Annotated in this window: 158 protein-coding genes, 1 tRNA gene and 2 pseudogenes; 67 read left to right on the top strand and 94 right to left on the bottom strand. The window is 63.6% G+C overall.

Translation table 11 applies throughout. The features are described from left to right. The first annotated feature begins 27 nt into the window (after window positions 1-27). The 4 genes from ACLEJP_RS13870 to ACLEJP_RS13855 all read left to right on the top strand — a co-directional run bounded on the left by ACLEJP_RS13870 (window position 28) and on the right by ACLEJP_RS13855 (window position 3,704). A complete protein-coding gene (locus ACLEJP_RS13870) occupies window positions 28-1,404 on the top strand; it encodes an L-serine ammonia-lyase (RefSeq protein ID WP_440807165.1) in 1,377 nt (458 codons plus the stop codon). 27 nt (window positions 1,405-1,431) lie between these two features. Continuing rightward, on the top strand, window positions 1,432-2,553 hold the full coding sequence (gcvT, locus tag ACLEJP_RS13865) for a glycine cleavage system aminomethyltransferase GcvT (protein WP_440807164.1): 1,122 nt from the start codon (window positions 1,432-1,434) through the stop codon (window positions 2,551-2,553). A 358-nt stretch (window positions 2,554-2,911) separates the two neighbouring features. Further along, window positions 2,912-3,124, top strand: coding sequence for a cold-shock protein (locus tag ACLEJP_RS13860; RefSeq protein WP_003257941.1), 213 nt, complete (start codon window positions 2,912-2,914; stop codon window positions 3,122-3,124). 91 nt (window positions 3,125-3,215) lie between these two features. Next, complete coding sequence (locus tag ACLEJP_RS13855) at window positions 3,216-3,704, top strand: RDD family protein (RefSeq protein WP_440807161.1); 489 nt, start codon at window positions 3,216-3,218, stop codon at window positions 3,702-3,704. Between the two features lie 178 nt (window positions 3,705-3,882). On the opposite strand, the gene lptG is transcribed toward ACLEJP_RS13855, so the two are convergent. Both lptG and lptF read right to left on the bottom strand, forming a co-directional pair. After that, window positions 3,883-4,944 carry an LPS export ABC transporter permease LptG gene (gene lptG / locus ACLEJP_RS13850; RefSeq protein WP_170028429.1) on the bottom strand — a complete coding sequence of 354 codons (1,062 nt, stop codon included), beginning with the start codon at window positions 4,942-4,944 and terminating at the stop codon, window positions 3,883-3,885. Continuing rightward, window positions 4,937-6,052 carry an LPS export ABC transporter permease LptF gene (gene lptF / locus ACLEJP_RS13845; RefSeq protein WP_440807158.1) on the bottom strand — a complete coding sequence of 372 codons (1,116 nt, stop codon included), beginning with the start codon at window positions 6,050-6,052 and terminating at the stop codon, window positions 4,937-4,939. Before lptF ends, lptG begins: the two co-directional genes overlap by 8 nt. A gap of 301 nt (window positions 6,053-6,353) precedes the next feature. Here lptF and ACLEJP_RS13840 point away from each other — a divergent pair, with 301 nt between their 5' ends. The 5 genes from ACLEJP_RS13840 (at window position 6,354) to rlmF (ending at window position 12,863) form a co-directional block, all read left to right on the top strand. Beyond that, a complete protein-coding gene (locus ACLEJP_RS13840) occupies window positions 6,354-7,847 on the top strand; it encodes a leucyl aminopeptidase (RefSeq protein WP_440807156.1) in 1,494 nt (497 codons plus the stop codon). Window positions 7,848-7,896: 49 nt separating this feature from the next. Then, the gene (locus ACLEJP_RS13835; RefSeq protein WP_225780560.1) at window positions 7,897-8,325 is read left to right on the top strand and encodes a DNA polymerase III subunit chi; all 429 of its coding nucleotides are present in this window, start codon (window positions 7,897-7,899) and stop codon (window positions 8,323-8,325) included. A gap of 5 nt (window positions 8,326-8,330) precedes the next feature. Continuing rightward, window positions 8,331-8,696, top strand: coding sequence for a DNA polymerase III subunit chi (locus tag ACLEJP_RS13830; RefSeq protein ID WP_440807154.1), 366 nt, complete (start codon window positions 8,331-8,333; stop codon window positions 8,694-8,696). A 192-nt stretch (window positions 8,697-8,888) separates the two neighbouring features. Next, a complete protein-coding gene (locus ACLEJP_RS13825; protein ID WP_440807152.1) occupies window positions 8,889-11,735 on the top strand; it encodes a valine--tRNA ligase in 2,847 nt (948 codons plus the stop codon). Between the two features lie 174 nt (window positions 11,736-11,909). Then, window positions 11,910-12,863 (top strand): 23S rRNA (adenine(1618)-N(6))-methyltransferase RlmF, encoded by a 954-nt coding sequence (gene rlmF / locus ACLEJP_RS13820; protein WP_440807149.1) that lies wholly within the window; start codon window positions 11,910-11,912, stop codon window positions 12,861-12,863. 50 nt (window positions 12,864-12,913) lie between these two features. Here the strand turns inward: rlmF and ACLEJP_RS13815 are convergent, their stop codons facing one another. Beyond that, entirely contained in the window at window positions 12,914-13,195 is a 282-nt protein-coding gene (locus tag ACLEJP_RS13815; protein ID WP_112250800.1) for an HU family DNA-binding protein, read from the bottom strand. Between the two features lie 371 nt (window positions 13,196-13,566). On the opposite strand from ACLEJP_RS13815, the gene yejK reads away from it, so the two are divergent. Then, window positions 13,567-14,574: a nucleoid-associated protein YejK gene (gene yejK / locus ACLEJP_RS13810; protein WP_440807147.1), complete on the top strand. Its 1,008-nt coding sequence runs from the start codon at window positions 13,567-13,569 to the stop codon at window positions 14,572-14,574. A gap of 41 nt (window positions 14,575-14,615) precedes the next feature. On the opposite strand, the gene ACLEJP_RS13805 is transcribed toward yejK, so the two are convergent. Further along, the gene (locus ACLEJP_RS13805; RefSeq protein WP_440807144.1) at window positions 14,616-14,909 is read right to left on the bottom strand and encodes a GIY-YIG nuclease family protein; all 294 of its coding nucleotides are present in this window, start codon (window positions 14,907-14,909) and stop codon (window positions 14,616-14,618) included. A gap of 133 nt (window positions 14,910-15,042) precedes the next feature. Here ACLEJP_RS13805 and ACLEJP_RS13800 point away from each other — a divergent pair, with 133 nt between their 5' ends. Continuing rightward, window positions 15,043-15,837: a hypothetical protein gene (locus ACLEJP_RS13800; protein ID WP_440807141.1), complete on the top strand. Its 795-nt coding sequence runs from the start codon at window positions 15,043-15,045 to the stop codon at window positions 15,835-15,837. Here the strand turns inward: ACLEJP_RS13800 and ACLEJP_RS13795 are convergent. The 3 genes from ACLEJP_RS13795 to ACLEJP_RS13785 all read right to left on the bottom strand — a co-directional run bounded on the left by ACLEJP_RS13795 (window position 15,816) and on the right by ACLEJP_RS13785 (window position 18,341). Continuing rightward, window positions 15,816-16,301, bottom strand: coding sequence for a nuclear transport factor 2 family protein (locus ACLEJP_RS13795; protein ID WP_440807139.1), 486 nt, complete (start codon window positions 16,299-16,301; stop codon window positions 15,816-15,818). The genes ACLEJP_RS13800 and ACLEJP_RS13795 overlap by 22 nt on opposite strands. 96 nt (window positions 16,302-16,397) lie before the next feature. Beyond that, complete coding sequence (locus tag ACLEJP_RS13790) at window positions 16,398-17,678, bottom strand: CynX/NimT family MFS transporter (protein ID WP_440807137.1); 1,281 nt, start codon at window positions 17,676-17,678, stop codon at window positions 16,398-16,400. A gap of 12 nt (window positions 17,679-17,690) precedes the next feature. Then, entirely contained in the window at window positions 17,691-18,341 is a 651-nt protein-coding gene (locus ACLEJP_RS13785; RefSeq protein ID WP_440807135.1) for a FadR/GntR family transcriptional regulator, read from the bottom strand. Between the two features lie 139 nt (window positions 18,342-18,480). On the opposite strand from ACLEJP_RS13785, the gene ACLEJP_RS13780 reads away from it, so the two are divergent. Then, window positions 18,481-19,677, top strand: coding sequence for an alkaline phosphatase family protein (locus tag ACLEJP_RS13780; RefSeq protein WP_440807134.1), 1,197 nt, complete (start codon window positions 18,481-18,483; stop codon window positions 19,675-19,677). A gap of 49 nt (window positions 19,678-19,726) precedes the next feature. On the opposite strand, the gene hisC is transcribed toward ACLEJP_RS13780, so the two are convergent. The 10 genes from hisC to ACLEJP_RS13730 all read right to left on the bottom strand — a co-directional run bounded on the left by hisC (window position 19,727) and on the right by ACLEJP_RS13730 (window position 27,739). After that, a complete protein-coding gene (gene hisC, locus ACLEJP_RS13775; RefSeq protein WP_440807132.1) occupies window positions 19,727-20,776 on the bottom strand; it encodes a histidinol-phosphate transaminase in 1,050 nt (349 codons plus the stop codon). A gap of 2 nt (window positions 20,777-20,778) precedes the next feature. Next, window positions 20,779-22,104: a histidinol dehydrogenase gene (hisD, locus tag ACLEJP_RS13770; protein ID WP_440807130.1), complete on the bottom strand. Its 1,326-nt coding sequence runs from the start codon at window positions 22,102-22,104 to the stop codon at window positions 20,779-20,781. Window positions 22,105-22,230: 126 nt separating this feature from the next. Beyond that, a complete protein-coding gene (hisG, locus tag ACLEJP_RS13765; RefSeq protein ID WP_023382134.1) occupies window positions 22,231-22,866 on the bottom strand; it encodes an ATP phosphoribosyltransferase in 636 nt (211 codons plus the stop codon). A 179-nt stretch (window positions 22,867-23,045) separates the two neighbouring features. Beyond that, the gene (murA, locus tag ACLEJP_RS13760; RefSeq protein WP_225780550.1) at window positions 23,046-24,311 is read right to left on the bottom strand and encodes a UDP-N-acetylglucosamine 1-carboxyvinyltransferase; all 1,266 of its coding nucleotides are present in this window, start codon (window positions 24,309-24,311) and stop codon (window positions 23,046-23,048) included. Window positions 24,312-24,334: 23 nt separating this feature from the next. Beyond that, complete coding sequence (locus ACLEJP_RS13755) at window positions 24,335-24,574, bottom strand: BolA family protein (protein WP_003255121.1); 240 nt, start codon at window positions 24,572-24,574, stop codon at window positions 24,335-24,337. A 117-nt stretch (window positions 24,575-24,691) separates the two neighbouring features. Beyond that, window positions 24,692-24,994 carry an STAS domain-containing protein gene (locus tag ACLEJP_RS13750; protein ID WP_225780549.1) on the bottom strand — a complete coding sequence of 101 codons (303 nt, stop codon included), beginning with the start codon at window positions 24,992-24,994 and terminating at the stop codon, window positions 24,692-24,694. Next, window positions 24,991-25,638 carry an MlaC/ttg2D family ABC transporter substrate-binding protein gene (locus tag ACLEJP_RS13745; RefSeq protein ID WP_296231103.1) on the bottom strand — a complete coding sequence of 216 codons (648 nt, stop codon included), beginning with the start codon at window positions 25,636-25,638 and terminating at the stop codon, window positions 24,991-24,993. The genes ACLEJP_RS13750 and ACLEJP_RS13745 overlap by 4 nt, the downstream gene beginning before the upstream one ends. 9 nt (window positions 25,639-25,647) lie before the next feature. Next, window positions 25,648-26,133: an outer membrane lipid asymmetry maintenance protein MlaD gene (mlaD, locus tag ACLEJP_RS13740; protein ID WP_170028411.1), complete on the bottom strand. Its 486-nt coding sequence runs from the start codon at window positions 26,131-26,133 to the stop codon at window positions 25,648-25,650. Further along, entirely contained in the window at window positions 26,133-26,930 is a 798-nt protein-coding gene (mlaE, locus tag ACLEJP_RS13735; RefSeq protein ID WP_225780547.1) for a lipid asymmetry maintenance ABC transporter permease subunit MlaE, read from the bottom strand. Before mlaE ends, mlaD begins: the two co-directional genes overlap by 1 nt. Next, window positions 26,930-27,739, bottom strand: a complete 810-nt coding sequence (locus ACLEJP_RS13730) for an ATP-binding cassette domain-containing protein (protein WP_225780546.1) — start codon at window positions 27,737-27,739, stop codon at window positions 26,930-26,932. The genes mlaE and ACLEJP_RS13730 overlap by 1 nt, the downstream gene beginning before the upstream one ends. A 249-nt stretch (window positions 27,740-27,988) precedes the next feature. On the opposite strand from ACLEJP_RS13730, the gene ACLEJP_RS13725 reads away from it, so the two are divergent. From ACLEJP_RS13725 to ACLEJP_RS13680, 10 genes are all read left to right on the top strand, one after another. Then, entirely contained in the window at window positions 27,989-28,963 is a 975-nt protein-coding gene (locus tag ACLEJP_RS13725; protein WP_289133961.1) for a KpsF/GutQ family sugar-phosphate isomerase, read from the top strand. A 12-nt stretch (window positions 28,964-28,975) separates the two neighbouring features. Then, window positions 28,976-29,500 (top strand): KdsC family phosphatase, encoded by a 525-nt coding sequence (locus ACLEJP_RS13720; protein WP_085623989.1) that lies wholly within the window; start codon window positions 28,976-28,978, stop codon window positions 29,498-29,500. A gap of 8 nt (window positions 29,501-29,508) precedes the next feature. Beyond that, complete coding sequence (lptC, locus tag ACLEJP_RS13715) at window positions 29,509-30,081, top strand: LPS export ABC transporter periplasmic protein LptC (protein ID WP_225780544.1); 573 nt, start codon at window positions 29,509-29,511, stop codon at window positions 30,079-30,081. Further along, window positions 30,068-30,592, top strand: coding sequence for a lipopolysaccharide transport periplasmic protein LptA (gene lptA, locus ACLEJP_RS13710; protein WP_170028407.1), 525 nt, complete (start codon window positions 30,068-30,070; stop codon window positions 30,590-30,592). Before lptC ends, lptA begins: the two co-directional genes overlap by 14 nt. Next, a complete protein-coding gene (gene lptB, locus ACLEJP_RS13705; protein WP_012270657.1) occupies window positions 30,593-31,318 on the top strand; it encodes an LPS export ABC transporter ATP-binding protein in 726 nt (241 codons plus the stop codon). A 176-nt stretch (window positions 31,319-31,494) separates the two neighbouring features. After that, on the top strand, window positions 31,495-32,988 hold the full coding sequence (locus ACLEJP_RS13700; protein ID WP_440807123.1) for an RNA polymerase factor sigma-54: 1,494 nt from the start codon (window positions 31,495-31,497) through the stop codon (window positions 32,986-32,988). 79 nt (window positions 32,989-33,067) lie between these two features. Beyond that, entirely contained in the window at window positions 33,068-33,376 is a 309-nt protein-coding gene (hpf, locus tag ACLEJP_RS13695) for a ribosome hibernation-promoting factor, HPF/YfiA family (RefSeq protein WP_003255135.1), read from the top strand. A gap of 12 nt (window positions 33,377-33,388) precedes the next feature. After that, window positions 33,389-33,853, top strand: a complete 465-nt coding sequence (gene ptsN, locus ACLEJP_RS13690) for a PTS IIA-like nitrogen regulatory protein PtsN (protein WP_289133956.1) — start codon at window positions 33,389-33,391, stop codon at window positions 33,851-33,853. A 2-nt stretch (window positions 33,854-33,855) separates the two neighbouring features. Further along, window positions 33,856-34,710, top strand: a complete 855-nt coding sequence (gene rapZ, locus ACLEJP_RS13685; RefSeq protein WP_225780539.1) for an RNase adapter RapZ — start codon at window positions 33,856-33,858, stop codon at window positions 34,708-34,710. Window positions 34,711-34,729: 19 nt separating this feature from the next. Continuing rightward, on the top strand, window positions 34,730-35,002 hold the full coding sequence (locus tag ACLEJP_RS13680; RefSeq protein WP_440807121.1) for an HPr family phosphocarrier protein: 273 nt from the start codon (window positions 34,730-34,732) through the stop codon (window positions 35,000-35,002). Window positions 35,003-35,055: 53 nt separating this feature from the next. Here the strand turns inward: ACLEJP_RS13680 and ACLEJP_RS13675 are convergent, their stop codons facing one another. The 3 genes from ACLEJP_RS13675 to pmbA all read right to left on the bottom strand — a co-directional run bounded on the left by ACLEJP_RS13675 (window position 35,056) and on the right by pmbA (window position 38,290). Beyond that, complete coding sequence (locus tag ACLEJP_RS13675; RefSeq protein ID WP_440807120.1) at window positions 35,056-36,432, bottom strand: class II fumarate hydratase; 1,377 nt, start codon at window positions 36,430-36,432, stop codon at window positions 35,056-35,058. Between the two features lie 2 nt (window positions 36,433-36,434). Beyond that, window positions 36,435-36,827, bottom strand: coding sequence for a FagA protein (locus ACLEJP_RS13670; protein ID WP_440807118.1), 393 nt, complete (start codon window positions 36,825-36,827; stop codon window positions 36,435-36,437). A 116-nt stretch (window positions 36,828-36,943) separates the two neighbouring features. After that, on the bottom strand, window positions 36,944-38,290 hold the full coding sequence (gene pmbA / locus ACLEJP_RS13665; RefSeq protein WP_440807116.1) for a metalloprotease PmbA: 1,347 nt from the start codon (window positions 38,288-38,290) through the stop codon (window positions 36,944-36,946). A 108-nt stretch (window positions 38,291-38,398) separates the two neighbouring features. Between pmbA and yjgA the strand changes: the two genes are divergently transcribed. Continuing rightward, a complete protein-coding gene (gene yjgA / locus ACLEJP_RS13660) occupies window positions 38,399-38,920 on the top strand; it encodes a ribosome biogenesis factor YjgA (RefSeq protein WP_003255152.1) in 522 nt (173 codons plus the stop codon). A 129-nt stretch (window positions 38,921-39,049) separates the two neighbouring features. On the opposite strand, the gene tldD is transcribed toward yjgA, so the two are convergent. The 8 genes from tldD to mreB form a co-directional block, all read right to left on the bottom strand. Beyond that, window positions 39,050-40,489: a metalloprotease TldD gene (tldD, locus tag ACLEJP_RS13655; protein WP_225780534.1), complete on the bottom strand. Its 1,440-nt coding sequence runs from the start codon at window positions 40,487-40,489 to the stop codon at window positions 39,050-39,052. 2 nt (window positions 40,490-40,491) lie between these two features. Then, window positions 40,492-41,343, bottom strand: coding sequence for a carbon-nitrogen hydrolase family protein (locus ACLEJP_RS13650; protein ID WP_225780533.1), 852 nt, complete (start codon window positions 41,341-41,343; stop codon window positions 40,492-40,494). Continuing rightward, complete coding sequence (locus ACLEJP_RS13645) at window positions 41,340-45,167, bottom strand: YhdP family protein (RefSeq protein WP_440807113.1); 3,828 nt, start codon at window positions 45,165-45,167, stop codon at window positions 41,340-41,342. Before ACLEJP_RS13645 ends, ACLEJP_RS13650 begins: the two co-directional genes overlap by 4 nt. An 88-nt stretch (window positions 45,168-45,255) precedes the next feature. Then, entirely contained in the window at window positions 45,256-46,713 is a 1,458-nt protein-coding gene (gene rng, locus ACLEJP_RS13640) for a ribonuclease G (protein ID WP_289133946.1), read from the bottom strand. A gap of 54 nt (window positions 46,714-46,767) precedes the next feature. Then, on the bottom strand, window positions 46,768-47,379 hold the full coding sequence (locus ACLEJP_RS13635; RefSeq protein ID WP_440807111.1) for a Maf family protein: 612 nt from the start codon (window positions 47,377-47,379) through the stop codon (window positions 46,768-46,770). Between the two features lie 30 nt (window positions 47,380-47,409). Next, window positions 47,410-47,898, bottom strand: a complete 489-nt coding sequence (mreD, locus tag ACLEJP_RS13630; protein WP_440807109.1) for a rod shape-determining protein MreD — start codon at window positions 47,896-47,898, stop codon at window positions 47,410-47,412. Then, complete coding sequence (gene mreC, locus ACLEJP_RS13625; RefSeq protein WP_440807172.1) at window positions 47,898-48,944, bottom strand: rod shape-determining protein MreC; 1,047 nt, start codon at window positions 48,942-48,944, stop codon at window positions 47,898-47,900. The genes mreD and mreC overlap by 1 nt, the downstream gene beginning before the upstream one ends. Before the next feature lie 166 nt (window positions 48,945-49,110). Continuing rightward, on the bottom strand, window positions 49,111-50,148 hold the full coding sequence (gene mreB / locus ACLEJP_RS13620) for a rod shape-determining protein MreB (protein WP_003255163.1): 1,038 nt from the start codon (window positions 50,146-50,148) through the stop codon (window positions 49,111-49,113). Between the two features lie 205 nt (window positions 50,149-50,353). On the opposite strand from mreB, the gene gatC reads away from it, so the two are divergent. The 6 genes from gatC to ACLEJP_RS13590 all read left to right on the top strand — a co-directional run bounded on the left by gatC (window position 50,354) and on the right by ACLEJP_RS13590 (window position 55,580). Further along, window positions 50,354-50,641, top strand: a complete 288-nt coding sequence (gene gatC, locus ACLEJP_RS13615) for an Asp-tRNA(Asn)/Glu-tRNA(Gln) amidotransferase subunit GatC (protein WP_003255165.1) — start codon at window positions 50,354-50,356, stop codon at window positions 50,639-50,641. A 15-nt stretch (window positions 50,642-50,656) separates the two neighbouring features. Next, the gene (gene gatA, locus ACLEJP_RS13610; protein ID WP_440807107.1) at window positions 50,657-52,108 is read left to right on the top strand and encodes an Asp-tRNA(Asn)/Glu-tRNA(Gln) amidotransferase subunit GatA; all 1,452 of its coding nucleotides are present in this window, start codon (window positions 50,657-50,659) and stop codon (window positions 52,106-52,108) included. Window positions 52,109-52,119: 11 nt separating this feature from the next. Next, window positions 52,120-53,565 (top strand): Asp-tRNA(Asn)/Glu-tRNA(Gln) amidotransferase subunit GatB, encoded by a 1,446-nt coding sequence (gene gatB / locus ACLEJP_RS13605; RefSeq protein WP_263975016.1) that lies wholly within the window; start codon window positions 52,120-52,122, stop codon window positions 53,563-53,565. A 154-nt stretch (window positions 53,566-53,719) separates the two neighbouring features. After that, window positions 53,720-54,094, top strand: a complete 375-nt coding sequence (locus ACLEJP_RS13600) for a septal ring lytic transglycosylase RlpA family protein (protein WP_170028392.1) — start codon at window positions 53,720-53,722, stop codon at window positions 54,092-54,094. A 60-nt stretch (window positions 54,095-54,154) separates the two neighbouring features. Continuing rightward, window positions 54,155-55,195, top strand: a complete 1,041-nt coding sequence (locus tag ACLEJP_RS13595) for a calcium/sodium antiporter (protein WP_440807170.1) — start codon at window positions 54,155-54,157, stop codon at window positions 55,193-55,195. Between the two features lie 10 nt (window positions 55,196-55,205). Continuing rightward, the gene (locus tag ACLEJP_RS13590) at window positions 55,206-55,580 is read left to right on the top strand and encodes a carboxymuconolactone decarboxylase family protein (protein WP_440807104.1); all 375 of its coding nucleotides are present in this window, start codon (window positions 55,206-55,208) and stop codon (window positions 55,578-55,580) included. A gap of 124 nt (window positions 55,581-55,704) precedes the next feature. Here ACLEJP_RS13590 and ACLEJP_RS13585 read toward each other — a convergent pair whose 3' ends face one another. The 4 genes from ACLEJP_RS13585 to ACLEJP_RS13570 form a co-directional block, all read right to left on the bottom strand. Then, entirely contained in the window at window positions 55,705-57,063 is a 1,359-nt protein-coding gene (locus ACLEJP_RS13585; RefSeq protein WP_440807102.1) for an amino acid permease, read from the bottom strand. Between the two features lie 55 nt (window positions 57,064-57,118). Beyond that, a complete protein-coding gene (locus ACLEJP_RS13580; protein ID WP_440807100.1) occupies window positions 57,119-58,060 on the bottom strand; it encodes an AEC family transporter in 942 nt (313 codons plus the stop codon). 217 nt (window positions 58,061-58,277) lie between these two features. Continuing rightward, the gene (locus tag ACLEJP_RS13575; RefSeq protein WP_225780524.1) at window positions 58,278-58,838 is read right to left on the bottom strand and encodes a response regulator transcription factor; all 561 of its coding nucleotides are present in this window, start codon (window positions 58,836-58,838) and stop codon (window positions 58,278-58,280) included. Next, window positions 58,838-60,094: an ATP-binding protein gene (locus ACLEJP_RS13570; RefSeq protein WP_170028387.1), complete on the bottom strand. Its 1,257-nt coding sequence runs from the start codon at window positions 60,092-60,094 to the stop codon at window positions 58,838-58,840. Before ACLEJP_RS13570 ends, ACLEJP_RS13575 begins: the two co-directional genes overlap by 1 nt. 202 nt (window positions 60,095-60,296) lie before the next feature. Here ACLEJP_RS13570 and ACLEJP_RS13565 point away from each other — a divergent pair, with 202 nt between their 5' ends. The 13 genes from ACLEJP_RS13565 (at window position 60,297) to ACLEJP_RS13505 (ending at window position 76,142) form a co-directional block, all read left to right on the top strand. Continuing rightward, on the top strand, window positions 60,297-61,013 hold the full coding sequence (locus tag ACLEJP_RS13565; RefSeq protein WP_225780523.1) for an SIMPL domain-containing protein: 717 nt from the start codon (window positions 60,297-60,299) through the stop codon (window positions 61,011-61,013). A gap of 318 nt (window positions 61,014-61,331) precedes the next feature. After that, window positions 61,332-62,957: an ABC transporter substrate-binding protein gene (locus tag ACLEJP_RS13560; protein ID WP_440807096.1), complete on the top strand. Its 1,626-nt coding sequence runs from the start codon at window positions 61,332-61,334 to the stop codon at window positions 62,955-62,957. Window positions 62,958-63,103: 146 nt separating this feature from the next. Continuing rightward, window positions 63,104-64,696: an ABC transporter substrate-binding protein gene (locus ACLEJP_RS13555; RefSeq protein ID WP_440807094.1), complete on the top strand. Its 1,593-nt coding sequence runs from the start codon at window positions 63,104-63,106 to the stop codon at window positions 64,694-64,696. 231 nt (window positions 64,697-64,927) lie between these two features. Beyond that, window positions 64,928-66,307, top strand: coding sequence for an OprD family porin (locus ACLEJP_RS13550; protein WP_440807092.1), 1,380 nt, complete (start codon window positions 64,928-64,930; stop codon window positions 66,305-66,307). A gap of 77 nt (window positions 66,308-66,384) precedes the next feature. Next, entirely contained in the window at window positions 66,385-67,995 is a 1,611-nt protein-coding gene (locus ACLEJP_RS13545; RefSeq protein WP_440807090.1) for an ABC transporter substrate-binding protein, read from the top strand. Between the two features lie 91 nt (window positions 67,996-68,086). Next, complete coding sequence (locus tag ACLEJP_RS13540) at window positions 68,087-69,097, top strand: ABC transporter permease subunit (protein ID WP_170028381.1); 1,011 nt, start codon at window positions 68,087-68,089, stop codon at window positions 69,095-69,097. A gap of 10 nt (window positions 69,098-69,107) precedes the next feature. Next, complete coding sequence (locus ACLEJP_RS13535) at window positions 69,108-70,034, top strand: ABC transporter permease subunit (protein WP_440807088.1); 927 nt, start codon at window positions 69,108-69,110, stop codon at window positions 70,032-70,034. A gap of 10 nt (window positions 70,035-70,044) precedes the next feature. Next, on the top strand, window positions 70,045-71,013 hold the full coding sequence (locus tag ACLEJP_RS13530) for an ABC transporter ATP-binding protein (protein ID WP_225780516.1): 969 nt from the start codon (window positions 70,045-70,047) through the stop codon (window positions 71,011-71,013). Next, the gene (locus ACLEJP_RS13525; RefSeq protein ID WP_440807086.1) at window positions 71,013-71,981 is read left to right on the top strand and encodes a peptide ABC transporter ATP-binding protein; all 969 of its coding nucleotides are present in this window, start codon (window positions 71,013-71,015) and stop codon (window positions 71,979-71,981) included. Before ACLEJP_RS13530 ends, ACLEJP_RS13525 begins: the two co-directional genes overlap by 1 nt. Before the next feature lie 374 nt (window positions 71,982-72,355). Then, window positions 72,356-73,165, top strand: coding sequence for a helix-turn-helix domain-containing protein (locus ACLEJP_RS13520; protein WP_440807084.1), 810 nt, complete (start codon window positions 72,356-72,358; stop codon window positions 73,163-73,165). Between the two features lie 64 nt (window positions 73,166-73,229). Then, window positions 73,230-74,636, top strand: a complete 1,407-nt coding sequence (locus ACLEJP_RS13515; protein WP_440807081.1) for an NAD(P)/FAD-dependent oxidoreductase — start codon at window positions 73,230-73,232, stop codon at window positions 74,634-74,636. Window positions 74,637-74,668: 32 nt separating this feature from the next. Further along, a complete protein-coding gene (locus tag ACLEJP_RS13510; protein ID WP_440807080.1) occupies window positions 74,669-75,010 on the top strand; it encodes a cupin domain-containing protein in 342 nt (113 codons plus the stop codon). Between the two features lie 52 nt (window positions 75,011-75,062). Continuing rightward, window positions 75,063-76,142 (top strand): polyamine ABC transporter substrate-binding protein, encoded by a 1,080-nt coding sequence (locus ACLEJP_RS13505; RefSeq protein WP_440807078.1) that lies wholly within the window; start codon window positions 75,063-75,065, stop codon window positions 76,140-76,142. 129 nt (window positions 76,143-76,271) lie between these two features. Here ACLEJP_RS13505 and ACLEJP_RS13500 read toward each other — a convergent pair whose 3' ends face one another. After that, window positions 76,272-77,855, bottom strand: coding sequence for a peptide chain release factor 3 (locus tag ACLEJP_RS13500; protein ID WP_440807076.1), 1,584 nt, complete (start codon window positions 77,853-77,855; stop codon window positions 76,272-76,274). A gap of 558 nt (window positions 77,856-78,413) precedes the next feature. Between ACLEJP_RS13500 and ACLEJP_RS13495 the strand changes: the two genes are divergently transcribed. The 4 genes from ACLEJP_RS13495 to ACLEJP_RS13480 are packed head-to-tail and all read left to right on the top strand — an operon-like array spanning window position 78,414 to window position 81,859. Beyond that, window positions 78,414-79,127 (top strand): ABC transporter permease, encoded by a 714-nt coding sequence (locus ACLEJP_RS13495; RefSeq protein ID WP_440807075.1) that lies wholly within the window; start codon window positions 78,414-78,416, stop codon window positions 79,125-79,127. Window positions 79,128-79,140: 13 nt separating this feature from the next. After that, entirely contained in the window at window positions 79,141-80,055 is a 915-nt protein-coding gene (locus ACLEJP_RS13490) for a glycine betaine ABC transporter substrate-binding protein (protein WP_440807072.1), read from the top strand. After that, the gene (locus tag ACLEJP_RS13485; protein ID WP_225780507.1) at window positions 80,052-80,705 is read left to right on the top strand and encodes an ABC transporter permease; all 654 of its coding nucleotides are present in this window, start codon (window positions 80,052-80,054) and stop codon (window positions 80,703-80,705) included. Before ACLEJP_RS13490 ends, ACLEJP_RS13485 begins: the two co-directional genes overlap by 4 nt. Beyond that, on the top strand, window positions 80,702-81,859 hold the full coding sequence (locus ACLEJP_RS13480) for an osmoprotectant ABC transporter ATP-binding protein OsmV (RefSeq protein ID WP_440807071.1): 1,158 nt from the start codon (window positions 80,702-80,704) through the stop codon (window positions 81,857-81,859). Before ACLEJP_RS13485 ends, ACLEJP_RS13480 begins: the two co-directional genes overlap by 4 nt. An 85-nt stretch (window positions 81,860-81,944) precedes the next feature. Here the strand turns inward: ACLEJP_RS13480 and ACLEJP_RS13475 are convergent, their stop codons facing one another. The 3 genes from ACLEJP_RS13475 to ACLEJP_RS13465 all read right to left on the bottom strand — a co-directional run bounded on the left by ACLEJP_RS13475 (window position 81,945) and on the right by ACLEJP_RS13465 (window position 85,950). After that, window positions 81,945-84,374 carry a TonB-dependent siderophore receptor gene (locus tag ACLEJP_RS13475; RefSeq protein ID WP_440807069.1) on the bottom strand — a complete coding sequence of 810 codons (2,430 nt, stop codon included), beginning with the start codon at window positions 84,372-84,374 and terminating at the stop codon, window positions 81,945-81,947. A gap of 107 nt (window positions 84,375-84,481) precedes the next feature. Next, the gene (locus tag ACLEJP_RS13470) at window positions 84,482-85,444 is read right to left on the bottom strand and encodes a FecR family protein (protein ID WP_440807066.1); all 963 of its coding nucleotides are present in this window, start codon (window positions 85,442-85,444) and stop codon (window positions 84,482-84,484) included. Between the two features lie 20 nt (window positions 85,445-85,464). Further along, window positions 85,465-85,950, bottom strand: a complete 486-nt coding sequence (locus ACLEJP_RS13465; RefSeq protein WP_440807063.1) for a sigma-70 family RNA polymerase sigma factor — start codon at window positions 85,948-85,950, stop codon at window positions 85,465-85,467. A 506-nt stretch (window positions 85,951-86,456) separates the two neighbouring features. Here ACLEJP_RS13465 and ACLEJP_RS13460 point away from each other — a divergent pair. Continuing rightward, a complete protein-coding gene (locus ACLEJP_RS13460; RefSeq protein WP_225780502.1) occupies window positions 86,457-87,620 on the top strand; it encodes a type III PLP-dependent enzyme in 1,164 nt (387 codons plus the stop codon). 75 nt (window positions 87,621-87,695) lie between these two features. On the opposite strand, the gene ACLEJP_RS13455 is transcribed toward ACLEJP_RS13460, so the two are convergent. Together ACLEJP_RS13455 and ACLEJP_RS13450 are read right to left on the bottom strand one after the other, a co-directional pair. Beyond that, on the bottom strand, window positions 87,696-88,445 hold the full coding sequence (locus ACLEJP_RS13455) for a tetratricopeptide repeat protein (RefSeq protein WP_440807060.1): 750 nt from the start codon (window positions 88,443-88,445) through the stop codon (window positions 87,696-87,698). Between the two features lie 3 nt (window positions 88,446-88,448). Beyond that, window positions 88,449-89,129, bottom strand: a complete 681-nt coding sequence (locus tag ACLEJP_RS13450; RefSeq protein ID WP_440807059.1) for a Fe2+-dependent dioxygenase — start codon at window positions 89,127-89,129, stop codon at window positions 88,449-88,451. Window positions 89,130-89,352: 223 nt separating this feature from the next. On the opposite strand from ACLEJP_RS13450, the gene ACLEJP_RS13445 reads away from it, so the two are divergent. Then, window positions 89,353-91,665, top strand: a complete 2,313-nt coding sequence (locus ACLEJP_RS13445) for a TonB-dependent receptor (protein ID WP_440807056.1) — start codon at window positions 89,353-89,355, stop codon at window positions 91,663-91,665. Between the two features lie 160 nt (window positions 91,666-91,825). Continuing rightward, window positions 91,826-94,381 carry a PepSY domain-containing protein gene (locus tag ACLEJP_RS13440; RefSeq protein ID WP_440807055.1) on the top strand — a complete coding sequence of 852 codons (2,556 nt, stop codon included), beginning with the start codon at window positions 91,826-91,828 and terminating at the stop codon, window positions 94,379-94,381. A 129-nt stretch (window positions 94,382-94,510) separates the two neighbouring features. Here ACLEJP_RS13440 and ACLEJP_RS13435 read toward each other — a convergent pair whose 3' ends face one another. From ACLEJP_RS13435 to trmJ, 21 genes are all read right to left on the bottom strand, one after another. Beyond that, complete coding sequence (locus ACLEJP_RS13435; RefSeq protein WP_406820956.1) at window positions 94,511-95,302, bottom strand: amidohydrolase; 792 nt, start codon at window positions 95,300-95,302, stop codon at window positions 94,511-94,513. Beyond that, a complete protein-coding gene (locus ACLEJP_RS13430) occupies window positions 95,290-96,438 on the bottom strand; it encodes a pyridoxal phosphate-dependent aminotransferase (RefSeq protein ID WP_440807051.1) in 1,149 nt (382 codons plus the stop codon). Before ACLEJP_RS13430 ends, ACLEJP_RS13435 begins: the two co-directional genes overlap by 13 nt. Window positions 96,439-96,648: 210 nt before the next feature. After that, the gene (gene der, locus ACLEJP_RS13425) at window positions 96,649-98,115 is read right to left on the bottom strand and encodes a ribosome biogenesis GTPase Der (RefSeq protein ID WP_296231713.1); all 1,467 of its coding nucleotides are present in this window, start codon (window positions 98,113-98,115) and stop codon (window positions 96,649-96,651) included. Window positions 98,116-98,232: 117 nt separating this feature from the next. Further along, on the bottom strand, window positions 98,233-99,375 hold the full coding sequence (gene bamB, locus ACLEJP_RS13420) for an outer membrane protein assembly factor BamB (protein WP_440807048.1): 1,143 nt from the start codon (window positions 99,373-99,375) through the stop codon (window positions 98,233-98,235). Beyond that, window positions 99,376-100,014 carry a tetratricopeptide repeat protein gene (locus ACLEJP_RS13415; protein ID WP_225780494.1) on the bottom strand — a complete coding sequence of 213 codons (639 nt, stop codon included), beginning with the start codon at window positions 100,012-100,014 and terminating at the stop codon, window positions 99,376-99,378. It lies immediately after the preceding gene. Window positions 100,015-100,053: 39 nt separating this feature from the next. Then, window positions 100,054-101,343, bottom strand: a complete 1,290-nt coding sequence (gene hisS / locus ACLEJP_RS13410) for a histidine--tRNA ligase (RefSeq protein ID WP_440807047.1) — start codon at window positions 101,341-101,343, stop codon at window positions 100,054-100,056. A gap of 24 nt (window positions 101,344-101,367) precedes the next feature. Continuing rightward, the gene (ispG, locus tag ACLEJP_RS13405; RefSeq protein ID WP_440807045.1) at window positions 101,368-102,477 is read right to left on the bottom strand and encodes a flavodoxin-dependent (E)-4-hydroxy-3-methylbut-2-enyl-diphosphate synthase; all 1,110 of its coding nucleotides are present in this window, start codon (window positions 102,475-102,477) and stop codon (window positions 101,368-101,370) included. 3 nt (window positions 102,478-102,480) lie between these two features. Next, window positions 102,481-103,536 (bottom strand): RodZ domain-containing protein, encoded by a 1,056-nt coding sequence (locus ACLEJP_RS13400; protein ID WP_440807042.1) that lies wholly within the window; start codon window positions 103,534-103,536, stop codon window positions 102,481-102,483. Further along, window positions 103,533-104,294 (bottom strand): type IV pilus biogenesis/stability protein PilW, encoded by a 762-nt coding sequence (gene pilW / locus ACLEJP_RS13395; RefSeq protein WP_440807040.1) that lies wholly within the window; start codon window positions 104,292-104,294, stop codon window positions 103,533-103,535. The genes ACLEJP_RS13400 and pilW overlap by 4 nt, the downstream gene beginning before the upstream one ends. 14 nt (window positions 104,295-104,308) lie before the next feature. Next, window positions 104,309-105,454, bottom strand: a complete 1,146-nt coding sequence (gene rlmN, locus ACLEJP_RS13390) for a 23S rRNA (adenine(2503)-C(2))-methyltransferase RlmN (RefSeq protein ID WP_289133907.1) — start codon at window positions 105,452-105,454, stop codon at window positions 104,309-104,311. 24 nt (window positions 105,455-105,478) lie between these two features. Then, window positions 105,479-105,910, bottom strand: a complete 432-nt coding sequence (gene ndk, locus ACLEJP_RS13385) for a nucleoside-diphosphate kinase (RefSeq protein WP_023382208.1) — start codon at window positions 105,908-105,910, stop codon at window positions 105,479-105,481. 89 nt (window positions 105,911-105,999) lie between these two features. Then, window positions 106,000-106,200: a Fe-S cluster assembly protein IscX gene (iscX, locus tag ACLEJP_RS13380; protein ID WP_023382209.1), complete on the bottom strand. Its 201-nt coding sequence runs from the start codon at window positions 106,198-106,200 to the stop codon at window positions 106,000-106,002. A gap of 10 nt (window positions 106,201-106,210) precedes the next feature. Continuing rightward, window positions 106,211-106,552 carry an ISC system 2Fe-2S type ferredoxin gene (gene fdx / locus ACLEJP_RS13375; protein WP_025337773.1) on the bottom strand — a complete coding sequence of 114 codons (342 nt, stop codon included), beginning with the start codon at window positions 106,550-106,552 and terminating at the stop codon, window positions 106,211-106,213. A gap of 3 nt (window positions 106,553-106,555) precedes the next feature. Further along, a complete protein-coding gene (hscA, locus tag ACLEJP_RS13370; RefSeq protein ID WP_440807038.1) occupies window positions 106,556-108,418 on the bottom strand; it encodes a Fe-S protein assembly chaperone HscA in 1,863 nt (620 codons plus the stop codon). Between the two features lie 42 nt (window positions 108,419-108,460). Then, the gene (gene hscB / locus ACLEJP_RS13365) at window positions 108,461-108,982 is read right to left on the bottom strand and encodes a co-chaperone HscB (protein WP_170028348.1); all 522 of its coding nucleotides are present in this window, start codon (window positions 108,980-108,982) and stop codon (window positions 108,461-108,463) included. A gap of 8 nt (window positions 108,983-108,990) precedes the next feature. Then, window positions 108,991-109,314: an iron-sulfur cluster assembly protein IscA gene (gene iscA / locus ACLEJP_RS13360; protein WP_170028347.1), complete on the bottom strand. Its 324-nt coding sequence runs from the start codon at window positions 109,312-109,314 to the stop codon at window positions 108,991-108,993. Window positions 109,315-109,342: 28 nt separating this feature from the next. After that, the gene (iscU, locus tag ACLEJP_RS13355) at window positions 109,343-109,729 is read right to left on the bottom strand and encodes a Fe-S cluster assembly scaffold IscU (protein WP_003248539.1); all 387 of its coding nucleotides are present in this window, start codon (window positions 109,727-109,729) and stop codon (window positions 109,343-109,345) included. Between the two features lie 46 nt (window positions 109,730-109,775). Continuing rightward, the gene (locus tag ACLEJP_RS13350; protein ID WP_440807035.1) at window positions 109,776-110,990 is read right to left on the bottom strand and encodes an IscS subfamily cysteine desulfurase; all 1,215 of its coding nucleotides are present in this window, start codon (window positions 110,988-110,990) and stop codon (window positions 109,776-109,778) included. 46 nt (window positions 110,991-111,036) lie between these two features. After that, window positions 111,037-111,528: a Fe-S cluster assembly transcriptional regulator IscR gene (iscR, locus tag ACLEJP_RS13345; protein ID WP_051099959.1), complete on the bottom strand. Its 492-nt coding sequence runs from the start codon at window positions 111,526-111,528 to the stop codon at window positions 111,037-111,039. A gap of 179 nt (window positions 111,529-111,707) precedes the next feature. Then, window positions 111,708-112,493 carry a serine O-acetyltransferase gene (gene cysE / locus ACLEJP_RS13340; protein WP_225780489.1) on the bottom strand — a complete coding sequence of 262 codons (786 nt, stop codon included), beginning with the start codon at window positions 112,491-112,493 and terminating at the stop codon, window positions 111,708-111,710. A 3-nt stretch (window positions 112,494-112,496) separates the two neighbouring features. Further along, window positions 112,497-113,252: a tRNA (cytosine(32)/uridine(32)-2'-O)-methyltransferase TrmJ gene (trmJ, locus tag ACLEJP_RS13335; RefSeq protein ID WP_186673516.1), complete on the bottom strand. Its 756-nt coding sequence runs from the start codon at window positions 113,250-113,252 to the stop codon at window positions 112,497-112,499. Window positions 113,253-113,403: 151 nt separating this feature from the next. On the opposite strand from trmJ, the gene suhB reads away from it, so the two are divergent. Continuing rightward, window positions 113,404-114,222 carry a type III secretion system regulator SuhB gene (suhB, locus tag ACLEJP_RS13330; protein WP_440807033.1) on the top strand — a complete coding sequence of 273 codons (819 nt, stop codon included), beginning with the start codon at window positions 113,404-113,406 and terminating at the stop codon, window positions 114,220-114,222. 216 nt (window positions 114,223-114,438) lie between these two features. Here suhB and ACLEJP_RS13325 read toward each other — a convergent pair whose 3' ends face one another. The 6 genes from ACLEJP_RS13325 to queA all read right to left on the bottom strand — a co-directional run bounded on the left by ACLEJP_RS13325 (window position 114,439) and on the right by queA (window position 120,503). Beyond that, window positions 114,439-114,981 (bottom strand): glycine zipper 2TM domain-containing protein, encoded by a 543-nt coding sequence (locus ACLEJP_RS13325; protein WP_440807032.1) that lies wholly within the window; start codon window positions 114,979-114,981, stop codon window positions 114,439-114,441. Window positions 114,982-115,099: 118 nt separating this feature from the next. After that, window positions 115,100-116,008, bottom strand: a complete 909-nt coding sequence (gene secF / locus ACLEJP_RS13320) for a protein translocase subunit SecF (protein ID WP_225780486.1) — start codon at window positions 116,006-116,008, stop codon at window positions 115,100-115,102. A gap of 10 nt (window positions 116,009-116,018) precedes the next feature. After that, entirely contained in the window at window positions 116,019-117,881 is a 1,863-nt protein-coding gene (gene secD, locus ACLEJP_RS13315; protein WP_440807030.1) for a protein translocase subunit SecD, read from the bottom strand. A gap of 64 nt (window positions 117,882-117,945) precedes the next feature. After that, on the bottom strand, window positions 117,946-118,281 hold the full coding sequence (gene yajC / locus ACLEJP_RS13310) for a preprotein translocase subunit YajC (protein ID WP_085623861.1): 336 nt from the start codon (window positions 118,279-118,281) through the stop codon (window positions 117,946-117,948). Window positions 118,282-118,323: 42 nt separating this feature from the next. Beyond that, window positions 118,324-119,439, bottom strand: a complete 1,116-nt coding sequence (gene tgt, locus ACLEJP_RS13305) for a tRNA guanosine(34) transglycosylase Tgt (protein WP_161959640.1) — start codon at window positions 119,437-119,439, stop codon at window positions 118,324-118,326. A 14-nt stretch (window positions 119,440-119,453) separates the two neighbouring features. Then, window positions 119,454-120,503, bottom strand: coding sequence for a tRNA preQ1(34) S-adenosylmethionine ribosyltransferase-isomerase QueA (queA, locus tag ACLEJP_RS13300; RefSeq protein WP_440807028.1), 1,050 nt, complete (start codon window positions 120,501-120,503; stop codon window positions 119,454-119,456). A 107-nt stretch (window positions 120,504-120,610) separates the two neighbouring features. On the opposite strand from queA, the gene ACLEJP_RS13295 reads away from it, so the two are divergent. Then, a tRNA-Leu gene (locus tag ACLEJP_RS13295) sits at window positions 120,611-120,695 on the top strand. Window positions 120,696-120,788: 93 nt separating this feature from the next. Here the strand turns inward: ACLEJP_RS13295 and ACLEJP_RS13290 are convergent. Next, window positions 120,789-121,694, bottom strand: a complete 906-nt coding sequence (locus ACLEJP_RS13290) for a LysR family transcriptional regulator (protein WP_440807026.1) — start codon at window positions 121,692-121,694, stop codon at window positions 120,789-120,791. 107 nt (window positions 121,695-121,801) lie between these two features. Here ACLEJP_RS13290 and ACLEJP_RS13285 point away from each other — a divergent pair, with 107 nt between their 5' ends. The 3 genes from ACLEJP_RS13285 to ACLEJP_RS13275 are packed head-to-tail and all read left to right on the top strand — an operon-like array spanning window position 121,802 to window position 124,348. After that, the gene (locus tag ACLEJP_RS13285) at window positions 121,802-123,043 is read left to right on the top strand and encodes a D-amino acid dehydrogenase (protein ID WP_440807024.1); all 1,242 of its coding nucleotides are present in this window, start codon (window positions 121,802-121,804) and stop codon (window positions 123,041-123,043) included. 26 nt (window positions 123,044-123,069) lie between these two features. After that, the gene (locus tag ACLEJP_RS13280) at window positions 123,070-123,420 is read left to right on the top strand and encodes a RidA family protein (protein WP_440807023.1); all 351 of its coding nucleotides are present in this window, start codon (window positions 123,070-123,072) and stop codon (window positions 123,418-123,420) included. Between the two features lie 25 nt (window positions 123,421-123,445). Next, window positions 123,446-124,348, top strand: coding sequence for a transporter substrate-binding domain-containing protein (locus ACLEJP_RS13275; protein ID WP_440807021.1), 903 nt, complete (start codon window positions 123,446-123,448; stop codon window positions 124,346-124,348). Between the two features lie 98 nt (window positions 124,349-124,446). Here ACLEJP_RS13275 and alr read toward each other — a convergent pair whose 3' ends face one another. From alr to ACLEJP_RS13245, 6 genes are all read right to left on the bottom strand, one after another. Beyond that, a complete protein-coding gene (gene alr, locus ACLEJP_RS13270; protein ID WP_440807168.1) occupies window positions 124,447-125,688 on the bottom strand; it encodes an alanine racemase in 1,242 nt (413 codons plus the stop codon). Window positions 125,689-125,920: 232 nt separating this feature from the next. Beyond that, window positions 125,921-127,348 carry an amidase gene (locus ACLEJP_RS13265; RefSeq protein WP_440807020.1) on the bottom strand — a complete coding sequence of 476 codons (1,428 nt, stop codon included), beginning with the start codon at window positions 127,346-127,348 and terminating at the stop codon, window positions 125,921-125,923. Window positions 127,349-127,352: 4 nt separating this feature from the next. After that, complete coding sequence (locus tag ACLEJP_RS13260) at window positions 127,353-128,036, bottom strand: amino acid ABC transporter permease (RefSeq protein ID WP_440807019.1); 684 nt, start codon at window positions 128,034-128,036, stop codon at window positions 127,353-127,355. Next, window positions 128,033-128,689 carry an amino acid ABC transporter permease gene (locus ACLEJP_RS13255; protein WP_440807017.1) on the bottom strand — a complete coding sequence of 219 codons (657 nt, stop codon included), beginning with the start codon at window positions 128,687-128,689 and terminating at the stop codon, window positions 128,033-128,035. Before ACLEJP_RS13255 ends, ACLEJP_RS13260 begins: the two co-directional genes overlap by 4 nt. Continuing rightward, window positions 128,689-129,477 carry an amino acid ABC transporter ATP-binding protein gene (locus tag ACLEJP_RS13250; RefSeq protein WP_170028331.1) on the bottom strand — a complete coding sequence of 263 codons (789 nt, stop codon included), beginning with the start codon at window positions 129,475-129,477 and terminating at the stop codon, window positions 128,689-128,691. Before ACLEJP_RS13250 ends, ACLEJP_RS13255 begins: the two co-directional genes overlap by 1 nt. Before the next feature lie 71 nt (window positions 129,478-129,548). Continuing rightward, window positions 129,549-130,421, bottom strand: a complete 873-nt coding sequence (locus tag ACLEJP_RS13245) for a substrate-binding periplasmic protein (RefSeq protein WP_440807014.1) — start codon at window positions 130,419-130,421, stop codon at window positions 129,549-129,551. A gap of 98 nt (window positions 130,422-130,519) precedes the next feature. Here ACLEJP_RS13245 and ACLEJP_RS13240 point away from each other — a divergent pair, with 98 nt between their 5' ends. Both ACLEJP_RS13240 and ACLEJP_RS13235 read left to right on the top strand, forming a co-directional pair. Then, window positions 130,520-131,623 (top strand): GlxA family transcriptional regulator, encoded by a 1,104-nt coding sequence (locus ACLEJP_RS13240; protein WP_440807011.1) that lies wholly within the window; start codon window positions 130,520-130,522, stop codon window positions 131,621-131,623. 142 nt (window positions 131,624-131,765) lie between these two features. After that, a complete protein-coding gene (locus ACLEJP_RS13235; RefSeq protein WP_440807008.1) occupies window positions 131,766-132,254 on the top strand; it encodes an N-acetyltransferase family protein in 489 nt (162 codons plus the stop codon). Between the two features lies 1 nt (window position 132,255). Here the strand turns inward: ACLEJP_RS13235 and ACLEJP_RS13230 are convergent. Then, a pseudogene (locus tag ACLEJP_RS13230) lies at window positions 132,256-132,452 on the bottom strand (addiction module antidote protein); the annotation flags it as partial. A 99-nt stretch (window positions 132,453-132,551) separates the two neighbouring features. On the opposite strand from ACLEJP_RS13230, the gene ACLEJP_RS13225 reads away from it, so the two are divergent. Beyond that, entirely contained in the window at window positions 132,552-133,445 is an 894-nt protein-coding gene (locus ACLEJP_RS13225; protein ID WP_440807006.1) for a bestrophin family protein, read from the top strand. A 178-nt stretch (window positions 133,446-133,623) separates the two neighbouring features. On the opposite strand, the gene phnE is transcribed toward ACLEJP_RS13225, so the two are convergent. Genes phnE through ACLEJP_RS13205 form a run of 4 tightly spaced genes read right to left on the bottom strand, consistent with a single transcriptional unit; the run spans window position 133,624 to window position 136,872 of the window. After that, window positions 133,624-134,391, bottom strand: coding sequence for a phosphonate ABC transporter, permease protein PhnE (phnE, locus tag ACLEJP_RS13220; RefSeq protein ID WP_440807004.1), 768 nt, complete (start codon window positions 134,389-134,391; stop codon window positions 133,624-133,626). Beyond that, a complete protein-coding gene (locus ACLEJP_RS13215; RefSeq protein WP_440807001.1) occupies window positions 134,388-135,215 on the bottom strand; it encodes a PhnE/PtxC family ABC transporter permease in 828 nt (275 codons plus the stop codon). The genes phnE and ACLEJP_RS13215 overlap by 4 nt, the downstream gene beginning before the upstream one ends. Next, the gene (locus tag ACLEJP_RS13210) at window positions 135,209-136,003 is read right to left on the bottom strand and encodes a phosphonate ABC transporter ATP-binding protein (protein ID WP_440806998.1); all 795 of its coding nucleotides are present in this window, start codon (window positions 136,001-136,003) and stop codon (window positions 135,209-135,211) included. The genes ACLEJP_RS13215 and ACLEJP_RS13210 overlap by 7 nt, the downstream gene beginning before the upstream one ends. 14 nt (window positions 136,004-136,017) lie before the next feature. Then, window positions 136,018-136,872: a putative selenate ABC transporter substrate-binding protein gene (locus tag ACLEJP_RS13205; RefSeq protein WP_289133886.1), complete on the bottom strand. Its 855-nt coding sequence runs from the start codon at window positions 136,870-136,872 to the stop codon at window positions 136,018-136,020. 127 nt (window positions 136,873-136,999) lie between these two features. On the opposite strand from ACLEJP_RS13205, the gene selD reads away from it, so the two are divergent. Both selD and mnmH read left to right on the top strand, forming a co-directional pair. After that, on the top strand, window positions 137,000-138,034 hold the full coding sequence (selD, locus tag ACLEJP_RS13200) for a selenide, water dikinase SelD (RefSeq protein WP_440806996.1): 1,035 nt from the start codon (window positions 137,000-137,002) through the stop codon (window positions 138,032-138,034). Next, complete coding sequence (mnmH, locus tag ACLEJP_RS13195) at window positions 138,034-139,146, top strand: tRNA 2-selenouridine(34) synthase MnmH (protein ID WP_440806993.1); 1,113 nt, start codon at window positions 138,034-138,036, stop codon at window positions 139,144-139,146. The genes selD and mnmH overlap by 1 nt, the downstream gene beginning before the upstream one ends. 823 nt (window positions 139,147-139,969) lie before the next feature. Here mnmH and ACLEJP_RS13190 read toward each other — a convergent pair. The 13 genes and pseudogenes from ACLEJP_RS13190 to hmpA all read right to left on the bottom strand — a co-directional run bounded on the left by ACLEJP_RS13190 (window position 139,970) and on the right by hmpA (window position 152,425). Then, window positions 139,970-140,356 (bottom strand): lysozyme inhibitor LprI family protein, encoded by a 387-nt coding sequence (locus ACLEJP_RS13190; protein ID WP_440806991.1) that lies wholly within the window; start codon window positions 140,354-140,356, stop codon window positions 139,970-139,972. A gap of 20 nt (window positions 140,357-140,376) precedes the next feature. Next, entirely contained in the window at window positions 140,377-140,916 is a 540-nt protein-coding gene (locus ACLEJP_RS13185) for a hypothetical protein (protein WP_440806988.1), read from the bottom strand. Between the two features lie 84 nt (window positions 140,917-141,000). Next, the gene (locus tag ACLEJP_RS13180) at window positions 141,001-141,564 is read right to left on the bottom strand and encodes a GNAT family N-acetyltransferase (RefSeq protein ID WP_170028318.1); all 564 of its coding nucleotides are present in this window, start codon (window positions 141,562-141,564) and stop codon (window positions 141,001-141,003) included. An 88-nt stretch (window positions 141,565-141,652) separates the two neighbouring features. Continuing rightward, on the bottom strand, window positions 141,653-142,036 hold the full coding sequence (locus ACLEJP_RS13175) for a YkgJ family cysteine cluster protein (RefSeq protein ID WP_170028317.1): 384 nt from the start codon (window positions 142,034-142,036) through the stop codon (window positions 141,653-141,655). 159 nt (window positions 142,037-142,195) lie between these two features. Then, window positions 142,196-143,322: pseudogene (locus ACLEJP_RS13170) on the bottom strand (hypothetical protein). A 116-nt stretch (window positions 143,323-143,438) separates the two neighbouring features. Further along, window positions 143,439-144,647: an alanine transaminase gene (alaC, locus tag ACLEJP_RS13165; RefSeq protein ID WP_225780460.1), complete on the bottom strand. Its 1,209-nt coding sequence runs from the start codon at window positions 144,645-144,647 to the stop codon at window positions 143,439-143,441. Between the two features lie 333 nt (window positions 144,648-144,980). Continuing rightward, window positions 144,981-145,868 (bottom strand): heme o synthase, encoded by an 888-nt coding sequence (gene cyoE, locus ACLEJP_RS13160; protein ID WP_170028315.1) that lies wholly within the window; start codon window positions 145,866-145,868, stop codon window positions 144,981-144,983. An 11-nt stretch (window positions 145,869-145,879) separates the two neighbouring features. Next, window positions 145,880-146,212, bottom strand: coding sequence for a cytochrome o ubiquinol oxidase subunit IV (cyoD, locus tag ACLEJP_RS13155; RefSeq protein WP_003259128.1), 333 nt, complete (start codon window positions 146,210-146,212; stop codon window positions 145,880-145,882). After that, window positions 146,212-146,835 carry a cytochrome o ubiquinol oxidase subunit III gene (cyoC, locus tag ACLEJP_RS13150; RefSeq protein ID WP_063911281.1) on the bottom strand — a complete coding sequence of 208 codons (624 nt, stop codon included), beginning with the start codon at window positions 146,833-146,835 and terminating at the stop codon, window positions 146,212-146,214. Before cyoC ends, cyoD begins: the two co-directional genes overlap by 1 nt. Window positions 146,836-146,838: 3 nt before the next feature. Next, window positions 146,839-148,857: a cytochrome o ubiquinol oxidase subunit I gene (gene cyoB / locus ACLEJP_RS13145; RefSeq protein ID WP_063911280.1), complete on the bottom strand. Its 2,019-nt coding sequence runs from the start codon at window positions 148,855-148,857 to the stop codon at window positions 146,839-146,841. 3 nt (window positions 148,858-148,860) lie between these two features. Beyond that, window positions 148,861-149,805 carry a ubiquinol oxidase subunit II gene (gene cyoA / locus ACLEJP_RS13140; protein WP_015268993.1) on the bottom strand — a complete coding sequence of 315 codons (945 nt, stop codon included), beginning with the start codon at window positions 149,803-149,805 and terminating at the stop codon, window positions 148,861-148,863. A gap of 558 nt (window positions 149,806-150,363) precedes the next feature. After that, on the bottom strand, window positions 150,364-150,870 hold the full coding sequence (locus ACLEJP_RS13135; protein WP_225780459.1) for a disulfide bond formation protein B: 507 nt from the start codon (window positions 150,868-150,870) through the stop codon (window positions 150,364-150,366). Between the two features lie 376 nt (window positions 150,871-151,246). Continuing rightward, window positions 151,247-152,425 (bottom strand): NO-inducible flavohemoprotein, encoded by a 1,179-nt coding sequence (gene hmpA / locus ACLEJP_RS13130; RefSeq protein ID WP_440806984.1) that lies wholly within the window; start codon window positions 152,423-152,425, stop codon window positions 151,247-151,249. Between the two features lie 154 nt (window positions 152,426-152,579). On the opposite strand from hmpA, the gene norR reads away from it, so the two are divergent. The 7 genes from norR to ACLEJP_RS13095 all read left to right on the top strand — a co-directional run bounded on the left by norR (window position 152,580) and on the right by ACLEJP_RS13095 (window position 159,965). Further along, window positions 152,580-154,133, top strand: a complete 1,554-nt coding sequence (norR, locus tag ACLEJP_RS13125) for a nitric oxide reductase transcriptional regulator NorR (RefSeq protein ID WP_440806981.1) — start codon at window positions 152,580-152,582, stop codon at window positions 154,131-154,133. Between the two features lie 69 nt (window positions 154,134-154,202). Continuing rightward, window positions 154,203-155,102: a chemotaxis protein gene (locus ACLEJP_RS13120; protein ID WP_225780456.1), complete on the top strand. Its 900-nt coding sequence runs from the start codon at window positions 154,203-154,205 to the stop codon at window positions 155,100-155,102. Between the two features lie 87 nt (window positions 155,103-155,189). Beyond that, a complete protein-coding gene (locus ACLEJP_RS13115; RefSeq protein WP_440806978.1) occupies window positions 155,190-155,501 on the top strand; it encodes a hypothetical protein in 312 nt (103 codons plus the stop codon). Next, complete coding sequence (locus tag ACLEJP_RS13110) at window positions 155,498-156,232, top strand: YkgJ family cysteine cluster protein (RefSeq protein ID WP_440806975.1); 735 nt, start codon at window positions 155,498-155,500, stop codon at window positions 156,230-156,232. Before ACLEJP_RS13115 ends, ACLEJP_RS13110 begins: the two co-directional genes overlap by 4 nt. 174 nt (window positions 156,233-156,406) lie before the next feature. Beyond that, window positions 156,407-156,631, top strand: a complete 225-nt coding sequence (locus tag ACLEJP_RS13105) for a hypothetical protein (RefSeq protein ID WP_289133871.1) — start codon at window positions 156,407-156,409, stop codon at window positions 156,629-156,631. Window positions 156,632-156,835: 204 nt separating this feature from the next. Beyond that, window positions 156,836-158,170 carry an OprD family porin gene (locus ACLEJP_RS13100; protein ID WP_440806972.1) on the top strand — a complete coding sequence of 445 codons (1,335 nt, stop codon included), beginning with the start codon at window positions 156,836-156,838 and terminating at the stop codon, window positions 158,168-158,170. Between the two features lie 304 nt (window positions 158,171-158,474). After that, window positions 158,475-159,965 carry a diguanylate cyclase domain-containing protein gene (locus ACLEJP_RS13095; protein WP_440806969.1) on the top strand — a complete coding sequence of 497 codons (1,491 nt, stop codon included), beginning with the start codon at window positions 158,475-158,477 and terminating at the stop codon, window positions 159,963-159,965. Here the strand turns inward: ACLEJP_RS13095 and ACLEJP_RS13090 are convergent. Further along, window positions 159,962-160,438: a ferritin-like domain-containing protein gene (locus ACLEJP_RS13090; RefSeq protein ID WP_440806967.1), complete on the bottom strand. Its 477-nt coding sequence runs from the start codon at window positions 160,436-160,438 to the stop codon at window positions 159,962-159,964. The two genes, ACLEJP_RS13095 and ACLEJP_RS13090, sit on opposite strands and share 4 nt — an antisense overlap. A gap of 202 nt (window positions 160,439-160,640) precedes the next feature. Between ACLEJP_RS13090 and ACLEJP_RS13085 the strand changes: the two genes are divergently transcribed. Next, on the top strand, window positions 160,641-160,862 hold the full coding sequence (locus ACLEJP_RS13085) for a DUF3820 family protein (protein ID WP_289134240.1): 222 nt from the start codon (window positions 160,641-160,643) through the stop codon (window positions 160,860-160,862). A 59-nt stretch (window positions 160,863-160,921) separates the two neighbouring features. Here the strand turns inward: ACLEJP_RS13085 and ACLEJP_RS13080 are convergent, their stop codons facing one another. From ACLEJP_RS13080 to ptsP, 3 genes are read right to left on the bottom strand one after another with little or no spacing between them, the layout of a single operon-like run. Next, the gene (locus ACLEJP_RS13080) at window positions 160,922-162,661 is read right to left on the bottom strand and encodes a PTS fructose-like transporter subunit IIB (protein ID WP_440806965.1); all 1,740 of its coding nucleotides are present in this window, start codon (window positions 162,659-162,661) and stop codon (window positions 160,922-160,924) included. Beyond that, the gene (pfkB, locus tag ACLEJP_RS13075) at window positions 162,658-163,605 is read right to left on the bottom strand and encodes a 1-phosphofructokinase (RefSeq protein ID WP_440806963.1); all 948 of its coding nucleotides are present in this window, start codon (window positions 163,603-163,605) and stop codon (window positions 162,658-162,660) included. Before pfkB ends, ACLEJP_RS13080 begins: the two co-directional genes overlap by 4 nt. Continuing rightward, window positions 163,606-166,458 carry a phosphoenolpyruvate--protein phosphotransferase gene (gene ptsP / locus ACLEJP_RS13070; RefSeq protein WP_440806960.1) on the bottom strand — a complete coding sequence of 951 codons (2,853 nt, stop codon included), beginning with the start codon at window positions 166,456-166,458 and terminating at the stop codon, window positions 163,606-163,608. It abuts the gene before it with no gap. Window positions 166,459-166,510: the final 52 nt, after the last annotated feature.

The following is a 166,510-nucleotide window of genomic DNA, read 5'->3' as shown; positions in this document are numbered from 1 at the left end:
CCCAATATTCCTGGCTGGAGGTCTCCCATGTCACTCAGCGTCTTCGACCTGTTCAAGATCGGCATCGGCCCCTCCAGCTCCCATACGGTCGGCCCGATGCGCGCCGCTGCGCGGTTCGCCGAGGGGCTGCGGCGTGATGGCCTGCTTGCCCGTACCGCCAGCGTCAAGGCCGAGCTGTATGGCTCGCTCGGCGCCACCGGCAAGGGCCACGGCAGCGACAAGGCCGTGCTGCTGGGCCTTGAAGGCGAACACCCCGACAGCGTCGATACCGACACCATTCCCGCCCGCCTGCAGGCGATCCGCGACAGCGGCCGCATCAGCCTGCTCGGCGAGCACAGCATCGCGTTCATCGAAAAGCAGCACCTGGCGATGATCCGCAAGCCACTGGACTACCACCCCAACGGCATGATCTTCCGCGCCTTCGACGAGGCCGGCCTGCAGATCCGCAGCCGTGAGTACTACTCGGTGGGCGGTGGCTTCGTGGTCGACGAGGATGCCGCCGGCCACGACCGTATCGTCGAGGACAGCACGCCACTGCCCTACCCGTTCAAGACCGCCAAAGAGCTGCTCGGCCATTGCACTGCGCAACATCTGTCGATAAGCCAGGTGATGCTGGCCAACGAGGCAGCCTGGCGTCCGGAGGCGGAAACCCGTGCCGGCCTGCTGCGCATCTGGCAGGTGATGCAGGGTTGCGTTGACGCCGGCTGCCGGCATGAAGGCATCCTGCCGGGCGGGCTGAAGGTCAAGCGCCGGGCACCGGCGCTGTACCGCCAACTGAGCGGCCATCCGGAAGCCAGCCTGCGCGATGCCCTGTCGGTACTCGACTGGGTCAACCTCTACGCCCTGGCGGTGAACGAGGAAAACGCCAACGGCGGGCGCGTGGTCACCGCGCCGACCAATGGCGCGGCAGGCATCGTGCCGGCGGTATTGCACTACTACATGCGCTTCGTGCCTGGCGCCAATGAAGACGGGGTGGTGCGCTTCCTGCTCACCGCCGCGGCCATCGGCATCCTGTACAAGGAGAACGCCTCCATCTCCGGCGCCGAGGTGGGCTGCCAGGGCGAGGTCGGCGTGGCCTGCTCGATGGCCGCCGGGGCGCTGTGCGAGGTGATGGGCGGCAGCGTGCAACAAGTGGAAAACGCCGCCGAAATCGGCATGGAACACAACTTGGGCCTGACCTGCGACCCGATCGGCGGGCTGGTCCAGGTACCTTGTATCGAGCGCAACGCCATGGGCTCGGTGAAAGCGATCAATGCGGTGCGCATGGCCCTGCGCGGCGACGGGCAGCACTACGTGTCGCTCGACAAGGTGATCCGCACCATGCGCCAGACCGGCGCCGACATGAAAAGCAAATACAAAGAGACCGCCCGCGGCGGCCTGGCCGTCAACATCATCGAGTGTTGACCCGACAACTACAGCAAGGAGTCACCGATGTCCGAAACACTGCTCAAGACCCCGCTGCACGCCCTGCACCTGGAACTGGGTGCGCGCATGGTGCCGTTCGCCGGCTACGACATGCCGGTGCAGTACCCGCTGGGCGTGCTCAAGGAACACCTGCACACCCGCGAGCAGGCCGGCCTGTTCGATGTCTCGCACATGGGCCAGATCACCCTGCGCGGCAGCGACGCCGCCAAGGCCCTGGAAAGCCTGGTGCCGGTGGACATCATCGACCTGCCGGTGGGCATGCAGCGCTATGCCATGTTCACCAATGAGCAGGGCGGCATCCTCGACGACCTGATGGTCGCCAACCTGGGCGACGACACGCTGTTCCTGGTCGTCAACGCGGCCTGCAAGGACCAGGACCTGGCCCACCTGCAAGCGCATATCGGCAGCCGCTGCGAGGTGCAAGCGCTGTTCGAGCAACGCGCCTTGCTGGCCCTGCAAGGCCCGGCCGCAGTCGAGGTGCTGGCGCGCCTGGCCCCGGAAGTGGCGAGCATGACCTTCATGCAATTCCGCCCGGTGAAACTGCTGGGTGAAGACTGCTATGTCAGCCGCTCGGGTTACACCGGCGAAGACGGCTACGAGATTTCGGTACCGGCACACGCCGCCGAAGCCTTGGCCCGCCGCCTGCTGGCCGAGCCGCAAGTGCAGCCGATCGGCCTGGGCGCGCGCGACTCGTTGCGCCTGGAAGCCGGCCTGTGCCTGTACGGCCACGACATGAACAGCGAAACCACCCCGGTCGAAGCCAGCCTGCTGTGGGCCATTTCCAAGGTACGCCGTGCCGATGGCGCGCGAGCCGGTGGTTTCCCCGGCGACGAGGCCATCTTCAGCCAGCAGCGCGATGGCGTGGCACGCAAACGCGTGGGCCTGTTGCCCCAGGAACGTACCCCAGTACGCGAAGGTGCGGATATTGTCGATGCAGACGATAAACCGGTAGGCAAAGTGTGCAGTGGCGGTTTTGGCCCGACCCTCGGCGCACCCGTCGCGATGGGTTATATAGAAAGTGCGCAGGCGGCAATCGACACACCGCTGTTTGCTGTGGTGCGCGGCAAGAAGGTGCCCCTTAAAGTCAGCAAAATGCCTTTCGTGACGCAACGTTACTACCGGGGCTGAAACCGCTTTGTGAAGCGTGCGAGCAGGTTCGACTTATTCGTTTTCGAACCTGTTCAATAACTTTTGAACATGGCGCTAGGCCAGGCGCCACGCCGTTTCCGACAAACCGGTCGGTTATCGGCAAACGGCCGATTTTCCATACGACCAAGGGCTTGTTTTTCGCTCGGGAGTTGGCGTAGAGTCACTGCACTGTGTTTGCATGGGTCGCAACAGTTCGTGACCTGGGCCAGTAGCCGCAATCTGCTACAACCCGTTTGACGTCTCTTACTTTCCTGCAACCCAGCCCAGTAATCTTTTGCTTCCTATTTATTGCAAAAGAAACTGTCATCAAAATTCAAGCTTCATAGGAAATAAGACAATGGCTGAGCGTCAGAACGGTACCGTCAAGTGGTTCAATGACGAAAAAGGTTACGGCTTCATCACCCCAGAAAGCGGTCCGGATCTGTTCGTGCACTTCCGCGCTATCGAAGGCAACGGTTTCAAGAGCCTGAAAGAAGGCCAGAAAGTAACCTTCGAAGCAGTTCAGGGCCAGAAAGGCATGCAAGCTGACAAGGTTCAGGTTGCCGGCTAAGCCTAACCCGACTTCGAAAAAAGCCCCTGCCAAGTGCAGGGGTTTTTTTTTGCCCGTAGAATAGCCGCTTCGTTTTCTGGAGCCGCCCTGCATGTCCAAGCCTCTGCTCGTACCCCAAGGGGATTTTCCGCCAGTCGGCCTGGGCCGGCGCCTGGCGGCGATGTTCTACGACTTTCTGTTGTGCACGGCGCTGCTGATCGTGACCGCGGGTGCCTACAAGATGATCCAGATGGCGATCATCGGCGAAGCACGCATGCGCGAGCTGACCGAGGCCGGCGCGCTGGATGGCGACCCGCTGCTGTCAACGGTGCTGCTGTTCGCCCTGTTCGGCTTTTTCGCCAAGTTCTGGACCCATGGCGGGCAGACCCTGGGCATGCAGGTGTGGGGGGTGCGGGTGCAGAATGCCGACGGCACGGCCATCAGCCTGTGGCAGGCGCTGTTGCGCTTCGTGGTGTCGATCGCTTCTTGGCTGTGCCTGGGGCTGGGTTTTTTCTGGGCGCTGATCGACAAGCGCAAGCGCGGCTGGCATGACATCTATTCGGAGAGCCAGCTGGTGCGGGTGCCGAAGCAGAAGAAATGAGCTGAGACCTGTATTGCCTGCTTCCGGCCTATTCGCGGGCGTGCCCGCTCCCACAGGAACCTCACAAGCCCCGGGGACTGTGATGAACCTGTGGGAGCGGGCACGCCCGCGAAGAAGCCAACACAAATGCCAGCAAAAAGCCGACCCTGAGGTCGGCTTTTTTGTACAGTTCAGGCCATTACCCCGCCCGGCGCAACAACCACATCCCTGCCAACGCACAGATGCCGGCCGGAATCACCACCGCCAATAGCGGCGGGAAGCCGAACACCTGGCTCGATGGCCCCAGCAGGTCCTGGGCGATGCGGAACACGAAGCCCACCAGCACACCGGTGAACACCCTCTGGCCAAGGGTCACCGAACGCAGCGGGCCGAAGATGAAGGAGATCGCCATCAGCACCAGCGCCGCGGTCACCATCGGTTGCAGTACCTTGGTCCAGAACGCCAGCCAGTAACGGGCGTTGTTCAGGCCCTGGTCGGACAAGTAGTGGATGTAATCCCACAGGCCGGTAATCGACAGCGACTCAGGGGCCAGGATCACGGTATTGAGCAACTGCGGGGTGAGCGAAACGTCCCAGCGCTCCTGTGGCGTATTCACCACTTCGGTGTGGTCGCCACGGAAGAACGTGGTGCGCACGTCGGCGAGCAGCCAGTGATCGTCCTGGTACTGGGCACGGCGGGCGAAACTCGAGGTGACGATCTTGCGTTCGCTGTCGAAGCGGTAGCGGGTCACGCCCAGCAGCAGACCGTTGGGTTGCACCGCGTTGATGTGCACGAACTCGTCACCCTGGCGGTGCCACATGCCGCGCTTGGAGCTTTGCGCCTCGCCGCCACCCTGGGCCAGCGAACGGTCGGCCTGGGCCTTGTTCTCGGTTACCGGAGCCACGTATTCACCGATCAGCAGGCCGACCAGCATCAGCACCAGCATCGGCTTCATCACCGCCCAGACGATGCGGCCGATGGATACCCCGGCCGCACGCATGATGGTCAGTTCGCTGCTGCTGGCCAGGCTGCCGAGGCCGATCAGGCAACCGATCAGGGCCGCCATCGGCAACATTTCGTACAGACGCCGTGGCGCGGTCAGCAGGACGAAATTGCCCGCCTCCATCACCGTGTAGGTATCGCTCAGGTCGCTCATCTCATCGATGAAGGCGAACAGCGAGGCCAGTCCAAGAATGATCCCGAGCACGGCGAGGATCGCCAGCAGCACGCTCTGGCCAATGTAACGGTCGAGCTTAGCCATGGGCCACCTCCGCACGGCGGGCGGCGCGCTTCAGGCGCAGCGGCTCCCAGTACATCAGGCCCAGGCCGATCAGCAGGAACAGGCCGTGGACCCACCACATGCCCAGGGCGATCGGCAACTTGCCCTTCTCGAGGGCGCCGCGTGCGGAAATCAGCATTGTCAGGTAGGCCATGTACAGAAGAATTGCCGGCAGCAGCTTGAGGAAGCGGCCCTGGCGCGGGTTGACCCGCGACAGCGGTACCGCCAGCAGGGTGACGACGAACACCAGGATGGGCAGCGACAGCCGCCATTGCAGCTCGGCACGCTCACGCAGGCCCTTCTTGCCGATCAGTTCGGAGGTAGGAATGGCTTCGCGCTCGGTCACTTCCTCGCTGACTTCCGGCTTGGGCAGCAGCACGCCGTAGGTATCGTACTTGATGGCGCGGTAGTCGGCCTGGCCCGGGTTGCCGTCGTAACGGTAGCCGTTTTCCAGCACCAGGTAACGGTTGCCGTCGGCCTGGATTTCCTGGTGGCCGCGTTCGGCGACCAGCACCGACGGCGCGCGGTCCTTGGTCTTGTCCTGGTTGAAGCGCTTCTCGGAGATGAACACCCCGGCCAGGTTGATACGGTCGTCAGACAGCTGTTCGGTGTAGGTCACCCGCGAGCCGTCGCGCAGCGTCTGGAAGCGGCCCGGCACCAGGGTATCGAATTCGGTCAGGGCGTCCTGCTGGCTGATGATCTGCTGCACCTGGGCGACGCCCAGTGGCGCCAGGCTCAGGCTCAGCCAGGCCACCAGCAGGGCGACCAGGGCGGCCGGTGCCATGGTCAGGCCGAGCAGGCGCTGCTGGCTCATGCCAGTGGCCGAGAGCACGGTCATCTCGCTTTCCAGGTACAGGCGCCCGTACGCCAGGAGAATGCCGAGGAACAGGCCCAGTGGCAGAATCAGCTGCAGGAACCCCGGCAGACGGAAGCCCATGATCAGGAACAGCACGCTCGGGTCGAGCACGCCCTGGGCGGCCTGGGCCAGGTACTTGATGAAGCGCCCGCTCATGATGATCACCAGCAGCACGGCGCTGACGGCGCTCAAGGTCACCAGGACCTCGCGGGACAGATAACGAAAGACGATCAAACCAGACACTCCTGGGTTGTCAGGGCGGACTGCCAAGCAATGGCGCCAGACAATGACTTAGTACATCCAAGACCAATGCCGGTTCGCCAAAGGCGAACCTCCATGTAAAGTGCGCGCATTATCCTGTGATTGAACGCCCCTGTCACTTCGCCGCGCATGAAGGCGTACAACGGGGTTGTCAGCACACTCGCCGCAGGCTCAAACTGGACGCTTTTCCGCTGGCGCGCGATGACGCAGCCCGGCCCGTCCAGAGCGCTGGAACACACAGCGCCAAGCGTATCGATCATTCGGGGGTCCTGACATGGAACTGGTTGTAAAAAGCGTAGCTGCTGCATCCGTAAAAACCGCCACCCTGGTCATTCCGGTAGGTGAAAACCGCAAGCTCGGCGCCGTGGCCAAGGCCGTCGACCAGGCCAGCGAAGGCGCCATCAGTGCCGTGCTCAAGCGTGGCGACCTGGCCGGCAAGCCGGGCCAGACCCTGCTGCTGCAAAGCCTCCCCGGCCTCAAGGCCGAACGTGTGCTGCTGGTCGGCAGCGGCAAGGACGAAGCCCTGGGCGACCGCGCCTGGCGCAAGCTGGTCAGCAGCGTCGCCGCTGTGCTCAAGGGCCTGAACGGCAGCGATGCGGTGCTGGCCCTGGATGACATTGCGGTCAGCAACCGCGATGCCCACTACGGCAAGTACCGCCTGCTGGCTGAAACCCTGCTCGACGGCGAGTACGCGTTCGACCGTTTCAAGAGCCAGAAGGCCGAGCCGCGCGCCCTGAAAAAGGTCACCCTGGTGGCCGACAAGGCCGGCCAGGCCGACGTCGAACGCGCAGTCAGGCATGCCAGCGCCATCGCCACCGGCATGGCCTTCACCCGCGACCTCGGCAACCTGCCGCCCAACCTGTGCCACCCAAGCTTCCTCGCCGAACAGGCCAAGGACCTGGGCAAGGCGCACAAGGCGCTGAAGGTCGAGGTACTGGACGAGAAGAAGATCAAGGACCTGGGCATGGGCGCGTTCTACGCCGTCGGCCAGGGCAGCGAGCAGCCACCACGCCTGATCGTGCTCAACTACCAGGGCGGCAAGAAGGCCGACAAGCCGTTCGTGCTGGTGGGCAAGGGCATCACCTTCGACACCGGCGGCATCAGCCTCAAGCCCGGTGCCGGCATGGACGAGATGAAGTACGACATGTGCGGCGCCGCCAGCGTGCTCGGCACCCTGCGTGCGGTGCTCGAACTGCAGCTGCCGATCAACCTGGTGTGCCTGCTGGCCTGCGCCGAGAACATGCCGAGCGGCGGCGCCACCCGTCCGGGTGACATCGTCACCACCATGAGCGGCCAGACCGTGGAAATCCTCAACACCGACGCCGAAGGCCGCCTGGTGCTGTGCGACACCCTGACCTACGCCGAACGCTTCAAGCCGCAGGCAGTGATCGACATCGCCACCCTCACCGGCGCCTGCATCGTCGCCCTGGGCAGCCATACCTCCGGCCTGATGGGCAACAATGACGACCTGGTCGGCCAGTTGCTCGACGCCGGCAAGCGTGCCGACGACCGCGCCTGGCAGTTGCCGCTGTTCGATGAATACCAGGAGCAGTTGGACAGCCCGTTCGCCGACATGGGCAACATCGGCGGGCCGAAAGCCGGCACCATCACCGCCGGTTGCTTCCTGTCGCGCTTCGCCAAGGCCTACGACTGGGCGCACCTGGACATCGCCGGCACGGCCTGGGTCAGCGGTGGCAAGGACAAGGGCGCGACCGGTCGCCCGGTACCGCTGCTCACCCAGTACCTGCTGGACCGCGCTGGCGCCTGACGCCGGGCAGCCGGTGGCGCCTTGCGCGCCATCGGCCGACGATACCACCATGAGCAAAGTCGACTTCTACATCCTGCCCACCGATTCGCTGCCGGCGCGGCTGGATTTCGCCTGCAAGCTGTGTGAAAAGGCCTGGCGCCTTGGCCACCGGGTCTACCTGCATTGCCAGGATGCCGACCAGCGTGACCAGCTGGACCAACGTCTGTGGCGCTTCAAGGGCGAGGCCTTCGTGCCCCACGACCTGGCAGAGCTGCACGCGGACGCGCGCGTGGCCCTGGGCCTGGCCGACGATGCCGGCGACCATCGCGACCTGCTGATCAACCTGGGCACCGGTGTGCCGGGTTTCGTCGGCCAGTTCGAGCGGGTGGCCGAGATCGTCGTCGAGGAGCCTGGCATCCGCCAATCGGCACGTGAGCGATTCCGTTTCTACCGTGAACAGGGCTATGCTCTGCAAGACCACCGCTTACAGCGACTTTGACGACGATGGACAAACCCTCCCCGCTACCCGATTCCGCCCATCTGCTCGATGACCTCGAGTCGATCCGCCAACTGCTTGGCGACGCCGACCTGCAACCGCCACTGCTGACCGAGACGGTCGAGCAGATCCCCCTGCTGCTGGAAGCAGAGCCCGACAACACCGCGCCGCTAGCCGAAGCGGTCGAATCCGGCGCCGCGGATGACCCGCAGACCCGCCGCCAGGACACCCTGCTGCACCTGGAAAGCGAGCTGCGTGCGGCCGCGCAGATGATCATGCAGGACGTGATCAACGACTTTACCCCGCATATCGAGAACGAGATCAAACGCCGGCTGGATGCGCGGATCGAGCGGTTGATCAAGCGTTCCGAGTAAACCGGGTATCAGCGGCGCCCGCTCCCACAGGTACGGTGCAAGCTTCCAGACATGCACCGTACCCGTGGGAGCGGGCGTGCCCGCGAAGCAGGCGCCACGGTTCCGTCAGTTGTCAGCAGCTTGTCGCCTGCGGCCCCCAGCTTGGTTATACTTCCCGGCTTTCCCGAATAAATGCACAGGGTCCCGCCGCGCATGGATAAGACCTACCAGCCGCACGCCATCGAAACTTCCTGGTACAACACCTGGGAGTCCGAGAACTATTTCGCCCCACAAGGTGCAGGCGAGTCCTACACCATCATGATCCCGCCGCCGAACGTGACCGGCAGCCTGCACATGGGCCACGGCTTCAACAACGCGATCATGGATGCCCTGATCCGCTTCCGCCGCATGCAAGGCCGCAACACCCTGTGGCAGCCCGGCACCGACCACGCCGGTATCGCCACCCAGATGCTGGTCGAGCGCCAGCTCGAGGCCAAGGGCCAGAACCGGCATGACCTGGGCCGCGAAAAGTTCCTGGAAAAGGTCTGGGAATGGAAGGACCAGTCCGGCGGCAACATCAGCCGGCAGATCCGCCGCCTGGGCTCGTCGGTGGACTGGAGCCGCGAGCGTTTCACCATGGACGACGGCCTGTCCGAAGCGGTCAAGGAAGCCTTCGTGCGCCTGCACGAGGACGGCCTGATCTACCGCGGCAAGCGCCTGGTCAACTGGGACACCAAGCTGCACACGGCCATCTCCGACCTCGAAGTGGAAAACCACGACGAGAAAGGCCACCTGTGGAACCTGCGCTACCCGCTGGCCGACGGCGCCAAGACCGCCGAAGGCAAGGATTACCTGGTCGTCGCCACCACCCGTCCGGAAACCCTGCTGGGTGACGCCGCCGTGGCGGTCAACCCGAACGACGAGCGCTACCAGGCGCTGATCGGCAAGTTCGTCGAACTGCCGCTGGTCGGCCGTCGCATCCCGATCATCGCCGACGATTATTGCGACCCCGAGTTCGGTACCGGCTGCGTGAAGATCACCCCGGCCCACGATTTCAACGACTACGAAGTCGGCAAGCGCCACAACCTGCCGCTGCTGAACATCTTCGACAAGAACGCCTTCGTGCTGGCCAGCGCCCAGGCCTTCAACCTCGACGGCAGCGTCAACGAGCAGGTCGACACCCGCCTGCCGGCCCAGTACGCCAACCTCGACCGCTTCGTCGCGCGTAAACAGATCGTCGCCGACCTGGACGCCCAGGGCCTGCTGGTGAGCATCGATGACCACGCCCTGAAGGTGCCGAAAGGCGACCGTTCGGGCACCGTGATCGAGCCATGGCTGACCGACCAGTGGTACGTTTCCACCAAGCCGCTGGCAGAACCTGCCATCGCCGCCGTGGAGGATGGCCGCATCCAGTTCGTGCCCAAGCAGTACGAGAACATGTACTTCTCCTGGATGCGCGACATCCAGGACTGGTGCATCAGCCGTCAGCTGTGGTGGGGTCACCGCATCCCGGCGTGGTACGACGAGGCCGGCCAGGTCTATGTCGGCCGCAACGAGGAAGAAGTGCGCGCCAAGCACAACCTGGGCGCCGACGTTGCCCTGCGCCAGGACGACGACGTGCTCGACACCTGGTTCAGTTCGGGCCTGTGGACCTTCTCCACCCTGGGCTGGCCGGAGCAGACCGAGTTCCTCAAGAAGTTCCACTCCACCGATGTGCTGGTGACCGGCTTCGACATCATCTTCTTCTGGGTTGCGCGCATGATCATGCTGACCATGCACCTGATCAAGAACGAGGACGGCACCCCGCAGGTACCGTTCAAGACCGTGTACGTGCACGGCCTGGTGCGTGATGGCCAGGGTCAGAAGATGTCCAAGTCCAAGGGCAACGTGCTGGACCCGCTGGATATCGTCGACGGCATCACCCTCGACGCGCTGCTGGAAAAACGCACCAGCGGCATGATGCAGCCGAAGCTGGCCGAGAAGATCGCCAAGCAGACCAAGGCCGAGTTCCCGGAAGGTATTGCCAGCTACGGCACCGATGCCCTGCGCTTCACCTTCTGCTCGCTGGCTTCCACTGGCCGCGACATCAAGTTCGACATGGGCCGCGTCGAAGGCTACCGCAACTTCTGCAACAAGATCTGGAACGCCGCCCGCTACGTGCTGGACAAGGGCGAGGACTGCGGCCAGAACGGCGAAGCCGTCGAGCTGTCGCTGGCCGACCGCTGGATCATCTCGCAGCTGCAGCGCACCGAAGCCGAAGTGACCCGCCAGCTGGAGCAGTTCCGCTTCGACCTGGCCAGCCAGGCACTGTACGAGTTCATCTGGAACCAGTACTGCGACTGGTACCTGGAGCTGTCCAAGCCGGTACTGTGGGACGAGAACGCACCGGTCGAGCGCGCCCGTGGCACCCGCCGCACCCTGGTGCGCGTGCTGGAAGTGGCATTGCGCCTGGCGCATCCGTTCATGCCGTTCATCACCGAAGAAATCTGGCAGCGCATCGCGCCGCTGGCGGGCATCAGCGGCAAGACCATCATGCTGCAGCCATGGCCGGTGGCCAATGAAAGCCGTATCGACCCGGCCGCCGAAGGCGACATCGAATGGCTCAAGGAGCTGATGGTCGGCCTGCGCAACATCCGCGCCGAGATGAACATCGGCCCGGGCAAGCCGCTGCCGCTGTTCCTGAAGAACGCCAACGCCGATGACCAGCGTCGCCTGCAGGAAAACGAAGCCCTGCTGAAGAAGCTGGCCAAGGTCGAGTCGTTCACCGTGCTGAGCGAGGCCGACGAAGCACCGCTGTCGGCCACCGCCCTGGTCGGTGACCTGCAGGTGCTGGTACCGATGGCCGGCCTGATCGACAAGGATGCCGAGCTGGCGCGCCTGAACAAGGAAATCCAGCGCTTGCAGGGTGAAGTGGCGCGCGTGGGCGGCAAGCTGTCCAACGCGGCCTTCGTCGACAAGGCCCCGCCCGCGGTGATCGAGAAGGAACGCGCCAAGCTGGCCGAGTCCGAACAGGCCCTGGCCAACTTCACCGAGCAGCACGCGCGGATTGCTGCGCTTTAATCACTAGAGAAACAGCTGGGGCCGCTGTGCGGCCCTTTCGCGACACAAGGCCGCTCCCACAGGAACGGCGCCGGTTTGAAGGGCGCCGCCATCCTGTGGGAGCGGCCTTGTGTCGCGAAAGGGCTGCACAGCAGCCCCAGGCTCTATCAGCCACGTATAGGGCTGGACACTGCCATGACCCCGAACAAACCCACCCTGCACCCGCGCAACCGCCACCAGGGCCGCTATGACTTCCCCAGCCTGATCAAGGCCCACCCTGACCTGGCGCGCTTTACCATCACCAACCCCCACGGCAAGCCCAGCATCGACTTCGCCAACCCCGAAGCTGTGCGGGTATTCAACCGCGCCTTGCTCAAGGCCCAGTACGGCATCCAGCACTGGGACATACCGGCCGATTACCTGTGCCCGCCCATTCCTGGTCGTGCCGACTACATCCACGTGGCCGCCGACCTGCTGGCCGACGATAACGCCGGCGAGATTCCCAAAGGCGCGCAGGTCCGCGCCCTGGACATCGGCGTCGGCGCCAACTGCATCTACCCGCTGCTCGGCCACAGCGACTACCGCTGGCGCTTCCTGGGTTCGGACATCGACCCGGTGGCCCTGGCCTCGGCCAAGGCCATCGTCCAGGCCAACCGCCTGGACAAGGCCATCACCCTGCGCCAGCAGGCCAACCCTGCACACATCCTCAGCGGCCTGCTGCAGGACGACGAACGCTTCGACCTGACCCTGTGCAACCCGCCCTTCCATGCCTCACGCGACGAAGCCACCCGCGGCAGCCAGCGCAAGTGGAAGAACCTCGGCAAGCAGGACCCCAAGCGCAAGCTGCCGGTGCTGAACTTCGGTGGCCAGAACAATGAACTGTGGTGCGAAGGCGGCGAGATCCGTTTCGTCACCCAGCTGGTTGGCGAAAGCGTGCAATACGCAGAACGGGTGCTGTGGTTCACCAGCCTGGTGTCCAAGGCCGGCAACCTGCCAGGGATCGAAGCCGCGCTGAAAAAGGCCGGCGCCAGGGCCGTGCGTATCGCCGAAATGGGCCAGGGGCAGAAACTCAGCCGCATGGTCGCCTGGAGCTTCTTCGACGACACAGCGCGCCAGGCCTGGCACGCCCGGCGTAAACAACAGGCATGAAAAAACCGCGCCCGGGCAAGCCGGGCGCGGTTTCGTCAAAGCGTCAACAATTACTTGTTGATGGCGTCGGTCAGCACTTTGGCGGGAACGAACTTGACGACTTTCTTGGCAGCGATTTCGATGGCAGCGCCAGTCGAAGGGTTGCGGCCGGTACGGGCAGGACGCTCGGTGACTTTCAGCTTGCCGATGCCTGGCAGAGTGATTTCAGCGCCGTTTTCCAGCTGGTCGGCAACGATCTGGCCCAGTTGCTCCAGAGCGTTCTTGGCGGTGGCTTTTGGCGCGGCGATCGATTCGGCGATGTCGGCAATCAGTTGGTCTTTGGTCAATGCCATGGTGGTGTTCCTTCCCTATCAAATTCGATGGTTATGCAGCGGGCTAACGACGTTATCGGGCCAGCCCCTGAAAGTGGAGGGCCGCGCCAATCGCGTATGTAGATACGCAAATCGGCGTTTGGTTCGACACGCCGGCAGCACGTTGCCAGCAATGCGCCACGTGCTGGGCGCAAGACCGCGCAAAGCTACCACAGGAACGGATAAATATCCGCTGCGCACTTCGATTAAATGCAGGTTTTTCGGGGGTTTTAGCCTCGAACGCACAAATTTGAACAAAAAACGAACAACCGGCATTTCTGCCAACATCCGGCCACTGCATCACCTGGCGTCTGGGGTAAACTTGGCACCTTTTGCAGCCCGCCGAGAATTCCATGCCAATCCGCCATTGCATCGTTCACCTGATCGACAAAAAGCCTGATGGCAGCCCCGCCGTACTGCATGCCCGCGATTCCGAGCTGGCCGCCTCCGATGCCATCGAAAACCTGCTGGCCGACCTCAATGACAGCTACAACGCCAAGCAAGGCAAGGCCTGGGGATTCTTTCACGGTGAGTCCGGCGCCTACCCGCTGAGCGGCTGGCTGAAGCAGTACCTGGACCAGGAAAAGGATTTCACCGCCTTCAGCCGCTTAGCCGTGGAGCACCTGCAGAAGCTGATGGAAGAGTCCAACCTGTCCACCGGCGGCCACATCCTGTTTGCCCATTACCAGCAAGGCATGACCGAGTACCTGGCGATCGCCCTGCTGCACCATAGCGAAGGCGTGGCGGTGAACGCCGAACTTGACGTGACGCCTTCGCGGCACCTCGACCTCGGGCAGTTGCACCTGGCGGCGCGGATCAACCTGTCGGAATGGAAGAACAACCAGAACTCCAAGCAGTACATTTCGTTCATCAAGGGCAAGAACGGCAAGAAAGTCTCCGACTACTTCCGCGATTTCATCGGCTGCCAGGAAGGTGTCGACGGCCCGGGCGAAACCCGCACTCTGCTCAAGGCCTTCAGCGACTTCGTCGAGAGTGAAGACCTGCCGGAAGAATCCGCCCGCGAAAAGACCCAGACCCTGGTGGACTATGCCACCACCCAGACCAAGCTGGGCGAGCCAGTGACCCTGGAAGAGCTGTCCAGCCTGATCGACGAGGACCGGCCGAAGGCGTTCTACGACCACATCCGCAACAAGGATTACGGCCTGTCACCGGAAATTCCCGCAGACAAACGCACCCTCAACCAGTTCCGTCGCTTCACCGGGCGTGCCGAGGGGCTGTCGATCAGCTTTGAAGCGCATTTGCTGGGGGACAGGGTGGAATACGACGAAGCGGCCGGGACCTTGATCATCAAGGGGCTGCCGACCACCCTGGTGGACCAGTTGAAGCGGCGCAAGGACTGATGGCCCAAGGGGCTGCCGCGCAGCCCCATCGCAAAGCGGCCCTAGTGCGCCGAAGCGCTGTCATAGGCGGCCACCAACGCCTCCTTAGCCGACTTGCGCAGTCGCTTCACCAGCCGCTCCTGGCGCAACGCCTCACCCTTGTCCGGCCATTGTTCCATATACACCAGCGCCTGGGCCGGGCTGGTCTTGAAATAACGTGCACCCTGCCCCTTCTGGTGCGCCAGAAAGCGCCGCTGCGGATCATCGCTGATGCCGCAATACAACGAACCATTGGCAGCCCGTATCAGGTAGACATACCAGGGTTTCACTGCCTGCTCCGGCACTTGTTCACTCACGACGCCTGCTCTTTTCATCATTAGTTTGGTGGGCCCACTCATCGAGGGCTTCATCATGCTTGATTCGCTTCCCCACATCGGCTTGGGTGCTGTACTGCTTGTGGCTGCATTCGCCACACAGGCATCGACTGGCGTGGAAACCGCAAGACAGATGCAAGAGAACTACGACTCCACCCCTGCCCAGTGCGAGGGCAAAGCCGTACCTGCCCACGCCTGTTCGGGCGTGCTGCTTCGCTCGACCAGGCCGTCACCGCATTACCACACCTGGCATCATAGCCAGAACAGCAAGGACAAGGGCGGCGTATCGTTCTCCTACCTGCGCAGCGATATCCCCACGACCCAGCTGGCTGCCGATGGCCGCAGCGGCTTCACCCTGTACCCGATGCTGCAACGCCCGCAAGGCTCCCTACGCTACGAGATGCTGTGCGCCTGGCCCACCGACGGCGACACCTGGGAACGCGATAATCGGGGTTGCGGCGATAACCGGCAAACGGCCGAAACCGAGGCAGCCTGCCATGAACAGGGGGTGTTCACTGCCGAGCAATGGATCGCGCGCTTCAGGCAGAGCGAGGATTATAAACGCCAATGCGCCTTCGACATCCGCCGCGCACGGGTGCCGGAGCGGGCTGAGGCCTTCCATCAAAGCCTGCGCGCCAAGCAATTGTTCGCCAGCGAGCTGCCGTTTCCCTGGAACGAAGTGGTGATTGGCGCCTGGGACGAGGCGAGCGCCAGTCGCCTGCCGATCCAGTCGTTTTTCCACATCGAGGGCGAGTATGGTGCGTTGCAGCAGGCTCAGGCCGACCAGAAGGACTGGCACCAGACCTATGGCAGTTTCATCCCGGTGATTCGTATTCGGCTACCGGGCACTGCCAACGAGGGGGCCACCTTCAGCTACCACGACAGTGATCAGGCCGTTGCGCTGCCCTGAGCATGCTGATATGCCCGCAAGCCCTTGAACGCTTGCTGGCGTACCTTGTCCTGTACCAGCGGCGACCAGCCAAGCAGCAGGCCTGGAACACCCAGTGCCTGCCGCGACCAGCGCCACAGGTCGAAGGTGTCATCATGCTGGCAGATCAGCCCATCGCGGATCACGAAACGCGCCTGGATATGGTTGACCACGGTGCGGCCGGTCTGGCTGAACAGGTAGGTGGCGACCCAGTGTGCGCCACCACTGCGCTCATCGGCGCGCACGCCGTCGAACGTCAGGGTGAAATCCTTGGCCCGGGTGGTGAGCATCCGCCACATGTCACCCGCGTCCTTGCCGCGCAAGGTTCCGAATACCGGGTCGCTGAAGACGATATCGTCGCTGTAGCAGGCCACCATGGCCTCGGCGTCAAGGCGCTGGAAGGCCTGGTAGAAGCGGGTGATGAGTTGGCGGTTGGCGTCGCTCATGAGGGCTGGTCCGTCCTGGGTCGAAAGCAGCACGATAATCTGCCCCACAGGCTTATACCAGTACCCGCGAAGAGGTTGGTACTGGCAGGTTCACCTTCAAACCTTCTCGCTGGTCACTTGCACATGCAAAGCCCGCCCAGCCCCCAGCCCGAAGATGATGGCGCCAACCCCCAGCACGGCAAAGATCCAGCCCACGGCGGCCCAGCCTCCGCTCAGGTCATGCACCAACCCCACCGCAAACGGCCCCATCGATGCCAAGGTGTAGCCCACGCCCTGGGCCATGCTCGACAGGTTGGCTGCCACATGGGCGTCTTTCGAACGCAGCACGATCAAGGTCAGCGCCAGGGCGAAGGTACCGCCCTGCCCCAGGCCCAGCAGTACCGCCCAGCCCCACAACCCGGCAATCGGCGCATACAGGCAACCGAACAAGCCGGCCAGGGTGGTCAGCATGACCAGCACGATCGCCAGCCGCTGGTCCTTGCCACGCGTGGCCAGCCACGGCGCACTGAGCGAACTGACCAACTGCACGATCACCGATCCCGACAGCACCAACCCCGCCGCGGTCGGGCTCAGGCCGCGACCGATCAGGATTGACGGCAACCAACCGAACACGATGTAGGCCAGCGACGATTGCAGGCCCATGTACAAGGTCACCTGCCAGGCCAAGGGATCACGCCACAGGCCACGCACGCGATACGCCACCTTGTGCAAGCCATGCCCCTGGCGGGCCTGGGGCAGCCAGACCAGCATGGCCAGCAACGCCGGTAGCGCCCAGAAGCCCAGCCCCAGCGCCCAACTGCCGTCGAAGTGCTGCGCCAGAGGGACGGTGGCCCCTGCTGCCATGGCCGCGCCCAGGCATAGCGCCATGGTGTACACGCCGGTCAGCGTGCCGGCGTGCTGCGGGAAGTCGCGCTTGACGATACCCGGTAACAGCACGCCGATGATGCCGATGCTGGCCCCGGCCATCAGGCTGCCGAGGAACACGCCGATAGCACCGAAGCTACTGCGTACCACGATGCCCAGCGCCAGGCTGGCGAGGATGCCGAGGATCACCCGCTCACTGCCGAAGCGACGCGCCAGCACAGGCGCCAACGGGGCGAACAGGCCCAGGCACAGCACTGGCAAGGTGGTCAGCAAACCAGCCAGCGAGGCGTTCAGCCCCAGGCCCGCGGACACCTGGCCAAGCACCGGCGCCATACTCGACAACGCCGGGCGCAGGTTCAGCGCCACCAGCACCAGGCCGAGCAACAGCAGCCACGGCCGCCGCAGCAGCACGGGCTGCTGCTGGACCTGCTCGTCGTCAGCCTCGGCATCGATCAGCAGCTCATCGAGATCTCGCTCAGGTGGCGGGGTATTACGGGTGATGGATTCAGCCATGGCGTTCTCGGGTCAGGATTCGATGAGGGTACGGCTCAGGCGCTTGGCCCGCTCCGCGTCGCGTTGCTCGATGGCCTCGAGAATCTGCCCGTGCAGGTCGAACGTGGCCTGGCAGCGCGGAACGGTGGTCATGTTGTGCTGCAGCGCGGCAGCCACCACCCCGGAAAAGTAGCGGTACAACTCGCTGAGTGCCGGGTTGTGGGCGGCATCGACCAGCCGTTGGTGGAACACCAGGTCGCAGGCCACGTAGGCTGCGACATCGCCATGAAAATGCCCGGCACTGAGCGCCAGGGCATCACGCAACGCCTGCAGGTCGGCATCGGTACGCCGCAGCGCAGCCAGGCCGATGGCCTCTGCTTCGAGGATGTGGCGGGTTTCACGGGCATGTTCAGGTGAGCAGCGTGACATTGCCAGCACCGCCTGCAATGGGTCCTGGGCCGTGCGCAGGTAGCTGCCGTCACCCTGGCGGATTTCCACCAGGCCGCTGAAAGCCAGCACGCGCATGGCCTCGCGCACGGTATTACGGCTGATGCCCAGCTCCACGGCCAGCACCGGTTCGGTGGGCAGGCGTTGGCCGATTTGCCAGTCGCCCTGGAGGATACGTTCGCGCATGCGCTCGACGGCAAGCTCGACCAGTGAGCGCCTGGTCAATCCGCTGTTCATTTCACTCAACCAATCATCCGATGAATTCGAAGAGCTTAATGGAAAGCCTTGCGCACGGCAATTCAACTGGCATTTCTACCAGTTGCCGGCGCGCGGGGATGTTGCAACGCTTCACCACGACCTCATCAAGGCATGACTTATGTCGATCAGTAGAACCCTACGCTGGACTGCCCTGCTGCTGGCTGCGCTGCTGGTCAACGGCTGCGACGTCAAACCGCTGCAAACGCAGCCCAAGACGCTGATCATCGGCATGGACGGCGTCCAGCTTCAGCACTACGAACAGCTGGGAGACGATACCAACCTGCACAAGCGCCTGTTCTATGGCAAAGCCTATGCCGGCGGCATAACCGGACGGGCCAGCGAGCAGGCCACGGTCAGCGGCCCGGGGTGGATCACCCTGTTGTCAGGTGTGTGGGCCAACAAGCACAAGGTGGTTTCCAATTCCGAAACCTTGCGCATCGCTCCCGAGTTCCCCAGCCTGTTCAAGCGGCTACGCGATGCACGGCCAAACGCCTACATTGCCAGCATCGTCAACTGGTCGCCGATCAACACTGCCTATCTGCTGGTGGACGCGCAGGGCAACAACCTGCGCGAAAGCGGCCTGAATGATGAGCAGGTCACCGCGCGAACCCTGGAAATAATGGGCAATACCCCGGCCGACTTCACCTTCATTCAGCTCGACGAACCCGACCAGGCCGGCCATGCCAGTGGTTTCGGGCCAGCCTACCAGGCAGCCCTGCGCGAGGCTGACGAGCGCCTGGGGCGCCTGCTGGACAAGGTGGAACAGCGAATGACCCAGCACCCGCAGGAGGATTGGCTGGTGATAGTCTGCACTGACCACGGCCGGGATTACTGGGGCACTGGCCATGGCGGTGTGACCGAGCAGGAGAAGACGGTGTTCATTGCCAGCAACAAGCCGTTGAATGAAGAGCTGAACCAACCCAGCATTCCAGAAGACAACCCGGGGCCCAACAACTTGTATGGCTACGCAGCGCAGGCATCAGTAGCCCCGACCGTGCTCAGGCACATGGGGCTCGACCTGCTGCCGGAATGGCTGCTCGACGGCACGCCGCTGCTGGGCGCCACCGGCGTACGCAAGGCACGGGCCATCGAAGCCGAAGGCAAATTGTTGTGGAACAGCGACTCGCCAGGGACCGTGATCATTCACAAAAATGGCCAGGTCGTCGCCAATGCGCAGGCTTACCTGCAGCAGTGGACCGACCCCGAAGGCATGCGCCAGGCCAACGACTACGTGCTTGAACTCGATGGCACGCCGGTCGCAGTGCGCACCCGCCCAGCCAGCACGCAATTGAATGTCGAGGAAGTCAGGTACTGAGCGGGCCGGCACTGCAGGAGCGGATGTCCCCGCTCCTGCAGTGCCCGGCTCAGTTCAAGGCATCGAGCAGCGCCTGGTTCATCTCCGGCGTGCCAATGGTGATACGCAGGAACTGGGCAATGCGCTCCTGCTTGAAGTGACGCACGATCACACCCTGTTCACGTAGGCGCGCCGACAGCTGTGCAGCATCCTGCTGGGGGTGGCGGGCGAAGATGAAGTTGGCCGCCGATGGCAATACCTCGAAGCCCTTGCCGACCAGCTGCTCGACCAACGCTTCACGGCTGTCGATTACCTTGCGGCAGGTTGCCTGGAAGTAGGCCTTGTCCTCGAAGGCAGCCGCAGCACCCACGATCGCCATGCGGTCAAGCGGGTAGGAGTTGAAGCTGTTCTTGATCCGCTCCAGCGCCTCGATCAGGTCCGGGTGACCGACTGCCAGGCCAACCCGCAGGCCGGCGAGCGAGCGTGACTTCGACAGGGTCTGGGTCACCAGCAGGTTGTCGTAGCGGTCCACCAGGCTGATCGCGGTCTCGCCGCCGAAGTCGATGTAGGCTTCGTCCACCACCACCACCGAGTCGCGGTTGGCTTGCAGCAACTGCTCGATCGCCTGCAACGGCAGCAGGCAGCCGGTCGGCGCGTTAGGGTTGGGGAAAATAATCCCGGCGTTGGGTTTGTTGTAGTCAGCAACGCGAATCTGGAACTGCTCATCCAGCGCCACCTGCTCGAACGGGATGCCATACAGGCCACAGTACACCGGGTAGAAGCTGTAGCTGACATCGGGAAACAGCAACGGACCGCGAGCGTGCTGGAACAGGCCGTGGAAGATGTGCGCCAGCACCTCGTCCGAGCCGTTGCCGACGAACACTTGCGCCGGGGTCACGCCGTAGTACTCGGCCACCGCCTGCTTCAGGCGGTCACTGTTCGGGTCCGGGTACAGGCGCAGGTTGTCGTTCAGCTCGCCACGCATGGCTTCCAGCGCCTTGGGCGACGGGCCATAGGGGTTCTCGTTGGTGTTCAGCTTGACCAGACGCGCCAGCTTGGGCTGCTCGCCCGGCACGTAAGGCACCAGGTCCTTGACGAAGGGGCTCCAGAATCGACTCATGCTCAGTTCCCCTTCTCTTGGGTCAGGATACGGTATTCAGCGCTGCGGGCGTGGGCGGTCAGCGACTCGCCACGGGCCAGGACCGAAGCGGTATGGCCCAGTTCGGACGCGCCCTGCTCGGAGCAGAAGATGATCGACGAACGCTTCTGGAAGTCATATACCCCCAATGGCGACGAGAACCGCGCGGTACCGGAAGTGGGCAGCACGTGGTTGGGGCCGGCGCAGTAGTCGCCGAGCGCTTCGCTGGTGTGGCGGCCCATGAAGATCGCGCCCGCGTGGCGAATGTGCGGCAGCCAGGCCTGCGGGTCGGCTACCGACAGTTCCAGGTGCTCCGGTGCGATGCGGTTGGCCACTTCGATCGCCTGCTGCATGTCGCGCACCTGGATCAGCGCACCACGGCCATTGATCGATTTCTCGATGATCGCGGCACGCTCCATGGTCGGCAGCAACTTGTCGATGCTGGCGGCAACACGGTCGAGGAACGCGGCATCCGGGCTGACCAGGATCGCCTGGGCGTCTTCGTCGTGCTCGGCCTGGGAGAACAGGTCCATGGCGATCCAGTCGGGGTCGGTCTGGCCGTCGCACACCACGAGGATTTCCGACGGGCCGGCGATCATGTCGATGCCCACCTGGCCGAACACGTGGCGTTTGGCGGTGGCGACATAGATGTTGCCCGGGCCGACGATCTTGTCCACCTGCGGCACGCTTTCAGTACCGTAGGCCAGCGCGGCGACGGCCTGGGCGCCACCAACGGTGAACACCCGGTCGACACCGGCGATGCAGGCGGCTGCCAGCACCAGTTCGTTGACCTCGCCACGCGGGGTCGGCACCACCATGACCACTTCGGCCACCCCGGCAACCTTGGCCGGGATGGCATTCATCAGCACCGACGACGGGTACGACGCCTTGCCGCCCGGCACGTACAAGCCGGCGCGGTCCAGCGGGGTGACCTTCTGACCGAGCACGGTGCCGTCGGCTTCGGTGTACTGCCAGGAGTCCTGCTTCTGCCGCTCGTGGTACAGGCGCACACGGGTGGCGGCCTTTTCCAGGGCTTCGCGCTGGGCCGGGGTAATGCGGGTCAGGGCCAGTTCCAGGCGGTCGCGCCTGAGGATCAGGTCGTCGATCGACTTGGCATCCACACCATCGAAACGCTGGGTGAACTCCACCAGCGCCGCATCGCCGCGCTCGCGCACAGCCTTGATGATGTCGAGCACGCGTTGGTTGACCGCGTCATCGGACACACTTTCCCAGCTCAGCAGATGATCCAGATGTCGGGCGAAATCCGGATCAGCAGCGTTAAGACGGGCGATTGCAGTGGACACGGTCATGGCGAGGGCCTCGATTATTGGCGAATGCTCAGGCGCCCTAGGCTACCAGTCCATCCGCGCGGGCACCCGAGAAAAATGGCTATGACGCGGATAGACGGGCGCGACAGCGAAGGTCGCGCGCAGGAGTCAACCGCGGTGTCGCGACTCGACTGCTTGGCGCAGCGTGTCGATCAGGCTCTGGATACGGGCGTGCTGCATTTTCATGGAGGCCTTGTTCACTACCAGGCGCGAGCTGATCGTGGCGATCAGTTCCTGCGGTTCCAGGCCGTTGGCACGCAGGGTGTTGCCGGTGTCGACCACGTCGATGATCTTGTCGGCGAGGTTGATCAGCGGCGCCAGCTCCATCGAGCCATACAGCTTGATGATGTCGACCTGGCGACCCTGTTCGGCGTAGTAGCGCTTGGCTACGTTGACGAACTTGGTAGCCACGCGCAGACGGCCCTTGGGCTCGGGTGCGCCGACCACGCCAGCGGTCATCAGCTTGCAACGGGCAATCTGCAGGTCCAGGGGCTCGTACAGGCCCTGGCCGCCGTACTCCATCAGCACGTCCTTGCCGGCCACACCCAGGTCGGCGGCACCGTGCTCGACATAGGTCGGCACGTCGGTGGCACGCACGATCAGCAGGCGCACATCGTCCTGCGTGGTAGGGATGATCAGTTTGCGGCTCTTGTCCGGGTTCTCGGTCGGCACGATACCGGCTTCCGCCAGCAGCGGCAGGGTATCGTCGAGAATACGGCCTTTGGAAAGCGCGATGGTCAACATTGGAACGTCGGTCCTCAAGCGGCTACTGCCGGCCGGGCCACAAGCCCGACCGCATTCAATTCATCAGGCCCACCCTGTGGGAGCGGGCTAGCCCGCGAACACCGGCAGAGCCGGTGCCATGCACCGCGGAGGCTTCTTCGCGGGCATGCCCGCTCCCACAGGATGTGCCAGGCAGATAACTAGCCCGGTACGCGACGGATCTTCGCGCCCAGCATCTGCAGTTTTTCCTCGATGCACTCGTAACCACGGTCGATGTGGTAGATGCGGTCGATCAGCGTATCGCCTTCGGCAACCAGTGCCGACAGCACCAGGCTGGCGGAAGCGCGCAGGTCGGTGGCCATGACCGGGGCGCCCTTGAGCGCTTTCACGCCGGTGACGATCGCGGTGTTGCCTTCGACCTGGATCTGCGCGCCCATGCGGTGCATTTCGTAGACGTGCATGAAACGGTTTTCGAAGATCGTCTCGATCACGGCGCCGGTGCCTTCGGCAATGGCGTTGAGCGAGATGAACTGCGCCTGCATGTCGGTCGGGAATGCCGGGTACGGGGCGGTACGCAGGTTGACGGCTTTCGGCCGCTTGCCGTGCATGTCCAGCTCGATCCAGTCTTCGCCGGTGTTGATGTCGGCGCCGGCTTCCTTGAGCTTTTCCAGGACCGCTTCGAGGATGGTCGGGTCGGTGTCCTTGACCTTGACACGGCCACCGGTCACGGCAGCGGCAACCAGGTAGGTGCCGGTCTCGATACGGTCCGGCATCACCCGATAGCTGGCCGAAGCCAGGCGCTCGACGCCATCGATGACGATGGTGTCGGTACCGGCGCCCTGGATCTTGCCGCCCATGGCGTTGATGAAGTTGGCCAGGTCGACCACCTCCGGCTCGCGCGCGGCGTTCTGCAGCACGCTGCGGCCCTTGGCCAGAGCCGCGGCCATCATGATGTTCTCGGTACCGGTCACGCTGACGGTGTCGAAGAAGAAGTGCGCACCGCGCAGGCCACCTTCAGGCGCCTTGGCCTTGATGTAGCCGCCTTCCACTTCGATCTTCGCGCCCATGGCTTCGAGGCCACGGATGTGCAGGTCGACCGGCCGCGAGCCGATGGCGCAACCGCCCGGCAGGGCCACTTCGGCCTCGCCGAAGCGGGCGACCATCGGGCCCAGTACCAGGATCGAGGCGCGCATGGTCTTGACCAGTTCGTACGGTGCGACCAGGGTCTTGATGGTGCGCGGGTCGATCTCGACCGCCAGCTTTTCGTCGATCACAGGCTCGATGCCCATGCGCCCGAACAGCTCGATCATGGTAGTGATGTCGTGCAGGTGTGGCAGGTTGCCTACGGTGACCGGGCCGTCAGCCAGCAGGGTCGCCGCCAGGATCGGCAGGGCTGCGTTCTTCGCGCCCGAAATGCGGATCTCGCCATCAAGGCGAGCGCCGCCAGTAATAATCAGTTTGTCCATTGGAATCTCGCCGCCACGTTGGCTCAGGTGCGCTCAGCCCAGGCTGCGCTGCTGAAAAATTTCATGGTTACCGCATGGATGCTGCCATTGGCGATCCACGGATTCAGGTGAGCATAGATCGCCTGCTGGCGTTTGACCGGGCTCAGGCCAGCCAACTCGTCGCTGATCACGTTCAACTGGAAGTTGCAGCCTTCGCCTTCAACTTCGACCCGGGAACCCGGCAATTTCTCTTCAAGGAAGCTTTTAACTTCTACGGCCTGCATGCTCAACCTCAATCGGCGCCCGATGCGCACGGGTCGGCCATCATACAAAAAAGCCCCTCGCCTGCGAAGCCCAACGAGGGCTTCGCTGACCGAGGGGCCATCATTCCTGTCGCAGCATCAGGTTGCCAGCACTTCGTCGAGGTCATAGACCTCGGCAATTTCACGCATGTCGTCAGGCATGTTGCGCACCTGGCAGCCCTTGCCAGCGGCCTGGGCATCACGCACGAAGGCCAGCAGCAAGGACAGGCCGACACTGGTGGAACGCTGCACCGCCGAGCAATCGAGCACCAGCTGTGCCTCGCGGCAGGCGCCGATCAGCGCCTTGCCCTGCTTGCGCAGGGCCGGCCCGCTGCGGTAGTCCAGCACACCGGCCAGGTGCAGTACGCCCGGCTCGGCCATGCTAACAGCGGCCTCACTCATTTCACGGTCTTCTCTGGCGAATTGTCGGCGGCCTGCTTGGCCTTGGCCACTTCACCGGCCCAGCCGTCGATGGTCTTGTCCAGGTCGCCGCCGTTGCGCTGCATGGCGTCGGCAAACTGGTCACGGAACAGCTTGCCGATGTTGATGCCATTGACGATCACGTTCCGCACCTTCCATTCGCCGCCGATGTTTTCCAGGGTGTACTGCACCGGGTAAACGGCACCATTGTTGCCGGTGACCTTCATGCCTACCGAGGCGCGCTTGCCGTCATCGGCCTTGGCCGGGTCCACGACGATACCCTGGTTGTTGTACTCCAGCAGCGCGTTACCGTAGAACTGGAACAGGCTGCGTTTGAAGTTTTCCTGGAAGCGCTGCATCTGCTCGGGGGTGGCCTTGCGCGAGTACTTGACGGTCATGATGCTGCGGGAAATACCGTCGGCATCGACCACGGGCGCGAGGATCCGGTCAAGGGTGTCGTAGAAAGCTTGCGGGTTGGTCTTGTACTGCTCCTTGTTGGCCTTGAGCTCACCCAGCAGCTCGGTGGTGGTGCTCTGCACCACGTCGTGCGGCGACTGCGCGGCCATTGCCATCAGGGGGAAGGCCGCCAGCAGGACCAGCAGGCCACGTCGCAGGATCGAAATCATGGAAACTCCTTAATTAGCCGGTTGCGCTTCTTTCGGTTCCTTGCCAACGGAGTTGAGCAGGAACTTGCCAATCAGATCTTCCAGCACCAGCGCCGACTGGGTGTCATGGATGGTTGCGCCATCCTTCAGCACCTGTTCTTCACCGCCCACGCTGATGCCGATGTACTTCTCGCCCAGCAGCCCGGCAGTCAGGATCGAGGCAGTGGAATCGACCGGCAGATTGTCCACCGACTTGTCCAGCTGCAACGTCACCCGACCGGTGTAGGAATCGCGATCCAGGTCGATGGCGGTCACCTTGCCGATGGTCACACCGGCCATGGTCACTTTAGCTCTGACCGTCAAACCGGCGATATTGTCGAAGTACGCATAAACTTTATAGGTATCGCTGCTCGGGCTGGCCGACAGGCCGCTGACACGCAGGGCCAGCAGCAGCAGCGCCAGGATCCCGGCCAGGAGGAACAGGCCGACACCGATTTCCAGGGTGCGGTTTTGCATCAGAAATCTCCAAACATCAAGGCGGTCAGAATAAAGTCCAGACCCAGCACTGCCAACGAGGCATAGACCACGGTCTTGGTGGTGGCACGGCTGATCCCTTCTGAGGTGGGCTCACAGTCGTACCCCTGGAATACGGCGATCCAGGTCGTGACGAAGGCAAATACCAGGCTCTTGACCAGCCCGTTGAGCACGTCGTCGGTGAACGAAACACTGTTCTGCATGTTGGCCCAGAACGAGCCCTCGTAGACGCCCAGCCAGTCCACGGCGACCCACGAGCCACCCCAGATGCCGACCACGCTGAAGATCAGCGCCAGCAACGGCAGCGAGATGAAACCGGCCCACAGGCGCGGTGCGACGATGTACTTGAGCGGGTCGACACCGATCATTTCCAGGCTCGACAGCTGCTCGGTCGATTTCATGTTGCCGATTTCAGCGGTCAGCGCGGAACCGGCACGACCGGCGAACAGCAAGGCGGTCACTACCGGGCCGAGCTCACGCAGCAGGGTCAGGGCAACCATCTGCCCTACCGCCTGTTCCGAGCCGTACTTGGTCAGGATGCTGTAACCCTGCAGCGCCAGCACCATGCCGATGAACACGCCGGACACGACAATGATCGCCAGCGACAACACGCCTACCGAGTACAGCTGCCGGGTCAGCAGCTGGAGGCCGCCACCGATGCCGCCACGGCCGACCAGGGCATGGAACAGGAACAGGCAGGAACGCCCCAGCACCGCCAGCACGTCGATTGCCGAACGCCCGAGCAGGCGCACACGTTCGAGTAAGGATTTTCTGCGCATCAACGCGCCCCCAGCAGGTCGGCGCGGTAGTCAGGCGCGGGAAAGTGGAAAGGAACCGGGCCGTCCGGGTCGCCCTTCATGAACTGGCGAATGCGCGGGTTGTCCGAGCCCATCAGCTCGTCAGGAGTACCCTGGCCCAGCACCTGGCCGTCACCCACCACATAGATGTAGTCGGCGATGCTGGCGGTTTCCGCCAGGTCGTGGGAGACCACGATGCTGGTGATGCCCAGCGCATCGTTGAGCAGTCGGATCAGGCGCACCAGTACGCCCATGGCGATCGGGTCCTGGCCGACGAACGGTTCGTCGTACATGAGAATCTGCGGGTCCAGGGCAATCGCCCGGGCCAGCGCCACCCGGCGCTTCATGCCACCGGACAGCTCGTCCGGCATCAGGTCGATGGCCCCGCGCAGGCCCACGGCCTGCAGCTTCATCAGCACGATGTCGCGGATCATTTCATCCGGCAACTGGGTGTGCACGCGCAACGGGAACGCGACGTTCTCGAACACATCGAGGTCAGTGAACAGCGCGCCGCTCTGGAACAGCACCCCCATCTGCTTGCGGGCGTCGAACAGATCGCTGCGCGACAGGGTCGGCAGGTTCTGCCCGGCCACCCAGACTTCACCGCTGGAAGGGCGCAACTGCGCGCCCATCAGGCGCAGCAACGTGGTTTTGCCGCACCCCGATGGCCCCATGATACCGGTGACCTTGCCGCGCGGGATGCGAATGTCGACGTTGCTGAAAATGCTGCGCGAACCGCGTTTGAAGGTAACCCCCTTCAACTCGACCGCGTAGGCGCTATCCACACTCATCTAGACTCCTTGCTGATGCAGCCTCGTCCTAATGGACGCCGGCCTCCACCTGGAAGGCACACGCGCCCCTTGGCGGGCCGAATAGCGGCGAACTATAGCACCGCTGACAGCGTCGCCCCAAGGTCGGCAAACGACTCGTTCAGCCCCGTGACAGGCAGGTGCGAGATTCGCCACGGCAATCGAAAGCGTGAGGGTTTCGTTCATTGCAGCTATAATCGCCGCCTTTTCATCAGGCATTGCTTTTTCGACATGAGCCAATCCAGCGAGCTGATCCAATCCGCCCAACGCACCCTGCGCCTGGAACTCGAGGCCGTAGAGGCCCTGCTGGCGCGCATCGACGACAACTTCGTCAAGGCCTGCGAACTGATCCTGGCCAGCAAGGGCCGGGTCGTCGTGGTCGGCATGGGCAAGTCCGGGCACATCGGCAACAAGATCGCCGCCACCCTGGCCAGCACCGGTACGCCGGCGTTTTTCGTGCACCCGGCCGAAGCCAGCCATGGCGACATGGGCATGATTACCCGCGATGACGTGATCCTCGCCCTGTCGAACTCTGGCAGCACCGCCGAAATCGTTACCCTGCTGCCGCTGATCAAGCGCCTGGGCATCAAGCTGATCAGCCTGACCGGCAACCCGGACTCGCCCCTGGCCCAGGCTGCCGAGGTCAACCTCGACGCGCGCGTCGAGCAAGAGGCCTGCCCGCTGAATCTGGCCCCCACCTCTTCCACCACCGCATCGCTGGTGCTCGGTGACGCCCTGGCCATCGCCCTGCTCGAGGCCCGCGGCTTCACCGCCGAGGACTTTGCCTTCTCGCACCCGGGTGGTGCGCTGGGCCGCCGCCTGCTGCTGAAGGTCGAGAACGTGATGCACGCCGGCGACGAACTGCCTCAGGTCCCGCGCGGCACCCTGCTCAAGGACGCCCTCGTGGAAATGTCCCGCAAAGGCCTGGGCATGACGGTGATCGTCGAAGCCGACGGCAAGCTCGCCGGGATCTTTACCGACGGCGACCTGCGCCGCAGCCTGGACCGCAACATCGACGTCCACACCACCCTGATCGACCAGGTCATGACCGTGCACGGCAAGACGGCCCGCGCCGAAATGCTCGCGGCCGAGGCCCTGAAGATCATGGAAGACCACAAGATCGGCGCCTTGGTTGTGGTAGACCGCGAGGACCGCCCGACCGGCGCCCTGAACATGCACGACCTGCTGCGCGCCGGCGTAATGTAAAGGAGCGATGGAATGAACCAGGACCTCATGCAACGCGGCAAGCACATCAAGCTGGCAGTGTTCGACGTGGACGGCGTGCTCACCGACGGGCGCCTGTACTTCCTCGAGGACGGCAGCGAATTCAAGACCTTCAACACCCTCGACGGCCAGGGCATCAAGATGCTCATGGCCTCGGGCGTGACCACCGCGATCATCAGCGGGCGCAAGACCCCGGTGGTCGAGCGCCGGGCGAAGAACCTCGGTATCCCGCACCTTTATCAGGGCCGCGAGGACAAACTGGTGGTGCTTGACGGCCTGCTCGCCGAGCTGGGCCTGAGCTATGCTCAAGTGGCCTACCTCGGCGACGACCTGCCCGACCTGCCGGTGATTCGCCGGGTCGCCCTGGGCATGGCGGTGGCCAACGCCGCTCCATTCGTTCGCCAGCACGCCCACGGCGTGACCCAGGCACGTGGCGGCGAAGGCGCAGCCCGTGAATTCTGCGAACTGATCATGCAGGCCCAGGGCACCCTGGACGCTGCCAACGCCAATTACCTGTAAGGCTGCCCATGTTCAGCAAGAAAGCCCGCAACATTGCGCTGCTCGCGGTGATCGCCGCCCTGCTGGTGGCGATCGGCTACTGGAATGTCAGCCCGGAAAGCTTCCTCGACAAGCCGGTGGCGCAGACCGACGAAAGCGCCATCGACTACTATGCGGTGAACGCCCACAGCGTGCAGTTCCTGCCCGACGGCAAGCTGCAGTACGAAATGACCGCCGACAAGGTCGAACACCTCAAGGCCAGCGAAATCACCTTGCTGACCACGCCGGACCTGCACCTGTACCGCGGCACCGCGTTCCCGTGGCACGTGCAGAGCACCCGCGCCGAGGTCAACCCGGACGGCAGCGAAGTCGAACTGATCGACAACGTGCGGGTGGCCCGTACCGACGAAAAGCAGCGTGAAACCATCATTACCAGCTCACGCATGACCGTGTTCCCGCAGAAGCAATATGCGCAGACCGAGCAAGCCGTTAGAATCGACGGCGCCGGTGGCACGACTACGGGTAAAGGAATGAAAGCGTATTTGAAAGAAGGCAAGATGGACTTGCTCTCTAACGTAAGAGGACAGTATGAGGCTCGTTAAAACCCTCCCCCTTTTGCTCAGCCTGAGCGCAGCACTGGGAAGCGCGAGCGCCCTCGCCCTGCCGAATGATCGTGACCAGCCTATCCGCATCCAGGCCGACAATGCCCACCTGGACGACAAGCAGGGCGTGGCCACCTACACCGGCGACGTGATCATCACCCAGGGTTCGATGATGATCAAAGGCAACACCGTGACCATCACCCGCTCCGCCTCCGGCGACATCGACGTGGTGACCTCGGTGGGCAACCTGGCCTACTTCGAGCAGCAGCAGAGCGCAGCCAAGCCGGACAAGATGAAGGGCTGGGCGGTCACCATCCAGTACCAGGCGCAAAAGGACATGGTGGTCCTCACCGATCGCGCCAAGGTCGAGAACGAAGGCAACACCACCGAAGGCGAGAAGATCGTCTACAACACCAAGACCCAGGTGGCGACCGCCGGTCGTGGTGGCAACGTGACTTCGCCGCGTCAGCGTATCGACATGGTGATCCAGCCCAAGAAGAAGGCCGAGTAAATGGCAACCCTCAAAGCCCAGCACCTGGCCAAGAGCTACAAGGGGCGGCAAGTCGTGCGTGACGTCAGCCTGTCGATCGACAGCGGCCAGATCGTCGGCCTGCTCGGCCCCAATGGCGCCGGCAAGACCACCTGCTTCTACATGATCGTCGGCCTGGTCCAGGCCGAGCAGGGCCGCGTGCTGATCGACAACCTCGATGTCAGCCACCAGCCCATGCACGGTCGCGCCCGCGCCGGTATCGGCTACCTGCCGCAGGAAGCCTCGATCTTCCGTAAACTGTCGGTGGCCGACAACATCATGGCGATCCTCGAGACCCGCAAGGACCTCGACCGCGAAGGCCGGCGCAAGGAACTGGAAAGCCTGCTGCAGGAGTTCCACATCAGCCACATTCGCGACAACCTCGGCATGAGCCTGTCCGGTGGCGAACGCCGCCGCGTCGAGATTGCCCGTGCACTGGCGACCGCGCCCAAGTTCATCCTGCTGGACGAACCGTTTGCCGGTGTCGACCCGATCTCCGTCGGCGACATCAAGCAGATCATCCACCACCTCAAGGCCAAGGGCATCGGTGTGCTGATCACCGACCACAACGTCCGCGAAACCCTGGATATCTGCGAAACCGCCTATATCGTCAATGATGGCCGCCTCATCGCCGAAGGCGATGCCGAGACCATCCTGGCCAACGACTTGGTCAAAGAGGTTTACCTGGGCCACGAGTTCCGGCTCTGACCCTGGCACGCGCCTGGAGCACTGGCAATTCGCCCTGGAATGGGGGGTAAAGTTGTTACGGCGCTCTAGGCAAACGCTACAATTTAAGGCATAAAACTTGCTTGATCTGGCGCTCCGGCGCCCCCGTGTAGTGGATGGCGCATGCGCGCCGGCGAACAAGGTATTAAGCCCCAGCCATGAAACCATCGCTCGTCCTAAAAATGGGCCAGCAACTGACGATGACGCCGCAGTTGCAACAGGCCATCCGCCTGCTCCAGCTCTCCACCCTGGACCTCCAACAGGAAATCCAGGAAGCGCTGGAGTCGAACCCGATGCTCGAACGTCAGGAAGACGGCGACGACTTCGACAACAGCGACCCGATGGCGGACAACGCCGAGAACAAACCGGTCGCCGAAGTCCAGGACAACAGCTTCCAGGAAAGCACCAGCAGTGCCGACAACCTTGAAGACGGTGAGTGGAGCGAGCGCATTCCCAACGAGCTGCCGGTCGACACCGCCTGGGAAGACATCTACCAGACCAGCGCCAGCAGCCTGCCGAGCAGCGACGATGACGAATGGGACTTCACCACGCGAACATCGGCCGGCGAAAGCCTGCAAAGCCACCTGCTATGGCAGCTGAACCTGGCACCGATGTCGGATACCGACCGCCTGATCGCCGTCACCCTGATCGACAGCATCAATGGCCAGGGCTACCTGGAAGACACCCTTGAGGAAATCTGCGCCGGTTTCGACCCTGAGCTGGATATCGAGCTGGACGAAGTCGAAGCGGTACTGCACCGCATCCAGCAGTTCGAGCCGGCGGGCGTCGGCGCTCGCAACCTCGGCGAATGCCTGCTGCTGCAACTGCGCCAGCTGCCAGCCAACACGCCGTGGATGAACGAAGCCAAGCGCCTGGTCACCGATTTCATCGACCTGCTCGGCAGCCGCGATTACAGCCAGCTGATGCGGCGCATGAAAATCAAGGAAGACGAGCTGCGCCAGGTCATCGAGCTGGTGCAGAGCCTCAACCCGCGCCCCGGGTCGCAGATCGAGTCCAGCGAACCTGAATACGTGGTGCCCGACGTCATCGTGCGCAAGGACAATGACCGCTGGCTGGTGGAGCTGAACCAGGAAGCCATCCCGCGCCTGCGCGTCAACCCGCAGTACGCCGGGTTCGTGCGCCGGGCCGATACCAGTGCCGACAACACCTTCATGCGCAACCAGCTGCAGGAAGCGCGCTGGTTCATCAAGAGCCTGCAAAGCCGCAACGAGACCCTGATGAAGGTGGCCACGCAGATCGTCGAGCACCAGCGCGGCTTCCTCGACCACGGCGACGAAGCGATGAAACCCCTGGTGCTGCATGACATCGCCGAGGCCGTGGGCATGCACGAGTCGACCATTTCGCGGGTTACCACGCAGAAATACATGCACACTCCGCGTGGCATCTACGAACTGAAATACTTTTTCTCCAGCCACGTCAGCACCTCCGAAGGCGGCGAATGCTCGTCCACGGCGATCCGCGCGATCATCAAGAAACTGGTTGCGGCGGAAAATCAGAAAAAGCCATTGAGTGACAGCAAGATCGCTGGTTTACTGGAGGCACAAGGCATCCAGGTAGCCCGTCGCACCGTCGCCAAGTACCGCGAGTCTCTCGGCATCGCACCGTCGAGCGAACGCAAGCGACTGATGTAGCCCCTGAGATGCGCCACAGCGTTTGTGGGGCAGGTGCAAGACCTGCCTCTTTATGCACGGGCAACAAAGGAGAAGCTGTATGCAAGTCAATATCAGTGGACAGCATGTAGAAGTCACCCAGCCACTGCGCGATTACGTGCTTGAAAAGCTCGCTCGCGTGGAAAGTCACTTCGACAAGATCACCAACGTGCAGGTCATCATGAAGGTCGAGAAGCTGCAGCAGAAGGTCGAGGCGACCCTGCAGATTCCCGGCGGCGAAGTGGTTGCCAACGCCGAACACGAAGACATGTATGCAGCGATCGATGCCTTGGCCGACAAGCTCGACCGCCAACTGAAAAAACACAAGGAAAAACAGCAGAGCCTGCTGCAAGGTGCAGCTGCCCGCTGATCCCCCTCATCCATGATCCGACTTGAAACCATCCTGACCCCCGGCCGTTCCCTGGTGAACGTGCCGGGAGGCAGCAAGAAGCGCGCCCTGGAAAAGGTCGCCACCATCATCTCCGCAGAAGTGCCGGAACTGGAGATGCAGGACGTCTTCGAAAAACTGGTTGCCCGGGAAAAACTCGGCTCGACCGGTTTCGGTAATGGCATTGCCATTCCCCACTGCCGGCTTCACGGGTGCTCAGCTCCGGTCAGCGCCCTGCTGCACCTGGAATCCCCGATCGACTACGACGCCATCGATGGTGCTCCGGTGGACCTGCTGTTCGTCCTGCTGGTGCCAGAAGCCGCCACCGATGCTCATCTGGAACTGCTGCGCCAGATTGCCAGCATGCTTGATCGCAAGGAGGTGCGTGATCGCCTGCGTGCGGCCACCAGCAGCGAGGCCCTGTTCCAGGTTGTCCTGGACGTACAGAACGAGCACTGAACATGCGCCTGATCATCGTCAGCGGCCGCTCCGGCTCCGGCAAGAGCACCGCCCTCGACGTCCTGGAAGACCATGGTTTCTACTGCATTGACAACCTGCCCGCCGGGCTGCTGCCGCAGCTGGCGGAAAATGCCCTGATCAATACCGAGCTGCTGCAACCCAAGGTCGCCGTGTCGATCGACGCACGCAACCTGCCCAGCCACCTGTCCCGTTTCCCCGAGCTGCTCGAGGAAGCCCGCGCCCGGCATATCAAGTGCGACGTACTGTTCCTGGATGCGGACGAAGACACCCTGCTCAAGCGCTTTTCGGAAACCCGCCGACGCCACCCACTGACCAATGCCGACCGTTCGCTGGCAGAGGCAATCCGCGTGGAGAGCGAACTGCTCGGGCCGATTTCCGACCTGGCTGACCTGAAAATCGACACCACCAGCCTGAATCTCTACCAGCTGCGGGATTCGATCAAGCTGCGCCTGCTCAACCAGCCCGAGCCTGGCACGGCATTCCTGGTCGAGTCGTTCGGTTTCAAGCGCGGCATGCCGGTCGATGCCGACCTGGTGTTCGACGTGCGCTGCCTGCCCAACCCCTACTGGAAGCCCGAGTTGCGTGAGCATTCCGGCCTCGAGCAACCGGTGATCGACTACCTGGCCGCCCAGCCGGACGTCGAAGAGATGTTCAACGACATTTCCAGCTACCTGCTCAAGTGGCTGCCCCGCTTCGCTGCCAGCAACCGCGCCTATGTCACCATTGCCATTGGCTGCACTGGCGGCCACCACCGTTCGGTATACCTCACCGAACGCCTTGGCCAGTTGCTGCAGCAATCCCTGAAAAACGTCCAGGTCCGCCACCGCGACCTCTAGCCCAAGGATCCGCCCCACGATGCCCGCCCGTGAAATCACCATCATCAACAAGCTGGGGCTGCACGCCCGGGCGGCAGCCAAGTTTGTCGGCGTGGCCGGCCGCTTCCCCTGCCAGGTCAGGGTCGGCCGCGCGCCGGACAAGCTGGTGGATGGCAAGAGCATCATGGCGGTAATGATGCTGGCGGCAGGCAAAGGCACCCAGGTGTACCTGCATACCGAAGGGGAACAGGACGACGAAGCCATGCAAGCGCTGGTCGAGTTGATCAACAACTATTTCGACGAAGGCGAATAAACCCGCCCAGGGCAGCGGCTCGACGCCTGACAACCCTGGGCAGCGAAGCAGGGTCAGAGACCGCCAGCGGTGAGCTTTTCCGGGTCCAGCAGCGTTTCCAGTTGCTCACGCGACAGGTCGGTATGCTCCTGCGCCACATCGATGATCGGGCGCCCCTGCTGGTAGGCAGTCTTGGCGATTTCGGCGGCCTTCAGGTAACCGATGATCGGGTTCAGCGCCGTGACCAGGATCGGGTTGCGCGCCAGGGCTTCCTTGAGTTTGCTGTCGTTGACCTTGAAGCTGGCGATAGCCTTGTCGGCCAGCAGGCGGCTGGCATTGGCCATCAGCTCGATGCTTTCCAGCAGGTTCCGGGCAATGACCGGCAGCATCACATTCAGCTCGAAGTTGCCAGATTGTCCCGCAATGGCGATGGTGGCGTCATTGCCGATCACCTGGGCGGCGACCATCGCGGTGGCCTCCGGAATCACCGGGTTGACCTTGCCTGGCATGATCGATGAGCCCGGCTGCAGGCCTTGCAGCTCGATCTCACCCAGGCCGGCCAGGGGCCCGGAGTTCATCCAGCGCAGGTCGTTGGCGATCTTCATCAACGCCACCGCAGCCGTCTTGAGCTGGCCGGACAGGGCTACGGCGGTGTCCTGCGAGCCAATCAGGGCGAACAGATTCTGCCCAGGGGAAAACTCGATCCGGGTCAGGCTGCTGAGTTGACGGGCGAAGCTGGCAGCGAATTGCGGGTGCGCGTTGATACCGGTCCCCACCGCGGTCCCACCCTGGGCCAACGCCTGCAAGCTCGGCAGGGTGGCTTCGATATGTGCCTTGGCGCCATTGAGCTGTGCAGCCCAGCCCTCCAGCACCTGGCTCATGCGCACTGGCATGGCATCCATCAGGTGCGTGCGGCCAGTCTTGACGTACTGATGCACTTGCTTCGACTTGACCTCGATCACCTGCACCAGATGCGCCAAGGCGGGCAGCAGCTGCTCGTGCAGGGCCAAGGCAGCGCTGACATGGATGGTAGTGGGGATGATGTCATTGCTGCTCTGGCCACAGTTGACATGGTCGTTGGCGCTGACAGTGTCACCCAGGGCACGGCTGGCCAAGGTGGCGATCACCTCGTTGGCGTTCATGTTCGAGCTGGTGCCGGAACCGGTCTGGAACACATCCACCGGGAAGTGCTGGATGAAATCCCCCGCCAGCAGTTGTTCGACGGCGCTGACGATAGCCCCACCCTGCGCCATGGACAGCTGTTGCAACTCGACGTTGGCCTTGGCCGCCGCAGCCTTGGCCAACAGCAGCGCGCGAATGAACTGGACGGGCATGCGCTGGCCGCTGATCGGGAAATTGTCGACCGCGCGCTGGGTCTGGGCACCGTACAGGGCCTGGGCCGGTACCTGCAGTTCGCCCATGCTGTCACGCTCGATACGGGTATCACTCATCTTCAGAATCCTTGCATCAGTTCATCGGGGGAAATCGACGGCAGCAGGCGGCAATTGGCCAGCTGCAGGGCATAAGGTTGCCAGCGCTGGTTGTTGGCCTGGCGGTCGAGGTTGCGCAGGTCCAGCAGCGGGCGCCAGGCCTGGTCCAGGCACTGGCAGCGCCAATGCCACGGCAGCATGCGGTCGCAGGCAGTGTCCAGCAGCAGGCGGAAGGCGCTCAGTGCCACTGTCCACGGCGAGGTTTCGGTGCAGCACACCAGATAGCGGCCTTCAGCCAGGTAGTGCTCGATCAGGCGCGGCTCGTCGGGCGCGAGCGCGCAGCGGATGCGCAGGCTGAGCCAGCGCCAGTTGTCCAGGTAGGGCAATTCGCGGAAGACGGGTTTCATGAACATCATCGCCGGGTTGCTGGTTAATGATATTCATTATTAATTGAGAAGCTGTATCACTTCAAGGGAAAGGTGCGGAAACAAAAATCCCGGCTCGGGGCCGGGATTGAATTGTCTTCTGCTGATCAGCTACCCGCCACCGTCATCCGCTCGATCAACACCGAGCCGGTGTGGATATTGCTGCGGGTCTCAAGATCGCTGCCAATCGCCACAATCTGCTGGAACATGTCCTTCATGTTGCCGGCAATGGTCACTTCCTGCACCGCATGCTGGATCTCGCCATTTTCGACCCAGAAGCCCGCCGCACCACGCGAATAATCGCCCGTCACCATGTTCAGGCCATGCCCCATCAGCTCGGTCACCAGCAACCCGCGGCCCATGCGCCGGATCAGCGCCGCCTGGTCTTCGACACCATGGCTGACGAACAGGTTATGCACGCCGCCGGCATTGGCCGTACTTGGCAGGCCCAGCTTGCGCCCGGAATATGTGCCCAGCAGGTAGGACACCAGCTCACCCTTGTCCACGAACGGCTTGGCATAGGTCGCCAGGCCGTCGCCATCGAACGCCGCGCTGCCCAATGCGCGCGGAATATGAGGGCGCTCGTCGAGGGTCAACCAGGTAGGGAACAGGCGTTGGCCGAGGGTGCCCTCAAGGAACGACGACTTGCGGTACAGGTTGCCGCCGGAAATGGCCGACAGGAAGCTGCCGAACAGGCCGCCGGCCAGCTCGGCGGAAAACAGTACCGGGACTTCGCAGGTCGGCACTGGCCGCGCCCCCAGACGGCTGGCGGCACGCTGGGCAGCGCGCATGCCGATGCTACGCGGGTCGGCCAACAGGTTGCCCTGACGGTTCACGTCGTACCAGTAGTCGCGCTGCATCTGCCCATCGCCTTCGGCGATCATCACGCAGCTCAGGCTGTGCCGGGTAGAAGCGTAGCCACCGATGAAGCCATGGCTGTTGCCATATACACGGCATCCCTGATGGGTATTGAGGGTGGTGCCATCAGCGTTCTGGATGCGCGGGTCGGCGTCGAATGCCGCCGCCTCGCAGGCCAGCGCCATCTCGATCGCCTTCTCGGGCTCCAGATCCCAGTCATGGTACAGGTCAAGGTCGGGAATTTCGCGGGCCATCAGCGCCGCATCGGCCAAGCCGGAACATGTGTCCTCGGACGTATGCCTGGCAATCGCCAGGGCAGCGGCGACGGTCTCGCGAATGGCCTCCGGGCCACTGGCCGAGGTACTGGCCGAGCCTTTGCGCTGGCCGACATAGAGGGTGATGCCAAAACCCTGGTCGCGATTGAACTCGACCGTTTCGACCTCGCGCTGGCGTACCGTGGTGGACAGGCCCTGCTCCAGCGACACCGCCACTTCGCAGGCGCTGGCCCCCTGGCGGCGCGCCTCGGCGATGATCGCCTCGACCTGCTCCTGCAATGCTGGCAGGTCCTTGGGACCTACGCTCTGGACTGCACTCATGGTTCTCTCCACTCAAATTCTGCGTTCGGCAAGGATCATTCTACGACCGGGCCGGACAAGCGGCCCCCGACTGGTTATCATGGCGGCGATTTCTAGCGGACTGCCACCATGGTTGATTCAAACGACGACGCCTTCGACGGCGAAAAAAGCAAAACCCAGATCAAGCGTGAACTGCATGCGCTGGTCGAACTCGGCGAGCGCCTCACCACGCTCAAGGCTGATACCTTGGCGCGCCTGCCGTTGACCGACGAGCTGCGCAAGGCCCTGGCCGAGGCCAGCAAGCACACCGCCCACGGCGCGCGCAAACGGCACATGTCGTTCGTCGGCAAGCTGATGCGCGTGCAGGACCTGGATGCCATCCATGCCTTGCTCGAACAGATGGACAGCTCCACACGCCAGTACAACGAGCGTTTCCACAGCCTGGAGCGCTGGCGTGACCGGTTGATCGACGGTAACGATGAAGACCTCGAACGCTTCGTCAACGAGTACCCCGATACCGACCGCCAGCAGCTGCGCTCGCTGGTGCGCCATGCCCAGCACGAAAAGGCGCGGAACAAGCCGCCAGCCGCTGCACGCAAGGTGTTCAAGTACATCCGCGACCTCGACGAATTGCAGCGCGGCTTGCGCTGACAGCCCGGGCTCCTGTGGGAGCGGGCAAGTCGAGGCGTCGAACCGCCGCGAACACCGGCGAAGCCGGTGCCATGCGCCGCGTCGCCTGCTTCGCGGGCACGCCCGCTCCCACAACGGCCCCCAAGGCCATCACGCCCCCGTACCACCCACCGTGATCGCATCGAGCTTCAAGGTCGGCTGCCCGACCCCGACCGGCACCGATTGTCCGTCCTTGCCGCACGTCCCGACTCCGCTGTCCAGCGCCAGGTCGTTACCAACCATCGACACCCGGCTCATCGCCTCCGGGCCATTGCCGATCAGGGTCGCCCCTTTCACTGGCGCGGTGATCTTGCCGTCTTCGATCAGGTAGGCCTCACTGGTCGAGAACACGAACTTGCCGCTGGTGATATCCACCTGACCGCCGCCCAGGTTGGCGCAGTAGATGCCTTTCTTCACCGAGGCGATGATTTCCTGTGGGTCGCTTTCGCCAGCACGCATGTAGGTGTTGGTCATGCGTGGCATCGGCAGGTGGGCATAGGATTCCCGGCGCCCGTTGCCGGTCACCGCCATGCCCATCAGGCGGGCGTTCAGCTTGTCCTGCATGTAGCCTTTGAGCACGCCATTCTCGATCAGCGTGGTGCACTCGGTCGGTGTGCCTTCATCATCCACGCTCAGCGAACCACGGCGGCCCTCCAGGGTGCCATCGTCAACGATGGTGCACAGGCTCGACGCCACTTTCTCGCCGATGCGGCCACTGAACGCCGAACTGCCCTTGCGGTTGAAGTCGCCCTCCAGGCCATGGCCGACAGCCTCGTGCAGCAGCACGCCCGACCAGCCCGACCCTAGCACCACCGGCAAGGTACCGGCCGGCGCCGGGATCGCCTCCAGGTTCACCAGGGCCTGGCGCAGCGCTTCGCGGGCATAGCCCATGACCCGCTCTTCGGTAAAGAAGCGGTAATCGGTACGCCCGCCACCGCCCTGCCCGCCCCGCTCGCGGCGGCCATTCTGCTCGACGATGACGCTGACGTTGAAACGCACCAGCGGGCGCACATCGGCGGCCAGGCTGCCATCGGCCGCAGCGACCAGGATGCGCTCCCAGACCCCGGCCATGCTCACGCTGACTTGCTGGATGCGCGGGTCAAGGGCACGGGTGGCGGCATCGACCCGCTTCAGCAGCTCGACCTTCTCGGCACGGCTGAGCACATCCAGCGGGTTGTCCGCAGGGTACAGGGCGGCTACATCCTGGCTGCGGAAGGCCTGCACCTTGCCGTCCTGCCCGGCACGCGAAATCGAACGGGCGGCGCGGGCCGCCGAGGTCAGTGCCTCGAGGTTGATCGCGTTGCTGTAGGCAAAACCGGTCTTTTCGCCGGACTGGGCACGCACGCCCACGCCCTGGTCCAGGTTGAAGCTGCCCTCTTTGACGATGCCGTCTTCCAGTGCCCAGGTTTCCGAGATCTGGCCCTGGAAATACAGGTCGGCGGCGTCGATGCCGGGGCCGGCCAACTCACCCAGCACGCTCTGCAGGCTGTCCAGGGTCAAGCCGCCTGGGGCCAGGAGCTGTTCGCTGACGGTGGATAACATCTGGCTCATAGTCACTCCGAGGTGTGCGCAGGCCGCAATGCGTCCTGCGAAAAGAAGCGCCGGTGCGACAGCACCGGCATGCGCGCCCGGATGGACGCTTGTTCGTCGATGTCGCGCTCGGCCAGCAGTACCGCTTCGCCGTGCGCCTGTTCCGCGACGATGCGCCCCCAAGGGTCGATGATCGCCGCATGGCCATGGGTTTCCCGTGGCCCCGGGTGGGTACCGCCCTGCGCTGCCGCCAGCAGGTAGCACTGGGTTTCGATGGCGCGGGCGCGCACCAGCACCTCCCAGTGAGCCGCGCCGGTTACCGCGGTGAAGGCGGCCGGCGCCGTGATCAGCTCCGCACCCGCAGCACGCAATGCGCTGTAGAGCTCGGGGAAGCGCAGGTCATAGCACACGCTCAACCCCAGCCGCCCCACCGGGGTATCCGCTACCACCACCTGGGCGCCATGGGCATAGTCATCGGACTCCCGATAGCGGCCACGGTTGTCGGCGACGTCCACATCGAACAGGTGCAGCTTGTCATAGCGTGCCGCCACCTCGCCGTGTTCGTCGATCAGCAACGAACAGGCATGGGCCTTGGCCTCGGGCTGACCGACCGGTGGCAACGGCAAGGTACCGGCGACAATCCATAACCTGAGGTCGCGGGCGGTGCGTTTCAACCATGGCAGAATAGGCCCTTCGCCCAGCGCTTCGGCGCGGCCGATGGCGGCGGCATCCTTGCGCCCCATGGCGGCGAAGTTTTCCGGCAGCACGGCCAGCCGCGCACCGCCGGATGCTGCCTGCTCCAGCAGGGCACCGGCGCGTTGCAGGTTGGCCAGCACATCGTCCTGGCTGACCATCTGGATGACCGCTACCTTCATGGGGACTCCTGACGGGATTTCTCGAACGGTTTCACAAATGTGATTCTAGGCTCTTTCCAGGGCCCCTCGACACGGTAGTGCACGCTGGCAAAACGCGACACGCGTTCACCGATCAGCCGGTCGACCAGAAACAGCGCCCCCCCAACCGCTGGCGCACCGACAATCAGCGCCGCCAGCGGCAGGTTGTTGGTCACCGGCAAGCTCACTTGCAGGTTGGCATCGACCCGGTCGTTCACCATGTCCAGCGTGCCATCCAGCTCGAAGTTGCTCGACGGGCCGGTCACCGCGATCGGCTCGCGGGTCACGTAGACGCCATCGCTGGCCACCAGCAGGCCTTTGACCCGGTCGTAGGCCAGGCCCTTGTCGAACAGGTCGGAGAAGTCCAGGCGCAGGCGTCGCCCGATCGAGTTGAAATTGAGCAGGCCGAATACCCGCAGCGCCTGGGCGCTGCCTTCGACCTCGACGAACTGGCCGGTGCGCAGCGCCGCGTCCATGCTGCCGGAGAAGCGCTTGAGGCCGACTGCTGCCGGCGACCCCGGCCAACGGCCATCCACGTCCAGGCGGAAGTCGCGGCTGGTCACGGTAGGGGCAAAGCCCCAGGCCTTGAGCACGTCGGCCAGGTTCTTGCCGTCCAGACGCCCCTTGTACCAGCTGCCGGTGCTGCCCGGTTCGCCCTCCCAGCCGCCACCACCGTTGATATGCAGGCCTTTGAAGGCCAGGTCGATGTCACTGGCGGTCACGCCACGCGCGGTCGGCCGCAACTTGAGCGATGCGCTGCCGAACAGGTCGTCACCGCGGTACAGCTTGTCGATGCTCAGGTCCAGCGCCGGGACCTTGCGCGGGTCGAACGCGGCCAACGGGTCCGGCCCTTCCTCCGCCTGCTGTTCGGCAGCGCTGGCAGCCGGCAGGCGCAAGGTCTGCATGCGCACTACCAGCGGCGCGCCTTTGGCATCCGGCAGCCGGGCATTACCGATGACTTCCTTGCTGTCCAGCCGCAGGTCCCACGCCGGGCCGCTGCGGGCCAGGCGTACCACGGCCTGGTTCAGGTCCATGCCGAACGCCTTCAACTGGCCGATGCTCAGGTCGACACCCTGCAGATTCTGCCGCGCGCTGCCACCCGGGTCGCCGCCAGCCAGGCGCGCGGACTGTTCCTGCCAGGGCGCCAGGTCCAGCGTCTCCAGGCGGCCGCGCACACGCAGGCCTTGGCCAGCCGGCAGCTGCGCATCGCCGGTGCCCAGCAGAAGCTCGCCACGGCCCTGGCCCAGCTTGTCGACCGGCGCAGCGTAGGCAAAGCGGGCAAGGTCGACGTATGCGGCATCGAAGCGCCGTTCCGGCCCCTGCAACGTCATGCTGAACCGGCTGTCACGGGTTTCGGCCGCAGCTTTGCCGAACGGTGCTGGCAGGTCGATGGCCACGCCCTTGAGGCTGGAGTTGACGTTCAGGCGGTTGTCCCGGCTACCCAGGCTCAGCTGCAACTGGTAAGGCAGTTCGCCGGAGGCCGGCAAGGCCTGCTTGAACTGCAACCAGTCGGTCAGCGCCTTGAGCGACACCTGGCCATTGGCATTGATGCGGGTCTGCATTTGCCCGGGCTGGCCTTCGGCGCTGATCTGCGCCGTCACCGGTTTGCCGAAAGCCTGCAGGCTGATGCCCTTGCCGCTCAGGCCCTTGTCGAAATCGAAGCTGAAGTCGCCCTTCAGACGGCTGAGCTCCAGGCTCGGTGGCGCGACTTTCAGCTGGGCATCATGGGTGGTGAAGTCCACCTGTACCTTCGGCCGCTGCCCATGGGCCAGGGGAATATCAAGCTTGACCTTGCCCAGGAGTGGCCCCTCGCCTTCCCAGCCAGCGAAGATCTCGCCCGTGCCGATAGGTGCTTCCTTGAGAATCTTCAGGCCATCGCCGAGGCTGCCATCGAAGTCGCCATCGAGGTACAGATGGCTGGGCTGGCCCGCCTCGACATGCGGGATATCGACGCTCACATCGCTGACCTTGGTATCGAGCAGTACCCCACGCTGGGCCTTGATGCGGACACCGCTGTCCTCGATCAGCACATCGCCATCCACGTGCTGCACCTGCGGCCAGCCGGGCTGGAAGTCCAGCGCCGCGTCCCGCACCTTGAAGAACAGGCTGATGCTGCGCGCTTCCGGCGCGACCCCATGGTTCAGCGAACCCTGGTACTGGAAGTAGCCTTCATCCACCGTGCCCTTGACGATTGCACTGCGCAACCATTCGTCGAGCGCCGGGCTGAGTACCTCGGGCAGGTACTTGGCGGTATAGCGGCCATCGCCTTCGGTCAGGCCGACACGCAGGTCCATGTAGTCCTCGCGCCCTTCCTCGAACAACAGGCGGATCAGGAAGTCACCGGCGATCTTGCCTTCCTCGCCCAGCACCTTGAGATAAGGCGCGACCAGGGTGAAACCTTGCTGGTCGAGGGTCCAGGTCAGGCGCGCATTGGCCTTCTGGTAGTGCCAGGGTTTGGCGAATATCGGGTACAGATGCAGCATGAATGCATCGGTATCCAGGCGCAGCTCACCGTGGCCCAGGTCACCGCTGATGCTGCCGCTGACATTACCGGCAGCCGGGGCATTGTGATAGGCGTCGAAGCCAACCTTGTCCAGGTTGGCTTCGAACTGCAGACGCTGGTCTCCCTCGGCCTTGGGCCGGGCCTCCAGGCGCACATTGCGCAGCGCGCCGGTCACCTTGAGGCCATCGACCACCGCCATGACCTTGTCCGGCAGTGGCGCCAGGGCATCGATCAACGGAGTCAGCGGCGTGAGGTCGAGGCGGTCGGCCTGCAACCGCCAGCTTTCCTCGGCAGGGTTGTCACCAGGGCGTTGCTGCAATTGCAGGTGCGCTTCCCAACGGGTCTTGCCAATATCCATGGCCAGCGAATCGAGCACCACGTCGAAGCCTTGCTCGCGGCGCTGGAACCAGGCCCCCAGGGCCAGGTTGTTCAGCTTGGCCGCCTGGCGCCCGGCATAAGCGCCCTGCAGCGCCGGAGCATTGAGGCGCACCACGGCGTGTTGCAACTGCCCTGCTTGCCAGTCGACCCAGAACTCGCCCCCCGCCCGCAAGGCATCGGCATGCCATTGGCCCAGCAGCTGTGGCGGCAGCCAACGCGCCCAGTCGCTCTGCGGCAAGCTGAGGTAGGCTTCGATCTGGCCGTCGCGCCAGGCACTGGCCGAGGCCCGGCTGCGCAGGTTCAGCGCCATGGGCTGACCATCGGGCAAGGTCGCGCGCAGGTCCAGGGCCTGGCGCGAAGCACCGGCCTGCAGGCCGACACTGACATAGGTGAGGGTCAGAGGGTCGCGCTGCCACGGGTGCAGGGTGACCTGGCTGTCGAACACATCGATGCGGCCGAGCTGGCGCAGGCGCTGCAACAGCTCGGCGGGGTCGAGCGGCGCATCGTCCTTCTTCGGCAGGCCTTCAAGCGCCCATTGGCCTTGCTCGTTCTCGCGCAGGATCAATTGCAGGCCGCCCAGCTGTATGCGTGCCAGGCGCACCTCGCGTGCACTCAGGCTGGCCCAGATGTCAGGGACTACCTTGACATCGTCCAGGCGCAGGGCCGTGCCGCCCTCGCCCAGTTGCAGGTCGCGCACCTGCAACACGGGCGCCAGCCCGCTCCAGCGGCCTTCCAGGCCACCCACGTGCACTGGCAGGCCCAGGGCCTGTTCAGCCTTGCTTTCCACATCGGCACGGTACTCGGCCACCAATGGCACCAGCTCGCGGCCAAGGCTGACATACAGCGCCACCAATACTGCCAGCAGGGCGCAGATGCCCAGCCCCCAGCGGGTCAGGGCGACCAGAACGCGGTTCAGACGTCCCATGGCCAGGGCCCTCCAGGTCGTTTGGCGATGATTGCCGGTAGTGCCGGTTGAGCCACGCAAGCCCACCCGCGGCGCATTTCAGAAGGACTCAGAGCAGCACCACATCGTATTGTTCCTGCGAATACATCGACTCGACCTGGAAGCGAATGGTTCGGCCGATGAAGGCCTCCAGCTCGGCCACGTTGCCGGATTCTTCATCCAGCAGCCGGTCGACCACCTTCTGGTTGGCCAGCACGCGGTAGCCTTCGGCCTGGTAGGCCCGGGCCTCGCGCAGGATCTCGCGGAATATCTCGTAGCAGATGGTTTCCGGGGTTTTCAGCTTGCCGCGGCCCTGGCAAGCCAGGCAGGGCTCGCACAGCACCTGCTCCAGGCTTTCGCGGGTGCGCTTGCGGGTCATCTGCACCAGCCCCAGCTCGGTGATGCCGATGATGTTGGTCTTGGCGTGATCACGCTCCAGCTGTTTTTCCAGGGTACGCAACACCTGGCGCTGATGCTCCTCGTCTTCCATGTCGATGAAGTCGATGATGATGATGCCGCCGATGTTGCGCAGGCGCAGTTGCCGGGCGATGGCGGTAGCGGCCTCGAGGTTGGTCTTGAAGATGGTCTCTTCAAGGTTGCGATGGCCAACGAAGGCACCGGTGTTGACGTCGATGGTCGTCATCGCTTCGGCCGGATCGACCACCAGGTAGCCACCCGACTTGAGTGGCACCTTGCGCTCCAGAGCGCGCTGGATTTCGTCCTCGACGCCGTACAGGTCGAAGATCGGGCGCTCACCCGGGTAGTGTTCGAGGCGATCGGCGATCTCCGGCATCAGCTCGCCAACGAACTGCGTGGTCTTCTGGAACGTTTCCCGCGAGTCGATGCGGATCTTCTCGATCTTCGGGTTGACCAGGTCGCGCAGGGTACGCAGGGCCAGGCCCAGGTCTTCGTAGATGACCGTGGGCGCACCGCAGGTCTTGATCTGCGTGCCGATCTGCTCCCACAGGCGGCGCAGGTAGCGGATGTCCTGCAGGATTTCTTCAGCGCGCGCTCCTTCGGCAGCGGTGCGCAGGATGAAGCCACCGGCGTCCTTGATATTCTCGCTGTCCATGCAGTCGCTGACCACCTGCTTGAGGCGCTCGCGCTCGGTTTCGTCTTCGATCTTCAGGGAAATGCCGACATGGCTGCTGCGCGGCATGTATACCAGGTAGCGCGACGGGATCGACAGCTGGGTGGTAAGCCGTGCGCCCTTGGTACCGATCGGATCCTTGGTCACCTGCACCACCAGCGCCTGGCCTTCGTGCACCAGGGCGGTGATGTTCTCCACCGCCGAACCTTCGCGCTGGGAGATTTCCGAGGCGTGGATGAATGCCGCACGCTCCAGGCCAATGTCGACGAACGCCGCCTGCATGCCTGGCAGTACGCGCACCACCTTGCCTTTGTAGATATTGCCGACGATGCCCCGGCGCTGGGTACGCTCGACGTGTACTTCCTGCAGCACCCCGTTTTCCACCACCGCCACGCGTGACTCCATCGGGGTGATGTTGATCAGGATCTCTTCACTCATGGCAGGCTCTCGTCAAAGGTCTTTTGTAATGATGGACGGCGTATGCAGTGCTGGCTACCGCTGGTTTGTTACCCCTGGCGAATGCGCGAGGGATTGCCAGCAGGCGATGCCGAATTGGCCGAGCAGGTCGGCCGTTTCACTGAGGGGCAAGCCGACCACCGCCGAATAGCTGCCGGAAAGGCCGGTGACGAATACCGCGCCCAGGCCCTGGATGGCATAGCCGCCGGCCTTGTCCGCCGGCTCGCCGCTGGCCCAGTAGCGTTGCGCCTCATCGGTGCTGATCACGCGGAAACGCACTGTACTGGCCACGTACAGGCTGTGCATGCGCTGGCCATCGCCGACGGCGACAGCGGTGAGTACCTGATGCTCGCGGCCCGACAGGCTGGCCAGCATGGCCAATGCCTCTTCGCGGCTTTCTGGCTTGCCGAGGATGCGGCCATCGAGCACTACGGCAGTGTCTGCCCCGAGCACCACCGCCGGCCCCGCGATGCTGGCCAGGCCGGCCGTAGCCTTGGCCCGGGCCAGGCGTTCGACATAGGCCGGGGCACCTTCGCCGGCAAGCGGAGTTTCATCGATAGGGGCACTGACGACGCTGAACGGCACGCCGATCTGGGTCAGCAGTTCGCGACGACGGGGCGAGCCGGAAGCCAGGAATAGCGGGTTCATGCAGACAACTCCCTGTCGGTTGCGGCGGCGTCAGTTGATATGCAAGCGTCGACGCAGGTCACGCAAGGCGAAGCTGATCCATGGCCAGAGCAAGGCACTGATCACCGCCGACCAGACCAGCGCCAGGGTGGGCAGGCGATTGCCGGTCAGCGCGCTGAGCCACAGCTGGATCAGCTGGGCGATGCCGAAGATCACCAGGATCACCAGACTCTGCTGCCACATGGGGAACATACGCAGGCGCTGCTGCAAGGACAGCACCAGGAAGGTGATGAGGGTGAGGATCAACGCGTTCTGCCCGAGCAGGGTGCCATACAGCACATCCTCGGCCAGGCCCAGTACGAACGCGGTGGTCATGCCGACCCTGTTCGGCACGGCGAGGGTCCAGAACGACACCAGCAAGGCCAGCCACATGGGCCGGAACACTTCCATGAACTGCGGCATGGGCGAGACACTCAGCAGCAGGCCGAGGGCAAACGTGAGCCAGATGAGCCAGCCGTGGTTGCGGCGCGATACAGCCATCATTGCCTCCGGGTGTGAGCGGGTGCGGCAGCCGGCGTGGCGGGTGCGGCTGCCGGGGCTGCTGGCGGCACTGTCGGAGTGGCCGGGGCCGCTGATGTCGCCGGTGCGCCAGCGGCGGGTACCCCTTGCCCGTTTGCCGGTGCCGGCTGGCCAGGTGCCGAGGCGCCCTTGCGGTCAGCTTCTTCCTGGGCGATGGCCGCATCGGTGGCACGCTGCTCCGGGCTCCGCCGGTCACTGAATACCAGCAGCATGTAGCGGCTGCGGTTGAGCGCGGCAGTCGGGATGGCACGCACGATGGCGAACGGCTGGCCAGAATCGTGAATCACTTCGTTGACCGTGGCGACCGGGTAGCCGGCCGGGAAACGCTGGCCCATGCCGGAACTGACCAGCAGGTCGCCTTCCTTGATATCGGCGGTGTCGGCGACATGGCGCAGCTCCAGGCGCTCCGGGTTACCGGTGCCGCTGGCAATTGCGCGCAGGCCGTTGCGGTTGACCTGCACCGGGATACTGTGGGTGGTGTCGGTCAGCAACAGCACCCGTGAGGTATAGGGCATCAACTCGACCACCTGGCCCATCAGGCCGCGCGCATCGAGCACCGGCTGGCCAAGGAACACCCCATCACGCTCGCCCTTGTTGATCAGGATGCGGTGGGTGAAGGGGTTGGGGTCGACTCCGATCAGCTCGGCCACTTCGACCTTTTCGTTGACCAGCGCTGAAGAGTTGAGCAGCTCGCGCAGGCGCACGTTCTGCTCGGTCAGCGCCGCCAGCTTCTGCAGGCGCCCCTGCAGCAACAGGGCTTCGGTCTTGAGCTTTTCGTTTTCCGCGATCAGTTCGGTGCGGCTGCCGAACTGGCCGGCGACACCTTGCCAGGCACGCTGCGGCAGGTCGGTGAGCCAGTACGACTCCATGAGTACCAGGCCCATCTGGCTGCGTACCGGCTTGAGCACGTCGAAGCGCGCGTCGACCACCATCAACGCGACCGACAGCACCACCAGGACGAGCAGGCGAACGCCCAGCGAAGGGCCCTTGGAGAAAAGCGGTTTAATGGGCCGTTCCTCGTGGACGACTCAGGAGGTCATTGGACATGGAACAACGCACCAGCCTGGTTGCGGGTTGATGGATACGGCGCCCCACAAGGGCGCCAGCCCAGCACATACAGGTAGCACTGTGCGTGCTACCTGTAAACCGGGCGCTCGTGAACAGCGAGCGGAATCACTCGCTGGAGAGCAGGTCCATCGCGTGCTTGTCCATCATTTCCAGGGCGCGACCGCCGCCACGGGCAACGCAGGTCAGCGGGTCCTCGGCGACGATGACCGGCAGGCCGGTTTCCTGGGCCAGCAGTTTGTCCAGGTCACGCAGCAGCGCGCCGCCACCGGTCAGCACCAGGCCGCGCTCGGCGATATCCGAGGCCAACTCCGGCGGCGATTGCTCCAGGGCGCTCTTGACTGCCTGGACGATGGTCGCCAGGGATTCCTGCAGTGCTTCGAGCACTTCGTTGGAATTCAGGGTGAAGGCACGCGGGACGCCTTCGGCCAGGTTGCGGCCACGGACATCGACTTCGCGCACTTCGCCGCCCGGGTAGGCGGTACCGATTTCCTGCTTGATGCGCTCGGCGGTGGATTCACCGATCAGGCTGCCGTAGTTGCGGCGCACGTAGGTGACGATGGCTTCGTCGAAGCGGTCGCCGCCAACGCGGACGGATTCGGCATAGACCACGCCGTTCAGCGAGATCAGCGCGATTTCGGTGGTGCCGCCACCGATGTCGACGACCATCGAACCGCGGGCCTCTTCAACCGGCAGCCCGGCACCGATGGCGGCGGCCATCGGCTCTTCGATCAGGAACACTTCACGGGCACCGGCACCCAGGGCCGACTCGCGAATGGCGCGGCGCTCTACCTGGGTCGACTTGCACGGCACGCAGATCAGTACGCGCGGGCTCGGCTGCAGGAAACTGTTCTCGTGAACCTTGTTGATGAAATACTGCAACATTTTTTCGCAAACGCTGAAGTCGGCGATGACGCCGTCCTTCATCGGACGAATGGCAGCGATGTTGCCAGGCGTACGGCCCAGCATGCGCTTGGCTTCGGTACCGACGGCGACGACGCTTTTCTGGTTGCCATGGGTACGGATGGCAACAACCGAGGGCTCATTCAGGACGATACCGCGCTCACGCACGTAAATAAGGGTGTTGGCAGTACCCAGGTCGATGGACAGATCGCTGGAAAACATGCCACGCAGTTTCTTGAACATGGGAAAGTGACCCTGGGGAAAGCGTGGGTAAAAAAGTGCGGCAAACTCTAACAATGGCAGGGATTTTGGGCAAGGAGCCAATATGTTAAATTGGCTGTTTTTCCGAGCAAGCCAGCAGATGATCGCGGCCGATAGACCGTCAGAAAGCTGACATGTTCCTCACTGCGGACCCAAATTCCGTTCTTTGTTTCCCCTGGAGATCCCCATGGCGCTTGAACGCTGCGACGTGGAAAAGATCGCCCATCTGGCCCGTCTGGGGCTGAATGATGGCGAACTGCCACGAATTACCGACGCCCTCAACAGCATTCTCGGGCTGGTCGACCAGATGCAGGCGGTCGATACCACAGGTATCGAGCCCCTTGCCCACCCCCTGGAGGCCAGCCAGCGCCTGCGCCCCGACCAGGTCACCGAGAGCAACCAGCGCGACGCCTACCAGGCCATCGCGCCATCGACCGAAAGCGGTCTGTACCTGGTACCCAAAGTCATCGAGTAAGGGATAGAGCCTGCCATGCATCAACTGACCCTGGCCGAGATCGCCCGCGGACTCGCCGACAAGTCGTTTTCCTCCGAAGAGCTGACCGGCGCCCTGCTGGCGCGCATCAAGCAGCTCGACCCGCAGATCAACAGCTTCATCAGCGTCACCGAAGACCTGGCCCTGGGCCAGGCGCGTGCTGCCGACGCCCGTCGCGCCGCCGGCGAAAGCGGTGCGCTGCTGGGTGCCCCGATCGCCCACAAGGACCTGTTCTGCACCAACGGCGTACGCACCAGCTGCGGCTCGAAGATGCTCGACAACTTCAAGGCGCCGTATGACGCCACCGTGGTCGCCAAGCTGGCCGAAGCCGGCATGGTCACCCTGGGCAAGACCAACATGGACGAATTCGCCATGGGTTCGGCCAACGAGTCCAGCCACTACGGCGCGGTGAAGAACCCGTGGAACCTCGAGCACGTCCCCGGCGGCTCGTCGGGCGGTTCGGCCGCAGCCGTGGCCGCGCGCCTGCTGCCGGCCACCACCGGCACCGACACCGGCGGTTCGATCCGCCAGCCGGCGGCGCTGACCAACCTCACCGGCCTCAAGCCGACCTACGGTCGGGTATCGCGCTGGGGCATGATCGCCTACGCCTCCAGCCTCGACCAGGGCGGCCCGCTGGCACGCACCGCCGAAGACTGCGCCCTGCTGCTGCAAGGCATGGCCGGCTTCGACGCCAAGGATTCCACCAGCATCGAGGAGCCGGTGCCGGATTACAGCGCCAGCCTCAACGCCTCGCTGCAGGGCCTGCGCATCGGCCTGCCGAAGGAGTACTTCGGTGCCGGCCTCGACCCGCGCATCGCCGACCTGGTCCAGGCCAGCGTCACGGAACTGGAAAAGCTCGGCGCGGTGGTCAGGGAAATCAGCCTGCCGAACATGCAGCACGCCATTCCGGCCTACTACGTGATCGCCCCGGCGGAAGCCTCGTCCAACCTGTCGCGTTTCGACGGCGTGCGCTTCGGTTACCGCTGCGAAAACCCGAAGGACCTGACCGACCTGTACAAGCGCTCCCGGGGCGAAGGCTTCGGTATCGAAGTGCAGCGCCGCATCATGGTCGGTACCTATGCCCTGTCGGCTGGCTACTACGACGCCTATTACGTGAAGGCGCAGCAGATCCGCCGCCTGATCAAGAACGACTTCATGGCCGCGTTCAACGACGTCGACCTGATCCTCGGCCCGACCACGCCAAACCCGGCCTGGAAGCTCGGCGCCAAGAGCAGCGACCCGGTCGCCGCCTATCTGGAAGACGTCTACACCATCACCGCCAACCTGGCAGGCCTGCCGGGCCTGTCGATGCCAGCCGGCTTCGTCGACGGCCTGCCGGTCGGCGTGCAACTGCTGGCGCCGTACTTCCAGGAAGGCCGCCTGCTCAATGTCGCGCACCGCTACCAGCAAGTGACCGACTGGCATACCCGCGCCCCCAACGGCTTCTGAGGAATTCACACATGCAATGGGAAGTTGTGATCGGGCTGGAAATCCACACTCAGCTCGCCACCCAGTCGAAGATCTTCTCCGGCAGCGCCACCACCTTCGGTTCCGAACCGAACACCCAGGCCAGCCTGGTTGACCTGGGCATGCCCGGCGTACTGCCGGTGCTGAACCAGGAAGCCGTGCGCATGGCGTGCATGTTCGGCCTGGCCATCGACGCCGAGATCGGCAAGCGCAACGTGTTCGCGCGCAAGAACTACTTCTACCCCGACCTGCCCAAGGGCTACCAGATCAGCCAGATGGACCTGCCGATCGTCGGCAAGGGCCACCTCGACATCGCCCTGGAAGACGGCACCATCAAGCGCATCGGGGTAACCCGTGCGCATCTGGAAGAAGACGCCGGCAAGAGCCTGCACGAAGACTTCAGCGGCTCCACCGGCATCGACCTCAACCGTGCCGGCACCCCGCTGCTGGAGATCGTTTCCGAGCCGGACATGCGCAGCGCCAAGGAAGCCGTGGCCTACGTCAAGGCAATCCACGCGCTGGTGCGGTACCTGGGCATCTGCGACGGCAACATGGCCGAAGGCTCGCTGCGTTGCGACTGCAACGTGTCGATCCGGCCGAAAGGCCAGGCCGAATTCGGCACCCGCTGCGAGATCAAGAACGTCAACTCGTTCCGCTTCATCGAGCGCGCGATCAACAGCGAGATCCAGCGCCAGATCGACCTGATCGAGGACGGCGGCAAGGTGGTTCAGGAAACCCGCCTGTACGACCCGAACAAGGACGAGACCCGCTCCATGCGCAGCAAGGAGGAAGCCAACGACTACCGTTACTTCCCCGACCCGGACCTGCTGCCGGTGGTAATCGAGGACAGCTTCCTGGAAACTGTCCGTGCCGGCCTGCCAGAGCTGCCGACGCAGAAGGTCGAGCGCTTCCAGAAGCAGTACGGCCTGTCGGCCTACGACGCCAATGTGCTGGCATCCAGCCGCGAACAGGCGGACTACTTCGAAGAAGTGGTGAAGATTGGTGGCGACGCCAAGCTGGCTGCAAACTGGGTCATGGTCGAGCTCGGCAGCCTGCTGAACAAGCTGGGCATCGAGATCGACCAGGCGCCGGTCAGCGCTGCGCAACTGGGTGGCATGCTGTTGCGTATCCGCGACAATACCATCAGCGGCAAGATCGCCAAGACCGTGTTCGAGGCCATGGCCGCCGGTGAAGGTGATGCCGACAGCATCATCGACAGCAAAGGCCTGAAGCAGGTCACCGATACCGGTGCGATCGACAAGATGCTCGACGAAGTGCTGGCGGCCAACGCCGAGCAGGTCGAACAGTACCGCGCCGCCGACGAGGCCAAGCGTGGCAAGATGTTCGGCTTCTTCGTCGGCCAGGCGATGAAAGCTTCCAAAGGCAAGGCCAACCCCGGGCAGGTGAACCAATTGCTCAAGGCCAAGCTCGAAGGGTGATTTGAAAATGCGGCGAGGGCTCCGCCCTCGATCGCCGGCAGGCCAGCTGTCACAGGTACAGCACCGCTCTCAAGGGCTGCGGGTTCCCTGTGGAAGTCGGCTTGCCGGCGATGGGCCGCACAGCGGCCCCAACTGCAGCAGCGGAGCACCTGACTTGCTAAAACGATCCCTGAGCACCCTCGCCCTCTATTCCCTGTTGGCCGGCTGCGCCAGCCATGACATCGACCCGCGCGGCTACGACCAGACGGGCACCGCCTCCTATTACGGCTCGCGCCACCACGGCAAACGCACCGCCAGCGGCGAACCGTTCAACCAGAACGGCCTCACTGCCGCCCACCGCAGCCTGCCCTTTGGCACTCGCGTGCTGGTTACCAACACCGCCAACCAGCGCAGCGTGGTAGTGCGTATCAACGACCGTGGGCCACATACCCGCGGCCGCCTCATCGACCTGTCACGGGCTGCGGCGGAAAAAATCGGCATGATCCGTAGCGGAACCGCGCGGGTGCGAGTACAAGGGCTTAGCGACTGACGCGACAGGAGTCCGACCATTTTCGACTTGGCCACCCTTGCTACCTTCAGCCTTCTGCAACTGGGCATTGCCCTGCTGTTGCTGGTGGCTGGCGCCGAACTGCTGGTACGCGCAGCCTTGCGCCTGGCCCAGCGCCTGCACGTACGCCCACTGATCATCGGCCTGAGCCTGGTCGCCTTCGGCAGTACCGCGCCGCAACTCACGGTCAGCCTGCAGGCCGCCTACCAAGGTGCGCCGGATGTGGCCGTGGGCAGCGTGATCGGCAGCAACATCTTCAACGTGCTGGTCATTCTCGGTCTGGCCGCGCTGATCATTCCGCTGCGGGTGTCGCGGCAGCTGGTACGCCTGGACATTCCACTGATGATCGCAGCCAGCGGGCTGGTCTACGGGCTGTCCGCCAACGGCCACCTGGGCCGGACCGAAGGGGCATTGCTGCTGGTGGGCCTGGCCGGCTACCTGGCGACGCTTTGGCATCAGTCCCGTCACTACGCGCGCACCTACCCTGCCCCGGCCACCGTCGTCGCCAGCGCCGGGCGCTTCTGGTCAGGCACGCTGCTGCAGGTGCTGGCAGGCCTGGGCCTGCTGAGCCTGGCCGGCCACCTGCTGCTGGAAGCCGCCGTGGAAGTGGCCACCGACCTCGGCCTGTCCGAGCGCATCATCGGCCTGACCGTGGTCGCCATCTGCACCTCGTTGCCGGAACTGGCCGCCGCGCTGATCGCCGCCCTGCGCGGGGAACGGGAAATCGCCGTGGGTACGGTGATCGGCAGCAACCTGTTCAACCTGCTGGCCGTACTGGGCCTTACCGCACTGGTCACCCCCGAACCGCTGTCGATTTCACCCAACGCCCTGGCCTTCGACCTGCCGGTGATGCTCGGCGTTGCCGCGCTGAGCCTGCCGGTGTTCTATTCCGGTTACCGCATCACCCGGGCCGAGGGCCTGGTATTCCTCTGCCTCTACCTGGCCTATGGCCTGCATGTGGCGGCGTTTACCATGGGCCTGCCGCTGGCCGGCCGCCTGGAGCGGCTGATGTTCTACGTGCTGCCGGTGCTCGCCGTGGTGTTGCTGTACACCACCGTGCGTGCCTGGCGCCGCCAACACTAAGGAAAACAACATGGCTGATAGCGACAAGACCGGCGAGCAGATTCGCCGCCAGGTAATGGGCGATGCGTTTGTCGACCGCGCCCTGGGCAATGCCACTGACTTTACCCGGCCGCTGCAGGAGTTCGTCAACGAACATGCGTGGGGCAGCGTGTGGGCGCGCGACGGCTTGCCGTTGAAGACTCGCAGCCTGATTACCCTGGCCACGCTCACGGCACTCAAATGCCCGCAGGAACTCAAGGGGCATGTACGCGGGGCGTTGAACAACGGTTGTACCGTGGAGGAGATTCGCGAAGCGCTGCTGCATTGCGCGGTGTACGCCGGGGTGCCGGCGGCGATCGATGCGTTCCGGGCGGCGCAGGAAGTGATCGACAGCTACCAAGGCTGATTCAGCCTTTTTCAGGCCCGGCCTCTTCGCGGGCACGCCCGCTCCCACAGGTACTGCACAGGTTTCGGAGCCTGTGGGGTCCCTGTGGGAGCGGGCGTGCCCGAAGAGGCCAGGCCTGCCTTGCCTATTTGGCCTGGCGCGCCTTCTTCAGCTTGAAAGCGACCCACAGCGCGGCGATCCACGCCGGGATCAGCATCACCGAAATGCGGATCGGCGGGGTCAGGTACATCACCACCAGAATCAGCACGATGAACGCCAGGCACAGGTAGTTGGTCAACGGGTGCCCCCAGCTCTTGTAGAACGGGGTGATCCCGGCCGCCAGCTTGGCCTTGCGGAACTTCAGGTGAGTAATGCTGATGCTCGCCCAGTTGATCACCAGCGCCGATACCGCCAGCGCCATCAGCAGGCCGAAGGCTTCGCCCGGCATCAGGTAGTTGATCAGCACACACAGCCCGGTCGCCAGCGCCGACACGCCCAGCGCGGTCAGCGGCACGCCACTGCGGCTGACCTTCAGCAATTGCCGTGGCGCGTCGCCCTGGCTGGCCAGGCCGAACAGCATGCGGCTGTTGGCGTATACACAGCTGTTGTACACAGACAGCGCGGCCGTCAGCACCACGATATTGAGGATGGTCGCCACCAGGTCACTGTCCAGTTCGTGGAAGATCATCACGAACGGGCTACCGCCCTGCACCACCTTCTGCCACGGGTACAGCGACAGCAGCACCGCCAGGGCGCCGATGTAGAAGATGAGGATACGGTACACCACCTGGTTGGTGGCCTTGGGAATGCTCTGGCGTGGGTTGTCGGCCTCGGCAGCCGTGATGCCCACCAGTTCCAGGCCACCGAACGAGAACATGATCACCGCCAGCGCCATCACCAGGCCAGTGACGCCGTTGGGGAAGAAGCCGCCGTACTGCCACAGGTTGGCCACGCTGGCATCCGGGCCACCATGACCGCTGGTCAGCAACCAGGCGCCGAAACCGATCATGCTGACGATGGCCACCACCTTGACCAGGGCGAACCAGAACTCCATCTCGCCGTAGACCTTCACCTGGGTCAGGTTGATCAGGTTGATCACCACGAAGAAGATCGCTGCCGTCGCCCAGGTGGGGAAGCCCGGCCACCAGTACTGCACATAGATGCCCACCGCAGTGAGCTCGGCCATGCCGACCAGCACGTACACCACCCAGTAGTTCCAGCCCGAGACGAAACCGGCGAACTCGCTCCAGTACTGGTGCGCGAAGTGGCTGAAGCTGCCGGCCACCGGCTCTTCCACCACCATTTCGCCCAGCTGGCGCATGATCAGGAAGGCCATCAGGCCGGCAATGGCATAGCCCAGCAGCACGGAGGGACCGGCCAGCTGGATGGTTTGGGCGATGCCCAGGAACAACCCGGTGCCGATAGCCCCGCCCAGCGCAATCAGCTGGATATGGCGATTCTTCAGCCCGCGCTGCAGGCGCTCGGGCGTGCTCTGGTCTTGCATGAAGTGTCCTTTAGCTCAGTGAGGCAGTGTTGTTGTGTTATTTGCAGTGAAGGATCTAGATCCATCCGCCCCACTGCAAGATGAAAATGCCGATGTTGGTAGTGACCGCCGCCATCAGCGTGGTAACCACGATGATCGAGGCGGCGAGCTCATGGTTGCCGTTGGCTGCCCGCGCCATGACGTAGCTGGCTGCTGCGGTCGGGCTCCCGATGTACAGGAACAGGATGCCCAGTTCGGCACCGCGGAAGCCGCAGAGCCAGGCGCCCAAGGTGCCGACCAGCGGCAGCCAGACCATTTTCACCAGGCTGGCGTCGATGGCCAGCCTGCCGCTGTCGCGCAGCGCCGCCAGCGACAGGGTGCCACCGATGCAGATCAGTGCCAGCGGCAAGGTCATCTGGGCCAGATAGTCGCCCGAAGTGAGCAGCCAGTTGGGCAGCGGCACCTGAGCGTAGGCCATTGGCGTGGCCACCAGCACGCTGATGATCAACGGGTTGCTGAAAATGCTCTTGCAGATGCTCCACGGGTCGGACTTCAGGTCCGGGCTGTACACCGCCAGCACCACCGCCGACAGCGAGTTGTACAGCAGGATCACCAGGCCGGCGAGCACCGCCCCCAGGGAAATGCCGTAGTCGCCGTAAAGGCTGGCGGCCAGGGCCAGGCCGATCACACCGTTGTTGCCACGGAAGGCGCCCTGGGTGTAGATGCCCCGGTCCGCCTCGGTGCAGCGCCAGATGGCCAGGCCCCAGGCGATGGCGAAACCGACCAAGGTGGCAGCGATGAAATACAGCAGAACCCCGGGTTTGACCGCAGCGCCCAGGTCGGCGTGGTAGATGCCGAGGAACAACAGCGCCGGCATGCACACGTTGAACACCAGCTGCGAAGCGACGCGGTTGAAATTGTCATCGATCAGGCGGATGCGTTTGAGCAGCACACCCATGAACAGCATGGCGAAGACCGGTGCCGTGATGTTCAGCGTCTGGATAAGAAGGGCGAGCATGCGCAAGCGATCCTGGAGGAGTTGCCGTCAGGCGGCCAATGATACGCCAACGCGTCAGGAATTGCGGAGATCGACGGGCTTTATCAGGAAGTTTCTGCCAATACCGGCCTCTTCGCGGGCTTGCCCGCTCCCACAGGTATTCCACAAGCCCAAGACCTGTGCAGTACCTGTGGGAGCGGGCGAGCCCGCGAAAGGGCCGGTACAAGCCCGGCAGGATTCAGCGCCGGACCGGGCGCTTCTGCAGCTTGCGCTGCAAGGTCCGCCGGTGCATGCCCAGCGCCCGCGCAGTGGCCGAGATATTGCCCTCGTGCTCGTTCAGCACACGCTGGATATGCTCCCACTGCAGGCGGTCGACCGACATCGGGTTTTCCGGCACCAGGGTATCCAGGTCAGTGTGCTCCGACAGCAACGCCGCCAGCACATCATCGGCATCGGCCGGTTTGCACAGGTAGTTGCAGGCGCCACGCTTGACCGCTTCCACGGCGGTGGCAATGCTCGAGTAGCCGGTCAGGATCACCACGCGCATTTCCGGGTCCAGCTCCAGCAGCTTGGGCAGCAGCACCAGGCCGGAGTCACCCTCCATCTTGAGGTCCAGCGTGGCGTAGTCCGGCAAGTCCTGCTGGGCCAGCAGCAACCCTTCCTCGGCAGAGCTGGCGGTACTCACGCGGAAACCGCGGCGGCTCATGGCACGGGCCATGACCCGGGTGAAGGTGGCATCGTCGTCCACCAGCAGCAGGTGCGGAAGCTCTTCGCTTTCGACCTGGTTTTCTTCGCTCATCATTCATCTCCTCGCTTGCCATGGGGCAGGCGCAGTTCGGTCAGGGTGCCACCCTGTTCATGACTATAGAGTTTCACCGAACCGCCCGCACGGGTCACGCTGGCCTTGCTCAAGAACAGGCCAAGGCCGAAGCCTTTGCCCTTGGTGGTAATGAAGGGTTTGCCGATGGCTTCGGCAATGGCCGGCGGCACGCCAGGGCCATGGTCACGGATACTGATGACGATGTCATGGGCGTCCCAGTCCAGACGCACTTCAAGGTCATCGGGGCAGGCATCAGCGGCATTGTTCAGCAGGTTCAGCAGCGCCTGGGTCAGGTCTGGTGGCGGGGTCAGGCGCGGTACCTGGCCGTCGCGCAGGCGCTGGAAGCGGTAGCTGGCCTCCGGACGCATCAGGTGCCAGCGGTTGAGCGCTTCGTCGAGCCAGGCGGTCACGTCCTGCTCCACCACCGCCAGGCGCCGATTGGCCTCGGCGGCACGCACCAGCTGTTGCAGGGTTTCCTTGCACAGCTTCACCTGGTCCTGCAGGATCTGCAGGTCTTCCTGCAGCAGCGGGTCGGCGTGGTCCTGGCGCATTTCGTTGAGCAACACGCTCATGGTCGCCAACGGCGTGCCCAGCTCATGGGCCGCGCCGGCGGCCTGGGTGGCCACGGCCAGCAGCTGTTCATCGCGTAGGCTTTCCTCGCGCCGCTCGGAGCGCAGCTGCTCCTGGCGGCGCAACTCTTCGGCCATGCGTGCAGCAAAGAAGGTGATCACTGCGGCGGCCAGGGCGATGCTCAGCCACATGCCATAAACCTGCATCTTGTCCCGCGCCATCGGCAAGCCTTCAAGCGGGTAGAACTGCACCAGCAGCAGGCTGTAGGCGGTCAGCGCAATGCCGGAAAGAATCAGCGAATACAGCCACGGCAAGGTCACCGCAGCGATCGCCAGCGGCACCAGGTAATACGAGACGAACGGGTTGGTCGAACCACCGGAGTAGTACAGCAAGGCACTGTGGATCAGGAGGTCACAGGCCAGCTGCAGGGCATATTCCAGCTCGGTGACCGGCAGCGACAGGCGCAGGCGCAGGGCCGTGAAGGCACACAGCAGCGAGGACAGGGCCAAGGTGCCGGCCAGCGAAAGCCAGGGCAGCGGCAGCAGTTCGGTCCAGTAGGCGACACCCACGGAGCCGGCCTGGGCAGCCAGGACCAGGACCCGAATGACGGTCAGGCGCCAGAGGTTCTGGCGGGTAGCGGACAGCGGTTGTACGGCGGCGAGCATGAGCTCTCCTGATGAGTGCTCCAGAAAAATCGGCTGGAGTATACCGAAGCCTGGCACCTCGCTGCAGCGATGCGGCAAAGCGCCACACTTTGTCACAAGTCCATGATGGCACTTTTGAACCCACTACACTGTTGCCGGTCTGAAGGCCCATGCGTGGAATGGATGGCCAGAGCCCACGCCTTTTATTGCCAAGGAGTATCCCATGCAAAACCCTCGTCGCGGCGCCGCGCTGATCCTGTCCTGCGGCCTGCTCGCCAGCCTGCCGGCATTGGCTGCCGATGAACCGCGCTACAACCAGGTATCGCTGCGTGCCGAAGTCAGCAAGGAGGTGGCGCGCGACCTGATGGTCGTGACCTTGTACAGCGAAGCGCAGAACAGCGACCCCGGCAAGCTGGCCCAGCAGATCACCGAGACCATGAACAAGGCGGTGCAGCAGTCGCGTCAGGTCAAGGACGTGAAGATCAGCCAGGGCAGCCGCAACAGCTACCCGGTGTATGACAGCAAGGGCCAGAAGATCACCGGCTGGCGCGAGCGTGCCGAGCTGCGCCTGGAAAGCGCCAACTTCCCGGCCCTGTCGCAACTGACTGCCGACCTGCTGCAAGAACTGAAGATGGGCGGCATGGACTTCTCCATCGCCCCGGCCACGCGCAAGGCCAGCGAGGATGCACTGCTCAAGGATGCAGTGGATGCCTTCAAGGCACGTGCACAACTGGCGACCGAGGCGCTGGGCGGCAAAGGCTACAAGGTGGTCAGCCTGAACCTCAACAGCAGCGGTTACCCACGCCCATACCTGCGCAGTGCGCCAATGGCGATGAAGGCAATGGGGGCTGATGAGGCGGCGCCGGCGCCAGATATCGAGGCCGGTACCAGTGAAGTCAGCATGAATGCCGATGGCCTGATCGAAGTGCAAATGCCTTGACCCGTTCGAGGGAGCGGCATGCCCGCTCCCTCGAAGACCACGTCAATTTCAACCTTTCAGAGCATTCCTACGCACCATTAAGGTGCTTCCTACAGCTTTTCCCGCCCCGAAATATCCCGCAAAAAGCCATCATTTTGCCCTCGCAAACGTTCAACTTCGCGAAAAGTTATACCAATGCGACATCCATGTACGGCCGTTCCACTTTTCTGGCGCCAATGAACCCTTGCCATATTGCATTGGGTATACCCCCTGCATAAGTATCCGCAGGTCGGCTCACGAGGCCACCTCAAATCGAAAAATGACAACAATGAGGCCACCATGCTCAAACACGCAGTCATTCCGTTCCTGCTAGGCGCAGGCTTGCTCTCCGGCGCACCGTCGGCCCTCGCCGCGTCCAACCTGGTGTTCTGCTCCGAAGGCAGCCCGGCCGGCTTCGACCCGGGGCAATACACCACAGGGACCGACTTCGACGCCTCTGCCGAGACCGTGTTCAACCGCCTGACCCAGTTCGAACGCGGCGGCACCGCTGTCATCCCGGGCCTGGCGACCAAGTGGGAAGTATCCGACGACGGCAAGACCTACACCTTTCACCTGCGCGACGGGGTCAAGTTCCACAGCACCGACTACTTCAAGCCCACCCGCGCATTCAACGCCGACGACGTGCTGTTCACCTTCAACCGCATGCTCGACAAGGATCACCCGTTCCGTAAGGCCTACCCCACCGAGTTCCCGTACTTCACCGACATGGGCATGGACAAGAACATTGCCAAAGTGGAGAAGCTCGACGAACACACGGTGAGGTTCACCCTCAACGAGGTCGACGCCGCCTTCATCCAGAACCTGGCCATGAGCTTCGCCTCGATCCAGTCCGCCGAATACGCCGACCAGTTGCTCAAGGACGGCAAGGCTGCCGATATCAACCAGAAACCCATCGGCACCGGCCCGTTCGTGTTCAGCAAGTACCAGAAGGACGCGCAGATCCGCTTCAAGGGCAACAAGGACTACTGGCAACCTGACGACGTGAAGATCGACAACCTGATCTTCGCCATTACCACCGACGCCTCGGTGCGCATGCAGAAGCTGAAGAAGAACGAATGCCAGGTCACCCTGTTCCCGCGCCCGGCCGACATCCAGCCGCTGAAGCAGGACCCCAAGCTGCAGATGCCGGACCAGGCCGGTTTCAACCTCGGCTATATCGCCTATAACGTGATGGACAAGATCAAGGGCAGCAACGAAGCCAACCCGCTGGCCCAGCTGAAAGTGCGCCAGGCGCTGGACATGGCCGTGGACAAGAAGAAGATCATCGAGTCGGTGTACCAGGGCGCCGGCCAGCTGGCAGTCAACGGCATGCCGCCAACCCAGTGGTCCTATGACGACAGCATCAAGGACGCCCCGTACGACCCGGAAAAGGCCAGGCAGCTGCTCAAGGAAGCCGGTATCAAGGAAGGTACCGAGATCTCCCTGTGGGCCATGCCGGTACAGCGCCCGTACAACCCCAATGCCAAGCTGATGGCTGAAATGCTGCAATCGGACTGGGCCAAGGTGGGTATCAAGGCGAAGATCGTCAGCTACGAATGGGGTGAATACATCAAACGCTCCAAGGGTGGCGAACAGGGCGCCATGCTGATCGGCTGGAGCGGCGACAACGGTGACCCGGACAACTGGCTGGGCACCCTGTACGGCTGCGATGCCATGAACGGCAACAACTTCTCCAAGTGGTGCTACAAGCCCTACGATGACCTGATCAAGCAGGCCAAGGCCACTTCCGACCAGGCCAAGCGCACCGAGCTGTACCGGCAGGCACAGCACATCCTCAAGGAGCAGGTGCCGATCACCCCGATCGCCCACTCCACGGTGTACCAGCCCATGAGCGCCAAGGTGAAGGACTTCAAGATCAGCCCGTTCGGACTGAACTCCTTCTACGGCGTCAGCGTGGACAAATAGGCTAGCCACGGCACCCGCTGAGCGGCGGGTGCCCCGCCGATCCACCATCCCCTCATGTCGTCCCGCCGCTACCCGTGGCGGGGTCGGCGAACTGTTGCCGCCATTCGTACCGAGAGGCGGCGCCAACAGACGTAAAAGGACTTGCCATGCGCCCTGTCACTCGTCTTTCCGCCCTGCTTGCCCTGGGCCTGATCAGCCAGGCCCCGGCCGCGCTGGCCAACAACCTGGTGTTCTGCTCCGAAGGCAGCCCCGCCGGCTTCGACACCGCGCAATACACCAGCGCCACCGACAACGACGCCGCCGAACCCATTTACAACCGCCTGGTCGAGTTCGAGCGTGGAGGCACCGCCGTGCAACCCGCCCTGGCGACGCGCTGGGAGGTGTCCGACGATGGCCTGCGTTACACCTTCCACCTGCGCGAGGGGGTGAAATTCCACAGCAACAAGGCCTTTACGCCCAGCCGCGACTTCAACGCCGACGACGTGCTGTTCACCTTCAACCGCATGCTCGACAAGAGCCACCCGTTCCGCCAGGCCTACCCCACCGAGTTTCCCTATTTCGTCAGCATGGGCCTGGACAAGAACATCGCCCGCGTCGAGAAAACTGGCCCGATGACCGTGGTGTTCACCTTGAACGCGGTCGATGCCGCCTTCATCCAGAACCTGGCCATGAGCTTCGCCTCCATTCTCTCTGCCGAATACGCCGGGCAGTTGCTGGCCAGCGGGCGCCCCAGCGACATCAACCAGCAACCGATCGGCACTGGGCCGTTCGTGTTCCAGCGCTACCAGAAGGACTCGCAGATTCGCTACAAGGGCAACCAGGCTTATTGGGCAGCAGACGAGGTGAAGATCGACAATCTGGTGTTCTCGATCAACACCGACCCTTCGGTGCGTATCCAGAAGCTGCGCCGCAACGAATGCCAGGTCACCTTGCACCCGCGCCCGGCCGACCTGCCGGCGCTGAAGGCCGACAGCAAGCTGCAGGTGCTGCAGCAACCGGGCTTCAACCTCGGCTACATCGCCTACAACACCCAGCATCCGCCGTTCGACCGCCTGGAAGTGCGTCAGGCGATGGATATGGCGGTGAACAAACAGGCGATCCTCCAGGCGGTGTACCAGGACTCCGGCCAGCTGGCCGTCAACGCCATGCCGCCGACCCAGTGGTCCTATGACAGCAGCATCAAGGACGCGCCCTATGACCCGGAAAAGGCCCGCCAGCTGCTGCAGCAGGCCGGCGTGAAGCCCGGCAGCGAAATCACCCTGTGGGCCATGCCGGTCCAGCGCCCGTACAACCCCAACGCCAAGCTGATGGCGGAAATGCTCCAGGCCGACTGGAGCAAGCTCGGCTTCAAGGTGCGCATCGTCAGCTACGAATGGGGCGAATACCTCAAACGCATGAAAAGTGGCGAGCACGATATCGCCCTGATCGGCTGGACCGGCGACAACGGCGACCCGGACAACTGGTTGGGCACCCTCTACAACTGCGACGCGATCGGCAGCAACAACTATTCGCTGTGGTGCGACCCGCAATACGACCGCCTGGTCAAGCAGGCCAAGCAGGTCACCGACCGCAGCCAACGCACGGCGCTGTACCAGCAGGCCCAGCAACGCCTCAAGCAACAGGTACCGATTACCCCGGTGGCGCATTCCACGGTGAACCAGCCGCTCAGTGTCAAGGTTTCCGAGTTCAAGGTCAGCCCGTTCGGGCGCAATGATTTTTCCGGTGTGAGTGTTGACTGATTTCCAACCTGCAGCCGCCACTTCGCGGGCCTATCCGCTTCCACAAGGTATCCGCAAGCCAGGGGCTGCACAGCCCCTGTGGGAGCGGGTTTACCCGCGAAGAGGCCGGTACAGGCGACACAGCGCCCCGATTCAGCCCGGAAACCCCGGGCAGCCCTGGCAACACCGCAGCAAGAGCCCCGGCCCACAAGGCCAGGGAATAACTAGAAGAACAGAAAGGGAGCTTTTACCTTGAGACTATTCACCTTGACCGCACTGGCTTTATCCATCAGTGCCTTGTCCACCGTGACCCAGGCCGACCCGCAGAGCCAGGACTATGTCCCCGTCACCCTCAAAGGCAGCAGTGAGCAGGAGCAGGCCAGCGGCTTCCTCGATGGCCAGAGTCTGTCCGGCAGCACCCGCAACTGGTATGCGCGCGAACGCGCCACGCGCGCGCCGCTATGGAAGTACTACAAGAGCGACGGCACCCGCCACGACACCCACAGCCGTGACAACTGGGTGCAGGGCACCATCCTCAACTACAGCTCCGGCTTCACCCAGGGCACCGTCGGCTTCGCCGTGGAGGCCGCCGGCTACAACGCCATTGCCCTGGAACAGGGCCGTGCCGCGATCGCCGGGCCGAACAACCGCACCCTGACCCACAGCGACGGCGACCCGGTCGGCCAGTGGAGCAAGATGGGCCTGGCCAACGTCAAGGCACGCGTGTCCAACACCACCCTGACCGTCGGCCGCCAATCGGTGGACACACCGATGATCGCCTACATCGGCAACCGCGCCCTGCCCTCGAGCTTCCAGGGTGCGTTCCTGCACAGCGCCGAATTCGACAACCTGAGCTTCGACCTGGGCACCTTCGACCGCGTCTCGCCACGCACCGAACAGAGCCTCAGCAAGTTCCGCAGCGAGTACAGTGCCACCGGCGTGGAAACCGACCGCGCCAGCACCGCCGGCATCAACTACCAGCCGTTCAAGAGCCTGACCACCAGCCTGTACGCCACCAAGGTCGACGACTTCTGGAACCAGTACTACTTCGGTGCCAACCACGTGCTCGGCGACAGTGCGGTGCTGAGCCTGAGCACCGGCCTGAACTACTACAAGACCGTCGACGCCGGTAGCCAGAAGATGGGCGAGATCGACAACGACACCTACAGCCTGTCGTTCGGCCTGACCCACCAGGCCCACACCGTCAGTGCCTCGTGGCAGCAGGTCAACGGCAACGAGTACTTCGACTACCTGCACGAAACCAACGGCATCTACCTGGCCAACTCGCTGCTGTCGGACTTCAACGGCCCCAACGAGAAATCGCTGCAGCTTTCCTACGTGCTGAACATGGCGCCCTACGGCGTGCCGGGGCTGAAGTTCAACCTGTACAACGCCCGCGGCTGGGGCATCGACGGCACCCATTACCGCGGTACCGCCTATGACGTGAACGGCCTGGATGGCGAAACCCACTACGAGTGGGGCATCGGCACCAGCTACGCGGTGCAGAGCGGGCCGCTGAAGGACACCAGCATTCGCGCCACCTACACCGCGCACCGCGCCAGCAAGGCCCAGGGCGATGGCAGCCTGGACGAGTTCCGGGTGGTCACCACCATTCCGTTCAACATTCTCTGACCGTCGGCGCCCCGGCCCGTTTCGCTGCGGTCCGGGGCGGCTACGCTGGAACCCATGCAAGCAGGGAGTTTTCACCCATGCAGAGAGCTTTGATGAAGTCGCGACCACTGCGCCTGGCCCTGGCCGCGCTGCTACTGGGCGGCGCCACGCAACTGGCGGCCAAACCGCTGGTGGTATGTACCGAAGCCAGCCCGGAAGGGTTCGACATCGTCCAGTACACCACTGCGGTCACCGCCGATGCCTCGGCCGAGACAGTGTTCAACCGCCTGGTCGATTTCAAGCCCGGCACCACCGAGATCCAGCCGGCCTTGGCTGAGCGCTGGGACATTTCGGCCGACGGCCTGACCTACACCTTCCATCTGCGTCAGGGGGTGAAGTTCCACACCACCGACTACTTCAAACCAACCCGCGACTTCAACGCCGATGACGTGTTGTGGAGCCTCAATCGCCAGCTCGACCCGAACCATCCCTGGCATGACAAGACCAGCGTTGGCTACCCGTACTTCGAGAGCATGGGGTTCAAGGAACTGCTCAAGTCGGTCAGCAAGACCGACGCGCACACCGTGGTGATTACCCTCACCCGACCGGAAGCGCCGTTCCTGCGCGACATGGCCATGGGCTTTACCTCGATCTACTCCGCCGAGTACGGCGACCAGTTGCTCAAGGCGGGCAAGACTGCCGAGCTGAACAGCAAGCCGATCGGTACCGGCCCGTTCATCTTCCAGCGTTACAACAAGGACGCCCAGGTTCGCTTCAAGCCCAACCCGGACTATTTCCGTGGCAAACCGCCAGCCGATGCGCTGGTGTTCGCCATCGCCACCGACAGCAACGTGCGCCTGCAGAAACTGCGCGCCAACGAGTGCCAGGTGGCGCTCTACCCCAAGCCCGATGACGTGCCGTCGATCAAGCAGGACCCGAAACTCAAGGTCGAAGAGATCGAGGCCCTGGTCACCGGCTATATCTCGATGAACACCGAACACAAGTACCTGAGCGACGTGCGCGTGCGCAAAGCCATCAACATGGCCTTCGACCGCCAGACCCACGTCGACCAGCTGTTCGGCAAGGGCAATGCGCTGGTCGGCGTGAACCCTTACCCGCCGACCATGATCGGCTACAACAACGAGAACAGGAACCCGCCCCGCGACCTGGCCAAGGCACGCCAACTGCTCAACGAAGCTGGCGTACCGCCGGGCACGGTGCTAACCCTGTTCACCCGCAACGGCGGCGGCCCGACCAACCCCAACCCGCGCCTGTCCGCCGAGATGCTGCAGGCCGACCTCAAGCAGATCGGCCTCAAGCTGGACATCCGCGTGATGGAGTGGGCCGAGATGCTGCGCCGGGCGAAGAAGGGCGAAGCCGACCTGGTATCCACCGGCTGGGCCGGCGACAACGGCGACCCGGACAACTTCCTCAGCCCGCTGCTCAGCTGCGATGCCGTGAAAAGCGGCGAGAACTATGCGCGCTGGTGCAACCCCAAGTTCCAGGAGTTGATCAGCCGCGCCCGCGAAGTGATCGACAACGACGAGCGTGCAAGGCTCTATAACGAGGCATTGAAAGTGTACGATGACGAACAACCCTGGATCAGCATGGCGCATCCGAAGATGTTCACTGCCATGCGTGACAATGTGGAGGGCTACGTGATCAACCCTCTGACCAACAACAACTTCGCCACCACCAAGGTGAAGTAGAACAACAACGACCGCCGGCCGCCCACACGGGGCCCGGCGGCCCCGCCGTAACGGGCTGCCCGCCCCACGGCCTGATGAGGTAACCCCGACAATGTTGAGTTTTATTGCCCGGCGCCTTGGCCTGTTGATACCGACTTTCTTCGGCATCACCTTGCTGACCTTCGCGCTCATACGCCTGATCCCCGGTGACCCGGTGGAAGTGATGATGGGCGAGCGCAGGGTCGACCCCGAAATGCATGCCCAGGCCATGGAGCGCCTGGGGCTGAACAAGCCGCTGCCGGTCCAGTACCTGGATTACGTCGGCAAGCTGGCCCAGGGCGACCTGGGTGAGTCGCTGCGTACCCGCGAAAGCGTCTGGCACGAGTTCCTCACCCTGTTCCCGGCCACCCTCGAGCTGGCCTTCGCCGCCCTGCTGTTCGCCGGCATCGTCGGCCTGCTGGCCGGGGTGATCGCCGCGCTCAAGCGCGGTTCGCTGTTCGACCACGGCGTGATGGGGATTTCCCTGGCGGGCTACTCCATGCCGATCTTCTGGTGGGGCCTGATCCTGATCATGTTCTTCTCGGTAAGCCTGGGCTGGACCCCGGTATCCGGGCGCATCGACCTGCTCTACGACATCGAGCCGAAGACCGGCTTCATGCTCATCGACACCTTGCTCAGCGACGAAGAAGGCGCGTTCAAGGACGCGCTGATGCACCTGATCCTGCCGGCCATCGTGCTCGGTACCATCCCGCTGGCGGTAATTGCCCGCATGACCCGTTCGTCGATGCTCGAAGTGCTGCGCGAGGACTACATCCGCACCGCCCGCGCCAAAGGCCTGTCGCCGGCCCGCGTGGTATTCGTGCACGGCCTGCGCAATGCCTTGATCCCGGTGCTGACCGTGTTCGGCCTGCAGGTCGGCACGCTGCTGGCCGGTGCGGTGCTGACCGAAACCATCTTTTCCTGGCCGGGCATCGGCAAATGGCTGATCGAAGCCATCGGTGCCCGTGACTATCCCGTGGTCCAGAACGGCATCCTGTTGATCGCCTGCCTGGTGATCCTGGTCAACTTCGTCGTGGACATCCTCTACGGCCTGGCCAACCCACGCATCCGTCATCAGCGCTGAGGCCTTCGCCATGACTAGCCCGATTCCGAACTCCGTCACACCGGCCAGCCCGGTGGACCAGAGCCTGCTCTACCCTTCGCCGTACAAAGAATTCTGGCAAGCCTTCGCGCGCAACAAAGGCGCGGTGATGGGCCTGGCCTTCATGTGCCTGGTGGTGTTCTGCGCGCTGTTCGCGCCGTGGGTCGCCCCGCACGACCCGAGCGAGCAGTACCGCGACTTCCTGCTGACCCCGCCGGTGTGGCTGGAAGGCGGCAGCTGGCAGTTCATCCTCGGGACCGACGAGCTGGGCCGCGACCTGCTTTCGCGGCTGATCCAGGGCGCGCGGCTGTCGCTGCTGATCGGCCTGTCGTCGGTGGTGATGTCGCTGATCCCGGGCATCCTGCTGGGCCTGCTGGCCGGTTTCTTCCCGCAACTGCTCGGCCCGTCGATCATGCGCCTGATGGACGTGATGCTGGCCCTGCCCTCGCTGCTGCTGGCGGTGGCCATCGTCGCCATCCTCGGCCCAGGCCTGATCAACACGGTGATTGCCATCGCCATCGTTTCATTGCCTTCCTATGTGCGCCTGACCCGCGCCGCCGTGATGGGCGAACTGAACCGCGACTACGTCACCGCCGCGCGCCTGGCCGGTGCCGGCCTGCCACGGCTGATGTTCGTCACCGTGCTGCCCAACTGCATGGCGCCCTTGATCGTGCAGGCCACCCTGAGTTTCTCTTCGGCCATTCTCGATGCCGCAGCCCTGGGCTTCCTCGGCCTCGGCGTGCAACCACCGACGCCCGAATGGGGCACCATGCTGGCGTCGGCCCGTGACTACATCGAGCGCGCCTGGTGGGTGGTGAGCCTGCCCGGCCTGACCATTCTGCTCAGTGTGCTGGCAATCAACCTGATGGGCGACGGCCTGCGCGATGCGCTGGACCCGAAACTCAAGAACGCCGCCTGAGGAGAACGCCATGTCACTGTTGCAGATCAACAACCTGAACGTGCGCTTCGGCGACGCCAATGCCGTACCGGTGGTCGACGGCCTGGACCTGACGGTGGAAGCCGGTGAAATCCTGGCCATCGTCGGTGAATCCGGCTCGGGCAAGTCGGTCACGATGATGGCCCTGATGGGCCTGATCGACGCCCCCGGGCGCATCACCGCCGACGCGCTGACCTTCGATGGCACCGACATGCTCAAGCTCAGCGGGCGCCAGCGGCGCAAGGTGGTGGGCAAGGACATCGCCATGGTCTTCCAGGACCCGATGACCGCGCTCAACCCCAGCTACACCGTGGGCTACCAGATCGAGGAAGTACTGCGCCAGCACCTGGGCCTGAAGGGCAAGGCCGCGCGCCAGCGTGCTTTGGAGCTGTTGAAGAAGGTCGAGATCCCGGCAGCGGAAAGCCGCCTGGATGCCTACCCGCATCAATTGTCCGGCGGCATGAGCCAGCGCGTGGCGATCGCCATGGCGATTGCCGGTGAACCCAAGCTGCTGATTGCCGATGAACCGACCACGGCGCTGGATGTGACCATTCAGGCGCAGATCATGGAGCTGCTGGTCAACCTGCAGAAAGAGCGCAACATGGCGCTCATCCTGATCACCCATGACCTCGCCGTGGTGGCCGAGACCGCCAGGCGGGTGTGCGTGATGTACGCCGGCCAGGCCGTGGAAGTCGGCCAGGTACCAGAGCTGTTCGACGTACCCGCCCACCCCTACAGCGAAGCGCTGCTGGCGGCGATCCCCGAGCACAGCATCGGTGCCGAGCGCCTGGCGACCCTGCCCGGCATCGTCCCAGGGCGCTACGACCGCCCGGCAGGTTGCCTGCTGTCGCCGCGCTGCCCGTATGTGCAGGACAACTGCCGGCACCAGCGCCCGCCCCTCGATCCCCAGGCCAATAGCCTGGCTCGTTGCTTCTACCCGCTGAACCAGGAGGTGGCGTAATGGCCGTCGTTCTCTCCGCCCGGGAGCTTACCCGGCATTACGAAGTCTCCCGCGGGCTGTTCAAGGGCCATGCCCTGGTGCGTGCACTGAATGGCGTGTCGTTCGAGCTGGAGGCTGGCCAGACCCTGGCCGTGGTCGGCGAGTCCGGCTGTGGCAAGTCGACCCTGGCCCGCGCCCTGACCCTGATCGAAGAGCCGTCGTCCGGCTCGCTGCAGATCGCCGGCACCGAGGTGAAAGGCGCCAGCAAGACCGAACGCAAGCAACTGCGCCGCGACGTGCAGATGGTGTTCCAGAGCCCGTACGCCTCGCTCAATCCACGGCAGAAGATCGGCGACCAGCTGGCCGAGCCGCTGCTGATCAACACTTCGCTGAGCAAGGCCGAGCGGCGTGAAAAGGTGCAGAAGATGATGGAACAGGTCGGCCTGCGCCCTGAGCACTACCAGCGCTACCCGCACATGTTCTCGGGTGGCCAGCGTCAGCGTATCGCCCTGGCCCGGGCGATGATGCTGCAACCCAAGGTACTGGTCGCGGACGAACCGACTTCGGCACTGGACGTTTCGATCCAGGCCCAGGTGCTGAACCTGTTCATGGACTTGCAGAAGGAGTTCAACACCGCCTACGTGTTCATCTCGCACAACCTGGCGGTGGTGCGGCATGTGGCCGATCAGGTGCTGGTGATGTACCTGGGCCGACCGGCGGAAATGGGCCCCAAGGAGGACATCTACGAAAAGCCGCTGCATCCGTATACCCAAGCGCTGCTGTCGGCGACGCCGGCGATCCATCCTGATCCCCTGAAACCGAAGATCCGCATTGCCGGCGAGCTGCCCAACCCGCTCAATCCACCGGACGGGTGCGCGTTCCACAAACGTTGCCCGTATGCGACCGAGCGCTGTGCCAAGGAGGTGCCGGCGTTCAGGCAGGTGGGTACGCGGCAGGTGGCTTGTCATTATGCAGAACAGTTTCTCTAGACCTGCATGAAATCCATCGCGGATGAATCCGCCCCTACATCGCAACCGTCGTAGGAGCGGATTCATCCGCGATGGGTGTAGGAGCGGATTTACCCGCGATGGGCCGCAAAACAGCCCTAAAAACCTCAATGCATGAAAAACCAGATCAGAATGATCACCGGAATCGGAACCCCGATCATCCACAACAATATCGAGCGCATGGCTTTTCTCCTTGTTCGATGGTGAACAAACCACTGCACCCGCCATGCCATAGGCCACAAAAAGCCAAGCTGATAGAAATCAATGCCTTATCGCCGTAGCCGCTTGCCAGAACCATGCAATCTGCCAGATCCCCACCCTTGCACCTGGGTGTTCTGCAATGCACTATCGGCCTCATGACCGCCACCACCCTCCCCGACGGCCCCGAGCAGTCTCCGCTCACCGCCGACACCGTGCTGCGTTATCACCTGTGCTGGAAGCAGCGTGACCTCGACGGCGTCATCGCGCTTTACCACCCCGACATCCAGTACCACGATTTCTTTCAGAACCGCGTGCTCCGCTACCAGGAACTACGCGACTACGTGCGCGCCTGCCTGCCCCATGAAGCCGGCGAAGACATCGTCCACAGCGACCGCATCCGCGTCGACGGCAGCACGGCGTTCATCCAGTACCAGGTCACGGTCCAGGGCGGTGACGGCCTGGTGGCGTTCCAGTCCAGCGAGGCGATTACCGTCAAGGACAGCCTGATCTGGCGGGTCAATGAGTACGCCACCCTGGTCCGCCAGAACGGCACCGGCCACACCCGCTCCGGCCCGCGCCCGGCCACCAGCCGCCTGGGGTTGTCGCCAAGGCAGCTGTCGACCATGGCCCAGGACCTGGAGCACTACTTCCAGCGCCAGCGGCCCTACCTCGACCCGGAACTTGACCTGCAACAGGTGGCGGACGCGAGTGGCTACAGCCGCAACCAGATTTCCTACCTGCTCAACCAGGTGCTCGGGCAAAGCTTCTACCGCTACGTCAACCAGGCCCGCCTGCACCACCTGATGGCCAGCCTGGGCGAGGACAGTGTCGAGGCGACGATCGACGACCTGGCGTTCAACGCCGGTTTCAACTCGTTGTCGGCGTTTTACAAATGCTTCCGCGAACACACCGGGCTTACGCCCAAGGCCTACCTGAAGCAAAATTCCCTGCGTGCACGCACGTAAGACAGCCATCGCCCGCCCCCACTAGGATCGCCCACAGACCTTGACGGATGTGGAGCCGAACCCGATGCAAGCCCTGCGCACGCTCAGCCTGTGGATGGACCAGCTCGACGAGCCGCTGTGCGCCCGCCCGGCCCTGCGCGAAGACCTGGCAGCGGATGTGTGCATCATCGGCGCTGGCTACACCGGCCTGTGGACGGCCTATTACCTCAAGCGCCAGGCACCGCAGCTGAACATCGCGGTGATCGACGCCAATATCGCCGGCTTCGGTGCCTCGGGGCGCAATGGCGGCTGGTTGATGGGCAACCTGCTCGGTGACCACCGCCTGCTGGCCACCCTGTCACCGCAACAGCGCCGGGCCAGCATCGACCTGCTGCACGGCATCCCCGATGAAGTGCATCGCGTGTTGCAGCGTGAGGGCATCGACTGCGACTACCGCAAGGGCGGTGTGCTGTACTGCGCCGCACGTTACCCGGAACAGGAGCGCAGCCTGCGCGCCCACCTTGACAACCTGTACCGCCAGGGCATGACCGAGGATGACTATCGCTGGCTACGCCCTGAACAGCTCGATACCCAACTGCGGGTCAGCAATGCCTATGGCGCCATCTATAGCCCGCACACCGCGACCCTCCAGCCGGCCAGGCTGGTGCGTGGCCTGGCTCGGGCGGTAGAAGCGCTGGGCGTGCCGATCTACGAAAACACCCCGGCCATCGACTGGCAAGCTGGCGAGGTGCGTACCCCGCTGGCACGCATTCGCTGCCAATGGACCGTACCCGCCGTGGAAGGCTACGCGGCCAGCCTGCCGCCGCTGGGCAGACACCAGCTGCCGGTGCAAAGCCTGCTGGTGGCCACCGAGCCATTACCGGACGCCACCTGGGCACAGATCGGCCTGAGCCAGGGCCAGGCCTTCAGCGAGAACAGCCGCCAGGTCACCTACGGCCAACGCACCGCCGACAACCGGTTGGTGTTCGGTGCCCGTGGCGGTTACCGCTTCGGTGGCCGCCTGCGTGAAGACTTCAACCTGGACGAACACGAAGTCGAACTGCGCCGCTACCTGTTCAGCGAGCTGTTCCCGCAACTGCAGCACGTACGCATTACCCACACCTGGGGTGGCAACCTGGGCATGGCGCGGCGCTTTCGCCCGCACATGCTCTGCGACCGCCAGCGTGGCATCGCCCTGGCCGGTGGCTACGGTGGCGAAGGCGTCGGCGCCAGCAACCTCGGCGGGCGGACCCTGGCGGCGCTGATCCTCAATCAGCACAACGAACTGACCGGGCAACCGTGGGTGCTCGACAACCGCCCGCTGTCGAGCCTGGCCAGCTGGCCCCCCGAGCCCTGCCGCTGGCTGGGCTACAACGCCATCATCCAGAGCTTCGTCCACGAGGACCGCACCCTCGCCAACCCCGCCAGCGCGCCCTGGCGGCGGCGTCTGGCCGGCGCGCTGGCGGACTTCATGGAAGGCTTCATGCACTGATTCCCCATCACCCGACACAGGATCAACCGTTCATGAGCATCACCCAGTTCAAGAACACCGACATCGCCTTGCTCGACAGTTCCAGCCCGGTCGCGGTCCCCCTCGGCGCCCCCGTGGCTGTGACCTCGGTCACCTGTGTGACCCGCAGCGACGGCGTCGAGACCGGCATCTGGGAGTGCTCCCCCGGGCGTTGGCGTCGGCAGATCGTGCAGCAGGAGTTCTGCCATTTCATCAAGGGCCGCTGCACGTTCACCCCCGACCACGGCGAGCCGCTGCATATAGAAGCCGGAGACGCACTGATGCTACCGGCCAACAGCACCGGCACCTGGGACATCCAGGAGACGGTACGCAAGACCTACGTCCTCATCTTCTGATCCGCTGATCGCCTGCCTTCGATAACAACAGACAAAGCAAGGTAAACCCGACATGCGCACGCACCTTCTCGCCCCCCTGATGCTGGCTGCCAGCGTGGCCAGCGCCGCCGAAACGGTGAAGATCTACAACTGGTCCAGCTATGTCGCCCCCGACACGCTGAACAATTTCCAGCAGGCCAGTGGCATCGTGCCCACCTATGACGTGTACGACAGCAACGAAACCCTCGATGGCAAGTTGATGACCGGCAACTCCGGCTATGACGTGGTATTCCCTTCCAACCACTTCATGGCCCGGCAGATCCAGGGCAAGGCCCTCAAGCGCCTGGACAAGTCGCAACTGCCCGGCTGGCACAACCTCAACCCGGTGCTGCTGAAGGCACTGGAAGTCAACGACCCGGGCAACCAGTACGGCTTCCCGTACCTGTGGGGCAGTACCGGCATCGGCTACAACATCGACAAGGTCAAGGCCGTGCTTGGCGACAACGCGCCGGTGGATTCGTGGGACCTGATCTTCAAGCCCGAATACATGAGCAAGCTGAAAAGCTGCGGTGTCGCGGTGCTGGACAACGGCCCCGAACTGCTGCCGATCGCCCTGCACTACCTCGGCCTGCCGCACCACAGCCAGAACCCGGCCGATTACGACAAGGCCAAGGCGCTGCTGATGCAGGTGCGTCCGTACATCAGCTACTTCCACTCATCGAAATACACCGGTGACCTGGCCAACGGCGACATCTGCGTGGTGGTGGGCTTCTCGGGGGATGTGCTGCAGGCGAAGAACCGTGCCGAAGAGGCGAACAACGGGGTGAAGGTGGGGTATTCGATCCCCAGGGAAGGCGCGCCGATGTGGTTCGACATGGTGGCCATGCCGGCCGATGCGCCGGACGAGAAGGCTGCGTATGCCTACATGAACTACCTGCTGCAGCCGGAGGTGATGGCCAACATCAGCGACCACGTGCAGTACGCCAACGGCAACCTCAAGGCGGACGGGCTGGTGGATCCGGCGATGAAGGGTAATACGATGATTTACCCGAGCGAGGAAGTAATGGGCAAGCTGTATGCGCTGGAGGCGATGCCGGCCAAGATCGACCGCATCAGGACCCGGATCTGGACCAGTATCAAAGCCGGTAACTAAATGGGGCCGCTTTGCGGCCCTTCGCGGGCACGCCCGCTCCCACGAGGAATCACAACACCTGAAGGTTACGCGATACCTGTGGGAGCGGGCGTGCCCGCGAAGGGCTGCAAAGCAGCCCCAATTCAATACTTAATGATGCTCGCGGGTAGCGCGGAACTTGATGTCCGGCCAGCGCTCTTCCATCAGCGACAGGTTGACCCGGGTCGGCGCCAGGTAGGTCAGGTGCCCACCGCCGTCGATGGCCAGGTTTTCCATGGCCTTGTTCTGGAATTCCTCGAGCTTCTTCTTGTCATCGCAGGTGATCCAGCGGGCCGACCATACGGTGATCGGCTCGTAGGCGCACTCGACCTTGTACTCTTCCTTCAGCCGGCTGGCGACCACGTCGAACTGCAGCACGCCGACCGCACCGAGAATGATGTCGTTGCTGCGCTCGGGGAAGAACACCTGGGTCGCCCCCTCTTCGGCCAGCTGCTGCAGGCCCTGGCGCAGCTGCTTGGATTTCAGCGGGTCCTTCAGGCGCACACGGCGGAACAGTTCCGGGGCGAAGTGCGGGATGCCGGTGAAGCCCAGCGCCTCGCCTTCGGTGAAGGTGTCGCCGATCTGGATGGTGCCGTGGTTGTGCAGGCCGATGATGTCGCCGGCATAGGCCTCTTCCAGCTGCTCACGCTCGGAGGAGAAGAAGGTCAGCGCATCGCCGATGCGCAGGTCCTTGTTGATACGCACGTGGCGCATCTTCATGCCCTTCTCGTACTTGCCGGAGCAGATGCGCATGAAGGCGATGCGGTCGCGGTGTTTCGGGTCCATGTTCGCCTGGATCTTGAACACGAAACCGCTGAACTTCTCTTCCACTGGCTCCACGGTGCGCTCGTGGGCGACCCGGCTCAGCGGGCGCGGTGCCCAGTCGACCACCGCGTCGAGCACATGGTCGACACCGAAGTTGCCCAGCGCGGTACCGAAGAACACCGGGGTCAGCTGGCCATTGATGAACTCGTCCTGGTTGAACGCGTGGCAGGCGCCCTGCACCAGCTCCAGCTGTTCGACGAACGAATCGTACTGGTCGCCGAGGTGGGCGCGGGCTTCGTCCGAGTCCAGCTTCTGGATGATCTTGGCCTCGGTACGCTCATGGCCGTGGCCCGGGGTGTAGACCACGATGTAGTCGCCGGTCAGGTGGTACACGCCCTTGAAGTCGCGGTAGCAACCGATCGGCCAGGTGATCGGCGCGGCCTTGATCTTCAGTACGGCTTCGATCTCGTCGAGCAGTTCGATCGGGTCGCGGATATCACGGTCGAGCTTGTTGATGAAGCTGACGATCGGCGTGTCACGCAGGCGGCATACATCCATCAGGGCGATGGTACGCGGCTCTACACCCTTACCGCCATCGAGCACCATCAACGCCGAGTCGACCGCGGTCAGGGTGCGGTAGGTGTCTTCCGAGAAGTCTTCGTGGCCGGGGGTGTCGAGCAGGTTGATCATGTGCTCGCGGTACGGGAACTGCATCACCGAGGTGGTGATGGAGATGCCGCGCTGCTTCTCCATCTCCATCCAGTCGGAAGTGGCGTGGCGGTCGGACTTGCGCGACTTCACGGTACCGGCGACGGCAATGGCCTTGCCCATCAGCAGCAGCTTCTCGGTGATGGTGGTCTTACCGGCGTCGGGGTGGGAAATGATTGCGAAAGTGCGGCGTTTCGCGACTTCGGCGGCCTGGTTGGTCATGGGAAATCGCCTGACTGGGGGATTAAAAAGGGGCGATATCATACCCGAAGTTGGGCCCGGGACCAAAACCTGAGGAATGCGTGGTGTCTGTACCGGCCCTTTCGCGGGCACGCCCGCTCCCACAGGTACTGCACAGGCCTGCACAGCAGTGGAGATCCCTGTGGGAGCGGGCGTGCCCGCGAAGAGGCCGGCCCTGCTACTACAAATTCAACAACCAGCCGCTTATCACGACAAATGGCCAAAAGGCAGTTATTTCAACGCCTACAGCACATTAACCCGCTGCTTTTTCTCGTCAATTTTCCAACCAACCAGTGATTACCGCTGGCCAAATGCCGCCCCAAGTGGGAACCTTTACCCCCACGGAGACGTCCATGCCTCTGCAACCCGCTTCGGTTGAGGGTTGTTTTCATCAGCATTTTCGAGCCCGACGGGGTTCGGCTCATGGCCTGATCGCAGCCTTCGGCGTGCGTCACGCTGCTAATCGCGAACACACCACCCGCCGCCAGGACTGGTCGGCAACCAAGAAGTGTGCTCGCCGACTACACAAGGAGTCCGCCTGTGGCTGAACGCTACGGAAAAGGGCTGTTGGGATGGGCCACCGTGCTCGTCATCCTGGCCCTGCTGGTCCACTGGATCGGCATCGACACGATCGCCCGTTATCGCGACGATCTCGGGTTCTACCTGCAAGCGCACCTGGTACTGGTGCTGGCTTCGATGGCGGCGGCGCTGGCCGTGGGCATCCCCGCCGGCATTGCCTTGAGTCGACCGCAACGGGTCGACAAAGCCGAGCGCTTCATGCAGTTGTTCAATGTTGGCAACACCATCCCTCCCCTGGCCGTTCTGGCCATCGCGCTCAGTATCCTGGGCATCGGCGCCGGGCCTGCAATTTTCGCCCTGTTCCTCGCCTCCCTCCTGCCCATCGTGCGCAACACCTACGAGGGCCTGAAAAACGTTCCCGCCTCGCTCAAGGAAGCCGCCACCGGCATCGGCATGACCCCGCGCCAGCAACTCTGGCAGGTGGAACTGCCCAATGCCGTACCGATCATTGTCGGCGGTGTGCGCGTGGCCCTGGCGTTGAACGTGGGCACCGCACCGCTGGCCTTCCTGATCGGCGCCAACAGCCTGGGCAGCCTGATCTTCCCCGGCATCGCCCTGAACAACCAGCCACAGCTGCTGCTGGGTGCCGCCTGCACCGCGTTGCTGGCACTGGCGCTGGATGCCGCGGTGAGCTTCGCCAGCAAGCGCTGGCTGGAACGCGGCCTGGCCGGATAACGAGAGGGAACCGATGAACAAGAAAATCGCCTTGCTGCTGGGCGCGGCCCTGCTGTTCGCAGGATTTGCCCAGGCAGCGGAAAAACCGCTGATTCGCATCGGCGCGCGGGTGTTCACCGAACAGACCGTACTCGCCGAAATCACTGCGCAATACCTGCGCGCCAACGGCTTTGACGTGCGTGTCACCAGCGGTCTTGGCAGCAACATCGCGCGCCAGGCCCAGGAGACCGGCCAGCTCGACCTGATGTGGGAGTACACCGGTGTGTCGCTGGTGTCGTACAACCATGTCAACCAACGCATGCCCAGTGCGGCCGCCACCTATGCCAAGGTCAAGCAACTGGATGCGCAGAAGGGCCTGATCTGGCTGACCCCGTCGAAGTTCAGCAACACCTACGCGCTTGGCCTGCCTAGGCAGGTTGCCGAGGCCTACCCGCAGGTCAACTCGATCAGCGACCTCAACCAGGTGCTGCGCAGCGAGCGCGACAGCCACCACCTGGTGGCCCTGGACACCGAGTTCGCCAACCGCCCGGATGGCCTGGTCGGCCTGAAGGCGATGTACGACCTGCACGTGGATCGCGCCAACATTCGCCAGATGGACGCTGGCCTGGTGTACACCGCCATGCACAACAACCAGGTGTTCGCCGGCCTGGTGTACACCACCGACGGCCGCCTGAACGCGTTCAAGCTCAAGCTGCTGGAAGACGACAAGCACTACTTCCCCGACTACACCGCCGCGCCCGTGGTGCGCAAGGCAGTGCTCGACGCCAACCCGCAACTGGCCAGCCTGCTCAAGCCACTGGCCGAGCAGCTGGACGATGAAACCATGCGCCGGCTCAACGCCAAGGTCGATGTCGAGCACCAGAACCCGACCGCCGTAGCGGCAGCCTTTCTGCGCGAGCACCCACTGAACAGCGAGGGCCAGCCATGAACCTGATCGATACCTTCAGCCACCTGGACTGGGCCCAGGTGCTGCAGCTGACCTGGCAGCACATCATGCTGGTGGGCATCGCCGTCGGCCTGGCCATTCTCGTCGGCGTGCCGCTGGGCATCCTGATGACCCGCTTCCCCGCCGTCGCCGGCCCGCTGCAGGCCAGCGCCACGGTGCTGCTGACCATCCCCTCGATCGCCCTGTTCGGCCTGCTGCTGCCGTTCTACTCGAAGTTCGGCCAGGGCCTGGGGCCGCTACCGGCAATCACCGCCGTGTTCCTCTACTCGCTGCTGCCAATCCTGCGCAACACCTACCTGGCCCTGACCAACGTCGAACCTGGCATTCGCGAGGCCGCGCGCGGCATCGGCATGACCTTCGGCCAGCGCCTGCGCATGGTCGAGCTGCCGATCGCGGTGCCGGTGATCCTCGCCGGCGTGCGCACTGCCGTGGTGATGAACATCGGCGTCATGACCATTGCCGCCACCATTGGCGCTGGCGGGCTGGGGGTGCTCATCCTCACCTCCATCAGCCGCAGCGACATGTCGATGCTGCTGGTCGGCGCCGTCCTGGTCAGCCTGCTGGCGATCGTCGCCGACCTGCTCCTGCAAACCCTGCAACGTGCCCTGACTCCACAAGGACTGCGCCCATGATCGAACTGAAGAACCTCAGCAAGACCTTCAACGTCAACGGCAAGGACGTCAAAGCCGTCGACTCGGTAAGCCTTACCGTCAACGAAGGCGAGATCTGCGTGTTCCTCGGCCCCTCGGGCTGCGGCAAAAGTACCACGCTGAAAATGATCAACCGGCTGATCACGCCCACCTCTGGCCAGGTGTTCATCAATGGCGAGGACACCACCGGGCTGGACGAAGTGACCCTGCGCCGGCACATCGGCTACGTGATCCAGCAGATCGGCCTGTTCCCGAACATGACCATCGAGGAGAACATCACCGTGGTCCCGCGCCTGCTTGGCTGGGACAGGCACAAGTGCCACGAACGCGCCCGCGAGCTGATGCACATGATCAAGCTGGAGCCCAAGCAGTACCTGCAGCGCTACCCGCGCGAGCTGTCCGGCGGCCAGCAGCAGCGTATCGGCGTGATCCGTGCCTTGGCTGCCGAAGCGCCGGTGTTGTTGATGGACGAGCCGTTCGGGGCGGTCGACCCGATCAACCGCGAGATGATCCAGAACGAATTCTTCGAGATGCAGCGGGCCCTGAACAAGACCGTGATCATGGTCAGCCACGATATCGACGAAGCGATCAAGCTGGGTGACAAGATCGCCATCTTCCGCGCCGGCAAGCTGCTGCAACTGGACCACCCGGACACTTTGCTGGCCCACCCGGCGGATGAGTTCGTGAGCAACTTCGTCGGCCAGGACAGCACCCTCAAGCGTCTGCTGCTGGTGCGTGCCGAGGATGCGGCGGACAACGCGCCGTCGCTGAGCCCGGAGACGCCGGTGAGCGAGGCGCTGGAACTGCTCGATGAGCATGACCGCCGCTATGTGGTGGTGACCGACGGGCAGAACAAGGCGCTGGGCTATGTGCGCCGGCGCGACATGCATCGCCAACAGGGCAGCTGTGGCGACTTCCTGCGGCCCTTCAATGCCACGGCGTCACATGACGAGCACCTGCGTATCCTGTTGTCGCGGATGTACGAATACAACCGGGCATGGTTGCCGGTGCTGGATGCCGAGCAGGTGTTCCTGGGCGAGGTGACCCAGGAGTCGATTGCGGCGTACCTGAGCTCGGGGCGCTCGCGGGGAGCCAAGACCAGCATTGTCTCGCCGGCCGAGGCGGTAACCTCCTGAAGGGGGCGGTTGCGCCCCATCGCGTTCCGCCGCAGGAGCGGCCCAGTATCGCGATGGGCCGCAAAGCGGCCCCGGCGATCTCGGCTCAGAACCCTACACTGGCCTGCACATAGAAGGTGCGCGGTTCACCCACATAGATACCGGCATTGTTGTCACTGGAGCGGGTGAAGTACTGCTTGTCGAACAGGTTCTTCACCCCCGCCGCCAGCTTCAGGTTGGACAGCTGCGGCCCGAACGCGTAGCCGCCACGGGCATGCCAGGTCACATAACCCGGAATGTCGCCATACTGCCCGTCGGCACTCGGCTCGGTAATGTAGTCACCATTGAAGCTGCCATCGGCATTGATCCCGGTCCCCGGCGCGCGCTGCCTGGATTGCGCATAGGCATCCAGGTTCCAGGTCCAGCGGTTGATGGCATAGCGCACCCCGGCCGTGGCCACCTGGCGTGAATAGAACGGCAGGTCACGGCCTTTGAACCCGGGAATGTCCCCTTCGTAAGTCGCGCGGGTATAGGTGTAGCCACCGCTCACCGACAGCCCGTCCAGGCGCGGGTCCAGCCCGGCCAGGTCATAGCGCACCGAGGCCTCGATACCCTGGTGCTTGGTCGCCCCCAGGTTGGTCCAGCCGACGTCGTTGCTGATGTACTGCAGCTCATCATCGAAGTCGATGTAGAACGCCGTCAGCTCACCGGCAAAACCACCATTGTCATAGCGCGTACCGATTTCGTAGGTCTTGGCCTTTTCCGGCTCCAGGCCATTGGCCGTGCTGTTGCCGGTACCGCCCTGGCCCAGCTGGAAGTACTGCAGGCTGCCGAACGAAGTCTCGTAGTTGGCGAACAGCTTCCACGCATCGGAGAGGTGATACATCACGCTCAGCGCCGGCAGCGGTTCGTTGCTGGTGATGCTGCGGTTCTTCTCCGGCACCGGCTTGCCGTTGGCACCAAGCACCGGGCGGTCGCGCCAGTCGGTATTGATGTGCTCAAAGCGCAGTCCGGGGGTGATGGTCCAGTTACCCACGTCGATCTTGTCGTCGATGTAGTAGGCGCTGGCCTCGGTCCCGCCGCTGCGGTCCTGGTACACATGGCCGTCGGAGCCCGGCACGGGGGTCGGCACGTTGTCGACCAGGCCCAGGCGGGTCGACTGTTCGCGCATCGCTTCCTTCAGGTAACGGTAACCCACGCTGACTTCCTGGGTAGTGGGCCCGGCGAAGAAGATTCGCGACAGCCGCGGTTCGATGGCGAAGGTGTGGTAGTTGCGCGGGTACGAGGACAGGGTCTTCATGTCACGCGCGGCAATGGCACTGCCGCGGAAGCTGTCGGTGTAGTAGGTCAGCACTTCGAACTGGGTGGCGTCGTCGAGCTGACGTTGCCACTTGAACGACACATCCTTGCGCCGACCGGCGAAGTAGTCATAGTCGCGCAGCGACTGGTACGGGTTGCTGTCGTACTGCGCCTGGGTCAGGCCACCGGGCATGTCGGCACGGCCATCGTAGTAATGGAAGTTGAGCCAGAACTCGTCCACTTCGGTGGGCGCCCAGTGCGTCTTGAGGATGACATCATCGATGTCATTGCCATTGTTGCTTTCGCGGTAGCCGTTGCCATTCACCCCGGTGTACAGCAGCGCCACCCCCATGCCGTTGTCCGCCGTGCCGCCGACGAAGGCCGATTCGGTGTGCTTCCAGCCGCCATGCTGGGAAGTTTCCAGGGTGGTGGACAGCTCTGCCGAGGCTTTTTCCGGAATTGCCCGGGTCACGAAGTTGATCACCCCGCCGACGTTCTGCGGGCCATAACGCACGGAGCCGGCACCACGCACCACATCGATACTGTCGAGGTTGCCCGAGGAAATCGGCGCCATCGACAGCTGCGGCTGGCCATACGGTGCGAAAGCGGCCGGGATGCCATCGATCAGTACCGTGGAGCGCGGCGACAGCCGCGAAGTCAGGCCACGCACCCCGACGTTCAGCGACAGGTCGCTGCCGCCGGTGCCATTGGAGTCCTGCACCTGTACCCCCGGGATGCCGCGCAGCACATCGCGTACGTTCATCGCGCCCTTCTCCACCATCGCTTCGCGGCGCACCACGGTACGCGCGCCAGGGTGGTTCTGCACCACGCTCTGCTGGGCATCGCCCAGCCAGTCACCGACCACCTTGATGTCGGTGGGCGCCAGCTCCAGGCTGCCGCTGGTGAGCGTGCCATCGGCCTGGGCCGGCTTGACCACCACGGTGCCCTGGGACATTTCGTAGGTGAGGCCGCTGCCCTGCAGCAACTGCTGCAGCGCCTGCTCCGGCGCCAGCTGGCCGGACACCGCCGGCGCCTGCTTGCCGGCCACCAGCTCGGGGCTGAAGAACAGTTGCAGGTTGGTCTGCTGACCCAGCTGGTTCAGCGCCGAAGCCAACGGTTGTGCCTGGATCTGGATGGTGCTGCCAGTTTCTGCGGCCTGGCTGCCGACGGCCACGGCAGAGACCGCCAGGGTCAGTGCCAGGGCGCGCAAGCGTGGGAAGGGCTTGTTATTGTTCACGTCGTCGAAACTTCCTGGAATACGGATAAACGCCAACCGCACGCAAATGGAAATGCTTGGCAGTTGCAGCTGGCGGGGAAGACGAACGAGCGGAAAAAAACCTGAATCTATTTCGCGATTATTTCGCTGGAGCCATCGGCATTGGCCTTGATGGCCACCGGCAGGATGCTCGGCAAGGCGCGCAGCAAGGCGTCGCTGTCGTCGGTGCGGAACGTGCTTGACAGGCGCAGCTGGGCAAGCTTACCGGGAGCGACCCGCAGTGGCTGGCTGCGGTAGCGCGAAGCTTCCGCCACCACTTCGGCCAGGGTGGCGTTGTCGAACACCAGCTTGCCCTGGCGCCAGGCTGTCAGCGCGGCGGCATTCACCGCATAGGGTGCAGCCACCTGGCCCTGGGCGTCGATGTGCGAGCCCTGGCCAGCGGTAAGCTGCGCCAGCGAAGCGCCCTTGCCCTGCACGCGCACCGCACCCTGCTCCACCGCCACGCGGGTACTGGCCGTGTCCTGACGGACGTCGAAACGGGTACCGGTGACCGTCACGCGGCCTTGGGCAGTGTCGACCACGAACGGCCTGGCACTGTCGTGGGCGACGCTGAACATCACCTCGCCCGCCATCAGTTGCACATGACGCTGGCCCGCACTGAATGCGACCCGCACCTGCGTGCTGCCGTTGAGCTCAAGGTGCGAACCATCCGGCAACTCGACCTGGCGGCGTTCGTTGAAGGCAGTCTGCAAGCTGCCGTGGTGATTCAGCTGCTGGTACTGCCAGCCGCCCCAGCCCAGCCCCACCGCCATTGCGCCCAGCGTGGCGGCCAAAGCCACGCGCAGCAGGCGTCGCCGTGGCAGCTGGGTTAGCGGGGCCGGCCGGGCCAGCGCTTCCAGGCGCTGGCGGGGGATGAAATCGGCAGCCTGCCACAGCCGGGCGAGTTGCTCGTACTCTTCCCGGTGCCGCCTGTCACCCTCCAGCCATGCCTGCAACTGCGCCTGCAGCCCGGCATCCCGAGGCGCATCCTGCACGCGGGCGAACCATGCCGCCGCCTGCTCGCGGACGGTTTCGCTACCGTGCTGTTCCATCGAAAAGGTCTCCTGACTCATCATGCCGACACATCCAGGTGCTCACGCAGATGCCGGAGCGTGCGAATCATATACTTTTCGACCATGTTCTTGCTCAACCCCATGCGCGCGGCGATCTCCGCCTGGGTGCGGCCCTCCAGCTTCTGCCAGATGAACACCTGGCGGCAGTTCAGCGGTAGCTCGGCCAACGCCCGCTCGACGCTGTCAGCCAGTTCCAGGGCGTGCACGTAGGCTTCGGGGTCGCCACTGCCGGCCGGGCTTTCGTCGAAGGCTTGCAGCTCCAGGGCCTGGCGCCGGTCCTCGCGACGGAAACCATCCACGGCAATGTTGCGTGCGGTCTGGTGCAGGTAGGCGCGTGGCTGCTCGACCTGTTGGCCCGGGCTTTCCAGGACCCGGACGAAGGCATCGTGGGCGAGGTCCTCGGCTTGCTGACGACTGCGCAGCTTGCGCGTCCAGGTGCCGATCAGCTCATGGTAATGGTCGAGAAAGCCTTTGGGTCCGGACACGGTCGAGGGTCATCAGGGAGGCGGACAAGGGTGCGAATAGTAATGTTTCTCATCAAAACCGGCAAATCCGTCAGTCGGTAACAAAAAATTTATCGGCTTTTTCAGGCACGTGCGTGCCAGGCATCTGTGGCCATAAATATGAACACCTGACGCCCCTCCCGGGCATGCCCGCTGCCGCAGGAATCGCGCGATGCCTGTGCCAGCGGGCATGCCCGCGAACAGGCCAACTCGGCCTATTCCAGAATTTTTTACGCTTGAAACACGCAGGGGAACATCAGCCGGCCACACGAGTCGGTTATTCAAATGGCTGGTCGTCGATCCGCGTCGATCAGGCCCGGATTGCCTGTTGATTCTGCATTCTTCACGCCCTAAAGTGCGCGCCGAACGTCCATGCTGGAAACGATCCATCCGGCTCAAGTACTGAGTAGGCGAACCAAAGTGGGGATACGGAGGACGTTCAGTTTGCAGCCACTTAATCTTTCAGTTTGCCCATGGAGTCCCTGAGCATGTCGATCCAGGTCGAAGACTATTTCGCGCGTGACACTTTCCAGAAGATGAAGGCGTTCGCCGACAAGCAGGAAACCCCGTTCGTACTCATCGATACCCAGATGATCAGCCAGGCCTATGACGACCTGCGCGCCGGCTTCGAGTTCGCCAAGGTGTACTACGCGGTCAAGGCCAACCCGGCCGTCGAGATCATCGACCTGCTCAAGGATAAAGGTTCGAGCTTCGACATCGCCTCGATCTACGAGCTGGACAAGGTCATGGGCCGCGGTGTCAGCGCCGACCGCATCAGCTACGGCAACACCATCAAGAAGTCCAAGGACATCCGCTATTTCTACGAGAAGGGCGTGCGCCTGTATGCCACCGACTCGGAAGCCGACCTGCGCAATATCGCCAAGGCCGCACCGGGTTCGAAAGTGTACGTGCGTATCCTGACCGAAGGTTCGACCACTGCCGACTGGCCGCTGTCGCGCAAGTTCGGCTGCCAGACCGACATGGCCATGGACCTGCTGATCCTCGCCCGCGACCTGGGCCTGGTGCCGTATGGCATCTCCTTCCACGTGGGCTCGCAGCAGCGTGACATCAGCGTGTGGGACGCCGCCATCGCCAAGGTCAAGGTGATCTTCGAGCGCCTGAAGGAAGAAGACGGCATCGAGCTGAAGCTGATCAACATGGGTGGCGGCTTCCCGGCCAACTACATCACCCGTACCAACAGCCTGGAAACCTACGCCGAAGAGATCATCCGCTTCCTCAAGGAAGACTTCGGTGACGACCTGCCGGAAATCATCCTCGAGCCGGGCCGTTCGCTGATCGCCAACGCCGGGATCCTGGTCAGCGAAGTGGTGCTGGTGGCACGCAAGTCGCGCACCGCCGTCGAGCGCTGGATCTATACCGACGTGGGCAAGTTCTCCGGCCTGATCGAAACCATGGACGAGTCCATCAAGTTCCCGATCTGGACCGAGAAGAAAGGCGAAACCGAAGAAGTGGTCATTGCCGGCCCGACCTGCGATAGCGCCGACATCATGTACGAGCACTACAAGTACGGCCTGCCGCTGAACCTGGCAATCGGTGACCGCCTGTACTGGCTGTCGACCGGCGCCTATACCACCAGCTACAGCGCAGTGGAATTCAACGGCTTCCCGCCGCTGAAGGCGTACTACCTGTAATGCACAACGGGGCCGCGAGGCCCCGTTTTCATTTGCGCACTCCTGCGCCGACGCCAGGGCCGGCCCAGCCACAGCTCAGTTGCCGCGCCGCTCGATCTCTTCGGCATAGCGCGCCGCAAAAGCCATCAGCAGCGGCCCCGCGCCCTGCAAGGTCGCCAGCGCACTGCGCAGGAAGTTCATGTTCCCCTCGACCCGAGCCTGCTCCAGCCAACGCCCGGCCTCGACCATCTGCCCACGTTCGACCAGCACCAGGCCCAGGCTGAACATGCCGCGGAAGTCGCCCGCCTCGGCCGAACGCCGATACCAGCGCACCGCCCGCGCCGGGCTGGGCGCAGTGGCAATGCCCTGTTCAAGATAGCGCCCGTACAGGTTCATCGACTTGGCATGCCCAAGCTGCGCCGCCTTTTCGTAGCACATCAGCGCCTGCGCCTGGTTGGCCGCTACGCCACGGCCAGTGGCCAGCAGGTTGCCCAGGTTGTAGAGCCCCCAGTCCAGTCCCGCATCGGCTGCCCGGGCATAGTGGATGGCAGCCTGCGCAAGGTCTATGCGGCCACCCCAGCCATGCTCCAGGCACCGCCCCAGCATGTTGTGCGCCATGGCGCTGCCGCCCTGGGCGGCAATGCCGAACCAGCGCCGGGCCACGCCGGCATCTGCTTCGATGCCGCGCCCGTCGAGCAGGATCTGCCCCAGCAGCAACTGGGCTTCGACCACACCCTGCCCCGCCGCCGCCAGGATCGCCTGGGCGGCCTTGCCAGGACGCTCTTCGAGCATGGCCTGCAACCCGGCCACATCCAGTACTTCCTCACGTCGCAACGGGTAGGACACGCTTCAGACCTCCGCCCAGCGGCGCAGCAGGTTGTGGTAGGTGCCGGTCAGTTGCAGCAAAGCAGGATGGTCCGGCACATCGGCAGTCAGTTGCTGGATGGCATTGTCCATCTCGAACAGCAAGGCGCGCTGGCTGTCCTCGCGGACCAGGCTCTGGGTCCAGAAGAACGCGGCAAAGCGCTGGCCACGGGTCACCGGGTTGACCTTGTGCAGGCTGGTGCCCGGGTACAGCACCAGGTCACCGGCGGCCAGCTTGACCTGCTGCTCGCCATAGGTGTCCTGGATCACCAGCTCGCCACCGTCGTAGCTGCCCGGGTCGCTGAGGAACAACGTCGACGACAGGTCGGTGCGCACCCGCTCCGGGCTGCCCTTGGGCTGGCGCAGGGCATTGTCGATGTGGAAGCCGAAGTTGCCGCCCTCGCGGTAGCAGTTGACCAGCGGCGGGAACACCTTGTGCGGCAAGGCCGCCGACATGAAACGCGGGTTTTTCCACAGGCGCTCGATCAGCGCAGTGCCGATCTCCTTGGCCAGCGGGTGGCCTTCCGGCAGTTGCAGGTTGTGCTTGGCCTTGGCCGACTGGTAGCCAGCGGTGATCTTGCCGTCCGCCCAGTCGGCCTGCTCCAGCGCCTCGCGGATACGGGCCAGTTCATCGGCATCGAACAGGCCAGGGATGTGAAGCAGCATGGCGGCAGCACCGTTGGGAAAAGAACAGGCAACAATGATATTGATTCCCTTTTGCGCTTCACAAGCCCCATGCGCTACCCAGGACGCTTCATCCGGATGAAACCGTGAAGGTAAATTGTAAAGTTTGTAAATTATTCGCGAATGGTAACTGCTCTCAATTGAGAGTCCAAATTGCTTACATTAAGATCCGCGGCCTTGACACCTTGGGGAAAGGTCCTAAGCAATGCGCCAGTCCGTACCATCTGCAGTCAGTTCACCACGCCTGATCGCTTCCGCCATCGGCGTTGCCCTCAGCGCCTCGACGGCCTACGCCGCCGACCCGGCCGCCGGCAATGCGATCACCCTGGACGCCACCAGCATCAATGGCAAGGCCGAACAGGCCAGCACCGACTACAAGGTCGAGAAGGCCTCCTCGCAGAAGTACACCGCGCCGTTGGTAGACACCCCGCGCTCGGTCACCGTGATCCCGCAGCAAGTGATCAAGGACACCAACGCCCTGACCCTGCAGGATGCCCTGCGCACCGTCCCGGGTATCACCTTCGGCGCTGGGGAAGGCGGCAACCCGCAAGGTGACCGCCCGTTCATCCGCGGTTTCGATGCCCAGGGCGACACTTACCTGGACGGCGTCCGCGACACCGGCGCGCAAACCCGTGAAATCTTCGCCATCGAATCGGTGGAAGTGGCCAAGGGCCCGAACTCGGCCGTCGGTGGCCGCGGCGCCGCAGGCGGCACCATCAACCTGGTAAGCAAGCGCGCGCACCTGGGCAACTCGCTGGACGGCGCCTGGACCTGGGGCAGCGACCAGACCCAGCGCTACACCTTCGATGGCAACTACCAGTTCAGCGACAGCGCTGCCGGGCGCCTGAACCTGATGACCCACGAGAGCAACGTCGCTGGCCGCGACAAGGTCAACTACGACCGTTGGGGTATCGCCCCGTCGCTGGCCTTCGGCCTGGGCACGCCGACCCGCGTCAACCTCGACTACTATCACCTGGAAAGCGACGACCTGCCGGATTCGGGCATTCCCTACACCATCCCGAGCGGTGGCAGCAACGCACGCACCTCGGCGCACCCAAGCAAGCCGTATGACGGCGGCGACAGCGACAACTTCTACGGCCTGACCGGTCGCGACTTCCGCAAGACCCGCGTGGACATCGCCACCTTTGCCATCGAGCACGACCTGAGCGATGCGCTGACCATCAAGAACACCTTCCGTCACGGCAACAGCATGCAGGACTACATCCTGACCCAGCCTGACGACAGCAAGGGCAACGTCAACAATGGCAGCGTCTGGCGCCGCGCCAACACCCGCGTTGGCAATACCGCCACGACCACCAACCAGACCGATCTGTTTGGTGAGTTCTACCTGGGCGGCATGAAGAACAGCTTCTCCACCGGTATCGAATTGAGCCGCGAAGAAAGCGATCGTGAAACTTACGACGTCGACACCGACACCGTCGCCGGTGGCGCAGCCAACACCAACTGCACCCCAGGCATGATCGGTGCTACCAGCGGCTACAACTGTACCTCGCTGAGCAACCCGAACCCGGATGACCCATGGAACGGCGCGATCTCGCGCAACTATGCCGGCACCAACACCAAGAGCAACACCCGGGCCATCTACGTCTTCGATACCCTGGAGCTGTCGCCACAGTGGCTGCTGAACATGGGCCTGCGCTACGACCACTTCGATACCCAATACCGTGGCTACAACGCCGACGGCAGTACTGCGGTAAGTACCAAGGGCATTGTCTCCAAGGGCAAGGACACCAGTGAGTTCGTCACCGGCCAGCTGGGCCTGGTATGGAAACCGGCCGACAACGGCAGCATCTACGTCTCCTACGCCACCTCCGCCACCCCGCCAGGGGCATACCTCGGGGAAGGCATGGAAGGCAACCCGCTGGGCAACACCACCGATCGCAGCGGCAACCTGCTGAGCAGCGACATGGAGCCGGAAGAAACCACCAACTACGAAATCGGTACCAAGTGGGACCTGCTCAACGAGCGTCTGTCCCTGGCAGCCGCCTTGTTCCGTACCGAGAAGGAAAACGCCCGCGTGCAGGTGGACACCACCACCTACGAGAACGTCGGCGAAACCCGCGTGCAGGGCATCGAACTGTCGGCCAGCGGCAAGCTCACCGACAAGTGGCAGGTGTTCGCCGGCTACACCTACATGGAGGCCCGCCAGGTCGATGGCGGACCGATGGGCAAGGCCAACGACGGCAACCAGTTGCCAAACACGCCGAACAACAGCGCCAGCCTGTGGACCACCTACGCCATCACGCCGAAGCTGACCATCGGTGGCGGTGCCTTCTACATGGACGAGGTGTACGGCAGCGTGGCCAACACCACCATGGTCGACAGCTATGTGCGCTACGACGCCATGGCCGCCTACAAGCTGACCAAAAACGTGGACCTGCAACTGAACGTGCAGAACCTGACCAACGAGGTGTACTACGACAAGGCCTTCTCCACCCATTTCGCCAACCAGGCGGCCGGGCGGACTGCACTGTTGACCACCAGCGTGCACTTCTGATGGCCGGCCTGGGTTGATCCACCCGCGAACAGGCCGGCCCAGGCACCAGCGACCCGCAACACATCCCCGCCCCGTTCACGCCCTGTGAGCGGGGCGTTCGCGTATCGATCAAGGCATACTGCACGCCGCGCGGTAAGCGGCAGGAATACAAGGTGATCACGTGGTGAAGAAGACGCTGTTCCAATTGCACTGGTTCTTTGGCATCACCGCTGGCCTGGTGCTGGCCTTGATGGGCATTACCGGGGCCTTGTATTCGTTTCAGGATGAACTGCTGCGTGCCGTCAATGCCGATGTGCTCAAGGTAGAAGTACGCGCCGAAGGCGTGCTGCCGCCGGCCGAGCTGGTACGGCGGGTCGAGGCCCAGCAACACGACAAGGTGGCGATGCTGTGGGTTGACGTGCGCGACGGCAATGCCGCACGGATCTTCTTCACGCCGCCACCGGGCGAGCGCCGTGGCCAGCTGCGCTATGCCGACCCCTACACCGGTGAACTCCAGGGTGAAGCAGCCGGCCAAGGCTTCTTCAACCTCATGCTCAACCTGCACCGCTTTCTGGCCATGGGCGACACGGGCCGGCAGATTACCGGTGCCTGCACCTTGATGCTGGTGTTCTTCTGCCTCTCCGGCCTGTATCTGCGCTGGCCGCGCAAGGCGCTGGACTGGCGCGCCTGGCTGACCTTCGACTGGGCCAAGACGGGCCGCGCGTTCAACTGGGACCTGCATGCCGTGGCCGGCACCTGGTGCCTGCTGTTCTACCTGCTGTTCGCCCTGACCGGGCTGTTCTGGTCCTACGAGTGGTACCGCGAAGGCCTGAACCGGCTGCTGGCCGACGCGCCAGCCAGCGGCCAGCAGCAGAAACGCGGCGAAGGCCGTGGTCGCCACGGCCCGCAGCACATCGACAAGAACGCCCCACCGCTGGTGGTCGACTATGACGCGATCTGGGCCAACCTGAAGGACGCTGCCGGCCCTGGTCTGGCCATGTACAACCTGCGCCTGCCACCCGTGGGCGGCCAGCCAGCCAACCTGTTCTACCTGCTGGAAAACGCCGACCATCCGCGAGCCTTCAACACCCTGGTACTGGACCCGGCCAGCGGCCAGGTGAAATCCCATGACCGCTACGCCGACAAGTCCTTCAAGGCGCAACTGCTGCAAAGCGTCTACGCACTGCATGTCGGCGAATACTTCGGCCTGCCGGGGCGCATCATCGTCACGCTCGCCAGCCTGAGCATGCCGCTGTTCTTCGTCACTGGCTGGCTGCTGTACCTCGACCGCCGTCGCAAGAAGCGCCAGGTACGCGCCGCACGGGGCAAGGTCACCGACAGCCACGGCAGTGGTGACAGCTGGCTGATCGGTTTCGCCAGCCAGAGCGGCCTGGCCGAGCAGCTGGCCTGGCAGAGCGCCGGTCAGTTGCAGGCAGCCGGCCTGCCGGTGCAGGTACGCGCCCTGGCCGAACTGAGTGAACGCGACCTGCGCCAGGCGCGCCGTGCGCTGTTCGTGGTCAGTACCTTCGGTGACGGCGAAGCCCCCGACAGCGCCCGCGTCTTCGAACGCAAGGTGCTCGGCCAGCCGTGGGCACTGGACAACCTCAGCTATGCCCTGCTCGCCCTCGGCGATCGCCAGTACCCGCACTTCTGCGGCTTCGCCCGGCGCCTGCAGGCCTGGCTGGGTGAGCGCGGAGCCAGCAGCGCATTCAGTCCGGTGGAAGTGGACAACGCCGACCAGGCTGCCCTGCTGCAGTGGCAACAGGAACTGGCGCAACTGACTGGCGCCCAGCCGGTGGCCGCCTGGCAGCCGCCGAGCTTTGCCAACTGGTCACTGGTACGCCGCGAACGGCTCAACCCGGGCAGTCAGGGCCAACCGGTGTACCTGCTCGGCCTGCAGCCGCAACAGCCCGCCAGCTGGGAAGCCGGCGACCTGGTGGAAATCCTGCCGCTCAATGGCCAGCCGCGGATCGACGCCTTCCTCGCTGGCATGGCACTCGACCCCCAGGCCAAGGTGCAGGTGAACGGCCTGACTGAAGCGCTCGCCCAGGCCTTGGCCGGTCGGCAGTTGCCAGCGCGGCGCGAGCACCTGATCGGCTTGCAGCCGCAAGCGCTGGTCGATGCACTGGTGCCGATCGGCAGCCGCGAGTACTCGATCGCCTCGATCGCCAGCGATGGCCTGCTGGAGTTGATCGTGCGCCAGGAGCGCCACGCCGATGGCCAATTGGGCCTGGGCTCCGGCTGGCTGACCGAGTACTTGCCGCTGGACGGCATGCTGAGCCTTCGGGTGCGGCGTAACAGCAGCTTCCACCTGCCGGAAACGGCGGCACCGCTGGTGCTGATCGGTAACGGCACCGGCCTGGCCGGCCTGCGCAGCCTGATGCGCGCGCGGGTGAATGCTGGCATGCAGCGCAACTGGCTGCTGTTTGGCGAACGCAACCGGGCGCACGACCTGTTGTGTGGCGAGGAACTGCAAGGCTGGCTGGCAAGCGGCGACCTGGCGCGCCTGGACCTGGCGTTTTCGCGGGACCAGGCCGAGAAGGTGTATGTGCAGGATGTGCTGTTGCAACAGGCCGAAGAATTCAAGCGTTGGGTGCAGGACGGGGCCTGTGTGTATGTCTGCGGCAGCCTGCAAGGGATGGCGGCGGGGGTGGATGCGGCGCTCAACGGTATCCTTGGGGAAGCCGCTGTGCAGCGGCTGATCGAGGACGGGCGCTATCGGCGGGATGTGTACTGATCGGAAACTGATGTGACCAGCACCGGCCTCTTCGCGGGTAAACCCGCTCCCACAGGGCCCTCACAGATTTTGAATACTGTGCGGTACCTGTGGGAGCGGGTTTACCCGCGAAGAGGCCGATACCGGCAGTCAGTGCAGTTCGAAGGTGTCAGCATCCAGGTTGGCCGGGAACTTGGCCCGGTAGGCCGCCAGTTCCGCCGCGCTCAACACGGCGGTGAACACCCCGTCCGCCTCGCCGGCACTGAGCAGGCTCTCGCCCTGGAAGTCCAGCACCTGGCTGTCGCCTGAATAGGCAAAGCCCTTGCCATCGGTGCCTACCCGATTCACTGCCGCCACATAGCACAGGTTCTCGATGCCCCGGGCCGGCAACAGGCGGTTCCAGTGCTGGCGCCGCGCAGCCGGCCAGTTGGCGGTATACAGCAGCAGGTCGGTGTCCTGGGCATCGCGGCTCCACACCGGGAAGCGCAGGTCGTAGCAGATCAGCGGGCGAATCCGCCAGCCTTTGAGCTCGAACTGCACCTGGCGCTCGCCCGGGGTGTAATGCTTGTGCTCACCGGCCATGCGGAACAGATGGCGCTTGTCGTAGTGCAGGATCTCGCCATCCGGCCGTGCCCACAGCAGCCGGTTACGGTGGCTGCCATCGGCGGCCTGGATGATCACGCTGCCGGTGACAACCGCGTTGCACTTCTTCGCCTGGGCCTTCAACCATTTGTAGGTCGGGCCGTTCTCAGGCTCGCACAGGCTCTCGGACTGCATCGAGAAACCGGTGGTGAACATTTCCGGCAGAATCACCAGGTCCACCTCGCCGACCTGCGCCAGCAGCTCCTCGAAGTGCGCATGGTTGGCTTCGCGGTCGTGCCAGGCCAGGGTGGTTTGCACCAGGGCGACTTTCAGGTTGGGCAGTGTGCTCAGATCGCGCATAGTCTTTCCGCTGCCTGACGCAGCGTCTCCTCTCGTTTGGCAAAGCACAGGCGGACCAGGCGTTGCTCGGGGATGGGCTGCTGGTAGAACACCGACACCGGGATGCTCGCCACACCGTGCTCACGGGTCAGCCACAGTGCCATGTCGACATCGTTCAGGTCCGGGCGGATCTGCGAATAGTCCACCAGCTGGAAATAGGTGCCCGCCGTGCGGGTGAAACGAAACCGCGAGCCGTCCAGCAAACCGCAGAACAGGTCGCGCTTGGCCTGGTAGAAGGCCGGCAATTGATCGATATGCTCGGGGTGCTCGGCCATGAACTCGGCCAAGGCGCACTGCAGCGGCGTCACCCCGCAGAAGTTGACGTACTGGTGCACCTTGCGCAGCTCGGCACTCAGCGCCGGCGGCGCGATCACATAACCGGTCTTCCAGCCGGTAACGTGATAGGTCTTGCCGAACGAGCTGACCACGAAAGCGCGCGAGTACAGCTGCTCATGGGCCAGTACGCTGGCATGGCGCACACCGTCATAGACCAGGTGTTCGTACACTTCATCGCTGACCAGGTAGATATCGCGGCCGGCGATCAGCTGCGCCAGCTGGTCCAGGTCTGCGCGGCTGATCAGCGCACCGCTGGGGTTGTGCGGCGAATTGAGGATGACCATGCGCGTGCGCGGGCTGAGCGCGTCGGCAAACTGTTGCCAGTCGATACGGAAGTCGCCATCGCTAAGACGCACATGCACGCAACGGCCACCGGCCAGTTCAACGGACGGCTCGTAGCTGTCGTAGCACGGGTCGAAGACGATCACCTCGTCGCCCGCGTGGACCAGCGCCTGGATGGCACAGAAGATCGCCTCGGTGGCGCCAGGCGTGATGGTCACTTCCTGGTCGGCATCCACCTGTGCACCGTATAGCCGCGCGACCTTCGCCGCCACCTGCTGGCGCAAGGCCGGCAGGCCGGTCATCGGCGAGTACTGGTTATGCCCGGCAGCCACATGCCGGCCCACTGCATCGAGCAGCGCCTGCGGGCCGTTGAAGTCGGGGAAGCCTTGCGACAGGTTGAGCGCGCCGGTCTGTGCGGCGAGCTGGGACATGCTGGTGAAGATGGTCGTGCCGACGTTCGGCAGTTTGCTGCGGATCATGAAGCCCTCTTTCCTGGGGTGTATCCGGCACGGGTTGGAGTCCGAGCATAGCGGATCGAGCGGTCAGGAAAAAGGTTGAAACGCTGGGGGCATTGCGCTGGGTCAAAGGGCGATTCGCGGGCTTGCCCGCTCCCACAGGTACTGCACGTAGCTCAAGGGTCGTACCGTATCTGTGGGAGCGGGCAAGCCCGCGAAGAAGCTGACGCGAAATCAGCGTTTCTTGTCGCGACGCTTCTTCTCGGCCTTCTTGTGGTGCGACATCAGGCGGCGTTTCTTGTTGACCTGACGATCGGTGAGGGTGTTCTTCTTGCCCTCGTACGGGTTCTCACCGCCCTTGTATTCGATGCGAATCGGCGTACCGACCAGTTTCAGCACCCGGCGGTAGGTGTTTTCCAGGTAACGCGAGTACGACTTCGGAATCTTGTCGGTCTGGTTACCGTGGATCACGATCAACGGCGGGTTGGCACCACCGAGGTGGGCATAGCGCAGCTTGATGCGGCGGCCATTGACCAGCGGCGGCTGGTGCTCGCTCACGGCATCCTCGAGGATCTGCGTCAGGCGGCTGGTCGGCCAACGGGTCACGGCCGACTTGAACGCAGCCTGTACCGACTTGTACAGGTGGCCCACGCCAGTACCGTGCAGGGCGGAGATGAAGTGAATGTCGGCGAAGTCGACGAAGAACAGCCGGCGCTCCAGCTCGGTCTTCACGTAGTCGCGTTCGCCCGGCTCCATGCCGTCCCACTTGTTCAGGGCGATGACAATGGCGCGGCCGGCTTCCAGGGCGAAGCCCAGCAGGTTCAGGTCGTGGTCCACCACGCCTTCGCGGGCGTCCATGACGAAGATCACCACGTTGGCGTCCTTGATCGCCTGCAGCGTCTTCACCACCGAGAACTTCTCGACTTCCTCGTGGATCTTGCCGCGCTTGCGCACGCCGGCGGTGTCGATGAAGGTGTACTTCTCGTCATCGCGCTCGAACGGGATGTAGATACTGTCGCGGGTGGTGCCCGGCTGGTCGTACACCACCACGCGCTCTTCGCCGAGCATGCGGTTGACCAGGGTCGACTTGCCTACGTTGGGGCGGCCGATGATGGCGATCTTGATGCCGTCCTTCTCACTCGGGCCAGGGATGCGCACCGCTTCTTCGCCTTCGGCGACTTCGGCGTCCAGCGCCTCCTCGACCTGGTCGCGTGGCAGGTGGCCGAGCACGGCCTCCATCAACGCATTGATGCCACGGCCCTGGGAGCCCGCCACCGGAATGGCATTGCCCATGCCCAGCGGCGAGAACTCGGCGCGGGCAACGTCGGCATCAATGTTGTCGATCTTGTTGGCAACCAGGATCGCTTCCTTGTTCCGCTTGCGCAGGTGCTCGGCGATCATCTGGTCAGCGGCGGTCATGCCGGCACGGGCATCGACCAGGAACAGCACATAGTCGGCTTCTTCGATGGCCATGAGCGACTGCTCGGCCATTTTCTCGTCCATGCCCACTTCGTCACCGGTAATACCGCCGGTGTCGATCAGGATGAAGGAACGACCCTGCCAGGTGGCATCACCGTACTGGCGGTCACGGGTCAGGCCCGACAGGTCACCGACGATGGCATCGCGGGTCTTGGTCAGGCGGTTGAACATGGTGGATTTGCCGACGTTCGGACGGCCCACCAGGGCGATTACGGGAACCATTCGGCTCTCCACTCTTGAATTCTTGAAAATGCAAAGGCCGCTGCAAGGCAGCGGCCGGAGTTCGGGCGGCGTGTCCTACGCCGCGGCTTGAAGCCCGCCAAGGCTTCAAGCATAGCTTCAGCGGATGGTCAGTGCCTCGAGCTTGCCGCTGTTGCCAAAGACGTAGATGGTGTCGCCGACCACGAGTGGGCGGGCACGCAGGCCATCGCTGTCGATACGCTCACGGCCGACGAAGCGGCCATCGACCTGGCTCAGCAGGTGCAGGTAGCCCTCGAAGTCACCCACCGCCACGTAGCTGGAAAACACTTCCGGCGCGGTCAGCTGGCGCCGTGCCATGGTGTCGTTGCTCCACAGCGCGCTGGAAGAGCGTTCATCGACGCTTTCGACCGTGCCGGAAGCTTCGCTGACGTAGACGTTGCCGAAGCCCTGGGCGACACCCACGTAGCTGGAGGCATCACGCTGCCACAGCACCCGGCCGCTTTCCAGGTCCAGGCCCGCGACGCGGCCCTGGTAGGTGCTGACATACAGGGTACCACCCGACAGCAGCAGGCCGCCGTCGATGTCGACCACACGGTCCAGCTCGGAACGGCCCTGCGGAATCGCCACACGGCTTTCCCACACCGGTACACCGTTGTTGATGTCCACCGCCACCACCTTGCCGGTGGACAGGCCGGCGACGGCCAGGCGGTTGGTGACGATCGGCGCGCCGGTACCACGCAGGGTCAGCACGGCCGGGCTGTTCTCGTAGATCCAGCGGCGGTCACCGGTGGCGGCATCCAGGCCGATCAGGCGATCGTCCTGGGTCTGCACTACCACTACATCACCGTTGTTGGCAGGCGGGGCCAGCACTTCGCTGGTCACGCGCGAGCGCCAGCGCTCCTCGCCAGTGCTGGAGTCCAGGGCAATCACTTCACCCTTGAGGGTACCCAGCATGACCAGGCCATAGCCGACGCCGACAGCACCGGAAACCGGCAGCTCGAGGTCCTTCTTCCACACCACGTCGCCGGTGATGCGGTCGAGGGCGAAGACTTCGCCGTTGACGTCGGAGGCGTAGATGCGGTCGTTTTCGATGGCCGGCACCAGGGTGTTGTAGGTTTCACCCTGGCCGTCACCGATCGAACGGCTCCACTGCTTCTTCAGCACCACTTCCTCGGTGAACTTGGTCAGCTCGGCCGGGGGCAGTTCCTTCTTGCTGTTGCTGCTGCAACCCGCGGCCAGGACGGCCAGGGTCAGCACTGCTGCATGTTTCCAACCCATCACTTACGCGTCCCCTTTGGCCAAGTCATCCAGCTTCAATTGCAGGCCACCGACCGCCGCCTCATCGGACAACGCAGCCTTGGCTTTCTCGTAAGCACTGTGCGCGTCGTCGGCGCGACCCAGTTGCACCAGCAGGTCACCCTTCAACTCTTCACGGCTGGCCAGGAAGGCCTGCTCGGCGTCACCATCAAGCAGCTTGAGGGCGTCCTCGGCCTTGTTCTGGGCCGCCAGCACGCGTGCCAGGCGCTGCCGCGCAATTTCGCCCAGGGTGGCATCGGCCGGCTTGTCCAGCACGCTTTTCAGCTCGGCAGCGGCGTCGTCGAGCTTGCCGCTCTCGACCGCGACCTTGGCCACGAACAGGCTGCCGTACTGGGCGTAGGCGGTACCGCCGAACTCGCTCTTGAGCTTGCCGGCCAGCTCCGCGACCTTGGTCGCGTCAGGCTGGCCAGTGGGCGTCAGGCTGGTTTCCAGCAAGGCCTGGTACAGCTGCGAGGCACCTTGCGACTGATTGTTCTGGTACTTGTGCCAGGTATTCCAGCCCAACACCACCACGCCAGCCAGCAGGGCACCGGTCAGCAGCGGCTTGCCGTTGCGGTTCCACCAGTCCTTGACCCCTGCCAGTTCATCATCGGTACTCGACACCCCAATACTCCTTTTCGCCTATTCGCTTGTTGAACCGCGTTACGCCTGCGCGATCGCGGTTTCCAGGTGCTCAGCCAGAGCATCCCAGGCAATGTTCTGTTGTTCGCCCTGACCACGCAGGGGCTTGAAGCCGATCTCTTGCTTGGCCAACTCGTCATCACCGAGGATCAGCGCAAACAGCGCGCCGCTCTTGTCGGCTTTCTTGAACTGGCTCTTGAAGCTGCCGCCACCGGCGTTGACCGCCAGGCGCAGACCCGGCAGGCGGTCACGCAGGCCCTCGGACAAGCGCAGGCCAGCCAGTTCGGCCTGTTCGCCGAAGGCGCACAGGTAGACGTCGATCTGTCGGCTGATGGACTCGGGCACCTTGCCCAGGGTTTCCAGCAGCAGGATCAGGCGCTCGATGCCCATGGCGAAGCCGACACCCGGGGTCGGTTTGCCGCCCATCTGCTCGACCAGGCCGTCGTAGCGGCCACCGGCACAGACCGTGCCTTGGGCGCCGAGCTTGTCGGTCACCCACTCGAACACGGTCTTGCTGTAGTAGTCCAGGCCACGCACCAGCTTGGTGTTGATCACGAACGGGATACCGGCAGCGTCCAGGCGGGCCTTGAGGCCCTCGAAGTGCACGCGCGATTCTTCGTCCAGGTAGTCTTCCAGCTTCGGCGCGCCAACCAGCACCGCCTGGGTGTTCTGGTCCTTGCTGTCGAGGATGCGCAGCGGGTTGCTCTTGAGCCGGCGCTGGCTGTCTTCATCCAGCTGCTCCAGGCGTGCCGAGAGGAACTCGACCAGCGCATCGCGGTAGCGCGCGCGGGCTTCGCTGGTGCCCAGGCTGTTGAGCTCCAGCTTGACCGCGTCCTGGATGCCCAGCAGGCCCCACAGGCGCCAGGTCAGCATGATCAGCTCGGCGTCGATGTCCGGGCCGTCCAGGTTGAACACTTCCACGCCAATCTGGTGGAACTGGCGGTAGCGGCCTTTCTGCGGGCGCTCGTGGCGGAACATCTGGCCGATGTACCACAGCTTCTGGACTTGGCCGTTGCCGGTGATGCCATGCTCGAGCACAGCCCGCACGCAGGCGGCAGTACCTTCCGGACGCAGGGTCAGCGAGTCGCCGTTGCGGTCCGCGAAGGTGTACATCTCTTTTTCGACGATGTCGGTCACTTCACCGATGGAGCGCTTGAACAGCTCGGTGAACTCGACGATCGGCGTGCGGATCTGGCTGTACCCGTAGGTATCCAGCAGGCCGGCCACGGTGCCTTCGAAGTAGCGCCACAGCGGCGACTGTTCAGGCAGGATGTCGTTCATGCCACGGATGGCTTGCAGCGATTTGCTCACGAATAGTCCTTACGAATTCGGGTGTCAGCCACGGGCGATCAGCGCCGCGTCGGCTTCGGCCTTTTCGGCCGCTTTCTGGCGGATGAGCTTCTCCAGCTCGTCGACCAGGTTGTCGTTGGTCAGCTTCTGCGCCGGCTTGCCGTCGATGTAGACCAGGTTCGGCGTACCGCCGGTCAGCCCGACATGAGACTCCTTGGCTTCGCCCGGGCCGTTGACCACGCAACCGATCACCGCCACGTCCAGCGGTACCAGCAGGTCTTCCAGGCGGCCTTCCAGCTCGTTCATGGTCTTGACCACATCGAAGTTCTGCCGCGAGCAGCTCGGGCAGGCAATGAAGTTGATGCCACGCGAGCGCAGGTGCAGCGACTTGAGGATGTCGTAGCCGACCTTCACTTCTTCGACCGGGTCGGCCGCCAGCGAGATACGGATGGTATCGCCAATGCCTTCGGCCAGCAGCATACCGAGGCCGACAGCCGATTTCACCGTCCCGGAGCGCAGGCCGCCGGCTTCGGTGATGCCCAGGTGCAGCGGCTGGACGATCTGCCTGGCCAGCAGACGATAGGCTTCGACGGCCATGAACACGTCGGAGGCCTTGACGCTGACCTTGAAGTCCTGGAAGTCCAGGCGGTCGAGGTGCTCGACGTGGCGCAGCGCCGACTCGACCAGCGCCGCCGGGGTCGGTTCGCCATACTTCTTCTGCAGGTCCTTCTCCAGCGAGCCGGCGTTGACGCCGATCCGGATCGGGATGCCACGGTCGCGGGCCGCATCGACCACCGCGCGCACGCGGTCTTCGCGGCCGATGTTGCCCGGGTTGATACGCAGGCAGTCGACGCCCAGTTCGGCTACGCGCAGGGCGATCTTGTAGTCGAAGTGAATATCGGCAACCAGCGGCACGCTGACCTGCTGCTTGATGCGGCCGAACGCCTCGGCGGCGTCCATGTCCGGCACCGAGACCCGCACGATGTCCACGCCGGCATCGACCAGGCGCTGGATTTGCGCCACGGTGGCGGCCACATCGTTGGTGTCGGTATTGGTCATGCTCTGCACCGCGATGGGCGCATCACCACCCACCGGCACATTGCCGACCCAGATTTTGCGGGATTCGCGACGTTTGATCGGAGATTCGCCGTGCATGACTTACTGTCCCAACTTCAGGCGAGCGGTTTCGCCACTGGTGAACGGGGCAACATCGACGGCCTGGCCGTTGTAGCTGACCTGGGCGCCACGGGCAAAGCCCAGGCGTACCGCGAACGGCGGCTTGCCGGTCAGCTCGAGGTTGTCCCCCTTGCGCTTGATGGCGCTGAACAGCACCTTGCCATTGCCGTCGCTGACCTGGGTCCAGCAATCGGCGCTGAACTGGATGGCCACCTTGCCGCTGCCGGCCGGTACTTCGGCGGGCACGGCGGGCGTGGCAGGCTCGGCGGCGGCTACGGTCGCCGCAGGGGCGGCCGGTGCAGCCGCCGGGGCCGGGGCGACCGGTGCTGCAGGCGCAGGCGCCACCACCGGTGCATTGACCGCTGGCTGCGCCGGAGCCTGCTGCGCGGGCGCCGGGGCAGGTGCTGCGGCAACGGCGGCGGCGCTTGTCGGGGCCTGCTCGGTGACAGCAGCGGGCTGCCCGTTGGCGCCTTGCTCCAGCGGCAGCGGCGCGCTCTCGGGCTGCTGGCCAGCCGAAACGGCCTGGTCTTCAGGCTCATCGAGCGGGTGAATCTGGGTGGTTCCGTCGGCGCTCTCGACTTCGACGTGCTCCAGGGCGATCTTGGCCAGGTCCTTGCCACGCAGGCTGCCCTGGTCCTGCCACCAGACGAAGCCGCCACCGACCACGGCTACCAGCAGCAGCAGGCTGACACCACGCAGGATGTTGTGCGACAGGCGCACCGGCTCTTCGATACGCCCCAGCGAGTGCACGTCGCTGCCTTTGGCGTGAGTACCGGTATAGCGGTCGAAGGCATCTACCAGGGCAGCCTGGTCCAGGTCCATCAGCTTGGCATAGGCGCGGATGTAGCCACGGGCAAACGTATGCCCGGGCAGCTTGTCGAAGGCACCGGTTTCCACGTGGTTCAACGAGCTGACAGTGAGGTTGAGCTTGCGGGCCACCTCGGCTTGTGACCAGTCCCGGCTCTCACGGGCCTGACGCAAAAGCTCACCGGGGTTCTGGCCAGGCGCTACGGCTACTTCGGGATGCGCGGCTTTCATCGTTGCTCCGACAGGTATTGCTGATATTCCGGCGTACCGGGATAAAGTCGTTGTAATTGCTGGCCCAGCTCGGCCAGTGTGCCCTGCTCGTCGAACACCCTGGCAAGGCGGCTGCCCAGCAGCAGGCTACGGGCATCGTGTTCGCTCAGCTGGCTGAAACGATCGTAGTAGTCCCGGGCCGGCACATAATGCCTGTTTTCGTAGGACAACTCAGCCATTTCCAGCAACGCTTTCGGTTGCCGCTGGTTGAGTTGCAAAGCTTTCAGCAAATAGGCATGCGCCTGGTCGCGGCGCTCGAGCTTGAGGGCCGTCAGGCCCAGGTTCTCGTAAACCCGTGAACGTTCAGGATACAGGGTATCGGCGCTGGCCAGGCGAAACATCTGCTCGGCCTCGGCAAATCGCCCCTGAGCATAAAGGAAACTGCCGTAATTGTTGCGAATTCGCGTGTCGCCAGGACGCACCTGCAGTGCCTTGCGGAAGTGGCTTTCGGCTATTTCGGCCTCGTCTTCGGCCTGCAGCACCAGCGCCAGGGCGGCGTGCGCATCGGCGTCGTCGTTGTTCAGGGCCAAGGCCTTGCCCAGCGGGGCCTTGGCCTGCTCGGTCAAACCTTGTTGCAAATAGCCCAGGCCAAGTTGCACATAAGCCCGCCCTGCCTCTGCCCTGCCCTGGCGGCTGGCCAGGGGGTCGCCCGCGCCGCCCGACACGCAGCCGGCCAGCAGCGAAAGCGCAAGGATCGACAGCGCGGCGCGCAGGCTCATGGGCAAGGTCCCGGTCAGTGCTGCGCAGCGCTGTCTGGCAGGTCGGCGTCCGCGGAAAGCTGGCGCACAGCGATATAGCGCTCGCTGCGGCGGGTGCGGTCGTTGACCTGGCCAACCAGCTGGCCGCAGGCGGCGTCGATGTCATCACCACGGGTAGTACGGGTGGTGACGTTGAAGCCACCGTGGTGCAACAGGTCCTGGAAGCGGCGAATGGCGTTGTTGCTTGGCCGCTCGTAGCCCGAATGCGGGAACGGGTTGAACGGGATCAGGTTGATCTTGCACGGCACGTCGCGCAGCAGTTCGATCATTTGCGCTGCATGCTCAGGCTGGTCGTTGACGTCCTTGAGCAGGGTGTACTCGATGGTCAGCACACGCTTGCCACCCAGGGTGGACATGTAGCCCATGCACGATTCCAGCAGCATCTTCAGCGGGTACTTCTTGTTGATCGGTACCAGCTTGTTGCGCAGTTCGTCGTTCGGCGCGTGCAGCGACAGGGCCAGCGACACGTCGATGTGCTTGGCCAGCTCGTCGATCATCGGCACCACGCCTGATGTCGAGAGGGTGACGCGACGCTTGGAAATGCCATAGCCCAGATCTTCCATCATGATCTTCATGGCGGCGATGACATTGTCGAAATTCAGCAGGGGTTCGCCCATGCCCATCATGACCACGTTGGTAATGGCGCGGTCGATCTTGGCCGGAACGGTCCCGAAGGATTTGTTGGCAAGCCACACCTGGCCGATCACTTCGGCGGCGGTGAGGTTGCTGTTGAAGCCTTGCTTGCCGGTGGAGCAGAAGCTGCAGTCCAGGGCACAGCCGGCTTGCGACGAGACACACAGGGTGCCGCGGTCGTCGGTGGGGATGTAGACGGTCTCGACGCAGCTGCCGGAAGCAACGCGCACCACCCACTTGCGGGTGCCGTCGGCGGAAATGTCTTCACTGACCACTTCCGGGCCCCGAATCTCGGCAACGGCCTCGAGCTTTTCGCGCAAGGCCTTGCCGACATTGGTCATGGCGGCGAAATCGTCGACGCCATAGTGGTGAATCCATTTCATGACCTGACCGGCACGAAAACGCTTCTCTCCGATCGACTCGAAGAATTTTTCCATTTCCTGCAGGGTCAGGCCCAACAGGTTGATCTTGCCAGTCATGTCACTCATGGAATCACCCAAGACCTGCTTCGCTTAGCGAATGCGGTCGCACAGCTCGGTAGCGGAGAAGAAGTAAGCGATTTCGCGGGCAGCCGAAGCTTCCGAGTCGGAACCGTGAACAGCGTTCTCGTCGATGGAAACGGCGAAGTCAGCACGGATGGTGCCGGCAGCAGCTTCTTTCGGGTTGGTGGCGCCCATCAGCTCGCGGTTGGCCAGAACGGCGTTTTCGCCTTCCAGAACCTGAACGATGACCGGGCCGGAAGTCATGAAGGCAACCAGGTCAGCGAAGAAGCCGCGCTCTTTGTGCTCGGCGTAGAAGCCTTCGGCTTCGGCTTTGGACAGCTGCTTCATTTTCGAAGCGACGACGCGCAGGCCGGCTTTCTCGAAACGAGTGGTGATCTCGCCGATGACGTTCTTGGCGACGGCGTCAGGCTTGATGATGGAGAAAGTACGTTGAACAGCCATGGAAAACTCCAGAAAAATGAGTGTTGCGAAAAATTAAACCCGCGAATTATACGCGGGTTCCAGGGGATTGCCTAACCTGCAGGACGCGTTCAGTCGGCTTCTTCGATCCAGGCCGCCTGGATGGCCTCGAGCACTTTCTCACCGCCGCGTGACGGATCGTCGCTGAATTCTGGCAAGGCCAGCACCCAGCGGTGCAGATCGACGAAATTCACATAACGAGGATCGACGTCCGGCTTGCTTTCTGCAAGCTGGATGGCGATCTCAAGTACATCAATCCATTTCAGGCTCATGGAACAAACCTCAGTGCGGCGCTTCGGCGGCGTGGTTGAGCGAATACTTGGGGATCTCGATGACCAGGTCCTGGTCAGCGACGACCACCTGGCAGCCGAGGCGCGATTGAGCCTCCAGGCCCCAGGCCTTGTCCAGCATGTCCTCTTCCAGCTCGTCGGCCTCTTCCAGCGAGTCGAAGCCCTTGCGCACGATGCAGTGGCAGGTGGTACAGGCCTTGACACCGCCGCAGGCGCTTTCCATCTCGATGTGATGGTCGTGGGCCAGTTCCAGGATGTTGGTCCCGGGCTCGACTTCCACGGTCAGCCCTTCGGGGCAGAATTTCTCGTGCGGCAGGAATGTCACCAGCGGCATCGGTTACTCCTCGATCTCATTCAGGTTGCGCCCGGCCAGTGCGGCTTTGACCGTCGAATCAAGGCGACGGGCGGCAAATGCGTCGGTCACCTGCGACAGACGCTTGGTCTGTTGCTCGATGGCTGCGCCATCGGTGCCGGCCAGCAAATCACGTAGTTCTTGCATCTGGAATTCGATGGCTTCGCGCTCGTCACTGCTGAGCAGGCGCTCGCCATCGGCGTCCAGGGCGCCCTGTACCGCTTCGAGCAGGCGCTCGCCGTCCACCTGGTGCTCGCGCAACTGGCGGGCCTGCTTGTCGGAGCCTGCGTGTTCGAAGGAGTCCTTGAGCATGCGCGCGATTTCGCCGTCGGTCAGGCCGTAGGACGGCTTGACCTGGATGCTGGCTTCCACGCCCGAGCCCAGCTCGCGGGCCGCCACGCTGAGCAGGCCGTCGGCGTCGACCTGGAAGGTGACGCGGATCTTGGCCGCACCGGCGACCATGGCCGGAATGCCGCGCAGCTCGAAGCGCGCCAGCGAACGGCAGTCACTGATCAGCTCGCGCTCACCTTGCAGCACGTGGATCATCATGGCCGTCTGGCCGTCCTTGTAGGTGGTGAACTCCTGGGCACGCGCCACCGGAATGGTGGTATTGCGCGGGATCACCTTTTCCATCAGCCCGCCCATGGTCTCGAGACCAAGCGACAGCGGGATGACGTCGAGCAGCAGCAGCTCGCCACCCTCGCGGCGGTTGCCGGCCAGGGTATCGGCCTGGATCGCGGCACCGATGGCCACTACCTGGTCAGGGTCGATCGAGGTCAGCGGAGTGCGCCCGAACAAGGCGCCCACCGCTTCGCGCATACGCGGCACACGGGTCGAGCCACCGACCATGACCACGGCGCTGACTTCTTCCAGCTCGATGCCGCTGTCACGCACGGCGCGGCGGCAGGCCTTGAGGCTGCGGGCAACCAGCGGTTCGATCATGGCTTCGAAACCGGCACGGCTGAGCTCGCCCTGCCAGGCGCCATGGCTGACGCTGACCACGTCAGCGTCGGTCAGGGCTTCCTTGGCGGCACAGGCGGTTTGCAGCAGTGCGCGCTGGGTGGCCGGATCAAGGTCGGACGACAGCCCGGCCTGCTCGATGATCCAGCCGGCAATCGCGTGGTCGAAGTCGTCACCACCCAGGGCGGTATCGCCACCGGTGGCCAGTACTTCGAACACGCCGGCGGTCAGGCGCAGGATGGAAATATCGAAGGTGCCGCCACCCAGGTCATAGATGGCCACCACGCCTTCGGCGTTCTGGTCCAGGCCATAGGCCACGGCGGCTGCGGTCGGCTCGTTGAGCAGGCGCAGCACGTTCAGGCCGGCCAGGCGTGCAGCGTCCTTGGTGGCCTGGCGCTGGGCGTCATCGAAATAGGCCGGCACAGTGATCACCGCCCCGACCAGCTCGCCGCCCAGGGTGGCTTCGGCACGCTCGCGCAGCACCTTGAGAATGTCTGCGGACACTTCAACCGGGCTCTTCGGCCCCTGCACGGTGTCGATGAACGGCATGTGCGATTCACCGCCGACGAAGCGGTACGGCAGCTGCTCGCCCAATTGCTTGACGTCGGCCAGGCCGCGCCCCATCAAGCGCTTGACCGACAGCACGGTATTCAACGGGTCGAGGGAAGCGGCGTCACGCGCAGCCTGCCCCACCTCGTTGCGCCCTTCGAGGTAGCGCACCGCGGACGGCAGAATGACGTTGCCCTGCGCATCGGGCAGGGGCTCGCTACGGCCGCTGCGCAGTGCGGCGACCAGGGAGTTGGTGGTACCCAGGTCGATCCCCACCGCCAGGCGGCGCTGATGCGGCTGAGGGCTTTGACCGGGTTCGGCAATCTGCAGTAGGGCCATGCTTATCTGAATACCTTAGGTGCCATCACGGGCAGCACCGGGTTAGTCGTCGAGGCGCTCTTCCAATTGGCGCACTTCTTGGGCGAGCTTGTCGAGGAACTGCATGCGGCGCATCAGGCGCTCGGCCTTGTCGCGTTCGCCCGGGGCGTCCCAGCAGGCGGCAAAGTCCTCGTTCAGCGTGTCCTGGGCGACCTTCAGGCGCTTCTTGAACACACCGACACCATCAAGGTCGGCTTCGTCCTGCAGCTCTTCGAGTTCCTCGCGCCACTGCATCTGCTGCAACAGGAAATCCGGGTCGTGGACCGTGACTTCCTGGGGCACTTCGTGGCCGCTGATGGCCAGCAGGTAGCGGGCGCGACGCGGCGCACTGCGCAGGGTCTGGTAGGCGTCGTTGAGGGCTGCGGACTTTTCCAGGGCTACGCGTTGCTCACGCTCGGAGGCGTCGGCAAAGCGGTCCGGATGGACTTCGCGGGCCAGCTCGCGATAGCGAGTGGCCAGCTTGTCGAGATCCAGACGGAAGCTTGGCTGGAGGTCAAACAATGCGAAATGACAAGGAGTACCCACAGCCAGCCTCAGACGTTGAAGCTTTCGCCGCAGCCACACTCACCGCGCACGTTGGGGTTGTTGAACTTGAAGCCTTCGTTCAACCCTTCCTTGACGAAGTCCAGCTCGGTGCCGTCGAGGTAGACCAGGCTCTTGGGATCGATGATCACCTTGACGCCATGGTTCTCGAACACCTGGTCTTCCTCCGCCAGTTCGTCGACGAACTCCAGCACGTAGGCCAGGCCCGAGCAACCGGTGGTGCGCACGCCCAGGCGAATGCCTTCACCCTTGCCGCGCCCTTCCAGGGAACGCCGCACGTGGTTGGCGGCGGCTTCTGTCATGCTGATAGCCATCTGCACTCCTTACCTCGCAACAGGCGACTTAGATCAAGCCTTTCTTCTGCTTGTAATCGCGTACCGCTGCCTTGATGGCATCTTCGGCGAGTACCGAGCAGTGGATCTTGACCGGCGGCAACGCCAGTTCTTCGGCCAGCTGGGTGTTCTTGATGGTTTCGGCTTCGTCCAGGGTCTTGCCCTTCATCCACTCGGTGGCGAGGGAGCTGGAGGCAATGGCCGAACCGCAGCCGTAGGTCTTGAACTTGGCGTCTTCGATCACGCCCTGTTCGTTGACCTTGATCTGCAGGCGCATCACGTCGCCGCAGGCCGGGGCGCCGACCATGCCGGTGCCGACGTCCGGGTCTTCGGCATTCATCTTGCCGACGTTGCGCGGGTTTTCGTAGTGGTCGATGACCTTTTCACTGTATGCCATGGTGCAATTCCTTCCTCATCAGGGAGCCGCTCTTGCCGGCGACTGCTTAGTGGGCGGCCCACTCGATCTTGGAGATGTCAACGCCGTCTTTGTACATGTCCCACAGCGGCGACAGCTCACGCAGTTTGTTCACTGCCTCGCAGACCTTCTGCGCGGCGTAGTCGACTTCTTCTTCAGTGGTGAAACGGCCGAAGGAGAAGCGGATCGAGCTGTGCGCCAGCTCGTCGTTGCGGCCCAGGGCGCGCAGCACGTACGACGGCTCGAGCGACGCGGAGGTGCATGCCGAACCGGACGATACGGCGATGTCCTTCAGCGACATCAGCAGCGACTCGCCTTCGACGTAGTTGAAGCTCAGGTTCAGGTTGTGCGGTACGCGGGCGCTCTGGCTGCCGTTGACGTACAGCTCTTCCAGGTTGGAAACCTGCTTGAAGAAGCGCTCGCTCAGGCCCTTGATGCGCGCGTTTTCAGCGGCCATTTCCTGCTTGGCGATGGCGAAGGCTTCGCCCATGCCGACGATCTGGTGGGTCGGCAGGGTGCCCGAACGCATGCCGCGCTCATGGCCACCGCCGTGGATGATGGCTTCCAGGCGTACCCGCGGCTTGCGGCTGACGTACAGCGCGCCAATGCCTTTGGGGCCGTAGACCTTGTGCGCCGAGAACGACATCAGGTCGACCTTCAGCTTCTGCAGGTCGATTTCGACCTTGCCGGCCGACTGCGCGGCATCGACGTGGAACAGCACGCCGCGCGAGCGGGTCAGTTCGCCGATGGCGGCGATGTCGTTGATCGAGCCGACTTCGTTGTTCACGTGCATCAGCGAGACCAGGATGGTGTCGTCACGCAGCGCCGCCTCGACCATGGCCGGGGTGACGATGCCGTCTTCGCCCGGCTCCAGGTAGGTGACTTCGAAACCTTCACGCTCCAGCTGGCGAGCGGTATCCAGGACCGCCTTGTGCTCGATCTTGGAGGTGATGATGTGCTTGCCCTTGGTCTGATAGAAGTGCGCGACACCTTTCAGTGCGAGGTTGTCGGACTCGGTGGCACCGCTGGTCCAGACGATTTCGCGCGGATCGGCATTGATCAGTTCGGCCACCTGACGGCGACCGTTCTCGACCGCTTCCTCGGCCTTCCAGCCGAAGACATGGGAGCGCGAAGCCGGGTTACCGAAGTTCCCGTCGACCAGCAGGCACTCGGCCATCTTCTGGGCCACGCGTGGGTCGACCGGGGTGGTCGCGGAGTAATCGAGGTAGATCGGCAACTTCATTTGTCTCTCCTATCAGGCGGTGGCGTCGCTCGTCGTCCCAAGGGGATCAATCGACGGCGGACGTCTCAATCTTGTCCAGCTGGGCGGCTCGGCCTGCGACACGACGCAGGTCCTGGCGCTGGGCGACTTCCTGCACCTCGCGGCGCATGACGAGGTCGGCCAGGCTGATACCGCTGAGGAATTCATGGATCTGCTGGCTGAGGTCGCACCACAGGTGGTGGGTCAGGCAGGTATCACCGGCATGGCAGTCCCCGAGGCCCTGGCAGCGCGTGGCATCGACCGATTCGTTGACCGCATCGATGACCTGGGCCACCTGGATGGTTTCCATGCCCCGCGACAGCTGGTAGCCACCGCCTGGACCGCGCACGCTGGAAACCAGGCTGCTGCGGCGCAGCTTGGCGAACAGCTGTTCCAGATAAGAAAGGGAAATGCCCTGGCGCTCGGAAATGTCGGCCAAAGACACCGGCCCATGCTGCGCGTGCAACGCCAGGTCGAGCATGGCGGTCACGGCGTATCGGCCTTTGGTAGTCAGTCGCATGGCTATTGGGTACCACGGGAGTTTCGGGATGGGTGCGAGTATGCGATTCCCGAGCATTTAAGTCAACTATTAGACCTAGTGCTTTAGTCGGGTTTGCATCGGGGAGGCGGGCGCGATTGTAGCAGACCAGGGGCGTGAGCACACGCCCCGTATGTCACAGCACCGCGGACACGGCGCAATCAATGCGGCTGGGTGTCGCGCTGGGCCACCTGGGCGACATCATTGAAGTCATCTTCCGGCAGGGCGGGCAGTTCCTTGGCGCAATAGTCGCTGCCCATCTTGGTCAGGGCACCGCACATCCCCTCAAGCCGCTCATCGACCGCTTGCAGGTGATCGAGCATCTGGCCGATGGCACGGGCTACCGGATCGGGCATGTCGCCGCTGACACCGTAGGCATCGAAACCGATCTTCTCGGCCATGGCCTTGCGTTTGGCTTCGACTTCAGTGTCTTCGCTCTTGACGATGATCCGCCCCGGAATCCCCACCGCCGTGGCACCCGCCGGCACCGCCTTGGTCACTACTGCATTGGAGCCGATCTTGGCCCCGGCGCCGACGGTGAACGGGCCCAGTACCTTGGCCCCCGCCCCTACCACAACGCCGTTTTCCAGGGTGGGGTGACGCTTGCCCTTGTTCCAGCTGGTGCCGCCCAGGGTCACCCCCTGGTACAGGGTGACATCATCGCCGATCTCGGCGGTTTCACCGATGACGATACCCATGCCATGGTCAATGAAGAAGCGTCGGCCGATGGTGGCGCCGGGGTGGATCTCGATGCCGGTCAGCCAGCGCCCGAAGTTCGACACCAGGCGGGCCAGCCATTTGAAATCACGCCGCCACAGGGCATGGCCCAGGCGGTGCAGCCAGATGGCGTGCATGCCGGGGTAGCAAGTCAGTACCTCGAAGGCGTTGCGCGCGGCCGGGTCACGGTGGAATACGCTTTGAATATCTTCACGCAGGCGTTCGAACATCTGTCAGTCCTTCCGTTTATGCGGCTCGCCCCGGACCACTTTCTGGGTCTCGGTGAGGATGCCGCGCAAAATGCTCATTTCCGAACGCTCGACCGCGACCCGCCCATACAGCCGGCGCAGGCGCGGCATCAGGTGCTTGGGCTTTTCGGGGTCGAGGAAGCCGATACCGACCAGGGTTTTTTCCAGGTGGTCGTAGAACAGCTCCATTTCGTCCATGGTCGCCAGCTCGCTGGCGTCAACCTTCTCGACCTTGCCCGGGGCTTCACCGGCCGCCAGCCAGGCCATGCGCACCTCGTAGGCAAGCACCTGGACAGCCGCAGCCAGGTTCAGCGAGCTGAAGTCGGGGTTGGAGGGAATGTGCACGTGGAAGTGACATCGCTGCAGTTCTTCGTTGGTCAGGCCGGCGTGCTCGCGCCCGAACACCAGGGCGATCTCCTCGCCGCCATTGGCATGCTCCACTGCCTTGGCTCCGCATTCACGCGGGCCGATCAGCGGCCAGGGAATGCTCCGCTCGCGGGCGCTGGTACCCATCACCAGGTTGCAGCCGACCAGGGCCTGCTCCAGGCTGTCGACCACCTGGGCGTTGTCCAGCACATCGTCGGCCCCCGAGGCTCGGGCGCTTGCATCCACGGCGGGAAATTCTTTCGGCTGCACCAGCACCAGACGCGACAAGCCCATGTTTTTCATGGCTCGTGCAGCGCCGCCGATGTTGCCGGGGTGGCTGGTATTGACCAGAACAACACGAATATTTTGCAGCAAGGTGTTGTGCTCACAGATGCAGGAATCAGGGCTTCCGATCTTACAGAACCGACAGGCGTAACGCCACGAAAGCAAATGTGACACTTCTGCCGCCAAAGTTTTCTGCTAGAATGATCGGCTTTCTTCTTTAACATCTCCAGGTGACCCGCCCATGCAGCCTATGCTGAATATCGCCCTGCGCGCCGCTCGCAGCGCCAGTGAACTGATTTTCCGCTCCATCGAACGCCTGGATAGCATCAAGGTCGATGAGAAAGAGGCCAAGGACTACGTTTCCGAAGTCGATCGCGCCGCCGAGCAGAGCATCGTCAACGCCCTGCGCAAGGCCTACCCGAACCACTCCATCCAGGGCGAGGAAACCGGCCTGCACGCGGGCAGCGGCGAAGAAGGCAAGGACTACCTGTGGGTCATCGACCCGCTGGACGGCACCACCAACTTCCTGCGTGGCATCCCGCACTTCGCAGTCAGCATCGCCTGCAAATACCGTGGCCGCCTTGAGCACGCCGTGATCGTCGACCCGGTTCGCCAGGAAGAATTCACCGCCAGCCGTGGCCGTGGCGCCCAGCTCAATGGCCGCCGCCTGCGCGTCAGCTCGCGCACCAGCCTGGAAGGCGCCCTGCTCGGCACCGGCTTCCCGTTCCGTGACAGCCAGATGGCCGAGCTGGACAACTACCTGGGCATGTTCCGCGCGCTGACCGGCCAGACCGCCGGCATTCGCCGCGCCGGCTCCGCCAGCCTGGACCTGGCCTATGTGGCTGCCGGCCGTTTCGACGCCTTCTGGGAGTCGGGCCTGTCCGAATGGGACATGGCAGCCGGCGTGCTGCTGATCCAGGAAGCGGGCGGCCTGGTCAGCGACTTCAACGGTGGCCATGACTTCCTCGAGAAAGGCCATATCGTTGCGGGCAACATCAAGTGCTTCAAGGCAGTGCTGACTGCCATCCAGCCGCACCTGCCAGAGAGCATGAAGCGCTAAGCGCGGATTGCGGGCAAAAAGAAAGCACCCCTCGGGGTGCTTTTTTTTGCCTGTCGAAGCCATGCGCAACCTACTTCTTGTGAGAGCGGCCTTGCGTCGCGAAAGGGCTGCAAAGCAGCCCCGCCGATCTCTGATGGTTGACAGACCCCGGGGCCGCTACGCGCCCCTTTCGCGACGCAAGACCGCTCGCACCTCAAGAGCAGGCCGCATGCGCCCTTACTGCGCGGCTTCGCTGAGGATCAGCTTGCCATTCTTGTCCACCGGAATGGTCGAACCGGGTTCGTGATCCATCTTCACCTGCCCTACCTGGTCGCCGAGGGTGTACTTGACGTTGTAGCCCACCACCTTCTCGCTGATGTCATTGACCGTGTTGCAGCGGGTTTGCGTAGTGGTGTAGGTATCACGCTCCTGCATGCCTTCCTGCACCTTGTTACCGGCATAACCGCCACCGACCGCACCGGCCACGGTGGCAATCTTCTTGCCGGTACCACCGCCGATCTGGTTCCCCAGCAGGCCACCGGCAATGGCACCTACCACGGTACCGGCGATCTGGTGCTGGTCCTTGACCGGCGCCTGACGCGTCACGGTGACGTCCTTGCAGACCTCACGCGGGGTTTTTACCTGTTGTTTGATCGGTTGCACGTCGGTGACCTGCGCGTACTCAGGCCCCTTGTTGACCAAGCTGTAGGTCGCGACAGCACCTCCGGCAGTCACACCGACAGCACCCAGTACCGCACCCACCAGCATTGATTTGTTCACACGAACCTCCTGATCATACCCGCGGGTCCGACCCGCCTTCTCCCAGCCTTGGAGCGAAAAAAAAGGCGCAAGTTCAACACTTGCGCCTTTTGGGCCGCCAGGCGGCATGCAACCTGCCTTATGGGCGGTCGTCGACACCGTCGGTCTTGGCCGGCGGGATCAGGTCTTCACTGCTCAGGTTCAGCCAGATCAGCACCACGTTGGCGATGTAGATCGACGAGTAGGTACCGGCCATGACGCCAATGAACAGCGCCAGCGAGAAGCCAAACAGGTTGTCACCGCCGAAGAACAGCAGTGCGGCGATGGCCAGCAGGGTCGAAACCGAGGTGGCGATGGTTCGCAGCAGGGTCTGCGTGGTGGAGACGTTGATGTTCTCGATCAGCGAGGCCTTGCGCATGACACGGAAGTTCTCGCGCACCCGGTCGAACACGACGATGGTGTCGTTCAACGAGTAACCGATGATCGCCAGCACCGCAGCCAGCACGGTCAGGTCGAAGGTGATCTGGAAGAACGACAGGATACCCAGGGTCACCACCACGTCGTGGATCAGCGAGACAATCGCACCCACGGCGAACTTCCACTGGAAGCGGAAGGCCAGGTAGATGAGGATGCCGCCCAGGGCCAGGAGCATGCCCATGCCACCCTGGTCGCGCAACTCTTCACCCACTTGCGGGCCGACGAACTCGACCCGCTTGACCGTGGCAGGGTTGTCGCCGCCAGCCTTTTGCAAGGCTTCGGCCACTTTGTTGCCCAACTGCGGGTCATCGCCCGGCATGCGCACCAGCAGGTCGGTGGTAGCGCCGAAGCTCTGCACCACCGCCTCGTGGAAGCCGGAGCTGACCAGCTCGCTACGCACTGCCTGAAGGTCGGCGGGGCGTTCGTAGGTCAGCTCGATCAGCGTACCGCCGGTGAAGTCGAGGCCGAAGTTCAGGCCCTTCTGCCACCAGCTGAACAGCGCCAGCACGGTGAGGAGCACGGTGATGGCGAACGCGACATTGCGCACGCCCATGAAATTGATGGTTTTCATCGCAGCTCCCTCAAACCCACAGCTTCTTGATGTCACGCCCGCCGCAGGTCAGGTTGACCATTGCGCGGGTCACCATGACGGCGGTGAACATCGAGGTGAAAATCCCGAGGGACATGGTGACCGCAAAGCCCTTGACCGGGCCGGTACCCATGGCGAACAGGATGCCGCCGACCAGCAGGCTGGTCAGGTTGGCGTCGATGATCGCGGTGTAGGCGCGGTTGAAGCCTTCATGGATGGCGCGCTGCACCGACATGCCAGCGTTCAGCTCTTCGCGGATACGCGAGAAGATCAGCACGTTGGCGTCCACCGCCATACCCATGGTCAGCACGATACCGGCGATACCTGGCAGGGTCAGGGTGGCACCCAGCAGCGACATCAGCGCCAGCAGCAGGACCATGTTGCCCGCCAGGGCGACGGTGGCGATCACGCCGAAGCCGCGGTAGATGGCGATGATGAACAGCGAGACGAACAGCATGCCCCACAGCGACGCATCAATACCCTTGGTGATGTTGTCGGCACCCAGGCTTGGGCCGATGGTACGTTCTTCAGCGAAGTACATCGGCGCGGCCAGGCCACCGGCACGCAGCAGCAGGGCCAGTTCGGAGGATTCGCCCTGGCCGTTCAGGCCGGTGATGCGGAACTGGCTGCCCAGCGGCGACTGGATGGTCGCCAGGCTGATGATCTTCTTCTCTTCCTGGAAGCTCTGTACGGCAACGTCTTTCTCGACGCCGTCGACGGTCTGCTTGACGTAGCGGGTGATCGGCTTCTGCTCGATGAAGATCACCGCCATGCTGCGGCCGACATTGCTGCGGGTAGCACGGCTCATGAGCTCGCCACCGTGGCCATCGAGGCGGATGTTCACCTGCGGGCGGCCGTGCTCGTCGAAGCTGGCCTGGGCGTCGGTGACCTGGTCACCGGTGATGATCAGGCCGCGCTCGACCGCAGCGGAGCGGCCGCCTTCACGGAACTCGAACACCTCGGTAGTGGCCTTGGAGGCACCCGGTTCGGCACCGAAGCGGAATTCCAGGTTGGCGGTCTTGCCGAGGATGCGCTTGGCTTCGGCAGTGTCCTGCACGCCTGGCAGCTCGACCACGATGCGGTTGGCGCCCTGGCGCTGTACCAGCGGCTCGGCCACGCCCAGCTCGTTGACCCGGTTGCGCACGGTGGTGAGGTTCTGCTTGATCGAGTATTCGCGGATCTCGGCGACTTTCGCCTGGGTCAGCGCCAGACGCAGCACGGCGAGCTCGTTGCGCTCGGTGGTGGTCAGGTCGAAATCATTGAAATTCTTGCGAATCAGGGCACGTGCCTGCTCGCGGGTGGCATCGTCGGCGAAGCCCAGCATGATGCCGCCATCCTGCTGAGGCAGGCTGCGGTAGCGGACGCGCTCTTTGCGCAGCAAGGTCTTGACCTCGCCTTCGTAGACTTTCATGCGCGCGCTCATGGCCTTGTCCATGTCCACTTCCAGCAGGAAGTGCACACCACCGGACAGGTCCAGGCCCAGCTTCATCGGGCTGGCGCCCAGGTTGCGCAGCCATTGCGGGGTGGTCTGGGCCAGGTTCAGGGCCACGACATAGTCATCGCCGAGTGCCTTGCGCACGACATCCTTGGCTGGCAGCTGGTCTTCCTGACTGGTCAGGCGGATCAGCCCGCTGCCCTTTTCACCCAGGCTCGCGCCCTTGACGGCGATCTTGGCATCGACCAGCGCCTTGCTGACGCGATCGAGGTCGACCTGGCTCACGTGCAGCGCCGAGCTGGCACCGCTGATCTGTACCGCCGGATCATCCGGGTAGAGGTTGGGAGCGGAATAAATAAAACCGATCGCCAGTACCAGCACGATCAGTGCGTATTTCCACAGAGGGTATTTGTTCAGCATCACGCCGCCCGTTCAAGACGCGGGGCGCTTTGCGCGCCCCGACTGGAAAAATGAAACTGGTAACTCAGATAGCCTTGAGCGTACCTTTTGGCAGGGTGGCCGCAATGGCACCCTTCTGGAATTTCAGCTCGACGCTGTCGGAAACTTCCAGGACCACGAAGTCATCGGAAACCTTGACGATCTTGCCGGCAATACCGCCGTTGGTGACAACTTCGTCACCCTTCTGCAAGTTGCTCAGCAGGTTCTTCTGCTCTTTGGCGCGCTTGGCCTGCGGGCGCCAGATCATCAGGTAGAAGATGACCAGGAAACCGACCAGGAAAATCCACTCGAAGCCGGTACCGGCTGGGCCGGCGGCGGGTGCTGCGGCGTCCGCGTATGCGGCGGGGATCAAGAAGCTCATTGGGCACTCCTAATGTAATTTTCTAATAATGGATGCGGACAGTCAGTCCAAGGGCGGTACCGGAAGCCCGCGCTTGGCGTAGAAGGCGTCGACAAAGGCGGCCAATTTACCCTGTTGAATAGCCTCGCGTAAACCGGCCATCAAGCGCTGGTAATGGCGCAAGTTGTGGATGGTATTCAGCATGCTGCTCAGCATTTCGCCGCACTTGTCCAGGTGGTGGAGATAGGCGCGGGAGAAGTTGCTGCAGGTATAGCAATCACAGGTCGGATCCAGCGGCGAATCATCGTGGCGATGGAACGCGTTGCGGATCTTGATCACCCCGGTATCGACAAACAGATGGCCGTTGCGCGCGTTACGCGTAGGCATCACGCAGTCGAACATGTCGACGCCGCGGCGCACACCCTCAACGAGATCTTCCGGTTTGCCTACCCCCATAAGGTAACGAGGTTTGTCAGCAGGCATCTGGCCCGGCAGGTAATCCAGCACCTTGATCATTTCGTGCTTGGGCTCGCCGACCGACAAGCCACCGATGGCGAGGCCGTCGAAACCGATGTTTTCCAGGCCTTCCAGCGAGCGCATGCGCAGGTCCTGGTACATGCCGCCCTGGACGATACCGAACAGCGCCGCGGTGTTGTCGGCATGGGCGTTCTTCGAGCGCTGGGCCCAGCGCAGCGACAGTTCCATGGAGGCGCGCGCCACATCGTGCTCGGCCGGGTACGGGGTGCACTCGTCGAAGATCATCACCACATCCGAACCGAGGTCGCGCTGCACCTGCATCGACTCTTCCGGGCCCATGAACACCTTGGCACCATCGACCGGCGAGGCGAAGGTCACGCCCTCTTCCTTGATCTTGCGCATGGCGCCCAGGCTGAACACCTGGAAGCCACCGGAGTCGGTGAGGATCGGGCCTTTCCACTGCATGAAGTCGTGCAGGCCGTTGTGCTTCTTGATCACCTCGGTGCCCGGGCGCAGCCACAGGTGGAAGGTGTTGCCCAGGATCATCTCGGCGCCGATGGCCTCGATATCGCGCGGCAGCATGCCCTTGACCGTGCCATAGGTGCCGACCGGCATGAAGGCCGGGGTTTCCACGGTGCCGCGTGGGAAGGTGATGCGGCCACGACGGGCCTTGCCGTCGGTGGCCAGCAGTTCGAAGGACATTCGACAGGTGCGACTCATGCTTGATCCTCGGGCCCGCGTGGCGCCGGATTGCGGGTGATGAACATGGCATCACCGTAACTGAAGAAGCGGTACCCCTGTGCCACCGCCGCCGCATAGGCGGCCATGGTCTCGGGGTAGCCGGCAAAGGCCGAGACCAGCATCAGCAGCGTGGACTCCGGCAGGTGGAAGTTGGTGACCAGGGCGTCGACCACATGGAACGGCCGGCCCGGGTAGATGAAGATGTCGGTGTCGCCGCTGAAGGCCTTGAGCACGCCGTCGCGCGCCGCGCTTTCCAGCGAACGCACGCTGGTGGTGCCGACCGCGATCACCCGCCCGCCACGGGCGCGGCAGGCGTCGATGGCATCCACCACCTCCTGGCTCACTTCAAGCCACTCTTTATGCATGTGGTGGTCTTCGATCTTGTCGACCCGCACCGGCTGGAAGGTACCGGCGCCCACGTGCAGGGTGACGAAGGCGCGCTCGACGCCCTTGGCGGCGATCTGCTCCAGCAGTGCCTCGTCGAAATGCAGGCCCGCCGTCGGCGCGGCGACCGCGCCAGCGCGTTCGGCGTACACGGTCTGGTAGCGCTCGCGGTCGGCGCCCTCGTCCGGGCGGTCGATATAGGGCGGCAGCGGCATGTGGCCGACGCGGTCGAGCAGCGGCAGCACCTCTTCGCTGAAGCGCAGCTCGAACAGCGTGTCATGACGCGCGACCATTTCTGCCTCGCCACCGCCGTCGATGAGGATGACCGCGCCCTCCTTGGGCGCCTTGCTGGCACGCACGTGGGCCAGCACCCGGTGGCTGTCGAGCACGCGCTCGACCAGTACTTCCAGCTTGCCGCCGGAAGCCTTCTGGCCGAACAGGCGCGCCGGGATCACCCGGGTGTTGTTGAACACCATCAGGTCGCCCGGGCGCAGGTACTCGAGCAGGTCGGGGAATTGCCGGTGCGCCAGCGCACCGGTTGGCCCATCGAGCACCAGCAGACGGCTGCCATGGCGCTCGGCCAACGGGTGGCGGGCGATCAGGGAATCAGGGAGTTCGAAGGAAAAATCGGCGACGCGCATGATGATGTTCGGTTCGGCAGGGCCGGGAAGTTTAGCCCAATGTGTGAAAATTGACCATGAAAGCCGATTGACCGACCAGCGGAGCCTCTCTATACTGCGCGCCACAAGCCCTGATGGCGGAATTGGTAGACGCGGCGGATTCAAAATCCGTTTTCGAAAGGAGTGGGAGTTCGAGTCTCCCTCGGGGCACCATCACATAGTTCCAAGCGGTCCCTATCAGACCCGGAACACCAGAGAAACCGGCCACTGAGCCGGTTTTTTTGTGCCTGCCCGTTCCGTTTTCAGTCAGCGCCAACGGTCCAGTTGCCCCTGGGCACGGCTGCTGAAGATGGCCAGCAGCTCGCTCAAGGTATGCGGCGAGGGTTCGGCAGCGCGGGTCACGGCATACAAAGTGATCGGCAGCGCCGGTGCCAGCGGACGAATCGTGGTCGCCCCAGGCGCTGCGCCAAGCGCCGTGAACGGGTCGATGACCGCCAGCCCGGCGCCGGATTCGACCATCGCCCTGGCCAGCGAATAGGTCTGCACCGCGATGCTCACCCGCGGCGGCGGCTCGACTGCCTTGAGGTAGCTGTCGAGGCGGGCCGACAGCGGGTCGGCGCTGGACAGCCCGATCAAGGGCGCACCAGCCAAGGCCGTCAACGGCAGCGGTGTGCCTTCCTCCTCCAACGGCCAATAACCGGCCGGTGCCAACGCCACCAACACCCCGCTGGCCAGCGCCTGGGCCTTGAGCGCCGGGTGATCGGGCTGTTGCAGGGTCAGGGCGACATCGATCTCGCGCATCAGCAGGTTCTGCACCAGTTCGCGGCTGTGGGCGCTGGACAGCTCGCAGGCGATGTCCGGATAACGCTGGATCCACTCATGAATGGCCGGCGGCAGCAGTGACAGGGCCAGTGCCGGTGTGGCACCGATGCGCAGGCTGTGGCCCGGCTCGCGACGCAGGCTTTGTGCCAGGCGGCGCACCCCTTGCAGGCTCTCCGTGACCTTGTCGACTTCACGCTCCAGCTCCAGCGCCTCGGGAGTCGGCTGCAGTTTGCCGCGCACCCGCAAGAACAATGGGAAACCCAGTTGCTGCTCGGCATGCTGCAGCACCTTGGTCACGGCAGGCTGGGACACGTGCAGCAACTGCGCGGCACCGCTGACCGAGCCGGTCTGGCGGATGGCCTGGAAAATCTCGATATGACGAAGGCGCATGGCAAATCCATAACCTTTGTTTATGGCCCAGCGATCTTTATTCATTTTTCGCCACCTGTCACCTGGCCATAACCTCAGGCTCGTTCCAATAACGACCAAGGACTGACATGGCTCAGCAGGTATGCATCATCGGCGGTGGCGTCATTGGCCTGGCAACCGCTTACGCACTGGTACGCGACGGCTTCGACGTGACGCTGATCGAGGCACGCGATACGTTGGGCAGCGAAACCAGCTTCGCCAACGGCGGCCAACTGTCCTATCGCTACGTGGCGCCGCTGGCCGACGCCGGCGTGCCATTGCAGGCCATTGGCTGGATGCTGCGCGGCGACTCCCCGCTCAGGCTGCGACCGCGCTTCGATCCGGCACAGTGGCGCTGGATGGCCTCATTCCTCGGCGCTTGCCGCACCTCGGTCAATCGCGCCAACGCCGGCCACCTGTTGCGCCTGGCGCTGTTGAGCCAGTCGACCTTGCAAGCCTGGCGTGAGGAGGATGGCCTGGAGGGTTTCCACTGGCGGCGCAACGGCAAGCTGGTCACCTTCCGCCAGGCCGGCAGTTTCGAACATGCACGCAAAAGCCTGGCCGCGCCCCAGCAACAACAGGTGCTGTCGCACGCCGACTGCGCCCGTCTGGACCCTGCGCTGGCAGAGGCGCCCTTCGTCGGCGCCATCTATACCCCGGATGAAGAGGTAGGTGACTGCCATGCGTTCTGCCAGCAACTGGCGGCGCGCCTGCAGGCGTCGGGTCGTTGCCAGTTCCGCCTGGGCCAGGCCGTGTCGGGCATCCGCCATGCGCATGGCGTGGTAAATGCGGTCGAACTGGGCGATGAAGTGCTGCCGGTCGAGCAACTGGTTGTCGCCGCCGGCCATCGCAGTGCGTTGCTGGCACTGCCGGGTGTCGACCTGCCGCTGTATCCGCTCAAGGGTTACAGCCTGACAGTTCCGATCGGCGCCGGGCACCGGGCGCCGGACCTGAGCATCACCGATTACGACCGCAAGATCGTCTACGCGCGGATCGGCGAGCAGTTGCGGGTGGCGGCGATGGTCGACATCGTCGGCTTCGACCCATCGCTGGACCCCAAGCGCCTGGCCCTGCTCAAGCGCCAGGCCCGCGAGACCTTCGCCAACGCCGGCAACTATGACTACGCCATCGAATGGGCTGGCATGCGTCCGGCCACACCGAGCGGCGTGCCGTTGCTGGGCGCAACGGCGTATCGCAACCTGTGGCTGAACCTTGGCCATGGTGCGCTGGGCTTTACCCTGGCCTGCGCCAGCGCACGCCTGCTGAGTGAACTGATCGGCCAGCGCCGCCCCGCCATCGACCTGCAGGGTTTCACACCCCGCGCGGCGTGACTCCTACCCCCTTGAAGGACTACCCAATGACCATTGACCGTATCCAGCCCAATCCACGCCTGTCCGCCGCCGTGACCTACGGCAACCTGGTGTTTCTTTCCGGCCAGGTGCCGGGTGACGCCACCGATGCCGCTGGCCAGACCCGCCAGGTGCTGGAAAAAATCGACGCGCTGCTGGCCGAGGCGGGCAGCGACAAAGACCATTTGCTCAGCGCGACCATTTACCTGAAGGACATCGGCACGGATTTCGATGCGATGAATGAGGTCTGGTCTGCCTGGTTGACACCCGGGCAAGCCCCCAGCCGCACCACCTTGCAGGCCGAACTGGCACGCCCGCAGGTGCGGGTGGAAATATCGGTCATCGCGGCACGTCGCTGACCCCTTCCCACAACGGAGAACAACAATGCAAAAAATCACGTTGATCGGCTGCACCCTCGCCCTGTTGCTAGGCACCCAGGCCCATGCTGACGAAGCAGCGCTGGGGCCTACCCTGAGCAAGATCGCCAAAGCCAACAGCATCACCCTGGGTTATCGCGATGCGTCAGTGCCGTTTTCCTACGTGGGCGATCACACGGGCCAACCGATGGGCTATTCGGTAGACCTAGCGAGCAAGATCGTCGAGCGGGTGCGGCAGAAGCTGGCAATGCCCCAGCTCAAGGTGAAGTACAACCTGGTGACGTCGCAAACCCGTATTCCGCTGGTGCAGAACGGTACCGTCGACCTCGAGTGCGGCTCGACCGGCGTCACCGCAGAGCGGCAGAAGCAGGTGGCGTTTTCCTATGGGTTCATTTATGTCAAAGGCCAGTTGCTGACGGCCAAGGACAGCGGAATCAAGAGCTTCGCCGACTTGCGTGGCAAGAATGTGGTGACCACCGCCGGCACTACCAACGAGCGCTACCTGAAAAGCTACAACATCGAGCACAAGATGGACATGTACGTGATCAGCGCCAAGGACCATGGCGAAGCCTTCCAGATGTTGCAGTCCGGCCGGGCGGCAGCGTTCTACATGGACGATGCGCTGCTCTACGGCGAACGCGCCAAGGCGCGCGATCCGCACAACTGGGTGGTGGTCGGGGAAGAACAGTCGCGGGAAATCTACAGCTGCATGGTGCGCAAGGATGACCCGCAGTTCCTCGCGCTGGTGAACGCGTCGCTGGGCGAGCTGTACAGCTCCGGCGAAATCAACACGATCTACCAACGCTGGTTCGAACAGCCGATTCCGCCGAAAGGCTTGAACCTGGAGTTCCCCATGACCAGCGAACTCAAGGCCATCTTTGCCAAGCCGGTGAGTGATCCGGTGCAATAGGTTGAAGATCAGGGCGCGGCAGTGACCCGCATGCATCACTGCCAGAGGTCGCTACTGCGCAACGTTATTAGCGCAGTAGCGATTCGCGCTCTCGTGGCTTAATCGGATGTTTTATCCGTCACCAGCATTTGCGGATTGCTGCTTCCCCACACAGTAGCCAGGTCAACCAGCAGTGTTCCGCTGAGTGCTTCAATTTCACCTTGGCTGATCTCACGTTCACCCTGTTTGCCGAACAGCACAACTTGATCGCCAGCCGCCGCAGCCGGAATATCCGTCACGTCCACCATGACGGTATTCATGGAAACTTTCCCCACCACTGGCGCACGCTGTCCATTTACCAGAACAATGCCTTTATTGGTAAACGCGCGACGATAGCCATCCGAGAAACCCACTGGAATATTCGCCAGCCGTGAATCCCGACTCAGCGTCACGGTTCGGTCATACCCGACTGTATTTCCTTTCGGGTATTGGTTAACCGAAGCCACATAGGACTTGACCTGCATGACCGGTTTGTACTGGGCATGCGATGGTTGCATCATCCCATACAAGGCACCGCCGGCCCGCACCATGTCCAGATGCGACTCTGGCACTTCCAGCGTTGCATAGGAATTTGCTGCATGCAGGGTGATCTTGTTTCTGTCAATGCCGGCCGTCTTTATCAGCCAGGCCGTTTGTTCATTGAAGGCATCGAGCCCTTGGCGGACATCCTCCTTATCCTGCACCGCGAAGTGAGTCATGATGCCGACCAGTTGCAGAGGTGCCAGACGCGTGATCGCCAAGGCTTCCTGACGCCCCTTGTCAGTCCCCATTTCAAGGCCGTTACGGCTCATGCCGCCCGCGTTCAAAGCCAGGTGGACCTTCAGGCGCTTGCCGTGCTTTTCAGCAATAGCGGCCATTTCCCGTGCATAATCGAGGCCACTGACCAACTCTTCCATGTTGTACGGCAGTGCACCTTCCACCTCGGCCAACGTCGCTGTACGCACGCGTACAAGTTCGCCCTTGAACCCGCTTTCCCGTACGATTCGCGCCTCTTCATTGCTGGCAACACCCACGCAGGGCACCGCCATCTTCATGACCGACGGCATCAATAAAGCGACACCGTGACCATAGGCATCCGCCTTGAGAATGGCACACAGCTTCGCTTTATTCGTCAAGGTGCCCTGGAGCATACGGATATTGTTTTCAAACACCGCCTGGTTAACTTCTACCCAGGCGTTACTGGTTGCCACGGCTTGTTCAGACTGCGCATTATCCAGCGCAAGCAACGGCGCAGCCTGAACATACCCTTGCCCTATTATCATTGCCAAGGAAAGAGCAATAACAGTCCGTGTTAAAGGCATACAATACAACTCCTGGTACACAATACAGCTGATGAGGGCGGCGAAGCTTACAGCCATGTATTACCCTGCGCAAGCCACTAACAGAAGCAGAAAATGGCTTGACTTGACGTGCAGCAAGAAACACTACTGACACTGACAAAAAACTAAACACAGGGTCAAAAAACTTCGAAACGCCCGCAACTTTCAACACTGCCAGGGTGATACTCAGGGATATATCAGACCGTCACTTGGCTCATGCCACCGCTTTATCCGCCAACGCCCAACCCTCAGGCCGTAGCGTGTGCCAGTCGCTGACCTGCTGATAGGCATGGCCGATGCGCAGAACCAGCGCCTCGGCGAAGGCCGGCCCCACAATCTGCATCGAGACAGGCATACGCTTTTCATCGAAGCCGATGGGCAGCGCCACCGAGCACAGGTTCAACAGGTTGGCGAAGCGCCCCAGCAAGGCCAGCGGCGTGCCATATTCGTCGACCTCTTCCAGCGGCACACTGCCAATGGCGTTGGTCGGGAAAACGCAGGCGTCGATGTTGCTCATCGCCTCCTGCATGGCTTGCCGGGCGGCGCGGCGCTGCTGGTGCAACTGGATATAGGCCGCCGCGTCGATGGCGCGACCACTGAGTATGCGACGTTGGACATGGGGGTCGAAACGCAGGTCGTCGCGCTCGAACAAGCGCCCGAGGTTGGCGTAACCTTCGGCACTCATCAACCCGCCAGCGATGCGCATGCACTGCTCCAGCGACGTGGGCAGCGGTTGTTCGACCAATTGCATGCCCAACGCGGCCAACTGCTTGAGCCCCTGGTCGTATGCCTTCAGTACGCCGGGAGCGATATGCGCGCGCTCCGCCTGCGGCAACACCCAGATACGCAAACCGGCTACCGGCCGCTCGAGACCGGCAGCGGCGCTGAATACCGGCGCCCGGGCCGAAACCGGGTCCAGCGGGTCTGGCCCCGACAGGGCATCCAGCATCCACGCCGCGTCTTCAACGGTGTGGGTGATAGGCCCTACCGAATCCAGCGAAGGGCACAATTCGATCAAGCCATGGCGGCTGACCAGGCCACGCGTGGTCTTCAGCCCGACCAAGCCGCACATCCCCGCCGGAATCCGCACCGAACCGCCGGTATCGGTACCCAACGCCGCGCTCGCCAGGCCGCTGGCCACAGCCACTGCCGAACCACTGCTGGAACCACCCGGAGCGTGATGTACGTTACGGTCCCACGGGTTCCAGGGCGTGCCCATCACCGCATTGGTGCCCCAGCCACCGAAAGCGAATTCGACGGTGTGGGTCTTGCCAAGGATGATTGCACCGGCACGCTCCAGGCGTTGCACAGCAGTGGCGGTCAACCTGGAAACACGCGGTTCCTGCGCCAATGAGCCACCGGTGATGGCCTGGCCTTCGATCTCGAACAAGTCCTTGATCGCCAGCGGAATGCCATGCAACGGCCCCAGGTGGATGCCGGATGCACGCTGGCGATCTGCGGCAATGGCGGCGTTCAACGCACGCGAGGGATAGGCTTCGACATAGGCATTCAATTGCTCGTCGAAGCGCTCGATACGCGCCAGCTGCGCACGCACCAGCGCTTCGCTGGTCAGCGCGCCGGCCTGCAGCGCCTGCTGCAACTGGCCGATGCTGTGGAAAGTTACCTGATCCATGGTGTTCATAGGTTCAACCTCGCACGGTTTTACGGCCGCGTGAAACGTGCTTTTCAAGCACCCGCGACAGCAGTGAAAGAGGGAAGGCAATAACGAAATAGAACAGCCCCACCAGCAGGAACACATGCATTGGCAGGAAGGTTTCCGAAGCGATGGCCCGCGCTGCCAGCATCAACTCATCGGTGGCAATCAGGGCGCACAACGAGCTGTCCTTGAGAATCGACACGTAAGCGTTGAGCAGGGGCGGCAATATGACCCGAAACACTTGCGGCAGGATGACCGCGGTAAACGCTTTCAGCGGCGTCAGGCCGATGGCGATAGCGGCTTCGCGCTGGCCGCGATGCAGCGAATCCAGGCCACCACGGAGGATTTCCGCAACGTACGCGGCGCCCTGCAAGCCCAGGCCGATGGCTCCGGCCCAATAGCCGGACAAGGTCAACCCCAGGCTGGGCAGGGCGAAATACAGGGCCAGCAGCAACGCCAGAAGCGGTACTGCACGCATGCTCTGGATGAACAACGCGGCCAGGCGCTTGAGAATACCGTTGGGGCTTCGCAGCGCCCAGACCAACAACGCGCCCAGGACCAGCGCCAGGGCGAAGCCGATCAGCGACAGTTCGGCAGTGATCCGTGCACCGAGCAACAGGCGAGCGCTCCAGTCGCTCCAGTACTCCGGGTATTGCTGGAAGAAACCGATCATCGCGCACTCCCCAGATGACGTTCGAGGCGAATGAACCCGACACCGATCGGCAGGATCATCGCGGCATAGATGCACATCACCGCCAGATAGATCAGTGACGTCTGGAAGGTCGAGGTCACCAGATTGCGCGCCAGGAACATGATCTCCGGCACGGCGATGGCCGAGGCAATTGAAGTGTCCTTGATCAACTGCGTGACGTAGTTGGCGAACGCTGGCAAGGTCACGCGCAGGGCCTGGGGCAAGAGAATGCAGCGTAGAATCTGCATCCGGCTCAGGCCGACAGCCAACCCGGCTTCATGCTGGCCGACATGCAGCGACTGCAAGCCGCTACGGAAGATATCGGCCAGCACCGCACTGCCGACCAGGCTCAGGCCAACGATGGCGGCCAGCCACGCGGGCAGGTTGATGCCGAGGTAGGAGAGGCCGAAATAGATCAGGAACAGATGTGCCAGCGCTGGCACATTGCGCATCCACTCGATGAAGCAGCCGATCACGCCATGCAGCAGCCGTGACCGACTGAACGTCAGCATCACAGCCAATACCACGCCGCCGGCACTCGCCAGCAGCAAGGCACACAGCGCGATTTCCAGGGCGGTGAGCGCGCCTTTCAACAACAGGGGCAACAGCCCGAGAAACACCTCGAAGTTCGCCATCAAGCGCCCTCCATGGCCATGCGCCCAAGAAAACTGCGGGTACGCTCATGACGCGGGCTGTCGATTACCTGCGCCGAAGGCCCTTGCTCGACAATGTGGCCACCGTCCATGAAAATCACCCGGTCCGCCACGTCCCGGGCGAAGCGCACTTCATGGGTCACCATGATCATGGTGCGGCCCTCTTGCGCCAGCTCACGAATCACGGCCAGGACTTCCCCCACCAGCTCGGGGTCCAGTGCCGAGGTCGGCTCGTCGAACAGGATGACTTTGGGTTGCTGGGCCAACGCGCGGGCGATCGCCACCCGCTGTTGCTGGCCGCCTGACAACTGCTCGGGATAGACCTCGGCCTTGTGCCGCAGGTGGACCTTTTCCAGCATGGCATCAGCCAGCTCGTAGGCCTGCTTGCGCGGCATGCCCTGCGCCTTGATCGGCCCCAGTGCGACGTTGTCGCGCACGGTCAAATGTGGCCAGAGGTAGAACAGCTGGAACACCATCGCGATCTCGCGACGCTGCGGGGCCATTTCCCGGTCACTCATCAGGCGTATGCGCTTGCCGTCCTTGACCTGGCCGATCAACTCGTCGCCCAGCCAGATATCGCCCCGGGTGGGTTTTTCCAGGTAATTGATGCAGCGCAGGCAAGTGGACTTGCCCGACCCGCTGGGGCCGATCAACGACAGCGTTTCCCCGGCTTTCAACTCCAGGTTGATGCCCTTGAGCACCTCCAGATCACCATAACTCTTGTGCAGGTCATGCACGCGCAGCAACGCAGGTTCGGACGGGGTCGACATCTTGGTTAACCTCTTTATTGTTATAGGTATGGCGATGAACCGGCACGGGGCCGATTCATCCGCTCAAGCGCTCACTTGCAGCCAGGCAGTTGCCAGTCCGCCGGGCGGTCTACACCCACCCTCAGGTTGCTGCCTTGCGGCACATACCAGACATCCTGGGTCAGGCCGTAGCGGGCACCGATCTTGCGCATTTCACAGCTTTTCCAGAGGGTCTGGATCTGCTCGTTGACAGCGGCCACCAGCTGCGGGCTGGCCTCTTTGTTGAAGCCGTACACCACCTGCCCCAGGCCGGTCAGCAGGGGAAACTTCGGATCGTTGTCGGTGAACGCGTTGAAGCGCAGCTGCCATTGTGGGTTGCGGAAAATGGCGTACTGCATGACTGGAGGGTCGCCAATCACTGCATCGATGCGCCCGGCCAGCAGATCACGCACTGCAGCGTCGGAAGTGTCGTACAGCGCGACTTGCAACCCTTCGATCTTGCGCATCTCCGGGATGAACGAAAAACCCGTGATGGTGCCGACCTTCTTGCCCTGCAGATCCTTGAGGCTGCTCCAGTTGGTCTTGTCGGTCTGGGTGATGCCGTTCTTGAAATAGTGAATCGGGTCGCTCACGGTCATGATCTTCGCGCGTTGCGCGGTCCAGCCCATGGTGCCGGCCATGACATCCACGCGGTTGGCTTGTACCGAGGCGATGGTGCTGGCCCAGTCCATCAAGGCAGGTTTGACCTTCAACCCCAGCTTCTCGGAAATTTGTTGAAGGATTTCACCGTCGTAGCCGACCATCCGGCTGTCTTGATAACCGGTCCCTGGCATGTCCCCGGTGAAGGCGATAGTCAGGCTTCCCGGCTCTACCGTTTCCAGTGCGAATGCCGGTAACGAGGCCAGCATGGATACCAGCAAACCCGCGCAGATACTGGAAAAGCGTTGAACATTGGGCTTCTGCATCACGTGCTCCTTGATTGTTTTTCTATGAACAGCATGGTGTTGGGCAGGCGCTCATCGTATGGTGATCAGCGGCATAACTGGTTGGATGGTTTGCAGGAATGATTGAACATTTGCGACATTTCGGAGATGTGCTGCCCAACGCCTCCAGCGCAAGCCTCGTGGAAGCACTCGACAAGGGTCAGGCACGGCATCCGCCAAGCCGGCGCGGCACCACCGAGTTGTCTATCGGGATCGTGCTATGGCCGCGCTTCCCCTTGCTGTCTCTCTCGGGGCTGACCGATGCGTTGCGACATGCTGCCGACACCGGCGATCAGAGCCGCCCGATACGCTGCCGATGGAATGTTCTCGGTAGCCCTGGGCAAAGGGTCGTTTCCAGTTGCGGGCTGGATGTACCCATCGACAGTGAACTCAGCGACCCTCATCAATTCGACTACATCGTGGTGATTGGTGGGTTACTGGACTACCTGGAGACAGCGCCGAAGACTTATCCGGCATTCCTGCATCAGGCGGCTGCCGCTGGCGTACCATTGATCGGGCTGTGCACGGGCAGCTTCGTGCTCGCACGCCATGGCCTGATGGAGGGGCGTACCGCTTGCGTGCATGCCTACCATTGCGACGACTGGAAACGCCTGTTCCCCCGGTTGCGCTTTGTCAGCAACAGTGACTTCCTCATCGACAAGGATCGCATCACCTGTGCAGGGGGCATCTCGGTGATCGAGTTGGCCATCCATCTTGTCGGGCTGCATTGCGGCCCGGATCGGGCCGGCAAGGTGGTGCACCAGATGACCGTCGCGAAAAGCAGCTCTGGCAGTTTCGTCGACCGGCGCAAGGCGCTGGGCTACGCCAGCTCTTCGAACCGGCGCCTGCACGAAGCCGTGATGCTGATGGAAAAGCACATGACCGAGCCTTTGGCTATCGACGCCATCGCCAACCTGGTCGGGACCAGCAAACGCCAGCTGGAGCGGCTGTTCGTTGCTGAAACCAGTAGCACTCCGGCCCAGTTCTATCGCCAGGTTCGCCTCAGGTTTGGCCGCTGGCTGCTCATCAGCTCGGATCGACATATCGGCGAGATCGCTTTTGAATGCGGCTTTGCCGATGCGCCCCACTTCATTCGGCATTTCCAGAACCTGTTCGGCATGTCTCCCGGTAAGTTGCGCAAAGAGCTGCTGCGAAACGCCAACCCGAACCAAGCGGGGAAATAGTTTCGCAAACAGTGAGCATTGACCTGTCGTGGGGCAGAATGTGCCTTCGCGCGCCTAGCCGCCCACACCGATACTGCGCCAACCCTGTGGGAGCGGGCTTGCCCGCGAAGAGGCCCGATCAGCCAGCACACAAGGACTCGCCATGCACCTCACCCACCGCCCGGTACGGCCCGACGACATCCCTGCAATCTGCAGCTTCCCGCAAAGCCCGGCCGAATTGTTCTATATGTTCCCCAAAGCCACCTATCCCCTCACCCCCGCGCAATTGAGCGATGCCATCGCCCAACGCAGCGGTTCCACGGTGGTGGAAGGCAACGGCACGGTGCTGGCCTTCGCCAACTTCTACAAGGCCGAACACGGCGGCGTGTGCGCCCTGGGCAATGTGGTCGTGGCCCCCGCAGCACGCGGCCACGGCGTGGCGCGGTACCTGGTAACGGCCATGATCGAACTGGCCCGCCAACAGTTCGCAGCCCGGGAGGTGTGGGTGTCGTGCTTCAACCACAACACCGCGGGCCTGCTGCTTTATCCACAGCTGGGCTTCGTGCCGTTCGGTATCGAGGAGCGGCAGGCGTGGGATGGCTCGCGAGTGGCGTTGGTGCAGATGAAACAGCTGTTGACTCAGCCCGGCTGAGTCAGCGTGGCAATGCGTGGGGCTGGACGAGAAGATCCACACCAAGGCACGAATGACTTTCAGCACAGTGTCAAAGCGAGGCTTTGCGCCTGGGCTCAGCGCCTTGTACAGGCTTTCTCTGCCCAACCCGCTCTGGGTTGCGATCTGTGTCATCCCTCGTGCCCGAGCGATATGGCCAAGCGCTCGGATGATTTCCTCCATCCGACAGCTACAAAATCCCTTGCAACAATCCCCCGCCGAACCTTCGCCCTACCTCGACGTCGGATCCTGCATCTGCCCATTCTCGAGGTACCCCGCGTGAAAGACATCATCCTCCGCAAGTACCGCCTGGCCGTGAAGACCATCGGTTATATCGGCTGGTCGCTGTTCTGGCTGCTGATCTGGGATGTGCTGGTCACCATCGACTTCATGCTGTTCTTCAACAGCAAGTTCACCCTGCCGCTGATCCCGTTGACCTTGCTGGGTTCTGCGCTGGTGGTGCTGGTGAGTTTTCGCAACAGCAGCGCCTACAACCGCTGGTGGGAGGCACGCACGTTGTGGGGGGCGCTGGTCAACAGTTCGCGCAGCTTCGCCCGGCAGACCCTGACCTTGATCGACGACCCGGATGATGCACTCAACCCGGTCAAGGCCACCCTGCTGCGTCGGCATATCGCCTATGTGAACTGCCTGGCGGCGCACCTGAAGGGCGAGAGCTGTCCGGATGAGCTGATGGCCTTCATCCCGCCCGCAGAGTTCGAACGGCGCAACCGCTCGAACAACTTCGCCAACGACATCCTCAGCGGCTCGGCGGCCCTGCTGGCGCGGGAGTACCAGGCCGGACGGCTGGACAGCATTCGCCTGGCGCGCCTGGAGTCGACGCTGGTAGACCTGTCCAATGCCCAGGGTGGCATGGAGCGGATCGCCAACACCCCGCTCCCCTACCCCTATGTGTATTTCCCGCGGCTGTTCATCACCCTGTTCTGCCTGATCGTGCCGGTGGGGCTGGTAGAGTCGCTGGGTTGGTTCACCCCGCTGGCGTCGACGGTGGTGGGGTTCATGCTACTGGCGATCGAGCGGATCGGAACAGACTTGCAGAGCCCGTTCCGCTTCAGTGAGCACCAGATCCAGATGGACAGCATTTGCGAGACGATCGAGCGCAACCTGGAGTCGATGCAGCGGGAAGCGCAATGTGCCGAAGTGGTTGGTGCGTGAACGATTCCGATACTACGCAAGCATCTGCCTTGCTCGGGTCCTAAACCCCTGCGCGATCCTTGTAGGAGCGGCTTCAGCCGCGATCACCGGCACCGCCGGTGCCAGCCACCGCGTCGCCTGCTTCGCGGATAAATCCGCTCCTACAGCGCCAGCCTGGAGAGCAGCCCCCGGCTACCGATCAGGCGCGCACGTAGCGCTGGCGCAACACATCACTCAAGGCATCCACCAGCAACACCAGCACCAGCATGCCCATGATCACCGTGCTGGCCTGGGCCTCCTGGAACAGGCTCAAGGTGGTATACAGCATCTGCCCCAAGCCACCCGCCCCGACGAACCCCAGCACACTGGCCATGCGGATGTTGTTTTCCCAGCGGTACAAGCTGTAGGCCAGCAACTGCGGCCACAGGTTGGGCAAGGTGCCGAAGCAGAACGCCGCCAGCTGGCTGCCACCCAGCAAGCGGATGGCCATCGCCGGCTCCGCTGGCGCGTTCTCCAGGGCCTCGGCAAACAGCCGCCCCAGCACCCCGGCGGTGTGCAGCGCCAGGGCCAGGGTACCGGCATTGGGCCCCAACCCGGCCGCCAATACCGTCAGCGCGGCCCACACCAGCTCCGGAATGGCCCGCAGGGCATTGAGCAGCAACCGCGCACAGCCCTGCAGCGGCCAACCGAAGCGGCCCGCGGCCGGTAGCGCCAGCATCAGGCCCAGCAACATCGCCAATAACGTGCCCAGGCCGGACATGGCCAAGGTCTCCAAGGCGCCATGCGCGACCGCGGACAGGTGCCCGGCTGACAGGTCCGGGTGCAGAAAACGCCCGGCATATTCCCCCATCTGCCCCAGCCCGCCATTGCCGAACAGCGCTTGCCAGTCCAGCTCAAGGTATGCGAACGAGGCGACCACCGCGGCGACTATGGCCCCGAGCAGCAGCAGGTTGAGCGCCCGGTTCATGCCAGCCTCCAGCGCAGCAAGCGGCTGAGCAGGTCGGCCAGCATCACCAGCACCAGGAACGTCAGCAGCATGCTCGCCACTTCCGCCCCCGCGAACATGCGCATCGACAGGTCGATCTGCTGCCCCAGCCCACCGGCACCGACGAAGCCCATCACCACCGAGGCCCGCACCGCACATTCCCAGCGATACACGGTATACGACACCACTTCCGATGCAGCACTGGGCAGGATGCCGTAGAGAAACGCCGCCAACCTGCTACTGCCCGCCTGCAGCAGCGCATGGGCCGGGCGCTGGTCGACCGACTCGAAGATTTCGGCGTAGACCTTGCCGAGCATGCCGCTGTAAGTAATGGCGATAGCCAGCACACCGGCCGTCGGCCCCAGCCCGACAGCCCGCACGAACAGCAACGCCCAGACGATTTCCGGCACGCTGCGCAGGAATATCAGCAGCCAGCGCACCGGCAGGCGCAGCATGCGTGACCACAGCCCGGCATGACCACCACGCGAGGCCGCGCGCAAGGACAGGGCCCGGCTGGCCAGCAGCCCGGCCGGGACCGCCAGCAACAAGGCCAACGCCATCCCGGCGGTGGCCACAGCCAGGGTCTGCAAGGTGGCTTCATACAGCAGCGCCAGGAAGTCAGCAGTGTGAGCCGGCGGCCAGAAGGCGCTGGTAAAACTGGCGATCTGCTGGCGGTTCTGCGCTTGTAGCAGCACCCCCGGGTTCAGCTCGCTCAATTGCACGCCCGGCCACAACACCAGTACCGCCAGCAGGGCCAGCAGCAACCTCGGCGGCAAGGCCGGGTCGCGCGCGTCAGCCTTCAGCATCGCGGAATCTGCACAGTCAGCGTCGGCCCCTGTGGCGGCGCCGGCACCAGCTGTTCGTTGGCATACAGCGCATCGAGCAACTGCTCGGTCACCGCTTGCGCCGGGCAGTCGAACACCACCTGCCCGTCGCGAATTCCAATCACTCGCGGAAAGTGCGCCAGCGCCAGTTCCACCGCGTGCAGGCTGGCCACCAGGGTCACGCTATTGGCCTGGGCGTGACGGTTGAGCAAGGCCAGGCTGTGGTCAGCCAGCACTGGGTCCATGGCCGACACCGGCTCATCGGCCAACAACACGTGCGGCTGCTGGTACAACGCCCGGGCAATGCCCACGCGCTGCAACTGGCCGCCGGACAATTGCCCACACTGCACGAACAGTTTGTCGGCCAGCCCCAACTCGGCCAGGGCCTGGCGCGCGCCAGGCACATCGCTCGGGTACAACAGGTTGAGCAAGCCTCGCAGCACGCCCCACTGCCCCAGGCGGCCGGCCAGCACCGCCGTCACCACCCGCTGGCGCGGCGGCAACGGCGGCGCCTGATGCACCAGGCCAACCCGCGCACGCAGGCGCTGCCGTGCCCTGGCGGACAACGCCCAGGGCTGCTTACCGAGCAACTCCAGGCGCCCGCTGCTGGGCTGGATTGCCGTGGCCATCAGGTGCAGCAAACTGGACTTGCCTGCCCCCGACGGCCCGATGATGGCGACGCGTTCGCCCTGGCAGATACGCAGGTTCACCGCATCAAGCGCACGCACCTGGCCATGGCGCAGGCCGGCGCCGTGCAGCTGAATGGCCACTTCACAAGAGTCTGTCACTTGAGCAGGCCGGCCTCGCGTGCAGCCTGCTCGGTGCCCACGTAGTTCTCAGGCTTGGTTTCGATGAAGCGGCTGGCGGCCTGCAGGTCCAGAATGGCCTTGTGCTCCGGGTTGGCCGGGTCGAGGTCGAGGAATGCCTTCTTGATCTTTTCCTTCAGCGCCGGGTCCATGTTGCCGCGCACGGTCCAGTTGTAGTCGAAGTAGGTCGGGGTGGTGGCGAACACCTTCACCTTGGCGGTATCGACCTTGCCGGCATCGACCAGCTTCTGCCAGACACTGGCGTTGAGCACGCCGCCATCGACCTTGCCGGCTTGCACCCAGGCCACCGTGGCATCGTGGGCGCCGGAATAGGCCACTCGGCTGAAGTAGTCTTCAGGCTTGATGTTGTCCTGCTTGAGCATGAAGTAACGCGGCATCAGGCTGCCCGAGGTGGACGAGATGGAACCGAAGGCAAACGACTTGCCCTTGAGGTCGGCCAGGCTTTTCACGTCGGGGTTGGCGGTGATGAACTTGGAGGTGAACTGAGCATCCTGCTCACGCTGTACCAGCGGCGTGGCGGTCGGGTCCTTCAGGTGTACCTGGACGAAGGTGAAACCACCCAGCCAGGCCAGGTCGAGGCGATCGGAGGCCAGCGACTCGACCACTGCCGGGTAGTCGGCAACCGGTACGAACTTCACTTCCATGCCCAGCTGCCTGGCCAGGTATTCGCCCAACGGCTTGAACTTGCGCTGCAGTTCGGTCGGCGCTTCGTCGGGAATGGCGCTGACCCGCAGGGTTTCAGCAGCCTGGACGACAACGGCACAGCAGGACAGCACGAGGCCGGCGGCGAGCGCCAGTGGGCGTTTGAGCATGGGTGTTCTCCGGTTCAATAGCGGGGAAAGGCCGGCCCTTTGCGCCGACCACGGGAATTATAAGAGGCGCGGGCGCAAAGGCCAGCTTTGCTACAATCGCGCAATAATTTGACCTGCCGAGGTACACATGAGCGAGCCGATTCGCCTGACCCAGTACAGCCATGGTGCCGGCTGTGGCTGCAAGATCTCCCCCAAGGTGCTGGATGTGATCCTCGCCGAAAGCGGCGCCCAGGCCCTGGACCCGAAGCTGTGGGTCGGCAACGCCTCGCGCGACGACGCTGCCGTGTATGCGCTGGACGACGAACGCGGCGTGGTCTCGACCACCGACTTCTTCATGCCAATCGTCGATGACCCGTACGACTTTGGCCGCATCGCCGCCACCAACGCCATCAGCGACATCTATGCCATGGGCGGCGACCCGCTGATGGCCATCGCCATCCTCGGCTGGCCAGTCAACGTGCTGCCGCCGGAAGTGGCCCGCGAAGTGATTCGCGGTGGCCGTGCGGTGTGCGCCGAAGCCGGCATCCCGCTGGCCGGCGGCCACTCCATCGATGCCCCCGAGCCGATCTTCGGCCTGGCCGTCACTGGCGTGGTGAACAAGCGCCACCTCAAGCGCAACGATACCGCCAGCGCCGGCTGCCGCCTGTACCTGACCAAGCCGCTGGGCATCGGCATTCTCACCACTGCCGAGAAAAAGGCCAAACTGCGCGCGCAGGACCAAGGCCTGGCCCGTGACTGGATGTGCACCCTCAATACCCCCGGCAGCCGCTTCGGCAAGCTGGACGGGGTCAAGGCGATGACCGATGTCACCGGCTTTGGCCTGCTCGGCCACCTGGTGGAACTGGCCGAAGGCAGTGGCCTCACCGCGCATCTCGACTACGCAGCGGTGCCGCGGCTGCCGAGTGTCGAATACTACCTGGCCGAGGGCTGCATCCCCGGCGGTACCCTGCGCAACTTCGACAGCTACGGGCACAAGATCGGCCCCCTCACTGAAGACCAGAAGCACCTGCTGTGCGACCCGCAAACCAGCGGCGGCCTGCTGGTGGCGGTCACCCCGGACGGGGAAGCCGAGTTCCTCGCCGAAGCCGCCGGGCTGGGCCTGCAATTGGCAGCGATCGGCCGGTTGGTCGAGCGACAGAGCCATGCGGTCGAGGTGATCTGATGCGCTCCGACTGCACCGACTTCCGCCAGCTGTTCCTCGATGACGTGCCGATGATGGACATGCGCGCACCTGTCGAATTCGCCAAAGGCGCCTTCCCGGGCGCTATCAACCTGCCACTGATGACCGACCAGGAGCGGCAGAAGGTCGGTACCTGCTACAAGCAACAGGGCCAGGCCGCCGCCATCGCCCTGGGCCACCAGTTGGTCAGTGGCGCCACCAGACAAGCCCGCCTGGAGGCCTGGGCGGCGTTTGCCCAGGCTCACCCGGAGGGTTACCTGTACTGCTTCCGTGGTGGCTTGCGCTCGCAGATCGTGCAGGGCTGGCTGCGTGATGAAGCGGGTATCCATTACCCGCGGGTCAAAGGTGGCTACAAGGCCATGCGGACCTTCCTGCTGGAAACCACTCAGCAGGCAGTGGTGCAATGTGATTTCGTGCTGGTTGGCGGCCTGACCGGCACCGGCAAGACCGATGTGCTGCACCAACTGGACAATGTGCTCGACCTGGAAGGCCACGCCAACCATCGCGGCTCCAGCTTCGGCAAACGCGCCACTGCGCAGCCGGCGCAGATCGACTTCGAAAACACGTTGGCCATCGACGTGCTGAAGAAGCGCGCCCGTGGCATCGAGCAGTTCGTACTGGAAGATGAAGGCCGCATCGTAGGCAGTTGCACGGTGCCGCTGGAGCTGTACCAGGGTATGCAGCAGTATCCGCTGGTATGGCTGGAAGACAGCTTCGCCAACCGGGTGGAACGGATTCTGCGCGACTACGTGATCAACCTCAGCGCCGAGTTCGTCAGTGTGCATGGCGAAGAAGACGGCCCTCGGCTGTTCACCGAACGCATGCTGCAGAGCATGGCCAACATCCACAAGCGCTTGGGCGGAGAGCGCTATCAGCGGCTGTCGGAAATCCTCCGCCTGGCCCTTGAGGAGCAGCAGCGCAGCGGTGCGGTGGACTTGCATCGAGGCTGGATCGAAGGCTTGCTGAACGAGTACTACGACCCGATGTACGCCTACCAGCGCGCAGCCAAGGCCGAGCGTATCGAGTTTGCCGGGGATGCCGTGGAAGTGCGCGAGTACCTCAAGGCCCGGGCGCTACGCGAACCGCGCAAGTAGCACCGAGGCCGCTTCGCGCCCCATCGCCGCGGTTCATCGCCACGACAAGCCTGCTCCCACAGGTACAGCGTGAACCTCGGGATTGCGCCGTCCCCTGTGGGAGCGGGCAAGCCCGCGAAGCAGGCGACGCGGTGGCTGGCACCGGCTGCGCCGGTGTTCGCGGGCATGCCCGCTCCCACAGGAATCGCGCTAGCTTTTGGAAATTGGGCAGGACAGTTGCTCTCACCCCACCCGCGCCGCCCTCAGGGCCTGCGCAGTACATGTGGGTACAAGCCTGCTCCCACAGGTACAGCGTGAACCTTGGGACTGCGCCGTCACCTGTGGGAGCGGGCAAGCCCGCGAAGCAGGCGACGCGGTGGCTGGCACCGGCTGCGCCGGTGTCCGCGGGCACGCCCGCTCCCACAGGAATCGCGCTAGCTTTTGGAAATTGGGCAAGACAGTTGCTCTCACCCGCCCGCGCTGCCCTCAGGGCCTGCGCAGTACATGTGGGAACAAGCCTGCTCCCACAGGTACAGCGTGAACCTTGGGACTGCGCCGTCACCTGTGGGAGCGGGCAAGCCCGCGAAGCAGGCGACGCGGTGGCGGGCACCGGCTGCGCCGGTGTTCGCGGGCATGCCCGCTCCCACAGGAATCGCGCTAGCTTTTGGAAATTGGGCAAGACAGTTGCTCTCACACCACCCGCGCCGCCCTCAGGGCCTGCGCAGTGCATGTGGGAGATCGCCCAATCCTTTGGGCTGCGCTGTCGCGCAGAGAACCGAGTTCGCGAGCGGTCTGTGTACCTGTGGCAGCGGCTTCACCCGCGAAGAGGCCAAATCAGGCGGCCTTACTGCCCCGGGCTGAGCACCCGCTCCAGCTCCGCTGCGCGATCACGGGTCATGTCCATCAGGCATGTACCACCTTCCAGTACCGCCATGGTCCCGCCACTGGCCTGCACATGGAACTGGCAATTGCCATCGCGGTAAGCCAGCCACGTGCGCTGCACATCCCGCAGGCGCTTCTGCTGCCCGGCATCGAGCTTGCCCATCAGTTGCTTGTACACGCGGTTCAGGCGCTGGTCCTGCACTTGCGTTTCAGCCTTGATGCATTCATTCATGGCCACGGTGCTGGACGCCTTGTCCATGCACTTGCCATAGGCCGCCGTGTAGTCATCGGCCATTGCCGATGGCAGCGCGCAGGCCAATGCCAGGCCGGTCAGGTAATGCTTGATCATGCAAACTCTCCTTATGGGTTTCAAAGCGTCTGCGGCTGCGCTTGCGGCATCAGCACCCTGCCCGGCTCAAAGTGCAACGTCGGCATCTGCGTCGCGGCATAGAACGCCACGCCCAACGCCGCAACCAGCACCACGTCCAGCCAGCTCCAACCCGGCATATCGGCGGCACTGCGCGCCTTCCAGCAATACCCGGCCTGCCCCAGGCAGAACACCATCATCGCCGCCAGCCACAGGTAGAACCCGGCACCAAAGCCGGTACGCTCATGAAACGCGTAGCTCTGGTTGTCCGGCAAGCGGTCAATTCCGAAACTGCTGGCAGCCAGGTACAGCGCAACCAGGCCGGCCAGGAGCGCCAGCCGGCGGAACCGTCGATGGGCCAGGATCGCCAGCGCCAGCAATGGGTTGGCGAACCACTGATACATGCCGAAAGGCAGGCCCCATGGCCCATACAACAGCATCTGCAAGGCGGGCATGTGACGGTCGCCACTCATCAGCGCGCCATCGAAGAACAGTGCGAGCAGGTACAGCAGCAAGCTGGCGCTCAGGTAGAAAACGGGCAAGGGGCATACCTGGGGAAAGGAACAGGCTGTGACCATAACCCAGCCCCTGCCCCGCTTCCAAACCTTCGATGGGATGTCATGCGGTCAGGCAACCGGCGGCTCCAGCAGCAGGCCATAGATACCGGAATCGGACAGCTCGCCAGCCACGCACCAGCGCGCGCGCAGGGTACCTTCGAGCACGAAGCCCTGGCGTTCGAGGGTACGTGCCGAGCCTTGGTTTCGTGGGTCGATTTCGCCTTCCAGGCGGCGCATGTGCAGGGTGTGGGCGAGGTAGTCGATGAAGCAGGTCAGCGCCTCGTCCATGTAGCCTCGGCCCTGCATTGCGCTGGCCAGGCAATAACCGATCTCGCCACGACGCGAGACATCGTCGATGTTGAACAGCTGGACCATGCCGATCAGTTCACCGTTGTCGCGCCGGTACATGCCCAGCTTGAGCTGGTCACCGTTGGCATAGGCTTCACGATCGGCGGCCAGGGCGCTTTCGGCTTCGGCCAGGTCTTGCCAGGGCGCATGATGCCAATAGCGCATGACCTCGGGGTCGGCCATGATCGCCAGCCATTGCGCTGCATCGGCATGGCGCATGGGGCGCAATTGCAGACGCGGGCTGTCCAGGCAGAGGTCACTGGGGAAACTGCGGGGTGGGGTCACGCCGGATCTCCTGTCCATGGCTGGGGAAATGACAGTTTAACGTCAAGCGCACGGTTCAGGCATCCGGGTGGCCCGCGCAGGCTGGCGCTCAGGCCACCTCGGCGCCGTCATCCGGCCAATGCGGCTCATTGGCCCCTGGCGGTGTCAGCGGTGGCAGCCCATATGCCGCCCGCGCATCGTCACAGCTGGGGTTGTGTACCCCACCCACCCACGACGCTTCGAACTCGCGGCAGGGGCTGGAGCGGTTGGCGTAGATGGTACATGCCACCTGCTGGCCGATCTCGCCCTGCAGGCTGATACAGCGGCAGGGCTTGGCGTCGGTGCCGATCATGGCAACACGGGTGGGATTGATCTGTACCACCAGGTCGTCCGGTACCAGGCCGCCGGAAGACTGGCATTCGCCCCAGAAGAAGGACACACGGAAGTACCCGCAGCAGGCGCCGCAGTCAAGGCAAGGGTTATATTCGGACATGATGGCACGGAGGGAAGGTTGTTGTTATCGGGGCTGGCCCGCGGCGCCATTTTCAATCCAAGCCGGGGCTGCTGGATAGGGGGGCAACGCAAAAATATTTGCCGCTGATCCGGCGGCCTGCCAAAGGCGACCGGCAGCGGTGCCGATCGCCCGTTCTTGTCAGCAGATCGCCTTGTAGGTCGCGGCATCCACGCGCTGCAGAGCAAGCCCTGCGCTCGGGTCATAATCACCGCCCTGCACTTTGCTGAAGTAGGTGCACGCTTCGCCGCAGTGCACCATGCGGTCGTTCGTCTCACCCTCGGTGATTACGGTGTAGGACTTGCTGCGCATGGCCTGATATTGGCTATCCGCTGCCGCCATCACCTGGTTTTATTTCATCAACTGGCTGTCGTCCAGGGCCAGGCGCTTGTCGAGCTGCGTCCCCCAGCGGGTGAGGCAGACCTCGGCGAAGTGACGAACGATCAGCCCCGGTTCTACCAGCACCTCGCCGACACCGGCACCATCCGCCGATGCGTTGCCGACGAGCGTGGCATGGCGGCCTGGCATGGGGTAGATGCTGGTCTGCGTCCCGCTGGCGACCGAAGGAATCACACAGGCAAAACCTTTGGAGCACTCATCGCGCGAGTAGAAACCTACGTATTCTCTGACGTTATCCGCCAAGGTCACGCGCTCGGCCTGGACATTGCCGACCCCGGGCACCGGATCGATGGTGAAGATGTTCACGGGTACGCCACGCAACACCGGGTCCTGAGCCATGGCATTGGCCAGCATGTGGCAGCTTATCCCTCCCCTGCTCCAGCCAACCAGATTGACCTGAGTCGGAATGGCGGCTTGCGGAACATGCTGATGATCCGTTCCTGCAGTTCCTGGGGCGTCGGGTGGCGGTCACCATAGTCATAGGTGCGCCAGAACCAGGACGCGGTGGAGGAAGGGTCCGGAACAGGAACCCCGGCCTCCTTCAGGCGCTGGTAGTCTTGCTCGCTCAGCTTGGTACGCTGCCAGTTGCTTTCGCCTTTGATCACCTGCAGCACATGGTTGACGTTCTCTTCCCAGCCACGCCCAAACAGCTGGCCGGTCCAGTTGAAATAGCCGCCGGGCTCGACGAACAGGTTGTCATCCTGCAGGTTGCCGCTGCCGGGGCCATCCACGGCGATCCAGTGGGCGAACTCGCGGCCTTGATCGTTGCTGGCCAGGGTAGATACCAGCTCGCCGTTCCAGAAGTTGGGGTTGGCGTGATCGAAGCGGTGGGAGCCGGTACCGCAGAAATAAGCGGTGAAAACACTCATGGGCAGGCTCTGTAGTGAGAAATGAGTGCTGAAGATAGATTCACCTACGGAGGGAACGCAGGCGGAAAGCTCGCCCCTGCTGCGGAATCGGGGCTGCTTTGCAGCCCCGACAAAAATTACCTGCGGGCCAGGCCATCGGCCCGAAACATCTGCCGTATTCCGCGGATCGCCTGGCGAATGCGGTCCTGGTTCTCGATCAGGGCGAAGCGCACGTGGTCATCACCGTAGTCACCGAAGCCGATTCCCGGCGATACGCACACCTTGGCCTCGGCCAGCAGCTTCTTGGCAAACTCCAGCGAACCCAGGTGCGCGTACTCCGGCGGGATCTTCGCCCACACGTACATCGAGGCCTTGGGGTTCTCGACCATCCAGCCCAGCTCGTGCAGCCCTTTCACCAGCAAGTTGCGGCGCTGACGGTACTGTTCGGCAATGTCGCGAACGCATTGCTGGTCGCCTTCCAGCGCAGCGATGGCGGCTACCTGCAGCGGGGTGAAGGTGCCGTAGTCGTGGTAGCTCTTGATCCGCGCCAGGGCACTGACCAGCTCCGGGTTGCCGACCATGAAGCCGATCCGCCAGCCGGCCATGTTGTAGCTCTTGGACAGGGTAAAGAATTCCACGGCGATGTCCTTGGCCCCCGGCACCTGCATGATCGACGGTGCTTTCCAGCCGTCGTAGACGATGTCGGCATAGGCCAGGTCATGCACCACCAGAACCCCATACTGCTTGGCCAGGGCCACCACGCGCTCGAAGAAATCCAGCTCGACGCATTGCGCGGTGGGGTTGGACGGGAAGCCAAGAATCATCATCTTCGGCTTGGGGATCGACTCGCGAATGGCCCGCTCCAGCTCGTTGAAGAAGTCCACGCCCGGCACCAGCGGCACCGAACGCACCTGGGCCCCGGCGATTACCGCACCGTAGATGTGGATCGGGTAGCTGGGGTTGGGCACCAGCACCGTATCGCCCTGATCGAGCGTGGCCAGCATCAGGTGCGCCAGGCCTTCCTTCGAGCCGATGGTGACGATGGCTTCGCTTTCCGGGTCGATGTCGACCTCGTAGCGTTCCTTGTACCAGTTGGAAATGGCCCGGCGCAGGCGCGGGATACCGCGAGAGGTGGAATAGCCGTGGGTGTCTTCGCGCTGGGCGACCTGCACCAGCTTCTCGACAATGTGCGGTGGCGTGGCGCCATCGGGGTTGCCCATGCTCAGGTCGATGATGTCCTCGCCGCGGCGGCGGGCAGCCATCTTGAGTTCGGCAGTGATGTTGAAGACGTAAGGGGGGAGACGATCGATGCGCGCAAAGCGGCGCGGCGAACCTGGGTTGGCCATGGCTTCCTCTGAGTACGTAAGCGCCCGGAACCGTCCGAGCGACGTTGGCCGATGTGGCGGCCTGGATCAGAAGATAGTGCCGAAACAGGAATCTTGTAAAGGGTAATTTCCTGTTTTTATAGAATTTTTCAGATGTATTTTTTAAAAATCTGAATTTTATGTTTTCAGGACGGGCCTCTTCGCGGGCTCGCCCGCTCCCACCGATACGGCGCAGTCTCGGGGCCGGGAGTAACCCTATGGGAGCGGGCGGGCCCGCGAAGCGGCCGGCACAGGAAAGCGCCTATAAAAAAACCCCGGCACATGGCCGGGGTTTTCGTGAAACAGGCAGCAGTCTCAGCGTGCGTAAGTCATCAGCACGTCCGCGGCGGTCTGGCTGTCCACCCCCATCATCACGCTGAGCGCAGTGACAGTGAGGATGGAGAAGCCGAACACCTTGCGCGCCCACTTGCTGTCGTCCTCGGCCTTGTAGCCACCCCAGGCCATGTACAGCCAGTACAGGCCCATGGCGGCTGCCACGGCCAGGTAGCCGAGGCCAGCGTAACCGCCGAGGGTCAGCATCAGGGTGGCGAGGACGAAGGCCAGCACGTACAGCACGATCTGCTTCTTCGCCGCCAGAACACCGCGCGCCACCGGCAGGACCGGGATGTTGGCAGCGCTGTAATCCTTGAAGCGGAAGATCGCGATGGCAAAGCTGTGCGGCATCTGCCACAGGCTGAACATCACCAGCAGGGTGACCGCAGCCAGGTCGAAGCTGTTGCTCACGGCGCAGTAGCCGATCACCGGAGGCATGGCACCGGACAGGCTGCCGACCAGGGTGCCGTGCACCGATTTGCGCTTCAGCCACAGGCTGTAGAAACCGACGTAGACGATGAAGCCGATCAGCGCGCAGAACGCCGACAGCGGGTTGGCCTGGACATACAGCAGGCTGAAACCCGCCACCCCGAGCAGGGTGGCGTAGATCAGCGCGAGGGGCAGCGGCATGCCGCCCTGGACCATGACGCGGTTCTTGGTGCGTTCCATCTTCTGGTCGATGTCGCGGTCGATGCAGTTGTTGAACACGCAACCGGACGCGACTACCAGCGAAGTACCCACTACCACCGCCAGGAACAGGGCGAAATCCACATGGCCCTTCGCGGCAAGGAAGAAACCGCCTGCCACGGAAAGCACGTTACCGAAAATGATCCCCGGTTTGGTGATTTGGATAAAGTGCTTAACGGACATGCAGTCTTACCTCACTTGGCCAACATTTCGAAGTGGATGCTGAACATGATCCACAGCGACAGGCCTACCAGCAGCGCGATCACCAAGGTGGTGAACAGGAACGTCGAAACGTTGTTGCGTTGCTCTTTCGAGCGGTCCATGTGCAGGAAGTACACGAGGTGTACGACTACCTGGATCACGGCCATGGCAACAATGATCAGAACGGTCAGGTTCTTCGGCAGGCTTGGCGACATCGCCAGGCCGAACGGGATCGCCGTCAGGATGATCGACAGGATGAAGCCGATCATGTACGACTTGACGCTGCCGTGGTTACCTTCGTGATGAGTGTCGTGTGCGTTAGCCATTACAGAACTCCCAGCAGGTAGACGACGGTGAATACGCAGATCCAGACCACGTCCAGGAAGTGCCAGAACAGGCTCAGGCAGCTCATGCGGGTCTTGGCGGTCGGCGTGATGCCGTGCTTGTTGATCTGGTACATCATGACTGCCATCCAGATCAGGCCGGCGGTCACGTGCAGGCCGTGGGTACCTACCAGGGCGAAGAAGCCCGACAGGAAGCCACTGCGGTTCGGGCCGAAGCCTTCGCCGATCAGGTGATGGAATTCATAGATTTCCATCGCGATGAAGCCTGCACCGAACAGGAAGGTCACAGCCAACCAGCCCAGTACGCCAGCTTTCTTGCCATCGAACATCTTCAGCATGGCGAAGCCGAAGGTGATCGAGGACAGCAGCAGGAACAGCGTTTCAACAGCTACGAAATCGAGCTGGAAGATGTCATGACCCGACGGGCCGCCGGCAAAACTGCCGGACAGCACCGCGTAGGTGGCGAAGAGCGACGCAAACAGGATGCAGTCGGTCATCAGGTACAGCCAGAAACCCAGTACGGTCATCTGGCCCGAGTCGTGGTGGTGGTCGTCATGCCCATGGTCGTGACCATGAGCAGCACCGTGCATTACTTGACTGGACATTGATTACACCCGCTCAAACGATTCGACACGTGCGCCGGCAGGCAGAGCACCTGCTTTGGCCAGCGCTTTCATGCGCTCGCCTTCGATGCGCGCCACTTCTTCGGCCGGAACCATGTAGCCCTGGTCGTCACGCGCCGCGTGGCGAACGAAGACAGCGATGGTTGCAACCAGGCTCGCGCCAACCAGCCACCAGATGTGCCAGATGAAGGCGAAGCCGAAGACGGTCAGGAACAGGCCCATGAACAAACCGGTGGAGGTGTTGCTCGGCATGTGGATCGCTTCGTACTTGGCCGCCGGCTTGTAGGCAACACCGGCTTCCTTGGCTTCGTGCCAGGCGTCCAGGCCAACCTTCTCAGGCATGTGAGCGAAGTTGTAGAACGGAGGTGGCGACGAAGTCGACCATTCCAGGGTACGGCCGCCCCATGGGTCGCCGGTCACGTCCAGGTTCTGGTTGCGGTCGCGAACCGATACGTACAGCTGGATCAGCTGGCAAGCGATACCGAACAGGATCAGCACAGCGCCGACAACGGCTACGTACAGGTAGGGTTCCCACAGCGGGTTGTCGGAGTGGTTCAGACGACGGGTCATGCCCATGAAGCCCAGGGCGTACAGCGGCATGAACGCTACGTAGAAGCCCGAGATCCAGAACCAGAAGGCAGCTTTGCCCCACTTCTCGTTCAGGGTGAAACCGAAGGCTTTCGGGAACCAGTAGGCGAAGCCGGCGATGTAGCCGAATACCGCACCACCGATGATCACGTTGTGGAAGTGGGCAATTACGAACAGGCTGTTGTGCAGGACGAAGTCAGCACCCGGAACAGCCAGCAGAACGCCAGTCATGCCACCGATGGAGAAGGTGATCATGAAGCCCAGGGTCCACATGATCGGCGCGGTGAAGCGCAGACGGCCCTGGTAGATGGTGAACAGCCAGTTGAACAGCTTCACACCGGTCGGAATGGAGATCAGCATCGTCGCCAGGCCGAAGAAGGTATTGACGCTGGCGCCGGCACCCATGGTGAAGAAGTGGTGCAGCCATACAGCGAAGCCCAGCACGGCGATCGCGCCCGATGCATAGATCATCGAGTGGTGGCCGAACAGACGCTTGCCGGAGAAGGTCGAGGTAACTTCCGAGAACACACCGAAGGCCGGCAGGATCAGGATGTAAACCTCAGGGTGACCCCAGGCCCAGAACAGGTTGACGTACATCATCGGGTTCCCACCAAGCTCGTTGGTGAAGATGTGGAAGTCCAGATAACGGTCAACAGTCAGCAGGGCGAGTGCAGCGGTCAGGATCGGGAAGGAAGCCACGATCAGCACGTTGGCCCAGGTGCAGGTCCAGGTGAAGATCGGCATGTCCATCAGCTTCATGCCAGGTGCGCGCATCTTCATCACGGTGACGAGGAAGTTCACACCGGTCAGCGTCGTACCCAGGCCTGAGAGCTGTAGCGCCCAGATGTAGTAGTCGACACCCACCCCAGGGCTGTACTGGATGCCCGCGAGCGGCGGATAGGCAACCCAGCCGGTCTTGGCGAATTCACCAACGCCCAGCGAGATGTTGACCAGCAGCACGCCTGCCAGCAGCAGGTAGAAGCTCAGCGAGTTCAGGAACGGGAAGGCAACGTCACGTGCACCGATCTGCAGCGGAACCGCCAGGTTCATCAGGCCGGTGAAGAACGGCATCGCCATGAAGATGATCATGATCACACCGTGAGCGGTGAAGATCTGGTCATAGTGTTCAGGCGGCAGGTAGCCTTCGGAGCCACCGGTAGCGGCAGCCAGCTGGGTACGCATCATGATGGCGTCGGCAAAGCCGCGCAGCAGCATGACCATCGCGACGATGATGTACATCACCCCGATCTTCTTGTGGTCGACAGTCGTCAACCACTCGGTCCACAAGTAGGTCCACTTGCGGAAGTAGGTGATAGCACCGACGACAGCGATACCACCGAGCGCAATCATGGCAAGTGTCACCATGACTATCGGCTCGTGATAGGGTATCGCCTCCAGGCTTAGTTTACCGAACATCTCTTACTCCTCTGCACCGGCAGCTGGTTGCATACTCGATTCCACACCCTTGGTAGTGGCCAGATCTTTGCTGCCTGCTTCTTCGTGGCTCGGACGACCGCGGTTCATGCCTTCGTACTTGTCGACGATCAGCTGGAACTGGTCAGGCGAAGCCTCGCTGTACAGCGCGACCGGGTTGTTTTCGCTTGGTTTGGCCAAGGCGTCGTATTCGGCCTTGTCCAGCTTCTTCGGCGACTGCTTGACCTCGGCGACCCACTTGTCGAAGTCTTCCTGGGAGGTGGCAGTAGCCTTGAATTTCATGCCGGTGAAGCCAGCACCGCTATAGTTGGCGCTGATACCGTCGAACTCGCCGTTTTCGTTGGCGATCAGGTGCAGCTTGGTGGTCATGCCGGCCATGGCGTAAATCTGGCCGCCCAGGCCCGGGATGAAGAACGAGTTCATCACGGCGTCGGAAGTGACGCGGAAGTTGACCGGGGTGTTAGCCGGGAAGACGATCTTGTTGACCGTGGCGATACCCTGCTCCGGGTAGATGAACAGCCATTTCCAGTCCAGCGCGACCACGTCGATCTGCACCGGCTTCACATCGGAATCCAGCGGGCGATACGGGTCCAGCTTGTGGGTGGAGTGGTAGGTGAAGTAGCCCAGGGCGATGATGATCAGGATCGGGATGATCCACACCGCGGCTTCGATCTTGGTCGAGTGCGACCAGTCGGGGGTGTAGGTGGCGGCCTTGTTGGAAGCACGGTACTTCCAGGCGAAAACCACGGTCATGATGATGACCGGAATCACCACCAGCAGCATCAGACCGGTAGCGATGAGGATCAGGTTCTTTTGCTCAATGCCGACCTGGCCCTTCGGGTCGAGCAGGGTCCAGTTGCACCCACTGAGTAAAAGCATGCCTAAAAAGGGCAATATGCCAAACAGTCTGGGGTAACGCTTTTTACTCATCTCACGACCTCTAGATCAGCTTGCTTCAATGCAATTTGTGTTTTGGTAGCCAACACTTCGTCCTGCCAAGTGCGGCATTTCGCGCCCGTACTCGCTCCTGCCCGGGTCCGACTGCAGGGCCTTGGCGTCAAGCGGGTTAGCGGTGCTTATGGTTTCGTAGGCAACAGGCCTGTACTTCAGACCAAGTCCATTTGGTGCGGGAAAACGCGGAGGGGGGTCCGCCCGGTATCGCCGTTGGGCGAAACTTGACGAAGTCAGCAAAAAGGAGCGCTGGGGCTTCCTTCAATCCTGCGACTCGCAAGCAGTGCCGAACGGAAATTGGGGGCGATTGTAGATAGGTCGCCAACCCTTGACTATGACTTATTGAGCAACAGTCTTTTACCGAATCGGTAACAATACTGCTCAAAAATTCAACTTCGCGACAGTTTGTCGCACCCCGCTTGCTAGGCCTCAAAGCCGCATTCTGCAAGGCCTGGGGCTTGATCTGGGTCAAGCGGGGAGCAACTTTTCGCTCTTCTCATGCAGCGCAAAAGACACCACGCAATTCGGTACTTTTGTCTAAGCCCGGCGTCGGTTGCGGTAGATCCCGAGCGGAACCAGGACAGCCGTCAGGACAAACGCCAGCAAGGCCCATTGCGCCAGGGACAAGCCGAGGATCGGCGGATACGGCGTGCTGCAGAAACCGTCGACCTGGAACACCAGCGGCCAGAGCTTGGCCAGCGGCAGGTCGTCCACGATGGGTTGCAGGGTATCGATGCCACAACTGACCATGGGGTTGGCGAGTATATACACATGGTTGCCAGCCGCAACGATTCCGCCGACGGCGCTGAGCACGACCAGGGCCTCGAAGAAGGTCAGGCTGCGGCGCCCGGGCATCGCCGCCGCGATGAAGGCGAACAGGGCAATGAACAGCAGCGCATAACGCTGCAGGATGCACAGTGGGCACGGCGCCTCGCCGAGCACGATCTGCATGTAGAGGGCGCCGCCGATCAGCGAAATGCAGATCAGGCCCAACAGCACCAGAAAGCGCCGTTCCCGATTCAGGCGCGATGTTTGTTCGTTCATTGCCGGTTCCTTCGATGGATAGTGGCAGCGTGGTCCGCCTGCCTGGCGCAAGTCTACACGCTGGGCAGGGCCTGTGAGCGTGCCGAGGAAGCAGCGTGATAGCGCGGCGCGGGGCTATCCGGTGTGGCTGAGACCGGCCGCAGCGACGTCGGTTCAACGTCGGGCGGCAAAAAGCGGCTGCCCGAGTGCCGCGCAGGGCCAGGCCCCTCGACACCCGGGAGTGAAGGATACCGTGATTAAAGGAGAATTAAAGATGAAACCTATATAGCGGTTTTCATCGTTCTTATATATAGGCACAAGGTGGGATAGGTTACTTACAAACCTGTACCGGCCCTATCGCGGGGCCACCCGGGAAGAGGCCGGTACAGGCGCTACATCACTCCAGCGCAGCCGCCGGCCCGAAGAACTCGTACCGGCTCTGCTGCTCCGGCACACCCAGGCCCTTCAGCTGGCGCTTGACCGCCGCCATGAAGCCCTTGGGCCCGAGGAAGTAGGCATCCACATCACGCTCCTGCGGCAGCCACTCGGCCAGCAGGTCTTCACTGAGCAAGCCCACCGCATCGGCCGCGGCGCTCTGCTCCGGCTCGGCATAGCAATAGAAGCGCTTGAGCTGGGGATGACGTGCAGCCAGGCCGTCCACCCAGTCACGGAAGGCATGCACGGCACCGTTGCGTGCACAATGGATGAAATGCACCTCGCGCCGGGTTTGCAGGGCCGCCTGCAGCATCGCCAGGGTCGGGGTAATGCCGACACCGCCGCTGATCAGTACCAGCGGCTTGTCGCTGGCCGCCAGGGTGAAGTCACCCGCCGGCGGGAACAGCTGCAAGGTATCGCCTAGCGCCAGCTGGTCATGCAGGTAGTTGGAGACCTTGCCGCCCGCCTCGCGCTTGACACTGATGCGGTATTCCTTGCCGTCGCAGAGTGCCGACAGCGAATAGTTGCGGCGCTGCTCGGCACCGTCGATGTCCAGCTTCAGGCCGATATACTGGCCAGGTTCGGCCTTGAGCACCGGCTTGCCATCCACCGGGGCAAAGTAGAACGAGACGATCTCGCTGCTTTCCTGCTCACGGCGTACCAGGCGGAACTCACGGGTACCGCGCCAGCCACCTTCGGCGTGTTCTTTCTGATGGTAGAGGTTCTCTTCAGCGCCAATCAGGATGTCGGCCAGCTGGCCATAGGCCGCGCCCCAGGCCTCGATGACCGCAGGGGTGGCGATGTCCTTGCCCAGCACTTCTTCGATGGCACGCAACAGGCAACTGCCGACGATCGGGTAGTGCTCCGGCAGAATCTGCAAGGCGACGTGCTTGTTGATGATCTGACCGACCAGGCCGCCCAGCTGCTCCAGCTGGTCGATATGGCGGGCATACATCAGCACGCCGTTGGCCAGGGCGCGTGGTTGATCCCCGCTGGCCTGGTGGGCCTGGTTGAACAGCGGGCGCACCTGCGGATACTCACTGAGCATCATCTGGTAGAAGTGGGTGGTCAGCGCCTCGCCGCCGCTTTCCAGCAGAGGGACAGTGGCCTTGATGATTGCACGTTGTTCGGCATTGAGCATTGCAGCAACTCCTGAGCCTGTGGCTTCGAATGACTGCCATGGCTATTTCAGCAATCGTGCCAGGTTTTATCTCCAGCAAAATCAGGTGCTTGACGGCCATCATGTCAAAACGACCCGGCGCAGCGTATAGTCATATCGACCTATAGGAGTCCGTATGACTGCAAAGCCGTTGCTCACCACCCTGCTTCCTCTGGTCAGCGACCTGTCCCGCGACCTGCCGGACCAGGAACGTTACCGCCGCCTGTTGCAGGCCATGCGTGGGCTCCTGCCATGCGACGCCGCCGCGCTGCTGCGCCTGGACGGTGAGTGGCTGGTGCCGCTGGCGGTGGACGGCCTGAGCGCGGATACCCTCGGCCGGCGGTTCCGGGTCAGCGAGCATCCGCGCTTCCAGGTCCTGCTCAGCCGCCCGGAACCCACCCGCTTCGCCAGTGACTCCGAATTGCCCGACCCTTATGACGGCCTGGTCAACGCCGCCGATGCCAACCTGGAAGTTCATGACTGCATGGGCTGCCCGCTGATGGTCGATGAGCGCCCCTGGGGCCTGGTCACGCTGGACGCCCTTACCCCAGGGCAGTTCCAGAGCCTGGAGCTGGATGCCCTGCAGGCCTTTGCCAGCCTGGCCGCTGCCACGGTCACCGTGGCCGAGCGTATCGAACACCTGGCCCTGCGCGCCGAAGACGAGCACCACCGTGCCGAGATCTACCGCCAGGCCAGCGGCCAGGACAAGGAACTGATAGGCCAGAGCCCGGCGCACAAGCGCCTGGTAGAGGAAATTCGCCTGGTCGGGGGCAGCGACCTGACCGTGCTGATCACCGGGGAGACCGGTGTCGGCAAGGAGCTGGTGGCGCAAGCCCTGCACCGAGCCAGCAACCGCGCCGAAAAGCCGCTGATCAGCCTCAACTGCGCCGCATTGCCCGATACCCTGGTGGAAAGCGAACTGTTCGGCCATGTACGCGGCGCCTTCACTGGCGCCCACGGCGAGCGCCGGGGCAAGTTCGAGCTGGCCAATGGCGGCACGCTTTTCCTCGACGAAGTGGGTGAACTGCCGCTGACCGTGCAGGCCAAGTTGCTGCGGGTATTGCAGAGCGGCCAGCTGCAGCGCCTTGGCTCTGACCGCGAGCACCAGGTGGACGTGCGCCTGATCGCCGCCACCAACCGCGACCTGGCGGCAGAGGTGCGCAGCGGCAACTTCCGCGCCGACTTCTACCACCGCCTCAGTGTCTACCCGCTGCAGGTACCACCGCTGCGCGAAAGAGGCCGCGACGTGCTGCTGTTGGCTGGCTACTTTCTCGAACAGAACCGTTCGCGCCTGGGCCTGAACAGCCTGCGCCTGAGCAGTGGCGCCCAGGCGGCACTGCTGGCCTACGACTGGCCGGGCAACGTGCGGGAACTGGAACACCTGATCGGCCGCTCCGCGCTCAAGGCACTGGGCCAGCACGCCGACCGACCACGCATCCTCACCCTTGAAGCCATCGACCTGGACCTGCGCGCGACGGTAGCGCCGGTCACGCTACCCGCTCCTGCCGCGCCCCTGCAGGAAGCGGCGCTGCCCGAGGGCGGCCTGCGCGAAGCCGTCGACCTCTACCAGCGTCAACTGATCGAAGCCTGCCTGCACCGGCAGCAACACAACTGGGCGGCCGCCGCCCGCGAACTGGGCCTGGACCGGGCCAACCTCAGCCGTCTGGCCCGGCGCCTGGGGTTACGCTGACGAGGTGTCGCTAAAGCCCGAACAGATCAGGCCGATAACCGGTTACCCCTGTTCCCGACGAAGGTCACCATGGCCACGCAAAATGCCCGCGCGGACTCGCTGTCCCTGCTGCTGTTCACGCTGCGCAGCGGCAAGTTGATGGCAATCAACCTGCTCAAGGTCAGCGAGATCATCCCCTGCCCACCGCTGACCAAGCTGCCCGAGTCGCACCCTCACGTGAAAGGCGTGGCGACCCTGCGCGGCAACCCGCTGTCGGTCATCGACCTGTCCCGCGCCATCGGTGAACGGCCTTTGGCCGACCCGGACGGCGGCTGCCTGATCGTTACCGAGATCAGCCGCTCGCGCCAGGGCCTGCATGTGCAGGCGGTCAGCCGCATCGTGCATTGCCTGAGCACCGACATCAAACCGCCGCCCTACGGCTCGGGCAGCCGCTCGTTCATCACCGGCGTCACCCGGGTCGACAATACCCTGGTGCAGGTGCTGGACATCGAAAAAGTCATCCACGCCATCGCCCCGCCGGCACCCGAGCCACCCCACAGTACCCTGAGTGAAGAAGACGTCAGCCTGTTGGCCGCCGCCAACATCCTGGTGGTGGACGACAGCCAGGTGGCCCTGCAACAGTCGGTGCACACCCTGCGCAACCTCGGCATCGAATGCCACACCGCGCGCAGCGCCAAGGACGCCATCAATGTGCTGCTGGAGCTGCAGGGCACCGCACAGGAAATCAACATCATCGTCTCCGACATCGAAATGTCCGAGATGGACGGCTACGCTTTCACCCGCACCCTGCGCGAGACCCCGGATTTCCAGCACCTCTATATCCTGCTGCACACATCGCTCGACAGCACCATGAGCGCCGAGAAGGCCAGGCTGGCCGGGGCCAATGCCATTCTCACCAAGTTCTCCTCGCCGGAGCTGACCGATTGCCTGGTGGTGGCAGCGCGTACCGTGGTGTTCGCCGAGCGCTGACAAATCCTGCGACAAACTCCCCGGCTTGCCACTGGGGTTGAGACGGGCATAATCGCGCCTCTCGCAAGCCACTTGCCGGAATCGTCCATGAAATTCTTCAGCGCTATCCTCATCACCTGTACCCTGTTCAGCGCTACCGCCCAGGCCTCCAGCAGCCAGGCCTGGAACGAGCAGCGCCAGCAGATGCTCAAGGCCTGCCTGGCAGCCAGCCAGTTCAAGGACGCCCATGTTCGCAGCAAGCCTGCCGAGTTCGATGACCAGGTCGGCATGAGCGCCCTGCTGATCGAGGGCGTCTACCCACAGCAGCACATGCAGCAGCGTACCGGCACCGAACTGTGCCTGTACGACCGTCGGCAGCAACGGGCCTTCATCAACGAATGGAGCCCGGAGGTCAAGTGACCGACAGCCTGCGTTTCGCCTGCACCGGCTGCGGCAAGTGCTGCACCGGCCATCACGTGCCCTTGACCCTGGACGAAGCCCGTCACTGGGCGGCAGATGCCGGCCAGGTGGTGGTGCTGATCGAAGCTTTCGTGACCGATGGCCCCGGCATGCCGCTGGAGCAGCGTGAGCATGTAATGCGCCGTTCCCATCCCGTGCGCTGCGGCACTGGCGAAGTACGCGTCGCGGTGACCTTTGCCGCATTCAACCCCGGGCGCTGCCGCAACCTCGACGACAATGACTTGTGCACCATCTATGACCGTCGCCCGTTGGTCTGCCGTATCTATCCGGTAGAGATCAACCCGCATATCCCGCTGCGGCCAGCAAGCAAGGACTGCCCGCCGCAAGCCTGGCAGCAGGGGCCTCAGCTGATTCACGGCACGCAACTGCTCGATGCCGGCCTGCAGGCACTGGTGCACGCCTCGCGTCAGGCCGACAGGGACGATATCGCGGCCAAGGTGCAGGTATGCCAGGCGTTAGGCATGACTACCAGTGCGCTAAAAGGCAATGGCTTTACGGCTTACCTGCCCGACATGGGCGCGTTTGCCGCAGCCCTGGCGCAACTGCCGGAACACGACGGGGCAGCTTGGACCCTCCATGTCGAGGACCAGGCGCTAGGGGCGAGTTTGCAGGAATACGGCTTGCACATAACCCGCGAACCCCCGCTGTACTACGCCTTCATCGGCTTCTGAACAAGCCGTCCCGTCTAGCGCGGGGTTTCCGGCGAATGCCCCATTGCCTTGCAGTGCAATCGTTACCTTTTGCGCAACAGTGCTTATCGCACTTCGCTCTGTTTCAGGTGTATTGAAAGGGCTAACTTTAGCCCTGTCCTCATTAGCACTTGCACTGCAAGAAGGTAGTTTCAAATGTCCAACAGTAAGGGTATTGCCAGCGTCTTCGTCCTGTCTTCCCTGTTGTTGTCGCCGCTGGCCATGGCCGAAGAATCGCAGGCTTTCATTACCCGTAACGCCGAGTTTGCCGCCGTTCATCAAGAGGCTCGCGATGCCATAGCCGCACAGCAGTCCGATGCCACCAAAGACGCAAACCAGACAGCTTCCAAAGTTTCTGTCGAGGCCAATGCCGACAGCTGAGCAAGCGCTGTTGCTGCTCCCGTTTTCCCTTGGCTACGCCATGGGCACCACCGGTGCCGATATGTTAGCCTTTTAAAGCCGCTGCCAATCAGCGGCTTTTTTTATGTGCTTCAACTCTCAGCCAGGCTGTAACGTTCACCAATAAAAACACGCACATTCGAAAATAAAAACTGCCCCACCGCCCGACCCAAGGAGCTAGTACCGGTGCCTTCCGCGTTTCGTTTTACCCCGCTGTTCATTGCGTTGACTGCAACGATCCCTTTCGCCGCCCAGGCAGATGAAGACAAGGCTGATGGCTTCATCGAAGGGTCGTCCCTCAACTTGCATTTTCGTAATGCCTATTTCAATCGCGACAATCACAACGCCGGCGTGCGTGACACCCGCGAGTGGGGCCAGGGCGCGGTGGCGCGCTTCGAGTCGGGCTACACCCCGGGTGTGCTTGGCGTTGGCCTGGATGCCCACGCGATGCTGGGCCTGAAGCTCGATGGCGGTGGCGGCCACGCCGGCACCAGCATCCTGCCCGAGCACATCAAGGACGACGGCGAGCTGGGTGCAGCGCCGCATTCGTTCTCCACTGCCGGGGCCGCGCTCAAGCTCAAGGCGTTCGACACCGAACTCAAGGCGGGTGACCTGTTCCTGACCAACCCGGTGATTGCCGGCGGCGAAAGCCGCATGCTGCCGCAGACCTTCCGTGGCCTGAGCCTGACCAATACCAGCATCGACGGGTTGCTGCTCGAAGGCGGCCAGGTGAGCTTCACCAAGCCCTACAACCAGAGCGGCCACCGCCGCATCGACAGCTACTACGGCGCGCTGGACGAACACGACAAGAGCAAGCACCTGAACTGGGCCGGCGCGGCGTGGAGCGGTACTCCGAACATCACCGCCAACCTGTATGCCGCCGAGCTGAAGGACATCTGGAACCAGTACTACGCTGACTTCGACTACACCTACGTGGTCAATGACCTGGTCAGCCTGAACCCGGGCGTGCATTTCTATCACACCCAGGACACCGGCCAGGCGCTGCTGGGCAAGATCGACAACAATACCTACAGCGTGCACTTCACCGTCAACGCCGGGAACCACAGCGTCACTGCCGCCTACCAGCGGGTCAATGGCGACACGCCGTTCGACTACATCAACCTTGGCGACAGCATCTACCTGGACAACTCGCGCATGTACTCGGACTTCAACGCGCCGAACGAGCGCTCGTGGAAGCTGCAGTACAACTATGACTTTACTGGCATGGGCGTCCCGGGCTTGACCAGCACGCTGTCGTACTCGCGCGGTGAGGCCGACCTGACCAAGGCCACTCAGGACACCAGCCACTACGACTACTACCGTGCCGACGGCAAGAATGCGATGCACTGGGAGCGTGACCTGGATGTGAAGTACGTGTTCCAGGAGGGTGACCTCAAGGATTTGTCGGTGCTGCTGCGCTATGCCGTGCACCGTGGCAGCCAAGGTTATGCCTCGATCGACAGCAACAGCGACAACGATGAATTGCGGGTGATCGTCGATTACCCGTTGAACGTGTTCTGATTCGAAACCGCCAGCGAGGGCCTTGCCCTCGGTTCGCCGAGGCGGTGGATGGCACCGGCTCTGCCGGTGATCGCAGCTGAAGCCGCTCCTACAGGTACCGCGTCAACCCGAAACCGGCGCAATTCACACCTGTAGGAGCGGATTTATCCGCGAAGCAGGCGCCGCGGCAACTGTGGAAGCTGGCGTGCCGGCGATGGGCTGGGCTGAATCGCTTGCGTAATTCCGTCGGACAAATCTTGTTCGACAATCCCCACTTCCCTAGAATGTCGCCGCCGCGAATGGCCCTGCCCACGCAGTAGCGAGCATGATCCCCCGACCCCCGCGTTTCGCACTCTACAGGTCACACCCCGAGCTGTTCCTCAACCTGGGCAGTTGCCTTGCCGTGCTCGCCATTGTAGCCATCGTCAGCTACCTGCTGGCCCGTGAGCGCGACAGCGTCGAGCTGTCGGCAATCCGCTCGTCCAACAACATCGTCCAGCTGATCGAAAGCGACATCCTGCGCAACGCCGAACTTTACGACCAGTCCTTGCAGGGGCTGATCTGGGCGGTCGGGCACAAGGAGCTGGCGCAAATACCCGGCCCGCTGCGCCAACGCCTGCTGTTCAACGAAGCCTTCGTCGACCGTAAGCGCGGGGATGTGCTGTGGCTGGACAAACAGGGCAACGTGGTGGGCGACTCCACCAGCAGCGTGCCGCGCAAAGCCAACTTCGGCGACACCGGGGTATTCCAGGCGCACCAGCGCAATGCCAACCTCGGCTTGCTGGTGGGTCCACCATTCAAGGCCCAGCTCGGCGGCCTGGACTGGTGCATCAGTTTCAGCCGGCGCATTTCCGGGCCCGATGGCGAGTTCGCCGGGGTGGCTGCGGGTGCGCTGCGCCTGTCGTACTTCAGCGAATTGTTTCGGCGCCTGGATATTGGCGACGACAGCAGCATCAACCTGCTCAACACGGACGGCCAACTGCTCGCGCGCCAGCCCTCCCGCAAACAGGATCCGCTGATCGGCAGCAACTTCGCCGATCGCCCCAATTTCAAACGCATCCTCAATGAGCAGAGCGGCAGCTTCACCGCCCGCTCCGGCAGCAGCGCAAAGCTGCGCATCTATACCTTCGCGCGCGTCCCGCAACTGCCGTTGATTGTGCTGGTGGCGCATTCGGCCGATGAAGTGTTCCAGTCATGGCGCCGCACCGCGATCATGGTCAGCGTCGCCACCGGGCTCCTGTGCGTGGGTATCCTCTGGCTGACTTTGTTGCTGGGCCGCGAATTGCGCCGTCGACAAGAGGCTGAACAAGGCCTGGAGACCCTGGCCGCCACCGATAGCCTGACCGGCCTGGCCAATCGCCGCCGCCTGGACCAGGTGTTGCGCCAGGAGTGGGCACGCGCCCAACGCAGCCGCAAACCACTGGCAGTGTTGATGGTGGATGTGGACCATTTCAAGGCGTTCAACCAGCGCCATGGCCACGCGGGTGGCGACCATGCCCTGCGCGAGGTGGCCAAGACCATCGAGGCATGCATCCGCCGTCCCGCCGACCTGGCGGCGCGCTATGGCGGTGAGGAATTTCAGGTGGTGCTGCCGGAAACCGATCTCGCCGGCGCGCAGCTGCTGGCCGAGCGCATCCGCGCCTGTGTCGAGGCGCTGGCGCCGTTTGCCGATGACGCCCACTCGGTCACGGTGAGCATCGGCATCGGCCTGTCAGGCACCCAGCACGACCTGGCGGGGGTGCTGGGTGCTGCAGATGAGGCGCTCTACCGGGCCAAGGCCAATGGCCGCAACCGGGTAGAGGGGCCGGTCGATTAGGACCGGGCGCGAGCGGCGTCGCGCAGCGCCTTGACCTGGTCATGGTTGCGCTGCACGCCCTGCAGCTGCTTCTCCACCAGGCCGTAGGTCTGGTCGCTGGCGGTGCGGCCCAGCTTGACCAGTTTTTCCCGGGCATCCTTGTAGGCCTTGAGCGCGTAGTCTTCGCCACGCTCGACCTCGTTCAGCACGGCTTCTTCACTCTTGCCGGTGAGCATGGACTTGAAGTTGACCCAGCCACGGTGCAGGTCACCGCTCAGGCTGGTCGAGGTTTCCGGGTCACCGCCCAGGCGGCGCACCTCGCTCTGCAGCTCGGCTGCAGCGTTGGCGCATTCGCCAGCGCGTTGTACGAAGAAGGCTTTCAGTTCCGGGTTCTTGACATCATCGGCCGATTCGCGAAAACCCTTTTCGCCGTCCTTGCTGTACTCGATCAGGTCGTTCAGTACATCGATCACATCTTTGTTCGGGTTGCTCATGGCAAAACTCCTTGGCAGGTGATTGTCCACCAGAGAGGAGCAGTGATCGTGCCAACCCGCTTCAAAACTAAAAAAATCAGTAATATCAATCAGTTAGATTATCCAGCGTAACGGCGGCAAGCGGCGTTCTGCATGATTGCCGCTTGGGCGCTCGTGCAGATTGCAGTATGGTCGGCGCTCCCTACAGCCAGGTGCGTCGATGATGAAGCCGGAAACCCTCGAACTGCTGGTGACCCGCAGCATGCCGTTTGGCAAGTATCAGGGCCGAGTCATCGCCGACCTGCCGGGCGACTACCTGGCGTGGTTTGCGCGCAAAGGATTCCCGTCGGGGGAGCTGGGCGGGTTGTTGGCGCTGATGCACGAGATCGACCATAACGGGCTGGGCGATTTGCTGGTGCCGTTGCGGCAGAAGCATCGCCGCTAGCCGGCGCCGACCTCTTCGCGGAGAACACCGCGAAGAGGCTGTGCGACCAACCCAGCCCCCTAGCCTTTCGCCGGGGCTACTGCCAGCTCTACTGCTTCGCTCTTCTTGATCAGTGCATACACCACTGCCGTCAGCAGGCTCCCAGCCACGATTGCCAGCAGGTACAGCGCCGCATGGTTGATCGCATTCGGGATCAGCAACACGAACAGGCCACCATGGGGTGCCATCAGCTTGCAGCCGAAGTACATCGACAAGGCCCCGGTCAGTGCGCCCCCGGCGATGCTGGCGGGGATGACCCGCAGCGGGTCCTTGGCGGCAAACGGGATCGCCCCTTCGGAAATGAAGCACAGGCCCAGCGCCAGGGCTGCCTTGCCCGCCTCGCGTTCGCTCTGGGCGAACTTGCGGCGGGCCAGCAAGGTGGCAATACCCAGGCCGATCGGCGGCACCATGCCCGCGGCCATGGTCGCCGCCATCGGCGCGTAGCTCGACGAAGCCAGCAGCCCCACCGAAAAGGCGTAGGCGGCCTTGTTGATCGGCCCACCCAGGTCGACGCACATCATGCCGCCCAGCAACAAGCCCAGCAGGATGGCGTTGGTGGTGCCCATGCTGTCGAGGAAGTGGGTCAGGCCTTCGAGCATCGCCGCCACCGGCTGGCCAACCACATAGATCATCACCAGGCCAGTGAACAGGCTGGCCAGCAACGGGATGATCAGGATCGGCTTGAGTGCCTCCAGGCTGCTGGGCAGGCGTGCCCAGCGGGCAATGGCCTTGGCGCTGTAACCGGCGAGGAAGCCGGCGACGATGCCGCCGATGAAGCCAGCACCCAGGGTGCTGGCCAGCAGCCCGCCGATCATGCCAGGTGCCAGCCCCGGGCGGTCGGCGATCGACCAGGCGATGTAGCCCGCCAGCAATGGCACCATCAGCTTGAATGCAGCCTCGCCACCGATCTGCATCAACGCCGCCGGCAGCGTACCCGGCTGTTTGTAGGCTTCGATACCGAACACGAACGACAGCGCTATCAGCAGCCCGCCCGCCACCACCATCGGCAGCATGAACGACACACCGGTCAGCAGGTGCTTGTATACCCCGGTTTTCTCGCCCTTGGCCGGGCCAGCCGCGGCTGCGGCATCGGCGTTGGCTTCCACCTTGGCTTCGGCCAGGGCTTTGTCCAGGGTGGCACGGGCCTGCTTGAGGGCAATGCCGGTGCCACAACGGTAGATCCGCTTGCCGGCGAAACGCGCGGTGGGCACTTCGATGTCGGCAGCCAGCAACACCACATCGGCAGCGGCGATGGCCTCGGCAGACAGAGGGTTGCGCGCACCCACCGAGCCCTGGGTCTCGACGGTAAGCTGGTAGCCCAGTTGCTGCGCGGCCTGTTGCAGCGCCTCTGCGGCCATGAACGTGTGTGCGACGCCGGTCGGGCAGGCCGTGACCGCTACGATGCGTGCACCGGCACTGGTCACCTCGGCCGGCCCGGCTGCCACTGAAGTCAGCAGCTCGGCATTGGCCGCGGCTTCATCGAGAAAGCCCTCGCGGTCGGTCAGGGCCTGGGACGGCGTACTCTGGTAGACCCGCTTGCCGATGAAGCGGGCGAGGTCCACCGGCCCGGTGCTGATCACCAGTACCCAGTCAGCCTCGGCAATCTGCGCGGCGCTCAGTTGCCGCTCAGGGTGCTCGGCGTCCTGCACCTCGACGCTGGTGCTCCAGCCGCGCCGCTGGGCCGCGGCGGAGAGCAGACGCGCGCTCAGCACGCTCGACACCTGGCCGTTGGGGCAGGCGGTGACAATGGCAATGTTCATCGGCAACCCTCTTGTTGTTCTGTCAGTTGCACAGCGGCTTCCAGACGCGCCAGTTGCTCCCGGTCACGGATGCCGAAACCCACCTGGGTCACCGCCTGGGCGGCGATGGCGGTGGCACGGGTCAAGGTCTGTGCCGGGGCTTCGCCCTGCAGCAGACCATGGACCATGCCGGCCACCAGCGAATCCCCCGCCCCCACCGTGCTGGCCACCCGCACCTTGGGTGGGCAGGCATGCATGTCGAGGTTGTGGCTGAACCAGCTGACGCCCTGTTCGCCGGCCGACACCACCACGTGTTCGATGCCGCCGTCCAGCAGGCGCGCGGCAGCGGCACGCTGCTGTTGCGGGTTCTCCACCGCCAGGCCCAGCACTTCGCCCAGCTCTTCGGTATTCGGCTTGACCAGCCAGGGAGCGCTCTGCAAGCCGGCACGCAGGGCTTCGCCGCTGCTGTCCAGCGCGACCTTCAGCCCCAGGGCCTTCAGTCGCTCGAGCAGCTGGCGGAACCACTCGGCACTGATGCCGCGCGGCAGGCTGCCCGCCACCACTACCGCGTCATGCCCGGGAGCGACCTGCGCCAGCAGGCGCAACAAGGCGCTGCGTGCGGCCTCGTCAACTTCCGGGCCCTGGCCGTTGATGTCGGTGACGCGGCCATCGGCCTCGACCAGCTTGATGTTGCTGCGGGTTTCGCCAGGCACGCGGACAAAGCAGTCGGCAAAGCCACGCCACTGGATCAGCGCTTCGAACGGCTGCAGGTTATCGCGGCCAAGGAAGCCGCCAACCGTGACACTGTGCCCGAGGTCGGCCAGTACCTGGGCAACGTTCAGCCCTTTGCCCGCAGCGTGGCTGTGCTGCGCCTGACTGCGGTTGACCTGCCCCGGGCGCAGGGAATCCAGGCCGATGGTGATATCCAGCGCCGGGTTCAGGGTGAGAGTAAGGATCTTGGCCATTCAGTAACGCTCCACCAGCGCGCGAACCGCTGCGGCGCTGTCCTGTTGCAGGGCCTCGCGCGCCAGGGCGCGGGCCGTCTGGTGATCGGCCTGGCGGACCAGGGCCTTGACTTCGGCGATGCTGCGCGCCGCGACGCTGAGTTCGTCCACGTCCAGGCCGAGCAGCACGGCGACCGCCTGCGGGTCGGCTGCCAGTTCGCCGCATACCCCTACCCATTTGCCATGGGCATGCGCGGCGCGCACAGTCATGTCGATCAGGCCGAGCACTGCCGGGTGCAGGCCGTCGGCCTGGGCCGAGAGGCTGGGGTGGCCACGGTCGATGGCCAGGGTGTACTGGGTCAGGTCATTGGTGCCGATGCTGAAGAAGTCGACTTCGCGCGCCAGTTGCGGGGCCAGCAGGGCCGCCGAAGGCACTTCGACCATGATGCCCAGTTGCAGGTCGGCCACCGGGATCTCCGCCCGCAGCCGCTCGACCATGGCCCGCGCTTCGCGCCACTCGTGCACCTGGCCCACCATCGGGAACATGATGCGCAGCGGGCGCTGGTCGGCGGCCCGCAGCAAGGCGCGCAGCTGGTCCTCCATCACCTGCGGGCGCTGCAAGGTCAGGCGCACCCCGCGCACGCCAAGGAACGGGTTTTCCTCGGCAGCGATCGGCCAGTACGGCAGCGGCTTGTCGCCGCCGACGTCGAGGGTACGCACCACCAGCGGGCGACCGTCGAGGCCGTCGAGCACGCGTCGGTATTCCGCCTCCTGGGTGGCCACGTCCGGGGCCTGCGGGTGAGCCATGAAAATCAGCTCGGTGCGCAGCAGGCCCACGCCTTCGGCGCCCTGCTCTACCACCTTGGCGATGCCGCTGCTTTCGCCGATGTTGGCGAACACCTCGATGGCATGACCATCACGGGTGACTGCCGGCTCGAAGCGGTTGGCCCAGGCAGCCTGCAAGCGTTGCTCGCGCAGGTCACGCTCGGCCAGGGCACGTTGCAGTTCGTCTGCAGGCGGCGCCACGCTGACCACCCCGCGCTGGCCATCGAGCAGCAACGGCGTACCGGCCTCCAGCAGCAACATCGCGGCGCCGGCGCCAACCACTGCCGGAATGCCCAGGGCACGCGCGACAATGGCGCTGTGGGCGGTGGCGCCGCCCTGGGCAGTGACGATACCGGCCACGCGGCTCGGGTCGAGCCGGGCGACATCGGACGGGCCGACTTCGGTCATCACCAGGACGTACGGTTGTTCCGGTTCGGGCTGCGCCTGCACGCCACACAGTTGCGCCAGCACACGACGGCCGACGTCGCGCAGGTCGGCGGCACGTTCGGCCAGCAAGGCATCATGCAACGACTCCTGCTGACGGGCAGCCGCCTCGATTACTGCCATCCATGCCGCTGCGGCGCTTTCGCCCTGGGCCAGGCGCTGCTCGACGTCATCGCTCAGCGCCGGGTCGGCGAGCATTTCCTGGTGGGTCACGAAAATCTCGCCAATGGCCTTGTCGCTGCGCTGAACCAGGGCCTGCAGCTCGCGATTCACAGTCGCCAGCGCTTCGCGCAGCTTCTGCCGCTCCTGGACCAGCGACTCGCCGCGCAGCGGGTAGTCGAACTCGCGCTCGACACACAGGTGCGCCGGGCCACTGGCAATGCCCGGGGCAGCCCCCACCCCCTGGACACGGCTACCGACCGGCGGCGCCTGCAGCACTTCGGCGGCAGTACCCGTGGCAGGCGCGTCAGCCTGCGGCAGCGGCTCCACTTCCTCGCCCAAACCTTGTTCGATGGCAGCCACCAGCACCGGCAAGGCGTCGGCGGCGATGCCTGGCTCGGCCAGCAGTTCCAGCGCCTGGCCACGACGGGCACCGAGGCTGAGCAGCTTGCTCAGGCTCTTCACCGACACTGCCGGCTGCGCGCTGTCGACCAGACGCACGCGGATCTCGCCCTCGAAGCCTTTGGCCAGTTGCGCCAGCACCTTGGCCGGGCGGGCATGCAAGCCATGCGGGTTGGCCAGCACGATACGGGCGCTGGGCCAGTCCGTCGGCGCCTCACCGCCCAGCACTTCCAGCACCGCACGGCTGCTGGTGGCCTGGTACAGCGTCTGCCCGCGGCCTTCGATGAGCACTTCACACAGGCGTTCGAGCAAGGCCTGGTGGGCAGCGCCGAGGCTGGCCAGGCAGAACAGGCCGTTGAGCGGCTGGTCGCGGTAGCGCAGTGGCTGTTGCGGGGTGATGAAGGCCAGGCCCGGCTGACGCACCAGGCGCTCGCTGTGCAACCACCACAGACCCTCGCCCAGCGGCAGTGCTTCAGCCTGCTGCAGCACCGCGGCAAACCCGCTGTCGACACACCCGGCCCGCTGCAGCAAGCGGGCGCCGCGCCAGGCCAGTTCGTCGAAGTCCTCCGCTGGCAGGTTCAGGCCGACCAGTTGCGCATCCAGCGCCAGCTCCTGCGGCGCACCTTGCAACAGCTTCAGCAAGGCCTCGGCAGAACCGGCGCGGCGCAGCGCTTCGGCCAGGTCGGTTTCACCCAGGGCGCGGGTCAGCAGTTGCAACAGGCGCAGGTGCTCGTCGGAGCGGGCGGCGATGCCGATGGCCAGGTAGACCATCTGCCCATCGCCCCAGTCCACACCTTCGGGAAACTGCAGCAGGCGCACGCCGGTGGCGTACACCAGGTCGCGCGTCTGCGGAGTGCCGTGCGGGATGGCAATGCCCTGGCCAAGAAAGGTGGAGCCTTGTGCTTCACGGTCCTGCAGGCCTTGCAGGTATCCCTCGGCGACCAGGCCGTCAGCGACCAGCCGATCAGCCAGCAGGCATAATGCCTCGGCCTTGTTGGCGGCCTTCTGGCCCATGGCTATCTGCTCCTTGGCGAGCTCGAGCATGACCTTCTCCTTTTGCAGTTCCCGGTCGGGTACTGGAGTATTGTTGTGAAAT

Origin of the sequence: Pseudomonas sp. SMV7 (genome assembly GCF_052041995.1) — a bacterium.
Taxonomy (GTDB): domain Bacteria; phylum Pseudomonadota; class Gammaproteobacteria; order Pseudomonadales; family Pseudomonadaceae; genus Aquipseudomonas.
Note: the sequence above shows the minus strand (reverse complement) of the source record. Positions and strands in the feature narration are given on the sequence as shown.

Bases quoted from the DNA above. Each gene is read 5' to 3' on its own strand.
- hscA (WP_440807038.1), bottom strand. From the start codon at position 108,418: ATGGCCCTACTGCAGATTGCCGAACCCGGTCAAAGCCCTCAGCCGCAT.
- ACLEJP_RS13830 (WP_440807154.1), top strand. From the start codon at position 8,331: ATGGACAAACCCTCCCCGCTACCCGATTCCGCCCATCTGCTCGATGAC.
- hisG (WP_023382134.1), bottom strand. From the start codon at position 22,866: ATGTTGACCATCGCGCTTTCCAAAGGCCGTATTCTCGACGATACCCTG.
- ACLEJP_RS13590 (WP_440807104.1), top strand. From the start codon at position 55,206: ATGGCTGATAGCGACAAGACCGGCGAGCAGATTCGCCGCCAGGTAATG.
- gcvT (WP_440807164.1), top strand. From the start codon at position 1,432: ATGTCCGAAACACTGCTCAAGACCCCGCTGCACGCCCTGCACCTGGAA.
- ACLEJP_RS13785 (WP_440807135.1), bottom strand. From the start codon at position 18,341: ATGAACAGCGGATTGACCAGGCGCTCACTGGTCGAGCTTGCCGTCGAG.
- tgt (WP_161959640.1), bottom strand. From the start codon at position 119,439: ATGTCCTTCGAACTGCTGGCCACCGACGGCAAGGCCCGTCGTGGCCGC.
- gatC (WP_003255165.1), top strand. From the start codon at position 50,354: ATGGCGCTTGAACGCTGCGACGTGGAAAAGATCGCCCATCTGGCCCGT.
- ACLEJP_RS13855 (WP_440807161.1), top strand. From the start codon at position 3,216: ATGTCCAAGCCTCTGCTCGTACCCCAAGGGGATTTTCCGCCAGTCGGC.
- ndk (WP_023382208.1), bottom strand. From the start codon at position 105,910: ATGGCTGTTCAACGTACTTTCTCCATCATCAAGCCTGACGCCGTCGCC.
- ACLEJP_RS13470 (WP_440807066.1), bottom strand. From the start codon at position 85,444: ATGGAACAGCACGGTAGCGAAACCGTCCGCGAGCAGGCGGCGGCATGG.
- ACLEJP_RS13555 (WP_440807094.1), top strand. From the start codon at position 63,104: ATGCGCCCTGTCACTCGTCTTTCCGCCCTGCTTGCCCTGGGCCTGATC.
- iscX (WP_023382209.1), bottom strand. From the start codon at position 106,200: ATGAGCCTGAAATGGATTGATGTACTTGAGATCGCCATCCAGCTTGCA.
- cyoB (WP_063911280.1), bottom strand. From the start codon at position 148,857: ATGTTCGGTAAACTAAGCCTGGAGGCGATACCCTATCACGAGCCGATA.
- pfkB (WP_440806963.1), bottom strand. From the start codon at position 163,605: ATGGCCAAGATCCTTACTCTCACCCTGAACCCGGCGCTGGATATCACC.
- ACLEJP_RS13510 (WP_440807080.1), top strand. From the start codon at position 74,669: ATGAGCATCACCCAGTTCAAGAACACCGACATCGCCTTGCTCGACAGT.
- norR (WP_440806981.1), top strand. From the start codon at position 152,580: ATGACTGCAAAGCCGTTGCTCACCACCCTGCTTCCTCTGGTCAGCGAC.
- yajC (WP_085623861.1), bottom strand. From the start codon at position 118,281: ATGAGCTTCTTGATCCCCGCCGCATACGCGGACGCCGCAGCACCCGCC.
- ACLEJP_RS13435 (WP_406820956.1), bottom strand. From the start codon at position 95,302: ATGCGCGATCTGAGCACACTGCCCAACCTGAAAGTCGCCCTGGTGCAA.
- ACLEJP_RS13670 (WP_440807118.1), bottom strand. From the start codon at position 36,827: ATGATGTTCATGAAACCCGTCTTCCGCGAATTGCCCTACCTGGACAAC.
- yjgA (WP_003255152.1), top strand. From the start codon at position 38,399: ATGGTTGATTCAAACGACGACGCCTTCGACGGCGAAAAAAGCAAAACC.
- lptG (WP_170028429.1), bottom strand. From the start codon at position 4,944: ATGGCTAAGCTCGACCGTTACATTGGCCAGAGCGTGCTGCTGGCGATC.
- ACLEJP_RS13095 (WP_440806969.1), top strand. From the start codon at position 158,475: ATGATCCCCCGACCCCCGCGTTTCGCACTCTACAGGTCACACCCCGAG.
- ACLEJP_RS13265 (WP_440807020.1), bottom strand. From the start codon at position 127,348: ATGAACACCATGGATCAGGTAACTTTCCACAGCATCGGCCAGTTGCAG.
- ACLEJP_RS13650 (WP_225780533.1), bottom strand. From the start codon at position 41,343: ATGAAGGTAGCGGTCATCCAGATGGTCAGCCAGGACGATGTGCTGGCC.
- ACLEJP_RS13260 (WP_440807019.1), bottom strand. From the start codon at position 128,036: ATGATCGGTTTCTTCCAGCAATACCCGGAGTACTGGAGCGACTGGAGC.
- ACLEJP_RS13780 (WP_440807134.1), top strand. From the start codon at position 18,481: ATGTCGATCAGTAGAACCCTACGCTGGACTGCCCTGCTGCTGGCTGCG.
- ACLEJP_RS13790 (WP_440807137.1), bottom strand. From the start codon at position 17,678: ATGGCTGAATCCATCACCCGTAATACCCCGCCACCTGAGCGAGATCTC.
- hisC (WP_440807132.1), bottom strand. From the start codon at position 20,776: ATGAGTCGATTCTGGAGCCCCTTCGTCAAGGACCTGGTGCCTTACGTG.
- ACLEJP_RS13135 (WP_225780459.1), bottom strand. From the start codon at position 150,870: ATGAACGAACAAACATCGCGCCTGAATCGGGAACGGCGCTTTCTGGTG.
- cyoA (WP_015268993.1), bottom strand. From the start codon at position 149,805: ATGAGTAAAAAGCGTTACCCCAGACTGTTTGGCATATTGCCCTTTTTA.
- ACLEJP_RS13250 (WP_170028331.1), bottom strand. From the start codon at position 129,477: ATGTCGACCCCGTCCGAACCTGCGTTGCTGCGCGTGCATGACCTGCAC.
- ACLEJP_RS13745 (WP_296231103.1), bottom strand. From the start codon at position 25,638: ATGATTTCGATCCTGCGACGTGGCCTGCTGGTCCTGCTGGCGGCCTTC.
- ACLEJP_RS13400 (WP_440807042.1), bottom strand. From the start codon at position 103,536: ATGAAAGCCGCGCATCCCGAAGTAGCCGTAGCGCCTGGCCAGAACCCC.
- pilW (WP_440807040.1), bottom strand. From the start codon at position 104,294: ATGAGCCTGCGCGCCGCGCTGTCGATCCTTGCGCTTTCGCTGCTGGCC.
- ACLEJP_RS13115 (WP_440806978.1), top strand. From the start codon at position 155,190: ATGAAATTCTTCAGCGCTATCCTCATCACCTGTACCCTGTTCAGCGCT.
- ACLEJP_RS13530 (WP_225780516.1), top strand. From the start codon at position 70,045: ATGTCACTGTTGCAGATCAACAACCTGAACGTGCGCTTCGGCGACGCC.
- gatA (WP_440807107.1), top strand. From the start codon at position 50,657: ATGCATCAACTGACCCTGGCCGAGATCGCCCGCGGACTCGCCGACAAG.
- ispG (WP_440807045.1), bottom strand. From the start codon at position 102,477: ATGCACGGCGAATCTCCGATCAAACGTCGCGAATCCCGCAAAATCTGG.
- ACLEJP_RS13835 (WP_225780560.1), top strand. From the start codon at position 7,897: ATGAGCAAAGTCGACTTCTACATCCTGCCCACCGATTCGCTGCCGGCG.
- mlaE (WP_225780547.1), bottom strand. From the start codon at position 26,930: ATGCGCAGAAAATCCTTACTCGAACGTGTGCGCCTGCTCGGGCGTTCG.
- der (WP_296231713.1), bottom strand. From the start codon at position 98,115: ATGGTTCCCGTAATCGCCCTGGTGGGCCGTCCGAACGTCGGCAAATCC.
- ACLEJP_RS13205 (WP_289133886.1), bottom strand. From the start codon at position 136,872: ATGCTCAAACGCCCACTGGCGCTCGCCGCCGGCCTCGTGCTGTCCTGC.
- cysE (WP_225780489.1), bottom strand. From the start codon at position 112,493: ATGTTCGAACGCCTGCGTGAAGATATTCAAAGCGTATTCCACCGTGAC.
- fdx (WP_025337773.1), bottom strand. From the start codon at position 106,552: ATGCCGCTGGTGACATTCCTGCCGCACGAGAAATTCTGCCCCGAAGGG.
- ACLEJP_RS13490 (WP_440807072.1), top strand. From the start codon at position 79,141: ATGAACAAGAAAATCGCCTTGCTGCTGGGCGCGGCCCTGCTGTTCGCA.
- ACLEJP_RS13525 (WP_440807086.1), top strand. From the start codon at position 71,013: ATGGCCGTCGTTCTCTCCGCCCGGGAGCTTACCCGGCATTACGAAGTC.
- selD (WP_440806996.1), top strand. From the start codon at position 137,000: ATGAGCGAGCCGATTCGCCTGACCCAGTACAGCCATGGTGCCGGCTGT.
- mlaD (WP_170028411.1), bottom strand. From the start codon at position 26,133: ATGCAAAACCGCACCCTGGAAATCGGTGTCGGCCTGTTCCTCCTGGCC.
- ACLEJP_RS13485 (WP_225780507.1), top strand. From the start codon at position 80,052: ATGAACCTGATCGATACCTTCAGCCACCTGGACTGGGCCCAGGTGCTG.
- ACLEJP_RS13080 (WP_440806965.1), bottom strand. From the start codon at position 162,661: ATGAACATTGCCATTGTCACCGCCTGCCCCAACGGCCAGGTGTCGAGC.
- ACLEJP_RS13505 (WP_440807078.1), top strand. From the start codon at position 75,063: ATGCGCACGCACCTTCTCGCCCCCCTGATGCTGGCTGCCAGCGTGGCC.
- lptA (WP_170028407.1), top strand. From the start codon at position 30,068: ATGAGGCTCGTTAAAACCCTCCCCCTTTTGCTCAGCCTGAGCGCAGCA.
- mreD (WP_440807109.1), bottom strand. From the start codon at position 47,898: ATGGCTGTATCGCGCCGCAACCACGGCTGGCTCATCTGGCTCACGTTT.
- ACLEJP_RS13570 (WP_170028387.1), bottom strand. From the start codon at position 60,094: ATGCTCGCCGCCGTACAACCGCTGTCCGCTACCCGCCAGAACCTCTGG.
- cyoE (WP_170028315.1), bottom strand. From the start codon at position 145,868: ATGTCCGTTAAGCACTTTATCCAAATCACCAAACCGGGGATCATTTTC.
- hmpA (WP_440806984.1), bottom strand. From the start codon at position 152,425: ATGCTCAATGCCGAACAACGTGCAATCATCAAGGCCACTGTCCCTCTG.
- ACLEJP_RS13460 (WP_225780502.1), top strand. From the start codon at position 86,457: ATGTCGATCCAGGTCGAAGACTATTTCGCGCGTGACACTTTCCAGAAG.
- ACLEJP_RS13755 (WP_003255121.1), bottom strand. From the start codon at position 24,574: ATGCAGGCCGTAGAAGTTAAAAGCTTCCTTGAAGAGAAATTGCCGGGT.
- ACLEJP_RS13675 (WP_440807120.1), bottom strand. From the start codon at position 36,432: ATGAGTGATACCCGTATCGAGCGTGACAGCATGGGCGAACTGCAGGTA.
- rlmF (WP_440807149.1), top strand. From the start codon at position 11,910: ATGACCCCGAACAAACCCACCCTGCACCCGCGCAACCGCCACCAGGGC.
- secD (WP_440807030.1), bottom strand. From the start codon at position 117,881: ATGCTGAACAAATACCCTCTGTGGAAATACGCACTGATCGTGCTGGTA.
- ACLEJP_RS13840 (WP_440807156.1), top strand. From the start codon at position 6,354: ATGGAACTGGTTGTAAAAAGCGTAGCTGCTGCATCCGTAAAAACCGCC.
- ACLEJP_RS13565 (WP_225780523.1), top strand. From the start codon at position 60,297: ATGCAAAACCCTCGTCGCGGCGCCGCGCTGATCCTGTCCTGCGGCCTG.
- queA (WP_440807028.1), bottom strand. From the start codon at position 120,503: ATGCGCGTCGCCGATTTTTCCTTCGAACTCCCTGATTCCCTGATCGCC.
- alaC (WP_225780460.1), bottom strand. From the start codon at position 144,647: ATGGCCAACCCAGGTTCGCCGCGCCGCTTTGCGCGCATCGATCGTCTC.
- lptB (WP_012270657.1), top strand. From the start codon at position 30,593: ATGGCAACCCTCAAAGCCCAGCACCTGGCCAAGAGCTACAAGGGGCGG.
- ACLEJP_RS13215 (WP_440807001.1), bottom strand. From the start codon at position 135,215: ATGCTGAAGGCTGACGCGCGCGACCCGGCCTTGCCGCCGAGGTTGCTG.
- ACLEJP_RS13535 (WP_440807088.1), top strand. From the start codon at position 69,108: ATGACTAGCCCGATTCCGAACTCCGTCACACCGGCCAGCCCGGTGGAC.
- ACLEJP_RS13450 (WP_440807059.1), bottom strand. From the start codon at position 89,129: ATGCTGCTTCACATCCCTGGCCTGTTCGATGCCGATGAACTGGCCCGT.
- ACLEJP_RS13575 (WP_225780524.1), bottom strand. From the start codon at position 58,838: ATGAGCGAAGAAAACCAGGTCGAAAGCGAAGAGCTTCCGCACCTGCTG.
- ptsP (WP_440806960.1), bottom strand. From the start codon at position 166,458: ATGCTCGAGCTCGCCAAGGAGCAGATAGCCATGGGCCAGAAGGCCGCC.
- rng (WP_289133946.1), bottom strand. From the start codon at position 46,713: ATGAGTGAAGAGATCCTGATCAACATCACCCCGATGGAGTCACGCGTG.
- ACLEJP_RS13280 (WP_440807023.1), top strand. From the start codon at position 123,070: ATGACCATTGACCGTATCCAGCCCAATCCACGCCTGTCCGCCGCCGTG.
- ACLEJP_RS13500 (WP_440807076.1), bottom strand. From the start codon at position 77,855: ATGACCAACCAGGCCGCCGAAGTCGCGAAACGCCGCACTTTCGCAATC.
- rlmN (WP_289133907.1), bottom strand. From the start codon at position 105,454: ATGAGTGACATGACTGGCAAGATCAACCTGTTGGGCCTGACCCTGCAG.
- ACLEJP_RS13275 (WP_440807021.1), top strand. From the start codon at position 123,446: ATGCAAAAAATCACGTTGATCGGCTGCACCCTCGCCCTGTTGCTAGGC.
- lptC (WP_225780544.1), top strand. From the start codon at position 29,509: ATGTTCAGCAAGAAAGCCCGCAACATTGCGCTGCTCGCGGTGATCGCC.
- ACLEJP_RS13445 (WP_440807056.1), top strand. From the start codon at position 89,353: ATGCGCCAGTCCGTACCATCTGCAGTCAGTTCACCACGCCTGATCGCT.
- gatB (WP_263975016.1), top strand. From the start codon at position 52,120: ATGCAATGGGAAGTTGTGATCGGGCTGGAAATCCACACTCAGCTCGCC.
- cyoD (WP_003259128.1), bottom strand. From the start codon at position 146,212: ATGGCTAACGCACACGACACTCATCACGAAGGTAACCACGGCAGCGTC.
- ACLEJP_RS13290 (WP_440807026.1), bottom strand. From the start codon at position 121,694: ATGCGCCTTCGTCATATCGAGATTTTCCAGGCCATCCGCCAGACCGGC.
- rapZ (WP_225780539.1), top strand. From the start codon at position 33,856: ATGCGCCTGATCATCGTCAGCGGCCGCTCCGGCTCCGGCAAGAGCACC.
- ACLEJP_RS13090 (WP_440806967.1), bottom strand. From the start codon at position 160,438: ATGAGCAACCCGAACAAAGATGTGATCGATGTACTGAACGACCTGATC.
- ACLEJP_RS13190 (WP_440806991.1), bottom strand. From the start codon at position 140,356: ATGATCAAGCATTACCTGACCGGCCTGGCATTGGCCTGCGCGCTGCCA.
- ACLEJP_RS13120 (WP_225780456.1), top strand. From the start codon at position 154,203: ATGGCCACGCAAAATGCCCGCGCGGACTCGCTGTCCCTGCTGCTGTTC.
- ACLEJP_RS13105 (WP_289133871.1), top strand. From the start codon at position 156,407: ATGTCCAACAGTAAGGGTATTGCCAGCGTCTTCGTCCTGTCTTCCCTG.
- ACLEJP_RS13480 (WP_440807071.1), top strand. From the start codon at position 80,702: ATGATCGAACTGAAGAACCTCAGCAAGACCTTCAACGTCAACGGCAAG.
- suhB (WP_440807033.1), top strand. From the start codon at position 113,404: ATGCAGCCTATGCTGAATATCGCCCTGCGCGCCGCTCGCAGCGCCAGT.
- ACLEJP_RS13795 (WP_440807139.1), bottom strand. From the start codon at position 16,301: ATGAGCGACGCCAACCGCCAACTCATCACCCGCTTCTACCAGGCCTTC.
- ACLEJP_RS13245 (WP_440807014.1), bottom strand. From the start codon at position 130,421: ATGCAGAAGCCCAATGTTCAACGCTTTTCCAGTATCTGCGCGGGTTTG.
- ACLEJP_RS13560 (WP_440807096.1), top strand. From the start codon at position 61,332: ATGCTCAAACACGCAGTCATTCCGTTCCTGCTAGGCGCAGGCTTGCTC.
- mnmH (WP_440806993.1), top strand. From the start codon at position 138,034: ATGCGCTCCGACTGCACCGACTTCCGCCAGCTGTTCCTCGATGACGTG.
- mreB (WP_003255163.1), bottom strand. From the start codon at position 50,148: ATGTTCAAGAAACTGCGTGGCATGTTTTCCAGCGATCTGTCCATCGAC.
- tldD (WP_225780534.1), bottom strand. From the start codon at position 40,489: ATGAGCCAGATGTTATCCACCGTCAGCGAACAGCTCCTGGCCCCAGGC.
- secF (WP_225780486.1), bottom strand. From the start codon at position 116,008: ATGAAAACCATCAATTTCATGGGCGTGCGCAATGTCGCGTTCGCCATC.
- ACLEJP_RS13700 (WP_440807123.1), top strand. From the start codon at position 31,495: ATGAAACCATCGCTCGTCCTAAAAATGGGCCAGCAACTGACGATGACG.
- iscA (WP_170028347.1), bottom strand. From the start codon at position 109,314: ATGGCTATCAGCATGACAGAAGCCGCCGCCAACCACGTGCGGCGTTCC.
- ACLEJP_RS13540 (WP_170028381.1), top strand. From the start codon at position 68,087: ATGTTGAGTTTTATTGCCCGGCGCCTTGGCCTGTTGATACCGACTTTC.
- pmbA (WP_440807116.1), bottom strand. From the start codon at position 38,290: ATGAGTGCAGTCCAGAGCGTAGGTCCCAAGGACCTGCCAGCATTGCAG.
- yejK (WP_440807147.1), top strand. From the start codon at position 13,567: ATGCCAATCCGCCATTGCATCGTTCACCTGATCGACAAAAAGCCTGAT.
- ACLEJP_RS13725 (WP_289133961.1), top strand. From the start codon at position 27,989: ATGAGCCAATCCAGCGAGCTGATCCAATCCGCCCAACGCACCCTGCGC.
- ACLEJP_RS13515 (WP_440807081.1), top strand. From the start codon at position 73,230: ATGCAAGCCCTGCGCACGCTCAGCCTGTGGATGGACCAGCTCGACGAG.
- ACLEJP_RS13825 (WP_440807152.1), top strand. From the start codon at position 8,889: ATGGATAAGACCTACCAGCCGCACGCCATCGAAACTTCCTGGTACAAC.
- iscR (WP_051099959.1), bottom strand. From the start codon at position 111,528: ATGCGACTGACTACCAAAGGCCGATACGCCGTGACCGCCATGCTCGAC.
- ACLEJP_RS13520 (WP_440807084.1), top strand. From the start codon at position 72,356: ATGACCGCCACCACCCTCCCCGACGGCCCCGAGCAGTCTCCGCTCACC.
- ACLEJP_RS13860 (WP_003257941.1), top strand. From the start codon at position 2,912: ATGGCTGAGCGTCAGAACGGTACCGTCAAGTGGTTCAATGACGAAAAA.
- ACLEJP_RS13815 (WP_112250800.1), bottom strand. From the start codon at position 13,195: ATGGCATTGACCAAAGACCAACTGATTGCCGACATCGCCGAATCGATC.
- ACLEJP_RS13645 (WP_440807113.1), bottom strand. From the start codon at position 45,167: ATGGGACGTCTGAACCGCGTTCTGGTCGCCCTGACCCGCTGGGGGCTG.
- ACLEJP_RS13085 (WP_289134240.1), top strand. From the start codon at position 160,641: ATGAAGCCGGAAACCCTCGAACTGCTGGTGACCCGCAGCATGCCGTTT.
- ACLEJP_RS13730 (WP_225780546.1), bottom strand. From the start codon at position 27,739: ATGAGTGTGGATAGCGCCTACGCGGTCGAGTTGAAGGGGGTTACCTTC.
- ACLEJP_RS13580 (WP_440807100.1), bottom strand. From the start codon at position 58,060: ATGCTCGCCCTTCTTATCCAGACGCTGAACATCACGGCACCGGTCTTC.
- ACLEJP_RS13545 (WP_440807090.1), top strand. From the start codon at position 66,385: ATGCAGAGAGCTTTGATGAAGTCGCGACCACTGCGCCTGGCCCTGGCC.
- ACLEJP_RS13350 (WP_440807035.1), bottom strand. From the start codon at position 110,990: ATGAAGTTGCCGATCTACCTCGATTACTCCGCGACCACCCCGGTCGAC.
- ACLEJP_RS13240 (WP_440807011.1), top strand. From the start codon at position 130,520: ATGATTGAACATTTGCGACATTTCGGAGATGTGCTGCCCAACGCCTCC.
- ACLEJP_RS13870 (WP_440807165.1), top strand. From the start codon at position 28: ATGTCACTCAGCGTCTTCGACCTGTTCAAGATCGGCATCGGCCCCTCC.
- murA (WP_225780550.1), bottom strand. From the start codon at position 24,311: ATGGACAAACTGATTATTACTGGCGGCGCTCGCCTTGATGGCGAGATC.
- cyoC (WP_063911281.1), bottom strand. From the start codon at position 146,835: ATGTCCAGTCAAGTAATGCACGGTGCTGCTCATGGTCACGACCATGGG.
- hisD (WP_440807130.1), bottom strand. From the start codon at position 22,104: ATGACCGTGTCCACTGCAATCGCCCGTCTTAACGCTGCTGATCCGGAT.
- ACLEJP_RS13720 (WP_085623989.1), top strand. From the start codon at position 28,976: ATGAACCAGGACCTCATGCAACGCGGCAAGCACATCAAGCTGGCAGTG.
- hpf (WP_003255135.1), top strand. From the start codon at position 33,068: ATGCAAGTCAATATCAGTGGACAGCATGTAGAAGTCACCCAGCCACTG.
- ACLEJP_RS13430 (WP_440807051.1), bottom strand. From the start codon at position 96,438: ATGATCCGCAGCAAACTGCCGAACGTCGGCACGACCATCTTCACCAGC.
- ACLEJP_RS13285 (WP_440807024.1), top strand. From the start codon at position 121,802: ATGGCTCAGCAGGTATGCATCATCGGCGGTGGCGTCATTGGCCTGGCA.
- ACLEJP_RS13680 (WP_440807121.1), top strand. From the start codon at position 34,730: ATGCCCGCCCGTGAAATCACCATCATCAACAAGCTGGGGCTGCACGCC.
- ACLEJP_RS13750 (WP_225780549.1), bottom strand. From the start codon at position 24,994: ATGAGTGAGGCCGCTGTTAGCATGGCCGAGCCGGGCGTACTGCACCTG.
- iscU (WP_003248539.1), bottom strand. From the start codon at position 109,729: ATGGCATACAGTGAAAAGGTCATCGACCACTACGAAAACCCGCGCAAC.
- ACLEJP_RS13175 (WP_170028317.1), bottom strand. From the start codon at position 142,036: ATGTCCGAATATAACCCTTGCCTTGACTGCGGCGCCTGCTGCGGGTAC.
- alr (WP_440807168.1), bottom strand. From the start codon at position 125,688: ATGCCTTTAACACGGACTGTTATTGCTCTTTCCTTGGCAATGATAATA.
- phnE (WP_440807004.1), bottom strand. From the start codon at position 134,391: ATGAACCGGGCGCTCAACCTGCTGCTGCTCGGGGCCATAGTCGCCGCG.
- ACLEJP_RS13235 (WP_440807008.1), top strand. From the start codon at position 131,766: ATGCACCTCACCCACCGCCCGGTACGGCCCGACGACATCCCTGCAATC.
- ptsN (WP_289133956.1), top strand. From the start codon at position 33,389: ATGATCCGACTTGAAACCATCCTGACCCCCGGCCGTTCCCTGGTGAAC.
- ACLEJP_RS13635 (WP_440807111.1), bottom strand. From the start codon at position 47,379: ATGAACCCGCTATTCCTGGCTTCCGGCTCGCCCCGTCGTCGCGAACTG.
- ACLEJP_RS13585 (WP_440807102.1), bottom strand. From the start codon at position 57,063: ATGCAAGACCAGAGCACGCCCGAGCGCCTGCAGCGCGGGCTGAAGAAT.
- ACLEJP_RS13255 (WP_440807017.1), bottom strand. From the start codon at position 128,689: ATGGCGAACTTCGAGGTGTTTCTCGGGCTGTTGCCCCTGTTGTTGAAA.